The sequence below is a fragment of the Brucella tritici genome, from assembly GCF_008932285.1.
Taxonomy (GTDB): Bacteria; Pseudomonadota; Alphaproteobacteria; order Rhizobiales; family Rhizobiaceae; genus Brucella; species Brucella tritici.
The window spans coordinates 912,329-1,096,912 of the sequence record NZ_WBVY01000001.1 but is presented as its reverse complement, the minus strand read 5'-3'; the positions used below and the strand labels follow the sequence as shown (position 1 = coordinate 1,096,912).

Here is a 184,584-nt window from a genome sequence, read left to right as displayed (position 1 = left end):
CAAAATCGGGCTGATCTCGTTCCTGAAGGAACACCGACGCCTATACTACGCTTCATGAACCGCCGTATACGGAACCGTACGTACGGTGGTGTGGGAGGAGGGCCTAAAATGCCCTCCTACCCGATTCACGCCTGCAAGTTCAATTGCCAGGAAACCCCGTATTTGTCCTTGATCCAGGCGAAAAGCTTGCTGAAACCGTAATTGTCCAGCGGCATCAGCGTCTCGCCGCCTTCCGAAAGCTTTTCAAAAACGCTGGTCAGGCTTTCCGCATCGTGGAAATCGACGAACAGCGATATGGACGGGTTGAAATCGAACTGATGCGGAATGGGGCTGTCGATGACGATCAGCCGGTGTTCGGCGAAGGTTACGCGTGCAATCTGCACCTTGCCGGGACTGCCGCTCGCTTCGTCATAGGTTTTGATCGACTCAATCAGGAAGTCGGGAAAGACCGAACGATATGTTTCCAGAGCTGCGCCTGCACTGCCCTGAAACATGAGATGGGTGCAAACCTGTGTCATGCCGAAAGCCTAACACGGTCCCGACAGTTCCGGCAATCGGGCTGTTTATAGCAGGGCGCTAAGATGCTAACGCATCACGCCCTGAGAATGCTCAATCGCCGCACGGGCTTAACCAAGTCTTGATGATTCAAACTCAACGAGACTTGGTATTAAAGGTTCTTTTTCGTAATTCGCCTCTCGATGCGCGCGGCGACGAAGCGGGCGATGGCAGGGCCTGCCAGAAGTACGATGAAGAACCGGCTCGTCTGCATCGCGATGATGAAGGGCAGATCGACATTGCTTGATGCTGCGATGATCGCAACCGTATCGGCGCCGCCGGGACTGGTGGCAAGATAGGCGGTCAGCGGGTCGAGGCCCAGCACGTGACCGAGCGCCATGCCGAACAGTCCACATACGGCAATCAGGAGCAGCGTGGATGTGAGCACTGCTGGAAAAGCACGCGCCGCATGAGCGATGATGGCGCGTGAGAAGCCGAGGCCAATACGCCAGCCGATAAGCAGGTAGCTGACCGCGAGCAGCCATGGTGGCAGGTCGATGGTGATGAAACCTGTGTCCTGGAGCAATGCGCCCAATATCAGCGGTACGAGCATGGCGCCGGTCGGGATGCGGAGGATTTCTCCAAGGAACGAGCCTCCGACGATCAGGAGCAATGTCGGTCCAAGGGTGGGCCAGTCGATGGGCGGAAACCAGACGATCTCGACAGGCGCAACAGTCTCCACGCCTGTGCTTAGGCGCAGGACGAGCGAAGCGGCTGTGGCGACCAGCACGACACGAAGATATTGCATGAAGGCGACGAGACGAGCATCTGCTCCATGAGCTTCTGCCATCAGCGTCATTGCGGTGGCAGCACCTGGCGACGATCCCCACACAGCAGTTGTTCCTGGCAAAATGCGAAACCGCGCGAGCAGGTAGCCGATAAAAGTGCTGGTAAACAGCACATAGCCGACGGACAGCAGGATGACAGGCAGATGCTGCCCCATGCTGGTGAAAAACTCAGCGGTGATCGAGCGGGCAATGAGGCAGCCGACGACACCTTGTGCTCCAAGCGACAGCCAGCGATGAACCCGTAAGGTGCTTTCGCCAGCAGCCATCAGGATCGCACCGAGCATCGCGCCCAGAAGCATGGCGGCGGGTAGCTGCAACTCTTCCCCTGCGAAAATCAGAATGGCGGAAAACACAGCCAGCAAGACCCACTGGACTGGTCTGGCTCTGTTCTTGAAGCTGAATTTGCTTGGGGTCGAATTCGGCCCGGAAGGGGAGGTTTTCTGCATTGCCCTTCCTCACTACATCTGGCGAGAGAGCTATGCAAATCCGATTTTATTCAAGAAACATTGATTTCTAAATATCAATATACTGAGGAAAATGAGGTGTTTGCAGCAAACGGCAGGACGCTGCTTTTCGACAAAAGCAGCGTCTTGAATTTCCGTAAGGCCGCTTCGATCAGCCGATCATGGCGCGGCGCTGGTTGACAGGGCGCTCGATCACTTCCCGCGGGGCCTTGCCGCCGTCGCGTTCTTCGAGCGCTTCGGCTTTCGTCAGTTCGGTTTCCGCAGCCGACAATTCGGCTTCGGCTGCTTCCTTCTGGGACATCAGGTCGCGAATCGATACGAAGAGATTGTCACGCCGCTGGCGTGCCGCCTTGGCGAAGGTCGGATAAGCGAAATGATTGATGTCAGTGATGCCAGCTTTTTTCTCTTCCGATAGAATCTGGGCGTCGAGTTCTCCGGCCATCCGTTCGAACTCCCCGATCATCAGGTCGAGCTGGCCCAGCTGACGGCGTTTTTCCTTCACCTGGAACAGTTTCAGCCTGACTAGGCTTTCACGTGGCTTCATACGCAATACTCCTTGAACACCAACCAGCTTTCATGTGTTGGGGCGTTCCCCCCGACTTTATTAACAGGTGTAAACAGGCAAAACGCGCCTGGTTCACCCCCGAATCTCCTTGCAAATTCAGCCCCCTAAAGGGGAAATCATCGCAGCCGCTTTTCCGAAATGGCTCAACAAGCGAAACAAAAAGTTAAGAATTCGCTCGTTTGGTAACCATTCCTTTACCGGCGAAGTTAATCATACGCGTTAGGACTTAAGGCTCGGTAAACCTCGTGTGGTTTTTCGGCAACAGGCGAAAGCTAGAGTCAGATGAATCGCTTAGCGAAGATTCTTAATGCGATGCTTTAGAGTCATCAGGAAGAGAATATCTTTATGATTCAGGCGCATAAGAGAATTTTCTAAACAGGACAGAAATATGCTTGCCAAGCAGAATCATATTTTGTTAACCATTTGCTGGCACCTTCATGCAAAGGCAACGATAGTTCCGTGTGCTGCCGTGAGGGACATCGGGTCGGCTGCGGAAAGGGGATAAGAGATGCGCGTCCTTTTGATTGAAGACGACAGTGCTATCGCACAGAGCATCGAGTTGATGCTTAAGTCCGAGAGTTTCAATGTCTACACGACCGATCTGGGCGAAGAAGGCATCGACCTCGGCAAGCTATATGATTACGACATCATCCTGCTGGACTTGAACCTGCCGGATATGTCTGGTTACGAAGTTCTTCGCACCTTGCGTCTGTCCAAGGTGAAGACGCCGATCCTTATCCTTTCCGGCATGGCCGGTATCGAGGACAAGGTTCGCGGTCTGGGCTTCGGCGCCGATGACTACATGACCAAGCCGTTCCACAAGGACGAGCTGATCGCACGTATTCATGCGATTGTGCGCCGTTCGAAGGGACATGCTCAGTCGGTCATCACGACGGGCGACCTGGTGGTCAATCTGGATGCGAAGACGGTCGAAGTTTCCGGCCAGCGCGTTCACCTGACCGGCAAGGAATACCAGATGCTGGAGCTTCTTTCGCTCCGCAAGGGTACGACGCTCACCAAGGAAATGTTCCTCAACCATCTCTATGGTGGCATGGACGAACCGGAACTGAAGATCATCGACGTCTTCATCTGCAAGCTGCGCAAGAAGCTTGATGCTGTTTCCGGTAGCCAGAGCTATATCGAGACGGTCTGGGGTCGCGGCTATGTGCTGCGTGAGCCGGATGCTGAAATGCGTGAAAGCGCCTGATCGACAACAGGCTTCGAAATGTAAAAAGCTCCGCTTCGGCGGAGCTTTTGCTTTTTGAAATGGTTATTTCCGGATTTAGGCGGACAGAATGCCTGCAAACTGTTCGGTGAGATAGGCGCGATCAAATGGCTTCAGAATATAGCCATTGGCGCCTGCACGCTTCGCCCGCATGATGCGGGTCACATCGAGTTCATAAAGACACAGGATGATGCGGGGGCGGTCGCCACCCGGCATGGCGCGCAGTTCGGTCACGACCTCCAGTGCCGTCATATCCGGAAGGTCATAGTCGAGCAGCACGACGTCTGGCATGCGCGAAAAACAGGTTTCGAGCGCTTCCCGGCCGGTTGAGGTCTCGGCAAATTCTGCGATAGTTTCGGACAGGATGCGGCGCGCGACTTTGCGAATGACGGAGGAATCGTCGACCAGCAGGCAATAGCCTGTCATTGGTTCATTCGCCATGCAGTTCCCCTCCACAAATGCGCGCTGGCTGTCACGCCTTCGACGAATATCTTCAGACGCATATCCTGACCGGAAATGCATTGCCTGACTGATAGAGGGTTTTATTGCTGTTTGCCAGTATGAGCGCGGGTCAGCCCCGCGCTCCGGGCCGCTTATTCAGCAGAAAATACGATGTCTTCTGCCGTGGCGTGGATGGAAATCTTCATGCCTGCTTCTTCGGCCAGAAGCAGGGTGTAGTAAGGCTGGACGGAATGGGCGTCGATCGGCTCTTCCGGGGTAGCGCCTGAATGAAGCTCAAGGAACTTCGGCGGAACACGCAGCATGCGGCCCTTCACAGTGATGACGAAGCGCGGTTCGGTATCTCCACCTTCAAGGCGCACGGCCAGCGAGCCGCCACGCGGTATGGCAGCATTGGCGATCAGAAGCATGTTCAGAAGCAGCTTGACCTTGTTTTTGGGCAGAAGGACACGCGTGCCTTCCCAGGTGAATTCCGGCTTTTCGTTCTTGAAATATTCAGTAGCAACGTTCTGTGCATCGCCTGTGTCAATCTGCACGCCGGCCGAGCCTGCGGCGCCGAAAGCGATGCGGGCAAATTGAAGACGGGCCGAGGCGTTACGTGCGCTCGACTTGATGAGCGCCATCGCGTCCTCGTCTGCTCCGCCTTCTTCCAGCAGTTCCAGGCCGTTATTGATCGCGCCAACCGGCGAAATGATGTCATGACAGATCCTGCTGCACAGAAGCGCACCGAGGTCGAGCGCAGAAAGGGTAACGGGCATTGGCATGGCGTTTTCTCCGGAACGCGGATCGATCCTGCTCGTCCCAGCGTGTTGGATGAGCAGACCGTTGTCGGTTAACGAAACAGCCCGCAAAGCCAGAGTTTGCGCGCTGCATGAAGGTGGGCGAATCGCCCGGAATATCGATTTAACTGGATACACGGGCCATCGGACCGCCGCAACAAAGCTCTCTTTTCGATCCATGCGACCCCGGCATTCCCTCACATCAGTGTGAAAAAGACCGGAAATTGCATGCCTTCGTAAAGCCAATTTCGATACTTAAAGGTTTGGACAATAAATTCGGGTCTAAAATAGGCACGATTCGACCAAAATGTCCGGAAGAGACGTGGTCTGGCTTTTAACAGGGCCGTCAGACAGAGGAGCGGAGAGCCAAAAGGAATTTTACATGGCCATACAATCCCTGTCGCAAATCAGGTTCCGCAATGCGGCGTGCTTCGTTGCGTTTTTTGCGGCGCTGTTTGTTTCTTTCATCGCTCTGCCAAGTCAGGCCAGAGCACAGAACACATACACAGCCGAGGAAATCGTCGAATCTGGTCACAGGTTCTTCGGGTCAACTTCGGGCGGTATCGCAAGCGCGGTCGAGAAGGCGTTCCAGAGTTTTGGTCTGCCTAACGGCTATATTCTTGGTGAAGAAGGTTCCGGCGCTTTCATCGGCGGCCTGACCTATGGCGAAGGTACGCTCTATACCAAGAATGCAGGCGACCATAAGACTTATTGGCAAGGCCCTTCGCTTGGCTGGGATTTCGGCGGGCAGGGTTCTCGCGTGATGATGCTCGTCTATAATCTCGACGACATCCAGAACCTTTACGGCCGTTATGCCGGTGTTGCTGGTTCTGCCTATGTCATTGCGGGCGTCGGCTTCAATGTCCTGAAACGCGAGAACATCATGCTGGTGCCGATCCGCACCGGTGTAGGCGCGAGGCTCGGCGTGAATATCGGTTATCTGAAGCTTTCCGCTGCGCCGACGTGGAATCCGTTTTAGGGATTAGTTGCGCAAGGGTGTCTTTTCAGCCGGAGATTGTTTTTGCTGGCTGGAAAGACGGTCGACTGCGCACTATGAATAGTCAATGCTTGTCTGAAACCGTTCGGGCCCGTTTGAAACCGTGATCCAGTCCGCTCTCTTTTTCATATTCGGCGTTCTTGTGACGGTTTTCGTCGTGGTTCTGCTCGGCCCTTCGGTCTGGCGACGCGCCTTTTTTCTGGCGCGCCGGCAGGTTCAGGCGGAGTTGCCGATAACGCTGGCCGAGATACGTGCGGACCGGGACGGGTTGCGCGCCGAACACGCCGTTGCGGTTAGCCGGCAGGAACAACTGCTGAAGCTCGAACGTCACAAGAATGCGGAACAGAAGGTGACGCTCGCCCGGCAATATGAAGAACTGAAGCGTATTCCGCTCCTCGAAGGAAGCCAGGCAGATATTGAGAAGCAACTGGCGGAGCACGAGCGGGCAACCAAAGATGCTGAGACAGCGCGCGACACGGCGCTGGAAAAGGCGGAAATCCTCCAGGCGGAACTGGAACGGATGCAGAGCCACTACAGTGCGCTTGAGGGATTGGCCGATACTTTGCGTATCGAGATAAGTGGAAGCGAGACGGAATATAGCCGTCTGACAAACGAGATGACCGAAATGCGTCGAGATCGCAAGGAAGCCGCAGCGCGTTACAACGAAGTTTCGACCCAGTTGACCTCTGCGCAGACGGAGTTGAAGAGCGAAAAGCGGCGCAATGGAGAACTGCAGCAGAAGCTTGAGAAGCTGATATCCGAGCTTTCCGATGCGCAGGAAAAAATCGAGCGCTATAGCCGTAAGAATGCTGGCGCGAACGAAAATCCCGAGCTGGCCGAGATCGAACGCGAGAATGCAGCGCTTCGTGAAGAAATGGCCGTGCTTGCCGCCCGCATGGTGGCAGCGACCGCTGAAAAAGAAGGACCGGAATCTCCGATCCATTCAATTCTTGAGGCGGCAGAAAAATCCAACGCTGGAAAAGACAAGAAGACCGGCTCCAAAAGTCTGGCGCGACGCATTCGCGACTTGCAATAGAGCATTTCCAGTTTAAGTCGAATCGTTGGAAATGCTCTATCTCTTTGCCTTTACGCATGTCTTTATCCCATCGTAGTGGGAGCAGAAATCAGTCTGGTGGACTGATTTCTCCGCGAAAGCGGTTCCCAATTTTGGGAGACATGCTTGAGTTCAGCAATTATTCCTTGCCGAAAACATCTGACCAGTCCGGGTGACGCATCGCCTGAGCGTGCATGAAACTGCAGCGCGGGATGATTTTCCATCCGCTGCGCCGCGCGTCCAGAACGGCATTCTTGGCAAGCGCCTGCGCGACGCCTTTGCCACGCATCGTATCCGGCACGAAAGTGTGGTCGATGGAAATGAGGGAGGGGCCAAGCTTCGTATAGGTCATTTCGGCTTCGTTTCCGTCAAGAACAGCCGCATAACGTCCGCCGTCGGAGCTGTCTTCCTTGCGAATCTCGATAGTCCCGCTCATGCCATCCTCCTGAACAACTACGCGCTTTCATCAACGCATCAAGTTCACAACATAGGAATGGAATGTGCAAATAAAAACCGGCCACGTGGGCCGGTTTTCGATTTGTCGATTCACGACCGGTTGCGGAAAATATTGTTCCGCAGCGGCCATGATCCCCGTCCTTCCAAAACCTGTCCCGGTTTTGGCGAGACAGGTCCTAGTGACGATATTGCTGTATTCTGGTGGTCCTGAGGCCGGCGAGACCATGCTCATCGATTGAGGATTGCCAGGAAAGGAATTCCTCCACCGTCAATGTATAACGCTGGCATGCCTCCTCAAGGCTCAAAAGTCCGCCCCGCACTGCGGCAACGACTTCAGCCTTGCGGCGGATGACCCAGCGCCGTGTATTGGCGGGGGGGAGGTCCGCGATGGTCAGCGGGCTGCCATCAGGACCGATAACATATTTTATACGCGGTCTTACCAGATCGGTCATTGTACTCTCTACACAACACTCAAGGACCTAATCGAGTGTGAGACTAACCCGACAGCTTTAAAAATTACCTAAACAGCTGGTAACTATCTGGTAAGACTTGGAAAAATTTTCGTTTTCGCCCTATTACCGGCTTTTTTGCGGTATATGACCGGAAAACCTCACGGGGAAGTGTGCATTGCCTGTCGCAATCTGGACAATGATTGTTCCCGGACCCTTGGCAAATTGCCGCACTTTAGCCTATATAGGGCGCAGAAACCTAAATTTTGAGAAGCAGGGCACTTGCCCGGAAGCTGGAATCAATCATGAGCCTGAACAGCCTCGATCTGCCGGGAAAGCCGGAAGACACGCGCGTTGTCGTCGCCATGTCGGGCGGCGTCGATTCATCTGTTGTGGCCGGGATTCTCAAACGTGAAGGTTACGATGTCGTTGGCGTGACGCTGCAGCTTTATGATCATGGTGCAGCCGTTCATCGCGCCGGTTCCTGCTGCGCGGGACAGGACATCGAAGATGCCCGCCGCGTTTCGGAAAGTCTCGGTATTCCGCATTATGTTCTCGATTACGAAGCACGCTTCCGTGAAGCCGTGATCGACCCATTTGCGAATTCCTATGTCAGCGGCGAAACGCCGATTCCATGCGTTTCTTGCAATCAGACGGTAAAGTTTGCCGATCTTCTGCAGACCGCGCGCGATCTTGGCGCCGATGCGCTGGCAACGGGACATTATATCCGTAGCCGTGCCAATGGTGCGCACCGTGCGCTTTATCGTCCGGTCGATACGGATCGTGACCAGAGCTATTTCCTGTTTGCGACCACGCAGGAGCAGATCGATTATCTGCGCTTTCCGCTTGGACATCTGCCGAAGGCGCAGGTGCGTGAAATTGCAGAGGAAATGGGCCTCACTGTTGCCAAGAAGCAGGACAGCCAGGACATCTGCTTCGTGCCGCAGGGCAAATATTCCGACATTATCTCCAAGCTGAAGCCGGAAGCGGCCAACCCCGGTGATATTGTCCATATCGACGGTCGTACACTTGGCCGCCACGATGGCATCGTGCACTACACGGTCGGCCAGCGCCGCGGTATTGGCGTTGCCACGGGTGAACCGCTTTATGTCGTGCATCTCGATGCCGCCAATGCGCGGGTCATCGTCGGTCCGCGTGAAGCGCTGGAAACGCACAAAGTCTTCCTGCGTGACATCAATTGGCTGGGTGATGCGCCGATCAACGATCTGCCTGAAGGCGGCATGGAAGTGTTCGCGAAGGTGCGTTCGACCCGGCCGCCACGCCCTGCCGTGTTGCGCCATGCCGATGGCCAGACCTGGGTTGAGCTGGTTGATGGCGAAAGTGGTATCGCTCCGGGACAGGCCTGCGTGCTTTATTCCGATGAAAGCAACACCGCACGCGTCTTTGGCGGCGGGTTCATCGGTCGGTCCGAGCGGGAGCCGCAGGCGGAAGAAATGCTGCGCCGACTGGTCGCCAATACGGCGAATGCCTCAGCGGCCTGAAAAATCAGTCTTTCTTGCAACGAAAAACCTCCGGCTTCAAACCGGAGGTTTTTTATTTTTGGCGTCCGAATGCGATGTTCTTACGAGAATTTGCTGAACCGGGACAGAGCTATGCCCGACGCAGTTGCGACATTCAGGCTGTCGAACGCAGTGGACATGGGGATACGCGCCGTCTGCAGCTTTGCGAGCAGGCGAGGCGGCAATCCTTCCCCTTCTGTTCCAAGCAGGAGTGCCTGTCGATCGAACTTGGCCGCATCATAAATGCCGAGCGAGGATGACGGGCTGAGCGCGAGCAGATTAAAGTTGGCATCGCCAAGCGCGGCGATGATCTCATCGATATTTCCACCGTGGAAATAGGGAACCTTCAGCGTGGCGCCAACCGATACGCGGATGGCCTTGCGATAAAGCGGGTCGCAACAGGTTTCGTCCATCAGCACGCAATCGGCTTCGAAAGCGGCTGCGTTGCGAAAAATAGAGCCGACATTGTCGTGATTGGAAATGCCGCACAAAACAACAACGAGCGATTTCGCGGGCAGGGCAGCCAGCATCGTCTCAAGGCTCGGCTGTGTCTTGCGACGGCCCACCGCGAGAACGCCGCGATGGACATGAAATCCGGCGACCATATCCATGACAGTCTGCGGGACGGAATAGACAGGAACATCTGGCGGCAATTGGCTGAGTTGTTCACTCAGGCCCGCAAGCCGGTTTTCCAGAACAAGTAGGGATTCGGTCTCAAAGCGTGCCGAGGATGAAAACAGGACGTTCAGAACCACTTTGCCCTCAGCGATAAAACGCTGCTGGCGTCCCACGAGATCTTTTTCGCGAATGCTGCGATAGGGAGAGAGGCGGATGTCGTCCGGATCGTCAATCTGCTGGACGCAGCCGTGCGAATGAGAATTTTCGTTCATCGCACGGCTGTGACCTCATGATGTTATGCGTGAGCGACGGCCGCCAGACTGTGTCTGCGCGGTGTTGGACTCATATACAGACTCGAGAGTGTCGACAACATCAACTCGATATGCGGCGAAGAAACCATATAGTAGATGGTCTGCGCGTCGCGACGGGTTGAAACGAGATCAAGAGCTCGTAGTTTTGCCAGGTGCTGAGACAAGGCAGATTGGCTAAGGTCAATCGCCTTGGCAAGTGCACCTACCGACATTTCATTATGAAGCAACTTACATAAAATTAGTAATCGCTTATTGTTAGCAAGCGCCGATAGGAAATCGGCAGCCTGATCTACGTTTTCAATTAAATCAAAGAAAGTATTTTCGTTGCTCATTTGCCGTCATACCCCCGTAAGACTGGACAAAGTTAAAAATATACATGCGAATTTTCATAAGCATGCATATTCAAAATAAGGCTATATGCTGAATTTGAAAAGCCCTTGCTTATATTCAATTCAGTATAAAGACGTGCAATTTCGTCCCAAAAAAAATGCGGTTTTGTTTCAGGGGTTTTATTTTACCGTTTGGTCAGTGCTGTAACAGCTTCCCCCACGGAATCAGGGCTCTTTGGAAACATATGACGCAAAACGATATCGCCGCTGGCGATGTCGACACCGTCGGGGTCCAACCCTATCACTTTCCATTGGTCTTTAATAGCGCTGCTTTTCGCAAGCTGCTGTGCAATTCGGGCAATTTCCGACGTGTGTTGGTCGTTGAACTCATCAAGCGCGCTTTGTTCACCTTCGGCAAAGACCGCACTGGTCGAAGCTGCACACAGCAGGTCGACTGGCGTCAGGTTGAATGCCTTGCCGAAGCCGCCATTGAGGCTGGCGCTTTCCAGTTCGAGCCGGAAAAAGACAAAGTCTCCGAGGTCCACATAAAGCGAACCCTTCGGATTGTGATTGAGGTAGCGTCGCCGAATGCGGGGGTAGTCAACGGATGCTCTCTCAATTTTCCGGGCCTGACAATGCAGTGTGACACGCGCATGGGCGAGGGGGTCTCCCTTGCCGACCTCGCCAAGCAGCAGCGAGCAAGCCGGGTTTGCCAGCAGCCCCGGCGTGTGTGCCGCCAGTCCGGAAACAAGAATGAGAGGTGTTCCGTCCATATCCGTCGCCACGGAGACGCGGCTTGCCAGTGGTCTGCCGGTCGCTGCGTCGAAAACGGCGATGGCGCCGTAGCGCGATGCCCGCAGCAGGGTCTTGGCAAGCTGGATGGCTTCGGGCGTGGTTGGACGAATTGGATTGGTTTCTGGCATGACGGCGGACTCAAATATGACTAATACGGTCCACTTAATAATGCACCTTTGCCGATAGGGCTAGCGAATTCGGCGGAGCAATCGTGTCAAAAGGTCAAAATTGCGAGCAATTTCCGATTGATCGGGCGCATCGGCGCCGCGTCTGAGTCGGTGATGCAGAAGTTGCATTATCCCATGCAAAATGCGTGCGAATAATATTATAAATTGGAGAGCTTTAGCGCAATATTCCGAAATTATAATGATCTTTAGAATAAAAATCTAACGATTGGGGCCAAATTCGGTTGAGAATGTGAACTGGTTCTAAAAATTGCGCTTGCAAAGTGGCGGTCCACACGTTTCGATAAGCGCAAGCTGCGGGCAATGGGGTGCACGCGGCATGCTTTTCCGTGGAGGCGGACAATAATGAAATTCTACCAAAAACTCCTGGCAGCAACCGCGCTGGTGGCTCTGATGAGCGGTGCTGCATCGGCAAAGACCTTTGTGTATTGCTCGCCGGCTTCGCCTGAAGGTTTCGATCCTGCTGCCTATACCGGTGGTGACACGTTCGACGCCTCGGCTCATCCGGTCTACAACCGCCTTGCCGAATTCGAAAACGGAACGACGAAAGTTGTACCGGGTCTCGCAGAAAGCTGGGAAGTTACCGCTGACGGTCTGGAATACACTTTCCATCTGCGCAAGGGCGTCAAGTTCCATTCGAACGACTATTTCACGCCGACCCGCGATTTCAACGCAGACGACGTGATCTTCTCGTTTGATCGCATGCGCAACAAGGACAATCCTTGGCACCAGTACACCGCTGGCATCACCTACGAATATTTCGACAGCATGGAAATGGGTGCGCTGATCAAGGACATCACCAAGGTTGACGATTATACCGTCAAGTTTGTGCTGAACCGTCCAGAAGCGCCGTTCCTCGCAAATATCTCGATGCCTTTCGCTTCGATCATTTCGAAGGAATATACGGACAAGCTTGCCGCCGACGGCAAGAAGGACGATCTGAACCAGATTCCGGTCGGCACCGGTCCGTTCCAGTTCGTCGCCTACCAGAAGGACGCCGTTGTTCGCTTCAAGGCCAACGAAAACTATTGGGGTGGCAAGCCGAAGATCGACGATCTCGTCTTCGCAATCACGACCGATCCTGCTGTTCGCGCGCAGAAGCTCAAGGCTGGCGAATGCCACCTGATGTCCTATCCTGCTCCGGCAGACATCAAGGGTCTTCAGGCTGATTCCAACCTCAAGGTTGACGAACAGGCCGGCCTCAACGTGGCTTACTTCGCGTACAACACGCTGAAGGCACCTTATGACAAGCCGGAAGTTCGCAAGGCGCTGAACCAGGCTGTCAACAAGCAGGCTATCGTCGATGCCGTGTTCCAGGGGCAGGGCCAGGTTGCAAAGAACCCGATCCCGCCAACAATGTGGGGCTATAACGACAAGGTCGAGGACGACAAGTACGATCCGGAAGCTGCCAAGAAGGCTCTCGAGGCCGCTGGCGTCAAGGATCTGAAGATGAAGCTGTGGGCCATGCCTGTCAGCCGTCCGTACATGCCGAACGCACGTCGTACTGCTGAACTCATGCAGGCCGATCTGGCCAAGGTTGGCGTCAGCGCCGAAATCGTTTCGATGGAATGGGGTGAATACCTCAAGAAGTCGTCCGACAAGGATCGTGACGGTTCCGTTATCCTCGGCTGGACCGGTGACAACGGTGATCCGGACAACTTCCTGGGCACGCTTCTCGGCTGCGCTGGCGTTGGCAACAACAACCGCGCCCAGTGGTGCTACAAGCCGTTCGAAGACCTGATCCAGAAGGCCAAGGTCTCGACCAGCCAGGAAGAACGCGCCAAGCTCTATGAAGAAGCACAGGTGGTCTTCAAGGAGCAGGCTCCTTGGAATACGCTTGCTCACTCGACGGTCTTTGTGCCGATGTCGGCCAAGGTTACCGGCTTCAAGCAGAGCCCGCTCGGCGACTATCGCTTCGAAGAAGTTGATATTGCCGAGTAAAATCTGACAACACGAGTGTGGTGGATTTGAGGTTCCTATTCTTTGCGTGACAAGCGCGGTCAGGAGCCTCAAATCTGTAAACCACACTCGATTCAATTGGTTGCTGGTTTGGTTTGAAACCGAAATTCGCTCACGCCTCGTTCGAGGGGCATGCGAATTTCGGTTTTGCCAAACCAGGGGCCGGGTGTAGGGTGATCCCGGCACCCGGTCGGAGTTTTTGTATGTTCCGTTTCATATTGAACAAACTCGTCTATCTGGTTCCGACCTTCATAGGCATTACAATCGTGGCTTTTGCTTTCGTCCGGGTTCTGCCCGGCGATCCCGTGCTGTTGATGGCCGGCGAACGCGGCGTCAGCCCTGAGCGCCATGCCGAATTGATGGCGCAGCTCGGCTTCGACCGTCCGATCTGGCAGCAATATCTGGACTATGTCTGGAACCTGCTGCACGGTGATTTCGGTCAGTCACTCGTGACAAAAAAGCCTGTTCTCGTTGAATTCTTCGCGCTGTTTCCTGCAACTGTAGAATTGTCCATCTGCGCGATCATCGTGGCTATTCTGTTGGGCATCCCTGCTGGCGTCATCGCTGCTGTCAAGCGCGGCTCGTGGTTCGACCAGGGGCTGATGGGCATTTCGCTGGTCGGTTATTCGATGCCGATTTTCTGGTGGGCGCTTCTGCTCATCATCTTTTTCTCGGGCGTGCTGCAGTGGACGCCGGTTTCCGGCCGTATCTCTCTGCTCTATTTCTTCCCGCCTGTGACCGGTTTCATGCTGATCGACAGTCTGCTGTCGGACCAGAAGGGCGCTTTCATCTCGGCGGCCTCGCATCTCATCCTGCCGACCATCGTGCTTGCGACCATTCCGCTCGCCGTTATCGCGCGCCAGACCCGCTCCGCGATGCTGGAAGTTCTGGGTGAGGACTATGTGCGCACCGCGCGCGCGAAAGGCCTGCCGGTTCGTCGCGTTGTTGGACTGCATGCGCTTCGAAATGCGATGATCCCCGTCATCACGACCATCGGCCTGCAGGTCGGCGTTCTTATGGCTGGCGCGATCCTGACCGAGACGATCTTCTCATGGCCCGGTATCGGCAAATGGATGCTCGATTCCATTTTCCGTCGCGATTATCCGGTCGTGCAAAGCGGACTGCTGCTGATTGCATTCATCATCATGCTGGTGAATCTGGTCGTGGATCTGCTGTACGGCCTTATTAATCCGCGTATCCGGCACAAGTGAGGGTATCATGACACACTCAGCTATTCAGCCGGAAGCCGCGAACGACATTGGCAAGATGCGCGCGCTGAAGGATTTCTGGTTTTATTTCAGCGTCAACCGCGGCGCTGTGATCGGTCTTTTCGTATTTCTCGCAATCATTCTGGTAGCGATCTTTGCTCCGATTATTGCGCCGCACGATCCTACGGAACAGTTCCGTGAATTCGTGAAGGTTCCGCCCTTCTGGGAAGATGGTGGTTCGACGCAGTTCCTTCTGGGAACGGATGCGGTCGGACGTGATATTCTGTCCCGCCTGATCTATGGTTCGCAATATTCGCTGCTCGTGGGCTTTGTCATCGTCATCATTTCGATGTGCCTTGGCATCACCATCGGCCTTATCACCGGCTATTTCGGTGGCGGCGTCGATACCGTGTTCATGCGCATCATGGATGTTATTCTGGCGTTCCCGTCGCTTCTGCTGGCTCTGGTTCTGGTGGCGATTCTCGGGCCTGGCCTGATCAATGCGGTTCTGGCGATCACGCTGGTTCTCCTGCCGCACTTCTCGCGTCTTACCCGCGCTGCCGTCATGGCGGAAAAGGAACGCGAATACGTGACCGCCGCCAAGCTTGCCGGTGCAAGCAAATTGCGTCTGATGTTCAAGACCATTCTGCCGAACTGTCTTGCTCCGCTCGTGGTGCAGGCAACGATGTCGTTCTCCAACGCCATCCTCGACGTGGCAGCTCTCGGCTTCCTCGGCATGGGCGCGCAACCGCCAACGCCGGAATGGGGTACGATGCTTGCCGAAGCGCGTGAGTTCATCCTGAGCGCCTGGTGGATCGTTACTTTCCCCGGTCTTGCTATCCTGATTACTGTTCTCGCCATCAATCTGATTGGCGACGGTCTGCGCGATGCGCTTGACCCGAAACTGAAGAGGAGCTGATCGATGGCTCTGCTTGAAATCAAGAACCTCACGGTTTCTTTCGACACTTCGACAGGCCCGTTCCGGGCGGTCGACGGGATCGACATAAGGGTCGACAAGGGCGAAGTGCTTGCGATTGTCGGCGAGTCCGGTTCGGGCAAGTCGGTCGGCATGCTTGCGGTCATGGGTCTCCTGCCCAAGACGGCAACTGTTACCGCCGACACCATGACCTTCGATGGCAAGGACTTGCAGGCAATGTCCGACAAGGATCGCCGCAAGATCATCGGTCGTGACATTTCGATGATTTTCCAGGAGCCTGTCGCCAGCCTCAATCCCTGCTTCACGGTGGGTTATCAGCTTGAGGAAGTGCTGAAGCAGCATATGGGTATGAATGGCTCGGCGAGCCGTGCACGCGCCATCGAGCTTCTGGAACTCGTCGGCATTCGCGACGCAGCGGAACGCCTGAAAAGCTTCCCGCATCAGATGTCGGGCGGCCAGTGCCAGCGCGTCATGATCGCTATCGCGATTGCGTGCAACCCGAAGCTTCTCATTGCCGACGAACCGACGACCGCTCTCGATGTGACGATCCAGAAGCAGATTCTCGATCTTCTGATGCGGCTTCAGGTGGAACACGGCATGGGTCTCATCATGATTACCCATGACATGGGTGTTGTGGCTGAAACGGCGGACCGCGTGATTGTGCAGTATAAGGGCCACAAGATGGAGGATGCCGACGTGCTGTCGCTGTTCTCCGCGCCCAAGCACCCTTACACCCGTGCGCTGCTCTCGGCCCTGCCGGAAAATGCGACCGGCGATCGTCTTCCGACGGTTTCCGATTTCGTCTTTGAAAATAATGGTGCGGGAGAAGCGTGATGAGCGAGATTGTTCTCGAGGCGCGCGACATCAAGCGCGATTATGATGTTGGCGGCGGTCTGTTCGGCAAGGCGAAAGTGGTTCATGCCGTCAAGGGCGTGAGCTTCAAGGTCGAAAAAGGCAAGACATTGGCCATCGTCGGTGAATCGGGTTGCGGCAAGTCCACGCTGGCTCGTATTCTCACCATGATCGATCCGCAGACCTCCGGTGAACTGAAGATCGGCGGCAAGGATGTGAACATCGCTCGCGATGGTCTGACGTCGGAAATGCGCCAGAAGGTGCAGATCGTGTTCCAGAATCCCTATGGCTCGCTCAATCCGCGCCAGAAGATCGGTGACGTTCTGGCCGAACCTCTGCTGCTGAATACCAATATGTCTGCCGAGGAACGTCGCGCCAAGGCGATGCAGATGCTGTTGAAGGTCGGCCTTGGTCGCGAACACTTCAACCGCTATCCGCATATGTTCTCCGGTGGCCAGCGCCAGCGTATCGCTATCGCACGTGCGCTGATGCTCAACCCGAAGCTGCTTATTCTCGATGAGCCGGTTTCCGCGCTTGATCTGTCCGTTCAGGCGCAGGTTCTGAACCTGCTTTCTGATTTGCAGGAAGAGTTCGGTCTCACCTATGTCTTCATCAGTCATGACCTTTCGGTTGTGCGCTACATCGCCGATGAGGTGATGGTGATGTATTTCGGTGAGGTGGTTGAGTACGGTTCGCGGGACGATGTCTTCAACAACCCGCAGCATGACTATACGAAGAAGCTCTTTGCTGCGACGCCGCGCGCGGATGTCGATGCCATCAAGGCTCGCGTAGAAGCCCGTGCGGCTGCAAGACAGGCAGCGCATAGCTGATCAATATTCATACGCAGCATAGAATACAAAAAACCGCACATTCTCATGTGCGGTTTTTTATTTGCGTCATGAATGTTGCAACCTATGGGGTTTCAAAGTATAGGAACGATATTTTAATAGTTATAAATTTGGAATTGCCGTGTATTTTTATTTTGTTGTTTCTTTTGTATCAGTAATATTATCCGCTATTTTTTGGGTTGCGAATTCTCAATTCCTATTTTGTATTTAAGCCATGTATTTTTATTAAATATACATAATATAGGTAATTCATGCATAATTTTCTAATCATTCTTTTCGTCGCGTTGCTAGCCCTGTTTGGCTTCTTGGCTCTTCTGTTTGTTAGTGTTTCATAGGCGTGCTTATGTGCCGCGCTGTTGATGCCAGGCGAGGGCGCGCACAATGTCATCTGCCGCAATCTTGCCGACGATTGCTCCGTTTTCGATGATCCCGACGTCGCCGCTGCTGTCCGCTACAGCATTCATCAGCTCGCGCACCAGGGTTTCGCGCCGGGCGGTCGCGGCAAAAGGACGTGGCGCTGCATTGCGATCGAAGGGCACCATGATGTCGCCTGCCCGAAGCACGCCGAGCGGGTTCATATGGGCAACGAAGTCGGCAACATAGTCGTCGGCGGGCTGCAGGAGAATCTCCTGCGGCGTGCCGCACTGAACAATACGACCGCCTTCCATGATGGCGATGCGATTGCCGATCTTCATGGCTTCATCGAGATCGTGGCTGACAAAGACGATGGTCTTTTTCAAACGTGACTGGAAGGCCAGCAATTCGTCCTGCAGGCGTGTGCGGATCAGCGGATCAAGGGCCGAGAACGGCTCGTCCATCAGCAGGATCGGCGCACCGGTTGCAAATGCGCGGGCAAGCCCGACGCGCTGCTGCATACCGCCGGAAAGTTCTCCGACCTTGCGCTTGGACCAATCCTGTAAGCCGACAAGTTCAAGCTGCTCGCGTGCTTTGGCAAGGCGTTCTTCCTTGCCCATGCCGGAAATTTCCAAGCCGAAAGCGACATTTTCCTCGACCGTGCGCCATGGCAACAAGCCGAACTGCTGGAACACCATGGAGACAAGTTCGGTGCGAAGATGGCGAAGGGTCCCGCGGTCAGCCTTGCCGACGTCGATTGCACGCTCGCCTTCCCGCACGAGAACACGCCCGCGCGAAATCGGATTAAGCCGGTTGATTGCGCGAAGAAGCGTGGATTTTCCCGAACCTGACAATCCCATCAGAACGAGGATTTCGCCTTCCTCTATGTTGAGCGTGCAATTATGCACACCCAGCACAAGATTGGTTTCAGCCTGAATCTGTGAACGGGTGGCCCCGCGATCTGCAAGAGCAAGTGCGTCGTCGACATTGCTGCCGAAAATGATGCAGACGTCTTCGAGTGCGATGATGGTCATCCGCTTGCTCCTGATCTCTGTTCGAGCATGATCTTATTCGAAAACCGGTTTCCACTTTTCGGGATCATGCTATTTCTCGCGTCCGGCGCGGAAGATGCGGTCGAGCACGATGGCGACCACGACGATGACAAGACCGGCCTCGAAGCCGAGTGCGGTATTGACTGAATTCAAGGCCCGCACGACGGGTACGCCAAGGCCATCAGCACCGACAAGCGCTGCAATGACCACCATCGAAAGCGACAGCATGATTGTTTGGGTCAAACCGGCGAGAATTTGCGGCATGGCGTAAGGTAGTTCAATTTTCCACAAGAGTTGCGACCGCGACGCTCCGAACGCTTCACCAGCTTCAATCAGCGATGAAGGCGTGGACGATATACCGAGGTGGGTCAATCGTACCGGCGCAGGCAGAACGAAGATTGCCGTTGCCAGCAGGCCCGGCACCATGCCGATGCCGAAGAAAACAATTGCCGGGATCAGGTAAACGAATGTCGGCAGGGTCTGCATCAGATCGAGCACGGGGCGCATAGCAGCGTAAAGCGCCGGGCGATGAGCTGCCGCAATGCCGAGCGGTACGCCGATTGCCATGCAGAGAAAACAGGCCGACAGAACAAGAGTCAGGGTTTCGAGCGTTCGATCCCAATAGCCCTGATTGATGATGAAGAGGAAGCCGATCACGGTCAGCACGACCACCGAGATACGGCGCTGGATCAGCCACGCGATGACAGCGAAGATGGCGATCAGAAGCAGAGGGTGAGGGAGCTTGAGAAGGAAAAGCAGCCCGTCAATGAGGCTCTGCATGACGGCGGCCAAGGTATCGAAAAAGCCGCCCATATTGTCCGTCAGCCAGTCCACCACGGATTTGGCGGTCGGTCCGACAGGGATCTTATAGTCCGTCAGCCAGTTCAACGATCAAGTCTCCTGCTGCGTGCCAGAGCATTTCCAGCAAAGGTGCGATGCGTCTACGCGGGGAAACCAGTTCACTGGACCGATTTCTGATCCCGCTTCGATGCGTAGGATAATGCGTAAGCACAAAGAGAAAGGGTGCGGGCATCGTGGAATCTACCGGGCCGCGTTTGTCGCAGCCCGGCGAGATGTCGGGATTAAAGGCCGAGTGCTGCCTTGACGGCTGGCAGGCCTTCCTTGCCATCAACGGTCGTTACGCCGGCGAGCCACTGGTCGAGTACGCCCGGATTGGCTTTCAGCCAGCCGGTTGCAGCCTTCGACGGCTCTTCGCCATCATCGAGAATCTTGCCCATGATGTCGTTTTCGATGTCGAGCTTGAATTCCAGATTGGTGAGGAACTTGCCGACATTCGGGCATTCCTGCGTATAGCCGGTGCGGACATTCGTTTCGACCTTGGCACCGCCGAGATTGGGGCCGAAGAAATCGTCGCCACCGGTGAGGTATGCGATTTCGAAACGCTTGTTCATGGGGTGCGGCTCCCATGCCAGGAACACAACCGGTTCCTTGCTCTTGATGCTGCGCGCAACCTGCGCCAGCATGCCCTGTTCGGACGATTCCGCCAATTCGAACGACTTGAGGCCGAAGGCATCCTTGTTGATCATGTCGAGGATCAGACGATTGCCGTCATTGCCTGGCTCGATGCCGTAGATCTTGCCGCCGAGCTTATCCTTGAACGTGGCGATGTCCTTGAAGTCCTTGAGGCCTTCGTCATAGGCGTATTTTGGCACGGCGAGCGTATATTTCGCGCCGGTCAGATTGGTGCGCAGTGTCTCGACGGTTTTGTTGTCCAGATAAGGCTGGAGGTCAGCAGTCATGGACGGGTTCCAATAGCCGAGGAAGACGTCGATATCCTTTTTGCTCAGTGACGCATAGGTCACCGGCACGGAGAGAACCTTGATGTCGGTTTTGTAGCCGAGACCTTTCAGGATTTCTGTCGCCACCGCCGTTGTCGAAGTGATGTCAGTCCAGCCGACATCCGAGAAGCGGACGGTCGAGCAGCTTGCGGGTTCGGCGGCGAAACCGGTTGCAGGTGCGCTTAGCATTGCCGTTCCCGTGGCAAGCCCACCCAAGGCAAGCGTAAGCATATAGGTCGATACGGACTTCATTGTTCTCTCCATTTACCGGGCCGTTTTGACGGATTGATTGTTTTTCCGGTTCCAGCTTTAGCAAACACCAAAGATTGCGCCATTCAAGTACCATAGCGGCGAAAATGTTCTCGATTGCGACGTTGGCCGCAGTTTCTGGCGGAAAACCGTTTCACACCAGACTTGAAACTGCCTTGAAGCTGTTTGTCGCTCATCATTTTCCGGAACCGACGGCCAAGGGGAAACGGGCAGGATTGCCACGCATTTGGCCGAAGCGGGTTGGCGCCATGTTACGGATCGGCCCTCGGGATTCAACCCTGTCAGCGGAAAATGACGGATAAAATCAGTTGGATGGGGCTTCGAGGTTGTCGAAAAGATGAGCACACTCTATTTGAGAGCTGGAAGCTTTTTGAGGCTTGGCTGCTTGCGAACGGGACTTGCAATGCATAGGTCCGTAGGCGACGCAGAAGCGGTGGAAAGCCCGGAGTTTCGGGCAAAAGGAAGGATTTTTTACAGTGTGGAATGCAGTAAAGGGCGTTTTTCCCTTCCTGGGCCGTTTCATCGCGGCACTCGCTCGCCTGATTGCCATTCCGCTCAGCGGATTGTGGCGGCTTTTCCTGCGGCTCGGAATTTTGTGGAAAGTTGCGGTTGCGGTCGTCGTGATCGGTCTTGGCGGCCTTTACGTCTATTTCATCTGGCAGACTCAGGTATGGACGAATTTCGATCCTGACTATCCGGCCAAGTACAGCTATCAGGATGCGACCACGCCCGGTGAAGAGGTAAAGGCTCAGGCCGCTCCGGCTGAAGCGCCGTCCACCGCAGCACCCGTGGAACAGCCCGCCGCCACACCCGAAACCAGTCAGACTGGCAATGAAGCATCTGCGAATCAGCCGGTTCAGGCCGCGCAATTGCCGTCCTCGGCGCGCAAATGTTCCCGCTCGGCCATCGCTGAAGTCGCCGCCGATCTTACCGACTTCAATGTCAACCAGAATGCATGGATTTCCTCCATGCTGCTCTACAAGCTCGGTCTTTTCGGTATGGATTGGGATCGCACGCCATTCCTCGACAACAAGGCGTCGTTCCAGCGCGGCATCAATGCAGCGGTACGCCGTACCGCGATTGAACTCGTCGACAATATCGGCCGTCTGCGCGGCACGTCGCAGATCGACGGCGATCTGCAAAAGGCGCGCGGCAATCTGCAATTTGCCGAAGATTCCTGGTATTTCGGCCTGAGTCCGTTCGGTCCGAAGACGCCGACGCCGAGCTATTACCGTTCGGCGATCAAGGATCTGCGTGCCTTCAACGGACGGCTTGAGAATTGTCAGGCGACCTTCGATGCCCGCGCCGACAATCTGATCCAGTTTGTCGACCGTATCGCAAGTGACCTCGGTTCAACTTCGGCCATCCTCAAGGACCGTGCCGAGAATTACCACGCCGGCTGGTTCGACACGCGGGCGGATGACCGTTTCTGGTTCGCCTATGGTCAGCTCTATGCCTATTACGGCCTGCTGCGTGCGGCACATTCGGATTTCCGCGGTGTTCTGGCTGAAAAGCACCTCGACGGTGTGTGGGACGAGATGGAAAAGCAGATGCGTGCCGCGCTCGACATGCAGCCTTTCATCGTTTCCAACGGTAGCCCGGATGCATGGTTCACGCCGTCGCATCTGACCACGATGGGCTTCTACATTCTGCGTGTCCGTTCCAATCTGGTGGACGTGAAACAGGTTCTGGAGCGCTGATCGGCAATGGAACTGCCAGCTTCCTTGCGACAGGCGGTGGATGCCGCGCTTGAGGGCGTGGCATTGGCCGACCTGAAGCGCGCATCTGAAATGCTTTCACGCCGTTACCGCGCCGAGACGCGGGATGGACGCATGCATATTTCCGATGATCTTGCCGCGAAGGCCTATCTGGCGGCGCGCCTGCCTGCGACCTATGCGGCGGTTCGCGCCAGCATGGACAGTGCCGCCGAGGTCTGCACCGATTTTGCGCCGCAATCCATGCTCGATGTTGGTGCAGGGCCGGGAACCGCCCTTTGGGCGGCAAAACAGTGCTGGCCCACGCTTCAATCCGCAACCATGATCGAGGCAAGCCCTGCGATCAGAGCCGTGGGCAACGATCTTTCGCAAAATAGCGGACTGCCTGACCTCGACTGGCGGGCAGGGGATGTGGTTCGGGAGAAACTGGATTTTCCGCAAGCCGATCTCGTGACCATTGCCTATGTGCTTGACGAGCTTGCTCCTGAAAAGCGGCAGGCACTGATTGAGCGTTTGTGGGCGTCGGCCCGGCAGATGCTGGTGATCGTGGAACCCGGAACACCGGCAGGCTGGCAGCGTATTCTCGATGCACGCAGGGCGCTTGTTGCCGCAGGCGCAATCATTGCGGCACCCTGTCCACACCAGCTCGATTGCCCGTTGGTCGCGCCCGACTGGTGCCATTTTTCGCGCCGCGTTGCGCGCTCGCGTATTCATCGTCTGACCAAGGAAGCCGAAGTGCCGTGGGAGGACGAGAAGTTTATCTATCTTGCTGCGGTGCGCGAGACGGTCGGTAATGTGGAAGCGCGGATCATCGCGCCGACGCGGGTTGGCGGCGGCAAAGTTTCGGTTAAACTCTGCAAGGATAACGGCAGTGCAGAAGAGCGTCTCCTGACCAAGCGCGCCGGGGATCTGTTCCGTTGGGCGCGTCGCGCTGACTGGGGCGATGCCTTGATGAAAGAGTAAGCCGGAACCGAAACGATGAAGATCAGTCTGGTCCAGTTACGTCTGCTTGAAGCCGTCGCGGAAACCGGCAGCGTCGGTGCGGCGGCACGGCGCTTGCGGCTCACACAATCGGGAGCCAGTCAGGCGATTGCGACACTGGAAAAAATCCTCGGGGTCGATGTGCTGGCGCGAAAGCGCGATGGGGCTGCCCTGACGGCGTTCGGACAATCGATCCTTGCCGATGCCAAGGCCGCCCTTGCCGCAATCGACCGAATAGAACTACAGGCACGATGCAGTGCTTCCGGCGCGCCCGAACGACTGCGTGTCGCGGCAATTCCAAGCCAGCTTGAATATGTTCTGCCCGGTCTGCGAAAGTCGTTTCAGCGGCTTTATCCCGGCATTGATTTTAGTGCTTTCGAGGGCGGGCACGACGATGTCAGCCTGTGGGTGCGCGACGGTATTGCCGATCTCGGCATTACATCGCTGCCGACGCCCGAGCTTGAGGCACGGGAAGTTGGCCGGGAAGAACTTGTCGTGGTGGGACGACGTGACGACCCCTTCATGCGCAATGACACAATCGCAGCGGAGGACTTGCGGGATCGCCAGTTGATTGCCGCAGCAGGCTGCGAAATGATTATCGACAGGATCATTCATGGTGATGGCGAAACGCGCAGCGAGCAGGTGCGCACCCGCGACGTTGCCACGGTGCTGGAAATGGTGCGGCATGGCATCGGCACGACGCTTCTGTCAGAAATCAGTCTGCCGGGCGCCGATCTGCATGGATTGCGGGCACGCCGGCTCGATCCGTCGACGTTTCGCACCGTCTATATTGTTTTTCGGGCCGACAGTCCGGTCCGGCATCTGGTCGAACGGTTCTGCGATATAGCAGTGGATGCCAGAAGCCGGGCGGCATAAGAAACTCTAATACCTGATATCTTGCTTATCCGTGGCGCTCGCGCATGCCAGGGGTGCGATAGTCTGCGCTCTTTCTTCATCCTGCAGTGAGTAACCATGACGGCAATTACCGAAACCACCTCGACAAGCTCGACTTCCGACACCATACGCGGTCTGGCCTGGGGGCTGTCCGGTGTTCTGGTATGGTCCGGTTCGTTCGTCCTGACCCGTTTCGGGTTCAAGACCGCATTGACGCCTTTCGACATCATTGCCCTGCGCTTCGGTGTGGCAGGGCTGGTGCTGTTGCCGGTGGTGCTGATGAAAGGATTTGGCTTTCGCAAGCTTGGTCCGCTCGGCTTTGTGCTTCTGGTTTCCGGTGCGGGCGTTCCCTATGCGCTGCTGACCACCTGCGGCCTGCAATATGCTCCGGCGTCCCATGCGGCAGCGCTCATTCCGGGGCTGATGACAGCAATGGTTGCCGTTCTGGGGATGGCGCTTCTCAAGGAACATCTTGCGCCGTCGCGCTGGTCCGGGGTCGTGCTGATCCTGATCGGCGCCATGCTGATCGCCGGTCTGTCGCAACTGGGCGGACCGGAAATGCTCGGACACCTTTTCTTTTTCATCGCGGCATTGGTGTGGGCGATCTATGTCATGGTGTTTCGCAGGAAGGGAATGGACGGGCTGCACGCGACCGCCATCGCAGCCGTCACCTCGGCAATCGTCTATCTGCCGATCTATATGATCTTCCTGCCCAAGGGACTTGGCGCGACATCCTGGGGCGATATTGCCTTGCAAGGTTTCTATCAGGGCGTACTTACTTCGGCCTTTGGCGTCTTTGCCTTCAACCGTGCCGTTGTCTTGCTGGGAACGGCGGCAGGGGCAGCGCTTTCGGCACTGATCCCTGTCATCACTCTGGTTCTGGCACTTGTCCTGCTGGGTGAGGTGCCGGGCTGGACCGACACGCTCGCCGCCTTCCTGATCAGCGTCGGTGTGCTGGCACTGAACAGGAAGGGAAAGAAGCCTGTCGCATCATGATGCCTGCAGAACGACGCGAGGAGCAGGGCGGTTGATGATGAACACCATGGCCGCGGCGGCAAAGCACATGGCACCGGCAAGGATCAGGGCCGGGGTGTAGCTGTCATAGTCCGTGCGGACGAAACCGGCGAAGGCTGCTGCTGCTGCGGCACCGATCTGATGGCCGGTGAAGACCCAGCCGAAGACCAGCCCGGCTTTTTCCGGGCCAAAACGCTCGGCAGCGAGCTTGACGGTCGGCGGCACGGTCGCCACCCAGTCCAGCCCGTAAAAGACGGCGAACAATGCCAGTTCGTAGACGGTGAAGTCGGTAAAGGTAAGATAGATCAGCGACAGGCCGCGCAATGCATAGAACCAGAACAGGAGCCAGCGATTGTCGAAGCGGTCGGAAAGCCAGCCGGACATGATCGTGCCGATCAGGTCGAATGCGCCGATCACGGCAAGGATGCCAGCCGCGCCGACTGGCGCAATCCCGAAATCCCCGCAAAGCGTGATCCAGTGCGTCTGGATCAGGCCGTTGGTGGAAAAACCGCAGACGAAGAAGGTCAGAAACAGGACCCAGAAAGTGGCGGTTGAAGATGCTTCGCGCAAGGTGACGAGCGGTGAGGCCAGCATGGCGCCGAAGCTTTTCCGGGGCTCGGGTGCCGGAAGCGGTGCAGTGCGGCCATAAGGCTTCAAGCCGATATCCGCCGGATGATCGCGCATCAAAGCGAGAACCAGTACAAGCGCGGCAACGAGGAAGCAGACAACGATGGTGAGCGATGTGCGCCAGCCAATCGTCTGGCTGACGCTGGCAAGAATCGGCATGAAGACGAGCTGGCCGGTGGCGTTGCTGGCTGTCATCAGGCCGACGACGAGGCCGCGCCGCTTTTCGAACCAGCGTGCTGCGACGGTTGCGCCGAGCACGAGTGCCGTCATGCCGGTGCCAAGGCCGATCACTACGCCCCAGAGCGCAACCATCTGCCATTCCTCGGTCATGAAAATGGAACCGACAAGCCCCAGTGAAATCATGACGAGAGCGCTTGCAACCACGCGGCGCAGGCCGAACTGGTTCATGAAGGCTGCCGCAAACGGCCCCATCAGGCCGAAAAGCACAAGGCGAAGCGCCATTGCAAAGGAGATATTCGCATTCGTCCAGCCGAATTCACGCTGGAGCGGTTCGATCAGAATGCCCGCCGACCCCATGGCGGCGGCTGTCGCCAGCATGGTCAGGAAGGTTATGGCGGCGACGACCCATCCGTAATGGATGTTTCTCTGGGCGAGAAAGCTGGCAAGGCGGGCAGAAATCATCTTTGGCGCTTTCGGGGTTCAAGCTGGTTTCGAGCTGGCTATTGGCCAGCCATGCGTCTGATGGCGAAACCGTTCGCTCCATAGAGGGCGTGTGGCTTCAGGTCATTGTTTTCAGTCAAAGGGCGCTCGGTGCCCGATCAATCGAGACTGCGAAGAAGGCTTTGCAATTGCTCTACGCCGTCCTCTCCCAGTCTGGCTTCAATCTCCTCCTGCGCCTGATCCCACAACGGGGCGCCGCGCTCCACGAGATTGCGACCGTCAGCCGTCAGCGTAACGCTGGTCTCGCGATGGTCGTCGCTGGCCGCAGGCTCGATCAGGCCCATGCGCTGCAGAACTTTCACATTGCGGCCCATGGTCGAACGATCCAGCTCGGACAGATGTGCAAGTTCCGTCAGCGAAATGGAGCCTGCACGGCGGACTTTTCGCAGCGTACTGAACTGCGCAACGTTAATGCCAAGCGGGGCCAGAGCGTTGTCATAAACACTCGAAGTCTTGCGGGCTGCCTGACGCAGAAGGATACAGAAACACGGATGCGGCATATTGCGGGTATATACCCGTAAATGGCCGATAGCAAGATCGAAGTTATAAACAGCGAGTTCGTTGCTGCCATTCTGCTGACAGCAACGATGCCTTCAGGAAGGGCTGGTCGCTGGTTCAGACAGCGATATAGGCGGTTTCCTTCACTTCCTCCATCACGGCATAAGTGTGCGATTCCCGCACGCCGGGCAGAGAAAGAAGCGCCTCCGAAAGGAAGCGCCGATAGTGATCCATGTCGGATACACGGGCTTTGACGAGATAGTCGAAGCCGCCCGCAACCATGTGGCATTCCAGAATGTCGGGATTGCTGCGGGTGAAGGTCGAGAAGGTTTCAAAGACTTCCGGCGTGGTGCGATCAAGCTTGATCTCGATAAAGACCAGCATGGCCCGGTCGAGCATCTTGGGCGAAAGCCGCGCCGAATAGCCGAGAATATACCCTTCACGGGTCAGTCGTTTGACGCGTTCGGCAGTTGCCGTCTGCGAGAGATTTATGCGATCGGCCAGTTCGGTATTGGTCAGGCGTCCATTGTCCTGAAGGGCGCGCAAAATACTCCTGTCCATCGCATCGAGATTCTTCATCAGTGTCCCCAATGGCCGTTTATATGTGACGGCTCTATTCTTGAATTTTGCATATGTGTTTGAGTTGCCACGGAAATCAATCCGAAATCGGCCCCCGACGCAAGACGAAACTTGTTGGGTGGTCCTACAAATTTTCGAACAGTTTCGATGAATGCCGCTTAAACATAAGCATAAATGCAAATAACAATCACAGATTGTAAATTATATACAACCTATGGTAATAATAGTGCGCATACTGAAAGTTATATTGCACCTGTAAATTTTGGCATGGGGTAAGGGTGCCCGGATCTGGAGGAATCGTCCCATTCCTTCCGTTTCGTTTATCCTGGTTCTGAGGAAATCCGGACAGCCCCAAACTGTCCGGATTTTCTTTTGGTAAACCTTTGGAATGTCCTTCTGACGACGGCCTGCAATGCACATTTCGACGGTTGAATTTTCCGGTTGCAAGCGGACACATTGAACGCTAACAGTACGTCCATGAACATTTCGCGCAATATCGTCATCAACGGTTGGTGGTGGGCCCGCTAAAAGCGGCCACGCAGGCGTTTGTGCATTTGCGTTTAGGAAACAGGCCGCTGGGATTATCCGGGCGGCCTTTTTGTTTGGCTGTTTGAATAAGACCGGCGGGGAAACCGGGTTCAGGAAATATTCGGAAACAGTTGGGATTTGGGATAGCCGATCATGAATGCGAAGATTGCGGATAGCGAGATATTCCAGCACGAGACGGCAGGCGGTATCGTCGTCGAGCGCGTGCGCCACCTCACAGCCTACAAAGGCGCGATCGAGACCTATATCGATGCGTTGAACGAACGGCGCGGTGCGGTGTTTTCGTCAAACTACGAATATCCGGGCCGCTATACGCGATGGGACACGGCTATCGTCGATCCTCCGGTGGCCATCACCTCGCGCGCCCGCACGATGCGCATCGAAGCACTGAATGCCCGTGGCGTCATTCTTCTGCGGCCTATCCTGGACACGGTAAAGGCTCTTGACGAAGTAACGGTCGACAAGGCCGAAGAAAACCGCATCGAGCTGACCATTGCCGAGCCGAGCGGAACCTTCACCGAGGAAGAGCGCTCGCGCATGCCTTCGGTTTTCACGGTTCTGCGGGCGATTGTCGGCCTCTTCTTCTCCGAGGAAGATGCCAATCTCGGTCTTTATGGTGCCTTCGGCTACGATCTGGCGTTCCAGTTCGACCCGGTTCAGTACAAGCTGAAGCGTCCCGACGATCAGCGCGATCTGGTGCTGTTCATTCCCGATGAAATCTTTGTGGCTGACCACTATGCGGCACGTGCCTGGGTGGATCGTTATGAATTCACCTGCGGCGGGTCTTCCACGCATGGTCTTGCACGGGCGACGCCCGCACAGGCATTCAAGCCATCGGAAGCCAAGCTTGCGCGGGGCGATCACAATCCGGGCGAATATGCCAAGCTCGTCGAGCGCGCCAAAGAAAGCTTCAAGCGTGGCGACCTCTTCGAAGTGGTTCCGGGCCAGACTTTCTATGAACGCTGCCATACCGCTCCTTCGGAGATTTTCCGTCGGTTGAAGACAATCAATCCGTCGCCCTATTCGTTCTTCATCAATCTGGGTGACAACGAATATCTGGTCGGCGCATCGCCGGAAATGTTCGTGCGGGTCAATGGGCGGCGTATCGAAACCTGCCCCATCTCCGGCACGATCAAGCGCGGCGAAGATGCGATTTCGGATTCGGAACAGATTCTGAAACTGCTGAACTCCAAGAAGGATGAATCCGAGCTGACCATGTGCTCGGACGTGGACCGCAACGACAAGAGCCGTGTCTGCGAGCCGGGTTCGGTGCGCGTTATCGGTCGCCGCCAGATCGAAATGTATTCGCGCCTGATCCACACGGTCGATCACATCGAAGGGCGCCTTCGTGATGGCATGGATGCGTTCGACGGTTTCCTCAGCCATGCATGGGCTGTGACGGTTACCGGCGCGCCGAAGCTGTGGGCGATGCGTTTTCTCGAAGAAAACGAACGCAGCCCGCGCGCATGGTATGGTGGCGCCATCGGCATGATGCATTTCAATGGCGACATGAATACCGGCCTGACGCTGCGCACCATCCGCGTGAAGGATGGCGTGGCTGAAATCCGTGCCGGTGCAACGCTTCTGTTCGATTCCAATCCGGAAGAAGAAGAAGCCGAAACCGAATTGAAGGCATCGGCAATGATCGCGGCTGTGCGCGAAGCACAGAAGAGCAATCATATCGCCGAAGAGCGCGTGGCGGCGAAGGTGGGCGAGGGGATTTCGATCCTGCTCGTTGATCACGAAGATTCCTTCGTGCACACGCTCGCCAATTATTTCCGCCAGACCGGCGCCACGGTCTCGACGGTGCGTTCGCCTGTTGCCGATGACGTGTTCGACAGGGTCAAGCCGGACCTTGTGGTTCTGTCACCCGGACCGGGCACGCCGCAGGATTTCGATTGCAAGGCGACCATCGACAAAGCGCGCAAGCGAGAACTGCCGATCTTCGGTGTCTGTCTTGGATTGCAGGCACTGGCAGAAGCCTATGGCGGTACGCTGCGCCAGTTGCGTATTCCGATGCACGGCAAGCCGTCGCGCATTCGCGTGTCGAAGCCGGAGCGGATATTCTCGGGCCTGCCAAAGGAAGTGACGGTCGGGCGTTATCATTCGATCTTCGCCGATCCGGAACGTTTGCCGGACGATTTCATGGTAACAGCGGAAACCGAAGACGGTGTCATCATGGCTTTCGAGCATAAGAAGGAGCCGGTTGCCGCCGTTCAGTTCCACCCGGAATCCATCATGACGCTCGGCCACAATGCCGGAATGCGCATGATCGAGAATGTGGTGACGCATCTGGCGGGCAAGAACAAGGCGCGTCGTACCAACTACTGATCGAACGCCTTTCGTTCCGATTTTGAGCCAGCCGCAGCCATTGCTGCGGCTGGCTTTTTTTGCTTTTTCGCTGTCTGCCCATTGCCTGCTTTGGCAACTCATTTGCAACTGTAATGCCTTGCATTTGCAGGAGAAAATTAAATGCGAGAACTGAAAAAACAGGGGTACGAAGTTTCGCTTTTCTGGGGTATAGAACGGCGGTGAATTGTTGCTGCATATGCCAGATGCGTTTTGGATGCGTCTTGCGCGCCAAAACAAACATTAGAGCGCCGATCTGATTCAATCGGATCGAACTGCGCTCTAGTAAAAGAGTGAAGGGCCGTGCGTAGGCCCGTCCCGGTTTCGGGACAAGATCAAAATATTCAAAGGTTCATCATGGACGCGAGTGCAAAGGTTCGGCGGCTTGCCGCTTGGTCTATTCCGATTGCTTTCGGTGTGATGGGTTTGAAATATCTGGCCTATGCGCTGACCGGCTCCGTGGCCCTTTATTCGGACGCGCTGGAATCCATCGTCAATGTGATCGCGGCAGTTGGCGCATGGTGGGCCATTCGGGTCAGCTATTTGCCTGCCGACGATAACCACCCCTTCGGACATCACAAGGCGGAATATATTTCTGCCGTCGTGGAGGGCGTTCTGATCACGGTGGCAGCACTTTTGATCTTCCGCGAGGCCTGGTTTGCGCTTCAAACGCCGCGAATGCTCGATGAACCCTGGCTTGGTCTCGGTATCAACACGGCAGCCGCCGTCGTGAACGGCGTGTGGGCGACATTGTTGATTCGCACCGGTCGCAAGTCCCGCTCGCCTGCGCTGGAAGCCGACGGAAAACACATCATGACCGATGTGTTCACCTCTGTAGGTGTTCTGGTCGGTCTTGTCGGTGCTGTCGTGACCGGCTGGGCCATACTCGATCCGCTGCTCGCCATTCTGGTGGCAATCAACATTCTCTGGCAGGGTTGGCATGTCATCAATTCCTCGGTGCAGGGATTGATGGATATTGGTGTCGAGCCGACCGAGGAAATGCGCATTCGCGATGTCATTTCGGCCAATGCGGGCGGCGCCATCGAGGTTCATGATCTGAAGACCCGTATTGCGGGCCGTGTCACCTTCATCGAGTTTCATTTGGTTGTTGCGGCGGATATGAGCGTCGGCGATGCCCATGTGATTTGCGACCGTATCGAAGAGGCTGTGAAGAAGCAGATCGACAGCGCGCGGGTGGTGATCCATGTCGAGCCGGAAGACGAGGCAAAGCTGCCACCGGGAACCAGCGCGGTGCCATTCGCCTGAATGAAATACTGTCTTGCACAGTACAAATCTCGCGTGTAAAAGCTTTTCCTATGACGATCAAAAGCGCAACATCCCTGGAACATTCCGCAGCCGCCTTCGGCGCGCGCGTTGATGTTTGCGTTCTAAACTCGCTTCTTACCCTCGGCCTTAGCGGCGATCGCCGGGCTCGCTGAAAGGAGCGTCCGGCGGTCGATCTCCGGTCGCAGGCCTGTGCTCCTTTCCAGAAAACCCTTATAATCGATCAGTAGTATCCGCGCTTGACGGCTTGAATCCGTCGAAAGCCGGGAGGAAACGAAAATGAATCAGTCCGTCGCCACGCCGCAATCAAAATCCACTTCCGAGCGCAAAGGCATGCCTATTGCAGGCAGCAAATATTCGCCTTTCCCGGTTCCGCAGCTCAATGACCGCACCTGGCCGTCCAAGCGTATCGAAAAGGCACCGATCTGGTGCTCGGTCGATCTGCGTGACGGCAATCAGGCCTTGGTCGACCCCATGGGACATGACCGCAAGGAGCGCATGTTCCGCCTGCTGGTCGATATGGGTTTCCCGGAAATCGAGATCGGCTTTCCGTCCGCGTCGCAGACGGATTTCGATTTTTGCCGCTGGGCCATCGAACAGGGCAATGTTCCCGATGAAGTGGATTTGCAGGTTCTGGTCCAGTGCCGTCCCGAGCTGATCACGCGCACTTTCGAAGCGCTGGAAGGCGCGAAGTCGCCGATCATCCATTTCTACAACTCCACCAGTGAATTGCAGCGCCGCGTGGTCTTCGCCAAGGATGTCGGCGGTATCAAGCAGATCGCGACCGACGCCGCCAAGATGATTATGGATATGGCAGCGAAGGCAGGTGGCGGTTATCGCTTCCAGTATTCGCCGGAAAGCTTTACCGGCACCGAAATGGATGTGGCGCTGGAAATCTGCAACGCCGTCATCGAGATCGTGAAGCCGACCGCCGATAACAAGCTGATCGTCAATCTGCCCTCGACGGTCGAGATGAACACGCCGAACATCTATGCCGACCAGATCGAATGGATGTGCCGCAATCTCGACAATCGCGAAAACCTGATTATCTCGCTGCATCCGCATAACGACCGCGGCACGGGCATTGCCGCTACCGAACTGGGCTTGATGGCGGGCGCTGACCGCGTTGAAGGTACGCTGTTCGGCAATGGCGAACGCACGGGCAATGTGGATGTGGTGACGCTGGCGCTCAACATGTACACGCAGGGCGTGGACCCTGAACTGGACTGCACCGACATCAACCGGATGAAGGAAGTCTATGAATATTCGAACCAGTTGAAGATTGCCGAGCGCCATCCTTATGTCGGCGAGTTGGTCTATACGGCTTTCTCCGGCTCGCATCAGGATGCGATCAACAAGGGCATGAAGGCACGCCGTACGGCCAATTCGCCGATCTGGGAAGTGCCCTATCTGCCGATCGATCCGCAGGATGTGGGCCGTTCCTACGAAGCGATCATCCGGATCAATTCGCAGTCGGGCAAGGGTGGTATCGCCTATATCCTGCAGGCGGATTACGGTTTGAACCTGCCACGCAACCTGCAGGTCGAGTTCCGCGAGATCATCCAGAACATCACGGATGAAGAAGGCAAGGAACTGCCGTCGAAGCGCATTCACGAAGAGTTCCAGCAGCTCTATGTGACGCAGCCGAATGCCCGCATCAAGTTCGTCGATCATCACACGATGCCCGATCCGGAACAGAAGGGCCGTCGTATTCTGACCGCCGAAATCACCGATAACGGCGTGACCAAAAATATCGAGGGCAAGGGAACGGGACCGATCGACGGTTTTGTCGATGCGCTGTCCAAATATCTCGGCGTGAAGATGTCAGTCGTCGACTATTCCGAACATTCGCTACAGCAGGGTTCGGATGCTTCGGCCATCTCCTATGTCGAAATGGCTCATCCAGGCGGCAAGCTGTTCGGCGCGGGTATCAATGACAATATCGTCAGTGCTTCGCTGGAAGCGATTGTCTCGGCTGCCAACCGCGTCATCGCAAAATAATCTTGTATCGTCGATAAACCGAAGGCGGCACGGTTTGTGCCGCCTTTAAAGTTTCACAATTTTACTGTTACTGCCTTTTATTGCTTACTTATAATTTTCATGATGAGTTTTTTTATGAAACGTTCTTTATACGTATTGTCTTGTTTTGCTTTGATTTCTGGGTGCGCCACCCGCGCTGATAATATCTCTGCCAGCTATGTTCCCACCAGCATATATAATTCCCAGAGCTGTTCGCAGCTGAAGGAAGAGGCCGTGCGGTTATCCTATAGCGCTGCGGCAGCCGTCGGCAGACAGAACTCCGCTGCGACGCGCGATACTATAACAACGGGGGTTGGGCTTGTTCTGTTCTGGCCAGCACTGTTCTTGAATAATGGTGATGGAGCAAAGGCTGCTGAAGTGGCCCGTCTGAAGGGCGAAATGCAGGCTTTGGAACAGGCGTCAGCACGGAAGGGCTGTAACATCACCTTCCGCAACCGCTAGCGCATAAAGGGTGTTTGAAACCGGATTGAAAACGGCGCTTCGGCGCCGTTTTTGTAATGCCATCAATAAAGAACGCGCTCGTTGAGCTTGGTTATTGTCTCGCTTGCATCGGAAACGCCGTGCTCTTCCATGAGGCAGGACCAGCCGCCGTCAGGCCGTTTATCGATATTGAATATATTATAGCGGGCAGCAGGCTTGTGGCCGCCGAAATTCTGGCTTGCGGACGGGACGCTGATAACAGGAATCTTGCCGTTTGGCCCGTCGATCTCGTAATGCGTGATAAGATGCGTATGGCCGTGAAGTACCAGTTCCGCGCCATGCTTGCGTATGATCTTCTGGAAACGGCGAATGCCATAGAGCCGTTTATGGGCAGGCGTTGCGCCATAGATCGGCGGATGATGGATCATCACGATGCGGAAGAGCCCGCGTGCACCGGCTTCATCCAGCATTGCGGCCAGACGCTTGCCCTGCGCAGACCGGAAATCACCGCTCGCCATGAAGGGGGCTGTCGCACGCGCTGACGAAACGCCGATCAGCGCAACGGGTCCGCGCACGCGCATATAGGGAAATTGCGGGCGGTTGCCGTGATTGTCGATTCCGTCGCCGCGCATCCACGGTTCCCATTTGCGGCACGACTTGTCGAGCGCGCCCGGAACATAGGCATCGTGATTGCCGGGAACGACCGAGACATCGTCGGGGTTGCCCAATCTGGACAACCAGTCATGGGCAATATCGATTTCGAGATTGAGCGCCAGATTGACGAGATCGCCCGTCACCGCAATATGATCCGGCTTTTGCGCCTGCATATCGCCGATGAGAGTGTCCAGCACGGTTCCGTGCATCGCGTTTTTGCGATTGCGCAGCCAGTTGATATAGCCGGTGATACGCTTCGATGCCAATTCGCGATATCGCACGCGCGGCAGAGGCGAAAGGTGTATATCGGAGATATGGGCGAGACGGAACATTAAGCCCATTTACTGGATAATGCTTGAAACCGAAACCTTTTTAGCGACTTTTTGTTGATGTCAGTGCTGTTTGGGGTAGAGCGCCGTGCGTCCTTAAGGACGCACAAAGGTCGCTCTAAACTATTGAATCTACGCATCGTGCTTTCCAAAAAATCGATTCCGATTTTTGGGCCGATGCTGTAGGTATATTGCCTCGCGGAGAGACGGTATGCGCTTTCGTCATTTCATATTTCATACTTATTTTCTAATGCGACGTCCGATGACCTTGGGCGTCCGGGCAATTGTCTTCGATGAAAAGAAGAATTCCGTTTTTCTCGTGAAGCATACCTATGTACCCGGGTGGCAGCTGCCGGGTGGAGGTGTCGAGCGCGGCGAGACTTTCGGGCAGGCGTTGGAAAAGGAGTTGCGCGAGGAGGCCAATATCGTTCTGAAAGGCCCTCCGCAGCTTTTTGCGCTCTACAAGAATGCGCATGCATCGCCGCGTGACCACGTGGCGCTTTATATATGCAGGAAATTCGAACAGACGGCACCGCGTTTGCCGGACCGGGAAATTGCCGAATGCGGGTTCTTTCCACTGGACGATCTGCCGGAAGGGACGACGCCGTCAACCAAGCGGCGCTTGCAGGAAGCGCTTCACGATCTGGAACCGCTTCCGCTTTGGTGAAGGCGCATTGGCTGCACCTTCACCGCAATTTGCGGTATTTTAGAAGCGATAGGTGATGCCCGTACCGATCAGCCATGGATTGAGCTTGGCCTTGCCGCTGACTTCCGTGCCGCCGATCAGGGTGGCGTCGAACTTCGGCTCCAGGAACAGCTTCTTGACGTCGAAGTTCACGCCCCAATGCTCGTTGAGCATGTAGTCGAAGCCGATCTGCAGCGCGCCGCCGAATGCGTTCTTGACCTTGAGATATTCAACGCCGGTCGCATCCTGATTGTAAAACATGGTGTAGTTCACGCCCGCGCCGACATAAGGCTTGAAGGCACCGAAATTGGTGAAGTGGTATTGCAGGGTGAGGGTCGGAGGCAGAAACCATGCCTTGCCGATCTTGCCCAATCCATCGATTGAACCGGCGCCATTGATATTGGCATAGGTCGTGCCGAGAATGAGTTCGGCTGCGAAATTGTCGGTGAAGTAGTAGGTGATGTCGAGTTCAGGCGTGATTGACTTCGAATAGTCGAGATCCGAACCTGAAACGCCGTTCACATAGCCGGAATTCTGGGGAATGACGCCGAGTGCGCGCACGCGGATCTGCCATGGCGACAGAGCTTCCGGTACGGCCTGAATTTCCGATGCAGGCTGGGCTACAATGGCGTCCGCAGCAAATGCTGCCGGTGCGGCAAGGGTCAGCGCGGTTGCGGCCAGCAATCCCATCGTGAAGCGGTTCATCTTCTCTCTCCTTATGTCGTGGTCAGTCTTGTTCGCCTTGGGGTAGTGATGCATGCAATCTGGACCGCGTAACGAAACGCCCCATTGATCGAAATCAAAGGGGCGCAAGAGATTTGAGAGAGTGCTGATGTTCTAACAACAGTGTTGCAGGAAGAACGCAGTTGGTCCGGTCAGGCTTTCGGGAACCGGTCCCGGTCATGTGGTGCAGAGAAATCGATTTCCGGTCCAAGCGGTACAACGCCGGTCGGATTGATCGTCTTGTGGCTGCGATAGTAATGGCCCTTGATGTGCTCCATGTTCACGGTCGCGGCCACGCCCGGCACCTGATAGAGCTCACGTGTGTAATTCCAAAGGTTCGGGTAATCGGCAATACGGCGCAGATTGCACTTGAAATGGCCGACATAGACCGGATCGAAGCGCAACAGTGTCGTGAACAGCCGCCAGTCGGCTTCTGTCAAGCGGTCGCCGGTCAGATAGCGCTGCCGCGAAAGGCGATCCTCAAGCGAATCAAGCGCTGCGAACAATTGCCCGAATGCTTCCTCATAGGCTTCCTGTGTGGTGGCGAAACCGGCGCGATAAACCCCGTTGTTGATATTGGGATAGATGAAATCGTTGAGCGCATCGATTTCGCCGCGTAATGCTTCCGGGTAAAAGTCGAGCGATGCGTCGCCAAATTCGTTGAAGGCCGTGTTGAGCATGCGGATGATTTCCGACGATTCGTTGGACACGATCGTCTGGCGCTCTTTGTCCCACAGAACCGGCACGGTGACGCGACCGGAATAGTTCGGATCGGCGCGCGTGTAGATTTCATGCAAACGCTTTGCACCGTAAAGTGCATCGCCGGTGCTGCCGGTCGTGCCGTAGAAGGTCCAGCCTTCTTCCGCCATCAGATAATCCACGACCGATACCGAGATGACATCTTCAAGTCCCTTCAGGGCACGGAAGATCAGCGTGCGGTGGGCCCACGGACAGGCATATGAAACGTAGAGATGGTAGCGACCTGGCTCGGCCTTGAAGCCGCCTCCACCGGTCGGGCCGGCGCTGCCGTCTGCGGTCACCCAGTTGCGGAATTGCGATTTTGAACGTTCAAAGCGGCCTTTCGTGCTTTCGGTGTCGTACCAGACATCATGCCACTTGCCATCGACCAGAAGTCCCATGCGATTTCTCCTTTTGGAAAGAGAATAGGGCGAGAACCGCCATTTTGCAGCACTGCAAGCCGTGAACAGTGCGTAACGGTTCCAAAAAGATCAGTCAAAACCGCCATTTTGAAAAAAATAGTTTTACCTCTGTCCATTTTGGTGTAATGCAACTTCCAAATTGCGGTCATTCAAACGCCGACCGCCAAGGAGAACGATTAATGGAAATGCTTTTCATCCGACGATGAAACTTGAACCGCGCTCAAGCGCGGAATGCATTCCATTGACCTGACGGTCACCGACTTCTCCTATTGCGATCTAAGCCCATGCAGCAGCTTGAACTGACCTACGCGCAGGAATGCCCGGCGCACGACATTGAAATCGAAGCCATCAATGCCGAAGCCTTCGGACCCGGCCGGTTTACCCGTGCCGCGCATTTCATCCGTGAAGGCGGTCCGCATGCTCTCGATCTTTCCTTTGTGGCGCTGATGGGCGGCATCGTCGTCGGGTCTGTGCGGCAGACGCCGGTTATGGTTGGCAAGACGCCTGCGCTTCTGCTCGGGCCGCTTGCTGTACGGCCTGAATGGAAGAAGCGGGGTATTGGCGGCAAGCTGATGCGCATGTCGCTGGAAGCAGCCCGGAAGGCTGGCCACAAGCTGGTTATCCTCGTCGGCGACGAGCCCTATTACGGTCCATTCGGGTTCCAGATGGTGACGCCGGGTTCGATGGTCATGCCAGCGCCTGTCGATCCGCGCCGGATGCTCGCCTGCGAACTTGCAACCGGCGCGCTGAACGGTGCCAGTGGCATCGTGCGCCACGCCAATCAGGCGAAATAGTTAAAAAGAGGGGAAAGCGAGGGGCGGTTTACCGCCCTTCGCGATACCACATGCTGCCGAAGACGAAGAGCAGCAGGCCAAGCGCCAGGAAGCCGGAGAACAGCGGCAGGCGATTGACGCTTTTCAACTGCGTATCCGCAGTTTCACGCAGGCCGATCCAGTCATTGCCGCTGGCGCTACGATTACCACTGATGGCGGTAATCGTGGGAACCCGGACCGAACTCGCGGCGCTTGCCCGTACACGATGGACCGAGCCGCCGGTCGCGTCAGCGAGCGGCTTCAGGCGATCCGGGGTGGAGATGCTGTCTGCGAATTCTGGCGCATCGATCGGCCCCACATGGGCCAGTGCTTCCAGATCGCCATTCTTCACCCGGAAGATGCCGATCTCGTCCGTCTGCAATGAACCTTCGAACAGGCCCGGCTTGCTTTGCGCAAGATTGACCTGCAATTCCTTGCCGGATGGGGTGGTGACGGTTGCAACACCCGGATTGTCGCCCATGGTCTGGCGGCGGATGGAAAGCGTGCGGCCATTGCCGGAGGCGGTCAGCGCCTCTTCCTCCAGTTCCGGCTCCTGCATCAGCCAATGGGCGATACGGCGATAGAGCGAAGCATAAGGGCCGCCGCCTTCGAAGCCGCGCGCCCAAAGCCAGCCCTGATCGGAGAGAAACATGCCGACACGGCCTTTTCCGACGCGGTTGAGAACCAGCAATGGCTTGTTGTCTGCGCCGCTCATCACGGTTTCGCCCTGCGGCGCGGTAATGTCGATGGTGCGGAACCAGCGGCTCCAGTGCGGCGGCTCCTGATCACTGCCGTCGAGACCGCGCGTGACGGGGTGGCGTTTGCCGATCGTCGTGAGACGCGGATAGAACGCCTTTTCCGTCACCGCGCCGGTGGGCATGGCGGGCAGGGCGCTATAAAGCGGTGTGCGGGCAATCGACATTTCGCCTGCATATTCAGGACCGGCTGCAACCAGCAAGGCGCCGCCATTCTCCACATATTGCGCAATGTAGTCGTAATAGAGTAGCGGCAGCACGTCGCGGTGCTGGTAGCGGTCAAGGATGATGAGGTCGAACTCGTTGACCTTGTCCACGAAGAGTTCACGCGTCGGGAATGCGATCAGCGACAATTCGTTGATCGGAGTGCCGTCCTGCTTTTCCGGCGGGCGCAAAATGGTGAAGTGAACGAGATCGACGGCGGCATCGGATTTCAGCAGGTTGCGCCATGTGCGTTCGCCATTGTGCGGCTCGCCGGAGACGAGCAGTACGCGCAGGTTCTCGCGGACGCCGTCCACGGTTGCGACAGCGCGATTGTTGGCATCCGTTACTTCACCGGGAAGCGCTGGCGTGGCGATTTCGACAATGTTCACACCGGCGCGCGGCAGGGTAATGGTGACGGGCGTTTCCTGCCCGACCTGCGCTTCTTCCTCGCTGACGGTTTCGCCATTGACGCGGATTTCGACCGGCGCAGGGCTGCCGAGGTTCTTGCCTTCATCGATCACCGTAAACGACATTTCGAGCGGCTTGCCGCTGATGCCATAGCGCGGCGCCTTGTTGAAGCGGATGCGGCGGTCGAATTCGTCCGGCTTGCCGGTCACAAGACCATGCAGCGGCGCATCGAAGCCGAGCGCATTCTTGTTGGTGGGAATATCGTGGACCTGGCCGTCGGTAATCATGATCGCGCCCGCGACGCGGGACGGCGGCACATCGAGAAGCGAACGCGCCAGCGGCCCGAAAAGCCGGGTTGCATAACCGTCTTCGTTTTCGCCGGGCTTGCCTGCTTCCACCACGCGGGTTTCAAACTGCGGCATGGCTGCAAGCTGGTCCTGCACCGCCTTCAAGGCGGCATCGGTGTCGGCACGGCGGCTGCCGAGTTCCTGGCTCTGGCTGCGATCCACGACCACCGAGACCACGCTTTTCAGCGGTTCGCGTTCTTCATTGATGATGACAGGATTGAAAAGAGCGAGTGCAAGCGCTGCCGCAGCCAGAAGGCGGATCAGCCCTCCACGCATCCGCAACGCAATCGTGGCCAGAACCAGCAACGCCAGCGGCACGAGAACGGCAATCAGCCAGGGCGTGGAGAGGAATGGTTCGAATTCGATATTCATTCTCACCTCCTACTGCCGTAGGTTTCTACCGTGTCAGCTACTACACTTCCACCCTCATCCTGAGGTGCGGAGCGAAGCGAAGCCTCGAAGGATCGAGGGTGAGGGCAGGCGCACCGTGCGTTTCCCCTCAGCCCTTCGAGACGCCATCCCCGCGCAAGCGGGGGATGGCTCCTCAGGATGAGGGGGAAAGATAAACGGGATCGAGTGGCAACAGGGCTGCAAAGCATCATGCTAGTTCCCCAGCCGCTCAATGAGGTCCTTGGCGTGGACCTGATCGGACTTGTAGTTGCCGGTCAGCATATACATCACGATGTTCACACCGCCGCGAATGGCATAGATGCGCTGCATCGGGTCGTTCGGCACGGTCGGAAACAGCGGATTGCCTTGCTCATCCACGGCCCATGCGCCAGCGAAATCATTGGCCGTAATCATGATCGGCGTCACGCCATCGCCGGTGCGCACGGGGCGCTCGCGGGGCGAGGCATTCGGTGTCGAGGCCTCGACCCACAACGGGCTGCCTTCATAGCGACCGGGGAAATCCGGCATGATGAAGAAGGATTTGGTCAGCACATGATCGTCGGGCACGGGTTCCAGTGGCGGAACGTTCATGCCGTCGAGAATGGCGCGCAGGCGCTGGTTGGCGGGTGAGGCGGACGGATCGAGACTGGCTCCAGCCTGTAACTGGTCGCGCGTGTCGAAAAGCACGGTGCCGCCCTGCTGCATATAGGCATCGACCCTGGCAATCGCTTCCGGGCTTGGCATCGGCGCTTGCGGGTCGATAGGCCAGTAGATCAGCGGATAAAAGGCCAGCTCATCCTTGGCGGGATCGACGCCGACAGGATCGCCCGGTTCGAGCGCGGTCTTGTCCATCAGCGCGAAGCTCAAGCCGCGCATGCCTGCCTTGCTGATGTCGTCGGTCTGGGCGCTGCCGGTGATGACATAGGCAAGATGCGTCTGCGAGACGGAGTTGATGATCGCCTCGTCTCCGGGCTTGGTGTCGTCATGCACCTGCTCTTGAGCCTCAGACTGGGATTGTGCCTGAGTCTGAGCTTGTGCTTTGCCTATTCCGGAAGGAAGAAGGTTGAAGGCGAGGAACCCGGCCAGCAGAACGGCTATTCCCGCTGCCTTGGCCCGCACTTTCATGCGGCGACGGAAGGCACCGCGCAGCCACAGCATCAAAAGCGTATCGAGTGCGAGAAGCATTGCGGCGACCGCAAAGAACGGTCCCGCCAGCGAGATCGACTGGTCCGATGTGTAGGAGGCGGGCGTTATTCCGACGGATAGCGTCGGCTGGGCAATCGGTTGCAGCTTGATGTTCGCACCTTCAAAGATGTTGAGCGCTTTCAAGCCGTCCTCATTGCCATAAAAACCGGGTGGCGTGTTGATGCTGACGCTGGCCTGCTTGTCCTTTTCGACGATGAGCGGCTTCGCCTCTGATGTGGGCGGGGTCAGCGCACCGGAAGCCGAAAGGAGCTGGTAGGGCGGCAGCGAGACCGAAGCCTGATTTTCCTGCGCGCCGGTTCTCTGTGACAGCGACACGATGCGGCGCAGCATTTCCACGAATGAACCTGAAATAGGCAGGCTCGACCAACTGGCATCGGGAGAGATGTGGAATAATACGATATTGCCGCGTCCGCGCTGTTCACCCGTGACGAGCGGCGTTCCGTCCTGAAGAACAGCGTAAGCCTTGTCGTTGAGATCGAATGACGGTTCGGCCAGAACCTGCCGGGTGACGGTCACATCATCGGGGACGGTCAGGCCGGCAAAAGGTCCTTTTTCCGGGAAAATGCGCAGCTTCTGCGGTTCCGACCACGATAACGTGCCGCCAAGCGCGCGTTCGCCCTTGCGCAATTTCACCGGCAGAAGCGGATCATTGTCGCTGGCACCGGCAAGGCGCGGGCCTGCGAACCGCACCAGCGTGCCGCCGTCCTCGATCCATTTGGAAAGCTGTTCGGTGACAGGCTGCGGCAGCGTGCCGATATCGGCCATGATGAGGATCGACGGCTTTGCATCCAGCACTTCCGGCACGGATTGCAGAAGATCGGCGGAGCGCGGTTCGATCAGATTGACATAGGGCGAAAGCGCCCGGGAAATATAATGCAGCGGCGAGAGAAGGGGCTGCGCCAGATCGCCGTCACCGCTGGCGATAAGGCCGACTGTGCGCCGTTCCGATCCCGCATCGATCAGCCGTGTTGCACCTGCCTGTTCAATGCCGTCCACGCGGATCAGGCGGAAATCATTGCGAAGCTCCACCGGCAGGTTGAAGCGTGCAGTGCCTTCTGCGCTTCCAAGCGCGAAGGAAAGCGGCGCTTCAGCGATGCGACGTCCCTTGTCGTCATAGGCCGCAGCAGTGAGCGTGCGCGGAGCAGATACACCTTCCGGGCGGATGGCGACGGCTTCCAGACTGTCAGCCTTGTTGTCTATGCCTGTCAGAGCAAAGGTGCGGCTGAGGTTCGCGCCATACCAGAGAACGGAGGCGAGATGCCCCGACTTGTCCAGTTTCGCGAAGGTTTCCGTGTCATCTGGCGATGCCAGTCCGTCGCTCATGAAGGCAAGGCGGACCTTTGTATCGGCGGGCAAGGTGGAAGCCAGCCGTTCCATTGCCGACTTGCGATCAACCGGGATGGGGCGCGGCTCCAGCGCCTGAAGGCGCTCGGCAGCGCCCTTGCCGTCATAGGGGCCGATTTCGGCATTGGCTGGTTCCGCTGAACCCACGATGTAGATCGGCGCAGCGGTCCCCTCCGCATCGGAGATGAGTTTTTCGGCAGCATTGACCCGCTGTTGCCAGTCCTCGGCGGAAGCCCAGCCATTGTCGATAACAATGGCAAGCGGCTCATTGCCGGACAGTGCGACCGGACGCGGATTCCAGACCGGCGAGGCAAGTGCAAGAATGACGAGCGCGGCAATCAGCAGCCGCAGCAGCGTCATCCACCATGGACTTTTCGACGGCACTTCCTCGCGCTTGAACACCTGCGCCAGAATGCGAAGCGGCGGAAAGGTTTCCTCCTGCGGACGCGGCGGCGTCATGCGCAAAAGCCACCAGATGACCGGCAGGGCGATCAGCCCGGCGAGGATAAACGGCGAACCGAAGGCGAGCGGCAGAAAATTCATATGCTGCTTCCCTTGGCGCTAGTCCCCATTGCGCTGCTCCCTGTTGCGCTCAGGGCATCGTGAAGCCGTGCCAGTGCTTCCGCCGTCGGCCTGTCTGTCCGGTGAACCGTATAGCTCCAGCCGAGCCGCTTGCAGAAATCTGACAGGGTTTCACGGCGCGCAATGTAGAGGCGGCGATAGTCGTCCGCATAGGTTTCGGCCCGACCGGCGACAAGGGTGGCGCCGGTTTCCGGATCGCGGAACTCGGTGCGGCCGGAATAGGGAAATGTTTCTTCCGCCGGATCGGCAACTTCCACCAGATGTGCGCGGACACCGCGCTGCGCCAGACGGTTGAGAAGATCGGTCAGTTCATCGAACGGATGCAGGAAATCCGATACGAGGACGACTTCGGAAAAGCGGCGGATCTGCCCGATGTCCGGCAGCGCCGCAACCGGCGCTTCGTGCATCAGCGCTGCCGCAAGACGCTCGGCGCCGTTGCGGGCCGAAAAAGGCTGGATCAGCGCCGGAAAGGCAATGCGTTCGCCGGAGCGCGACAGAAGTTCGGCAAGAGCGAGCGTCAGCACGAGCGAACGCGCTTCCTTGGATACTGGCGCAAGCTGTGAGCGATAGAGCATCGAGGGCGAGAAATCGCACCAGAGCCAGACCGTATGGGCGGATTCCCATTCGCGGTCGCGGACATAGGTATGATCGTCGCGCGCAGAACGCCGCCAGTCGATGCGGGAAAGGGATTCGCCGTCCACATATGGACGGAACTGCCAGAAATTTTCGCCGGGACCGCGTTTGCGCCGTCCGTGCCAGCCGTTCATGACGGTGTTGACCACGCGCTGAGCTTCAACCAGCAGATCGGGGATGGCCGCTGCCCGCGCACGGGCGCGAGCAAGTGTCTCCTTGCGATCTGCGGTGGAAACTTCTGCGCCAATGACCATCAGACGGCAGCCTTTACCAGATTGGCGATGACGTCACGAATATGCATGCCATCGGCGCGCGCCGCAAAGTTGAGCGCCATGCGGTGCTGAAGGACTGGCTCGGCCAGCGCTTTCACGTCATCGACGGATGGGGCAAGGCGGCCTTCATAGAGCGCGCGGGCGCGGGCGCACAACATCAGCGCCTGGCTGGCGCGTGGGCCGGGGCCCCAGGCGATGTGTTTCTTTGCATGGTCGTTATCGGCATCGGGACGGGCGGAGCGCACCAGCTTGAGGATTGCTTCCACGACGCTTTCCGACACTGGCATACGTCGCACCAAAGTCTGCATTTCGATCAACCGTTCGGCGTTGATGATCTCATAGGCCTTGGCCTCGGAAACGCCGGTAGTTTCCAGAAGAATGCGGCGTTCCGCATCCAGTTCCGGATAGAGGATGTCGATCTGCATCAGGAAGCGGTCCAGCTGGGCTTCCGGCAGCGGATAGGTGCCTTCCTGCTCCAGCGGGTTTTGCGTCGCTAGCACATGAAACGGTGCCGGGAGATCGTAACGCTGGCCGGCGACGGTGACGTGATATTCCTGCATTGCCTGCAGCAGCGCGGATTGCGTGCGTGGGCTGGCGCGGTTGATTTCGTCGGCCATCAGGAGCTGCGCGAAGATCGGGCCCTTGAGATAGCGGAACGAGCGCCGCCCATCGGCATCCTGTTCCATGACTTCCGAGCCGATGATGTCGGATGGCATCAGGTCGGGCGTGAACTGGATGCGCTGGCCGGAAAGGCCGAGCACGGTGCCCAGTGTTTCGACCAGCTTGGTCTTGGCGAGACCCGGTACGCCGACCAGCAAGGCGTGCCCGCCAGCCAGAACGGCGACGAGCGTGCGCTCGATCACGTTTTCCTGACCGAAGATCACAGTCCCGACGCTTTCCTTGATGCGTGCGATGTCTGCGAGCGCCCGTTCGGCCTCCGCGACGATCTGTTCGGGACTGGCGGTTTCAGGCGTAACGATAACGCTCATGTGGACCTCGCAATATATGACCGCTCTGGCGGAACTGCCTTAGAACCTGTTCCAAAAGTCGCCCTGTGCGGCTGCAAATGGCAATTTGTCTGCGTTCCGGTGCTCATGTACCCGAAAGTACATTGCGCTCCGGTACTCGAAAATCACCATTTTCGCACACACATGCCGCTTTTTGATTCAGGCTCTTATAAATCGCTATATATACTGACAAGCCGCGAAACGGTGACTATTTCATGACTTCGAGCATATTAAACACATTCGAGCAGGAATAACCGAGTCGGATGATAAAAAGCACCCCTGAAGGCAAAGACGCGCCCCAAAGTTCGATGCGCACCGCAGAAGGAACCGGCGGTCTGGAGGCCCTGATTGCGCGCGCCCATGCCGACGCGCAAAGCGGTCCGGCAACGAAAGAGCGCAGGATTCCGCCAGTTGAGCGCTGGAACCCGGACTTTTGCGGCGATCTCGATATGGAAATCAAGGCAGACGGCACCTGGTTCTACATGGGTACGCCGATTGGGCGCAAACAGCTTGTGCGGCTGTTCTCAACGGTGTTGCGCAAGGATGATGATGGCCGGACCTATCTCGTAACGCCGGTGGAAAAAGTCGGCATCCGTGTCGAGGACGCGCATTTTGTTGCGGTGGAGATGGAAGTGTCTGGCGAGGGCGAGGCGCAGGTGCTGACGTTCCGCACCAATGTGGGTGACGTCGTGGCTGCCGACGCGCAGCATCCCCTGCGCTTCGTAATCGAGCAGACAAGCGGTGGATTGAAGCCCTATATATTGGTTCGCGGAGGGCTGGAGGCGTTGATCGCACGGGCCGTCATGTATGATCTGGTGGCGCTGGGCGAAGAAATCGAAATCGACGGCGTGCCGACATTTGCGGTTCGCTCTGGCGGCGTGGTCTTTCCGATCATGGCGTCCGATGCACTGGAGGCTGCACTGCAATGAATGAATTCCCAGCCTTTTCAGCCGGTGATTTTGCCGAGCGGGTTCGACAGTGGCGTCCCAGCCACAATGATCTGACTGGCGATCATTCACTTAATCCCGATATTACACAATTAATGACGATGGCTAAGATGCGCGACGCCGCCGTGCTGGTGCCGGTGGTGGATCGCGGATCGGAGGCAACACTTCTTCTGACACAGCGCACCGATACGCTCCGCAAGCATTCCGGCCAGATCGCCTTTCCGGGCGGCGCAATCGACCCGGAGGATGGCACGGCGGAGCGGGCGGCCCTTCGCGAGGCGAACGAGGAAATCGGGCTCGCAGCGGATCGTGCCGAGATCATTGGCAATCTGCCGCGTTATCTCACCGGTAGCGGATTTTCGATCACGCCCATTCTGGCGGTGGTGAAAACGCCGTTCGACGTGCATCCCAACCCGGACGAGGTCGCCGATATTTTCGAGGTGCCGCTTTCCTTCCTGATGAACCCGGAGAACCATCGGCGTGAAAGCCGGCTATTCAACGGCAAGGAACGCTTCTATTACGCCATGCCCTATCACGAGCGATTCATCTGGGGGGCAACCGCCGGTATCATTCGCGGACTTTATGAAAGGCTCTACGTTTGAGCGAGAGTATGAATATTTCCGGCAAGGCGGATTGGCTGAAGGCAAAGCCGTTGCAAGCCCTGTTCAAGGCGCTGAATCGTGATGGCGGCGAAGTGCGTGTCGTGGGTGGCGCCGTGCGCAACACATTGCTTGGCACCAAGGTGAGCGATGTCGATCTGGCGACGACGCATCTGCCGCAAGAAACCATGCGGCTTGCGACGGAAGCCGGTTTCAAACCGGTGCCGACCGGCATCGAGCATGGCACAATCACCGTCGTCGTGCAGGGACATCCATTCGAGGTCACAACGCTGCGGCAGGATATCGAAACCAATGGTCGCCACGCGAAAGTCGCTTTCGGAACCGACTGGAAAGCCGATGCTGAACGGCGTGATTTTACCATCAATGCGCTTTATGTGACCGCCGATGGCACAATTATCGATGAGGTCGGCGGCCTTGCCGATATCGAGAGCCGGACGCTGCGCTTCATTGGCGATGCAGAACAGCGCATTCGCGAGGATTACCTACGCATCCTGCGTTTTTTCCGTTTTTTCGCCTGGTATGGTTCAGGGCGGCCCGAGGCCGACGGCTTGCGCGCCAGCGCGCGGTTGAAGGACGGTCTTTCACAGCTTTCTGCCGAACGGGTCTGGTCGGAACTAAAGAAACTCCTGTCCGCTCCCGATCCGTCGCGCGCGCTTTTGTGGATGCGGCAGGCGGGAGTGCTGAATCTTATTCTGCCTGAAAGCGAGAAATGGGGTATCGACGCCATTCATGGGCTGGTGCGAACCGAGGCCGATCTTGGCTGGCAACCTGATCCGCTGCTGCGGCTTGAGGGTATCATTCCGCCCGATAGCGTGCGGATGGAAGAGATGGGCAAGCGGCTGAAAATGTCCAATGCAGAAAGGGCGCGGCTTGAAGCCTGGGCGCGGGCCGACGCTGTAAAGCCCGAGCTTTCAGAACAAGCGCTGAAGAAGACAATCTATCGCGGCAGCAAGCAGGCTGTGCTTGATCGTATTCGCCTGGCCTATGCGGCAGCGCGGACCGACGCTGCAGGCAGCGACGATGCAATGATCCGCGCTGGTGGTTTCGCGCGTCTTCTCGATGCCGCCGAGCATTATGATGCCCCTGTTTTCCCCGTCACCGGCAGCGATCTTCTGGCTCTGGGCATTGAAAAAGGGCCGGGGCTCGGAGAGGCATTGCGATCTCTTGAAACTTTCTGGATTGACTCCGGTTTTAGTCTTGACCGTGCCACGCTTCTGGACAAACTTGATCGCGGTTAGTGCAGTTTCGCTCTAACCGTTTTTTCCCAAGCATTTCCGAACACAAAACCGTGTCTCACTTTTGTTGGAAATGCTTTTAAAATAAACAACTGACGGCTTGCTTGCAAATTTCAGCCGTAGTTTCATCGCTTTATAGCGGGAGCATGTTTCCCAAAAGTGGGAACCGGTTTTGGGACAAACAGGCCCAATATAGGCAATGAAGACTTTTCAGCGCGCGTTTTGAAAGAATATGAGATGTCCAATCCCGATACATCGATACAAGACAAGGCAGCGACCGATCCGAAGCAGAAGTTTGGTACCGAAGGCATCGCCGCCATGGACCGGCCAAGCCCGATCACCCGTTTCTTCATGGGGATCGTATCCTGGGCTGAAGGTCTCAATCTGAAATATGCCAAGCTCGGCAATCCGCCGGTCTATGACAATGCGACTTTCCCCTGGTCCGCCGAGATCGAGAAGGAATGGCCTGCCATCCGCAAGGAACTGGATACGGTTCTGCTGCGTCAGAGCGAACTGCCTTCTTTTCAGGATATTTCGACCGATGTGAAGACGATCTCGACAGATAATCGCTGGAAGACATTCTTCCTGCTCGGTTTCGGCGTGAAGTCGGAACAGAACATCAAGGCCTGCCCGGAAACCTGGCGTATCGTCAACAAGATCCCCGGCCTGACGACGGCAATGTTCTCTATCTTTGAACCGGGCAAGCATCTGCCGCCGCATCGCGGACCTTATAATGGCGTGCTGCGCCTGCATCTTGGTCTCATCGTGCCGGAACCGAATGACCAGCTTGCCATCCGCGTGGACAATCAGGTTTGTCATTGGCAGGAAGGCAAGGTGCTGATCTTCGATGATGCCTATGAGCATGAGGCGTGGAACCACACCGACAAGACACGCGTGGTCCTTTTCGTCGATTTCGTGAAGCCGCTCAAGTTCCCGGCGCGTTTCGTCAACTGGTGCCTGATGAATCTTGCGATCTTCACGCCCTTCATCAAGGAGGGGCTCGATAACCACAATGAGTGGGAAAAGAAATTCTATGCGGAAGCAGAAAAGCTTCGCAACCAGCCGAAAGCCTGAACGGTTTGACTTCTGGCGAATGTGATCTTAGATGATCCGACAGAGGGCTTGTGGGCCCTCTTGTCTTACCCCACGCATTTCGAGGCGCAAAACAGCTTAGCGCTTTTGCCGGAAATGCATTGAAGAGGAATTGTTGATGCTAGGGATTGTAGGAAGCCTTTGATCGGTCCGAACTAGCTGCAAGACGGCAGGTGCTGAAAGCGCCTGACGGGCAGTGTTCAGGAGCGGAAACGGCATTGGCCGTGGATGGTTCACCATCCGCGAGAGCTGGTGTTTGTCATGGTTTCCATCCAGGCATGAACAACAATGAATATCTCACGCATGGAACAGCGCGTCTTGCACGTGCTGGCGCAGGGCGGTTACATCCGCCATCTGCGCGAAGACGGACGTATCTGCGAAATCGAATGCTTTACCCGTGAAGGCTATCTGCTTTCCGATTGCACGATGGCAGTTTTCCAGCAATTGCGCCGTAAGCGGCTGATCGAATCCCGAATGGGTAGTCCTTATCGCATCTCGTTCAAAGGGCGCGAAAATGTTCGCGCTCAGCTCAATAACCGGTGAAGGAGAGCGTCATGCATATTCGCAAGGAAACGTCTGAAGATGCCGCTGAAATCCGCCACCTGACGGATGAGGCATTCCGCACCGTGGCTTACAGCAACCAGAAGGAAGGAGAAATCGTCGATGCGCTTCGCGCTGCAAAGGCGCTCACTCTGTCACTGGTTGCCGAAGACAAAGGCGACATTCTCGGTCACATCGCTTTTTCGCCGGTTCTGATCGGCGGCGAAGACAAGGATTGGTACGGGCTTGGGCCTGTTTCGGTCCGTCCAGACAGGCAAGGTGAGGGGATCGGCGCCAAGCTTATCCGCGAGGGCCTTGCGCAATTGCGTGCGGCCGGAGCTAAAGGCTGCGTTCTTCTGGGTGATCCCGGCTATTACGGTCGTTTCGGCTTCAAGGCCGATGAGCGGCTGAAACTGCCGGGTTTGCCAGCGGAATATTTCCAATGTCTGGCCTTCGGGCCGGATATGCCGCAAGGCAACGTGACCTATCATGTCGCATTCGAGGCATAATACCAGGGCGCTGAGATGCTAACGCATCACGCCCTGAAAATGCTCAGTCGCCGCACGGGCTTAACCAAAACTCGATGAGTCAAGCTCATCGAGTTTTGGTATAAGTGTCTGGTCCAAAAGTCACCATGCCTTGCTGCAAATGGCTTTTTTCCGCGCTCCGGTTCTCGAAAATCGCCATTTGCGCTGCGGCCTGACGCTTTTTGATTCAGGCGCTAAAACAAAGGGCCGGTTTTCCGGCCCTTTTCATTCAGTACCGTTAAGGCCACTTCACCACGGGCGGCATGGAAGACAGGATGGAATTCACATTGCCACCGGTCTTGAGGCCGAAGATCGTGCCGCGATCGTAAAGCAGGTTGAACTCGACATAGCGGCCACGACGGATGAGCTGTTCGTTTCGATCCGCGTCGGTCCAATCCTTGTTGAAGTTCTGGCGCACGAGATGCGGATAGACGACCGAGAAGCCGCGTCCCACATCGCGCGTATAGGCGAAATCCGCCTCCCATCCGCCTTTTTCGTCCGGCGAATGCAGCCAGTCATAGAAAATGCCGCCGGTGCCGCGCGGTTCGTTGCGGTGCGGCAGGAAGAAATATTCGTCGCACCAGTCCTTTACGCGCTGATAATCGACGATATCCTTGTGCTTCTCGCAGATGAAACGGAAGGCCTTGTGAAAGGCAAGCGTATCGGGATCATCCTGCGTGCGGCGGCTGTCCAGAACCGGCGTCAGATCGGCACCGCCACCGAACCACTGGCGCGTGGTCACGACCATGCGCGTGTTCATATGGACGGCAGGCACATTCGGGTTCTGCGGATGGGCGATGAGCGAAATGCCGCTGGCCCAATAACGCGGATCTTCCTCGGCACCTGGAATCTGCTTGCGGAATTCCGGCGAGAACTCGCCATAGACCGTCGAGACATGCACGCCGACCTTTTCGAAGACACGGCCATGCATGATGGACATGACACCGCCGCCGCCACGACCTTCGTCCTTCTGCCAGGGCGTGCGAACGAAGCGTCCCGGCTCACGATCCGAAAGCGGGCCCTGCAATTCATCTTCAAGTTGTTCGTAGCTTGCGCAGATGCGGTCGCGCAGTTCCTCGAACCAGCGCTGTGCCGTCTGCTTCTTCTCTTCGATGTCTGCGGGGATGATTGCTGGAATTTCGTCGCGTTGCATTGTCTGTTTCCTTCCGGCGCGGTTTGCCGGATCGTCGGCGGTATCAGGCAGCCAAGGGTAAATGGATGAACTATTGCTTCTTGGCTTATCAAAGTCCGCTGCTGGCGCAAAGCACGAAGCGCGTGATCGCCGGGCAGTATAGACCCTCTCCCCAAGAAAAGACTCGTCTTTGTTAACCTGCTCCCTTATCTTTCTCTACCCAGGGTTTGGAGGCAAAAGCATGACAGCAGCACCGCCCCGTCCACCGCTCGAAGGCTTGCGCAAGCAGCTTCAGAAGAGTCGCGCCCAGAAAGGCCTGAAGCAAAGCCGGATGCCGCGCGACGGTTTCGTTCGCGAGACATTTACCCTGCCGAGGCTGGCAGCGCGTGAAAAAGCGCGCGAATGGTTCGAAACATTCCCGAAAGCAGCTTACTGGACCGAAATCGAAAGCTGGTGCGAGCGCCCGGACGATGTGATCGAGTTTACCATGCGCCGGCTTGCGACTGCGGATTAAAGCGCGATTCACTCCGGCCGGATTGTGCCCGAGATCAGGGGCAGGACCTGCGATGAGCCTTGGCATTTCGGTGCCCGAAGTGTGCGGCCATCCACTTGGATACAGCGTCGAAAAGGCTCGATAATAAACCACGTTTCCTTCGCCGTTTCTCCTCGTATCCAATCGGATGGCGTCCCGTCATTGTCACGCAATCGATAGGTCCTGACCCTAGCGAAAGGGTCTGACTGTGTGGGGCGATGAAATAAGATTCGGATTTGCTGTTAGCAAAAAACGCCCTGCGGTAAAGCCGAAGGGCGTTTCCATTTTTGAAATTCTGGGCCGCTACCCGTTTGATCTCAGGTTCCAGCCTCTGATCTATCCTCGTTTAACTCAGATCGAACTATGCCTCAAAATGCTACCTTCAAGCCCGCTGATACAGTTGCTGCCTGAAACGAAGCGCCGGCGCCATTGGAAATGAAGTCCTGCGTGTTGTCGGAGCGATCGATAATCTGGGTATCGCCTCGCATTTTCAGATGCTTTTCAAACCCGGCAGCGACGAAAAGGCTTGTTTGCTCGTTGAACGAATAGGACACGTTCGCTTGAAGTTCAAAGAATGGCGCAGCGTTAAACGTGTCAATGAAACGTAGATCGCGCATCCAGTGATCATCGATATCCTTGCCGGAAACGGTCATGCCGGCGCGCCCAAGAGCGCTGAATGACCAACGGTCCAGTTTCGTGGTCCATTCGGAGCCAACGAAAAGCGCTGGCAAACGCTGTTCGTAACTTATGCCCTTTCCGTCAGGAAAACTTCCCTCGGTATCGCGAAAATATCGTGAACTATAGACGAAATCACCACCATAGGACGTCCATTTCACATTCGTATATTTAAAGCCGCCATGAATATTCAATGTATTCTGCGGGTTGATAACGAAGTTATGCCCCAGGGCGACGTCAAAATTGATGTAACGGTCCAAATCGGTTTCGCTTTGAGAATGATCTGTCCAGTTGTTGAAGTCATATCCCTGGAAGCCGCGGACATTGGAAAGCCAATCATAATCGTGCATATTTCCTTTCCCTTGCAAGCCGACTTTCAAGTTGCCCGAGAATGTAACATCAGAACCAATGTCTGCTGTTATCTTGCCGCTTAAAACTGGCATCTGAGACTTCCAGATAAGATGACTTATTCTGTTGTCTTGGTCATATACTATTTCGTCAGCCTTGATCCAGGAATATCCTACGCCACCAGAAATTGTATAGTTTACGCCCGTGTATTTTTGTTCTGGAATATCTGCTGAGTTGGCAATTCCGCAATTTGTACAGTATAAAAAAATAGAAAATATAATTTTCTTCAATATTCGTCTCCAATCACATTAACGTGTAATGGCGATGGAGTAATTTTAATAATGTTTTGAATCAATCCCATGATTGATCTGGCAATTTATATTTTCAAAATTGCCAGATCAATAACTGGTGGTCTGATTTCGAAATTTGCATCCCTCGGATAGGAGCGCCGAGTAAATATCGAAATCAAAAAGACCACTAGCAATTTATTTTCCTGCTGTCTGCGGTGCCTTTTCCCAAGCATTCCAGTTCTGGATGATGCTGTCGGCATAGGCCTTGCCGACGCGATAGGCGTTGGTCGTGGCGAGCGGGAAGCCGCCGGAATTTGCGGCGAGCGATTCAGCCGCCGTCTGGTCCTTGCCCTGACGGTCGAAGTTCGACGCGGTGCGCAGCAATGCGATGCGGTCGAAATCGAGTTTGCCGGCTTCGGCAGCGCGCTTCAGCGCAGTCAGCGTGGCATTGTCTTCCATCTGCGAGGTGCAGTAGTCGGCCTTGCCGTCGGTCAGAAGCTTCGACCATTCGGTCATGGCTTCGCCGAGCTTCGCACCATGCCAGTAGGTATCGCCCGATGCCGTATCGCAGATCGTGACCTTGGGCGCGCCGGTTGCCGCTTCCTGCGTATAATGCTTGCGATATTCCTTCGCCGCATCGCTATCCAGAAGTGCGACATCCTTGGTCGTTGCCAGAGCGTAATCGGCGAGCTTGCCGTTCAGTTCGAACACTTCCGTGCCTGCGGCCCATTTCGGCTTTTCGCCGGGCTTTGCAGCGCCAAGGCCGAAGAAGTCCGTAGGCCAGCCTTCCGGCGCCTCACGAATGTCGATGCGGTGGTTCAGATTGGCATCGATGGAATATTTTGCCCAATGCGCCGATCCGAGCGTGCCATGTTTCGGGTCGACACCGGCGATGCCCGCGATCAGGAAATAGGTGTGCGAGAGGTCGAGCTTGTCGCTCAGCGCCATAGCCGCAGTCGCGCTTGCGGCATTGGCGAAACCCATGGCCGTGGTCATGTGGCAGAGGCCTTCGGCGGTGCAGTCGATCTCCGGATATTCGGGGCTCAGGCCCGGCAGCTTGATCTTCTGTGTGAATTTTTCGCCTTCAAACCATGGCTTGGCTTCTTCGCCGAACATGGTGATGACCATCACCTTGGGCGCGATGGCGGAAGCCTCCTTGGCAAAGGCCGGAGCGCTTGCCAGCAGGGAAGCGGCGGAGGCAGCGAGAGCGAGTGTGCGAACAGACAGGTTCATGGACGAAGCGAGCCTTTCAGACCGGATGGGGGATGGGATGCCTTGCGAAGCCGGTCCTTTCGCAAGGCGCAATCCTGGATTGTCATTCCTGCCGGGGGGAATCGACGATTTCCCTCCGCTGGCGCAGAGCTTCGCCTGCCGTCATCGCAACCGAAACCGCAAGATTTAGCGATCTCGCACCGGGCATCATGGGGATGAGAAGCCGTGCATCGGCGGAATCATGGACATTGTCGGGGACGCCCGACGACTCGCGCCCGAAGAGCAGGATGTCATTTTCCTGAAACTGGTAATCCGTATAGGGGATCGCTGCCTTGGTGGACAGCAACACGATGCGGCGTCCGGCCTGCTGGCGCCAGTCTTCGAAGTGACGCCAATCTTGATGACGGGTGAGGGCAGCCTGCTCCAGATAGTCCATTCCGGCGCGCTTCAGGGAGCGGTCGGAAATGTCGAAACCGGCGGGTTCGATCAGGTCGACCGCAAAGCCGAGGCATGCGGCCATACGCAGGATGGTTCCCGTATTGCCGGGGATGTCGGGCTGGTAAAGTGCGACGCGCAGTTCCATATGATGCGGGTAGCTTACAAATCCGATGGCTGCAAGCGTTCAGAGTGATTGCGCGTCTCATGTCAACACATCAGTTGGCGAGGATGGCGCACGCAAGAAAAAATTATTCTCGCATCACGAAAATATTCCTGTTTTGTTCCTGTCCCGTCTTGGAAAATTTGCAAGGTGCCCGTAAAAGGATCGCCATGTTCAGATGGTTTGAAAAACGACTCGAAGCCTATCCCGAAGAACCGCCGCGCGAACCCCCGCGCGGACTGGTAGCCTTTTGCCTTTATTATACCCGCGGCGCATGGCCGTGGATCATCGGCATGGCGATCTTCACCACGCTCATCGCCGTGATCGAAGTGTCGCTCTTTGCCTTCATGGGCAATATTGTCGACTGGCTGTCGCACCAGTCGCGCGAGACATTCCTGAGCAATGAAGGCTGGCGGCTGGCGCTGATTGCGGGCGTTGTCCTGATCGGCCTGCCGGGTGTGGTGCTGATCCATTCGCTGCTGATCCACCAGACATTGCTCGGCAACTATCCGATGCGCGTGCGCTGGCTGATGCACCGTTACCTGATCCGCCAGTCGATGGCGTTCTTTCAGGACGAGTTTGCCGGACGTATCTCGACCAAGCTGATGCAGACTGCGCTCGCCGTTCGTGAAACGGTGATGAAGCTTCTGGACGTGCTCAACTATGTCATCGTCTATTTCGCGGGCACGCTGTTCATCGCAGCGTCTGCCGATCTGGTACTGATGATCCCGTTTGCCGTCTGGCTCGTCGTCTACATCATATTGCTGCGTGTCTTCATTCCGCGTCTGCGCGTGATTTCGGAACAGCAGGCCGATGCGCGCTCGTCGATGACGGGGCGCATCGTCGACAGCTATACCAATATCGCAACCGTGAAGCTTTTCTCGCATTCAAGCCGGGAAGAATCATATGTGAAGGAAAGCCTCGATGGCTTCCTCGGCACCGTGCATCGGCAGATGCGGCTCATCACATTGTTTCATTTCACGCTCTACATGGCGAACTGCATTCTGCTGTTTGCGGTGGGCGCAATCGGCATCCAGCTCTGGATGAATGAAGCGATCACTGTCGGCGCCGTTGCCGTCGGCATCGGTCTGGTGCTGCGCCTCAACGGCATGTCGCAATGGATCATGTGGGAAATGTCGGCCCTGTTTGAAAACATCGGCACGGTGGAGGACGGGATCACGACGATTGCGCGTTCGCACGAGGTCGTGGACGTTCCCAATGCACCGGCATTGCATGTGACTCGAGGCGAGCTCGACTTTGACAAGATCGGTTTCCATTACGGCAAGGGCAAAGGGGTTATCGAAAATCTCACGCTCACCATCCAGCCGGGCCAGAAAGTGGGTCTCGTCGGACGGTCCGGCGCTGGCAAGTCCACACTGGTCAATCTGCTGTTGCGCTTCTACGATCTGGAGAAGGGCCGCATTCTGATCGACGGGCAGGACATTTCCAAAGTCACGCAGGATTCGCTTCGCGCCAATATCGGCATGGTGACGCAGGATACGTCGCTTCTGCATCGTTCGGTACGCGAAAACATCATGTATGGACGTCCGGATGCCACCGAAGAGATGCTCCAGCAGGCGATCCGTCTGGCGCAGGCCGATCAGTTCATTCCGCTGCTGACTGACCCGAAGGGACGGCAGGGGCTGGATGCGCATGTCGGCGAACGCGGCGTGAAGCTTTCGGGCGGACAGCGCCAGCGCATTGCCATTGCGCGCGTGATGCTGAAAGATGCGCCGATCCTCATTCTGGACGAGGCCACCTCGGCGCTCGATTCGGAAGTCGAGGCGGCCATTCAGGACAGCCTCAATACCTTGATGGAAGGCAAGACCGTGATCGCCATCGCGCACCGCCTTTCAACCATCGCGGCACTTGATCGTCTCGTGGTTATGGACAAGGGGCGCATCGTCGAGGACGGCACGCACGAGGAACTTGTGACGCTCGGCGGCATTTATGCAAGTCTATGGGCCCGTCAGTCGGGCGGTTTCCTCGGCTTCGATGAAAATACCGAGGATGCGCTGGTAAAATAAGGACAGAAGCCATTGATGAAAGCGGTTTACAGCCTGTTCGAACGTTGGGTCGATCCCTTTCGTGAACCGGACCGGCTGAGACCGCCTTCCACCACACTCGGCTTTCTGTGGCATTATGCAAGACAGGCGAAATGGCCGCTGGCCGCTTCCCTTGTGGTTGGCGGATTGCTGCCGCTGGTCGAGGCCGGCCTGTTCTATTTCACAGGCAGGCTGGTCGATATTCTCGATCAGGCGGGCAAGGGTGGCATCGAACGAAGCTGGTCGGCGCTTTTGCAGGCGGCAGGGCCCGAACTTCTGTTCATGGGCATAACCGTCCTGGTGATCCGCCTCGTCGTGACAGCGATCAATACGCTGCTTGAGGATCAGACCTTGTCACCGGGCTTCTACAACATGATCCGCTGGCAGGCGAACTCCTATGTTCTCCGCCAGTCCTACGCCTTCTTCCAGAATGATTTTGCCGGGCGCATTGCCACCAAGGTCTGGCAGGCAGGGCAGGCGGCAGGCGACCTCATCGAAAGCCTGATTCAGGTCGTCTGGTTCATGGCGATCTACAGTATCACAACGCTGTTTCTGGTCGGTCGGCTCGACTGGCGGCTGGCAGCGGCGGTAGTCCTGTGGATCATTGCCTTCGGCTTCATCGCCTGGCGCTATCTGCCGCGCATCCGCAAGCATGCCGAGGCCTCTGCCGAGGCGGGATCGATGATTAACGGGCGTATCGTTGACAGCTACTCCAACATCCAGACGATCAAGCTCAATACTGCCGATGACGATGAGCGCTATCTGCGCGACGGTTTCGAGCGGTATCTTGGCGCTATTCTTCCGTTCATGCGCTCGCTCACCGGCGTTCGCGTTTCGCTTACGGCACTTTCCGGCCTGATGATCGTGACGGTTGCGGCGATTGCCATCGATTTGTGGACGCGCAGTGCTATCACCGTCGGGCAGGTGTCGTTCACACTTGGCCTCGTGCTGCGCCTCAATATGCTCCTTGGCCGTCTCATGATGCAGCTCAATGGCATGCTGCGCCAGCTCGGACTGATCGAGAATTCCATGCGGCTGGTCTCTGCTCCGCTCGGTCTTGAAGATCGGCCAGATGCAAAACCCTTGCAGGTGACGGAGGCGCGCATCGATGTCCAGAACGTCACCTTTCATTACGGCAAGGCTGCGGGCGTTCTCGACAATATCAACCTCACTGTGCGCGGCGGTGAAAGGGTCGGTCTCGTCGGCCATTCCGGTGCAGGCAAGTCCACTCTCGTGAACCTCATCCTGCGCCTTTATGATGTCGAGAAGGGCTCTATCCTTGTTGATGGGCAGGATATTCGCGACGTAACCCAGACATCGCTGCGCCGGGCCGTTGCGGTCGTCAGTCAGGAAACCGCATTGCTGCACCGGTCGCTGCGCGACAACATCATGCTGGCGCGCGACGATGCGACCGATGAGGAATTGCTGCAGGCGGCACGTCAGGCCGAAGCCGACGGGTTCATCGCCAATCTTGAGGATTTTCAGGGGCGACGCTCCTTCGATGCCTTTGTGGGCGAGCGCGGCGTCAAGCTTTCCGGCGGGCAGCGCCAGCGTATCGCCATCGCGCGCGCCATATTGAAGGACGCGCCAATCCTGATCCTCGATGAGGCGACTTCCGCACTCGATTCGGAAGTGGAAGCCTCGATTCAGGAGAATCTGAAACGTCTCATGGACGGAAAGACCGTGATTGCGATTGCCCATCGCCTTTCCACCATTGCGGCGCTCGATCGTCTCGTGGTTATGGATCAGGGCCGCATTGTGGAGGAGGGGACGCATGACGAACTTATCGCCCGTGGCGGCATCTATGCGGGACTTTGGGCCCGCCAGTCGGGCGGTTTCATAGGGCGGAACGGAGAAAGTTGAAAGCTTTCCGCTGTCTGTAATGCGTTATCGCTTTGCTATGCATTCCCTGAATTCAGCAAGCAAATCCGCCTGCGACATCGTGCCGTCATAAGGGCTTGGTGTCTGGACAAGCGATTTTTACACGCATAAACCGGATAGTGAAATGGAGGGAATTTCGTCCTGTGAGCACTTGCGGGACTACTTTTGCGCAAGTGCAAAAGAGGACGAGGGGAGAGTTCAATTGAACATGCAGGTTGAAAAGGAATTGGCACGTGAGCGCACACGACACGGCTGAGCCGACACGGCGTGATTTTTTGTATATTGCGACGGGAATGGCCGGTGTCGTCGGAGTTGGCGGACTGGCCTGGCCGTTTATCGACCAGATGCGTCCGGACGCTTCGACACTCGCGGCTGCGTCCATCGAGGTTGATGTTTCGTCCCTGACGGAAGGAGCATCATTAACTGTTAAATGGCGTGGTAAGCCGGTTTTCATCCGTAACCGCTCCGCCAAGGAAGTCGAGGATGCCAAGACAACCGCTCTTGGTGATCTCAAGGATCCGATCGCGCGTAATGCCAATCTTGCTTCGGACGCGCAGGCGACCGATCTCGCCCGCTCGGCAGGTGAAGGCAAGGAAAACTGGCTGGTGATGATCGGCGTATGTACCCATCTGGGTTGCGTGCCGCTCGGTGAATCCGGTTCTTTCGGTGGCTGGTTCTGTCCATGCCATGGTTCGACCTATGACACTGCCGGTCGTATCCGCAGCGGTCCGGCGCCGGAAAACATGCACATCCCGCAATATGCATTCACTTCCGATACGGTCATCAGGATCGGCTAACAGGTCTTGGGGAGAGATGAAATGAGTGGTGGACACTCCACATACACGCCGAAGACCGGCATCGAAAAATGGGTGGACGAACGGCTTCCCTTGCCGCGTCTCGTCTATGATTCTTTCGTGGCCTATCCGACGCCGCGTAACCTGAACTACATGTACACCTTCGGTGGCATTCTGAGCTTCATGCTCATTTCGCAGATTCTGACCGGCGTTGTGCTGGCCATGCATTATGCTGCGGATACGGGCATTGCGTTCAATTCCGTTGAAAAGATCATGCGTGACGTCAACTCCGGTTGGCTGCTGCGCTACATGCACTCCAACGGTGCATCCTTCTTCTTCATCGCCGTCTATCTCCATATTGCCCGCGGCCTCTATTACGGTTCCTACAAGGCACCGCGCGAGCTTCTGTGGATCCTGGGCGTGGTGATCTTCCTTCTCATGATGGCAACCGCCTTCATGGGCTACGTGCTGCCATGGGGCCAGATGTCCTTCTGGGGTGCAACGGTTATCACCGGCTTCTTCACGGCGTTCCCGATCATCGGCGAGCCGATCCAGCAATTGCTGCTCGGTGGTTTTGCGGTCGACAATCCAACGCTCAACCGCTTCTTCTCGCTGCACTATCTGCTGCCGTTCATGATTGCGGGTGTCGTTATCCTGCACGTCTGGGCGCTGCATGTGACGGGTCAGACCAATCCTACCGGCATTGAAGTCAAGTCCAAGACCGATACGCTGCCGTTCACGCCTTATGCGACCATCAAGGACGCTTTCGGCGCGCTCGTCTTCTTCGTGTTCTTCGCCTATTTTGTCTTCTACCTGCCGAACTTCCTCGGTCATCCGGATAACTACATCCCGGCAGATTCGCTGAAGACGCCTGCTCACATCGTTCCTGAATGGTACTTTCTGCCGTTCTACGCGATGCTGCGCGCCATCACCTTCAACATCGGCCCGATCGATTCGAAGCTCGGCGGCGTTCTGACCATGTTCGGTTCGATCGCGATCCTCTTCGTCGTGCCCTGGCTCGATACATCGAAGGTTCGTTCGGCAGTCTATCGTCCATGGTTCAAACTGTTCTTCTGGCTGTTCGTGATCAACGCCATCTTCCTCGGCTGGCTCGGTTCGCGTCCTGCTGAAGGTTCCTATGTCTTCATGGCGCAGCTGGGTACGCTCTACTACTTTGCATTCTTCATCATCATCATGCCGGTCATTGGCCTGATCGAAACGCCAAAGCGTTTGCCGAACTCGATCACCGAGGCGGTTCTGGAGAAGAGCGGCAAGGCCGAGATTACCCCCGTGGAAATCAAGGGCTGAACCAGCGAGAGAGATGAAGGACGTAACAATGAAAAACATCCTCAAGAATTTCGCTGCCTTCGGTATTGCTCCGCTGGTTGCGCTTGGCATCGCCCTGGGTGGTGCCTCGGCTGAGGAAGGCGGGAATGCTGCGGAGCCGGAACATTTTCCGATCCACCATCCCAAGCAGGAAAAGTGGAGCTTTTCCGGCCCGTTCGGAACCTATGACAAGGGCCAGCTTCAGCGCGGCCTGAAGGTCTACAAGGAAGTCTGCTCGGCTTGTCACTCGATGAACCTGGTGGCTTTCCGCACGCTGGAAGGTCTTGGTTACTCGCCGGAACAGGTCAAGGCGCTTGCCGCTGAATATGAAGTGCAGGACGGCCCGAACGCGGATGGCGAAATGTTCACCCGCAAGGCGCTTCCGACCGATCACTTCCCGTCGCCATATCCGAACGCGGCTGCTGCTGCGGCGGCAAACAATGGTGCGGCTCCACCGGACTTTTCGCTGATCGCCAAGGCACGTGCAGTGGAGCGTGGGTTCCCGCAGTTCATCTTCGATATATTCACGCAATATGCCGAAGGTGGCCCGGATTATATCCATTCTCTGTTGACCGGCTTCGATGAGCAGCCGCCTGCAGGCATGCAGATCGCTGAAGGTACGCATTACAATCCGTACTTCATTTCGGCAAAGGCGCTCGCTATGGCGAAGCCGCTGAGCGACGACCAGGTCACCTATGACGATGGTTCGCCGCAGACGGTCGATCAGTATGCACGCGACGTTTCGGCATTCCTTATGTGGGCAGCAGAGCCGCATCTGGAAGATCGCAAGCGGACCGGTTTCCGGGTCATCATATTCCTGATCCTTTTTGCTGGTCTGGTATATGTTGCCAAGCGTTCAATCTGGTCGGATGTCAAGCACTGACAATGGGTCAACCTGAATTAAAAGATGGGCGCCGCGAGCGCCCATTTTTTTTGTGCTGTAGCTGGAAGGTCGGCTGCGCCGCAAATAAGCCATGAAAATGACCGTGCGTCGCCGTAATGTTCTTGGCAGAAATGGGCGGTTTCTTTTGCAATTTGACCGTTTGAGGGTGTAAAGGTCCTTGGCCCCAACTTTGCCTTGATTAACTTGACCGGCCTGCAGGCCGCCTGAAAGGATGGAAAATGGAATCCGGATTTAAAGCCAGCTTGAAGGATGCGATCCGCACCATTCCGGACTATCCGAAGCCGGGCGTCCAGTTCCGTGACGTGACCACGCTTATGGGCGATGCACAGGCATTTCGCCGCTCCGTCGACGAGCTGGTCTATCCCTATGCAGGCAACAAGGTCGACAAGGTCGCCGGTATTGAGGCACGTGGCTTCATTCTCGGCGGTGCAATTGCGCATCAGCTTTCGGCCGGTTTCGTGCCGATCCGCAAGAAGGGCAAGCTGCCGCGCGATACAGTGCGCATTGCCTACAGCCTTGAATACGGCATCGATGAAATGGAAATGCACCGCGATGCGATTGAAAAGGGCGAGCGGATCATTTTGGTGGACGACCTGATCGCCACGGGCGGAACGGCGGAAGCGGCTGCAAAGCTCCTGCTTCAAATGGGCGCGGACATTGTCGCAGCCTGCTTCATCATTGACCTGCCCGATCTGGGTGGTCGCAAGAAGCTTGAAGCTCTCGGCGTACCGGTCCGCACGCTCGTCGCCTTTGAAGGCGACTGAGAAACGTTGCATTTAAACAAAAAAGCCCGGACATCGCTCCGGGCTTTTTTGTTTCAGGCATTGGCCTTGGGTGGCAGCTTCACCATCGCTGCATTGTCGAAGGACAGCACCTCTTCACCATTCTGGTTATGGGCGCTTGTCGTCATGGTCAGCATGGACCAGCCGGGCCGGGAAGCGAGCGGCCTGATTGCATGGACAATGCGCCTGTAGGTGATCGTATCCCCCGCATAAACGGGCTTCGGCCATTTAAGGTTTTCAAAGCCGGGCGAGGGGCCAAATGTCGGCGGTGTCTCACCACGTTTCAAAGCTTCTTTCGTCGCCTTGACGATGGAAGCGACATTGAGCTTCATGAACACTGCAGTAGTGTGCCAGCCGGAGGCGCACAGCCCGCCGAACACGCTCTTCTTTGCGGTTTCACTATCCAGATGGAACGGTTGCGGATCGTATTTTCTCGCGAAATCAATGATTTCTTCGGCAGTAAACGTATAGCTGCCGATGACGAGGTTCTGTCCGAGATTTTCTTCCAGGAAACTCATGACGCTTCTCCCGCTGTCGCATCGTAATCGCGACGCGACATCATGCATGGATGCTGCATTTCACACACGCTTTCGCCGCGCTGATTGAACAGCTCATGGTGGAACGTTACCAGCCCGATAGCCGGGCGCGATTTGGAAATGCGCTTGTCCTTGATGGTCGTCATGCCGTTGAGCGTATCGCCCGCAAGCACGGGACGTTTCCAGCGCGTGAATTCGACGCCGGGACCGCCTTGCGAGGTGGAGTTGGTGAGATAGGCGTCGCAGACCATGCGCATGATGAGGGCGGCTGTCTGCCAGCCCGACGCGGCCAGTCCGCCGAGGACGCTCGCCTTGCCCGCTTCCTCATCGAGATGGAACGGTTGCGGATCGAACGCGCTGGCGAATTCGATGATTTCTTCCTTGTTGATCGTACGAGGACCGAAGGGAAGGGCCATTCCCGGTTCCATATCCTCATAAGCATATTTCGGCAGAGGCTTGCTCACCCTCGATCTCCTCCCTGTAGACATAAAGACAAGGCCGCCGGTTTTCGGCGGCCTGATCGTATCAGGTATTGAAGCGGAACAGCATCACATCGCCGTCATGGACGATGTATTCCTTGCCTTCGTCCCTTGCCTTGCCAGCTTCCTTCGCTCCGACTTCGCCATTGTATTTGACGTAGTCTTCATAGGCGATGGTCTGGGCGCGGATGAAGCCGCGCTCAAAATCGGTATGGATGACACCAGCAGCACCCGGAGCCTTGGTGCCGCGCCGGATGGTCCAGGCGCGGGTTTCCTTCGGTCCTGCGGTGAAATAGGTGATGAGGTCGAGAAGCTTGTAACCGGCGCGGATCAGGCGGTCGAGACCCGGTTCCTCAAGGTCCATGCTGTCCAGATATTCCTTGGCCTCCTCATCGGGAAGCTGTGCAACTTCCGCTTCGATTGCAGCCGAAATGATGACCGTCTGCGCGCCCTGTTCCTCGGCCATCTTGTCGACGGCAGCGCTAAATTCGTTGCCCTTGGCGGCGTCGCCTTCTGCGACGTTGCAGACATAAAGAACCGGCTTGGAGGTCAGAAGGTTCAGGCCCTTCAGCGTCAGCAGGTCTTCTGCGGCGATATCTTTCAGCATCAGGCGGACCGGCTGGCCGTTCTGGAGCAGTTCGAGTGCCGTTTCCATCACCGGCAGAATGGTGAGGGCTTCCTTGTCCTTGCCGGTGGCGCGCTTGCGGATCTGAACGATACGGCGTTCGATGCTTTCAAGATCCGAAAGCATCAGCTCCGTCTCAACCGTCTGGGCGTCCGATACGGGATCGATACGGCCTTCGACATGGGTGATGTCATCGTCCTCGAAGCAGCGCAGCACATGCACGATGGCATCGACTTCGCGAATATTGGCGAGGAACTGGTTGCCGAGACCTTCACCCTTCGATGCGCCGCGCACGAGGCCGGCAATGTCCACGAAGTTGATGCGGGTCGGGATGATTTCCTTCGAACCTGCGATCTTGGCAATCTCGTTCTGGCGCGGATCGGGAACCGCCACTTCGCCGGTGTTCGGCTCAATGGTGCAGAATGGATAGTTTGCGGCCTGTGCGGCGGCCGTTTTGGTCAGCGCGTTGAAAAGCGTCGACTTGCCAACATTTGGCAGACCGACGATGCCGCATTTGAAACCCATGATCGTACCTATCAGACTAGAATTCTATTGTTGTGGCTATGCGTCATAGGACCGTGAAGCGTCAAGAGGCGGAGCCGTCGCAGAAGCTTAATCCTTTTTGCCAAGCAGCTTTTTCAGCATTTCAGCCATCGGGCCGCTGGCAGGAATATCCGGCTTCTTCTGGTTTTGCCGCGCCTGACGAATATGGCTCTGCGCTTTTTGTGGCGCTTTTTCCAGTTGCGCGGGATCGGCCTTGAAACCGCTTGGCCGCTGATTGCCATCGCCCATGGCGAGCGCAATGCGGTTCATGAAGCTGTTGTCTTCGCCCTTGGTGGCAAGCAGGCCCACATTGTCGGCGATGGCGCCCAGAAGCTTATCCAGCCATTCATTGTCGGCCTTGGCGAAATCGCCGAGGACATAATTATGCACGAGTTCCTTCGCGCCCGGATGGCCGATGCCAAGCCGCATACGGCGATAATTCTGGCCGCCAGGGAAAGACTGCACATGTGCGTCGATGGACTTGATGCCGTTATGGCCGCCCGAGCCGCCGCCGGTCTTGATGCGCAGCTTGCCAGGAACGAGGTCCAGTTCGTCATAGATCACGACGAGATCGGCAGAGGTGAGCTTGTAGAAGCGCATGGCCTCACCGATAGACTGACCCGAGAGGTTCATGAAAGTCTGCGGTTTGACCAGCAGCACCTTTTCGCCATTGATCACACCATCGGCGATCTCGGCCTGAAACTTCTTCTGCCAGTTGGAAAAGCGATGGCGGCGGAATATTTCATCCGCCGCCATGAAACCGATATTGTGCCGGTTATGCGCATATTTGGGGCCCGGATTGCCAAGACCTGCGATGAGCAGCATGGTTCAGAGCCCCTTTTGAGCATTTCCAGCAAAAGTGCGAAGCGTCTACGCGGGGAAATCAGTTCACTGGACTGATTTCTTATCCCGCTTCGATGTGCAGGATAATGCGTGAAAACAAATATCTAGCACGCTTCCCCGGAAGCGATTATTCGCCGTCCTTGGCTTCTTCTTCAGCGCCTTCCGAGGCAGCTTCTTCCGACTTCAGGCCGGCAGGAGCAGCAATCGTGGCGATGGTGAAGTCGCGATCCTGGATGGCAGGCGTTACGCCCTTCGGCAGCTTGATTGCCGAAATATGGACGGAGTCGCCGATTTCGAGGCCGGTCAGGTCGAACTCGAGTGCTTCCGGAATTGCATTGGCAGGAACGATCAGTTCAACGTCGTGACGAACGATGTTGAGAACGCCGCCGCGCTTGATGCCCGGAGCAGCTTCTTCGTTCTTGAAGTGAACCGGAACATTCACATGGACGACCGACTTCGCGGAAACGCGCAGGAAGTCGACATGCTGCGGGAAGTCACGGACTGGATCCAGCTGGTAGTCCTTCGGGAGGACCTGAATCTTCTTGCCGTCTACTTCGATCGTGGCAACAGTGGTCTTAAAGCCACCGCCATGAATCTTGTAGAAAATCTCCTTGTAGGAGACGGCGATTGCGAGGGGTTCCTGCTTGTCGCCATAGATGACTGCAGGAATCTGGCCGTTGCGACGCAGTTCGCGGGAGGACCCCTTACCAACCCGGGTACGCAGATCGGCCTTGAGCACGTAAGTCTCGCTCATGGCATTTCCTTTCGATGTTACTGGAGTGTCGCTTGTTTTCCACGCATGAGCTTGTCCGAAAACCGGTTTCCACTTTTCGGGATCATGCTTCAACAAACGACATGAAACAGCCCGTATTGTCTGTCACGAAGTGAGAGACCGGACCGCTCCATTCCGCGTTGCCTCCAAGGGTGTCTACGCGGATGGCGCTGGCTATAGACCATAGCGTGCGGCGGCGCAAGTTTTTTGGGCTGCGAGCAGTTCCTGTGCCCGGCATCTGTGGGCATTTCTCATAACCGGTGGCATTGGCGGCGTCAAAGATGTTAAGCGAATGCCTGATCGACCGCAGGCTTGGCCGTGCGAGTCGTCTGTTCCTGCTATGTTGAAACAAGGAGGCGAGATGCAGGTCGGTATCGACATGGGTGCAGTTGCTGGAAGCGGTTCTGCCTCGGCAGCGGCGCTTGGCGGTGGCAAGCAAGCCATGCTTGATCTTGAGGAGCTTCTCGCCACGCGTTTGCTCGTGCAGGGCAATTCCGGCTCCGGCAAGTCGCATCTTTTGCGCCGTCTTCTGGAACAGAGTGCGCAATGGGTGCAGCAGTGCATTGTCGATCCGGAAGGCGATTTCGTTACGCTGGCCGATCTTTATGGCCATGTCGTTGTCGATGCCGCCCGCACCGAAGCCGAATTGACCCGCATTGCCGGACGTATCCGCCAGCACCGTGTTTCGGTGGTGCTCAATCTGGAAGGGCTGGACGTCGAGCAGCAGATGCGCTCCGCTGCGGCTTTTCTCGGTGGCCTCTTTGATGCGGAGCGTGACTATTGGTATCCGATGCTGGTGGTTGTGGATGAGGCGCAATTGTTTGCGCCTGCTGCCGCAGGCGAAGTGTCCGACGAAGCGCGCAAGCTTTCGCTCGGCGCGATGACCAATCTCATGTGTCGCGGACGAAAGCGCGGCCTTGCGGGGGTTATCGCTACGCAGCGACTGGCGAAGCTCGCCAAGAATGTTGCTGCCGAAGCCTCCAACTTCCTCATGGGGCGCACCTTCCTCGATATCGACATGGCGCGCGCAGCCGATCTTCTCGGCATGGAGCGTAAGCAGGCTGAGATGTTCCGTGATTTGCAGCGCGGGCATTTTGTGGCGCTTGGCCCTGCATTGTCGCGCCGTCCATTGCCGATCAAGATCGGCAAGGTGGAAACATCGGCGCGTTCGTCGTCGCCGAAACTGATGCCGCTGCCCGAAGCGCCGGAAGATGCACTCGACCTGATCTTCACGCCGGCGCCGCAGGAAATCCGTACTGCCGTGCGCAGGGCGCCGCCGCCTCCGCCGCCGCCATCGACGGCGGAAATCCTGGCGCAGGTAGCAAAGCCCAAGCCCGAAGCCGAACCGGCACAGGAGCCATTGTTTCCCGGCATTGTGGAAGCCGAACGCGATGAGCTTCTTGAAAAGGTCATGCGCGAGATCGTGGACGATCCGGAAGCATCGTTCCGGTCTGTGGCCGTTCTCTATCAGGATTTTCTGGTGCGCTGCCGCATTCACCGCGTTCCGGGCGAGCCGCTGGCTCTCCCTGCCTTCCGTCGCAGGCTGGCGGTGGCGCAGGCCAGTATTGAAAGCGATGTGGCAAGCGGTGAAACATGGCAGCAGGCCCTTTCCCTGTCGGAAAGTCTCACTGACGATGTGCAGGGCGTATTCCTGATCGTGGCGCAGGCAGCCGTCACCGGCGCGCCTTGCCCTTCCGATGCGGCTTTGGCGCGCGCCTATGGTACGCACTCGTTCAGCCGTGCCCGGCGTCTGCTGACCTATTTTGAAGAGCGTGGGCTTCTGGTTGTGCGCAATGATTTCAAGGGAATGCGCATCGTCAATTTCCCCGATCTCGCCTGTGAGACCGCTCCGGGCGACCCGAATGCGCCGGATGATCTGGCGGAAGAGGGCGCAGCCGCCGAGTAAAACAAGGTGTTGCCTGTGATAACTGTCATGAACCTGTAATGATCCTCACCGACAGCTTGTGAAACGATTCATTCAGGGTAGCAGGGTGACTGAGCCAGTAAAGCAGCCAGGTTTCAAAGAACTATTCACGACTTTCGGCAAAGTGGGTCTTCTGTCTTTTGGCGGTCCCGCAGCCCAGATCGCGATGCTGCAACGCATTCTCGTGGACGAGAAGAAATGGATGGATCAGGAGCGGCTGATCCATGCGCTCAATTTCTGCATGTTGCTGCCGGGGCCGGAAGCCATGCAGCTTGCGACCTATTCCGGTTGGGCGGTGAAAGGCTGGCGCGGCGGTTTGCTGGCAGGGCTGTTGTTCGTGCTGCCCGGTGCTGTCGTCATGCTTGCATTGTCGGCGCTTTATATCGCTTTCGGGCATGTCGAGATCGTGGCTGGACTATTGTTCGGCCTCAAGGCTGCGGTTCTGGCCGTGGTTTTCGAAGCGCTCTACCGCATGGCCAAACGGACATTGGCCTCGGGTTTTTCCTATTGCGTAGCGATTGCGGCATTCGTTGCGATAGCTTTCCTGAAACTGCCGTTTCCGCTCGTCGTTCTGCTCGCGGCTGTTGCTGGTGGACTACGACACGCCGTTCAGGGGAAGGGTGCAGCAACCGTTCTGGGGGATGCGACGCCCGGCGCCCTGCGTGAATTCACGCAGCAGACACTCATCTGGGGCGGGTTGTGGCTTTTACCTTTGCTCGGGCTCTTCTTCGCTTTTGGCGGTGCACATGTTTTCGTGCAGGAAGCGGCCTTCTTCTCGAAGCTTGCCGCGGTGACATTTGGGGGCGCTTATGCAGCTCTTTCCTATACGGCGCAGCAGGCGGTCGAGCATTTCGGCTGGATGAAACCGGGCGAGATGCTGACCGGGCTGGGACTGGCCGAAACCACGCCGGGACCGCTGATCCTCGTGCTGGTCTTTGTCGGCTTTGTGGGAGCTGCGAATCTTTCGGGCCTGCCGCCACTTCTGGGCGGCTTTTTCGGCGGTTTGATTGCGCTGTGGTTTACCTTCGTGCCCTGCTTTCTATGGATATTGGCAGGGGCGCCCTTCGTGGAACGGCTGCGTCAGGTGCGCTGGCTGTCGGCGATGCTGAGCGGCATTACGGCTGCGGTTGTCGGCGTGATTGCCAATCTGGCGCTGTGGTTCTCGCTGCACGTCCTGTTTTCGCAGGTGGTGGAGAAAGCCGTCGGCCCCTTCACATTGCCGCTGCCGGTCTGGAGCACAATAGACAATGCCGCCGTCCTGATCGCAGGCGCGGCGGCATTAATGCTTGTCGTCTTCAAAATGAACATGCCGCTCGTGCTGTTGGTGGCGGCATGTTTCGGGATCGCCATCAGGCTGGTGTTTTAGTCGAACAGGCTCGAAACCGACTCTTCCGCTGCCGTACGGGCGATGGCTTCGCCAATCAGGTCCGAGATCGACAGCACGCGGATATTCGGCGCATCGTTGATGGCGGTGGTCGGCTGGATGGAATCGGTGATGACCAGTTCCTTCAGCTTGGACGAGGCAATACGGGCAACCGCGCCGCCGGACAGAACGCCATGCGTGATATAGGCGGTGACGCTGTTCGCGCCCTTGTTGAGCAGGGCTTCGGCTGCGTTGCAGAGCGTACCGCCGGAATCGACGATATCATCGAACAGCAGGCAGTCCTTGCCGGAAACATCGCCGATGACGTTCATGACTTCCGATTCACCCGGACGCTCACGGCGCTTGTCGACGATGGCGAGTTGCGCATCGATGCGCTTGGCCAGCGAACGGGCGCGCACCACGCCGCCAACGTCAGGCGAAACGACCATGCAGTTGCCGGTGGCATAATTGGCCTTCACATCGCGGGCGATGACCGGAACGGCATAGAGATTGTCGGTCGGGATATCGAAGAAGCCCTGAATCTGACCGGCATGAAGGTCAAGCGTCAGAACGCGGTTGGCACCGGCTTCGGTGATGAGGTTGGCGACCAGCTTGGCCGAGATCGGCGTGCGCGGACCAGGTTTGCGGTCCTGGCGGGCATAGCCGAAATAGGGCAGGACGGCGGTGATGCGACGTGCCGAGGAGCGACGGAAGGCGTCGATCATGATGAGCAATTCCATCAGGTGATCGTTTGCCGGATAGGAGGTCGATTGCAGAACGAATACGTCTTCGCCGCGCACGTTTTCCTGAATCTCTACGAAGATTTCCTGATCGGCGAAGCGACGGACGCTGGCCTTACCGAGCGGAATGTTGAGATATTGAGCAACGGATTCGGCAAGAACCCGGTTGGAGTTGCCTGCGAAAAGTTTCATTCTTTTGCCTCTGACGCCGATGCGGTCGCGGTTTGCAGTTTGGTTCTGTCGCAACAGTCCGCCGGAACGGACTTAATCTCTTAAAAACTTTAAGCTGCGTAGTTTTTGACGGGGTCAAGGACGACAGCTTGCAAGGTTTTCTTTCGGATGCGGGGGCTATTGCAAAGAGTCATCGTCATTGCAAGGCCCCCGGGAACACAATTGCTGTAAAAAGCCCGGTTTTCCGGCTTTCCCACAGTAGGCAAAACAGATTCAGCAAAAGATTTCAGTCTTTTGCTGCCAAAGCAAGTTTCTATGCGCGATTTGCCGCAAGCCAGGTCGAATATTCCTGCATGGTGCGGTCAGCGATTGCCTGCATTGCGGAAGCCGGAACGACGCTCCATGAGTCTGCGGCAGCACCTGGAACTTTCTCCTGCCCCTGTATCCGGTGAAGGCGGTTGCCCGAAGCATCCAGCACGTCCCAGACGTAAAGCACCGTAGTCTGGTTATCTTCCGAAAGAACAGAGAAATAGCCCTTCATGACATAGGCAGCACTGGGGTCGTTATTGCCTGCAAGCTCGATGCCCTTCGTCTTGGCGTCATCATTCATGCGGTGGGTGAGCGGTGTCACCACATTGACCGGTGCACCGACAATCGGGGCAATATGCAGTTTGCCCGGTTTGAGCGCCGCACTGCGCTGCGGTGCCGCTGGCGTGGTCGTTGCAGGCGGGGTTGTTCCCGCAGGCTGCACGGGAGCGGCGCCCGTCGCCGGGGTGCCCGGTGTCGTCGCAGGTGTAACGGTTTGTCCAGAACTCTGCCCGGAACTCTGATTGCTACCTTGTACATTCAGAGCGGATTCGGTGCTGTTGCAGGCGGCAAGGACGCTTGTAAGCATTCCGGCCAGCAACAACATCGTTGAAAGACGTGCCTTGTTCATCTTCGGCTTCATGCTCCTGAAGGCGCAGGTTCTCTGCGGTAGGGCATTTCCAGTTTGAAATATTCCATCGATTTTATCGACATGCATCTTGTCCGAAAACGGCTTTGCAGTTTCCAGCGTGCGCTTGTGGCAGTTTTATCGCCGATTGCGCCTCATTTTACAATCATATCAAGAGAATGGCGGGATAATGGCTGAGCTGCGCCATTTGTTGTGAGATATGTCTGCCCCAGTGTCATCGCGGTTTGCGTGTCGGAATCCATGATAATCATATGTGCGAAAAGCGTCATATCCGGCTGGATGCTTTCCGGATTTCCGGCATAAAACATCTGCGGGTCCATCCATGATGGCGTGAAGCGCGCGCCCACCGAATAGCCGCAGGCATTGAGACGATGGCGGGTGAGACCATGGGCTTCCATGGTCCGGGCATGGGCGTCAAAGACATCGCCGAATGTCGAGGCAGGTGTCATCGCAGATTCCACGGCTTCCAGTGCCTCGCGCGCGGCGGCATAGAGTTCCAGATGATGCGTGGTCGGTTTTCCGACGACGATCGTGCGCATCATCGGCGCATGGTAGTGCCGGAAGACGCCCGACCATTCCAATGTGAGCTGGTCGTTCTTGTCGAGCTTGCGTCGGCCGGATTTGTAGCGGCAGAGCAGGGCATCGTCGCCCGAGCCGATGATATATTCGTTCGCCGGATAATCGCCGTCGCCCGCGAAATTGGCGCTCATCATCGCAGCCAGAATATCGGCCTCGCTCGCGCCTCCTTTGGTTAGCTTTATTGCAGCATCAAGCGCATAGTCACTGAGTTCGGCAGCGCGCTTGGCATAGGCGATTTCCGCAGGGCTTTTCAGCAGGCGCAGGCGGTCCACCATGCCGGAGGCGTCGTAAAGCTTGGCAAAGGTCTGCAACTGTTCGTCCAGCTTGCGGGCATTGGCGCCGGTGAGGCCGTGCGTCTGATATTCGATCCCGATCCGCGTGCCGAGAAGGTCGAGTTCCGTTAGTATATTGCGCAGGTCGGAAGCCGGATTGGCGTTGTCGCGGTCGGTCCAGACGACGATGTTCTCGATATTCGACGTATGGCGCGCCTGCCGCAGATCGGCAGAGCGCGTCATCAGCACCATTGACCCGTCTGCCTTCACGACGAGGCACTGGAAGAAGCAGAATCCGAATGTGTCATAGCCGGTCAGCCAGTACATGCTCTCCTGTGCAAACAGCAGAAGTGCATCCAGCTTTTCCTCTTCCATCTTCAAGATCAGACGGTCGCGACGTGCGGCGAATTCTTCCGGCTCGAAGTGAAGGGCCATGCGGTTCTCCTAATCTTCTATGATGGCGATCGCTGCAATCTGACGCCCGTAATCGGGTTCGTTGCGGTGGGTGGTGCGCCGGTAGGAATAGAACTGTTCCTCATCGGCATAGGTGCACTGGCGAAGGGATTCTGCCTGCACGCCAGCTTTCGTCAGGCGGTCAGTGATGAATGTCCACAGATCGAACAGCTTGTGGTCGGGCTTGTCGGAAGGCCGGAAATAGGTAGCGTAGGCAGCATCCTTGCCGATGAATTCGGCGTAGAATTCCGGACCGACTTCATAGTTTTCCGGACCGATGGTCGGCCCGAGAACGGCAACGATATTCTCGCGTTTTGCACCGAGACCGATCATGGCTTCGATGGTGTTCTCCAGAACACCGCCGAAAGCGCCACGCCATCCGGCATGGGCGGAACCGATGATTCCCGCTTGGTGATCGGCAAAAAGCACTGGCCCGCAATCGGCGGAAAGCGCACCGATGGCGATGCCCGGCACATTTGTGACCATTGCGTCAGCCTTCGGGCGTGGGGTGCCGAACGGTTCGGTGACGTGCAGGACATCGGGCGAATGAACCTGATGCACGGTCATGAGATGATCGGGCGCAACGCCAAGGTTTTCCGCGACGCGACGGCGATTCTCCGCAACCTTTTCCGGTACATCGTTCGAACCGCTTCCGACATTCAGGCCCGTATAAATGCCATCGGAAACGCCGCCCTTGCGGGTGAAAAAGCCATGCGCAATCCGCTTCCCGTTCTGTCCGACGGGCTTTTCAAGGAGAGGCGAGCGGAGCGGTTGCGGCATATCTGTCATAGCATTCTCTCTTCAAACGGCGGGATGTTGGGGGAGGAGGCACAGCTTGTCAATCGAAGCTTTCGCCGTCATGGAGCTGCAAACGGAATGAGTTTTGTGTCGGAATCGCTGATGGCCAGCACCTTGAACAAGGTTCCCATTTGATCGGGGGCGGCCAGTCTTTCGACGTCCTGCCGGATTTTTTCCTGAAACGCTGCATCCTTGCCCGCGCCAAGCCGTCCTGCGCGATCAACTAAGCCCATTGCGAGCAGAAATTCACCTTGCGTCATCATTCCGGTCTTGCAGCCGCTAGCTCGTGCGGTCTTGTCCAGAATGTCGAAATCGACGTGGCTGGTGAGGTCCGCAATGCCCGGATTGGCAAATACATCGTCAAAGCCGTGTTTCAACATGGCTTGCAGCGTATCGCCGAAACCGGCTTTCAGATGGCCGTAGTCGATATTGAGCGCCGCGCCGCGTGTGGTTGCGATATGGCTGGCGATTTCCTGCATCAAGGCGGTGCGCGCCGGGGCCGCTTCAAAGATCGCACCTTCGGGTGCTTCCGCATGGCCCGCAGGTAAAAGTGCGGAATCTATGCCGCCGAGACCGCTGACGAAATGGAACTCATCCTTTTCATTGAGCGCGATCATGCGTTCGACAAAACGGCCATCGACCTTGACGAACTGCCGGAACGGAATCGCATCGAACAGCTCATTGGTCACGAGGATCAGCGGCCCATAGGCAGTATCTGCGGAAACATCGGAAAAGCGTTCGAACCAGTCGATCTTCGCACCGACATTGGCCAGCTTTTCCTTTTGCTTTTCGACAAAGCGCGGGCTGGTTTCGACCATGGCGACCCGTGCCTGGCCGAGTATTTGCGGAGCGAGCCTGCCGATGGTGCGCAGCATATCGCTCATCAGCGTGCCGCGACCGGGGCCGATTTCGCACAGTACGATATTGTCCGGGCGTCCCAGCGCGTCCCATTCGCTGACGCACCAGATGCCGATCAGTTCACCGAACATCTGGCTCACTTCCGGCGCGGTGATGAAATCGCCGTCACGTCCGAAAGGTTCGCGCGTCGTATAATAGCCTGCCTCGCGGTCGCCGAGGCAGGCTGCCATGTAATCGGCAACGCTGATCGGCCCGGAGGCGGCGATCAGGCGTTTCAGCCGGTCTTTCAGCGAAAGATCAGGCATTCTTGGCAGCAGTCCGATTTGCGCGCCACATGGCCCAGAGGCCGATCAGCACCATCGGCACCGAAAGGACCATACCCATGGTGAGCCAGCCGCCAAACAGATAGCCGAGCTGCGCATCCGGCTCGCGGAAGAATTCGACCACGATACGGCTGAGGCCGTACCCTGTGACGAAAGCGCCAGCAATGAAGCCGGGCTTCTTCAGTTTGCGTCCGACCCAGACGAGGAGGAACAGTACGAAGAAGAGGACTACACCCTCAAGGAACGCTTCATAAAGCTGGCTTGGGTGGCGCGGCAGCGGGCCGCCATTGGGAAAATAGACCGCCCAAGGCACATCGCTGACGCGGCCCCAAAGTTCCGAATTGATGAAATTGGCGACACGCACCACGCCAAGCCCGACCGGAACGCCGGCGGCAATCGTGTCGAACATGCTCCAGACCCTGATGCCACGCGAGCGGGCAAACAGGAACATGGCAAGCGTTGTGCCCAAAATGCCGCCGTGAAACGACATGCCGCCATCCCACACCGCCGGAATGGCGAGCGGGTTGGAGATATAATAGGAGAAATTATAGAAGAGCACGTAGCCGATACGGCCTCCAAGCACGACGCCGAGCGCTGCCCAGATGACGAAATCATCGAGCGCTTCCGGTGCCATGGGCGGCTGGTTGTTGGCCCACAGGCGATGGCCTCGCAAGAGTTTCTTGCCGTACCACCAGGCGAACATGATGCCGACGACATAGCCGAGGCCGTACCAGTGCACTGCCAGCGGCCCGACCCGGAAAATCACCGGATCGATATTGGGGAAGGCGAGCGCCGATGCGGGCAGCAACGTCTCAATCATGAAATCACTCCATTTTGTGACGGAACATGCTGGACCGGCCCCATATGGTCAAGCTGTTCCCGTCGGCTGCAAATCGCGTTTTCTGCACTTCCGGTGCTGATGTACCCTTAAGGTAGCCTTAAGTACATTCGCCGCCGGTTCTCGAAAACCACCATTTTCGCGAGGTCCGTGGTTTTGATTCAACGGCATTGAACCTGATCACTTTCTATAGCTGCGCTTGCATCGGAACCGAGACGGCCCTATTTCAAATTTATGTTTTCAACAGGTCTCACCTGGAAATAAGGAATGATTGCCATGACCAGCGGACAGAACCGGGTTCTCGATGAACTCGCCAAGCTTGTTACGGATGCGGCAGGCGCTGCGCAGGGCGTGCGCCGTGAAGTGGAAACGGCGTTGCGTTCGCAGAGCGAGCGTGTGCTCAACACGCTCGATGTCGTACAGCGCGAAGACTTCGAAGCCGTTCGCGAAATGGCAATCAAGGCGCGTGCGGAAAACAGCGCGTTGCTGGCAAGAATCGAAGCTCTCGAAGCACGTCTTGCGAAATTCGAAGTTGATTCTGATGCCAAACCGGCAAAATCGGCGTCATCTTCGGCAAAATCCAAAAATAATCCCTGAATATTTATTAACAGGCCGCAAGTGGCAAAAACCCTTGTCTTAGAGTCGGTTAAGGCAAGGGGCGCGGTCGGTCCCTCGTATATTTCCACATGCTTTCACGGCTCTTTGTTCAAAAGGGGCTGGCGTTCAGATTCAGCATCAATAGACTGAAAACACTACATGATTCGTAACGCGGTCATGTAGGCGGCGGCGAGGGGCTGAGTGTCAGGTTTCGCGTCTTTCAGGCTGCTTTCCAGTATCAGTTGCGTATGTGCGTGTGCCATTGAGGCGCTTGCATGCCGTCGTGCATGCCGGTTCCTCAACCGATCAATTCGTGCCTGTTTTCCTGCGCTTGTTCTTGCGCGGTGGCTGGTACGGGCGAGCAATGACTTGCACGCCGGGAATTAGGAAACATCTGGGGGCAGATGGTTCCCAGAACAGGAAACGGACATGAGCCTTCTTGAGCTTGAATTCGCACGTGAGGCACATCCGGTGGATGTGATCGAACAGGTCGCGCATTCAAACGACTGGACGTTCGAGCGGACTGGCGACGACGAAATCGCAATTTCGGTTGCGGGCAACTGGACTGACTATCACATCTCGTTTTCCTGGATGGAGGATTTCGAGGCACTGCATCTGGCCTGTGCATTCGACATCAAGGTGGCCGAGCCACGTGTGAACGAAGTGATGCGCCTGCTGTCGCTCATCAATGAAAAGCTTCTGATGGGCCATTTCGATCTCTGGCAGCAGGAAGGTGCGATCATGTATCGCCAGTCGCTGCTGCTGGCCGGTGGTGCGGAACCGACAAGCCGTCAGGTTGAAGTGCTGCTTTCTGCAGCGCTGGAAGCGTGTGAAGCATATTTCCAGGCCTTCCAGTTTGTGGTCTGGTCGGGTGTCACGGCACGTGAGGCGCTGGAATGCGTCGTCTTTGAGACCGTCGGTCGCGCCTGACTATAAATCAGTTGAATTTTGGCCCGGCGCTCGCGCCGGGTTTTCTGCGAGGCCGGGAATGAGGGCCGGGGAGTGAAAGAATGAGCGAAGCAACCACCATCACCTGGGCAGATTTCGAAAAGGTCGATATCCGCAGCGGAACCATCGTGGAAGCTGTGCCATTTCCCGAAGCGCGCAAGCCTGCCTTCAAGCTGAAGATCGATTTCGGCGAAAAGATCGGCATCAAGAAGTCGTCAGCCCAGATCACCCGGCACTACACGCCGGAGCAACTCATCGGCAAACAGATCATGGCTGTCGTGAACTTCCCGCCACGGCAGATCGGCCCATTCATGTCGGAAGTGCTGACACTCGGCATGCCGGACGAGGACGGCGAAGTGGTCCTCGCAGCCGTCGACAAGCTCGTGCCGAACGGCGGCAAGCTTTATTAAGAGCGCGACGGTTTCAGAGTAAACGCAGCGGTATCCGTCACCCTTTTCCCTCGTCCTTCGAGACGGCTCCTTCGCAAGCTCAGGAGCCTCCTCAGGATGAGGGGAGGCGTTATCTTGCTCCATGCGAAGATTGCGACGAGTCAAAACGATCTCGGAAAATCAATATTCCCGGAACGCTAGGATGCGCAGGGTTCGTTCTTTAAGCCGGAATGTGGATGATGGCGCGCAGCCCGCCGGTCGGGGCGTCTTCCAGCGTGATGTCGCCGCCGTGGCTGCGTGCAATATCGCGTGCAATGGCAAGCCCCAGCCCGCCGGTGCCGCCTGAATCCTGCGTTCGCGCTTCATCCAGCCGGACAAAAGGCTTGAAGACGTCTTCGCGGCGATCTTCCGGAATGCCCGGCCCGTCATCATCCACGACGACCTTCAGCCAGCCATCCTCATGTGAAATTGAAAGCTCGACATTCTGCGCATGACGGAAGGCATTCGATACGAGATTGCTGACGAGGCGCGAGAAGGCGTTTGGACGCACATAAACTTCGCTGTCGCCTTCAATATGATATTTGAAGCCGCGTTCGCGCAAGCGCGCTTCATGCTCCAGCTTTTCGCAAAGCCTCGTGACGTCGTAGCTTGCCGTTTCTTCCGAACCTTCGCCGCGCGCAAAGGCGAGATAGCCTTCGAGCATCGTCTGCATGTCGGCAATATCCTGATTGAGAGGCTCGGTGTCGATGGAGTGTCCGGCAAGCGCAAGCTGCAGCTTGAAGCGGGTCAGAATGGTGCGCAGGTCGTGGCTGACGCCGGAAAGCATGGCCGTGCGCTGCTCGATCTGCCGCTCGATGCGCGAGCGCATCTGAATGAAGGCGATGCCGGCGCGGCGTACTTCCTCGGCTCCGCGCGGATGGAACCCTTCCGGCATGGGACGCCCCTTGCCGAAACTCTCTGCGGCTTCCGCAAGCTGCTGGATCGGCTTGATCTGGTTGCGCAGGAAGGCGATGGCGATAATCAGCAGAACAAGTGCGGTGCCGACCATCCATGTCAGGAAGATGCCTGTATTGGACGCATAGGCCTGGCTGCGTCGCGCAAAGACGCGCAACACCTTGTCCTCAAGCTTGATGCGGATTTCGATGAGATCGGAATCGCCAACCGTATCCACCCAGAATGGGCGATTGATCTGGCGGGTAATCTCTTCACTGAGGAAGTAATCGAGAATGGCGAAAAAAGGCTTCGGTCCGGGAGGCGGCAGCGGGTCGGGCGGCAGGATCGAAATGTTCAGCGCCAGCCGCTGTTGCGCAATGCGGATGAGATTGTCGTAGCCCGGTTCCTGCGGATAGGTTTCGAGAATATCGATGATGCCCGCAATATCGCGCACAACGGCGGTCGACAGTCGTTCGGTCACCATCTGCCAGTGACGCTCCATGAACACATAGGCGATCACGGACTGGAGCAGAACCATCGGGGCAATGATGATGATGAGCGACCGCGCATAAAGCCCCTTCGGCATGATGCGCGCCAACCAGCGGGAGAATTTTCTCAAGGGCGATTTCATCGTGTTAAAACGTCCCTAAGGCCGCGCGGTTGCGTTTTCCATGAACAACATTGCGGCTGTACCGTTTGTACACGTCGCCCTGCGTTTTGAGAAAACACCATTTTCTGATCGTGATATTCCCGATTGCCGATGGTTGCTATTCGATGCTGAGCTTATAGCCGATGCCGCGCACGGTCTGGAGCCAGACCGGATTGGCCGGGTCTTGCTCGATCTTGCGGCGAAGGCGATTGATCTGGACGTCAATCGTGCGCTCGCCAACATCGCCGTCCTGACCGGTCAGCTCGTGGCGGGGGATCGTTTCACCGGCACGCTCGGCGAAGATCGCCATGATGTCCTGCTCGCGATCCGTCAGCTTGATCGTTTCCGTACCCTTCTTCAGCTCGCGGCGCGGGATGAAGAAAGTATAGGGACCGAACACGATCTGCTCGATCTTCGGCTGTGCGGGCGGTGCGCCGCGCCGCAGGATATTGTTGATGCGCAGCGTCAGCTCGCGGGGATCGAACGGCTTGGGCAGATAATCGTCCGCACCGGCAGCCAGACCATCGATGCGGCTGTCGGTTTCCGACAATGCCGTCAGCATCAGGATGGGGACGTTCTTCTGCTCGCGCAGCGACCTCGTCAGCGAAACGCCGGTTTCACCCGGCATCATGACATCAAGGATCAACAGATCGAAATCGATGCCTTCGAGCTTGCGGCGCGCTTCGGCAGCGCTTCCAGCCATGGTGACACGGAATCCGCTATTGGTCAGATATTGTGAGAGAAGGCTGCGGATACGCGTATCGTCGTCAACGACGAGGAGATGCGGCGCGTCGTCCGAGAGCGTCTTTTCTTCTTCTACAGCCATGGCGTCTTTCGATCCCATTCCGATAATTTTACTTCAGCATTCCAGCCTATGCCCGATGCTTTGGTGCACATATTATCGACTGGAATGCGGCACGTCCATTCACTGCCTGCGTGGACCTGCTTTTATACAAGCACTCATCGTCTGATCCAAAAGTCGCCATGCCTTGGCTCGCAAATGGCGGTTTTCTGCGCTTCCGGTGCTCATGTATTAAGTAGATTGCACTCCGGTTCTCGCAAACCACCATTTTCGCCACGGCCTGACGTCTTTTTTTATTCAGACACTTTCTGCTACCTTGCGTAACACTTGTCTCAAACCTGCCGGGTCGCAGGGTCGTCGGCGGAAAACTCATCGATCTGGGCGCGCCGCTCGGGATTGACCATATTATAGAGGAAGTGCTCGATGACTTCGCGGTCCTGCGGTGCGCAGTCCTCCAGCGCGCGTGCGATGCGTCGCGATTGCGGAAGGGCGAGCGCAAGTGTGAGCTGGCGGCCGCTCTTGGTCGGATAAAGCTTGCGGTGGCGGCGGTCGTGCAGGCCGGTGGCCTGAACAACATGGCCGGTATCGATCAACTGTTTAAGCACGCGCGACAGGCTCTGCTTGGTGATCCGCAAAACTTCCAGCAGCTCCGCGACCGTCATGCCCGGCTTGCGGTTGATGAAGTAGAGGACGCGGTGATGCGCCCGCCCGAATCCGATCTTTTCCAGAATAAGATCAGGGTCGGCGGTGAAGTCGCGATAAGAAAAAAACAGAAGTTCGATCACGTTGAGGTCGGCCGCCTCCTCAGCCGTCAACGGATTGCTTATATAATTCATATCGTTCGTCGAATTCACATCGGTGCTCCATTCTGTTGCGTTAAATATGTCAGCATTATTGACATAATTCAATCGCCCAGATAATTTTCGATAAGCGTGAGCTGGCTTTTTTGGAATAATGTTCGCGCTGACGCATGCAAGGAGGAGGGATAATTGCGCTGACTGGCTTTCCGCCACCATCTCAAGAGTTTGGTGATGGGGATGGTTGCCGCAATATTCGATCCCTGTGGAGGATTTATTTTCTTTCCATGCATGCTCCGCTTGGGATTCGCGCAATATGTTTGCGCGACCTCAAAGCATTTTGAACAAAAAGGCCAGCAATTATGCAGAGGAAGGTGGTCGTCTCACCAGTTATATCGATTTAGTTGGGGAAGACGGGCTGCGGGCTGCAGTGCTGAAGCGCATGCCGAAAAGTGCAAGGCGGTTTTCGGGATGCGCGTCGAAACGAATAGACAGAGCATTTCCAACGTTTCATCCTGAAAAGGAAATGCTCGATGAAATACTTAGGAGCAAGAAAATGGCTGCGATTCCATTTGATCAACGGGACGGATATATCTGGCTGGACGGCGAATTCGTCGACTGGAAAGATGCAAAAATTCATGTGCTGACCCATGGCCTGCATTATGCGAGCGCCGTGTTTGAAGGCGAGCGCGCCTATGGCGGCGAGATCTTCAAGCTCAATGAGCACACCGAACGCCTGCATGAATCTGCGCGTATTCTCGGTTTCGAGATTCCTTTCAGCGTTGCAGAAATCAACGATGCCTGCCGCGAACTCCTGACGAAGCAGGGCTTTGAAGATGCCTATGTGCGTCCGATTGCCTGGCGCGGTTCGGAATCGCTGGGCGTTTCGGCGCAAAACAATCGCATTCATCTTGCCATCGCCATCTGGCAGTGGCCGAGCTATTTCTCGCCCGAAGAAAAGATGAAGGGTATCCGGCTCGATATTGCTGAATATTGCCGCCCGGACCCGCGCACCGCGCCGTCGCGTTCCAAGGCTGCCGGTCTTTATATGATCTGCACGATCTCCAAACATGCCGCTGAAGCCAAGGGCTATGCCGATGCATTGATGCTCGACTGGCGCGGACAGGTTGCCGAAGCAACGGGTGCAAACGTCTTCTTTGTGAAGGACGGAGCGCTGCATACGCCGAAGCCTGACTGTTTCCTTGACGGCATTACCCGCCGCACGATCATTGATCTTGCCAAGCGTCGCGGTATTGAAGTTATCGAGCGGGCAATCATGCCGGAAGAACTTGACGGTTTCTCCGAATGCTTCCTGTGCGGAACAGCAGCGGAAGTGACGCCGGTTTCCGAGATCGGTCAATACCGTTTCAAGCCTTCCGAGATTACGAATCTTCTAATGAATGACTATTCTGCAGAAGTTCAGCCAAAGCGGGCGGCAGCGGAATAACTGGGTTTTAAACAGAAAAAGAGCGGTCTTCGGACCGCTTTTTTGTTATCCCGTCGCTTATTGTTTGACATTGGAAAGTTTAGGCACAAGATTTTTTTGCCGGAGTCGCGCTATTCCGGTTTAAAACTCAGATGGGGTGACGATTATGGAATCTCTACTACCTATCATTCTCCAGCTCGTCGCTGGCGCAGTTGGTGGCAACATCGCAGGCGCAGTGAAGAATATCAGCCTTGGCACTACGGGTAACACGGTGGCAGGTGGCATCGGTGGTGTCATCCTCGGGCAGCTCCTCCCGATGTTGTCGGGCGGTGGCCTCGATTCCGTTCTCAACGGTGTTGTCGGCCAGCTGGCAGGTGGCGGCGTTGGTGGTATCGTGCTCACGGCCGTTGTCGGCCTGATCAAGAACGCGATGGCCGCCAAGGCCTGATGCATCGGAGCACATCCCGAAACGTGTGAAACGGTTTTCGGATAAGATGTGCGTAAAAATAAACAGTTGAAACGCGCCGATCTGCTTCAATCAGATCGAAATGCGCTCTGGAGACTGTATGGTTGTGGGGACAACCGGCATGACGAACTGTCGGGGCGTAGCCCGAAAGCCGTAAAACGGTTTTCGGAGAGAGTGCCTCGGACATCCTGGAGAGGGAAAACGGGCGGCGTTCAGCCGCCCGTTTCTATTTAAAGCTTCACCTGACGGGCACAGGACACTATCTCTGTGTGAGAAGCGCCTTCCGGGCCGTTATTTATTCGAGTGGAGTAAAGCCAATGGGGCAATTGCAGGCCATCATCGTTCCCGTCACGCCTTTCCAGCAGAATTGCACCATTCTGTTCGATAGTGAGACCAAGAAGGGGGTGGTGATCGATCCGGGCGGTGATCTTGACCGCATCCGGGAGGCGATCAAATCCCAGGGGATTGAGGTTGAGGCCATCTGGATCACGCATGGCCATATCGACCATGCCGCGGCAGCCCTTGATCTCAAGGAAGCCCTGAATGTGGACATTATCGGCCCACACAGGGATGACAAGTTTCTGCTCGATAATCTGGAAACGACGGGCCTGAAATACGGCCTCACCGAGGGCGTGCGCAATGTTACGCCGGATCGCTGGCTGGACGAAGGTGACAAGGTTTCCGTCGCCGGACACGAGTTCGACGTCTTCCACACGCCGGGCCATGCGCCGGGTCACGTCGTGTTTTTCAATCCTGAAGCGCGGTTCGCGATTGTCGGTGACGTGCTTTTCAACGGCTCGGTCGGGCGTACCGATCTGCCGGGCGGTGATCACGCGGCGCTGATTCGCTCCATCAAGGAAAAGCTGCTGCCACTCGGTGACGATATCGGCTTCATTTGCGGGCATGGTCCCGGCAGCCGGTTCGGCGATGAGCGGCGTACCAATCCGTTTCTGAACGACATTGGATATGCATAAATAAAAAAGCCGCCGTTAAAGGCGGCTTTTTCTATTAAAGCGCGTTTCGATCTGACTGGATCAGATCGGCGCCCTAATCCATTGTTTTGACGCGCATCTTGTTCCGAAAACCGTTTCACCCTTTTCGGGATGCGCTCTAAACTCTGGCTTTAATTTGCAGAGCAGAAGTGATCGCGTCCGTCATAACCGCGATAGGTGCCGGTATTCGGATTGAACGACCGGTAGCGATCGGAGCAATACTGATACCAGCCGCGGCTCCATGGCTCATAGCTTGAGCGATAATAAGTCGCCTGACGAGCGGGGGCTGCCGGGTAATAGGCCGGTGGCGGCGGAGGCGGTGCATAGACCGGGGCAGGCTGCACATAGGTTGGCTGCGGCTGGCTCAGCGCACTGCCGATGAGAGCGCCTGCTGCAAGACCGATCACGCCTGCGGCGACGGCGTCGCCATGGCCGCGATGCCGGTCGCGGTAGTAGGGACGATCCCAGCCACCACGATCCCAACCATGACGGCCCCAGGAATCTGCCGATGCTGTTGCAAGCGGTGCGGCAACTGCCGCGAGGGATGCCGCTGCCAGAATGGCTGTTTTCGCAAATCGGTTCATTGTTCGCTCCTTCAGAAGCTCGACTGTAATTTCTCCGATACGCTTGCCGAACGGGCGCGCACGTATCGTTTATGAATAACTAATTAACTGTTTCGACATGAATGGAGGCTGAACAATGGTGAAGGGCGATGGAAACCTGTCCGTTTCCGGTCAATTACATGCAGCATCTGTAATATTTCGCGCCTGAAGGATGATCCGTTCAGGGTTGCCTGCCGGCAATAAAAAACCCCGGCGAAAGCCGGGGCAAATGGTAGGTTCTTTTATGAACGATCAGCCGGTAACGGTGATGTTCACGGCCTTCGGGCCTTTGCCGCGACGATCCGGTTCCGTCTCGTAGGAAACCTTCTGATTGTCTGCGAGGCCAGTGAGGCCAGAAGCCTGTACAGCAGAGATATGTACGAAGATGTCAGCGCCACCGTCGTCCGGCTTGATAAAACCGAAGCCTTTTTCGGTATTGAAGAATTTGACCTGTCCGGTCTGTGCCATGGGATCCGTTCCTTTTCCTTGGCGCCACCGCTCTTGTGGAGACAGTGGTATTACAAATTCTGCCAAGCGCACCACACACCCGGCAGAGGGTTATGCAGGCAGTTCTCGACATTGGGAAGGAACCGATCATTGCCGAAGGGGAGCCTTCGACCCGGAACTTATAGCGGCCCCGGCACGCCGTTCTTCAGTCTTCCATTTGTTCGCTAAGTGCCCGAACAGGTGGAGACTGATCTATGAAGCGGTATTTGGCAAGCAAATTCTTTGGGGAGCATATGATTGGTTATCTTTGAACCGGTATCGTCAGAATTTTTTACGATTGTTTCAAGAAAATCATGGACTCAATCCCAAAATAGAACAGGCTAACCCTAATATATCGCGAATTTAAACGGATATGTCCTGGTATTCTCATCGATTGCGCGAAACTATGCATGCGCCACCGGCGGCGCGCAGCTTTGCACAAATGCTGTCGGCTTCCTCGCGGCTGTCGGCGCCGATGCGCACCGCGTAGATGCCTCGCCGCCCCATCGGGGTCCGTATTCGGCTGATGACGGGATCGTGCCCTGCCAGCACGGTGCCGAACTGCTTGCGCAGGCGCGCCCATTGATTGACGGCTGCACTGCGGCGGAAATTGCCCGCGACCTGAATGCCCCAGGGCTTGGGTTTCACGCGCGACATCGGAATCGTGGCACTGCGGATGATCGGCAGACGCTTGCAGGCCTCATCGAATGCGAGCTTCGGATCGAGCGGACGGTTCACGATCTCCTTGCCTGCCGCGAAGTCGTCGGCGGGCGCGCCGGTTATATCCAGCACGTAATTTTCAGTTTCGAGCGGCAGAAAGCCGCCGGACCGCATCCAGCTTGAAACGCGCCCGGCCCCTGCATTATAGGCGGCGGCTGCAAGGCCCCAATTGCCGAATGCACCTTTCAGATCACGCAGGAAGCTCGCGGATGCGGGAATGGCCTGCTCTATGTCGAAGGGATCGGCAAGGCCGCGCTCCTTCGCCGTATAAGGCATGAATTGCGCAATGCCCTCGGCGCCGACAGGACTGACCGCGTTATGGTCGAAACGACTTTCCTTCCAGATCAGCCGGGCGAAGAAATCACGCGGGATGCCATGGGCGTCGGCATTGGCACCGATGAGCTGGCAGATGCGACCGACGGTCGGTGTCTTCTTCTCCGGTGGCAGGGGCGGCGCATAGATGGGCGGGTTCGGTTCACTGGCTGCATAGGACGAGGCAACGCCGAAAGGCAGGCTGAATAGCTGCGAAGCCAGAATAACCGCTATGCTGTGCCGGTACCGATTCATGCCGCCTGTTCCGCCCCTCAACTTCGGCCAAGGTAACCTATATGGGCGGCTTGTCGATATGGTCCGCAAGGTTTTGCACTTATGTAAAAAGACTTGCTCTTATCGCAGGTTGCGCCATCTTAACCTTCGGGACAAAGGGAGAGGAAAATGCAATTTCATCAATTGAGACAATTGGCTGTGCTTGCGGGCGCGCTGCTTCTCGCCGGTTGCGTGGCTGAAGGTGGCGGAATGGATCATCGTCCACCGATGCGTCCAGGGCCGTCGCAACCGCAAATCTGCCCGATGAATTATGCGCCGGTCTGCGCCACGCGCGGTTCTTCGCGCAAGACATTCGGCAATTCATGCCAGGCGAGAGCAGAAGGCTATCGCATCATCGCAAACGGCCAGTGCTCATCAAGGCCGGGTCCGGGTTGGGGCGGCGCAGGTGGAATGCATCCGCCGCATCAGGGCAACAGGCCAGGCAGGCCGGGCATGGGCGCCTGCACGCGGGAATATATGCCCGTTTGCGCAAGACGCGGTAACGAGCGGCGCACATTCCCCAACCGTTGCGAAGCCGACCGTGCAGGCTATCGCATCATGAATGGCGGACAGTGCCGGTAAAAAATATTCTAATGGTAATGTAAACTTTCATTGGAGGAATAGATTAGACATCTCGCATGAAGGCGGTCGTGTAAACTTGCAAAAGGCGAGATGTCGCAGAAATATTTGCAGCTGATTTTTCAAAGTACATGATGAATTGTACTGTCAAATGTAGCTGTGATTCTTTGGGGGGCAAAGTGGGAGCAAAATCAATAAAGCATGCTGATAGTGTGCGTAGCGAAAATGATGAGGCTGAGGCGCAGGGCGGTGAAGAGGTGGCACCTGCGGAATTGCGGTTCACCCAAGAGTTGGTTTTCGGCATTGTTGCCCCGATTGGTTCTGGAGCTACGACCGTCGCGAAAATTCTCAAGCAGAAGATCGAAGAGAATTTTGGCTATAAAGCCGATGTTATTAAAATAAGCGAAATTATCAATGAGCGCGCAGAAAGTGTTGGTGAGAGTTTTGTAGCTGCCAAGGCTCTTGATCGTGTTGAGCGCCTTCAAAGTATGGGAAATAAACTTCGCGAAAAGCATTCTAATGACGTTTTAGCTATTCTCAGCATTGACAAAATTAATCGATCTCGCACGAATTCTGAAAATGGCGAAGACCGGCGCTTTTGTACGATTATAGATTCACTAAAGAATCCGGAAGAAGTAGCTATTCTCAGGAAGGTATACGGTGATTTATTTTGGCTCGTCGGAGTCTTTTCTCCAGAGCAAAAAAGGATAGCACGGCTAGAGAAACAAATATCGAGCTCTGCTTATTTAGCTAAAATTAAAGATGCTGACTATGATGAAGGTTCCAATTCGGGTCAATCTGTTCGAAAGACGATGAATTATGCGGATGTTTTCTTTCGGAATGATGACGATAATTTGGATCGAATTGAAGGGTCTGCTGATCGCTTTTTGAACTTGGTGTTTGGTATCGGGGTACAAACTCCAACCCGCGAAGAATATGCTATGCAGGCTGCGTCTGGAGTTTCCTTAAACTCGGCGTGCCTCTCAAGGCAAGTGGGTGCGGTTATTGTTTCAGAAGCAGGAGAAATCATCGGCCAGGGAGCTAATGATGTGCCCAAGTTTGGTGGCGGAGCCTATAGAGTTGACGATGGAAGCGGCGATCATCGCTGCCACAAATGGCAAGCATGCCAGTGCTGGAACGACCATTATAAAGAGAAATTGTTCGATCAAATAGAAACGAAGCTTGCCCCTGATGGGAATAGCCGAATTAAGGACGATTTAAAGAGGACTGACGTTAAGAACCTGATTGAATTTTCCAGAGCGGTTCATGCTGAGATGGAGGCAATCATTTCTGTAGCAAGGCAGGGAAAAGGTGGCATCATTGGTTCCAAACTTTTCACTACAACCTTTCCTTGTCACAGTTGCGCTCGTCATATTGTCGCTTCCGGGATACAGTCTGTAGTCTATATAGAGCCCTATCCTAAAAGCTTGGCTCTTACCTTGCATTCTGACTCTATCACCACTAACCCGCAAGAAAGCGGAAAGGTTTCGTTCTTACAGTATGAGGGAATTTCACCGTCAAGTTTCTCGCGGGTTTACGGATCGAAGCTTGAACGTAAAGAATCAGGTAAGATGAAGAAGAATGCTCCTAAAGAGGCACGTCCTTTAGCGTCACCGCCTTTGGATTCGCTGGTATCACGTGAACAGCTTGTTCTGCTGTCGGTCTTAGAGAAGGAGGGAATGTAGTGGCTCGAAACGAAAGGCAGATGAATTTTTTGCTGCCCATAGGAGGGGCTGCACATTCGGCTAATTCACCGAAGCAGCCTAATCAAAATTCAAAAATGAATGATGAAGCAGCACAAAAGCGGTATGAGCAGATTAAAAAATCTCTACAAAATAAGGGTTTGTTGAAATCCCAGTGAGAGATTGCAACAAACCCTTCGGGCATTGAACTTTAACGCCCCGGACGGCCTGTCTTGCCGGGGCGCCGTTTCTTGCGCGCTGTTTCGGCAGGGTCTTCGTAAGACCCGATACCTGCGCGCTCACGGCGGATCGCCGCATCGTTTCCGCCACTTGGCACTTCAGTCCGCTTGACCGTCATTTCATCAAGCGTGTTCTTGCGGAATAGTGGTTTCGCCATGTCGGTGCCCGGTCCCATATCGTCAAGCGACGGCTTCTGGAACAAAGACGACTTGCCAAGCGGGCGGGTGGTATCGGCGCCCATTTCATCCAGTGCCGGCTTGCGGAAACGTGAATTGCCGGTGGGCTTGCCCTTGTTGCGGCTTGCACCCGCATCGCCCGCCTCGAATTCGCGCGCCAGCGGATCGTCGGCAATAGCCAGTTCCGTCTCGCGCAAGCGCTTGATTTCGTCGCGCAGGCGTGCGGCCTTTTCGAAGTCGAGATCGGCAGCGGCGTCGCGCATCTGCTTTTCCAGATGCTCCAGATGGGCGGCAAGATTGTTGCCCATCATCGCGCCTTCTTCCGCGAAGCCCGAAATATCCGCGCGGACGTGATCGCGCTCGTAAACCGAGCCGAGAATATCCGAGATATTCTTCTTCACCGAAGCTGGCGTGATGCCATGCTCTTCATTATAGGCGACCTGCTTTTCGCGACGGCGGCTGGTTTCATCCATCGCGCGCTGCATTGAGCCGGTAATATTGTCGGCGTAGAGAATGACCTTGCCGTCGACGTTACGCGCTGCACGGCCAATCGTCTGGACCAGTGAGGTTTCCGAACGCAGGAAGCCTTCCTTGTCGGCATCGAGAATGGCGACGAAGCCGCATTCCGGAATGTCGAGACCTTCACGCAGGAGGTTGATGCCAACCAGTACGTCGAAGGCGCCAAGCCGCAGGTCGCGAATGATCTCGATGCGCTCCAGCGTGTCGATGTCGGAGTGCATGTAGCGAACGCGCACGCCCTGTTCATGCAGATATTCCGTCAGGTCTTCGGCCATGCGCTTGGTCAGCACCGTGACCAATGTACGGTAACCCTTCTGCGCGGTTTCGCGAATTTCGCCAAGCACGTCGTCAACCTGCGTCTTGGCAGGGCGAATTTCGACCGGCGGATCGATCAGCCCGGTCGGGCGAATGACCTGTTCTGCGAACACGCCGCCAGCTTCTTCCATTTCCCAGCCGCCCGGTGTTGCCGAAACAGCAATGGTCTGCGGGCGCATGGCGTCCCATTCCTCGAAACGGAGCGGGCGGTTGTCCATGCAGGATGGCAGGCGGAAACCATATTCGGCAAGCGTTGCCTTACGGCGGAAGTCGCCGCGATACATGCCGCCGATCTGCGGAACCGTGACGTGGCTTTCGTCGATGAAAACCAGCGCATTGTCGGGAATATATTCGAACAGCGTCGGCGGCGGCTCGCCGGGGTTACGGCCGGTCAGATAGCGCGAATAGTTTTCAATACCCGCGCAGGAACCGGTTGCTTCCAGCATTTCCAGATCGAAGGTCGTGCGCTGGTCGAGGCGCTGCGCTTCCAGAAGACGACCGGCATTGTTCAGTTCGACAAGGCGATGTCTCAGCTCTTCCTTGATTGACTTGATCGCCTGATTGAGGGTCGGGCGTGGCGTCACATAGTGCGAATTTGCGTAGATCTTCACCGACTTCAGATCGCCGGTCTTCTGGCCCGTCAACGGGTCAAATTCGGTTATGGTCTCGATCTCATCGCCGAAAAGCGAAATGCGCCAGGCGCGATCTTCCAAGTGGGCCGGGAACAATTCGATCGTGTCGCCGCGCACGCGGAACGAGCCGCGCACGAAATTGATATCCTGACGTTTATATTGCTGGGCCACGAGATCGGCGAGGAGCTGGCGCTGGTCAAGCCGATCCCCGATCTTCATTTCGAAGGTCATGGCCGTATAGGTTTCCACCGATCCGATACCGTAAATACACGATACGGAGGCGACGATAATCACATCGTCGCGCTCGAGCAGCGCGCGGGTGGCCGAGTGGCGCATCCGGTCGATCTGTTCGTTGATGGACGATTCCTTCTCGATATAAGTGTCCGAGCGCGGCACATAGGCTTCCGGCTGGTAATAATCGTAGTAGGAAACGAAATATTCGACGGCATTGTTCGGGAAGAAGCTCTTGAACTCGCCGTAAAGCTGCGCGGCCAGGGTCTTGTTGGGCGCGAGGATAAGGGCAGGGCGTTGGGTCCGCTGGATGACCTGCGCCATGGTGAAGGTCTTGCCCGAACCGGTGACGCCGAGCAGGACCTGCGTGCGGTCGTCGTTGTCCAGCCCTTCCAGCAGATCGCGTATAGCTGTCGGCTGGTCGCCGGACGGTTCGAAACTGGTTTCCATCTCGATGGCGATGCCGCCTTCGGATTTTTCCGGGCGGGCCGGGCGGTGAGGCGTCCAGAGTTCGCCATTCTTGAACAGTGGATTGCCGGAAGCAATCAGGTCCGACAGGGCCTGAACCGTTGCCGTTGCGCCGGACGGATTGAGCCCCGCTGCGTCTTCCAGGCTGATGTCGAGGCCAGCAACCGGATTGAGGCCAGCCGCTGCACGTTCCTTGGCGGAAGCAGCGCCACCCATGGACGTGCCGCGCCCGCTACGCGATGCTTCCTTGCTGCGTTCTGGAATCTTCTTGGGTTGTCTTGGGTTTTTCGCGCGGGGCTTCGCAGCCTCGTCGCCGATCTCCTTCGCCCAGTCGGCGATAGAACCGGAAAGGGGCGCGCCGGAAAACTCGGCCTGTGGGGCTTCACCGAAGCCGCCAGCCTTGTCGTGCGAATCCTGGGAGTGTTTGTCTTTTGAGGAAGCCATGCCCTCAATATGGAATTTCAGCGTCCAAATGAAAAGAGTGCGAAGGCGAAATCCTCCATACCCTCTTCCTATCCGGCGATGCTCCTGACAGAAGGCTGTCAGGAGGCATGGTTGTGACGATCGCTTTAAAGTCTGCCGCCGGGACGGATGCGAGGGCCGGGGCCAAAGCCGTGACCGAAGCCGGGGCCAAAACCGGGATGATAACCCGGATGGTCACGCCAGCCAGGACGGTCCGTCCAATGTGGGCGCGGTGGCCCCCAGTTCGACTGGCAATTGCGCCCGATGCAGCCATTATAGACATTTCCGCCGCCGCCCCAGCCGCGATAAGGGCCGGGACCCCAATAGGGACCGCTATTGGCGGACAGGGCCGAACCGATGGCGATGCCGGCGATGAGCGGTATGCCGACGGCTGCGGCGGTCGATCCGAAATTATCGTTCGTCGTGTAGCCATTGCCGGTCTGAATGGCGATATAGCTCGAGGCTGCCCAGCCGGTCATGCCGCCATAGGTCACCTGACACCAGCCATAGCCGCTGGTGCAACCGGCCACCGTGATGCCGACGCCATTGGGGATCGCGCCAATAGTTCCGTACTGGGTTCCGGGGCCGACGCGAAGATTAATTGTCGATGTTACGATTGCCGATGATGCATAAGCATTGGCTGAAACAAGAAGTGCTAATGTAACTATGGAAGTTCTTGCCGATAGTTTCATATATCATTCCTCTAATATACTTATATAAATTACTTATATCACGAAGATTATTATTTAATTGCATCACGATTTTTCGATTTCAATTCATGATTAATGAATATCGATCTCTTAAAGTTGACATCCATGCTAACGGTTTAAGCGCTTTATGCGGTACTTTTCTTCGCGCCGGGCATGTCTCATATTAGAGACCGACTCTCTCAAGCACTTAAGGACTGACATTGATGAGTACTGACAATGAGCCGAATGGCACGCTGACCATCCGCGTTTCCGCCATGCCCAAGGATGCCAATTCAGCCTATGATATTTTCGGCGGCTGGGTGATGGCGCAGATGGATATGGCTGCTGGCATCCGTTCCGCCGAGCGCGCCAAGGGGCGTACGGTGACAGCGGCGGTACGCGAAATGTCATTCGCCCGGCCGGTAAAGATCGGCGACACGCTCTGCGTATACACGGATATAACGCGGGTAGGCCGCACTTCCATTACATTGCGGGTCGAGGCCTGGGCGAAGCGCTATCTCAGCGATAGGCGCGACCTCGTTACTCATGCCGAATTCGTTATGGTTTCCCTGGATGAGAACGGCAAGCCGACACCGGTGCCGCCGGAAGAATAAAGCATCGTCAAGCCCGGCATTGCGCCGGGCTTATTTGCAGGCGCGATAGCCGCTGCGGCGCTGCATCAGGTCGAAATGGAAGTGATCGGCATGTTCCGGGTTATAGCCGGGGCCGAGAACCGTCGTGAAATAGCCGCACGCATCGGAGCGAACGCTGTTGAGCAGGCCCTTTTCGCGGAAGGCGAAGAATCCCGGCTTGCGCACCATGATGTTCTTGCCATTGTTCAGCACGATCTTGGTGACATCGATGGCGTTGCCGCGTGAATGTTCCGACATTTTCGCGCCGCGACGGTTGTTCATGGTGCGGCAGGAATAGCCGCCTGCATTATAGATCGTGCTCACGCCGGACAGATAGCGCATCCGGGAGGCGGGTTGCAGGTCGCCCTTGATCCAGCGCGCAAAGGCTTCGGTCACCTGACAGTTCAGCGTCGCAGCCGGTTTGAAGGCGATGGACCCGCTGTTGAAGCCCGATACTTCAATCGGGTTTTCAATATGGCAGGAACTGCTGCGATAGATTGTCGGCTTTTCCTTGAAGACGACGCCGAGTCGCTTCAGGCGCGTGCGGCAAGCCGCTTCCGCATTGGACATCGTGTAAATGTTTTCGGCGGCGGTCATCGGATTTTGAATGGGGGCCGTGAAGCCGTAGTCGCCGGAATATTGCGGCTGGCTCTGCTGTGGGGATCGCGCGACGTGGTTTTCTTCCTCTTCGGCAAGCCCGACGACGCGCTCTTCCTGCGGCGCTTGCATGACAGGTGCTTGCATGACGGGCGCCTCCACGACAGGGGCATTAACCGGGGCAGCACTTGCGACCGGCGCGTCGGGAACCATCATATCGGAGTTGCCAACACTGGCCTGCGGGCGCGGGGCGCTCTCGCCGGAACAACCTGCGATGATGGCCAGCAGGGCGATGGATAAAGACGGGGCCAGACCCCGCAACCGGGTGCGCTGGCGGCTGACTGGAACGGTGGCGGACAACACAGAACTCATGTCCATACCTTTTCTTCAGGAGACCAACCGATGGCGTTCCACGAATATTAGCTTGCAAGCGTAAAGGAAGAGTCAGCGCCCGCGTTAAGGGCTGTGGCGTAAACGGGGCAGCGGCCAGAGCATAATCCGACCAGAATGAAACGCGCTCCGGGGCGCGGCATTGGCAAAATGCCGCCATTGTTCTATCACCATGCAGCGGCTTCGGGCCATGCCGCAGCCAACATCCTCCCGGTCCCTGAAGTCACTTTCATGTCAGCACTGATTTCGCCGAGCGTTCTGCCGATCCTGCTTCTCATCGGCTCGAACATCTTCATGACCTTCGCCTGGTACGGGCACCTGAAATTCACCAATACGCCGCTTGTCACCGTCATTTTCATCAGCTGGGGTATCGCGCTGATCGAATATTGCCTCGCAGTTCCGGCCAATCGCATCGGGCACGAGGTCTATTCGGCGGCGCAGCTCAAGACCATTCAGGAGGTCATCACGCTGGTGATCTTCAGCCTGTTCTCGGTGTTCTACCTCAAGGAAGCCTTTACATGGCACCATCTGCTGGGCTTTGCGTTCATAGCGGGTGGGGCGGCTCTCATCTTCAAAGGGTAGAGCCTGTTCCAAAAGTCGTCCTGTGTGGCTGCAAATGGCAATTATCTGCGTGCCGGTGCTCATGTACCCAAAAGTACACTCCGTTCCGGTACTCGAAAATCACCATTTTCGCACACACAGGCCGCTTTTTGATTCAGGCTCTTACGCACTTTACTCGGCAGGTTCAGGGACAAGATCAGACTTGCGTTTCCAGAACATGGGGATCAGTTCCACCGCCATCATGGCGGCGAAGATCAGTCCGCAGCCGATAAAGCCGATGAAGGTCACCCGCTCGCCAAGGAAGAGCGCGCCGAACAGGGCGGCGAAAAGCGCTTCCGATGCCAGGAAGATCGCAGCCTGTGCGGAAGTCGTATAGCGCTGCCCGATAGCCTGCAGGGTGAAGGCAACGCCGGACGAGAACACGCCTGTGAAGAGGATTTCCTTCCAGGTGAGCGCGATGGCGGTCCAGTTGAAGTCTTCGACCATGGATGCGATGGCAAGCCCTGCGGCAGCGCTGGTTGCGAACTGGATGCAGCTCAGCGTTATCGGCCGTCCTGCACGGTTTGCCCTGCTGATCAGGACCACCTGCAAGGCCCAGAAGACCGCGCCGCAAATGACCAGCAAGTCACCCTGCTTGAGCGCGTTCAGCGTTCCGCCGGAAAGCAGGAATATGCCTGCAAGACATGCCGCCGCACTTGGCCACACGACCGGATGCGGCCATGTGCGAAACAGAATGACGCCGAGCACAGGCACCATCACGACATAAAGCCCGGTCAGAAAACCGGCATTGGTGACGGATGTGGTGATAAGCCCGATCTGCTGGAGGACAAGCCCGGTGAACAGGCTTAGTCCGATGAACATGAAGAAGAGATAGCTCGAGCGGCTCAGGCGGGTCTTCGCCCGACGCCCCTCGGCTACGGCCCATGGCAGGACCGTGAGGGACGCGATTGCCGAGCGGATGCCGATGAACAGAAACGGACCGATACTGGCCATCGCCGTCGATTGGGCGACGAAACCCATGCCCCAGATGACGCCTGCCAGAAGCAGCAGCATATTGGCCTGTACGCGCGTCATCATTGCCTCGTTTCGAACTTTTCAGGGTGTGCCACTGTAGAAAGAGAAACCGGACGCTTTTCAGCCTTTCCCGGTCTTCATGCTATAGGCAATATTATGGGCAGACGGCAAGATAACTTCCGATTCTGCGACATTCATGCATTTGGCGTGCATTTGGTTAGAGCGAATTCTTACTGACGGGGTGTTTATGCTCACTTTAAATAGTCAATCCGCTCTCGCGGCATCGATTGCCACAGTGATGCTGTTTCTGGCGGGTGGGGAATCGCAGGCTGCCTTCAAGAAGGTTCGTGACACGCTGGTGCTTTGCGATTTCGCGCAAAACTGCACTTTGACGCTTACACCGGTTGCAAGCGACGGAGCGCCGGGGCTTGGCATCTTTCGCAGCAGCCAGTCCGGCTCGAAGCCATTGCTCAGGCTTTCCTATGTCGATCCATCACAGAAAACCGGCAAGCTGGAGATTTCCATCGACGGTCAAACCCTGCTCGATGTCGATGTCTCGGCTTTGAAGGCTGAGGACGATCAGCTCGATTATACGGGTGATCTTGCCAAGACGCTCGATGCGATGAAGAACGGCCAGAAACTGCAACTGAAATTTGCCGGAAAGACCTCGACCTATTCGCTTTCAGGCCTTGTTGGCGGGCTGATCTATGTGGACGAACAGCAATCGCGCGACGGAACCATCGAGGCATTGCAGGTCAAAGGCAGCAAACCGGCACCGGTTCCGCCGCAGCTCAAGCTGATTGAAACAATCGAAGACATACCGGCAGAAATCCGCAAGGATTTTTCAGACGAAGCGGCGGTTTGCGGCGGGGCCAGCCCTGGCACATTCCGCAATGCAGGCGGTTTCGAGACGAAGGTTGCCGATGATCTTGATCTCATCGGCCTGCCTTGCGGTTCGCCGGGCGCTTATAATCAGCCTTATGCCTTCTATAGCCGCTATGAAAACAAGATCGTGCCGATCTCCCTGCCGACCATTTCCGATGATGGCCCGACAGTGACCGATACGGCATGGAATATCGACTGGTCACAGAGAGCCTTGACGCTGACAGCCTTCTTCAAGGGAAGGGGGCTTGGAGATTGCGGCATCTATGATGTCTGGAAAGCGACGGACAGCAGCGAGGGCCGGGTGCGTTTCGTTCTGCTGCAGGAACGGTCAAAAGGCGATTGCGATGGCAATTATGCCGGAGGTCCGGAGAAGTGGCCCGCGAGCTGGCCGATCAATGCGAAATAGGTGCCGCTTACGGGCAGAGTTGACAGAGAGATATTTTTCCGCGTGAAATGGTTGATGGAAATGCTATAGTTCTGTGAACGGTTATTCGAACGGTTCCGAGGCGGATGTTTCGGTGACCGTTTTCTTTTTGTGTGTCGAAGGCTGGCTGGCCTTCGAGAAGCGCCTCGCACTATCCAAGCAATGCGCGAGGTGAGGCGGGCAAATCAAACTGCCGGTGCGTGCAGGGCCTCGGGGAGAGGCCAAGCGCCGGACGAAGGAAAGGACTGGGTATGGAAAAGTTCCCTATGACCCCTGGCGGTTTCGAAAAGCTCAAGGAAGAGCTGCGCTGGCGTCAGCAATCGGAGCGTCCTCGGATTATTGAGGCAATCGCTGAAGCGCGCGCGCATGGCGATCTGTCGGAAAACGCGGAATATCACGCTGCGAAAGAAGCCCAGAGCCTGAATGAAGGTCGTATCAACGAACTGGAAGATCTGGTTGCACGCGCCGAAGTCATCGACGTTTCGAAGCTGTCGGGCGACCGTATCAAGTTCGGCGCCACGGTCACCATGATCGACGAGGATACGGAAGAAGAAAAGGTCTACCAGATCGTCGGCGATCAGGAAGCCGACGTGAAGGAAGGCCGCATCTCCATTTCATCGCCGATTGCGCGTGCGCTGATCGGCAAGGGCGAAGGCGACACGATTGAAGTCAACGCTCCGGGCGGTTCGCGTTCCTACGAAATCATCGGCCTGAAGTTCGTCTGATTTCCGTGTCCGCGCATAAGCCAGATTCCGTACAGGTTCGCGTTCAGGACGTCGAGGTGGTGGCGCCGAATTTCAAGCGCCGCCTCTCCGGTGTCACATCGACGATTGTTCAGCTAATCCCTTTGCAGCGCGCAAAGGGGCTGAACATTGCGACGATGGGACCGGGCCTGCCGGACACGCTTCCGCATCTGGGGTGGAACGCTCTTTGGTCCTTCTGGTCAAAGCCCAGGACGAAACCGTTTCGCATCTGGCACGCGCGACGCAATATCGAAATGCTCGCCGGTATTTTCATGCGCGAGGTGCTGCGTATGAAACTAAGGCTGATCTTTACCTCGGCTGCACAGCGGGACCACAAGCCCTTCACGAAATGGCTCATTCGTCGCATGAATGCGGTGATTGCAACAAGCGGTCGCTCGGGGAGTTTTCTCGAAGTTCCGCATCAGGTCATCATGCATGGCGTGGACCTGCAGCGGTTTCATCCGCCTGTCGGCGACGAGGACAATTTCACGGCGTCGGGTCTGCCCGGAAAATATGCTGTCGGCTGTTTCGGCCGTGTGCGTTCCTCCAAGGGAACAGACCTTTTTGTCGATGCAATGATTGCGCTTTTGCCGAAATATCCGGACTGGACGGCGATCGTTACCGGACGAACGACTGCTGAACATCAGTCGTTCGAGGATGCGCTGAAGGCAAAGATCGCCGCAGCCGGTCTGCAGGACCGCATCCTCATTCTGGGGGAAGTGCCGGATATCCGCGTCTGGTATCGCCGCCTGACGCTTTATGTTGCGCCTTCGCGCAATGAAGGTTTCGGGCTGACGCCGCTGGAAGCCATGGCGTCGCAAACGGCAGTCGTTGCCAGCGATGCGGGTGCCTATGCAGAAATGATCGTGGATGGCACCGGGACATCGGTTGCTGCTGGCGACGGGGACGCTCTGCGCAAGGCTATCGAGCCATATCTGGCTGATCCGGCTCTGGCCAAGCGTGACGGCGAAAATGCTCTCAAGCATGTTCGCGCCACGTTCCCGCTCGAAAAGGAAGCCGCTGCAATCAGCGGCGTTTACGAGCGCGTATTCGCCGGGAAGTAATAAGTAACCCCCGGCGCAAAATCTAGAGTGGTTCCAGTTAAAACGGAATCGTGGGACCGCTTATCTCTTTGTTTATACGCATTTACCTCACGCAAAACCGCTCCGCACTTTTGCTGGAAATGCTCTAATATTTAAAGGATCATCAGTGGCTCGTCCTTGACCGGACGAATGGTCAGAGCCGTGCGCACGGAATCCACATTGGGAGCGGCGGTCAGTTCCTCGATCACGAAGGTCTGGAACGTGTTGAGATCGCGCGCGACGCAATGGAGCAGGAAATCAGACTCGCCCGAAACCATCCAGGCGCGGCGTACCAGCGGCCATTGCTTGGTTTTCTCGGCAAACGCCTTGAGATCCGCATCGGCCTGACGATGGAGGCCGACCGAACAGAAGGCGACCAGATCCTGCCCGAGCGAATTGCCATTGAGAATGGCACGATAGCCCCGGATGACGCCACTTTCTTCCAGCTTGCGCACGCGGCGCAGGCAGGGCGGAGCCGAAATGCCGACACGTTCGGCCAGTTCGACATTGGTGATGCGCCCGTTATTCTGGAGCTCCCGAAGGATTTTCCAATCGATTTCATCCAGATCGGCCTTGATCGGCATGCGTAACTCCGCGCGCAAGGAAATTTCATTCCGGGGTAATTATAGAACATTCGTCGCCATTGTGGCGCAATCTAATCCTGCTCATATCAAATGAAACGGGCGGATGTAAACCGCCTAAAGCATGTCTTCCAAAAGTGGAAACCGGTTTTGGGAATAAAGACATGCCCAAGCAAAATGTTAAAGCGCGTCGCGCTTTAACGCTCTGTCAACGCACCCAAAAAGCGCGAGTGAACAAGATATACACGGTAACGAGCTCCAGACGCCCGACCAGCATCAGGAATGAAAACACCCACAGTGCAGGGTCGTGAATGGTGGAAAAGTTGCCGACGGGGCCAATCGTGTCACCAAAACCGGGGCCGACATTGGAAAGTGCGGTCAGTGCGCCGGTGAAGGCCGATACGAAATCGAGGCCGAGAGCAGCAAGCAGCACCGCACCGATGACGAGCGACGCGCAATAGAGAAACAGGTACAGAAGCACGTTCTGCGCGATTTCGCCGGAAATTTCCGAGCTGCCGTAACGAATCTTGATGACAGCGTGCGGCATGATGAGCCGGGCGAGATTGGCCTGTGTCAGGCTCCAAAGGATGATGAGGCGATTCATCTTGATGCCGCCGGACGTGGAACCTGCGCAGCCGCCGAGAAACGAAGCAAGAAAGAAAATTCCGATCGCTGGCGGTCCCCACAGCGAATAATCTTCCGTCGCATAGCCGGTCGTGGTCATGACCGACACAAAGTGAAACGAGGCCGAAATCAGCGCATCGCCAAAAGGCACATTGGAGCCGAGCCGCAGAACCACTGCGAGCGCGAAGCTGAATGCGATGACGATTGTGAAGAACAGTTTTACCTGCGGATCGGCCAGCAGTTCCATGCGGCGTGGCATGAAGGCTTTGATGTAAAGCACGAAAGGCAGGGCCGAGAGCGCCATGAAAATCGTGGAAACGACCAGCAGCAGGCGGTTCCCTTCATAAAAGCCGATTGAACTGTCGTGGGTTGAAAAGCCTGCCGTGGCCACGGTCGTCAGGCCATGATTGATGGCGTCGAACACGCTCATGCCAACGGCAAAATAGGCGATGGTGCAAGCAGCCGTCAGGCTGAGATAAGCCAGTACAATGCCCAGCGCTATCTGGTTCATGCGCGGGAGGATTTTTTCCGATTTGTCGGAATTCTCCATATGAAAGAGCGCAAGCCCGCCCGCCCGCAGCGAGGGCAGCATCAGGAGTGCCAGGCCGATAAAGCCGACGCCCCCGATCCAGCAGAGAAGCGAACGCCACAAGAGAATGCCGCGCTGCATGTTGTCGAGCCCGGTCAGCGCCGTCGCGCCGGTGGACGTGACGCCCGACATGGCCTCGAAGAACGCTGTCGCATAGCTGATGGGCAGGTGCGAAAAATAGAGCGGGATCGAGCCGAGAAAGCTTGCCGTGAGCCAGAGGCACGCCGTCAGCAGGAAGCCGAGGCGCGGGGTGAAACGCATGGTCTGGTTTTGCGTGGCAAGCAGGATCAGCGCAGAAAGGGCGCCTGTCGCCGCAGCCGAGCGCACGAAGATCAGCCAGTCGTCGCTTCCATCGCGCAGGTCGATGGCCGCAGGCAGAAGCATGGCAGCAGCCATGATGAGGCCGAAACGCGCGCAGATATTGGCGACTGTCTTGTAAATGGCGGCCGGCTCCGGGGTTGGGCGAATTATTCCTTATATCAAGCTTGTTTAGCGTGAGATCGATCCACCCGCAACGTGCTGGCGTGAAAGGGTTTGCTTAAAAGGTCACAAGCTGTGGCTAAAGCTCAGCAAATCCCTGTGGAACCTTGCAAACAATCAGGGGCAGACCTACCTTGGCCATAATGTCGGGGCATTGGCCGAACAGGCGCGAAAGCGATTCTGGTACGCTGGAACCCGCCGCTTTAAATCGATTTTAGAGTGCATCCCAAAACTGTGGAACATTTTTGGACAAGGTGCCGTAAAAGCAAACGTGTGAAAACCAACATATGGAGCGCCGATCTGCCTTGATCAGGTCGAAGCGCTCCCGGACCGGAGAGAAACTTCATGTCACAGCGTCACGCGCCAGTCATAGTCATCGGCTCAGGTCCTGCTGGTTATACTGCGGCGATTTATGCCGCCCGCGCCATGCTGAAGCCCATCGTTATTGCCGGTTTGCAGCAGGGTGGTCAGCTGATGATTACCACTGATGTGGAAAACTATCCGGGCTATGCCGATCCGGTGCAGGGACCATGGATGATGGACCAGATGGCGACGCAGGCACAGAATGTCGGCGCGGAAATCGTCCATGACATCATCACCGAGGTCGAAACCACGGTGCGTCCTTTCCGCCTGAAGGGGGATTCCGGTACGGTCTATACTTGCGATGCCCTGATTATCGCTACGGGTGCACAGGCCAAGTGGCTTGGCCTCGACAGCGAACAGACCTTCATGGGCGGCGGCGTTTCGGCTTGCGCAACCTGTGATGGTTTCTTCTATCGCGGCAAGGATGTGGTCGTCGTCGGCGGCGGCAATACCGCTGTCGAGGAAGCGCTTTATCTTTCGCATATCGCCAAGAGCGTGACAGTCGTGCATCGCCGCGACGGTTTCCGTGCAGAAAAAATCATGCAGGATCGCCTGCTTTCGCGCCAGAACGTCTCGGTTGTCTGGAACAGCGTGATTGACGAAATCCTCGGCACCGAGGCAAAGCCGCCAATGGGCGCGACCGTGACCGGCGTGCGCCTCAAGAACGTGGTGACGGGCGAGACGCAGGAACTCGATACGCATGGTGTTTTTGTCGCTATCGGCCACGCACCTGCGGTTTCTTTGTTCGAGGGCAAACTCAAGCAGAAGCCAAACGGCTATCTGTGGACCGCGCCTGATTCGACCGCTACCGACGTTCCGGGCATCTTCGCTGCGGGCGACGTCACGGACGATATTTATCGACAGGCTGTGACTGCCGCCGGTTTGGGTTGCATGGCAGCTCTTGAAGCCGAGCGCTGGCTTGCTGCACAGGAACCGCTGCACGAAGCCGCGGAGTAAAGCATTTCCTGGACAAAGGTGTGAGGTGGTTTTGCGTAAGATGAATGCAGTGAAAATAATGAGAGGGGATAATCGTGGTCGCTCCGCTCGACTGGGATAAACTGCGCATTTTTCATGCTGCGGCTGAGGCTGGGTCGTTCACCCATGCAGCCCAGACATTGCATCTGTCGCAATCGGCCATCTCGCGCCAGGTGAGCGCACTGGAGCAGGATGTCGGTGTCCCGCTGTTTCATCGTCATGCGCGCGGTCTCATCCTGACCGAGCAGGGCGAAACGCTTTATCGTACGGCACATGACGTTCTGATGAAGCTCGAAAACGTTCGCTCGAAGCTGGCAGAAAGCAAGGAAAAGCCGACAGGTCGGCTCCGCGTGACGACGACTGTTGGTCTTGGTTCCGGCTGGCTGGTCGAGCGCATTCAGGAGTTCGTCGAGCTTTATCCCGATATCCAGTTGCAACTGATCCTCGACAATGAGGAGCTGGACCTGACGATGCGCCATGCGGATTGTGCCATCCGGTTGCGGCAGCCGCAGCAGCCGGACCTGATCCAGCGCCGGCTTTTCACGGTGCATATGCATGTCTATGCGTCGGCAGGCTATGTTTCAAAATATGGCAAGCTGAACTCAATCGACGAGATCGACCAGCATCGCGTCGTGACCTTCGGCGAACCGGCGCCAAGCTATCTGACAGGCCTGAACTGGCTGGAGATTGCCGGACGCGCCGATGGCAGCACACGCATTCCTGCATTGCAGGTGAACAATCTGCTGTCGATCCGTCGCGCTGTGCAGCGCGGCGTCGGTATTGCGGTTTTGCCCGATTATATGGCCGACAAGGAATCCGGGCTGGTGCAGCTTCTGCCGGAACTGGAAGAAATACCGTCCTTCGATACGTTCTTCTGCTATCCGGAAGCCTTGAAGAATTCCGCGAAACTGCACGCTTTCCGCGACTTCCTGTTCTCGAAGGCCCGCAACTGGACCTATTGATTGCAGCTTGCGATTCAAAAAAGGCCGCGCTGGCAATCAGCGCGGCCTTTTGTTTTTTGGTGATGGCTGATTACTTGCGCGGCAGCAGGCGTTGGACTTCCTTGGACGCATCGGCAAGGGCATCTTCCGGCGTGGCGGACTGCTCAACGACGCGCGAAAGATTGTCCACGATGGTCTGCGTCACCTTCACGCCGTTCGAACCAGGGAAGGCATACCACGGGATCATCAGCGACATCTGGCTGAGGCCAGCCTTGAAGAGCGGATTTTCCTCGTAGAACTTGCCGAGATATTCATCGGACTTTGCAGCGAGTTCGTTGTTCGGCACATAGCCGGTGCCGGGGACGACGACGGAAGCGCCGTATGGTCCGGCGGCAAACTTGGCGAATTTCCACGCCGCATCCTGCTTGGCCTGATCTTCGGTCAGGATGACAACCGCGTTGCCGCCGGTTGGCAGACGACCCTTTTCAGCGTTGATGAGCGGGATTTTCGCCGTGCGAAGATCGAACTTGTCGCCGACATTCTTGATCGTGTTGCGCAGCGCGCCAGTCGTCTGGAACGAGAAGCCGACCTTGCCAGCCGCGAAAGCCTGTTCGCCCGCAGCCTTGGTCAGAACCGGCATGCCGCCTTCCTTCACCATGCGGTCGACAAGCTTGAAGGCTTCAAGCCCTTCCGGACCGTTGAAGGCAACCTTCTTCTCGTCATCAGTCAGCATGGTGCCGCCCGCGCCGAACAGAAGGGCTGAGAACATCCAGTCGTCGCCCTGCCAGCGGAAGTCGATGCCCTCATTGCCGTTGCCGAGGGCCTTGATCTTGCCGCCGAGCTCAATCACTTCGTCCCAGGTGGTGGGGGGAGTGTCGGGATTACCGCCTGCCGCTTTCAGAAGATCGGCATTGTAATACATGATCGGATTGGAGGTTGCGAAAGCAAGACCGACCTGACGGTCGCCAACCCGGGCGAGGCTCAGAAGATGATCGGTGAAACCCTGCGCTTCCATGTCGGTTTCTTTTTCGACCAGAGGCTTCATGTCGACGCCGATATTGCGTTCCGCCAGAACACGCAGGCGGTTCAAACCGGTGAAGGTGATATCCGGCATTTCCGACGTTCCGGCCTGACGCATGATCGTCTGGATGCCTTCCTCGTAGGTCGCCGACGGGCTGACGAAGTTGATCTTGATGTCCGGATTTTCTTCCATGAATTTTTTGGAGATGTCGGCCATGACATCCTTGAAAAAGCCCGGCATCGGATAGTGCACGTTCAGTGTCGTGTCGGCAAAGGCAGGCGAGCAGAGGCCTGTTGCCATTGCCAGAGCGGCGAGTGCGCTGGAAAAGCGTTTCATGTTTGAACTCCTGTAGAGGATGGGAGGGAAGAATTCAGCCCTTGAGGCCGGTGAGGGTAATGCCTTCGATGAAGCGGCGCTGGGCGGCGAGAAATGCCAGCAGCAGCGGCAGGGTGATGATGAGAGTTGCGGCCATCAGTGCCCCGTAATCATCGCCTGCTTCCGCAGCGCGGAAATAGAGGAGGCCGAGCGGCGGTGTGGCGCGTTCCATGCCGTTGACGACGATCAGCGGCCAGAACAGATCGTTCCAGTGCGCGACAACCGAAAAGATCGAAAAGGCTGTTATCGCAGGCCAGGCATTGGGTACGATCACCCGCATGACGATGCCTGCCTCTGACATGCCGTCGAGGCGGGCGGCGCTGATCAGATCATCCGGCATGGCGCGGAAGAACTGCAGAAACAGGAATATGCCGAAGACCGAGATGAAGAACGGTGCGCTGAGAGCGAAATAGCTGTTGAGCACGCCGAGCTGATTGAAACCGACATAGAAGGGCAGTGCGGTGGCATGGATCGGCACGAGCAGACCGAGCATGACCATCATCATCATGGCGCGCTGGCCGCGAAAATTGAGCTTTGCCATGGCATAGGCGCAGGGAATTGCGACCACGACCTGAATGACCAGAACAAGTGCGCAGACGACCACGCCGTTAAACAGCAAAAGCCCCATCGGCACACGGCTGAATGCCTTGGCAAGATTGTCCCAGAGCGCCCAGTTGTGCGGGATCAGCGACAAGGAAGACGAGAAAATATCCTGCTGCGACTTTGCCGCCGTCGACAGCATGAAGATATAGGGTGCGAGGAAAAGCAGGGCACCCAGTGAAAGAATGCCAAGGCGAAGCGAACGGGCGAAGGACATACCGGGTTCCTCAGAGTGGTTCTAGTTAAAACGGGATCTTGGTAGCCGCTCTAACTATTTGTTTTTACACATGTCTTTATCCAAAAACCGGTTCCCACTTTTGGGAGACATGCTCTAGTAATGGGTGCGGCGGTCCAGCACACGGAATTGCAACATCATCAGGATCACGAGGACCGCGAGAAAGATCACTGTCATCGCCGAGGCATAGCCGACGCGCAGATAGACGAAGCCTTCCTGATAAATGGTCCAGAGCAGGACTTCGGAAGCCTTGTTCGGGCCGCCTTCGGTCAGCGTCTTGACCGTCTCGAACACCTTCACGGCATTGATGATGCTGATCGTCGTGACGAATAGCGTGGTTGGGCCGAGCAGGGGCCATGTGACCAGCCGGAAGCGCTCCCAACTGTTTTTCACGCCATCCACTTCAGCAGCCGAATAGAGTTCTCGCGGGATGGCCGTGAGACCGGCCAGAAACAGCACCATGTTGAAGCCGACGCTCTGCCAGATGCCGATCAATGCGAGGCTGAACAGCACCGTCTCGCTGGAGCCTAGCCAGTTTGGACCGGCGATGCCGATCATGCCCAGCATGGCGTTGACGGGGCCGAGTGTCGGATGCAGCAGATATTGCCAGACGGTTGCCATCGCCACGAGGAGCGATGCGACCGGCAGGAAATAGACGGTGCGAAAGAAGGACTTGCCGCGAACTTCGCCTTCAATGAGGAGGGCTACGCCGAGGCCGAGAAAGACGGAAGCGGGTGCCACGATCGCGGTATAGATGGCGGTGTTCTTCAGCGAGATCAGAAATGTCCGGTCGCTGAAGAGTTCGGCATAGTTTTCCAGTCCGATGAATTCGAAACCGTCATAACCAAGCTCGAAATTGGTCAGGCTCCAGAAAATGACGGCGGCGGTTGGCAGGAGGATCAGCAGTACCGTCAAAACGATGGCCGGAGCTGCCAGTTTCCAGGCCAGCCGCTCTTCGCGGCGACGGGCTTCTTCGGCCGCCGTGCGTGCGCTGCTGGCTGCGTGGCTGGATAGCGTCATATCAGACATGAGCGGCAGCCTTTGCCGGTGCTGCAAGCTTGACGATGTTTCCGGCGGGCTGGCGCAGGCGCAGGCCATCTTCTGCGAAGAGGTAGGCGTTGCTGGCATCGAAATGCAGGCCCACGGGGAGGCCGACGACGATGTCGCGCGCTTCTTCGGGTGCAAGTTTCACGGTGAGGTCCTGCGAGGCACCGGGAGCCTTGAGATAGACGAGAACTTCCGAGCCGAGAAATTCAATCCGCGAGACTGTGCCGGAAATGCCTGTCTTGTCGTGCGGCTTGAGCTGGAAATGTTCCGGACGAACGCCGATGCGGATAGCGGTGCCGGAATGGGCGGCGACGTCCTGCAGGATGGCGCGGCCTGCAAAATGCACCATGCCGCTATCGCTGACCAATGCTTCCAGAATATTGATGCGCGGCGTGCCGATGAATTGCGCGACCTCGATATGGCGTGGATCATTATAGATCGCGGTCGGCGTGTCGATCTGCAGCAGTTTGCCGCCCATCATGACCGCAACGCGGTCGGCCATGCTGAGCGCTTCGGCCTGGTCATGGGTCACATAGATGGTGGGGACACCGGCACGGCGATGCAGTTCAACGATTTCTGCGCGGGTGTGAACGCGCAGATTGGCATCGAGGTTCGACAGCGGCTCATCCATCAGGAATGCGCCCGGCTGACGGACAAGCGCGCGGGCAAGGGCCACACGCTGACGCTGGCCACCGGACATCTGGCCCGGCTTGCGATCAAGCAGATGGTCGATCTTAAGGCTCGTTGCGGTTGCCTTGACCTGCTTTTGGATGGCGGCGCGCTTGCTGCGCTGGCCGGGAAAGAAAGCGCCGATCATGGGCAGGCGTTCCACGGCGGTCAGATCACGCATTGCAAGCGGCACCGCGATGTTCTGTGCCGTCGTCAGATGGGGATAGAGCGCGTAGGACTGAAACACCATGGCGATGTTCCGGTCGGCAGGGTGAGCGCCGGTTATGTTGCGTCCCGCAAGCTCCACGCTTCCTTCATCAGCATGGTCCAGACCGGCGAGAATACGCAGCAACGTACTCTTTCCGCAGCCTGATGGGCCGACGAGAGCGATGAATTCACCTTCCGCAGCTTCGATGGAAATTCCATCGAGAATGCGGTTGCCCCCGTAGGATTTGCCGATGTCACGAAGGACGAGCGTGCTCACTGGCTTGCCTCCTCGGTGACTTTCTCGCCATCGCCGGTATGGTGCGGATAGACCTCATGCACCACGTCATCGATGACGTAGGGCGTCAGCTCGTCAATGCGGATAATGCTGCTTGTGGCGATCTCGTCGAGATCGTGGATGACAGCGCCAAGGATACGCTCACCGGGGAGGTCGCGTTCCATCGGCCCGACGATGAAGGCGGCGGCAGGCGCCCAGATATAGTTCGTGCCGAAAGCATCGCCCGACCACGCACGGTGCAGGTGACCGCTGGCGTGAAGCTGCACATTATACTGCGCGAAAAGATCATAAAGACGCTGGCGTGGGGCAGGGCGGATACCCCAGTAGCCGCTATCACCCTCATCCGGATCGTCCACAAAGAGCGGCTTGTGGGCGAAGACCGCGACGGGCTTGCCATCGCTGTTTTTCAATTCGTCTTCGAGCCACTGGAACTGTTCCGCTTCTTCGGCCTCGCCGGAGCCGATGACAAGGCTGTTGAGGCCGATGATACGCCAGTTGCCGAAGTTTTCCGCCCAGCTATCCGGACCGATATGACGGCGCCAGCGCATCAGGCGCTGCGGATTGACCGGCTGGTGGCTTTCGGGAAGATGGCCGATATCGTGGTTACCCGGAAGGCTGAGAACACGCGCTGGAAGCTCGCTCAAGCAGGTGCGGCAGAACAGAAGATCGGCCTCCACATCGGCGCCATCGACTGTAAGGTCGCCGGTGTGGATGATGAGATCAGGTTTCTGCTGATCGATCCAGGCAACGAGTGGTTCCCAGTTGCGGTTGAAGTGCGGCTTGATTGGGCTGAGATGGGTGTCTGTAATCTGAACGATCCGCACGGGTACGCTCCTTCTCGGGTCTGTCTATTGCCGCAGCACGTTTCACGCGCTGCACTCTGCCGGGCGCATCATGCGCGGCATCTTGCCGGGGCTTTTAGGCGCGTTGTGTGACAGGCCCGCTGCATTGCAGTGACAGTTGCATGACATCTGCTTTGAGCGACTCAAAAAGGGGGATTTGCCAAATTTGGAGGCATCGTTGTTTTGCTGATGCTCATGCTTTAGGCGGCTAATCTGCTCATTATAATATTACGAAGCAATTTTTATCGGCATAACATATTGTTTTTAAATTGTTTTATGGCCTGATCTAGACATGCGTAAAATGCATAGCTGCATTGCGCTAAAGTCGCATTGCAAAAACAATGGGCAACAGGCATATAAAGGTCATCTCAGCGCTGCGTTTCCTCCTCCCATTTGCGCAGGCTGAGTGTTCCCCTCTGGAGGTTTGCCTCAAAGGCACCTTCAAAACTCAAAGCCAGACATTTGTCTGGCTTTTTTTTTGGCTTTTTGCCAGACCGCCTCTTTTTCTCAGAAGTATAGAAACGAAAAAGGGGCCTTTCGGCCCCTTTAGTTCTTCTTCAATACAGCTGTTTAACGCAGGCTGGCGCAGAAGCGCTGGATGCGGGTGCAGGCTTCTTCGAGAAGTGCATCCGACGTTGCATAGGAAATACGGAAGTTCGGTCCAAGACCGAAAGCCGAACCGTGAACGACGGCGACGCCTTCAGCTTCCAAGAGCTCGGTGACGAAGTCTTCATCGGTCTCGATGACCTTGCCAGCTTCCGTCTTCTTGCCGATCAGGTCAGCGCAGGAAGGATAGACGTAGAACGCGCCTTCCGGCGTCGGGCACTTGATGCCTTTTGCCTGGTTCAGCATCGATACGACCAGATCGCGACGGGCCTGGAAGATCTTCTTGTTTTCCGGGATGAAATCCTGGGTACCGTTGAGGGCTTCGACTGCGGCCCACTGTGCGATGGAGCAAGCGCCCGAGGTCTGCTGACCCTGCACCATATCCATGGCCTTGATGAGCTGCAGTGGTCCTGCCGCATAGCCGATACGCCAGCCGGTCATGGCATAGGCCTTTGACACGCCGTTCATGGTGAGCGTGCGGTCGTAAAGCGAAGGCTCGACCTGAGCAGGCGTCGTGAACACGAAGTCGCCATAGACCAGATGCTCATACATGTCGTCGGTCAGGATCCAGACATGCGGATGACGAACCAGAACGTCGGTCAGGGACTTGAGTTCTGCTTCCGTGTAAGCCGCGCCGGTCGGGTTCGACGGCGAGTTGAAGATCAGCCACTTGGTCTTCGGCGTGATCGCCTTTTCCAGATCGGCGGCCGTCAGCTTGAAATTGTCTTCGATCTTCGTGTTGATGAAAACCGGGTTGCCGCCGTTGATCGCCACCATTTCCGGATAGCTGACCCAGTAAGGGGCAGGAACGATGACTTCATCGCCGGGGTTCAGCGTGGCCATGAAGGCGTTGAACAGAATCTGCTTGCCACCAGTGCCGACGATGACCTGTTCCGGCTTGTAGTCGAGGCCGTTTTCACGCTTGAACTTGGCAACAATGGCCTGACGCAGTTCAGGGATACCGGCAACAGGCGTGTATTTCGTTTCGCCGCGGTTGATCGCGTCGATGGCAGCCTGCTTGATATTCGTGGGCGTGTCAAAGTCGGGCTCGCCCGCACCGAGACCAATCACATCCTTGCCCTTGGCTTTCAGTTCACGTGCTTTCTGGCTGACCGCGATGGTCGCAGATGGCTTTACACGAGAAAGGGCGTCGGCGAGAAATGCCATGATAGATCTCCATAGATGGCAGGCTCTGTTAACCGGCACCGGGCAGGTCCGGTTTTGCGGGTTTTCTATGTCCCATCGGCGCAGGAAGCGCAACAGATGGATTGTGATTTCATCGGCAATTGCTTGATTTCGCGAAAATGTGTTGCCGAAACGAACAGATCCATCAGCAATGCTGACATATTAACGCAAGGAAACTGATTGGATCGGGCGGTATTGGGCTCTATCCCGCCATCAGGTCGCGCAAGCTGCGCGTAGCCATCACCTTGTAAGCCGCTATCAGCGCATCGCACTCATTTTCCGGAACCTCGACGGCGATGCGCATGGTGGATTCGCCGAAATGCATCAGCAGGAAGGCGGTTTCGTCCAGTTGCGCCGGCAGCTTGCCGGGGGCGATCCGGCGGATCGTATCGGCCAGGAGCTGGCCGTTCTGCCTGCTTTCGGCAATTTCCAGCTTTGACAGGGACTTGTCTGTCTGCGTGGCCGACCAGATGTCACGCATTGCCGGTTCCAGCCGCATTAGCGTCAGATATTCATCGATCAGCGCATTGAAGGCGATGATCAACTCGTCAGCCGAACTGGCTGCTGCAAGCCCTTCCGCGATGCATTGGCGCGATTGCGCATTGCAGCTTTCAAACAGGTAACGGATCAGGGCGCTTTTATCGGGAAAATACTGATAGAGCGCGCCGATGGAGATACCGGCCTGCTGGGCAATTTCACTCATCTTGAGGCTGTCGCTGCCCTTGGCGGCGATCAGGGCTGTGGCGCATTCAGCGATACGCCGAATCTTTTCCTGTGCGCGGCTCTGGCTGGGCGTGCGGCGCAGGATCGGTGCGCTGCTTGTTTCTGCTTGCTTGGCGGAATTCTGCTTCATGACCGACTCACAATTTTTCTCTCTTGACAGAATATGAGGATTACTCACATATTGCAAATATGAGGGTTGCTCATATTTTGGGAGAAGGAAGATGAATACGTATCTTGATGATCGTTATCTGGTGATTGGTGCTACCGGCAAAACCGGCAGGCGCGTTGCGGAAAAGCTGCGGCAGAAGGGGCTTTCAGTTCGGGCCGTATCGCGGAGCACCGAGATTCCCTTTGACTGGAACAGCCAATCCACCTGGGCTGCGGCGCTTGACGGTATCGACAGCGCCTATGTGACATACCAGCCGGATATTGCCTTGCCGGGCGCCGTCGATGTCATTCGCGCATTTCTCGCGGCGGCAAAGACGGCAGGTGTGAAGCATGTCGTGCTTCTGTCTGGACGGGGCGAGGAGGAGGCGGAAGCTGCGGAACGGGTTCTGCAGGCTTCCGGGCTGGACTGGACCGTGCTGCGTGCCAGCTGGTTCATGCAGAATTTCAGCGAAAACTACATGCGGGACGAGTTGCTTTCAGGCTCGCTGACCTTACCGGTCGGACCGACGAAGGAACCTTTCATCGATGCCGACGACATTGCGGATGTGGCGGTTGCCGCGCTTACCGAGGCGGGGCATCGCAACCGGCTTTATGAGCTGACTGGGCCGGAACTGTTCAGCTTCAACGAGGCTGTGAGCGAAATCGCCGGAGCGACAGGTCGGACGCTGTCGTTTCATCCGGTCTCATTCGCCGATTACGAGGCCGCATTGCGTGAACAGGCATTGCCGGAAGATGTCATCACGCTTTTGCGCTATCTTTTCACCGAACTTTTCGATGGCCGCAACGCCAATGTGGCGCATGGCGTGGAGGAAGCCCTTGGACGAAAGCCGCGCCGGTTTGCAGATTTTGCGCGCAAGGCTGCCGTTGAAGGCATATGGGAGGGATAATCATGACAATGAGTTTTCAATTGCTTGTTCTGCTGACGGCATGGGGAAGCGCGATTACCGGCGGCATTTTTTATGCGTTCTCAAGTTTCGTGATGGCCGCGCTGGCACGCATTCCGGCCAATGCGGGCATAACGGCGATGCAGTCGATCAATATCACCGTCATTAATGGCACGTTCTTTGCCGTCTTCTTCGGCACTGCATTGTTGTGTCTGGCGATTATCGTACTGGGATTTATGGGCTTCGGAGGCTTGTCGAAATGGGCGATGATCGGCGCTGCCGTCTATCTCGTGGGCACTATTGGCGTCACGATGGCTTTGAATGTGCCGCTGAACAACCAGCTTGCCGCGATGGATGCCAATGCCGCCGCTTCGACGGATGTCTGGCTCGCTTATGTGCGCGATTGGACCATATGGAATCACGTCCGCACCGTCGCGGCGCTGATCGCGGCTCTGATTCTGGGTGCAAGCGCACTGGCGAGGGGCTGAGGAAGGCAGACAAATAAAAAAGGCGGGCCCGAAGACCCGCCTTTTCTCTGCCTTGCGGCAAAACTTATGCTGCGACCAGATTGTCGGCAGACGAACGGCCCGAACGACGGTCCTGTACGATTTCGTACGAAACCTTCTGGCCTTCATCGAGCGTGGCCAGACCAGCGCGCTGAACGGCGGAGATGTGAACGAAAACGTCCGTGCCGCCCTGATCAGGCTGGATGAAGCCGAAGCCCTTGGTCGTGTTGAACCACTTAACTGTTCCCGTAGCCATGGGAAATTCCTTTGTAACATTAGTAGTAGAGTAGTCCGTATGCTTCGCACACGTCCCTGTGAATCGAATTTATGGACAGGAGATCGTCAGGAAGCACGGCGGGCCGCACGGGTCGCAAAGTCACTTGACCGAAAAATCGATGTGCTAACTATATGCGACAAATTTGACCAATACAAGACAGCTAGAATGCTAGCTAGAAACTGATTTTGCTCAGGCTTTCTGCCATGCCGAGTCCGAGCCGGTTTTGCGCGCTCGATCGGTCGAGCCAGAACAGCCGGAACAGGATTGGGGCGCTGCCATCGCATGGCGTCATTTCATAATGATCCCAGGTTTCAGGCGCGGCACGTCTCAATTGCAAATGAAAGCAGTGGCGGCGGTGAAGCTCGGTCTGTCCCCGTTCGGGATAATCATAATCGATAGTTTCGAGATGGATCATGCCGTCGTCGTAGAAAAGCCCTGTTTCTTCGGCGAATTCGCGATAGGCGGCCGCGAGAATATCTTCTCCTGCATCGACCGTGCCGCCCGGCACCTGAAGCGGCGTTTCAGGAAAATCCGGCTCTTCAAAGACCAGAAGGCGACCGCTCCATGTCGCGTAAATGAGCACCTTGTCGATGGGCTGGATTGTGACAGTCATGGAATGCTTCCGGCAGGGTTTGTGTTCAGGCCATAATTGCAACGAATGATTTGCGGTAAAACCCGCATATTGTTGTGGGTCATTGCGCTGGCCCACGCGAAAAGCGTGTGATCTCCTATCTTTGACTTCCACGTGACGTACATAATGAGCATGTTACAAATATATCTGCAAAATTGAGCGGGCGGATGGGCAGCGAGGCAGGACATGACGTCTGAACCAGACAAGGACAAGACGAAGCAGAGCGCGCCTAAAAAAGAGCGCCGCCGCAGAAAGCCCAGACGCAGCGTCACCGAGCGCCTGCGCAAAAGTTCGGCAAAGCTGATCGGGGGGCCCCCCTCACGCGACGGAACCGATCTTTTCTCGCAGATGTCGATGATGGTCGGGGCCTTTATGACTTCGCCGGTGCGCAACACGCTGATTATGCTTGGAACCGGCATTTTCGTTCTCGTCGTGCTGATCGCCGTCGGGCAGGTCGCCATCAATCGCTGGAACGAACCTTTCTACGATGCGCTCTCCCGCCGCGATTTGCAGGCTTTCTTCCATCAACTGATGGTCTTCTTCGGCATTGCGGGCAGCCTGCTCGTGCTCAACGTATCGCAAACCTGGCTCAACCAGATGTTTGCGCTCAAGATGCGCGAGGGGCTGGCACGTGATCTGGTGGGGCAATGGCTGGTGCCGGGGAGGGCGTTTCGTCTCGCCAATGCAGGCGAGATCGGCATCAATCCCGATCAGCGTCTGCATGAAGATGCACGTCACCTTGCGGAAACATCGTGCAATCTAGGGATCAATCTCCTCCAGTCGACCGTCATTCTCGTGAGTTTCGTCGGCGTCCTGTGGTCGCTGTCGAGCGGCTTCGTGTTTCATGTCGCGGGCTACAGTTTCTCGATCCCCGGTTACATGGTCTGGGCTGTCATCATCTATGCGGCATCCGCATCGTGGCTGACATGGATCGTCGGGCGCAGCCTGGTCAATATCAACGCCAATCGCTATGCGCGCGAAGCTGATTTCCGCGCGTCGCTGATGCGGGTCAACGAGCACGTGGACGCCATCACCCTGTCGCGCGGCGAAGGGGACGAAAGACGCCGCCTCGATCTGGATATCGATGCGGTTATGGCTGCAATCCGCAAGATCGTCTTTGCGACCACGCGATTGACCTGGGTGACCGCCGGCTACGGCTGGCTCACCATCGTGGCGCCTATCCTCGTTGCGGCGCCGGTCTATTTCTCCGGAGGACTGACCTTCGGTGGGCTGATGATGGCCGTTGGTGCGTTTACGCAGGTGCATAATTCACTGCGCTGGTTTGTCGATAATTTCGGAGCGATTGCGGACTGGCGGGCGACGCTGCTGCGTGTTGCGAGCTTCCGTCAGGCGGTGCTGCGCATGGACGAACTTGGCCATCTGGACCGACAGATCGATCTCGCGACGAATGACAATGACAGGCTGACGCTGGATGATGTTTCCATCGCCGCGCCCGATCTGTGCCTGAAGCTTTCCCGCAAGGCCTTTTCGGTAAAGCCCGGCGAACGGGTGCTGGTCACGGGTGGAACCGAGACGCAGAGAACGCTGTTGTTCCGCGCATTGGGAGGGCTTTGGCCATGGGGCGAGGGGCGGATCGGTATGCCCGTCGGCGATGGTGTCGCCTTCATGCCGCGCGCACCTTATTTTCCGCCCGGCAACCTCAAGGGTGTGATTGTCTATCCGCTTGATATCAAAAAGTTTTCGGAAGAAGACTTGGAGAATGTGCTGCGGCGGGCCGGGCTTGAACGGCTTTCCACGAGTCTTGATCGCGTTGCGCGCTGGGATCGTGTTCTGACCGACGATGAGCGCCAATCAATCGCTTTCGCTCGCCTGATCTTGCAGAAGCCGCAATGGATTGTGATCGACGGCGCGCTCGATGGTCTCGATGCCGAAGCTTACGACCGGATTCGCGATATGCTGAACACCGAGTTGAAGGATGCAGCCGTCATTCATCTTGGCAAGCCGCATCTGCACGATGGCCTTTTCACCCAGCAGGTCAGTCTGGAAGGGGATCCTTCAGGTAAGCCGTTGGAGATACCAGCCCTTAAAACAGCATAAAAAAACCGCCGGTCACCCGGCGGCTTTCTTGTTTCGGGATGTCTTTAGGCTATCAGCGGAAATAATCCTGCAGCGGACGAACTTCCAGCGATCCGGCCTTGAGCGCGGCGATAGCTTCGGCGGCTGCTTCGGCTCCGGCCATGGTCGTGTAGTAAGGCAGCTTCTGCATCAGCGTTGCACGGCGGATCGACTTGGAGTCGGATACAGCACTTGCGCTATCCGTCGTGTTGAAGACGAGATGGATCTGGCGATTACGGATCGCATCTTCCACGTGCGGTCGGCCTTCGATGACCTTGTTGACCTTGGTCGATTCGACGCCGTTGGCTTCGAGGAACTTCTGCGTTCCGCCGGTTGCCATGACCTTGAAGCCGATGCTTGCAAGCTTGCGGACCGCGCCGAGCACGCGTTCCTTGTCTTCGTCGCGAACAGATACGAAGACCGTGCCTTCACGCGGCAGTTCCACGCCTGCACCAAGCTGTGCCTTTGCGAAGGCCAAAGCATAGTCGTAGTCGAGGCCCATGACTTCGCCGGTCGAGCGCATTTCCGGTCCGAGCAGCGTATCGACGCCGGGGAAACGGGCAAACGGGAATACCGCTTCCTTGACTGCAATATGCGGGCGTGAAGGCGTCTTCGGCTTGCCGCCGTAGGCGCCGAGTGCAGCTTCCAGGCTTTCACCGGCCATGACGCGGGCTGCAACCTTGGCGATCGGGGTGCCGACCGTCTTGGCGACGAACGGAACCGTACGCGATGCACGCGGATTGACCTCGAGAATGAAGATTTCGCCGTCCTTGATGGCGAACTGCACATTCATCAGGCCGCCGACATGAAGCGCCTTGGCCAGCGCTGCCGTCTGGCGTTCCAGTTCGGCAACGATTTCTGGCGAAAGCGTATGTACCGGCAGCGAGCAGGCCGAGTCACCGGAGTGAATGCCAGCTTCTTCGATATGCTCCATGATACCGGCGACAAAGCTGTCCTTGCCGTCGCACAGGCAGTCGACGTCCACTTCAATGGCTTCGGTCAGGTAGGTGTCGAACAGAAGCGGGTTCTTGCCGAGCAGCGTGTTGATCTGGCCGGTCTTGTCGTTCGGATATTTGGCCTTGATGTCTTCCGGCACCAGCTCCGGCACGGTGTCGAGCAGATAGTTCTGCAACGAACGCTCGTCATGGATGATCTGCATGGCGCGGCCACCCAGAACATAAGACGGGCGCACGACAAGCGGGAAGCCCAGATCGGCTGCGACGAGGCGTGCCTGCTCCACCGAATAGGCGATACCGTTCTTCGGCTGGTTGAGATCGAGCTTGATCAACAGCTTCTGGAAACGATCGCGATCTTCCGCAAGGTCGATAGCGTCAGGCGACGTGCCGAGGATCGGGATGCCGGCCTTTTCAAGCGCATTGGCGAGCTTGAGCGGGGTCTGGCCGCCAAACTGTACGATGACGCCGTGAAGCGTGCCCTTTTCCTGTTCAACGCGCAGGATTTCCAGCACGTCTTCCGCCGTCAGCGGTTCGAAATAGAGACGATCCGACGTGTCGTAGTCGGTCGAAACCGTTTCCGGGTTGCAGTTGATCATGATGGCTTCATAGTCGGCATCATTGAGCGCGAAAGCCGCATGGCAGCAGCAATAATCGAACTCGATGCCCTGACCGATGCGGTTCGGACCGCCGCCGAGAATGACAACCTTCTTGCGATCCGACACTTCGGCTTCCGAGCGCGGCTGGCCGACGAATGGCGTTTCATAGGTCGAGTACATATAAGCAGTCGGCGAAGCAAATTCCGCAGCGCAGGTGTCGATGCGCTTGTAGACCGGATGCACATCGAGTTCGCCGCGCAGCTTGGCCACGTCTTCCGCGTCCTTGCTCGTCAGGCTTGCAAGGCGCGCATCGGAGAAGCCCATGGACTTCAACATGCGCAGGTTTTCAGCGTCCTGCGGCAGGCCGTGTTCGCGGATGCGCTCTTCGGTCTTCACGATGGCTTCGATCTGCTCGAGGAACCACGGATCGATCTTCGAAGCGTCGTGCACCTGCTCGGTGGTCAGGCCGAGACGCATTGCCTGCGCGACCATGCGCAGACGATCCGGCGTCGGCGTGCCGATGGCAGCGCGGATCGCGTTCTTTTCGTCGCCTTCCTCGATGTTCGGAATGGCGATTTCATCAAGGCCCGTCAGGCCGGTTTCGAGGCCGCGCAGCGCCTTTTGCAAGCTTTCCTGGAAGGTGCGGCCAATGGCCATGACTTCACCGACCGACTTCATGGCAGTGGTCAGGATCGGCGAGGAGCCGGGGAATTTCTCGAAGGCGAAACGCGGGATCTTGGTGACGACATAGTCGATCGAGGGTTCGAACGAGGCTGGCGTCGCGCCGCCGGTAATGTCGTTATCCAGCTCGTCGAGCGTGTAGCCGACGGCAAGCTTGGCTGCGACCTTGGCAATCGGGAAGCCGGTGGCCTTGGAAGCCAGAGCCGAGGAACGCGACACGCGCGGGTTCATTTCGATGACGATCATGCGGCCATTGGCCGGGTTGATCGCGAACTGCACGTTGGAGCCACCGGTTTCGACGCCGATCTCGCGCAGCACCGCAATCGAGGCGTTACGCATGATCTGGTATTCTTTGTCGGTCAGCGTCAGCGCCGGTGCAACGGTGATCGAGTCGCCGGTATGCACGCCCATCGGATCGAGGTTTTCAATCGAGCAGATGATGATGCAGTTGTCCGCCTTGTCGCGGACGACTTCCATTTCATATTCTTTCCAGCCCAGAACCGACTCTTCGATCAGAACTTCAGTCGTCGGCGATGCATCCAGACCGCGCTCGATGATTTCAAAGAATTCCTGGCGGTTATAGGCAATGCCGCCGCCCGTACCGCCGAGCGTGAAGCTTGGGCGGATAATGGCAGGCAGGCCAACCACGTCGAGCGCCTGCGCAGCCTTTGCAAGCGCATGCGTCATGTAACGCTGCTTGCGTTCGACTTCGCCGAGCTGCCATTCGGTTTCAAGCTTGTCGAGAGCCTTGTCCAGCTCGTCACCCGAGAACTGAGCCTTGACTTCGGCGCGCTTTGCTTCGTGACGCTTGCGGTCTTCGTCCTTGATTTCGGTGGCGTTGGCGAGCCTGGATTCCGGCGTATCGAGGCCAATCTTTTCCATGGCTTCGCGGAAAAGCGCGCGATCTTCCGCCTTGTCGATGGCTTCCGCATTGGCGCCGATCATCTCGACATTGTAGCGCTCCAGCACGCCCATGCGGCGCAGCGACAATGCGGTGTTCAGCGCGGTCTGGCCGCCCATGGTCGGCAGCAGTGCGTCCGGGCGTTCCTTGGCGATGATCTTGGCCACCACTTCAGGCGTGATCGGTTCGATATAGGTTGCATCCGCCAGATCAGGATCGGTCATGATCGTGGCCGGGTTGGAGTTGACGAGGATGATCCGGTAGCCTTCCTCTTTCAACGCCTTGCAGGCCTGCGTGCCCGAATAGTCGAATTCACAAGCCTGGCCGATGACAATGGGGCCCGCGCCGATAATCAGGATCGATTTGATATCTGTACGTTTCGGCATGGGCGCTCGTCCTATCTTCTTCGCGCGCATGATCTTGTCCGAAAACCGGTTCCCATTTTTCGGGATCATGCTCTTGTTTTACGCATGTCTTTGTCTCGAAACCACTTCCCACTTTCGAGAGACATGCTGCTTAGCCTGCCAGAAAAGCCCGCACGGTTTTCCGGCGGGTTGGCAGCGTATGAATTCTGTGGGCTAAGCGGGCCTTATAGGCAATCGATTCCGAAAGCGGAACCCCACAAATCGTTTTATTTCAAAGAAAGTGCAGGCATTCACGAAAATTCTTGCCCGCCTCATGCTTTCTCTATGGATGTTATAACCGAACCAAAGCGTTCGCAGGTCGCTCAGGCTTCTGCCTGAGCGACCTTCAGAGACGGCTTTTTGCGCTTTGTGAGCATATGGCCGAGCCTGTTCGACGGTAGTTCGATCAGGCGGTAGGAAATCTTTGCTGCGATGATCGCGCCAATCACGATGGCAGCCATGCCGGCGATTTCAAGCATGGGACCGAGGTTCAGCTTGCGCATCACCGCCCAGCCGAAACCGACCACGAACATATGGGTCAGGTAGAGCGAATAGGAAGTTGCGCCGAGATCGACAAAGAAATTGTCTCGCAGGTCGCCGAGCCAGCGTTCGATGCCCAATGCACCGGCAACCAGCAATACAGCCGCGCTGCACATGACCAGATAGGTGGAGAAGTTGTTGAACGCGACCAGTGGGGTGGAGAAGGTGCCGTAGAGCGCTGCCATGGCAAGGATACCAATTCCGGCCAGTGCGACCGGGGGCATTCTTTCCCACAGGCGATGCTTTTCCGCTTCTGCCAGCCACATGCCAAACATGAATGTCAGCAGGTTCTTGTGCAGATAGAAGGCTGCAATACTCGCTGATGGTTCAACGAAGAAGCTTCCGATGACGCATGCGCCGAAGATGCCGGTCAGCAAGATCGTGCGCTGCAAGGCATTTTTGCACCACCAGAACAGGGCGAATACAAGATAGAAGAACAATTCGTAGTTCAGCGACCAGCCGAGTTTGAAGAGCGGGCGCCAATCGCTTGGATCGCCCGGTGTGGCGGCGGGTATGAAGAACAGCGATTTGATGAAATAGCCTACATCCGGAACCGTCGTCTTGAATAGCGAAGGCAGATAGAGCGCGCAGAAGAAAACCGTGATCGTGCAGAGCCAGTAAAGCGGCACGATGCGGAAAACGCGGCGTAGCAGAAAGTCACCGGGCCTGAACGGACCGTCGGCATTGACATAAGCAATGATGAAGCCGCTGATGACGAAGAACAGTTGAACACCGAAAACGCCTAGCATCGTGATGGCATTGTTTGTTTCTGCACGTGGATGCTCGATCGTATGGGCGATCAGGACGGCTGTTGCCGCAAGACCGCGCAAAATCTGGATCGAATAAAGCTGCTTTCGGTTCTGCATCGCCCATGCCCCCCATTGACGGTACACGCTGTAACGGATGCCGAGCATTTCTGCAATTGCTAGCGTATAGATTGTGGGGGCCTGGCAGGCGCCGAAAGCACTTATGCTTTCTCGGTGGGTTTTATGACTGAACCAAAGCGTTCGCGGGCCGATTTCTGGCTCGCGCGGCTGATCGGCAGCAGGTCGCCGTCATTCGTCAGCAGGCTGAAACCGCCATTGGCTTTGCGCAATCCCGCGACATATCGGTCGGCGATCCAGTGCGAGCGATGTATCTGAAGCCCACTCGTCGCGCCAACCTCTTTCACAGCATCTGAAAAGCGTAGAAGAACGAGTTCCTGCCCCCGGCTGGTGACCACCCGTGTGTAGTGATCCTCGGCGGAGAGGCGCAGGATCGCACCCCGATTATCCGGTTTCAGCCGGGTCAGCAATGGAGGTGACGACTCAGAAACATTTCTCGGCACAGCTTCCAGATCACGGCGCAGCGTCATATAGGCCAGAATGCAGAACAGGGCGCTGAGCGGCAGCGCAATGACGGCATTGGCAAGGATGGCTGCAGTCGTCGGCGCTCTGCCGGAAAATCCCCAGTCGATGACCGCAACCCAAAGCCCGATCGGCAGCGCGGCCACGACTGCTCCGGTCATCATGCGGGCAAAGGCGTGTCTTGCGACAGGTTCAAGGAAAGCATCAGCCAGCACGGAAAAGATAATTGCCGTAGCCCACCCGGCAAACTGCACCGAGAGCCAGTAAAAGAAGCGAACTGCCACCGGCATGGACAGGTCCGTTCCGAAGGGGCCGGTAATGGTGAAGACCAGGACGACGATGATGAAGGTGCCCCACAGGCGTGGCGCACGAAGAATGGTCGACAATTCACGAAGCGCGAATTGCAACAGGCCGCCGGTCACGAAGTTTTCCTGCATTTGACGCCGTTTCGATTGAGACGAGCGCAGTCTTGTTGAAAGCGATAGGAAATTCAACAGGAACCCTGCGATGAACTTCGAACCGCTTCTTCATGCGCCGCTTGCCGTTCAAATTCATGTTGCAACTGTCTTGCCAGCTGCGATCATCGGTCTTGTCATCTTCATGCGTCGCAAAGGTACCAGATTGCACAAAGTGCTCGGACGGCTTTGGGTGATGCTGATGATCGTGACCGCAATTTCCAGCTTCTTCATTCATCAGATCAACCTCGTCGGCGGGTTCAGTCCCATACACATCCTTTCGTTACTGGTGCTGTTGGGGTGCGCGCGCGCTGTCGCGGCGGCCCGGAGGGGGCAGATCGAGGTGCATCGCCGAATCATCAAAAGCGTTTATCTGGGCGGTATCCTCGGGGCAGGGTTCTTCGCCTTCATGCCTGGGCGCATCATGAATGAAGTCGCCTTTCCCTATGGCTTGAAGTCGCCATTTCTCGTGGCATGTCTTCTGATGGCGCTTGTTGCAGCAAGTTTTGCCTATCGAAACAGAAAGAGTTTTCTTGTGCCCAAACTATTGCGAAAGAGTCTTCGTTTGTGATTGACGCTGCCATTTACTTTTTATGTTGCCGTGCCAACTCTTTATGCGACAATTGCAGGTATAGTTTGGTGCTGCTTCGTTGAGAGCGGCACGGTGCAGGGGAGTTGGTCAATGCGCTGGCAAGGCCGTAGGCAAAGTGACAATGTGGAAGATCAGCGCGGGACGCAGGACGGTGGCATAGGTGGCGGCTTCGGTCGCGGCGGCGGCCTCGGCGGTCCCGGTTTTCGAATCGTTCGCGGCGGCGGCATTTCCGGCATTTTGATTCTGGTGGTTATGTTCTTCGTTCTGCGCGCGGTCGGCATCGATCCGCTGCCGATCCTGTTCGGTGATGGCAGCATGGGGCCGAGCGTAACCCAGCAGGCCGGACAATCCGGACGAACGGCTGCCGAGGGTGGCAATGTTGCCAATGACGAGACAACGCAGTTCGCCCGTACGGTGCTGGCTGAGACGGAAGACGTCTGGAGCGGCATTTTCAAGTCGCGTGGCCAGACCTATACGCCGCCCACGATGGTGCTGTTTTCCGGGCAGGTGCGTTCAGCCTGCGGCTTTGCTTCTGCTGCGTCCGGGCCGTTTTATTGCCCCGGCGATCGCAAGCTCTACATCGATCTGAGTTTCTATAAGGAACTGGCAAACCGCTTCGGCGCTTCCGGCGATTTCGCGCAGGCCTATGTCCTGGCGCATGAGGTCGGGCACCATGTCCAGAACCTGCTCGGCATTCTGCCGAAATTCAACCAGATGCGCCAGCAGATGAGCGAAGCGCAAGCCAACCAGATGTCGGTTCGCGTCGAGCTTCAGGCCGATTGCTTTGCCGGTGTTTGGGGTTACTACACGGAGCAGAAGGGTATTCTGGAGGCAGGCGACCTTGAAGAAGCTCTGAATGCGGCACACCAGATCGGTGATGATACGCTGCAGCGCCGTAGTCAGGGTTACGTTGTGCCGGAAAGCTTCAACCACGGCACTTCCGCCCAGCGCGCCAAGTGGTTCCAGCGCGGTTTCGATAGCGGCAAGCTGGAATCATGCGATACATTCAGCGGTGATGTTTAACACTACAGTCGCATTCTTCGTGATGCCGGGCTGCAAAGAGCGCTTTGTCTGCGTTCCGGTGCTCACGTACCTTCAAGTACGCTCCGCTCCGGTACTCGAAAATCACTCTTTTCGCCACGGCCTGACGAATTTGCAACTGTAGTGTGGAGATCACTTTGAAACTGTAGAAAAAGGCGGTTTCGACCGCCTTTTTCTTTATGCAGGAACAACGCCCGTTCTTTTTGTCGAAAGCCTGCAATATTCGCCTTGTCGTGAAATAATTTTCCAGATAAATGCTTTCGCACCGGCGCGGCCTTTTTCCGATTTGCAAGCGTGACGCTCAGTTTTGAGCGGCGATGGCGCGCGAGTTCTTCAATCAACACAATTTATGAATGTTCCACCTCGTTTGTCGTGGAGCATGTTTCAGGTGTCCCATGCATGATCCCCAGTTTGTACGGCGGGGCTTGTTACTCGTCTTTATGACACTGTTCCTCGACATTATCGGCATTGCGATCATCATGCCGGTTCTGCCGACTTTTCTTGAAGAGTTAACCGGCGCGGATATCAGCACCGCAGCCGTCGATGGTGGCTGGCTTTTGCTGGTCTATGCCGGGATGCAGTTCCTGTTCGCGCCGATGATCGGCAATCTGAGCGACCGTTTCGGGCGCCGCCCGGTGCTGCTCGCCTCGATCTTCACCTTTGCGCTCGACAATTTGATCTGCGCGCTCGCAGTCTCCTACTGGATGCTGTTTGTCGGTCGTGTTCTGGCTGGTATCAGCGGAGCGAGCTTCGCGACGGCATCCGCCTATATCGCCGATGTCAGCGATGACAGCAATCGTGCGCGCAATTTCGGCCTGATCGGCATTGCCTTCGGGGTCGGTTTCGCACTCGGCCCGGTTCTGGGCGGTTTGTTGGGTGAATTCGGTCCGCGCGTTCCGTTCTACGGAGCGGCGTTCCTGTCTTTCATCAACTTCATCCTCGCCTATTTCCTGCTGCCGGAGACGTTGAAGCGCGAAAACCGGCGTTCTTTCCAGATCGCCCGCGCCAATCCGCTGGGCGCGCTCAAGCAGATGCGAAGCTATCCCGGCATCGGCTGGGTGGTGCTGGTTTTCTTCCTGTTCTGGCTGGCCCACGCAGTCTATCCGTCCGTCTGGGCCTTCGTCGGTGCTTATCGCTATAACTGGAGCGAAGCCCAGATTGGTCTCTCGTTGGGGCTCTTCGGCATCGGCGCGGCATTCGTGATGGCACTGGTTCTGCCAAGGGTTTTGCCAGTGCTTGGTGAACGGCGCACGGCGATTACAGGAGTATTGTTTTCCTGTCTTGGCATGATCGGATATGCCATCGCATGGGAAGGCTGGATGGTTTATGCCGTCATCTTCCTGACGGCGCTGGAAGGTTTGGCCGATCCGCCGCTGCGCAGTATTGCGGCAGGCAAGGTTCCGCCTTCAGCGCAGGGCGAATTGCAAGGGGCGCTGACAAGCGTGTCGAGCATTACGACCATCATCGGTCCGCTCATCTTCACGCAGCTCTTCGCCGGGTTCACCGGCATGAATGCGCCGTTCGTCTTTGCGGGCATGCCTTATGCCGTCGGTGCCGGGCTGGTCTTTCTGGCACTGGTCATCGTGGTGGCGCGGGTGCGCCCAACGCCATCGGCCAAGCCATCAGAGGCTTGATCGAAACTAGAAAGCGAAAAGGCCGGAGTGAAAACTCCGGCCTTTTACTTTGATAACTCATGCGGAAGGGTTAAGCCGCCTGTTCGCGTTCCGGAAGCGGCGTTTCGCCCTTATTTTCGCGGATCAGGTTGATGAAGCGGCGGAACAGATAGTGCGAATCCTGTGGGCCAGGCGATGCTTCCGGATGGTGCTGCACCGAGAATACTGGCTTGCCGACGACGCGCAGGCCGCAATTGGTGCCGTCGAAGAGCGACACATGCGTTTCCTCGACATTTTCCGGCAGCGAGTCTGAATCGACCGCGAAGCCGTGGTTCATCGAGACGATCTCGACCTTGCCGGTCGTGTAGTCCTTCACCGGATGGTTGGCGCCGTGATGGCCCTGATGCATCTTCTCGGTGCGTCCGCCAAGAGCGAGCGCCAGCATCTGGTGGCCGAGGCAGATGCCGAAGACCGGAAGGTCGGTTTCGACAAGCTTCTTGATGGTTGGAACGGCATATTCGCCGGTCGCTGCCGGATCGCCGGGGCCGTTGGACAGGAAGACGCCATCCGGGTTGTGGGCCAGAACGTCTTCAGCCGTAGCCGTCGCAGGCAGCACGGTGACCTTTGCGCCGAGGCCGGTGAGCAGGCGCAGAATGTTACGCTTCACGCCGAAGTCGAGCGCTACCACGTGGTACTCCGGGGCATCCTGCTCGCCATAGCCGTTGGCGAGCGTCCATGGCGTTTCTTTCCATGTGAGGCTCTGGCCAACCGTGACGTCCTTGGCGAGATCGAGATTTTCAAGACCGCTCCAAGCGGCGGCGCGAGCCTTCAGTGCGTCGAGGTCGAACTTGCCGCTTGGATCATGCGCGATGACCGCGTTCTGTGCGCCGCGCTCACGGATGAGCGAGGTCAGCGCGCGCGTGTCGATACCGGCCAGCGCAATGACGCCGCGGTGCTTCAGCCAGGCGTCCAGATCTTCCGTTGCGCGGAAGTTCGATGGTGACGTGATGTCGGCCTTGAAGATCGCGCCGACCGCGCCGTGGCGATTGGCTGGCGTCAGGTCTTCAATGTCTTCGGCATTGGTGCCGACATTGCCGATATGCGGGAAGGTGAAGGTTACGATCTGACCGGCATAAGACGGGTCGGTCAGGATTTCTTCGTAACCGGTCAGTGCCGTGTTGAACACGACTTCGGCTTCGATAGCGCCGATTGCGCCAAGGCCTTTGCCTTCAATCACGGTTCCATCGGCAAGTACGAGGATGGCGGTTCGCTTCTCAACAGTCCAGGGTGCTGTTTTCGGTGTGGTTTCTGTCATGATCTGCACTCCTGTTTGGTTAGCCGCGCGCCAGCGTGTGCTAATACTTCGTTACCAGTTAGAGCGTCGAACTGATGGAATCAAATCGACGCTCTAACTGTTTGTTTTCATGCATGCCGTTGTCCCAAAACCGGTTTCCACTTTTGGGCGGCAAGCTTTATGCGGCACGTATCCATGTTTCAGCCAGCCACACTGCCGTTACAGGCGAATGGCTTGAAAGATGGAGCGTCAAGGGTCATATATGCGCCAAAAGGCAGCGGGGATTTGAAACCTCCCGCCGCGAGCACGTGCCGATGTCCTGCTAAGCCTTGAGCAATAGAGAAACTTGAAGGCCGGGTCAATCGTCCGCAGCCATGCTTTCCTGAAATAATGACGATAATCGTCGTATTATTATTTCTCGGGATGGTGGTTCGGACAGCTCGGCGATTCTATTCGCTTGCTGTATAGATGCAGGAAACGAACAATACAGAACTTACACCGTCAGGAGAGACGTTATGCTTCGCCAGGAGATTTCCCAGGCCCTCACGACCGCGCTGAAAGCACAGGAGAAGCGTCGCATGTCGACGCTGCGTTTGATCCTGGCTGCGGTAAAGGACCGAGATATCGCCAACCGTACCGCTGGCAAGGACCCGGTCGGGGATGAAGAATTGCTGGGCATTCTCGGCAAGATGGTCAAGCAGCGCGAAGAATCTGCCCGTATCTATGAAGAAGGCAGCCGACTTGAGCTCGCAGAAGCCGAGCGTGAGGAAATCACGATCATTTCCGAGTTTCTGCCGCAGCAGATGACCGAGGATGAAGTCAAACAGGCCTGTGCGGATGTGATTGCCGAAATCGGCGCCCAGGGCCTGCGCGACATGGGCAAGTGCATGGCTGTTCTTAAAGAGCGCTATGCAGGCAAGATGGATTTCACCAAGGCCAGCGCCATCGTGAAATCGCTTCTGCAGTGAAAGCGTGAGGCATAAGTGCCTTTGTTTTGTTTAGCCCCCGCTCTCGCGGGGGCTTTTTCTTGTGCTATGCATGACAAGGATTAATCGATGACCGGATGTGAACCGATGAAAACAGCTTTGCTTGTCATAGACGTTCAAAACGACATCGTGGCGGGGACGGGGACGCCGGAACGGCAGCCTGCTATCGACCATGCCCTCGATGAGATTGTCATCAGACTGCGTGATCTGCGGGAGAAAGCGCGTCAGGCCGGCATTCCGGTCATCATGGTGCAGCATGATGGCGGTCCGGGCGACGAACTTGAAAGAGGCATAGCCGGTTGGGAAATCCGCGAAGAACTTGCTTTAAAACCGGGAGATGTTCTCGTTGAGAAGCGCAGCTGCGACTCTTTCCATGAGACGGATCTTCAGGCTCTTTTGCAAAAGCTGGGTATTTCGCATCTCGTCGTCGGTGGTTGCCAGACGCAATATTGCATCGACACGACTGTCCGGCGCGCTGTTTCTCTCGGTTATGACGTCACTCTGATTGGGGACGCGCATACCACGGGCGACACTGCCAGCCTGCAATTTGCGGATATCGTTGCGCATCACAACGAAACGTTGAATGGCTTCAAGGCTGGAAATGCCCGTGTTCGGGTTCGCCCTGCCGCGGATATTTCCTTTTGATATTCAACGCCATGCGGCAACGGGTGTGTACCCGCCGCCGCATGGTCTGATTTCAGCTCTGCTTGACGGTCTTGAGCCGCGTATCGCTGAGGAGGCCCTGTTCTTCGAGGACGGGATAGGCCATTGAGGCGAGCAGCGAGTTGATCTGCTTGAGATCGCGGATGGTATCGAGATGGATGCTGCTTGTCTCGATGCTGCGGGTGGCACCCTCGCGCAGGCGGCTGAAATGGCGCATGCTGGTCTGCTTTTCCAGTTCACGCAGCTGGTCTTTTTCCTGCACTAGCTGACGGGCCGTGCGACCATCGCGTGAGACGATCACATTGAATGCCATATGCGCATTGGCCAGAACCATGGCGTGGAAATGGCTGAGTTCCTTCCAGCCTTCCTCGGTGAATTCCAGTTTGTGATCCATCTTCTTTTGAACATGCGCCAGCATGTTGCGCACGATGATGTCGCCGACCTGCTCAAGCTTCACGCATGCGCCCAGCAATTCCTGCATGCGCAGCGACTCGAAATCGCTGAGCTCATGGGTTGCAAGCTTGGTCAGATAGAGCTTGATCGCGGCATGGCGCTTGTCCACGCGGTCATCGAGGGCTTCGAGTTCATCGATCCGCACCTGATCGGGCTTTTCATAAAGCTCGATGATCCGCCGCAGCATGACTTCGATCGTGTCGCAGACGCCGACCACTTCGCGGGTTGCATTGGCAAGCGCCTGCGAGGGTCGGTCGAGCACGGCGGTATCGAGCGCGCTATACTGCTCGATCTCGATCGGCTGCTGCGACGCCGGGGCGTTCTTGTCCGCATTGAGATTGACCAGTGCCTCGGTTGCGCGCAGCACGAGGCCGGAAAGTGGAATGCCGGCAATCATCACGATGACATTGAACAGGATATGCGCATTGACCACCTGCGAAACCGGATCGGTGCCGAGAAAGGCGACCGACGGTTTGAAGGTCTGGTAAAGCACCAGCATGACCAATGATCCGGCGCCGCGCATCAAGAGATTGCCGAGCGGCACGACGCGGGTTTCCGGTGGTGCATGCCGGGTCAGGATCGGGGCGATGATCGACGAACCCAGATTGACGCCGAGAACCATCACCACGGCGAGCTCTGGATGGATCAACCCGCGCGAGGCAAAGGTGGTGAGCAGGATGACGGCGGCAACGCTCGAATGAAACAGCCATGTCATGAGGGCGGCAAGCAGATAGGCCGTGATCGGATCGCCTGACAGATAGTCGACGATGACTGGCAGCAATTCGCTTTGCCGCAGCGGCTCGGTGGCCTGTCCGGTCATTTCCAGCGACATGATGAGCAGGCCGATGCCGACCAGAATGCGGCCGATCTGGCGCCAGTCGCGACGTTCGGTGGTCATGAAGATGCCGGTGCCGATGACAAGGCAGAGCGGCACCAGAAGGGTGAGGTCGTAGCTCAGGATCTTGACGACGAGGGCGGAGCCAAGCTCACCGCCGCGCACGGCCATGAGACCTGCGACACCGCTGACAAAACCTGAACCGACAAATGAACCGACGAGAAGCGTAACCGCTGTCGAGCTTTGCAGGGCGACAGCAAGGGCAAGGCCAAAGGCGACGGAAAGCAGCGGGTTCTGCATCTGGTTGCGCAGGCGTCTGCGCAGCCGGTCGCCATAGGCACGCTCCACCCCGGTCCGAACCATGCGGGTTGCCCAGAGCAAGAGGGCGACAGCGCCGGCCAGGTGCAAAAGGACCAAAGAACCATTCACGGCAAAATCCCTTCGGGTTGGAGGTGGACATTTGTGATTAAGCTAACGCAACAAATGAAGAAAAAATATGTTCCGGCTAATCAATTCTCCAAGAGATATGGGCTTGTTCGCAACTAAAAGCAATCCATTCCCGCAGCGTCATGACGGATATATGACAGTTTTGTGACAGTTCGCTTGTTTGGCAGCGACATGTGATTAGCGGGGAGGGACATGCCTGCGCGATGGACTGTCAGAACGGGCGAGCCTATATAGGCTATAGACTATCACCTGCCGGCCAGAGCGAACTGCCCGAACGAACTGAAAGTGAAATCTGTAATGCGTTTTCCGCCCTCCTTTCTCGATGAGATCAGAGACCGCGTCCCGATCTCGACGCTGATAGGAACGCGTGCTTCGTTCGACCGCAAGAAAAGCAATCCGCCCAAGGGTGATTTCTGGGCATGCTGCCCGTTCCATGGCGAGAAGACGCCAAGCTTCCACTGTGAAGATCGCAAGGGCCGCTATCATTGTTTCGGCTGCGGCGTAACCGGCGATCACTTCAAGTTTCTGACTGATCTTGAAGGCTTGAGTTTCCCTGAAGCGGTGGAACGCGTTGCCGATATGGCGGGCGTTCCGATGCCCGCGCGCGATCCGGAAATGGAAAAGCGCGAGGCACAGCGCGCAACGCTTTATGATGTCATGGAGCTCGCAGCGCAGTTTTTTGAAAACCAGTTGCAAAGTGGCGTCGGTGCCAAGGCGCGCGCTTATCTGCGGGATCGCGGACTTTCGACCGCGACCCAGCAGGCGTTCCGCATTGGCTATGCGCCGGAATCGCGCAATGCCTTGAAGGAGTTTCTGGCTGGCAAAGGCGTGTCGCGCGAGCAGATCGAGGCGTGCGGCCTTGTCGTGCATGGCGAGGGCATTGCCGTTTCCTATGACCGCTTTCGCGATCGCGTCATGTTCCCGATCGAGGATTTGCGCGGGCGCATTATTGCTTTCGGCGGGCGTGCGCTCTCTGCCGATGCTCCGGCCAAATATCTGAACTCGCCGGAAACCGAACTCTTTCACAAGGGGCGGGTTCTCTATAACGGATTGCGGGCGCGCAAGGCCTGCCAGCCGCAAGCTGGAGAACCGGCCAAATCCATCATTGCCGTTGAAGGCTATATGGATGTGATTGCGCTTGCGCAGGCAGGTATCCATCAGGTGGTGGCCCCGCTTGGCACGGCACTGACGGAAGAGCAGCTCGAACTTCTCTGGCGCATCAGCCCTGAACCCGTTCTGTGTTTCGATGGCGACGGGGCGGGGCTTCGTGCCGCATATCGTGCCGTCGATCTCGGGTTGCCTGCCTTGCAGCCGGGCAAATCGTTGCGCTTTGCGCTATTGCCGGAAGGGCAGGACCCGGACGATCTGGTCAAGGCGGAAGGACCAGCCGCATTTCACGCGGTCTTGCATGACGCCAGACCGCTGGTCGATATGGTATGGACGCGGGAGACGACGGGCGGCGTGTTCGATACGCCCGAACGGCGGGCCGAACTGGAAGCACGCTTGCGCGAAATTACCAGCCGCATCGCGAATGAGGATATTCGGCGCCACTACAGTCAGGATATGCGCGACCGGGCACAGGCCTTTTTCGGGCAGGGTCGCCATCAGGGGCGCCAAGGCTATCAAGGCGGCGGACAGCGCAATTCGTCTTTCAATCGCAGGAATGATGGCGGGCGTGGACGCGGTGGACCTGCTGGCGGCAATGGTCGTCTTGCGATTTCCGACAGTCTGGTACGCTCCACGCTGGTCAAGGGCGGCAGGCCGGGCGCCGGATCTCACGCTCCCTTGCGCGAAACAGCAATTGTGCTGACGCTTCTCAATCATCCGCGACTGATCGAAGAGGATTTCGAGACCCTGGCCGCACTTGATCTGGGACATGAAGCGCTCAAGTCGCTGCATCTGGCCATGCTGGATTTGCTGGCTGCCGGTCACATGGAAGATGGCCACGCCATGCGGCGCGCACTCGTCAATGCCGGTCATGGCGAACAGATTGAAATGCTCGAACTTGTGGTAAAGGGTGCGAAACTCTGGACTGCGACGGCTCTGGCCGCAGAAGATGATGCACGCGAAGCGCTTCGGCAGGCGCTTCACTTGCATCAGCGTGCGCGCACACTACATAAGGAACTGCGAGCCGTTGAGGCTGCGCTTGAAACAGACGAGACGGGCGAATTGTTTGCGCGTCTCAGAGATATACAAAATCAGATTTTGAAAGCTGATGCGACTGAAGCTCTGATCGACGGTTTTGGCCTGTCTTCAGGGCGCCCGCCCGGCGGTTTCTGATTCGGATTTCCGAATCAGTCATGCGAGAAAAGCCGGAAATGCGGGGTTGCGATCCGGAAAACGTGCTCTATCTGGCCAGCGAAGAGGCTGCGACAACAAAATGATTCGCTTTTTAAGCGCGAATCAGGTGAGTCGCTCTTGACGTATGGCGTAAATGACGGAATCACGACAGTTCGAACAAGGAAAAGAACAGAAACCGGTGATATCCGAGGCTGCAGGGCGGCAAGCTGGGTCCGGGCCGAAACATGGCCGGGAAAAGGTCCGGTAAAAGGCAATGTCTGGTTGACCGCCCGATCTGCCCACAAGAAATCGGAGATGAAGAAGCCCGATACCGATGGCAAGGTTAATCCGCCATTAAGAGGAAATCGGCTACTCGCAGAATCAACTGACGGATTGCGGCCTCGCAAAACTGTCCGAGAACTCTATATATCTTAGAAGCGACCGGGGTCGCCTGGAGAAGAACATATGGCAACGAAGGTTAAGGAAAACGAAGAAGCCGAAGTCGAGCGCGAAGGTGCTGCCGACGGTCCGCTTCTCGACCTTTCTGACGATGCTGTCAAGAAGATGATCAAACTCGCGAAGAAGCGCGGCTACGTCACCATGGACGAGCTGAATGCCGTGCTGCCTTCCGAAGAAGTGACATCCGAGCAGATCGAAGACACGATGTCGATGCTTTCCGATATGGGCATCAACGTCGTTGAAGATGACGAGCAGGACAACGACCGCGAAGAGAACAACGACGACGACTCGGAAGAGGGCGGCGATCTGGTTGAGTCTGGCGGTACGGCTGTTGCTACCACCACGACCAAGAAAGAGCCGACCGACCGTACCGACGATCCGGTGCGCATGTATCTGCGCGAAATGGGTTCCGTCGAGCTTCTGTCGCGTGAAGGCGAAATTGCGATTGCAAAGCGCATCGAGGCCGGTCGTGAAACGATGATCGCCGGGCTTTGCGAAAGCCCGCTGACCTTCCAGGCGATCATCATCTGGCGCGACCAGTTGAACGATTCCAACATTCTGCTGCGCGAAATCATCGACCTCGAAACCACCTATGCCGGTCCGGAAGCCAAGCAGGCTCCCGTGATCGAGCGCGTGGAAGAGGAAAAGCCGCGCGATGACAAGCCTCAGCGCCGCTCGCGTGATGACGACGACATTACCAATGTCGGCGGCGACATGCCCACGGAAGAAGAGGAAGAGGACGAAGACGAAGCCAACCTGTCGCTGGCGGCCATGGAAGCCGAACTGCGTCCACAGGTCATGGAAACGCTCGACCTTATCGCCGACACCTACAAGAAACTGCGCAAGCTGCAGGACCAGCAGGTCGAGGGCCGTCTGGCCGCGACCGGCGAACTGTCGTCGAGCCAGGAGCGTCGCTACAAGGAACTGAAAGATCAGCTCATCAAGGCAGTGAAGTCGCTGTCGCTGAACCAGAACCGTATCGAACAGCTCGTCGAACAGCTTTACGACATCAACAAGCGTCTGGTGCAGAACGAAGGCAAGCTGCTGCGTCTGGCCGAATCCTTCGGCGTGCGTCGTGAGGAATTCCTGAAGGAATATCAGGGCCACGAGCTGGACCCGAAGTGGGTGGAGCGCGTCAGCACGCTTTCCGCCCGTGGCTGGAAGGAATTCGCAGCCAAGGAAGAGCGCGCCATCGACCGTCTGCGTTCTGAAATCCAGATGCTGGCGACCGAAACCGCGATTTCCATCGGCGAATTCCGCCGTATCGTCAATCAGGTGCAGAAGGGCGAACGCGAAGCGACCATCGCCAAGAAGGAAATGGTCGAAGCCAACCTTCGCCTCGTCATCTCGATTGCCAAGAAGTACACGAACCGTGGTCTGCAGTTCCTCGATCTTATTCAGGAAGGCAATATCGGCCTGATGAAGGCTGTCGACAAGTTCGAGTATCGCCGCGGTTACAAGTTCTCGACCTATGCGACCTGGTGGATTCGTCAGGCAATCACCCGTTCGATTGCCGATCAGGCGCGCACCATCCGTATTCCGGTGCATATGATCGAGACGATCAACAAGATCGTTCGTACGTCGCGCCAGATGCTGCATGAAATCGGTCGTGAGCCGACGCCGGAAGAACTGGCTGAAAAGCTCGCAATGCCACTCGAAAAAGTGCGCAAGGTGCTGAAGATCGCCAAGGAGCCGATCTCGCTCGAAACGCCGGTTGGCGACGAGGAAGATTCACATCTGGGCGATTTCATCGAGGACAAGAACGCGCTTCTGCCAATCGATGCCGCCATTCAGGCCAATCTGCGCGATACGACGACCCGTGTTCTGGCTTCGCTGACGCCGCGTGAAGAACGTGTTCTGCGTATGCGCTTCGGCATCGGCATGAACACCGATCATACGCTGGAAGAAGTTGGCCAGCAGTTCTCTGTTACCCGCGAACGTATCCGCCAGATCGAGGCCAAGGCGCTGCGCAAGCTGAAGCATCCGAGCCGTTCGCGTAAGCTGCGTTCGTTCCTCGATAGCTAGGGCCTCGATAGCTAGGGCCCCGATAGCTAGGGCCTGGATAGCTGAACTGAATAAAAACATACGGGAAGGGGAGGCGATATGTCTTTTTTGAAGCGTCTTTTCGGTGGGGGCTCTGCCTCCGAGACACCGGCAGAGCCGAAAGAGGCTGGTCGCCTTGAGCACAAGGACTTTCTGATCATTGCCACGCCCTATAGTGAGGGCGGGCAATATCAGGTTTGCGGCGTCATTTCCAAGACGATCAATGGCGAAGTGAAGGAATATCGCTTCGTTCGTGCCGACCGTTGCCCCGGCATCGAAGATGCCGCCAGCATTTCGCTGAACAAGGGCCGGCAGATTGTGGATGAACAGGGCGAAGCTATTTTCCGCTGAATCGTCTGCAAGAGAATTGAAAAAGCCGCGCACGCAAAATGCGCGGCTTTTGCTGTTTAGAGGTTAATGCGGGTCGCACACCATGGCGACCATTCTGCGCACGAGGGGCAGAATGGCGAGGAGAACCGGAAAGGCGACCACCCACGAAAGAGCCCATGCCGTCATCCAGCTCGATGCGAGATGGGGATGGGTAACACCAAGGCTCTTGGCGGTTGCAATCAACGACACAATGAACGTCATCATGATCGATAGAATGAACGGCATCACGATGGATGCATAGCGTGCGGGCAGCTTCCTGCGGCGTGCGCATTCAAACTGAGACATCTGTATTCCTGAATATTATGCGGGAAAGGCGCAACGAAACATCAATGTGAATTGCCGTTCCCGGCGAGATTGATGCGTTGCCTAACGTAAGACGCTTACGGTCATGATGATGACGTGGGTCTAATAACCCGATAAGGATTGAATATCAAGTGTTCTGTAATGGCGGCGATTTGTCCACGCCATTCCCGACATAATTCCATTATACGCTGCATCATGAACGACAAACCATTCTGGCGCACCAAGACCTTGAATCAGCTCACCCGCAGCGAGTGGGAGAGCCTGTGTGACGGTTGCGGCCAATGCTGCCTGCATAAATTGCAGGATGACGACACAAACGAGATTTACTGGACCAGCGTTGCCTGCACGCTGCTCAACCCGGATAGCTGCCAGTGCCGTGATTATCCGAATCGCAAGAAGACGGTGCCGGACTGCGTTTTCCTGACACCGGAAATCGTTGACGAAGTGGATTGGCTGCCTGTCACCTGTGCCTATCGTCTGGTTGCAGAAGGTTCGGACCTCTATTGGTGGCATCCGTTGGTTTCGGGTTCACCCGAAACGGTGCACGAGGCAGGTGTTTCCGTTCGCGGCAAGGTGACGGCTTTCGATCACGATCTGGAAGATGACGATGATTATCTGGATCATATGGTGATGCCGGGCCATCGCTGATGGCTCGCTTGCGTTTTTCAAACATTGCGTAAATTTAATCTGTGCTTCAAATATCGTGGCGCGAACTTTGTTCTCTCATAACATATTGAATTTATTAAATTTATAGAGGATGCGTTCCGAGCTTCACCTCCGCTTCACAGGAAGCTGAATGGCACATGAACGTGAGTTTTTCATTCTGTTCATCTTTCGGGCGCTACTTCTCGGGTGTCTCAGGCAAGACCTGAAAACAAATTGAAAGAGGTTCAAAGATGTCTGCTATTTCGCTCAAGTCGTTCGTCGTAACCGCCGCTCTTGGTGTTGCCGCCATCTTCACGACGGCAGCTTCGGCCAGCGCCGCATCACCGATTGTTGCTCCAGCCATCAGCACGCCGGCAAGCTCTGCCATCGTGAATGTCGACTACCGAGACTATCGCCATGGCCGTCCGGTCTATCGCGGTCCTGCCTGCTCTGTGGAAGGTGCCAAGATGAAGGCTAACCGCATGGGCATCCGCAATGCGCGTGTCGTCTATCGTGGCAAGTCGGTTCAGGTTCGCGGCTTCCGTCACGGCCGTCCTGCCGGTGTTGTATTCGCTAATGTACGCGGCTGCCCGATCATTCGCTAACGGCATAGTAGAGTTTCAAAAGCCCCGGCCTGAGCAATCAGGCCGGGGCTTTTCATTTATCGCAGGCAAAAGAAAAGGGGCGCTGGTGCGCCCCTTTGTTATAGCCAATTGAGTTGCCGTTATTCCTTGATTTCGAAAACGACATTGACCGAAACGTTGTAGCTGTTTTCGCCTGCTGCAACGGGCACTGCATCTTCCGGTGCTGCGGCAGCCATGGTCTTGAACTGTGCGCGAGCGATCGGCATCGGCATGGGTGGGCGGCTCTGCTCGTTGATCTCGACAACGCGACCGATACCTACACCGGCGGCATCGGCAAGCGTCTTCGCCTTGGCGATCGCGTCGGCAACGGCGCGCTTGCGCGCTTCATTGATCGTGGCTGCCGGATTGTCGTTGACGAAATTCAGATCGCCACCCTGATTGACGCCGAGCGTGACGGATTCGTCAAGCACGTTGCCAACCTTGGCCAGATCGCGCACGCGAACCGTCAGGCTGTTTGAAACCGTATAGCCGGTGATGCTTGGCTCTTTCAGGCCGTTCTTGTCGTCCGGATAGACATAACGCGGCTGGATGCTGATGCCGCCGGTCTGAAGATCGCGATCTTCAATGCCAGCTTTCTTCATGGCTTCGAGTACTTTCGCCATGGCTTCATTGTTGGCAGTCATGGCTTCGCGCGCGGTCTTTGCTTCGCGCAATACAGAGAGATTGAGGATGGCCATATCGGGTGAGGCGGTCATGGTGCCTTCGCCGGTGACGGCGATACGCGCAGGCTGCTTCGTCATCTGATTCTCCTGTGCCAGCGCTGGCAACGTCAGTGCGCCTGCGAGCATGATTGCAGAAAAGGAGGTTGCAAGAAGAGTGGTAGCGCGGTTGTTCATAAAATCTCCTGTAGAGAAAGTTGAGGCAGCTCTGGCAAAGCTGGTTGCACCGGTGCGGCTGGCCGCTTTGCCTTTGAAATCACTTATTTCTTAAGTTCCCTCTGTTGTCTGAAACCAACGATATCAGATTCGAAATGCGTGCCAATTGCAACTCTCGGTTCAAATCAGAAGGACCGTGGTTCTAGAGCGGTTCCAGTTAAAGCGGAGTCGCTGGAACCGCTCTAACTATTTGTTTCGTCGCATTATCCTACGCAAAACCGCTTCGCACTTTTGCTGGAAATGCTCTAGGTTGCATGCATCGCAACTGAATATGTGCGCATTAGGGCAACTGATGCATTTGACAGCTTGTGTCCCGGCTTTCTTTAGGGTAGGTCAACGTTGCGTGGGGCCTGTAGCTCAATTGGTTAGAGCCGGCGGCTCATAACCGCTTGGTTGGGGGTTCGAGTCCCTCCGGGCCCACCATTTCCTGTTCTTTAGATTTCCAGATCGTGCTAACGGGGCACCGACATTCATCGCATGGCCGTGGGGTGTTGGTATGAACGTTGGAATTGGAAATCTGGATTCCAACAGGAGGGCATAATGGCTCTTGCTGATGCAGCTTGCAGGGCGATTTAAGGCTAGCAACAGCTATACATACTAAGCGATGCGGGCGGTTTCAGCTACGGTCCGGCAACGGCCTCGATATTCTCTCATATATCATGTCTGTGGAATGCTGATCTGTTTGGACAGACCGGCATTTTCGTTTTCATCGCCAACTTTCAACAAAATTTAGCAGTTCGTTAAGAAAATAGTAACGCAATGAAACAATTTTTTAAGTGACGTGAACTGGCAACAAAATGGAGGTTTTGGGCGATGAGAAAAAATGCAACCACCGTTGCGCTGGCATTGGCAGGGTTGGTGGCGAGTTCTCTCGCGGCTTCAGCGAAGACGAGTTATTTGGGTGAATTCCGCGATTGGGGCGTTTACCAGAACACCGAGCTTGCGGGTAACAAATGTTACGCTCTGACTGTACCGATCAATTTTCATCCGACCGGCGTGCAGCATGGCGACAATTTCGTGATTATTTCCAAGGCAGATGGCCAATATAGCCCGCAATTGGTGATGGGTTATCAGCTTAAGGCCAATAGTTCGGTCAATGTGATGGTGGATGGCGCGCGCTTTCCCTTCTTCACGGAGGGCAATCGCGCCTGGGCGGAAAATGTTGCCGATGAGGCGAAGCTGATGCGCGCTATGCGCTCGGGCAAAACGCTCAATGTGCAGGCGACCTCGGCACGCGGTACGCAGACCCGCTATACGTTTTCTCTGATGGGGTTGTCGGCATCTCTGCAGCGCGTGGATGGCTGCCGGTAACAATCGAAAAAGCCCTGCCAGTCGGCAGGGCCTTTTCTTGAAGGATGCGGCTTTATGAAAGCCAGGTCTGGCGATTGTACCAATCGTCCAGACCGGAACGCACCCGGTCCTTCTCTACGCCGTAGCGTTCCTGGATTTTGCCTTCCAACTGCTCGCGCCGGCCATTGATCTGGTCGAGATCGTCATCGGTGAGCTTACCCCACTGTTCCTTGATCTTGCCCTTGGCCTGTTTCCAGTTTCCTTCAACGCGATTCCAGTCCATTGGTTGGTCCTCCGTTCTGGGTTGGTCACGGTTAACTAACGCAGCGGAGTGCGATTGGTTCAGCTAAAAATTGCAGATCCTGCTTAAAGACCGAGGAACTTGAAGGGCTCGCTTTCCTTGAAACTGTCGTTGACGACACCATTAAAGGTGTTGGTCTGATTGACGCCGAGGTCTAGTTTCTTGACCTTGCCGGTCTCCGGCGAAAAGTCGATGTCCTTCAGGTCAATCCAGAAGACATTGGGTGTCAAAGCGGATTCGAAGAAGTAGAGCTTGCGTTTCTGGTCGGCTACCGTTCGCCAGCGCGTCGAGGAGATGTTCGGCTGGTCCGGTGTCGTCAGGCCAAAAGGTACCGAGGTGTTACGGATGATGCTGAACACACTGGCAATCGACTCAACAGGGTCTTCGGTTTTTGGAACGGCGTTTACGTAGAACGATGCACGCGCGAAGCGATCAGACGCGCGATTGGTGCCGGGCAGCATGACAGTGCCGCCAATCTGGGTCCAGTAGGAATTGAGCGCAAGCTGCTCGTCATAGGTCGGTGAGTTGGTCATTACCTGATATTGCTTGCCGTGGTGAATCACCTGCTTGCCGTTGATATATTCGATGACCGCGCTGTCGCCGGTGGAATCGGATATCGCCAGATGCAACGTGGCCAGTCTGTCTTCGCCGGGCACCTTGTCCGTCACGATAGTGAAAGGCTCTGTGCGGAGCGTTTTGACCGCCTCATCGACCGTCGCAAAGTTATCGAGCACATATTGCGCCCATGCCGCGATGCTGAGGCCCGGCGTGGTGCCGTCATATTTCGGATATTCGGATTCGACCAGCCACAGGGCGCCGACGGAAAGTCCAGCTTCGTTCAGCCCGTCTGTCGTGGAAATATCGTAACCGGAGGCGATGACGCTGCCATATTTGGACGTCCACTGGAGCGAGTTCTTGCCCGCCTCGCCGGAACGTTTCATGCCGCGTGGAAAAATCCAGAGATTGGTTGCAACATCCACTTTCCAATCCATGGATCGGGCGGTCATCACCTGATCGCTGGCTCCGTGATAAACGAAACGCGTGCAGGCTTCGGCAATCGGTGCGGCAAGCATGCTGCTTGCAACGAGTGCTGTGGTGCAGATGCTGGAAAAAGACCGTTTCAAAATCGGCATGGATCGTCCCCCTGTGATGCCCGGTAGTCTCGCGAGCAGAATGCCCTCGCAACGCAATATAAGGCAGTGGTTATAAGTGGAAAGGCAGGCGCGCAGGTTTTAACGCTCGCCCATATATCCGCGCTGCTTCCATTGCTGGAGCGGCATGATGTCTGGCGGTCCGCCGCCTGCCTCATACCAGGAATCGACTGCCCATTTCTGACCCTGCTTGTCTTCGATGACGGCAGTCCAGTGCGGATAACGACCGTCGAAAAAGGCGCCGCGTGATGTGCGGCGCGCGACCGTGTGATGTTTCAGCCAGCCACGTGATTGCAGATAGCGCAGGAAGTTATCGGTATTGGTCGATTCATCGATGCAATCCATCTGACCCTTGATGCGGGCCTTGCCGAATTGCATTTTCGGTTTGTCCCGGACGCCGATAAAGGCCGTGCTGCGCTGCTCGAAGATCGCAACTGCCGTTCGCAATGCCTTCCGCTCGCCGTCCGCGCTGCGACTGCCATTGTGCAGAAGGTTTCGGATGCGCTGCTCGTCCTTCGCAGTCAGCGTAACCTTGGTCCGATAATGGCATTCATAACCGTGGCAGACGCTGAAGGTCTGCGCCGAAGCCTGTCCGACCGGCAACACCAAACCTATGAGGGCACTAGCGCCCAGCAGTTTCATCAAATCGCTGCTCCGCATTCCAACTGTTCGTTTTGAATACCGCATCTTGTCTGAAAATCGTTTCACATTTTTCGGGGTTCTATCCGAAGATATTTCCCTGCAATTTCAGCAAGATAAAATAGATCGAATCTCCCGGCATCTTAGCCGTGCTTGTGGCTGGTGAAAAGGAGGGACGGTTCAAGGCGTTCCAGCCCCTGATAGGGATTGGCATGGATTGCAAGAATCCAGAGACAGAAAGAGGCAGTGAGCGAATAGATGACGAGCGCCTTCACGCCAGCCCGCACGCGGTCCGCGTGGGTGGCGGCGATGGTTATTGCTGTCAGAAATGTCAGCGAAAGCACGAGATACCATTTGTAATAGTCGATTGAGGTCGATCCGACGGCCAGGCGCGTATTGCGTGCGTCCTGCAACTCATCGAAGTCGTTGATAAGCTGCGAGATAACAGGTGAGGGTACGTCGGTGCGCGCCAGATTGATGATCTCGCGTCTTATGTTCTGCAGCGCGGTTTCGACGGAACCCGCCGGCTCGACATTGATCTTGTCGCGCCATTCGTCGTCAATGACGGCAAGGCGATAGCCGGTAAGAGCCGCCGTAAGTTCGGGCGCGTTCAATATGTCTGTATGGGAGGTTCCGATCAGGCGGGATATGGCGGAGCGTTCTTCGCTGATCGCCTGATCAGCCCGGGAATTGACGCTCCAGATATCGGCGGCGACAAAGCCGAGCGATAGGGCCCAGGCCGTTGCAATGGTGCTGATAAACGCACCGATCGGAATAGATAGGACGTCGCTGGCTGCATGCCTGGACAGCATGTCGAGCGCGAAACGTCCAACTGCATAGAACACAATTCCGAGTATCGCGAAGGCTGCAAAAGAAAGATAGATCGGCAACTCAAAGATATAAGTCATTCCTCCCCCCACTTGATATCGAACCTATTATTATCGGAAGTAGTTGAATTTTACTTAGAGTGCGTTTCGATCTGATTGAAACAGATCGGCGCTCTAACTTTTTGTTTTTACGCACATCTTATCCGAAAGCTGTTTCACCCTTTTCGGGAAGTGCTTTAGAACGGATCAACGGGCATGAATAACAAAAGCCCGCCGGTTTTGCCGGCGGGCCAAACAAATGAAAATAATTTTGTCGCGAATTAGAACGAGACGGAGAAACCGACGACCGGCCCATGCTGGGTCACGTCATATTTGAACTTCTCGACCGTATCGTTGTCTTTGTAATCCTGATAGAGCGCCCGATAGCCGACGCGAAATGTTGTCGGGACGTCAAAGACGAGCGTGCGGTAACCGAGATAAATCTGACCGTTGGCGCTGAGTTTGGTTCCAGCCCCGAAGCCGCCAATGTCAGCTTCTGCGAAAATGTTCCACCGGTCATTGATGTCATAGAAGACGCGCGTACCGACGAATGGATCAGTCCATTCCACCTTGCGCGATCCGCTGAAACGGCCAACTTCCAGCCCGGCTTCCAGCTTTGTCCAGCGAACACCGACTGTCGGTTCAATTGCGAAAACGCGCTGGTTTCCGAAGAGTGTCGTTCCTTCGAGCTGCTGTTCATAGATACGATAGTAAGCACCGCCTGACAGGCTCGTCGTCTTGATGTCGAGCGCAAGCTCGTTGTCGCGAAGGCTCTCCTTCTGACTGGTCTTGACGTACTGTCCGTCGATGAAAAAGCCAACCGTTCCGTTGCTGATATCGACATTGCCCATGAGGCCCATATCGAGATTGTCGAGAATCTCACTGAACGGCATATGCACATCGGTGCTGTGCCCGAGCAATCCGGCACTACCGTTGAGCGATACACCCCAGAGATAAGGGCTGACGACCACGCGCCAGCGCTGCTGATCCTGAATTTCTGGTTGTGGCGTCACTGCATCTGCGGCCAGCGATGCTGCTGATGCGCCTATTAAAACAGTTGATGCTAATATAATACTTCTGGCAACTTTTAGCAGTAAATTCCCGCTATGGTTACGTGATCTTCCGTCTTTCACCGAAAAAACCCCCTCGGTTATGTATTAGCAATTTCGATAATACATCAGATTCAAATCTTTCTCCATATATATGTTAATCATTCGGGGAAATAAACTGGAAATTGATACTTATATTAAGGTTTGTTCTGTTGACTTTCATTGGGTGCAGCCATTTATTTGCGATGGGAGCAGCACCTCCGTCCTCTTCGAGGTGAGGTGGGGAAGTTAGTTTGGCAATTTTAAAAATGACAAATCGTGGAGTAACGAGGTCATCATGAAAACGAAACAGTCTATCTGGAAGTCGTCGCGCCGGATGTTTGCGCGGGGCGCCGCAACGGCTCTCATCGCTGCAGCTCTGATCGCTCCTCAGGCAGCATCCGCCTGCACCAGCTTCGTTCTCCCGACGAGCGACGGCGGCATGGTCTACGGGCGCACGATGGAATTCGCGTTCGAACTCAAGTCCGATATGATTGTCGTTCCGCGAAACTATGCTTTCACGGCAACTGCTGCCGATGCGAAGCCCGGCAAGCAGTGGAAGAGCAAATATGCCGTGATCGGCATGAACGCTTTTGGCATTCCGGCTCTGACGGATGGCATGAATGAAAAGGGACTTGCTGGCGGAATTCTCTATTTCCCGGATTTCGCCAAGTTTCAGGACCCTTCCACAGCCAAGGCTGAAGACAGTCTCGCCCCGTGGGATGTGTTGAGCTGGGCGCTGACCAATTTCTCGACTGTAGCCGAAGTGAAGGATGCGCTTGCCAGCATTGCCGTGATTGATGTCAAGCAACCCAATATGGGCTTTGCGCCTCCGGTTCATTATACGCTGCACGATGCGACCGGTGCATCGATCGTTATCGAACCCGTTGATGGCAAGCTGAAGGTTTACGACAATCCGCTCGGCGTGATGACGAATTCGCCTCCCTTCGACTGGCATATGACCAATCTGCGCAATTACGTTCACCTGTCGCCAGACAACAACAAGCCTCTTACGGTCAACGGTGCTACGTTCAAGCCGTTGGGCGAAGGCTCCGGTATGCTGGGCGTCCCCGGTGATACGACGCCGCCGTCAAGGTTCGTTCGCGCAACGGCTTTCGTCCTGTCGGCAGCCAAGGTGCCGAGTGGTAAGCAAAGCGTTCGTCTGGCAGAGCATATCGCCAATAATTTCGACATTCCCAAAGGCTGGATTGTGGAACCCGGCGCACCGCTTGAATACACGCAGTGGACGACCATTGCTGACATGAAAAACATGACTTACTACGTGAAGACCTATGACGATCAGGTTCTGCGTGGCGCGGCGTTCAAGGATTATGATCTTGATGCCAAGGACATGGTGACGATCAAGATGCAGCCGCGGCTGGACCCTCCGGCGCTGACCGACAAGTAAGTCTTTTCGGGAATTGAAAGCTTGGAGCGCCGATCTGATTGAACCGGATCGGCGCTCTATATGTTTGTGCGGTCGCTTTCAGGGTGAAATCTTGAAAGGACGACCTCTGCTACGGCACGTCGTCGGAAGCAGTCGGGCCGCCTTCATTCTCCAGGTTGGCGATGCGCCGTGTTTCCGACCGGTTGAATTTCAGGCGCACGCCAGCACCACCGCCGTTTTCCGGGATGAACAGCGCTCCGGCTTTTTCCAGTGCTTCGGTCAATGCCGCTGTCTGTTCGTCCGATGGCTTGCCGAGCTTGCGTTCAAATTGCTCGATTGTCGCAGCGTCGACGCCGGATAGTTGAGCCAAACGGTCGCGTGAGAATTCCACGAGGGCTCTGGCTGCACGGCATTGAGGTCCGGTTATCATCGTCTGGTTCTCCCCTTGCAGTTATTACGAAAGACAGATGCTGGAAATGCTCTCTCCGTTTGTTTTCAAGCATGTCTTTATCCCGAAACGGATTCCCATTTTCGGGAGGCATGCTCTAATGATGATCGGAGTTGCCACCCTTCTTGCCCGCGCCGTTGATGATCGTTTCGAGCAGCCAGGGCTTATGGTCGATTATATCGGAAAGCTCCTGCAGACCTATTTGCGAACCGGCTTCCTTCAGCAGCGCGTTGGCTACCGAGGCCGACCCGTTCTTGCCATCAAGTGCCATGCGATGCGCTCGTCTGATCAGAAGTTCCGGCTGTGAAAAACTGCTCTCGGCAAGTCTTTTTTCTATTCGTCTCTGTAGCTCTTCCGGAGCAATCATTTGTTGAATTCCCTTATTCCTGAAGGGCACGCAACCGATAGCGGTTTGCCACCCACACTATGAATTTATGTTGAGATAAAGTTTTTGCCACGTGACAATTCGTACAAATCTGATGTTTTGGCAGATTTTACTGTGAGGGCGAGCAGCTGGAATTATGCGTTCGTTCTACTTTAGTATCACGGAATAGTAACGAAATATTTCAGCACATCAAATCCGCAAAGAAGCCAAATTATTGCCACGCTTTCTCTTGTTTGCATCTGATGGCCTACTTACATAGCCGATACGCCTTGGCGGGAAGAGCAGTGGTCAGGTAGAGCGCGCGACGGGAAGCGGATTTCGCTTCGCGGGAAGTAGCGCTGTAGCGACCAGTGCCTGTTTCCGTTTGATAACAATAATAATTCGATGGTTTGCAATGGCCACTCTTCGATACTTTATCTGGCCCATGGTTTTCACCGTATTGGGTCTCGCAGGTGCTCTCTGTCTCGGCTACGAAATGACCGGCACCTTTGGGGGAATGGTCTCCGTCTTCATCATCTGTGCGGTTCTGAGCGTTCTCGAAATTTCGCTTTCTTTCGATAACGCCATCGTCAATGCGCGCATCCTGCGCGACATGACGCCGGAATGGCAGCATCGCTTCCTGACCTGGGGCATCGTGATTGCCGTTTTCGGCATGCGCATCATTTTCCCGCTGGCTATCGTTGCGGTTGCCATGTGGACCGATCCGATCTCGGCACTGAAACTTGCGATCTGGCAGCCGGACGAATATGCCCGCGTGATTGCGGATTCGCATACGGGTATCGCGGCCTTTGGCGGTACGTTCCTGCTGATGGTTGGCATGAAGTATTTCTTCGATGTCGAGAAGGATGTGCACTGGATCAAGGCCATCGAAAGCCGCATGTCGAAGTTCGCTTCGGTGCAGGGGGTGGAGATCGGTGTCGCAATCGCTCTCATCATCTTCTTCTCCTATCAGCTGGATGCCGAGCATTCGCACACATTCCTGATTGCAGCCCTGTTCGGTCTTCTGACCTTCCTCGCTGTCGAAGGACTGGGCGAGGTTTTGGACGCGACGCAGGAGCAGATGGATATGGTCCATCGCGGTGGCCTGGGCGCCTTCATCTATCTTGAAGTGCTGGATGCCAGCTTCTCGTTCGACGGTGTTATCGGTGCGTTCGCGCTGACCACGAACCTTTTCATCATCGCCATTGGTCTTGGTATCGGCGCATTCTATGTGCGTTCGCTCACCATCATGCTTGTCGAGCGCAAGACGCTTGGCCAGTATCGTTATCTCGAACACGGCGCGTTCTATGCGATCCTGGTTCTGGCGGTCATCATGTATGTCCAGACGCTGGTACATATCCCGGAAGTCATTACAGGTCTTATCGGCGCGGCTTTGATTGGTCTCTCGTTCATGTCTTCGCTGCGCTACAACCGGCTCAATCCGAACTGGCAGGAAGAAGCCGAAGAGGTCACAGGGCACTAAACTGCGCAGTGTCGTTGGATCAAAGGGGCAGCTTCGGCTGCCCTTTTTGTTGGCCTTGACCGAATCGCCGGAGTTGAAGACGATCACCGGAGGCGAGTGACATCGCTTTCATGCCGCAGATCGTTTTCAGGGGATCATGATCGGCACGCTGCGGGCAATTCGGGGAAAGGGGATTTCCATGGTCGTAACACGTTTGAGCAAAACCGCCTTTGTGGCGGCGATAGCCTTTTTCGCAACGCTGGTTTCGTTCGGTAACATCACCGACTACGACACCAATTTCGGGTTTGTGCAGCATGTTCTGATGATGGACACGATCTTTCCCGATGCCACGATCAAATATCGCGCCATCGATAATCCGATGCTGCATAATGCGGCCTATATTCTCATCATCGCGGCGGAAACGCTGACGGCGATCCTGTGCTGGATCGGGGCGTTTGCCATGCTTGGCCGTCTGACCGACCGGGCCGTGAGTTTCAACCGCTCCAAGAAATGGGCCATTGCCGGTCTCGCGCTCGGCTTTCTGGTCTGGCAGGTCGGCTTCATGTCGGTTGGCGGGGAATGGTTCGGCATGTGGATGTCGCAAACCTGGAACGGGATTGAATCCGCGTTCCGGTTCTTCATCACCATCATTGCGGTGCTGATCTTTGTCGCTATGCCGGACGGCGAGTTAGAGTAAATGCGATGCTGAAACAGGCTCGTCGATCAATTCGACGCCAGCCTGTTTCATTTTTTGCAGCATGATGTCCATCGAGCCGTTGAGGTTGATGCCGCGGCATGCATCCAGACGGACCCGCACCTGAAAGCCTTCTGCAACGGCGTCGAGCGCCGAATAAGCGACGCAGAAGTCGGTGGCCAGCCCGACCAGTGTGAGCGAACCGATATCGCGTTCGCGCAAATATCCGCCAAGACCGGTCGGCGTTTTATGGTCGTTTTCGAAGAATGTCGAATAGCTGTCTATGCCGATGCGAAAGCCTTTGCGAATGACGAGTTGTGCCCGCGTCCATTGCAGGTCAGCGTGAAAATCCGCGCCATGACTGCCTTGCACGCAATGGTCGGGCCAGAGCGTCTGCGGGCCATAGGCCATTTCGATCGTATCGAAAGGCTTGGCGTGGGCATGAGTCGAGGCGAAGCTTGAATGATTGGCGGGGTGCCAGTCCTGCGTGAGGATGACGTGTTCGCTTTCATCGATCAGTCGGTTGACGGTGGGAATGATTTCGTCGCCGCGATCAACCGCCAGCGCACCGCCGGGGCAAAAATCATTCTGGACGTCGACAACCACAAGTGCATGACCGATCATGGAATACTCGCTTTGCTTATTTCATAACCGACTATAGCCAGACAGAGTTCGTGAGACCAGCAATAAGCCGCGTTCTGGTATAACATCGGCAAGAGTGCTACGGACGATTCCAATCAGGAACCAGACAGGAAGCGATCATGACAGACGTAATCGTCCGCGACAGCAATGGCACTCAATTGAATGACGGAGATTCCGTCACGCTCATCAAGGACTTGAAGGTCAAGGGCACCTCCACGACGCTGAAGCGGGGAACGCTGGTCAAGGGCATTCGCCTCACCGGAAATCCGGACGAAGTCGATTGCAGCACCAAGCAGGTCAAGGGACTGGTTTTGCGGACCGAATTCCTGAAGAAAGCCTGACTTTTTAGATCGCACATCGCATTCCGAAAACTTTTCGGAATGCGATTCAATCAAGCGTCAATCTCCACGCGACCGCGTGGGCGGCTGCAGCAGGCGAGGATATAGCCCTCGGCGATTTCATCGTCGCGAATGCCGCCATTGTGGTTCATTTCGGTTTCGCCGCCGAGGCACTTCACCTTGCAGGTGCCGCAGATTCCGAACTCGCAGGCGCTCGGAATCTTGAGGCCGCCATTGCGGGCGGCAAGCAGGATTGTGTCGTTTTCCGTGCATTCGACTTCCACGCCGGAGAGGCTGAAGACAACGCTGGCCGCGGCAATAGCCGGGGCGGCGGGTGCTGCCGCAGTGCTCGCCGGTTCGGAGAGCGTGGATGGCACCGGAACCGACGAAATCTCGCTGGCCGGGTTAAAGCTTTCCTGATGGTAGTTGGCCATGTTGAAGCCGGCGTCTTCCAGCAGGCCGCGTACACCGTTCATGAACGGTTCCGGTCCACAGCAGAACACCTTGCGATGCAGGAAATCGGGCGCCAGCAGCTCAAGCCGGGCGCGGTCGATGCGCCCATGCAGGCCCGGCCAGACATGGCGTGCCGATGATTGCTCGACGATGAAGGCCAGATGCATTGCTTCCATGCGACCGGCAAGCAATTCAAGTTCACGACGGAAAATGATGTCATCCGGCGTGCGCGCGCAATTGATGAATGCGACGTCGGTTGCCGGTGCGCAGTCGAAGAGCCAACGCGTCATGGAGACCATGGGCGTGATGCCGGAACCGGCGGAGACGAAGAGATATTTTTCGCCCGGATGGTTGGCAAGCGAGAAATCGCCGTTCGGCCCGTAAGCCTTGATCTTCATCGGCGGGCGCAGATTGTCGAGCATCCAGCGCGTGCCGATACTGTCCTTCTGTGCCTTTACGGTGACGGAGATATGGTAGGGACGGGACGGGGTCGAGGAAAGCGTATAGGTCCGTAGCACCGGTCCCAAACCGTCAGCCCGTTCAATAGGCAGTTCCAGAGTGACGAACTGGCCCGGCGTATAGCGAAACCAGTTGTCCTCGGCGGTCTTGAAGGAGAAGGTCATGACGTCTGGCGCTTCTTCGATGGCAGAGATGCATTCCAGCATCTGCAACCTGTCGTTCCACGGCAGCATCTCGTCCAGATATTTCAGAGGCTGCATGGCCTTCTCACTTCTTCAACTGCAATTTCAAAAATCAGGCGACGCGGCTGAGCTTTGCCGCTTCACCACGCAGGCGCGGCGTAATGGTGTTGGTGTACCATTCGAGGAACTGCATCACGCCGCCTTCATGTTCAACCGAGTAAGGGCCCGGCTGATAAGCGGGCGAGCGAATGCCCACCGCATTTTCTTCAACGATCTGCCGGTCCTGGTCATTGGTCTGGATCCACACATGGGTCAGTTCATCGAGATCATAATCCACGCCTTCGACGGCATCCTTGTGAACGAGCCATTTGGTGGTGACAAGCGTTTCCTCGGCGCTGATCGGCAGAACGCGGAAGGAAATCGCATGATCCGCCATCAGATGGTTCCAGGTCGACGGATAATTGAACAGCAGCATTGCGCCGATATTCGTGTTGCCAGCCACCTGATCGCTCAAAGGCTTCTTGACGGCTGCCTTGCCGGACATGGTGTAGCTTACCGCGTCGCGCAGAAGCGGAATGCGGGTGATGCGATAGCGTCCATCCTCGGACATGTTGAATTCTGCGGGCAGGCCGACGCTGGCGCAATTCTTCCAGAGCTGGTTGATCTCGGGATCTTCCATCACACCCTGCACGCCGGTTGCCGAAGGAGCTTCCGGATAGGTGCGGCAGAGTTCCGGATGGTTCGCGGCGCAGTGATAGCACTCGCGGTTGTTTTCCCAGACGAGTTTCCAGTTGCCCTTTTCGATGATCGAGCTTTCGAAAGCGACCTTTGCGTCCTTGATATTGTGCGGTGCGAGATAGGGTTCGACCAGATTGCGGAAAGCACCGAAATCGGGGGCTTCATCGGCGACGCAGACATAGATATAGCCGGCGACGGTTTCGCAATGAACCGGCTTCAGGCCGTATTCGGCTGGCTTGAAGTCAGGGCCGACCTGACGCGCGAAGAGCAGGCGCCCGTCCAGCTCATAGGTCCACTGGTGATAAGGGCAGACGAGCTTTGCGGCGGTTCCCTTTTCAGCCGCGCAGATGCGCGAGCCGCGATGGCGGCAGGAATTGTGGAAAGCGCGAATGCCACCCTGCGCATCGCGAACGATGACGACCGGATACGCGCCGATTTGCACTGTCATATAGGAACCGGTCTTCGGCAGCTCGCAATCATGGCCGACAAACAGCCAGTCCTTGTAGAAAATATTCTCCAGATCCAGCTTGTGATATTCTGGATCGGTGTAGAATTTTTGCTCCAGGCTGAAATTGGGGTCGCGCCCGGTCAACAGCCCCAGCATTTCGTTGCGAACGTCCATTGAATTGAACCCTTGCTTTCCATCTTGGATCTGCCTTCTGCTGTTCTCCCAGCGACTATGGCTCGATCCGGTGTTCCCTTTGTCTTCCGGAAGCACGGCTTATCCCGTTATCTCAATGGCTTGCCCACATCTCCCGAGGTCTGTGAACTGGCTTCCGTTATTCTGATTCAATCACTGAACTATTCTAAACGCGCATTGGGATGCGACATGGTTTTCGCGTAAAGACGACACGCCAAAATGTCGCTTTTGCGGCGTGATCGGATCGTCGCAAAAGTGTGTTACAACCGCCTTCGGAGCGTTTCCGGGATTGCAAATTGGTTTAAAAGCCAGTTACCACGTCTACCACATCCCAATCTGTTTCATTCCATGGGAGGCTCGGTGGCCATGAAACGTTCTGAAATCAACGAAATCATCCGCGAAAGCGACGCTTTCATCCGCTCTTTCGGCTATGTCATGCCGCCTTTCGCATATTGGTCGCCCGAGGAATTGAAGGCGCGGACCTCTTCGGATGCGCATGCTATTCGCGACGCGCGCCTTGGCTGGGATATCACCGACTACGGGCAGGGCAAATTTGCCGATCTCGGCCTGTTTCTCTTCACCACGCGCAACGGCAATGCCGAGGACCTCAAGCGTGGCGGCGGCATGCTTTATGCCGAAAAGATCATGATCTCGCGCAAGAACCAGCTTTCTCCGATGCACCGCCATGTGGTGAAGGCCGAAGACATCATCAATCGTGGTGGCGGCACACTGGTGCTGGAACTGTTCAACTCGCTGCCGGATGGCAGTGTGGATGAAGAAACCGACGTGACTGTCGCAACCGATGGACGACTTGTAACGCAGAAGGCTGGTGCTCATCTGAAGCTGCAGCCGGGCGAAAGCGTGACGCTGCTGCCGGGCAACTGGCATGCTTTCTGGGGCGAGGGCGGAGATGTGCTGATTGGCGAGGTTTCGACTGTCAATGACGATTTGACGGATAATATTTTCCGCGAGCCGATCGGCCGGTTTTCGAATATCGAAGAAAACGAGACGCCGCTACATCTCCTGGTGTCCGACTACGACAAATGGCTGTAAGCCTACCGATATTTCGGCTCTGGCTGCCTGCAAATGGAGTTGTTTGACGCTTCCGGTCTGCATGTAACTTTAAGTGAACGGCTCCCCGGTTCTCTAACGCCGTCATTTCCGGCAAACCGGGGCCGGGAAGCTTAACAGGCTCTCGCGAAGGCAAACTGAAGGACTGAACATATGAAGCTGGCGATGATCGGAACGGGCTATGTGGGTCTGGTTTCGGGTGTGTGTTTTGCCGAATTCGGCTTTCACGTCACCTGCGTTGACAAGAACCCATCGATCATCGAACGGCTGAAGGCCGGGAAGGTCACCATCTTCGAGCCGGGGCTCGATGAACTGATGACCCGTAATATTCGCGATGGCCGGCTGGAGTTCAGTACCGATCTTCCGGCAAGTGTCGCGGACGCCGACGTCATCTTCATCGCTGTCGGCACGCCATCCCGTCGCGGTGATGGCGAGGCTGACCTGCAATATATTGAAGCGGCTGCGGATGAAATTGCCGCCGCCATGAAGCCCGGTGCCGTGGTCGTTATCAAGTCGACGGTCGTGGTCGGTACCAATGCGCGCATACGCGACCGCATCAAGGCGGCCAATCCGGGGGTGTCGTTCTCGATGGTGTCCAATCCGGAATTCCTGCGGGAAGGCTCGGCAATCGAGGATTTCATGCGCCCCGACCGTGTTGTCGTCGGAGTGGAAGACGAGCGCGGCAGAACCGCGATGCAGCGCCTCTATCGTCCGCTTTATCTGCGTGAAACGCCGATGGTCGTCACGTCGCTGGAAAATGCGGAAATCATCAAATATGCGGCCAATGCCTTTCTGGCCATGAAGGTGACATTCATCAACGAGGTTGCCGACCTTTGCGAGAAGACTGGCGGCAATGTGCAGGAAGTCGCGCGCGCCATTGGTATGGACAATCGCATCGGCTCGAAATTCCTGCATGCCGGTCCAGGCTTCGGTGGTTCGTGCTTCCCCAAAGACACACGTGCCTTCGCTGCAACCGGCAAGAAATATGCTGCGCCGCAATCGCTGATCGAGCAGGTCATTGCAGTCAATGAAACACGCAAACAGTCGATGGCCGAACGGATCGTGACTGCTGCCAAGGAAAACGGTGCGGATACGGTTGCTGTTCTGGGCGTCGCCTTCAAGCCGAACACTGATGATATCCGCGAGTCTCCTGCGCTCGATATTATCGCGGCCATTCAGAAGGCAGGGATCAAGGTCCAGGCGCATGATCCTGAAGCCATGGACGCTGCCAGGGCGGTGCTGCCCAATGTTGTCTGGTGCAATTCGGCCTATGAAGCGGCAAAGGGCGCAGGTGTTGTTGCCTTGCTGACCGAATGGAACGCTTATCGTGCGCTCGATCTGAAACGGGTGGCTAATGTCATGGCCGGAAATGTGCTGATCGATCTGCGCAATGTCTACAAGGCAGAAGACATTGCAGGCACCGGGCTAGATTATCGTTCGGTCGGCCGGACGCTTCGGGCCTGACGAATGGTCTGATTTCGACATTTGCATCCCTCGGATATAAGTGCTGAGCAAATGTCGGAATCAGAAAGACCACTAGTAACTTTATGAATCTAGTGGGTTTTTCGAATTTGACGTTTGAAATGAGATTTATATCGGACGGGTATCAAACGTCAAATTCAATCCACTAGAGCATTTCCAGCAAAAGTGCGAAGCGGTCTTGCGTCCGGAAATGCTCTAGAAATACCCGGAGTTTACTCCCCGACGGTCAGCCGCTTCTTCTCATTGGCAATGAGCCAGAGATTGCGAATATAGACGACGAGGCCAAGCCCTTGCCCGGCGATGAAGACCGGGTCCTTGCGCTGGATCGCATAGATCAGCAGCAAGGCGCCGCCGAAAAGCGAGAAGAACCAGAAGGCAACCGGCATGACGCTGCGCTTTGCCTTTTCGGATGCCAGCCACTGCACGACGAAGCGCATGGTGAAACAGGTCTGAGCGACGAAGCCCAGCACGATCCAGCCATCCCACTGCGCCACGAAGACCTCGTGCAGCCACTGCGACAGGCTGTTGAAAATATCAGTCATGGGTGATCTCTCTCACACGCGGAACGACCTTGCGGCGCTTCCGCAGCCACCAGACGCCATAAAGGTCCAGAATGCCGCGCACGCCACGGTCCAGAATGCCGTAATTGGATTTGCCGTGGCGGCGTTCGCGGTCGACCACATCGACATGCACGACGTCGAAACCTTCGCGGATCGCCAAGGCAGGCAGATAGCGATGCCATCCATCAAAGAAAGGCAGTTGTCGGAACAGGTCAGTGTGCAGCGCTTTCAGACCACAGCCGGAATCGCGGGTCTTGTCCTTGAGGATCGCGCCACGCAGATTATTGGCAAAGCGTGACGAGAGCTGCTTGAGTTTCGTATCCGTACGCTTGAGGCGCTGTCCGGCAGCAATGCCGTAATCAGGCCCGGCCTTTAGCAGTGCATCTGCCAGCACGGGGAGATAGGCGGGGTTGTTCTGTCCGTCGCCGTCCATGGTCACGACGATCTTGCCGCGTGCTGCGAAAACGCCGGAACGCACAGCCGCGCTCTGGCCTGACGAACGGTCATGGCGCAGATGGCGCAGTGGCTTGCCTGCATGAATGCGGCCCGCGAGTACATCGCTGGTCGAGTCCGTCGAACCGTCGTCGACGACGATGACTTCGTATGCGCGGCCCTGCATAGCGGCATCGACTTCATCCAGCAAAAAGGCAAGATTGTCGGCTTCGTTGCGGCAGGGGATAACCACAGAAATCGTCGGTGTGTCCAAGCGGAGTGTTCCTTTATTCCTCGCGCTATCTGCTTAAGCTCGGCTTTCCTGCCCGGAAACCCGATAACGCGCAAGGCGCGCTCCATAGCATTGATTGGATGGCAAAGCCAAGACGGTTCAAGTAAACGTGAGTTCTGGCCCGGATAATAGCTCGATTGATCGGTTGACTGCCGTTTTCTAGCCGGACATCGCCCGATACGGAAGAGCTTCCTCCAGCCAATCCAGAAAATTCTGCGTCACTTCATCCCGGTTGATCTCGTTGAGGCTCTCGTGGCGGGAGCCGGGCAGGATCGTGCATTGGACACGCTCGAAACCCATTTTCCGCATTCTGTCCGCCAGCCTGCGCACGGCGGCGCCGTTCACCGTTGCAGGGTCTTCGGCCCCGCCAACGAGACTGAACGGCATGTTTCGCGGAATGTTGGAAAAGTTCCGGTCGTCAGCGCCACGGCGGATCATGCGGAAAATATCGATCCATAACGCCACGCTGGCATCGAAACCGCAAAGCGGATCGGCGACATATGCATCGACTTCCGCCGGATCGTGCGAAAGCCAGTCGAATAGCGTGCGGTGGCCCTTTATGGACCGGCCCCAGGTGCGGAAGGTCATTTTCGGCAGAATGGCGCTCGGAACATCCGAACCTTTCAGCATGCGCTCCGTATAAAGGAGTGCGAGTGCCACAGCGCTTTCCGCACCACCATCGACATTGGCATTCCAGATCGCGGCCGCATCGACTGTATCGGCGTAGTCCAGCACATAGTTCAGTACGATCAGTCCGCCCATGGAATGTCCGAAAAGCACGACCGGCAGACCCGGATGGTTTTCGTGAATATGCCGGTTAAGCGCGCGCACGTCCTCAATAGCCACAACATGGCCCTGCTTTTGTGCGAACATTCCCCTTGGTGCATGAGCACCGATATTGGCGCCATGTCCGCGGTGGTCGTGGATATAGACGTGGTAGCCCGCCGTGACCAAAGCGGACGCGAAGCGTTCATAGCGCGCGGAATGTTCGGCAAGGCCGTGGCATATCTGGACAACCCCTCGCGGTGTCCCGGCGCGGACGGTGCGGAACGGAAGTTCCGACTTGTCGGAAATCGTCAGATGATGGATGGTTTTGAATGTCATTTCACCATCTGATTTTATGCCGTGCAAATAGTCAATCTCCCACGATACGGCGTCGCTTAAACAGGCATTGGAACGGGGTGTGAATGAATTTTAGGCAATTACGTTTTTTGTGCAGATTCCGCTTGAAAAGCGCAAAAGCTTGGGCAAATCTAGCTTTGCAGACAGGGTTTTTGAAGGGCAATCAGGGGCGTTTTAAACAGGATTTCACGTCATAACTTGCAGGCCGTCCGATGAAAGGGAGGAAACTTTCGCGGACGGTGGCCAGAGGGGAAACCGGGTGACGGAAATATCCGCGCCCGGTTTCATTATTTATGGTTTTCATCAGAGTTTGATTTGCAGTTCAGGCTGCTTCCGTTTCGTGGGTTGCCGTTTGCGTCCGGGGCATATTTGGCCTACATACGCGTCAGTGTCTGATCCAAAAGTCGCCATGCCTGGCTGCAAATGGTGATTTTCTGCGCTTCCGGTGCTCATGTACTTATGTACACTGCGCTCCGGTTCTCAAGAATCATCATTTTCGCTACGGCCTGACGCTTTTTGATTCAGACACTCAGCAATTTCCGCGCGGTTCGGCAATGATTGGGCCGATCGCGCTTCTCAACCTGCGGAGACGACGCGCTTTATGGCACGCCAGTTCATTTATCACATGTCCGGCCTCAACAAGGCCTATGGCAACAAGAAGATTCTGGAGAATATCCATCTCTCCTTCTATCCCGACGCGAAGATCGGCATTCTCGGCCCGAACGGCGCCGGTAAGTCGACCATTCTCAAGATCATGGCCGGTCTCGACAAGGAATATACCGGTGAAGCCTGGCTGGCCGATGGCGCGACCTGCGGTTATCTTGCCCAGGAACCGGAACTCGATCCTTCCAAGGACGTGCTTGGTAATGTGATGGAAGGTGTGGCCGCCAAGAAGGCTATCATCGACCGTTACAACGAACTGATGATGAACTATTCCGACGAAACTGCGGATGAGGGCGCGAAGCTCCAGGACATCATCGACAGCCAGAACCTTTGGGATCTCGAAAGCCAGGTCGAAATGGCCATGGAAGCGCTGCGCTGCCCTCCGGGCGATGCCGATGTGACCAAGCTTTCGGGCGGTGAAAAGCGCCGCGTGGCACTTTGCAAGCTTCTGCTTTCGAAGCCCGACCTGCTGCTTCTCGACGAACCGACCAACCATTTGGACGCCGAAACGACCGCATGGCTTGAAAAGCACCTGCGCGAATATCCGGGTTCAGTGCTGATCATCACCCACGATCGCTACTTCCTCGACAATGTGACGGGCTGGATTCTCGAGCTCGATCGTGGTCGCGGCATTCCTTATGAAGGCAACTATTCCGCCTATCTGGAAGCCAAGGCCAAGCGCATGCAGCAGGAAGGCCGCGAAGAGGCTGCCCGTGAAAAGGCGCTGTCGCGTGAACGCGAGTGGATTTCTGCAAGCCCGAAGGCCCGTCAGGCCAAGTCCAAGGCGCGTATCAAGGCCTATGACGAATTGGTCAAGAGTGCGGAAGAGCGTCGCCCCGGCGATGCGCAGATCATCATTCCGGTTGGCGAGCGCCTCGGTCAGGTGGTCATTGAGGTCGAGGGCCTGTCGAAAGGTTATGGCGACCGTCTCCTGATCGACGATCTGAACTTCAAGCTGCCTGCAGGTGGCATTGTCGGTGTGATCGGCCCGAACGGCGCCGGTAAATCGACCCTGTTCAAGATGCTGACGGGGCAGGAACAGCCGGATAACGGTTCGGTTCGCATTGGTGACACGGTTCATCTTTCCTATGTCGACCAGAGCCGCGACGCGCTGGACGCCAACAAGACCGTCTGGGAAGAGATTTCCGGCGGCAATGACGTCATCAAGCTCGGCAAGTTTGAAATGAACTCCAGAGCTTATTGCGGTGCATTCAACTTCAAGGGCGGCGACCAGCAGCAGAAGGTCGGCAATCTTTCCGGCGGCCAGCGCAATCGCGTTCACCTTGCCAAGATGCTGAAGTCCGGCGGCAATGTTCTGCTGCTCGACGAACCGACCAACGATCTCGATACGGAAACGCTCGGCGCGCTTGAAGACGCGCTGGAAAACTTCGCTGGCTGCGCCGTTATCATCAGCCACGATCGTATGTTCCTCGACCGTCTGGCAACGCACATCCTCGCATTCGAGGGCGACAGCCATGTCGAATGGTTCGAAGGCAACTTCGAGGACTATGAAGCCGACAAGATCCGCCGTCTTGGACCGGATAGCGTCAATCCGAAACGGGTGACCTACAAGCCGCTCACACGGTAATTACCCTCAAAGGCCGGTGCATCGCACCGGCCTTTTTATTTGATGAAGGGAAGCATGATGAAAGACTGGTCTGCAAAGCAATATCTGAAGTTTGAAGACGAACGCAGCCGCCCGGCACGCGATCTTCTGGCCCAGATACCGGTCGATAAGCCGCGCAAGGTGGTCGATATCGGCTGCGGACCGGGTAACTCGACGGAGCTTCTGGTCGAGCGTTGGCCGGAAGCTGATGTTTCCGGCTTCGATACTTCGCCAGACATGATCGAGAAGGCCAAGGCCCGCTTGCCAAAGGTTGATTTCACGATCGGCGATTTGACGAGCTATGAGCCGGATGCGGAAACGGACGTCCTCTTCTCCAATGCTGTTTTCCAATGGCTGCCGGATCATATCGCGCAGATGAAACGCCTCTTGTCGCTGCTTCGTCCCGGCGCGGTGCTGGCCGTCCAGATGCCTGACAATATGGGCGAGCAGACCCATGTTGGTATGCGTGACGTCGCAAAGACAGAGGCTTTCGTCGCCAGGATCGGCACCAAGGGCAGGGGGCCTCTGCCTCCGGTGATGGAATATTATAACGCGCTCGCCGGTCAGGCCGCGCGGCTCGATATATGGCACACGGTCTATAACCACCCGTTGGATGGCATTGATGCGATTGTGGAATGGGTGAAGGGGACAGGATTGCGACCGTTTCTCGATCCGCTCGATGAACAGGAACAGGCCGACTATCTGAAGGCTTACAAGGCGAAGATCGCGCCACATTATCCGGCGGCTGTCGATGGGAACGTCCTGCTGCGTTTCCCGCGTATTTTTATGGTTGTTCAGAAGAAATAATTGCCCGAAAAATCACTCTACACGGGGAATTGATCGATTGCCCGTGTAGGGAGAATCGATAATTCTTGAATTATTTCAATATGTTATTTAGATGGTTCATTGCACGGCAATGACAATCATGTCTTTTAGCAATTTCTCATATTGGAATAGATTGCATGCAAACGATTTTGTTCCTATGGTCTGGCCGCATCCTGAAACCGCTCTAGATATGGAGCCGTCATGATCGCAACGCCGCGATGCGCGCCATCCCCGTTGCGACTTCGTTCAGGAGGCCGGTTTCGATGCTCTTACTCCGTTTTTACTTTTCAATGGAAATGAACGCCGAGACTGCCGGTTCAAGGACTGTTTGAGGCGTCTTTGCGTTTTCGCGATTGATCCAAACAGTATGATTTCGACCGGGAGGACATTTCAAATGCGGGCCTGTTTTCCAGTTGAAATGCGGTTCGTGGTTTTATGTTTATGAAGTGAAACAATCGCCGATTTCGGTAATCCCTGCTTGGGATCGGCGGCTTGCAGGCTGTTTGAGAACCGCCTGCTATCGGGAGTTTTCAGAATGAACAATGCAGAAATGCATGCTGACGCCAATGGCGAGGTCGAAGCGGCACATGATGCCCATGACACGCGCCGCCGCGTCTTTGCCATCGTGGCCAGCGCATCGGGTAATCTGGTGGAGTGGTACGATTTTTACGTCTATTCCTTCGGTGCGCTTTATTTCGCATCGCAGTTTTTCCCTGCGGAGGACCAGACCAGCCAGTTGCTGAATGCGGCTGCGATTTTTGCGGCTGGCTTCCTCATGCGCCCCATCGGCGGCTGGCTGTTTGGCCGCATTGCCGACAAGCTTGGTCGGCGCACATCCATGCTGATTTCGGTGACGATGATGTGCCTTGGCTCTTTCGCCATCGCCATTTTGCCGACCTATGAAACGATCGGTGTTCTGGCGCCATTCCTGCTGTTGATCGTGCGCCTCTTGCAGGGCCTTTCCGTGGGCGGCGAATATGGCACTACCGCTACCTATATGAGCGAGGTGGCGCTGGCCGGGCGTCGTGGCTTCTTCTCGTCGTTCCAGTATGTCACGCTGATTGGCGGGCAGTTGCTTGCTGTTCTGGTGATTGTGGTGCTGCAGTTCTTCCTCACATCGGACGAGCTTCATGCCTGGGGCTGGCGCATTCCTTTCGCCATTGGCGGTGTAGCGGCCATCGTCGCGCTTTTCCTTCGGCGGACTCTGCATGAAACCTCGACGGAAGAAACCCGCAGCAACAAGGCGGCAGGCAGCTTCGCCAATATCTGGAAGAACCATCGCAAGGCCTTCCTTGTCGTCGTCGGCTTTACGGCTGGCGGTTCGCTCGCCTTCTATACCTTCACCACCTATATGCAGAAATATCTGGTCAACACCGCTGGCATGAGCAAGGAAACGGCCAGTGAGACAATGACCTTCGTGCTGTTGGCCTATATGTTGATGCAGCCGCTTTTCGGGGCATTGTCCGACAAGATAGGCCGCAAGACGATGATGATCGGCTTTGGCGGCATTTCGATCCTGACAACAATTCCGCTTATGACGCTGATCGGTTCGGTGCAGAGCTCGACCTGGGCATTCATCTATATCGTGATCGCTCTGGCGGTTGTCAGCATGTACACCTCGATCAGCGGCATCGTGAAGGCAGAGCTGTTTCCGGCGGAAGTGCGGGCGCTGGGTGTCGGCTTTTCCTATGCCATCGCCAATGCGATCTTCGGGGGCACCGCTGAATATGTGGCGCTCTGGTTCAAGCAGCAGGGCATGGAAAGCGGCTTCTTCTGGTATGTGACCGTGATGATGGTGATTGTCTTCGTCGTCAGCCTTGTCATGCCGAACCCGCGCGAACACGGCTATCTGCAAGGCCACGGCACCGAGTAGTCCCGTTCTCTTGCATATTAAAACGCCGCCTCCGGGCGGCGTTTTCACATCTCCACGGCTTCGTCGTCTTCGGGCGACAGAAGTCGCGTCGCACGCCATTCGGTCAGTTTGGCATTGATTGCATCCAGCACGAAGAAGCGCGCTGAATCCTTGTCATATCCATCATCCCGCAGCGCATCGTAGTCGGTATGCGTGTGGCGCACATGCGCGACCGTCGCCAGCCACACGGCAGTGGATGGCGGCAGCGTCTTCATATGAGGGCTGAGCGCCGCAGCGCGGATCGGCTCGGAATCCGAATAGGGTACGGCTGGAAGCAGGAGCGTCAGAGATTTGGCGATTGCCTTTTGGCGCATGGTGCCTGCACTCATTCTGCTTCCCTTCGATGCCTGCCAGCGCGAATCTCTTGGCCATCCCATTTTGCATCAAAAGCGCTTGCACCGAAATACTTTTCCATATAAACATATCTTTATATCTTTTGAAGTGGAGGCATGACCGGTTTGCAACTGCAACTCGATCTGATGGTAGATGTGCTGAAGGCGGTGGCTGAGCCGAGCCGCTTGCGCATTCTGGCGCTTCTTTCGCGCGGTGATCTCACCGTCTCCGACCTGACAACCATATTGGGGCAATCCCAGCCGCGCGTTTCGCGCCATCTGAAGCTGCTCGGAGAAGCCGATCTTATTGATCGCTATCAGGAAGGCGCATGGGCCTATTTCCGTCTCGCAGACAATGCGATCAGCGGCGATCTTGCGCGTGGGCTTCTGGCCCGCCTCGACAAGGCGGATGCGCTGGTTGAACGTGACATGGAACGGCTTTCGCAGGTGAAGTCCAGCCGTCAGGAAAAGGCTGCCGCCTATTTCAGCGCCAATGCCGGGAGTTGGGATCAGATTCGCAGGCTGCATGTTTCCGAAAATGCGGTCGAAGTGGCCCTCAAGAAGGTTGTCGGTGACAAGCCGTTTCAGGCGATGCTGGATGTCGGCACCGGCACTGGCCGGTTGCTGGAGCTTTTTGCCCCGCTTTACCTTCGGGGTGTCGGCATCGACATCAATCGTGACATGCTGTCTGTGGCGCGAGCCAATCTCGATCTTGCAGCCATTGGGAATGCGCAGGTTCGCCAGGGCGATGTCTATGCGCTGCCTGTGGAGCGTGAGAGCTTCGATCTGGTGACCATTCATCAGGTTCTGCACTTCCTTGACGATCCGCTTGCGGCCATTCGCGAAGCGGCGCGGGCTTTGCGCCCTAACGGACGGTTGCTGATCGTCGATTTTGCGCCGCACAAGCTCGAATTCCTGCGTGAGGAACACGCCCATTTGCGGCTTGGATTCAGCGACGAGCAGATGCTTGGCTGGATGAGAGATGCCGGTCTTGAGCCGGAAAAGACACTGGAACTGGAGCCGAAGGCGGCCAATGGAGAGGAAGGCCTGACAGTGAAGCTGTGGCTTGCCCGCGATCCACGCCTTCTTATCGCCGATCCGGCTTCGCATGTCTCCCAAAAGTGGGAACCGGTTTTGGGATAAAGACAATGCGACAAAAACAGATAATGAGCATGACGGAGACAGTTTGATGGGTTTTTACGGTCTTTCCCGCCGACCGGATATTGGCCAGACCACCCGGGTATCGTTCGAATTCTTCCCGCCCAAGTCGGAGGAAATGGAACAGCGTCTCTGGGATACGGTGACACGGCTCGCTCCGCTGCAACCCGAATTTGTCTCCGTGACCTACGGTGCCGGCGGTTCTACGCGTGAACGCACAGCGCGTACCGTGGCGCGCATCCTCAAGGAAACCGACGTCAAGCCAGCGGCGCACCTGACCTGCGTGGATGCAACACGCGAGGAAGTCGACCGCGTCGTGCGTGAGTTCGCAGCTCTCGGTGTCAACCGCTTCGTGGCGCTGCGCGGCGACCCGGCCGCCGGTATCGGCGAAAAATATGTACCGACGCCGGGCGGCTATCAGAACGGCGCCGAACTGGTTTCCGGTTTGCGCAATATTGCGGATTTCGACATTTCAGTTTCCGCCTATCCGGAAAAGCATCCGGAAAGCCCGGATTTTGCGACCGATATCGATATGCTGAAGCGCAAGGTCGATAATGGCGCGACGCGCGCCATCACCCAGTTCTTCTTCGAGAACGACCTTTACGAGCGTTATGTCGAGCGCGTGCGCCGTGCCGGTATCTATATCCCGATCGTTCCTGGTGTTTTGCCGGTGCATAATTTCAAGCAGGTCAAAAACTTCTGCGCACGGTCGGCGACGCATATTCCGAGCTGGCTGGCGGAACGCTTTGAAGGATTAGACAACGATCCGCAGACGCATCAGCTCGTAGCTGCGGCAATTGCCGCCGAGCAGGTGATGGACCTGATCGAACGCGGCGTGCAGGATTTCCATTTCTACACGATGAATCGCGCCGATCTGCCCTTTGCGATCTGTCACATGATCGGCATCAGGCCGAAGACGGAAGCAGCTCTGGAAGTTGCCTAAAATAGAGAAAGCCCGGCGGTGACGCCGGGCTTTCTTGTTTTCGTGCGGGTCGGCCTATCCTCAAAACCGAAGCCGCCGTAATGGTTTAGGCTAATTCCCCTAAGGGATGACGCCTGCTATCAACGCTGCAACAAATGCAAATGCCGCACAGATCATGAGGACATTCAAAGATCGCGTAAGTCCCATTGGTCTGTCTCCTTCATATGCGCCCGTGTGACCGGACGCGCGCTGGTAGGAAGCTAGAATCTAAGCGCAAAACGTCTCGAACAAAAGAAGATTTCGTGCTGCAATCTGGCGTGATGGAGAAATAAACCTATCGTTTACCACCTAAACTATTGAAATATTTGACTAGAAAAATTTGTTCACATTTCATGAAAAAGACACCGAACTGCCACGTTTGGTACTGTTTTCGCCGTAGTTGCCACCGGCTTTTGGTGATGTTTTTTGCGCTTTTTAGCGAATTAGCGCCAAATATGCCGACAAGGTGAGGATAGATATCACTGTCGAGTAGAGGATGACGTTGGAGGTTATCGCCGCCTCGCGACGATAATGCTCGGCCAGCATGAAGGGACCCGTGCCGGTCGGAAGTGCTGCAAGAAGGGCAGCGCTTTGTGCGAGGAGGGGAGGCAGTCCGAATACATAGACCGCCAGCAGCCAGGTCGCGAGCGGCTGGACGATTAGCTTCACCGACACGAGAAAAGCGATGGCATTGACGCTTTCGCGTTCGATCTTGCGCGGCTGGGCGAGGAACAGGCCAAGTGCCACCAGTGCGCAAGGGGATGCGGCACCACCGAGCATCTTCAGGAAGGTTTCCGCCGGGGCCGGGATGGCTAACCCCAGAAAGGACACCACGGCACCAAGTGCCGGAGCGAAAAGCAGTGGATTGCGGATCAGGGACCGCATGACCTTCCAGATGAGACGAAGCGGCTTCTTCTCTGTCTGCAGGCCGATTTCGATCAGCACGATCGCAAAAGCAAAAGTGACGCAGACGGTGATGATGATCGAAATGGTCGTCGCTGCCAAAACACCTGACCCGAAGGCGATCATCGAAAGCGGAATGCCCATATAGCCGGTATTCGGATAGGCGGCGTTCAGGCCGTCAAGCGCAGTATCCGCCAGAGGCAGTTTTCCGCGCAGCCGCACCAGAAAGGGCAAAACGAAAGCAATGGCGCTTGAAAGCAGAAACACTGCGATGAAACCTGGCTGCCACAACTCGCTGCCATGGGTGTTGGCCATGATGTCGAAGAGAAGGGCGGGCAGCGCCAGATAGACGACGAAACGGTTCAACTCCGCTATCGCATGAGGCCCGAGTATTTTCAGCTTGAAGGCACCCCAACCGGAGAAAATCAGCGCGAAAACAGGAAGAACGACGATCAGCGTTGTGAGCATGGGGTGCATTTCATTTCAGGAAAGGAAAAGGCGCGGCTTTTGAACCGCGCCTTGTCGAATGTCAGAGCTTATCAAGAAGCTCCTGTGTCGGCCATGAATCGGCAGGCATTCCAAGGCGCATCTGTTCAGCGCGCACGGCGTCGCGGGTCAGCAGACCGAACACACCGTCTATTTTTTCGCCCATGTCGTAACCGCGGGCCTGAAGCTTGGTCTGGAGCTCCTTAAGCTGCTCCTGCGTCAGGCCCGGAACCGGATTGCCCGGATCGAAGGCTGGCGCGCCAGCGAGGCGGGTCGCGAAATAAGCGGCGGTTGTGGCGTAGACGATGGACTTGTTCCATTCCACGAATACGTCGAAGTTGGGATAAGACAGGAAAGCTGGCCCCTTGCGGCCAAGCGGCAGCAGAAGCGAGGCATCGCCATCGTCTGCGCCGAGCGGACCATTGAGGCCCATCACACCCTGCTCAGCCCACCATGAATGCGGCTTGCGATTGGTGCGGATCGCTTCTTCCCAAGGCAGATCCTTGGTCAGGCGAACTTCCTCCAGCCAGGGCTGGCCACGCTTCCAGCCGAGTTCCGAAATCATGCGGCCTGCGGTCATCATGGCATCGGGAACGCTGTTCTTCAGATCGACCTTGCCATCGCCGTCGCCATCGACGCCGCGTTCAAGATAATCCTTCGGCAGAAGCTGCATCATGCCGATTTCGCCAGCCCATGCGCCGGTTGTTGCTGCATCGACGACGCCCTGATCGAATAGCTTGAGAAGGGCAATCAACTGCGGGCGGAACAGGTCTGGACGGCGGCAGTCGTAGGAGAGGGTAACGAGCGCATTCAGCGTGTCGAAATCGCCCTGAATGGCACCATAGTCGGTTTCAAGCCCCCAGAACGCGGCAAGGACTGGCCCCGGAACGCCATAGGTATCTTCGACCTTCTTGAAGACATCGGCATACTTGACCAGATTTTCACGGCCTTTTTTCAGGCGCGCTTCCGAAATGAGGCGCTTGGAAAATTCGGTGAAAGTCAGGTTGAAAACAGTCTGCTTGCGGTCGCGATCAAGCACCTTTTGCTCAAGCATGGCCTTGTGCAATTCGGCGATGCCCTTTTCGCCGACACCGGCGTCACGGGCTTCCTTGGTCAGATTGTCCATCCACCGGCCGTAATCGATCTCGCATTCCGGCTTGGGAAGATTGACGGTGTTTTCAGTTGGCGTCGCAGCGGGCGCGGGAGACGCGGCAGCCTGAGCATGGGACATGGCTGTCGATGCAAGCAAGGCGGCTGCGATAACTGAAGCAAAAAACTTCATTGGTAACTCACACTAATAGATTGGGAGCAAAAGGCTCCCTTTCGGGATTGCTTTAGCTATTGCCCCAACAAGCCCCGGAAATGAAGCAAAACTTGGTGTGAACTGCCAAACTGCGCCGTGTTAACGAACTTTGTTGCTTTCCAGCCACTTTTTCCACGAATTGGCGTCGCCGGCGAAGACATTGATGTCGGCGTCGCCCTTGATGCCGGGAATGGAGCCGGTGCCCGTATATTGCCAGAACGTCCACGGATGCGGGCCGTATTTCTCATCCGGATGACCGGCAACGGAGCGCAGCCAGAACGGATAGTCAGCCATTTGCCGCAAGTCGTTGTCATCGAAGAAATCGACTGTCGTGTACACGATCGGGCGCTTGCCGTAATGCTTTTCCAGCGCCTGCAGGAAGATGCGCATTTCCTTGCGCACCACGGCTGCGTTGGGGCGCAGCTTGCAGGTCGGCGATTGCGGGTTCCATTCCATATCGAGAACGGGCGGAAGCGCGCCGGGGTCACGCGGTACATTCTGGATATACCAGCGCGCCTGTTCGATGGCCGGACGGCAGAAATAGTAGAAATGATAGGCGCTGCGTCGGATACCTGCCTGGCGTGCACCGTTCCAGTGTTCCTGAAAACGATCATCGACGCGGTCACCGCCTTCGGTTGCCTTGATGAAGGCGAAGGAAATGCCGCTGGCGCGCACGGCGCTCCAGTCAATGTTGGTCTGATATTTCGAAACGTCTGTACCGTGGATCGGATAGTGCCACGGCGTTTTGCCAGTCCAGTCGTGCGGGTCGCGATCCCCGAAGCGCGGCGCCTTCACAGGACCGGAGGGCGGGGCAATTCTGGCCACTGAGCCGCCCGATTTCTTTACGTCGGAAAAATCGTAATCCACCGTGGTGCAGGCGGAAAGAATGAAAGCGCCGAGGGCGAGAATGCTGTAGCTGGCCAGACGGTTCATAGAGTGGTTCCGTGTCGCGAATCAGTCCTCTAACGGTTACGCGATCCGGAGGCGGACGTCACCAGTCTGGCGGGCAAGTTTGGCGCTAATCTGTGACAGAGGGCGGCATTGTCGAACGAACAACCGCTATCCAGGCAAAGCCGCGATACAGAATGCGCTTCTCAACGATAGCACTGCGTTCCTGCGCAAGCTGATCGCAAACTGCGAACAAGTCGCTGCGCGGTGTGACATGGAACCATTCCAGCCATTGGAAGAGTGCCTTTCCAAACCAGCGCGGCAGACGAGCCTGATCGCCAAAATCAACGATATGCAATTCTCCGCCTGTATTGAGATGCCGGATACTTTCACGAATGACCGACTGCCATTGCGGGATCATCGATACGGCATAGGAAATGAAAATCCGGTCGAAGCCGGTTTGCCCGAACAGTCGTTCTGGATCGAACTGGGCTGCATCTGCGCGATCAAGCCGGACGCGATCTTCAATGCCTGCACGCTCCGCCGCCCGGCGTGCCGTATCCAGCATTTCCGCTGAAATATCGATGCCGAAGAGTTTCGCATCCGGATAGTTTTCCGCAGCCTTCACCAGATTGCGACCGGTGCCGCAGCCGATTTCCAGAACTGTGCCCTCCCTGGGTACGGACAGTCCTGCGATCATGGGGTCGCGACCCAGAAGATAATATTTGCGGGTCGCATCATAGAAGTGCCGCTGACGGCGATAGACGCGATCCATGAGATTGGCATGGTCGACACCCTGAACGCTCCATGGGCTGCGCAACATGTCAGGCATCCTTCAGCGTATAAAGATGAAACCCACCGTAGATCGAGGAGCGGTCGCGGTCATGCAGGGCGCGGGATGTGTCCGCCTGATATTCCCAGCGATCCAGAATTTGTGGTGCCACCCTTCCCGGAAGCAGGCTCGGTTCTGCAGCCGTGCGGAAGATGACACGGGCATTTGCTGCTGCCGTACGGGTGATTTCACTCCAGAGGGCATTGAGCTGCTCGTCATTCATCCAGTCTTGCGCGTCGAGCAGAATGTAACGGTCGACGGATGCTGCAGGCTTGGCAGCGAGGAAGTCGGTATAGCTCGCGTTCTGCACTGTCATACGATCGGCGCGTGCCCGCACCGTTTGGAAATTGGTGCGCGACAGATAGGGCGGGAGCGGCCCGGTCTCCTCATTGCCGCTATAGCCGCGCCCGAATGCCTGCCAGGCGAAATAATTGTCGGTGAGAGGAAAGCCGCAAGCGAGTTTCTCAAGACGGCTGCGCAGGACAAGCGCCATATTGCCGTTTCCGGCCGTCGCAAGGGCATCATATTGCTGTGGTGGTATGCCCAGCCCAAAAAGGGATGATTTGCGGGCTGTGGCCCAGCGCACCATGCGTTTTTCAAAAAGCGGTGCGAGCGCCGTGTCGAAGAAACTGCGCTGTTCTTCGATTGTGCGCGCTTTCAATATGTCGCGCGGGTCGATCCCGTAGAGTCGCGCCACACGATGGCCCATGCCGATGAAGACGCCGAGCAAGCCGTGGCGATAGAGATCGCGCCAGAAAATGGAAATACGCTGGCGGCCATTCCATTTGCGCCTTTCCCAATAGGCGCGGCTTTCGCCGTCGAGATGCGGGCGGATGAAGCGCTTGTAGGCGGCAAGATTGGTCTTGTCGTCGGCCTTTCCATAGAAGCGATAGAACGCATCGTAGTCAGGCAGGTTCTTGACTGCGGCAAGTTTCAGCCGGTTGAAGGCGACATGGGCCTGATTGAGATCGACCGCCTCCACACGCGCCGGATCGGCGGTCAGGTAGGACATGGCATTGCATCCGCCAGACGCGATGGTGACGATGCGGTGGCCCGGCTCGATAGCCAGAGCCGCCATATCGACCTCGGGGTCTTCCCATATCTGCGGATAGACCAGCCCTTTGAACAGCCACGCAAACAGCCTTTCGGAAAAGCCCGCCCGCGAGAGGGCGCTGTTCTGGGTTACGGCACGCTTGAGAATTGTGTCGGCTTGCTCTGGCATCAAAAGTTCCCCTAATACACGAATCCCGACTTTGATTTTGCAAAGTTAAACATCGTCCAATGACAAGGGCGTGACGAATTAATTGCGGGTTTTTAAACCTGATGGGTGCGGCTATACGGCTGTAATACTGTCGCTTTATTACGGTCGGTAAGACTATTTGAGAGAACTTTTTCAAGCTGTTGCCGTTTTCTTGTGTGACGGTCCCGGTCGACAGGATTTCTGTGTCGATGAGTGACCGTAAAGGTGATTGGCCGGACAAACCGGTCACGCACGGAGAAAGCAGAGAGAGGCGTTTGGCAATATTGCCATTTAATGCCTGAAACCGGGCCAACGAGCCTGATCTAGGAAGGAGAGCCAACGTGAAGAAGTTTCTGATTGCTTCTGTCGCCGCCGTATCACTTCTCGGCCTTGCAGCTTGCAACGACAAGAAGGACGACACGAGCAACGCACCGGCACCATCCGCGCCGGCAGCGCCTTCGACCAATGACACGACGACGACGCCAGCTCCAGCCACTCCGGCGCCGGCTACCCCGGCGCCCGGAACAGGGACAGCGCCTGCCAACTAAGGTTGGGAAGTCGTGATGCATTTGCAAGCGGGTGGCGATCCGGGTTCCGGGTCGCCATTCGTGCCAATAGGCTTCGGCCGATGGCTTCGGCCAATGGCTTCGGGATGAAAATGAACGTTAAAGCAACCATGTCGGGAAAAGACGGGCATTCTGCGTTTTCCGTGTTTCAACGCAGGCTCGGTTCGGTTATGGCTTTTGTCATGAACCGTAACTTCCTGTTTTCCATCTCCGCGATTGTTCTCGTTGCGCTTGCTGCCTGCGGCAAGGGAGATGACGAGACTGCTGCCACAACCAATGGCGGCGAGCAGGGCGCTGCTGTATCACAGCCCGCCAAGCCGGTAGAAAACGGCAGCACGGAAAAAGGTCCCGATCTGGTCAAGTCGCTCCGTGACAGTTCCGGCGTGGTAAGCCCGGAAGAGAAAGCGGCGGCCATTGAACGCGCGCGCACAAATGCGGTCGCTGCGGCAAAATCCGTCGGTCAGACGGATCAGCAGGCGCAGGCGGCGGGAGAAGCAGCGGCCACGCTCGCACAGCGCTCCTTCGATGAACGCGAACCCCAGCAATAGGCTTGCGACTGGAGAACTCCGCAATATTGTAAGCCAATGCCTTCCCATTCTTTCTAAATGTTTGTTTTTTCGACTTTTGCCTGCATGGGCGGTTTTCAGTTCATTCGGAATTCTATAGAAAAGTCCCATGTCGATTTGGGTTCGCATTGGTGAGTTTGTCACGTCCGTGGCGTCGAATGCCATCACTGGCGTTATCGAAGCCGTGCGCACCGTTTTCGAGGGCGATGCCGACACGCGTCGCCGGGTGGCCTTTTCCATCGCGATGATCGCGCTTTCCGCCAAGATGGCGAAGGCCGACGGAGTGGTTACCCAGGACGAAATCCGCGCCTTTCAGGACATATTCGCCGTGCCGAAGGAAGAGACGGCGCATGTCGCGCGCCTCTATGATCTCGCCAAGCAGGACGTCGCAGGCTATGAATCCTATGCGCGCCAGCTTGCCGGATTGTGCAGCGAAGGGCAGACGGATTGTCATTTGCTGGAAGACATCCTCGACGGCCTTTTTCATATCGCCACTGCCGATGGCTATGTGCACGAAAAGGAAATGGCCTTTCTTGCAGGTGTCGCGGATATTTTCGGCTTTGACGAGGTTGCTTTCGATCGTATCGCGATCCGGCATGTCCAGCGCGGCGCCGACGATCCCTATGCCATTCTGGGGCTGGAGCGCGGCGTTTCCTTCGAGATGGCCCGCAAGCGCTATCGTTCGCTGGTCAAGGAGCATCATCCTGACCGCCTGGTGGCAGAGGGCTTGCCGCTCGAATTCATAACCATTGCCAACAGGCGTCTTGCAGCGATAAACGCTGCCTGGGCGAGCATTGAGAAGAATCTGGAGGCTGCATGAGCAGCGTGCGCGTAATCGAGAGCGAATTGCTGCAGGAACTGGCGCTGGAGCGGCCGGATTTTGTCGGAGCAACGCTCGACCCATCGCCCAATTTTGGTCCGCGCCGCGACGGCAAGGTGCCCGCCTTTCTCATTCTCCATTATACCGGGCTGGCGTCTGCCGAAGAGGCTGTGCAGGTTCTGAAATCGCCGGATATGGAAGTTTCTGCGCATTACCTTGTCCATGAAGACGGACGGATCGTGCAGATGGTTTCGGAAAAGGCGCGCGCCTGGCATGCAGGCAAGAGCTACTGGAAGGGTGAAACGGACATCAATTCCGCTTCCATAGGCATCGAAATCGTCAATCCCGGCAATCTCGAAGACTATCCTCCCTTCAAGGATGCACAGATCAATGCTGTCATCCACCTCTGCCGCGATATATGCGAGCGTTATGCCATCAAGCCGGAAAATGTTCTGGCCCATTCGGATATAGCACCTTCGCGCAAGACCGACCCCGGCCATAACTTTCCGTGGAAGCGGCTCCACGATGCGGGCGTCGGGCACTATATCGAGCCGACATCGATCCGCGGCGGACGGTTTCTGGCTCGTGGCGAAAACGGCCAGCCGGTCGAGGCGTTGCAATCCATGCTGGCACTTTATGGCTATGAGATCGCCATTACGGGTGTCTTCGATGAAGGCACCGAGACCGTGATTAAGGCCTTTCAGCGTCATTTTCGGACACAAAATGTGGACGGGGTGGCCGATGTATCTACCATAGATACCCTCTACAGGCTGATTTTTTCCCTGCAGAATGTTACCGCCTGACCAGGTGTTAGCGGGCAATTTTTCTATTTAGCGTTGTTTCGTATTTTTGTAATGTTTTCAAAAAAATAGATCGATCCAGACCGGTTGTCGGCGATTTCTATAAGCCGCTCCGGCGGCTTTTGCGTGAATCAGGAATATTACAACCTGTAAGACTATTTTACTTTTACAACCAATCTTCGGCTGCATTTGCCCGGCACTTCATCGCTCAATCCCAGCGGACAAGGGCCTGACAACCCATATCGGGCGGGATCAAAAACAGGACTGTCTCTCCCAAGACGGGCGGTCTGACAAAAGAAACGTTCCAAGACGGTAGGTTATGAAAATTAAATTTGTTGTTGTTTGCGCCCTTGTTGGCGCGATGAGTTCGTTTGGCCTGAATCCAGCACTGAGTGCCCCTTCAACTGAACCGACCAACCTCGCAGCTCTCCTCAAGGCACGTCAGCAGAACAAGTCTGCCGAGGCGGAAAAGCCAACCAAAGCGCCGAAGAAGGCATCGGTCGTCAGCCGCCGTGCAGCACCGGCCACAAAGGGTTCGACCGGCAAGCGTTCGCAGTCGAAAGATACGACTGTCCGTAACGCCAAGGGCGGTACCTATTCCAACATCATTAATCGTTATGCATCGACTTATGGCGTGCCTTCCGCACTTGCCCACGCAGTTGTGCGTCACGAAAGCAATTTTCAGCCGAACGTGCGCGGCAAGGCCGGTGAAATCGGCCTCATGCAGATCAAGCTCTCGACCGCACGCGGCCTTGGCTATACGGGTTCCGCCAAGGGCCTCTACGAGCCTTCCACGAACATCCAGTTCGGCATGAAGTATCTGGCCCAGGCACAGAAGCTTGGCGGCGGAAGCACCTGCGGCACGATCCTGAAGTACAATGCCGGTCATGGTGCAACGCGCATGAACCCGACCTCTGCGAAGTATTGCAGCTCGGTCAAGGCCTATATGCGCGCGCTCTGACGCGAATGCAGATTTACGTCGGCGGTCGCGTAGAGTACAAGCCGCCTGATGTGAACGGAAAGCCGACAGTGGAGACACTGTCGGCTTTTCTGTTTCGCCTGAGTTCAGATTTTTTCAGGAATCCGGTTTCGCTGTTCCGTTATCGTTGCTATATGCGCGCTGTCAGTCGGTCGGGCAGCCGCGCCTGTCATGTGCCGAAAGGCGGCAGGTGAGGAAAGTCCGGGCTCCATGGAAACACGATGCCGGGTAACGCCCGGCGGGGGCGACCCCAGGGAAAGTGCCACAGAAAGCAGACCGCCCCGTCTTCCGTACCGTTGCGTGATGAAACGGCAGGGATGACGGGGTAAGGGTGAAAGGGTGGGGTAAGAGCCCACCGCGTCTGCAGCAATGCAGACGGCACGGTAAACCCCATCGGGAGCAAAACCGAATAGGGACGGCGCGCTGGCTCGCAAGGGCTGGCAATCGGTTTCCGGATCAGCCGTCCGGGTGGGTTGCACGAGGCGGGTGGCGACATCCGTCCCAGATGAATGGCTGCCACGTCGGGCGAAAGCCCGGCCATACAGAACCCGGCTTACAGACCGACTGACAATTTTCCTCAAAAACCGTTTTGGCATTCGAACGCAAGAAACGGATAGTTGCTTGGCGGCAGGGACACTAATTGGGACCTCCACGAAATCATGGAGGCTCAATATGTCCAGCTTGAAAGACAAGGTCGCAATCATCACCGGTGCATCGTCGGGAATAGGACGCGCCACTGCAATGCTTTTTGCCAGAGAGGGCGCAGCCATTGTGCTGAATGCTCGCGGGCTTACTGGTCTCGAACGTGTTGCGGAGGAGATCGCAGCGTTTGGCGGAAAGGCGCATTGTGTTGCGGGCGATGTGTCGGAAGCTGAAACGCATGAGGCGCTTGCTGCGGCAGCGAAGGATAAATTCGGCGGCCTTGATATAGCCGTCAACAATGCTGGCACGGTCGGCCCTATCGCGCCGCTTGCCGAAATCGCGCCCGATGATTGGGCGGGGGTGCTGGCAGGTAATCTGACCTCGGCGTTTATGGGAGCGAGATCACAAATCCCTCTGATGCTTGAAAGGGGTGGGGGCTCGATTGTCTTCACCTCGACATTTGTCGGCACGAGCGTCGGCATTCCGGGCATGTCGGTTTACGGAACCTCGAAGGCAGCTCTCATGGGTATGGTGAAGGGCATAACCGCCGATTACGGCGCCCGTGGTATCCGGGCAAATGCGCTCTTGCCGGGTGGTGTCGATACGCCGATGGGCGGAGATGAAAAGCACAAGGAATGGGCTGCAGGCCTGCATGCGATGAAACGGATCGCCCAGCCCGAAGAAATCGCTCAGGCCGCGCTGTTTCTGGCAGGCCCGATGTCGAGTTTTGTCGCGGGTTCGGCGCTTTACGCCGATGGCGGCAATGCGGCGGTGAAGTAAAAGAATGGGCGGCTTCAAGATACGGAGCCGCCCATTCGAAAAGCCTCGGGAGGGGCTTAAATTGGCACGCCGGACAGGAAATCGTAGATCAGCTTCATATTCAGCACGACGATGATTGCAGCGGTAATGGCAGCAAGCAACGTCACCCAGCGCGGCGCGACCAGCGATCCCATCTTCTTTTTCTCCGCCGTGAACATCACGAGTGGAATGACGGCAAAGGGTAGCTGAAGGCTCAACACGACCTGAGACAGGATCAGAAGCTCTGTCGTTCCCTGCGAACCGTACATGATCGTCACGACGGCAGCGGGAACAATGGCCACGAAGCGGGTGATCGCACGGCGCAGCCACGGCTTCAGGCGAATATCGATGAAGCCTTCCATGACGATCTGTCCGGCCATCGTCGCGGTGATGGTCGAGTTCAGGCCACAGCACAGAAGCGCAATCGCAAAAAGCGTTGGCGCAAGGGCTGATCCCAGCAGCGGGTTCAAAAGAGCATGGGCCTTGTCGAGATCTTCGACCGCAGTATTGCCGGTGGCGTTGAAGCTTGCAGCAGCCAGGATCAGGATTGATGCATTGACCAGCAGCGCGAATGTCAGCGCAATGGTGGAATCCCATGTCGCAAAGCGTATGGCCTCGCGCTTTTCAGCGGTCGTGTGGCCATAATCGCGTGTCTGGATTATGCCGGAATGCAGATAGAGATTATGCGGCATGACCGTGGCACCAATAATGCCGAGCGCAATATAGAGCATGTCCGGATTGCGGATGATGTCGGTCGTCGGTGCAAATCCCTTGATGACAGCGCCCCATTGCGGCTGCGCCATCAGAATCTGGATGAGGAAGCAGAGCGCGATCACGCCCAGAAGGGTGATGATGAGCGCCTCGACACGCCGGAAACCCTTGTTCTGGAGATAAAGAACGAGAAGCACATCGGCGGCGGTGATGATCACACCGATTTCCAACGGAATGCCGAAAAGCAGGTTGAGGCCGATGGCTGTGCCGATGACTTCCGCCAGATCGGTGGCGCAAATCGCAAGTTCGGCCAGCAGCCAGAGAGGCCAGGCAAGGAAACGCGGATAGGCATCGCGACAGGCCTGCGCCAGATCGCGTCCAGTGGCGACAGCAAGGCGTGCGCAGAGCGCCTGCAGGAGCACGGCCATAAGATTGGACAGCAGCACGACGGACAGCAGCGTGTAGCCGAAACGGGAACCGCCAGCGAGCGAGGTGGCCCAATTGCCGGGGTCCATATAGCCAACGGCTACCAGATAGCCGGGACCGAAAAAGGAAAGTGCGCGGCGAAATTTCGAACCGGAACGATTGACTCTGATAGAGCGGTGGACATCGGACATGGATGCTTCGCCGCGATCACGTCGCCAGCCTTCAAATGTTACTTCACCAGCGCCGGAGGGGCCTGCTCCATGGGGTGCCATAATCAATGCCTTGGGTGTTTATGCAGTTGCAAACTATTTGCATTAAATAATCGGACCTGTGGCGGGTGTCAACAGGAAGTGAGGGGCCGTAGGGCAGTAAGGGAATAGGGGAATAGGGGAATAGGGGAATAGGGGAATAGGGGAATAGGGGAATAGGGGAATAGGGTGCGGACAGGTGGTGGACAAGGCAAGTAAAATATTTGCCTTGATCGAAAATGGGTGCTCGTCTTCCCTTACTCCCTTACTCATTTTCCCCCGCGCTCAGTCAAAGGATAACGCTTCATTAAGCTTAATATCCGATAACTGACGAACGAATCCGCCATGTCGCCAGGTTGTCGGCAAATGGGCGGAATCCGCAAGCAAAACGCTAAGGCATGTTTCCTGAAGTTGGGAACCGATTTTGGAACAAACCTGCGTGAAAACAAAAGATTGAAGCGCAACACGCTTTAGAAGACGGGCCAAGTACCCGGGAAAGGATCGGAATGATGGCAAGCCTCGGCGGAGACAATTCTCAAGCCGAAGGGGCTGAAGTCCGTCACGTTCCGGTGCTGATCGCCGAAGTGATCGATGCCCTGAAGCCTGTACCTGGCGCAGTGATTGTCGATGGGACATTCGGTGCCGGTGGTTACACGCGTCGCATCCTGGAGACGGGAGCGGACGTGATCGCGATTGACCGCGATCCGACTGCAATCGAAGCCGGGCGGGCGATGGAAAAGCAGTTTCCGGGCAGGCTCGATCTCGTCGAGTCCCGGTTCTCTGTTCTTGATGAGGCAGTCTCGAAGGTTAAGGGAGCGGGCAGCAAGGTGGACGGCGTTGTGCTCGATATTGGCGTATCGTCGATGCAGATCGATGAGGCCGAGCGCGGCTTTTCCTTTCAGAAGGATGGTCCGCTCGACATGCGCATGTCGAAAAAAGGGCCAAGTGCTGCCGATGTGGTGAACCGCCTCAAGACCGGTGATCTTGCCCGCATCTTCAATTTTCTTGGCGAGGAACGCCATGCGGGCCGTATCGCACGCATGATCGACAAGCGCCGGACCGCACAGCCTTTCACGCGCACGCTCGATCTTGCCAATGCCATCGAAGCACTGGTGGGACGCAATCCGAAGGATCGCATCCATCCGGCGACGCGGGTATTTCAGGCACTGCGCGTCTATGTGAATGACGAACTGGGCGAACTGGCGCGGGCGTTGCTTGCGGCCGAACGCATCCTGAAACCGGGCGGTCGGCTGGTTGTCGTGACTTTCCATTCGCTCGAGGACCGCATGGTGAAGCGCTATTTCGCGGACCGCGCAGGCGGCAGTGCCGGATCGCGTCATCTGCCGGAAACGCATGTGCGTCTGCCGAGCTTTACACCTGCGGTCAAGGGCGCTGTCGGCCCGACCGCAGAGGAAGAAGAACGAAATCCGCGCGCGCGCTCGGCGAAGCTGCGCGCAGGCATCAGGACGGAAAATCCGCCACTGGAAGACGATCTATCCCTGTTCGGACTGCCCAAACTGCCCGAGACGAACGAACTGGCCCGGAGTTAAACGAGTGCTGCGTACTTTCGACATCATCATGATAGCGGCGATGCTGGTGGCGGCGACCGTCACCTACACGATCAAATATGACGCGGAAAAGCAGATCGCGGTCATCGCCAAGCTGAAGCGACAGATCGACTCCGAGAAGGACACGATCACGCTCCTGCGCGCTGACTGGGCTTTGATGACCCAGCCTGGTCGCCTGCAAAGTCTCGTTGGTGTCTACGAAAAGGAACTTAACCTCCAGCCGATTGAAGCCGAACAGCTTGTGCTGGGCGTCAGCGAAATTCCGGAACGTCCGGTTGATGATATCCAGAAGATCATCTCCGGCAGCGACGAACTGCTTGCAAGCGGCGTGCTTGAAAAGGATGCCATCACGACCGGCAGCGTCAAGAAAAGCGGGGCGAGGCACTGATCATGAGGCTGAGACTTTTCAGAAAAAAGAATATGCAGGCAGATGACGGTGTTGAGCCGGTCGGCGATGAAAAGCTGGCCGGCAACATGGCGTTTGTCGGCTCGCGCAAGAAACATGGCAATCGCGCGCGCAATCGCCTCTGGATGGCTATCACCTGCTTTGTCGGCATCTATGGTGTGATGGGCGGCAAGCTCATCTATTTCGGTGTCATCGGCGGCGAAAACGAGGATAATGCTGGCCCGGCTGTTCACCAGCTTGCATCGCGCCCCGATATTCTCGACCGCAACGGCGAAATTCTTGCGACCGACATCAAGACCGCTTCGCTCTATGCCGAGCCGCGCAAGATTGTCGATCCCGATGAAACCATCGAAATGCTGTCGACAGTGTTGCCCGATCTCGATTGGGAAGCGACATATAAGCGTCTGAAAAGCGGTGCCGGTTTCGTCTGGGTGAAGCGCGGGCTGACCCCGAAGCAGCAGAGCCAGATCATGGCGCTGGGCGTTCCGGGCATCGGATTCCGTACGGAAAAGCGCCGTTTCTATCCGGGCGGCCCAACCGCTTCGCACGTCCTCGGTCTCGTCAATGTCGACAATCAGGGCATTGCGGGCATGGAGAAATACATCGACAGCCAGGGGCTGACCGATCTGCGCTCTGTCGGCCTTGCGACCGGCCAGTCGCTGGAGCCGGTGCGCCTCTCGATCGATATTCGCGTGCAGCACATTATGCGTGACGTACTGGTCAAGGCCATGGAACGCTACCGGGCGATTGCTGCCGGTGCAGTGGTTCTGAACGTCAAGACCGGTGAAGTGATTGCCATGGCATCGGTGCCGGATTTCGATCCGAACAACCCGGTCCACGCGCTGGACAAGGACCGCCTGAACCGCATGTCGGCAGGCACCTATGAAATGGGTTCGACCATCAAGAGCTTCACCACGGCGATGGCGCTCGATTCAGGCAAGTTCAACCTGCAGTCGAAACTCGATGCCAGCCGTCCGCTGGTATTCGGCCGCCAGACGATCCGCGACTTCCACGGCAAGGGCCGCTGGCTGACGCTGCCGGAAGTCTTCATCTTTTCGTCCAATATCGGTTCTGGTCGCGAAGCGGATGCCGTCGGCATTGAAGGTCATCGCGCATTCCTGAAGAAGATTGGCCTTCTCGACCGCATGCAGACGGAGTTGCCGGAAGTGGCGCGTCCCGTCGAGCCGCGCGTGTGGAAGAAGGTCCATTCGATGACCATTTCGTTTGGCCACGGCATGATGACGACACCGTTGCAGACGGCGGTTGGTGCTGCCGCGCTGATGAATGGCGGCAAGCTGATGGAGCCCACTTTCCTGATGCGCACGCAGGCTCAGGCCGATCAGGTGGCCAAGCAGGTCATTCATCCACAGGTTTCTGCGGATATGCGCTACCTCTACCGCCTCAACGCGACCGCCCAGGGCGGCTCCGGCAAGCGGGCGACGGTTCCGGGCTATCGCGTCGGTGGCAAGACCGGCACGGCGGAAAAGGTCGTGCATGGTCGCTACTCGAAGGACGTGCGCTTCAACGCATTTCTGGCGTCATTTCCGATGGATGATCCGACCTATGTGGTGCTGACCATCATCGACGAACCGAAACCGGAAGAAGGCAAATTCAGCGCAACCGCTGGTCTTAATGCAGCACCGATGGTTTCGGAGATCATCCGCCGGTCCGCTTCGTTCCTCGGTGTGAAACCCGATTTCCAACTCGAAGCCCAGCCAGCAATGGTTAGCAATTTAAGCGGCAGGCCTGATTTTCAACAGGAAGTGCCGCCAGCAATGGTTTCCAACGAATACGACTGATTCGCATAAAGCAGCCTTTGCAGCGAAACGCGCACAACTGAATCTGGATTTGGTATGACCATGAAACTGAAGGAAATCGCTCTCTTTAAGGAACTGGCCTCCGGCAATGCCGGTGAGGTGGAGATCACCGGCGTCACGTCGGACTCCCGCAAGGTCGAACGCGGTTTTCTTTTCGCAGCGCTGAAGGGCGTGAAAGCGGACGGTGCGGCTTTTGTTGCCGATGCCGTCAAGCGCGGCGCAAGCGCCATCATCGCAGGCAAGGATACGGCTGTCGCTGGCGCAGGTGTGCCGGTTCTTCATGTCGATGATCCCCGCCTTGCATTGGCAGTCGCTGCGGCGCAGTTCTATGGCAAGCAGCCACAAGTTATGGTTGCCGTCACAGGCACCAGCGGCAAGACTTCCGTTGCGTCCTTTACCCGGCAGATCTGGGCCTATGCTGGTTTTCCTGCGGCGAATATCGGCACGACCGGCGTATTCTCGCCGACCCGCAGCGACTATAATTCGCTGACCACACCCGATCCGGTGGAACTGCATCGTGTTCTGGCAGAACTTGCTGATGAAGGCGTGACCCATGCGGCTATGGAAGCCTCATCGCATGGCCTTGACCAGCGCCGTCTGGACGGCGTCAGGCTCGCTGCCGGTGCCTTCACCAATCTCGGTCGCGACCATATGGATTATCACGCGACCATCGAAGAATATCTTGGCGCGAAGATGCGTCTCTTCAACACGCTTTTGCCGAAGGGCGCGCCAGCCATCATCTTCTCCGACGATCATTTCTCGGCACAGGCCATCGAAGCGGCAACACTTGCCGGATGCGACGTGAAAACGGTTGGACGGAAAGGCAATTTCATCGCCCTCAAGCGCGTGGAACACGAGCGTTTCCGCCAGCATGTCGAAGTGCGCATCGGCGACGAGATTTTTGAGATCGAACTGCCGCTCGCCGGAGATTTTCAGGTCGCAAATGCGCTGGTTGCCGCCGGGCTTGCCATGGTTACGGGTGTTCCGGCTGCTGCTGCAATGCGTGCCTTGGCGCTCCTGAAAGGCGCACCGGGACGGCTCGATCTCGTCGGCGCGACGGAAGATGGCGCCCCGGCCTATGTCGATTACGCCCATAAGCCCGAGGCACTGGAAAATGTTCTGACTTCCGTGCGTCCGTTTACGACGGGCCGGGTGATTGTGGTTTTCGGTTGCGGCGGCGACCGCGACAAGGGCAAGCGTCCGATCATGGGCGAGATCGCCTCGCGACTGGCGGATGTGGCAATCGTCACGGACGACAATCCGCGTTCGGAGGTTCCAGCCCAAATCCGCTCGGAAATCATGGCGGCAGCGCCGGGTGCGACCGAAATCGGTGATCGTCGTGAAGCGATCTTCACCGCCGTGTCCATGATGCAGCCGGGTGATACACTGGTCGTTGCAGGCAAGGGGCACGAAGAAGGGCAGATTGTCGGCAATATTACCCTGCCGTTCTCGGATCACGCGGAAGTTGCAGCAGCACTTGCTGCCCGCCTTGAGGAGCGCTCGGAATGAGTGACTGGCTCTGGACCTCCAACGATATGGTTGAAGCCATGGAAGGCAGGCCTTTTGGCAACCTTCCGGGCGGCATAACCGGCATCTCAATCGATAGTCGCTCGCTGAAGCCGGGCGAGGCTTTCTTCGCCATCAAGGGCGAACAGTTTGACGGGCATGATTTTGTAACCAGCGCCATGGCTGCCGGTGCAGGTCTTCTCGTGGTGGCCGAGCATCGTCTGCCCGCATTCGGCAATTCCAAAGTGCCGATGATCGTGGTTGAGGATGTGCTTGAGGCCCTGACCAAGCTTGGGATTGCCTCGCGGGCACGCTCGAAGGCGCAGATCATTGCGGTGACGGGTTCCGTCGGCAAGACGACGACCAAGGAAGCCTTGCGCCATGTGCTTTTGGAAGTTGGTAAGGTCCATGCTTCCGTGGCGTCGTTCAACAATCATTGGGGTGTGCCGCTGACGCTCGCGCGCATGCCTGCCGATACGGACTACGGCGTTTTCGAAATCGGCATGAACCATCACGACGAAATTCGTCCGCTGGTGAAGATGGTGCGCCCGCATGTCGCTCTGATTACGCTGATAGCCCCCGCGCATCTCGGCCATTTCGCCAATCTGGAAGAAATCGCCGTTGCCAAGGCAGAGATTTTCGAGGGTATCGTTCCAGGCGGCTATGCGCTTCTCAACCGCGACGACAAGCGCTTCAAGCAGTTGGAAGAACTGGCCGAAAAGGCAGGTGTCGAACATATTGCCACATTCGGCGAGAATGCCCGGTCCGACTATCGTCTGCGCGAAGTGAAGTTACACCCAACCTGCTCCTGCATGACGGTGAAGATCGGCACGCAGGAAGCAGCGGTGAAGGTCGGCATGCCGGGCCGTCATATCGTACAGAACATGCTAGCTGTCCTCGGTGCCGCTGATCTGGTCGGGGCTGATATCGCCAAGGTGATGATGGCCATGGCGACGCTGTCCGCCGAAGGTGGTCGCGGCGCGCGCCATGTGCTTCAGCATCCCGAGGGCACGTTCACGCTGATTGACGAAAGCTACAACGCGAACCCGACCTCGATGCGCGCAGCCCTGTCGCTGCTGCATTCGACGACACCGGAAGGCTCGCGTGGCCGTCGCATTGCTGTTCTGGGAGATATGCTGGAGCTTGGCCGCCAGGCGGGCAAACTTCACGCCGATCTGGCGCGCCCGATTGTGGATGCCGGAGTGAATGCGCTTTTTATCGGTGGACCGGACATGTCGGCACTTAAAAATGCCTTGCCGGTTGAAATTCAGACCGAGTACAGGCAAAGCACCGACGAATTGTTGCCGCTGGTGATCAAGGCGGTCCGTCCGGGCGATGTCATCATGGTGAAATCGTCGAAGGGGATCGGCTTTTCCAAAATCGTCAAGGCGCTGATCAGCCAGTTTCCGCCGGTGGAACCCGCGGAGTAAGCGGTATTTGAGGGATTTTTCTCTACATGTTGATGCTTCTCACCTTCTTCGCCGAACATATGACACCGCTCAATGTGTTCCGCTATATTACCTTCCGCACCGGCGGCGCGATGATTACATCGGCGCTGATCGTGTTCCTGTTCGGCCCGTCGATCATCAACTCGCTCCGGGTGCGTCAGGGGAAAGGCCAGCCGATCCGCGCTGACGGTCCGCAGACCCATTTCAAGAAGGCCGGTACGCCCACCATGGGTGGCCTCATGATCATGACCGGCATTCTTGTGTCGTGCCTGCTCTGGGCCAATCTGGCCAGTGTCTATGTCTGGGTTGTTCTGCTGGTTACGATAGGTTTCGGTGCCATCGGCTTCTATGATGATTATCTCAAGGTGACGAAGCAGTCCGACAAGGGTTTTTCCGGCAAGGCGCGTCTTGGTATCGAATTCCTGATCGCCGCTATTGCCGCTTTCGTCATCATGCGTGCAGGGCAGGAGCCGTTCTCGTCTTCGCTGACGTTCCCGTTTGCCAAGCAGTTCGTCGTCAATCTGAGCTGGTTCTTCATTCCGTTTGCTGCCTTCGTCATGGTCGGCGCGGGCAATGCCGTAAACCTGACTGATGGTCTCGACGGGCTTGCAATCGTTCCGGTCATGGTGGCCGCAGCATCCTTCGGCTTCATTGCCTATCTTTCCGGTAATGCGATCTTCGCCGACTATCTGCAGATCCATTTCGTGCCGGGCACGGGTGAACTTGCTGTGGTTCTTGGCGCTGTTATCGGCGCGGGGCTTGGCTTCCTGTGGTTCAACGCGCCTCCCGCCGCTATCTTCATGGGCGATACGGGTTCGCTGGCGCTGGGCGGTATGCTGGGTACTGTTGCGGTTGCGACGAAGCATGAAATCGTTCTCGCCATCATCGGCGGCCTGTTCGTCGTCGAAGCGCTTTCCGTCATCATTCAGGTTGGTTCCTTCAAGCTGACTGGCAAGCGCGTCTTCCTCATGGCGCCTATCCACCACCATTTCGAAAAGAAGGGCTGGACCGAGAGCCAGGTCGTGATCCGGTTCTGGATCGTTGCGATCATTCTCGCGATGATCGGCCTTTCCACCTTGAAGCTCAGATAACAGGCATATCGAATGATCCCGATCACCGCCCTCAAGGATAAGACAGTCGCCCTTTTCGGACTGGGCGGGTCCGGCATTGCGACCGCCAAGGCGATTCTTGGCGGAGGCGCAAAGATCATTGCCTGGGATGACAATCCAGACAGCGTTGCCCGTGCCCAGAGCGCGGGTATTGCCACAGGCGATCTTCGGCAGGCTGACTGGTCGCAATTTGCGGCCTTCGTGCTTTCGCCGGGCGTGCCGCTGACCCATCCAAAGCCGCATTGGACCGTCGATCTGGCCCATGCCGCAGGCGTCGAAATCATCGGTGACGTGGAACTGTTCGTCCGCGAACGCAATCATATTGCTCCCGATTGCCCGTTCATTGCCATTACCGGCACCAACGGCAAATCGACGACGACCGCTTTGATTGCCCATATCATCAAGGCTTCTGGCCGGGATATGCAGCTAGGCGGCAATATCGGCACGGCAATCCTGACGCTGGAGCCGCCGCAGGCCAATCGTTTCTATGTGGTCGAATGTTCATCTTACCAGATCGATCTTGCGCCATCGCTGAACCCAACGGCGGGCATCCTGCTCAATCTGACGCCGGACCATCTCGACCGTCACGGCTCGATGGATAATTACGCCGCGATCAAGGAACGTCTGGTAGCGGCGAGCGACACGGCAATTGTCGGCGTTGACGATCATTATTGCGAAGCCATTGCGGACCGGCTCTATCGTGACGGCGTAAATGTCGTACGGATTTCCAAGGAAAAGCGCCTCGGCAAAGGCTATTTTGCTGACGGCGCCAAGCTGTTCTGGGCGCAGGATGGGGAAGTCGATGAAATCGCTTCTCTGGAAGGTATCGGTTCGCTGCGCGGCGCACACAATGCGCAAAATGCGCTTGCAGCGATTGCGGCCTGTTTGTCGGTGGGCTTAAGCCTTGAAGAAATCCAGGCGGGATTGAAGAGCTTCCCAGGTCTGGCCCATCGCATGGAGCAGGTCGGGCATCGCGGGAAAGTCCTGTTCGTCAACGATTCCAAGGCGACCAATGCGGAAGCAACTGCTCCGGCATTGTCCTCCTTCCCGCAAAACATTTACTGGATTGCAGGTGGTGTACCGAAAGCTGGCGGGATTGCTTCGCTGGCCGGGTTCTTCCCGCGGATTGCCAAGGCCTATCTGATCGGCGAAGCCGCAGCACAGTTTGCGGCAACGCTTGGCGATGCGGCGCCGTTCGAGATTTCCGACACGCTTGCAGTCGCCGTCGAGCACGCTGCCCGCGATGCCGGTAACGATGCTGCTCCCGAACCGGTCGTGCTGCTGTCGCCTGCTTGCGCGAGCTTCGACCAGTTCCAGAATTTTGAAAAACGCGGCGATGCATTCCGCAGCGCTGTTCTGGCGCTTCCGGGTGTTGAGCTTATAGGAGGAA

Annotated in this window: 175 protein-coding genes, 1 tRNA gene, 1 other RNA gene and 2 pseudogenes (1 of these 179 running past the window's edge); 91 read left to right on the top strand and 88 right to left on the bottom strand. The window is 56.6% G+C overall.

What is annotated here, in order from left to right:
• Window positions 1-125: 125 nt before the first annotated feature.
• The 3 genes from F9K94_RS05430 to F9K94_RS05420 form a co-directional block, all read right to left on the bottom strand.
• Window positions 126-518, bottom strand: coding sequence for a VOC family protein (locus F9K94_RS05430; protein ID WP_061345861.1), 393 nt, complete (start codon window positions 516-518; stop codon window positions 126-128).
• 149 nt (window positions 519-667) lie between these two features.
• Window positions 668-1,789: an AbrB family transcriptional regulator gene (locus tag F9K94_RS05425; RefSeq protein WP_151644056.1), complete on the bottom strand. Its 1,122-nt coding sequence runs from the start codon at window positions 1,787-1,789 to the stop codon at window positions 668-670.
• A gap of 169 nt (window positions 1,790-1,958) precedes the next feature.
• A complete protein-coding gene (locus tag F9K94_RS05420) occupies window positions 1,959-2,351 on the bottom strand; it encodes a hypothetical protein (protein ID WP_006472627.1) in 393 nt (130 codons plus the stop codon).
• 529 nt (window positions 2,352-2,880) lie between these two features.
• Between F9K94_RS05420 and ctrA the strand changes: the two genes are divergently transcribed.
• Complete coding sequence (gene ctrA / locus F9K94_RS05415) at window positions 2,881-3,579, top strand: response regulator transcription factor CtrA (protein WP_010659553.1); 699 nt, start codon at window positions 2,881-2,883, stop codon at window positions 3,577-3,579.
• A gap of 75 nt (window positions 3,580-3,654) precedes the next feature.
• Here the strand turns inward: ctrA and F9K94_RS05410 are convergent, their stop codons facing one another.
• Together F9K94_RS05410 and chpT are read right to left on the bottom strand one after the other, a co-directional pair.
• Complete coding sequence (locus F9K94_RS05410) at window positions 3,655-4,038, bottom strand: response regulator (protein WP_151644054.1); 384 nt, start codon at window positions 4,036-4,038, stop codon at window positions 3,655-3,657.
• A 152-nt stretch (window positions 4,039-4,190) separates the two neighbouring features.
• Window positions 4,191-4,820, bottom strand: coding sequence for a histidine phosphotransferase ChpT (gene chpT, locus F9K94_RS05405; protein ID WP_109987275.1), 630 nt, complete (start codon window positions 4,818-4,820; stop codon window positions 4,191-4,193).
• Between the two features lie 397 nt (window positions 4,821-5,217).
• On the opposite strand from chpT, the gene F9K94_RS05400 reads away from it, so the two are divergent.
• Both F9K94_RS05400 and F9K94_RS05395 read left to right on the top strand, forming a co-directional pair.
• Window positions 5,218-5,814 (top strand): DUF1134 domain-containing protein, encoded by a 597-nt coding sequence (locus F9K94_RS05400; protein ID WP_061345866.1) that lies wholly within the window; start codon window positions 5,218-5,220, stop codon window positions 5,812-5,814.
• 145 nt (window positions 5,815-5,959) lie between these two features.
• Window positions 5,960-6,868, top strand: coding sequence for a coiled-coil domain-containing protein (locus F9K94_RS05395; protein ID WP_192799448.1), 909 nt, complete (start codon window positions 5,960-5,962; stop codon window positions 6,866-6,868).
• Between the two features lie 157 nt (window positions 6,869-7,025).
• Here the strand turns inward: F9K94_RS05395 and F9K94_RS05390 are convergent, their stop codons facing one another.
• Together F9K94_RS05390 and sciP are read right to left on the bottom strand one after the other, a co-directional pair.
• The gene (locus F9K94_RS05390; protein WP_061345868.1) at window positions 7,026-7,322 is read right to left on the bottom strand and encodes a GNAT family N-acetyltransferase; all 297 of its coding nucleotides are present in this window, start codon (window positions 7,320-7,322) and stop codon (window positions 7,026-7,028) included.
• 196 nt (window positions 7,323-7,518) lie between these two features.
• Window positions 7,519-7,794: a CtrA inhibitor SciP gene (gene sciP / locus F9K94_RS05385; protein ID WP_002964694.1), complete on the bottom strand. Its 276-nt coding sequence runs from the start codon at window positions 7,792-7,794 to the stop codon at window positions 7,519-7,521.
• A gap of 302 nt (window positions 7,795-8,096) precedes the next feature.
• Here sciP and mnmA point away from each other — a divergent pair, with 302 nt between their 5' ends.
• The gene (gene mnmA, locus F9K94_RS05380; RefSeq protein WP_192799440.1) at window positions 8,097-9,293 is read left to right on the top strand and encodes a tRNA 2-thiouridine(34) synthase MnmA; all 1,197 of its coding nucleotides are present in this window, start codon (window positions 8,097-8,099) and stop codon (window positions 9,291-9,293) included.
• A gap of 80 nt (window positions 9,294-9,373) precedes the next feature.
• Here the strand turns inward: mnmA and F9K94_RS05375 are convergent, their stop codons facing one another.
• The 3 genes from F9K94_RS05375 to F9K94_RS05365 form a co-directional block, all read right to left on the bottom strand.
• Window positions 9,374-10,201 carry a TrmH family RNA methyltransferase gene (locus tag F9K94_RS05375; protein ID WP_151644050.1) on the bottom strand — a complete coding sequence of 276 codons (828 nt, stop codon included), beginning with the start codon at window positions 10,199-10,201 and terminating at the stop codon, window positions 9,374-9,376.
• 23 nt (window positions 10,202-10,224) lie between these two features.
• Window positions 10,225-10,572, bottom strand: coding sequence for an ArsR/SmtB family transcription factor (locus F9K94_RS05370; RefSeq protein ID WP_061345870.1), 348 nt, complete (start codon window positions 10,570-10,572; stop codon window positions 10,225-10,227).
• Window positions 10,573-10,754: 182 nt separating this feature from the next.
• Entirely contained in the window at window positions 10,755-11,492 is a 738-nt protein-coding gene (locus tag F9K94_RS05365; RefSeq protein WP_151644048.1) for a HugZ family pyridoxamine 5'-phosphate oxidase, read from the bottom strand.
• Window positions 11,493-11,894: 402 nt separating this feature from the next.
• Between F9K94_RS05365 and F9K94_RS05360 the strand changes: the two genes are divergently transcribed.
• The 5 genes from F9K94_RS05360 to F9K94_RS05340 all read left to right on the top strand — a co-directional run bounded on the left by F9K94_RS05360 (window position 11,895) and on the right by F9K94_RS05340 (window position 17,335).
• Window positions 11,895-13,490: an ABC transporter substrate-binding protein gene (locus F9K94_RS05360; protein ID WP_151644046.1), complete on the top strand. Its 1,596-nt coding sequence runs from the start codon at window positions 11,895-11,897 to the stop codon at window positions 13,488-13,490.
• A 221-nt stretch (window positions 13,491-13,711) separates the two neighbouring features.
• Window positions 13,712-14,719 carry an ABC transporter permease subunit gene (locus F9K94_RS05355; protein WP_061345873.1) on the top strand — a complete coding sequence of 336 codons (1,008 nt, stop codon included), beginning with the start codon at window positions 13,712-13,714 and terminating at the stop codon, window positions 14,717-14,719.
• A gap of 7 nt (window positions 14,720-14,726) precedes the next feature.
• A complete protein-coding gene (locus F9K94_RS05350; RefSeq protein ID WP_061345874.1) occupies window positions 14,727-15,635 on the top strand; it encodes an ABC transporter permease subunit in 909 nt (302 codons plus the stop codon).
• Window positions 15,636-15,638: 3 nt separating this feature from the next.
• Window positions 15,639-16,487: an ABC transporter ATP-binding protein gene (locus tag F9K94_RS05345; protein ID WP_061345875.1), complete on the top strand. Its 849-nt coding sequence runs from the start codon at window positions 15,639-15,641 to the stop codon at window positions 16,485-16,487.
• Entirely contained in the window at window positions 16,487-17,335 is an 849-nt protein-coding gene (locus F9K94_RS05340) for a dipeptide ABC transporter ATP-binding protein (RefSeq protein WP_061345876.1), read from the top strand. The genes F9K94_RS05345 and F9K94_RS05340 overlap by 1 nt, the downstream gene beginning before the upstream one ends.
• Before the next feature lie 359 nt (window positions 17,336-17,694).
• Here the strand turns inward: F9K94_RS05340 and choV are convergent, their stop codons facing one another.
• The 3 genes from choV to F9K94_RS05325 all read right to left on the bottom strand — a co-directional run bounded on the left by choV (window position 17,695) and on the right by F9K94_RS05325 (window position 20,810).
• Window positions 17,695-18,741, bottom strand: a complete 1,047-nt coding sequence (gene choV, locus F9K94_RS05335) for a choline ABC transporter ATP-binding protein (protein WP_061345877.1) — start codon at window positions 18,739-18,741, stop codon at window positions 17,695-17,697.
• Window positions 18,742-18,810: 69 nt separating this feature from the next.
• Window positions 18,811-19,647: a choline ABC transporter permease subunit gene (choW, locus tag F9K94_RS05330; RefSeq protein WP_012091632.1), complete on the bottom strand. Its 837-nt coding sequence runs from the start codon at window positions 19,645-19,647 to the stop codon at window positions 18,811-18,813.
• A gap of 194 nt (window positions 19,648-19,841) precedes the next feature.
• On the bottom strand, window positions 19,842-20,810 hold the full coding sequence (locus F9K94_RS05325) for a choline ABC transporter substrate-binding protein (protein WP_061345878.1): 969 nt from the start codon (window positions 20,808-20,810) through the stop codon (window positions 19,842-19,844).
• Between the two features lie 494 nt (window positions 20,811-21,304).
• On the opposite strand from F9K94_RS05325, the gene F9K94_RS05320 reads away from it, so the two are divergent.
• From F9K94_RS05320 to F9K94_RS05305, 4 genes are all read left to right on the top strand, one after another.
• Window positions 21,305-22,528, top strand: a complete 1,224-nt coding sequence (locus F9K94_RS05320) for a DUF2333 family protein (RefSeq protein ID WP_151644044.1) — start codon at window positions 21,305-21,307, stop codon at window positions 22,526-22,528.
• 6 nt (window positions 22,529-22,534) lie between these two features.
• On the top strand, window positions 22,535-23,506 hold the full coding sequence (locus tag F9K94_RS05315) for a small ribosomal subunit Rsm22 family protein (protein ID WP_151644042.1): 972 nt from the start codon (window positions 22,535-22,537) through the stop codon (window positions 23,504-23,506).
• Window positions 23,507-23,521: 15 nt separating this feature from the next.
• The gene (locus F9K94_RS05310; RefSeq protein ID WP_151644040.1) at window positions 23,522-24,400 is read left to right on the top strand and encodes a LysR family transcriptional regulator; all 879 of its coding nucleotides are present in this window, start codon (window positions 23,522-23,524) and stop codon (window positions 24,398-24,400) included.
• 96 nt (window positions 24,401-24,496) lie between these two features.
• Window positions 24,497-25,414 carry a DMT family transporter gene (locus F9K94_RS05305; protein ID WP_151644038.1) on the top strand — a complete coding sequence of 306 codons (918 nt, stop codon included), beginning with the start codon at window positions 24,497-24,499 and terminating at the stop codon, window positions 25,412-25,414.
• Here F9K94_RS05305 and F9K94_RS05300 read toward each other — a convergent pair.
• The 3 genes from F9K94_RS05300 to F9K94_RS05290 form a co-directional block, all read right to left on the bottom strand.
• Entirely contained in the window at window positions 25,409-26,701 is a 1,293-nt protein-coding gene (locus F9K94_RS05300) for an MFS transporter (protein WP_151644036.1), read from the bottom strand. The two genes, F9K94_RS05305 and F9K94_RS05300, sit on opposite strands and share 6 nt — an antisense overlap.
• Window positions 26,702-26,838: 137 nt before the next feature.
• Entirely contained in the window at window positions 26,839-27,240 is a 402-nt protein-coding gene (locus tag F9K94_RS05295) for a MarR family winged helix-turn-helix transcriptional regulator (RefSeq protein ID WP_061345884.1), read from the bottom strand.
• 115 nt (window positions 27,241-27,355) lie between these two features.
• Complete coding sequence (locus F9K94_RS05290; RefSeq protein ID WP_151644034.1) at window positions 27,356-27,817, bottom strand: Lrp/AsnC ligand binding domain-containing protein; 462 nt, start codon at window positions 27,815-27,817, stop codon at window positions 27,356-27,358.
• A 681-nt stretch (window positions 27,818-28,498) separates the two neighbouring features.
• Between F9K94_RS05290 and F9K94_RS05280 the strand changes: the two genes are divergently transcribed.
• From F9K94_RS05280 to F9K94_RS24645, 4 genes are all read left to right on the top strand, one after another.
• Window positions 28,499-30,694: an anthranilate synthase component I gene (locus tag F9K94_RS05280; RefSeq protein WP_061345886.1), complete on the top strand. Its 2,196-nt coding sequence runs from the start codon at window positions 28,499-28,501 to the stop codon at window positions 30,692-30,694.
• 375 nt (window positions 30,695-31,069) lie between these two features.
• Window positions 31,070-31,978, top strand: a complete 909-nt coding sequence (locus F9K94_RS05275) for a cation diffusion facilitator family transporter (RefSeq protein WP_061345887.1) — start codon at window positions 31,070-31,072, stop codon at window positions 31,976-31,978.
• 297 nt (window positions 31,979-32,275) lie between these two features.
• Window positions 32,276-33,997, top strand: coding sequence for a 2-isopropylmalate synthase (leuA, locus tag F9K94_RS05270; protein ID WP_151644032.1), 1,722 nt, complete (start codon window positions 32,276-32,278; stop codon window positions 33,995-33,997).
• Window positions 33,998-34,249: 252 nt separating this feature from the next.
• Entirely contained in the window at window positions 34,250-34,477 is a 228-nt protein-coding gene (locus F9K94_RS24645; protein ID WP_235920564.1) for a hypothetical protein, read from the top strand.
• Between the two features lie 62 nt (window positions 34,478-34,539).
• Here the strand turns inward: F9K94_RS24645 and F9K94_RS05260 are convergent, their stop codons facing one another.
• The gene (locus F9K94_RS05260; RefSeq protein ID WP_151644030.1) at window positions 34,540-35,442 is read right to left on the bottom strand and encodes a metallophosphoesterase family protein; all 903 of its coding nucleotides are present in this window, start codon (window positions 35,440-35,442) and stop codon (window positions 34,540-34,542) included.
• Between the two features lie 208 nt (window positions 35,443-35,650).
• Between F9K94_RS05260 and F9K94_RS05255 the strand changes: the two genes are divergently transcribed.
• The gene (locus tag F9K94_RS05255; protein WP_012091643.1) at window positions 35,651-36,106 is read left to right on the top strand and encodes an NUDIX domain-containing protein; all 456 of its coding nucleotides are present in this window, start codon (window positions 35,651-35,653) and stop codon (window positions 36,104-36,106) included.
• A gap of 39 nt (window positions 36,107-36,145) precedes the next feature.
• On the opposite strand, the gene F9K94_RS05250 is transcribed toward F9K94_RS05255, so the two are convergent.
• Complete coding sequence (locus F9K94_RS05250) at window positions 36,146-36,829, bottom strand: OmpW/AlkL family protein (RefSeq protein WP_151644028.1); 684 nt, start codon at window positions 36,827-36,829, stop codon at window positions 36,146-36,148.
• Between the two features lie 170 nt (window positions 36,830-36,999).
• Window positions 37,000-37,986 (bottom strand): glutathione S-transferase family protein, encoded by a 987-nt coding sequence (locus F9K94_RS05245; protein ID WP_151644026.1) that lies wholly within the window; start codon window positions 37,984-37,986, stop codon window positions 37,000-37,002.
• A gap of 305 nt (window positions 37,987-38,291) precedes the next feature.
• Between F9K94_RS05245 and F9K94_RS05240 the strand changes: the two genes are divergently transcribed.
• Window positions 38,292-38,801, top strand: coding sequence for a GNAT family N-acetyltransferase (locus F9K94_RS05240; RefSeq protein ID WP_151644024.1), 510 nt, complete (start codon window positions 38,292-38,294; stop codon window positions 38,799-38,801).
• Window positions 38,802-38,829: 28 nt separating this feature from the next.
• Here the strand turns inward: F9K94_RS05240 and F9K94_RS05235 are convergent, their stop codons facing one another.
• From F9K94_RS05235 to F9K94_RS05220, 4 genes are all read right to left on the bottom strand, one after another.
• Window positions 38,830-40,905, bottom strand: coding sequence for a glutamine amidotransferase (locus F9K94_RS05235; RefSeq protein WP_151644022.1), 2,076 nt, complete (start codon window positions 40,903-40,905; stop codon window positions 38,830-38,832).
• Window positions 40,906-41,136: 231 nt separating this feature from the next.
• Entirely contained in the window at window positions 41,137-44,016 is a 2,880-nt protein-coding gene (locus F9K94_RS05230; RefSeq protein ID WP_151644020.1) for a DUF4159 domain-containing protein, read from the bottom strand.
• On the bottom strand, window positions 44,013-44,942 hold the full coding sequence (locus tag F9K94_RS05225) for a DUF58 domain-containing protein (protein WP_151644018.1): 930 nt from the start codon (window positions 44,940-44,942) through the stop codon (window positions 44,013-44,015). Before F9K94_RS05225 ends, F9K94_RS05230 begins: the two co-directional genes overlap by 4 nt.
• Window positions 44,942-45,949, bottom strand: coding sequence for an AAA family ATPase (locus tag F9K94_RS05220; protein WP_061345897.1), 1,008 nt, complete (start codon window positions 45,947-45,949; stop codon window positions 44,942-44,944). The genes F9K94_RS05225 and F9K94_RS05220 overlap by 1 nt, the downstream gene beginning before the upstream one ends.
• Window positions 45,950-46,026: 77 nt before the next feature.
• Here F9K94_RS05220 and F9K94_RS24915 point away from each other — a divergent pair.
• The 7 genes and pseudogenes from F9K94_RS24915 to F9K94_RS05185 all read left to right on the top strand — a co-directional run.
• A pseudogene (locus F9K94_RS24915) lies at window positions 46,027-46,136 on the top strand (flagellar basal body P-ring protein FlgI); the annotation flags it as partial.
• Window positions 46,137-46,230: 94 nt separating this feature from the next.
• Window positions 46,231-46,896, top strand: a complete 666-nt coding sequence (locus F9K94_RS05210) for a DUF1285 domain-containing protein (protein WP_151644016.1) — start codon at window positions 46,231-46,233, stop codon at window positions 46,894-46,896.
• The gene (locus tag F9K94_RS05205) at window positions 46,893-47,516 is read left to right on the top strand and encodes a CoA pyrophosphatase (protein WP_061345899.1); all 624 of its coding nucleotides are present in this window, start codon (window positions 46,893-46,895) and stop codon (window positions 47,514-47,516) included. Before F9K94_RS05210 ends, F9K94_RS05205 begins: the two co-directional genes overlap by 4 nt.
• A complete protein-coding gene (locus F9K94_RS05200; RefSeq protein WP_192799439.1) occupies window positions 47,513-48,772 on the top strand; it encodes a CCA tRNA nucleotidyltransferase in 1,260 nt (419 codons plus the stop codon). Before F9K94_RS05205 ends, F9K94_RS05200 begins: the two co-directional genes overlap by 4 nt.
• A gap of 234 nt (window positions 48,773-49,006) precedes the next feature.
• Window positions 49,007-49,843 (top strand): aspartyl/asparaginyl beta-hydroxylase domain-containing protein, encoded by an 837-nt coding sequence (locus F9K94_RS05195; RefSeq protein ID WP_081104457.1) that lies wholly within the window; start codon window positions 49,007-49,009, stop codon window positions 49,841-49,843.
• 306 nt (window positions 49,844-50,149) lie between these two features.
• Window positions 50,150-50,404, top strand: a complete 255-nt coding sequence (locus tag F9K94_RS05190; RefSeq protein ID WP_061346453.1) for a YjhX family toxin — start codon at window positions 50,150-50,152, stop codon at window positions 50,402-50,404.
• 11 nt (window positions 50,405-50,415) lie between these two features.
• Window positions 50,416-50,910: a GNAT family N-acetyltransferase gene (locus F9K94_RS05185; protein WP_061345902.1), complete on the top strand. Its 495-nt coding sequence runs from the start codon at window positions 50,416-50,418 to the stop codon at window positions 50,908-50,910.
• A 256-nt stretch (window positions 50,911-51,166) separates the two neighbouring features.
• Here F9K94_RS05185 and hemF read toward each other — a convergent pair whose 3' ends face one another.
• Window positions 51,167-52,081 (bottom strand): oxygen-dependent coproporphyrinogen oxidase, encoded by a 915-nt coding sequence (gene hemF, locus F9K94_RS05180; RefSeq protein ID WP_061345903.1) that lies wholly within the window; start codon window positions 52,079-52,081, stop codon window positions 51,167-51,169.
• A 220-nt stretch (window positions 52,082-52,301) separates the two neighbouring features.
• On the opposite strand from hemF, the gene F9K94_RS05175 reads away from it, so the two are divergent.
• Entirely contained in the window at window positions 52,302-52,574 is a 273-nt protein-coding gene (locus tag F9K94_RS05175) for a hypothetical protein (RefSeq protein ID WP_010659602.1), read from the top strand.
• A gap of 386 nt (window positions 52,575-52,960) precedes the next feature.
• Here F9K94_RS05175 and F9K94_RS05170 read toward each other — a convergent pair whose 3' ends face one another.
• The 3 genes from F9K94_RS05170 to F9K94_RS05160 form a co-directional block, all read right to left on the bottom strand.
• On the bottom strand, window positions 52,961-53,905 hold the full coding sequence (locus F9K94_RS05170) for an omptin family outer membrane protease (RefSeq protein WP_235920563.1): 945 nt from the start codon (window positions 53,903-53,905) through the stop codon (window positions 52,961-52,963).
• Window positions 53,906-54,100: 195 nt separating this feature from the next.
• Window positions 54,101-55,138 carry a purine-nucleoside phosphorylase gene (locus tag F9K94_RS05165; RefSeq protein ID WP_061345905.1) on the bottom strand — a complete coding sequence of 346 codons (1,038 nt, stop codon included), beginning with the start codon at window positions 55,136-55,138 and terminating at the stop codon, window positions 54,101-54,103.
• Window positions 55,139-55,220: 82 nt separating this feature from the next.
• Entirely contained in the window at window positions 55,221-55,700 is a 480-nt protein-coding gene (locus tag F9K94_RS05160) for a tRNA (cytidine(34)-2'-O)-methyltransferase (RefSeq protein ID WP_061345906.1), read from the bottom strand.
• A gap of 185 nt (window positions 55,701-55,885) precedes the next feature.
• Between F9K94_RS05160 and F9K94_RS05155 the strand changes: the two genes are divergently transcribed.
• The 6 genes from F9K94_RS05155 to F9K94_RS05130 all read left to right on the top strand — a co-directional run bounded on the left by F9K94_RS05155 (window position 55,886) and on the right by F9K94_RS05130 (window position 63,429).
• The gene (locus F9K94_RS05155; protein WP_151644014.1) at window positions 55,886-57,742 is read left to right on the top strand and encodes an ABC transporter ATP-binding protein; all 1,857 of its coding nucleotides are present in this window, start codon (window positions 55,886-55,888) and stop codon (window positions 57,740-57,742) included.
• Between the two features lie 15 nt (window positions 57,743-57,757).
• Window positions 57,758-59,623, top strand: coding sequence for an ABC transporter ATP-binding protein (locus F9K94_RS05150; RefSeq protein WP_151644012.1), 1,866 nt, complete (start codon window positions 57,758-57,760; stop codon window positions 59,621-59,623).
• A gap of 251 nt (window positions 59,624-59,874) precedes the next feature.
• Window positions 59,875-60,438 (top strand): ubiquinol-cytochrome c reductase iron-sulfur subunit, encoded by a 564-nt coding sequence (petA, locus tag F9K94_RS05145; RefSeq protein ID WP_061345909.1) that lies wholly within the window; start codon window positions 59,875-59,877, stop codon window positions 60,436-60,438.
• Window positions 60,439-60,459: 21 nt separating this feature from the next.
• Window positions 60,460-61,743, top strand: coding sequence for a cytochrome b (locus tag F9K94_RS05140; RefSeq protein ID WP_061345910.1), 1,284 nt, complete (start codon window positions 60,460-60,462; stop codon window positions 61,741-61,743).
• Between the two features lie 28 nt (window positions 61,744-61,771).
• On the top strand, window positions 61,772-62,644 hold the full coding sequence (locus F9K94_RS05135) for a cytochrome c1 (RefSeq protein WP_192799438.1): 873 nt from the start codon (window positions 61,772-61,774) through the stop codon (window positions 62,642-62,644).
• A 239-nt stretch (window positions 62,645-62,883) separates the two neighbouring features.
• Window positions 62,884-63,429, top strand: a complete 546-nt coding sequence (locus F9K94_RS05130) for an adenine phosphoribosyltransferase (protein WP_061345912.1) — start codon at window positions 62,884-62,886, stop codon at window positions 63,427-63,429.
• Window positions 63,430-63,482: 53 nt separating this feature from the next.
• Here F9K94_RS05130 and F9K94_RS05125 read toward each other — a convergent pair whose 3' ends face one another.
• The 5 genes from F9K94_RS05125 to F9K94_RS05105 form a co-directional block, all read right to left on the bottom strand.
• Entirely contained in the window at window positions 63,483-63,965 is a 483-nt protein-coding gene (locus F9K94_RS05125) for a MaoC family dehydratase (protein ID WP_151644008.1), read from the bottom strand.
• Complete coding sequence (locus tag F9K94_RS05120) at window positions 63,962-64,447, bottom strand: MaoC family dehydratase (protein ID WP_151644006.1); 486 nt, start codon at window positions 64,445-64,447, stop codon at window positions 63,962-63,964. Before F9K94_RS05120 ends, F9K94_RS05125 begins: the two co-directional genes overlap by 4 nt.
• Before the next feature lie 61 nt (window positions 64,448-64,508).
• Entirely contained in the window at window positions 64,509-65,612 is a 1,104-nt protein-coding gene (gene ychF / locus F9K94_RS05115) for a redox-regulated ATPase YchF (RefSeq protein WP_151644004.1), read from the bottom strand.
• Window positions 65,613-65,699: 87 nt separating this feature from the next.
• Window positions 65,700-66,455: an aminoacyl-tRNA hydrolase gene (gene pth, locus F9K94_RS05110; protein WP_151644002.1), complete on the bottom strand. Its 756-nt coding sequence runs from the start codon at window positions 66,453-66,455 to the stop codon at window positions 65,700-65,702.
• A 145-nt stretch (window positions 66,456-66,600) separates the two neighbouring features.
• On the bottom strand, window positions 66,601-67,227 hold the full coding sequence (locus F9K94_RS05105) for a 50S ribosomal protein L25/general stress protein Ctc (RefSeq protein WP_151644000.1): 627 nt from the start codon (window positions 67,225-67,227) through the stop codon (window positions 66,601-66,603).
• A 379-nt stretch (window positions 67,228-67,606) separates the two neighbouring features.
• Here F9K94_RS05105 and F9K94_RS05095 point away from each other — a divergent pair, with 379 nt between their 5' ends.
• The gene (locus tag F9K94_RS05095; RefSeq protein WP_151643998.1) at window positions 67,607-69,151 is read left to right on the top strand and encodes an ATP-binding protein; all 1,545 of its coding nucleotides are present in this window, start codon (window positions 67,607-67,609) and stop codon (window positions 69,149-69,151) included.
• Between the two features lie 85 nt (window positions 69,152-69,236).
• The gene (chrA, locus tag F9K94_RS05090; RefSeq protein ID WP_151643996.1) at window positions 69,237-70,535 is read left to right on the top strand and encodes a chromate efflux transporter; all 1,299 of its coding nucleotides are present in this window, start codon (window positions 69,237-69,239) and stop codon (window positions 70,533-70,535) included.
• Here chrA and F9K94_RS05085 read toward each other — a convergent pair.
• The 6 genes from F9K94_RS05085 to lgt form a co-directional block, all read right to left on the bottom strand.
• Entirely contained in the window at window positions 70,532-71,464 is a 933-nt protein-coding gene (locus F9K94_RS05085) for a ribose-phosphate pyrophosphokinase (protein ID WP_061345920.1), read from the bottom strand. The two genes, chrA and F9K94_RS05085, sit on opposite strands and share 4 nt — an antisense overlap.
• Window positions 71,465-71,756: 292 nt before the next feature.
• Window positions 71,757-72,392: a hypothetical protein gene (locus F9K94_RS05080; protein ID WP_151643994.1), complete on the bottom strand. Its 636-nt coding sequence runs from the start codon at window positions 72,390-72,392 to the stop codon at window positions 71,757-71,759.
• Between the two features lie 140 nt (window positions 72,393-72,532).
• Window positions 72,533-73,684, bottom strand: a complete 1,152-nt coding sequence (locus tag F9K94_RS05075; protein ID WP_151643992.1) for a M24 family metallopeptidase — start codon at window positions 73,682-73,684, stop codon at window positions 72,533-72,535.
• 9 nt (window positions 73,685-73,693) lie between these two features.
• Complete coding sequence (pgeF, locus tag F9K94_RS05070) at window positions 73,694-74,491, bottom strand: peptidoglycan editing factor PgeF (protein WP_151643990.1); 798 nt, start codon at window positions 74,489-74,491, stop codon at window positions 73,694-73,696.
• Between the two features lie 68 nt (window positions 74,492-74,559).
• Window positions 74,560-75,663 (bottom strand): class I SAM-dependent methyltransferase, encoded by a 1,104-nt coding sequence (locus tag F9K94_RS05065; protein WP_151643988.1) that lies wholly within the window; start codon window positions 75,661-75,663, stop codon window positions 74,560-74,562.
• The gene (gene lgt / locus F9K94_RS05060; RefSeq protein WP_151643986.1) at window positions 75,656-76,501 is read right to left on the bottom strand and encodes a prolipoprotein diacylglyceryl transferase; all 846 of its coding nucleotides are present in this window, start codon (window positions 76,499-76,501) and stop codon (window positions 75,656-75,658) included. The genes F9K94_RS05065 and lgt overlap by 8 nt, the downstream gene beginning before the upstream one ends.
• 294 nt (window positions 76,502-76,795) lie before the next feature.
• Between lgt and F9K94_RS05055 the strand changes: the two genes are divergently transcribed.
• The 3 genes from F9K94_RS05055 to F9K94_RS05045 all read left to right on the top strand — a co-directional run bounded on the left by F9K94_RS05055 (window position 76,796) and on the right by F9K94_RS05045 (window position 78,474).
• The gene (locus tag F9K94_RS05055) at window positions 76,796-77,116 is read left to right on the top strand and encodes an accessory factor UbiK family protein (protein WP_012091671.1); all 321 of its coding nucleotides are present in this window, start codon (window positions 76,796-76,798) and stop codon (window positions 77,114-77,116) included.
• Between the two features lie 429 nt (window positions 77,117-77,545).
• Window positions 77,546-78,046, top strand: coding sequence for a type III secretion system chaperone family protein (locus tag F9K94_RS05050; protein WP_010659627.1), 501 nt, complete (start codon window positions 77,546-77,548; stop codon window positions 78,044-78,046).
• 80 nt (window positions 78,047-78,126) lie between these two features.
• Window positions 78,127-78,474, top strand: a complete 348-nt coding sequence (locus F9K94_RS05045; protein ID WP_151643984.1) for a tRNA-binding protein — start codon at window positions 78,127-78,129, stop codon at window positions 78,472-78,474.
• A 199-nt stretch (window positions 78,475-78,673) separates the two neighbouring features.
• Here the strand turns inward: F9K94_RS05045 and F9K94_RS05040 are convergent, their stop codons facing one another.
• From F9K94_RS05040 to F9K94_RS05030, 3 genes are all read right to left on the bottom strand, one after another.
• Complete coding sequence (locus F9K94_RS05040; protein ID WP_151556067.1) at window positions 78,674-80,017, bottom strand: ATP-binding protein; 1,344 nt, start codon at window positions 80,015-80,017, stop codon at window positions 78,674-78,676.
• Between the two features lie 136 nt (window positions 80,018-80,153).
• Window positions 80,154-80,861, bottom strand: coding sequence for a response regulator (locus F9K94_RS05035; protein WP_012091674.1), 708 nt, complete (start codon window positions 80,859-80,861; stop codon window positions 80,154-80,156).
• 308 nt (window positions 80,862-81,169) lie between these two features.
• Entirely contained in the window at window positions 81,170-81,691 is a 522-nt protein-coding gene (locus F9K94_RS05030; protein ID WP_151556095.1) for a MarR family winged helix-turn-helix transcriptional regulator, read from the bottom strand.
• 499 nt (window positions 81,692-82,190) lie between these two features.
• On the opposite strand from F9K94_RS05030, the gene F9K94_RS05025 reads away from it, so the two are divergent.
• The 3 genes from F9K94_RS05025 to F9K94_RS05010 all read left to right on the top strand — a co-directional run bounded on the left by F9K94_RS05025 (window position 82,191) and on the right by F9K94_RS05010 (window position 84,500).
• Complete coding sequence (locus F9K94_RS05025; RefSeq protein WP_061346456.1) at window positions 82,191-83,081, top strand: branched-chain amino acid aminotransferase; 891 nt, start codon at window positions 82,191-82,193, stop codon at window positions 83,079-83,081.
• Between the two features lie 145 nt (window positions 83,082-83,226).
• Window positions 83,227-83,508, top strand: coding sequence for a hypothetical protein (locus F9K94_RS05020; protein ID WP_061345928.1), 282 nt, complete (start codon window positions 83,227-83,229; stop codon window positions 83,506-83,508).
• 335 nt (window positions 83,509-83,843) lie between these two features.
• Window positions 83,844-84,500, top strand: a complete 657-nt coding sequence (locus tag F9K94_RS05010; RefSeq protein WP_151643980.1) for an MBL fold metallo-hydrolase — start codon at window positions 83,844-83,846, stop codon at window positions 84,498-84,500.
• A gap of 149 nt (window positions 84,501-84,649) precedes the next feature.
• Here F9K94_RS05010 and F9K94_RS05005 read toward each other — a convergent pair whose 3' ends face one another.
• From F9K94_RS05005 to F9K94_RS04995, 3 genes are all read right to left on the bottom strand, one after another.
• Window positions 84,650-85,102, bottom strand: a complete 453-nt coding sequence (locus F9K94_RS05005) for a BA14K family protein (protein ID WP_151556071.1) — start codon at window positions 85,100-85,102, stop codon at window positions 84,650-84,652.
• Window positions 85,103-85,372: 270 nt separating this feature from the next.
• Window positions 85,373-85,588, bottom strand: a complete 216-nt coding sequence (locus F9K94_RS05000) for a cold-shock protein (protein ID WP_006471910.1) — start codon at window positions 85,586-85,588, stop codon at window positions 85,373-85,375.
• Between the two features lie 405 nt (window positions 85,589-85,993).
• Window positions 85,994-86,893, bottom strand: a complete 900-nt coding sequence (locus F9K94_RS04995; protein WP_151643978.1) for an SPOR domain-containing protein — start codon at window positions 86,891-86,893, stop codon at window positions 85,994-85,996.
• 147 nt (window positions 86,894-87,040) lie between these two features.
• Between F9K94_RS04995 and F9K94_RS04990 the strand changes: the two genes are divergently transcribed.
• The 3 genes from F9K94_RS04990 (at window position 87,041) to F9K94_RS24375 (ending at window position 89,351) form a co-directional block, all read left to right on the top strand.
• Complete coding sequence (locus F9K94_RS04990) at window positions 87,041-87,493, top strand: Kazal-type serine protease inhibitor domain-containing protein (RefSeq protein WP_061345932.1); 453 nt, start codon at window positions 87,041-87,043, stop codon at window positions 87,491-87,493.
• Window positions 87,494-87,669: 176 nt separating this feature from the next.
• Entirely contained in the window at window positions 87,670-89,175 is a 1,506-nt protein-coding gene (locus F9K94_RS04985; RefSeq protein WP_192799437.1) for an anti-phage dCTP deaminase, read from the top strand.
• A complete protein-coding gene (locus tag F9K94_RS24375; protein WP_181394263.1) occupies window positions 89,175-89,351 on the top strand; it encodes a hypothetical protein in 177 nt (58 codons plus the stop codon). The genes F9K94_RS04985 and F9K94_RS24375 overlap by 1 nt, the downstream gene beginning before the upstream one ends.
• 32 nt (window positions 89,352-89,383) lie before the next feature.
• Here F9K94_RS24375 and uvrB read toward each other — a convergent pair whose 3' ends face one another.
• A complete protein-coding gene (gene uvrB, locus F9K94_RS04980) occupies window positions 89,384-92,197 on the bottom strand; it encodes an excinuclease ABC subunit UvrB (protein WP_151643974.1) in 2,814 nt (937 codons plus the stop codon).
• 125 nt (window positions 92,198-92,322) lie between these two features.
• Window positions 92,323-92,907, bottom strand: coding sequence for an SH3 domain-containing protein (locus F9K94_RS04975; RefSeq protein WP_151643972.1), 585 nt, complete (start codon window positions 92,905-92,907; stop codon window positions 92,323-92,325).
• A gap of 221 nt (window positions 92,908-93,128) precedes the next feature.
• Between F9K94_RS04975 and F9K94_RS04970 the strand changes: the two genes are divergently transcribed.
• On the top strand, window positions 93,129-93,518 hold the full coding sequence (locus F9K94_RS04970; protein ID WP_151643970.1) for an acyl-CoA thioesterase: 390 nt from the start codon (window positions 93,129-93,131) through the stop codon (window positions 93,516-93,518).
• Window positions 93,519-93,548: 30 nt separating this feature from the next.
• Here the strand turns inward: F9K94_RS04970 and F9K94_RS04965 are convergent, their stop codons facing one another.
• Entirely contained in the window at window positions 93,549-94,505 is a 957-nt protein-coding gene (locus F9K94_RS04965) for an extensin-like domain-containing protein (protein WP_151644138.1), read from the bottom strand.
• A 249-nt stretch (window positions 94,506-94,754) separates the two neighbouring features.
• Here F9K94_RS04965 and F9K94_RS04960 point away from each other — a divergent pair, with 249 nt between their 5' ends.
• Window positions 94,755-95,105: a DMT family protein gene (locus F9K94_RS04960; RefSeq protein ID WP_109987361.1), complete on the top strand. Its 351-nt coding sequence runs from the start codon at window positions 94,755-94,757 to the stop codon at window positions 95,103-95,105.
• 150 nt (window positions 95,106-95,255) lie between these two features.
• Here F9K94_RS04960 and F9K94_RS04955 read toward each other — a convergent pair whose 3' ends face one another.
• Window positions 95,256-96,158, bottom strand: a complete 903-nt coding sequence (locus F9K94_RS04955) for a DMT family transporter (protein ID WP_151644136.1) — start codon at window positions 96,156-96,158, stop codon at window positions 95,256-95,258.
• A gap of 181 nt (window positions 96,159-96,339) precedes the next feature.
• On the opposite strand from F9K94_RS04955, the gene F9K94_RS04950 reads away from it, so the two are divergent.
• From F9K94_RS04950 to F9K94_RS04940, 3 genes are all read left to right on the top strand, one after another.
• Window positions 96,340-97,389 carry a DUF1176 domain-containing protein gene (locus tag F9K94_RS04950; protein WP_407922023.1) on the top strand — a complete coding sequence of 350 codons (1,050 nt, stop codon included), beginning with the start codon at window positions 96,340-96,342 and terminating at the stop codon, window positions 97,387-97,389.
• Window positions 97,390-97,658: 269 nt separating this feature from the next.
• Entirely contained in the window at window positions 97,659-98,132 is a 474-nt protein-coding gene (gene greA / locus F9K94_RS04945; RefSeq protein WP_061345939.1) for a transcription elongation factor GreA, read from the top strand.
• Window positions 98,133-98,137: 5 nt separating this feature from the next.
• Window positions 98,138-99,214 carry a glycosyltransferase family 4 protein gene (locus tag F9K94_RS04940; RefSeq protein ID WP_151643966.1) on the top strand — a complete coding sequence of 359 codons (1,077 nt, stop codon included), beginning with the start codon at window positions 98,138-98,140 and terminating at the stop codon, window positions 99,212-99,214.
• Between the two features lie 131 nt (window positions 99,215-99,345).
• Here the strand turns inward: F9K94_RS04940 and F9K94_RS04935 are convergent, their stop codons facing one another.
• Both F9K94_RS04935 and F9K94_RS04930 read right to left on the bottom strand, forming a co-directional pair.
• Window positions 99,346-99,816 carry an Lrp/AsnC family transcriptional regulator gene (locus tag F9K94_RS04935; RefSeq protein ID WP_006471903.1) on the bottom strand — a complete coding sequence of 157 codons (471 nt, stop codon included), beginning with the start codon at window positions 99,814-99,816 and terminating at the stop codon, window positions 99,346-99,348.
• A gap of 205 nt (window positions 99,817-100,021) precedes the next feature.
• Window positions 100,022-101,422, bottom strand: a complete 1,401-nt coding sequence (locus F9K94_RS04930) for a TrkH family potassium uptake protein (protein WP_151643964.1) — start codon at window positions 101,420-101,422, stop codon at window positions 100,022-100,024.
• A gap of 429 nt (window positions 101,423-101,851) precedes the next feature.
• Between F9K94_RS04930 and trxB the strand changes: the two genes are divergently transcribed.
• Entirely contained in the window at window positions 101,852-102,826 is a 975-nt protein-coding gene (gene trxB / locus F9K94_RS04925) for a thioredoxin-disulfide reductase (RefSeq protein WP_061345942.1), read from the top strand.
• 74 nt (window positions 102,827-102,900) lie between these two features.
• Window positions 102,901-103,806, top strand: coding sequence for a LysR family transcriptional regulator (locus tag F9K94_RS04920; RefSeq protein WP_061345943.1), 906 nt, complete (start codon window positions 102,901-102,903; stop codon window positions 103,804-103,806).
• A gap of 70 nt (window positions 103,807-103,876) precedes the next feature.
• Here F9K94_RS04920 and F9K94_RS04915 read toward each other — a convergent pair whose 3' ends face one another.
• From F9K94_RS04915 to F9K94_RS04885, 8 genes and pseudogenes are all read right to left on the bottom strand, one after another.
• Window positions 103,877-105,142: an ABC transporter substrate-binding protein gene (locus F9K94_RS04915; RefSeq protein ID WP_151643962.1), complete on the bottom strand. Its 1,266-nt coding sequence runs from the start codon at window positions 105,140-105,142 to the stop codon at window positions 103,877-103,879.
• A 34-nt stretch (window positions 105,143-105,176) separates the two neighbouring features.
• Window positions 105,177-105,998 carry a carbohydrate ABC transporter permease gene (locus F9K94_RS04910; protein WP_061345945.1) on the bottom strand — a complete coding sequence of 274 codons (822 nt, stop codon included), beginning with the start codon at window positions 105,996-105,998 and terminating at the stop codon, window positions 105,177-105,179.
• A 114-nt stretch (window positions 105,999-106,112) separates the two neighbouring features.
• Entirely contained in the window at window positions 106,113-107,045 is a 933-nt protein-coding gene (locus F9K94_RS04905; protein WP_151643960.1) for a carbohydrate ABC transporter permease, read from the bottom strand.
• On the bottom strand, window positions 107,038-108,216 hold the full coding sequence (locus F9K94_RS04900; protein WP_151643958.1) for an ABC transporter ATP-binding protein: 1,179 nt from the start codon (window positions 108,214-108,216) through the stop codon (window positions 107,038-107,040). Before F9K94_RS04900 ends, F9K94_RS04905 begins: the two co-directional genes overlap by 8 nt.
• Entirely contained in the window at window positions 108,213-109,058 is an 846-nt protein-coding gene (locus F9K94_RS04895) for a metallophosphoesterase family protein (protein WP_151643956.1), read from the bottom strand. The genes F9K94_RS04900 and F9K94_RS04895 overlap by 4 nt, the downstream gene beginning before the upstream one ends.
• A gap of 381 nt (window positions 109,059-109,439) precedes the next feature.
• A pseudogene (locus F9K94_RS24910) lies at window positions 109,440-109,638 on the bottom strand (hypothetical protein).
• An 8-nt stretch (window positions 109,639-109,646) separates the two neighbouring features.
• On the bottom strand, window positions 109,647-110,849 hold the full coding sequence (locus F9K94_RS04890) for a pyridoxal phosphate-dependent aminotransferase (RefSeq protein ID WP_061345950.1): 1,203 nt from the start codon (window positions 110,847-110,849) through the stop codon (window positions 109,647-109,649).
• Between the two features lie 220 nt (window positions 110,850-111,069).
• Window positions 111,070-111,720, bottom strand: coding sequence for a TetR/AcrR family transcriptional regulator (locus F9K94_RS04885; RefSeq protein ID WP_151643954.1), 651 nt, complete (start codon window positions 111,718-111,720; stop codon window positions 111,070-111,072).
• Between the two features lie 91 nt (window positions 111,721-111,811).
• On the opposite strand from F9K94_RS04885, the gene F9K94_RS04880 reads away from it, so the two are divergent.
• Both F9K94_RS04880 and F9K94_RS04875 read left to right on the top strand, forming a co-directional pair.
• On the top strand, window positions 111,812-112,645 hold the full coding sequence (locus F9K94_RS04880) for an NAD(P)H-binding protein (protein WP_151643952.1): 834 nt from the start codon (window positions 111,812-111,814) through the stop codon (window positions 112,643-112,645).
• Between the two features lie 2 nt (window positions 112,646-112,647).
• Window positions 112,648-113,130: an anthrone oxygenase family protein gene (locus F9K94_RS04875; RefSeq protein WP_151643950.1), complete on the top strand. Its 483-nt coding sequence runs from the start codon at window positions 112,648-112,650 to the stop codon at window positions 113,128-113,130.
• Window positions 113,131-113,194: 64 nt separating this feature from the next.
• Here F9K94_RS04875 and F9K94_RS04870 read toward each other — a convergent pair whose 3' ends face one another.
• Together F9K94_RS04870 and F9K94_RS04865 are read right to left on the bottom strand one after the other, a co-directional pair.
• On the bottom strand, window positions 113,195-113,404 hold the full coding sequence (locus F9K94_RS04870; protein ID WP_006471898.1) for a cold-shock protein: 210 nt from the start codon (window positions 113,402-113,404) through the stop codon (window positions 113,195-113,197).
• Between the two features lie 193 nt (window positions 113,405-113,597).
• Complete coding sequence (locus F9K94_RS04865) at window positions 113,598-114,038, bottom strand: NUDIX hydrolase (protein WP_151643948.1); 441 nt, start codon at window positions 114,036-114,038, stop codon at window positions 113,598-113,600.
• Between the two features lie 204 nt (window positions 114,039-114,242).
• Between F9K94_RS04865 and F9K94_RS04860 the strand changes: the two genes are divergently transcribed.
• Window positions 114,243-116,114 carry an ABC transporter ATP-binding protein/permease gene (locus F9K94_RS04860; RefSeq protein ID WP_151643946.1) on the top strand — a complete coding sequence of 624 codons (1,872 nt, stop codon included), beginning with the start codon at window positions 114,243-114,245 and terminating at the stop codon, window positions 116,112-116,114.
• A gap of 52 nt (window positions 116,115-116,166) precedes the next feature.
• Here the strand turns inward: F9K94_RS04860 and carB are convergent, their stop codons facing one another.
• From carB to F9K94_RS04845, 3 genes are all read right to left on the bottom strand, one after another.
• Window positions 116,167-119,652: a carbamoyl-phosphate synthase large subunit gene (carB, locus tag F9K94_RS04855; protein ID WP_151643944.1), complete on the bottom strand. Its 3,486-nt coding sequence runs from the start codon at window positions 119,650-119,652 to the stop codon at window positions 116,167-116,169.
• Between the two features lie 341 nt (window positions 119,653-119,993).
• Complete coding sequence (locus F9K94_RS04850; protein ID WP_061345956.1) at window positions 119,994-121,076, bottom strand: acyltransferase family protein; 1,083 nt, start codon at window positions 121,074-121,076, stop codon at window positions 119,994-119,996.
• Between the two features lie 101 nt (window positions 121,077-121,177).
• Window positions 121,178-121,978, bottom strand: coding sequence for a LytTR family DNA-binding domain-containing protein (locus tag F9K94_RS04845; RefSeq protein ID WP_235920562.1), 801 nt, complete (start codon window positions 121,976-121,978; stop codon window positions 121,178-121,180).
• A gap of 85 nt (window positions 121,979-122,063) precedes the next feature.
• Between F9K94_RS04845 and F9K94_RS04840 the strand changes: the two genes are divergently transcribed.
• Together F9K94_RS04840 and ypfJ are read left to right on the top strand one after the other, a co-directional pair.
• Window positions 122,064-122,582: a DUF2306 domain-containing protein gene (locus F9K94_RS04840; RefSeq protein WP_151643940.1), complete on the top strand. Its 519-nt coding sequence runs from the start codon at window positions 122,064-122,066 to the stop codon at window positions 122,580-122,582.
• Window positions 122,583-122,693: 111 nt separating this feature from the next.
• The gene (gene ypfJ / locus F9K94_RS04835) at window positions 122,694-123,626 is read left to right on the top strand and encodes a KPN_02809 family neutral zinc metallopeptidase (RefSeq protein WP_151643938.1); all 933 of its coding nucleotides are present in this window, start codon (window positions 122,694-122,696) and stop codon (window positions 123,624-123,626) included.
• Window positions 123,627-123,688: 62 nt separating this feature from the next.
• Here ypfJ and F9K94_RS04830 read toward each other — a convergent pair whose 3' ends face one another.
• Window positions 123,689-123,988: a hypothetical protein gene (locus tag F9K94_RS04830; RefSeq protein ID WP_151643936.1), complete on the bottom strand. Its 300-nt coding sequence runs from the start codon at window positions 123,986-123,988 to the stop codon at window positions 123,689-123,691.
• A 51-nt stretch (window positions 123,989-124,039) separates the two neighbouring features.
• On the opposite strand from F9K94_RS04830, the gene F9K94_RS04825 reads away from it, so the two are divergent.
• Window positions 124,040-125,278, top strand: coding sequence for a TCR/Tet family MFS transporter (locus F9K94_RS04825; protein ID WP_061345960.1), 1,239 nt, complete (start codon window positions 124,040-124,042; stop codon window positions 125,276-125,278).
• Window positions 125,279-125,348: 70 nt separating this feature from the next.
• On the opposite strand, the gene carA is transcribed toward F9K94_RS04825, so the two are convergent.
• Window positions 125,349-126,572, bottom strand: a complete 1,224-nt coding sequence (gene carA, locus F9K94_RS04820) for a glutamine-hydrolyzing carbamoyl-phosphate synthase small subunit (RefSeq protein WP_151643933.1) — start codon at window positions 126,570-126,572, stop codon at window positions 125,349-125,351.
• A 494-nt stretch (window positions 126,573-127,066) separates the two neighbouring features.
• Here carA and F9K94_RS04815 point away from each other — a divergent pair, with 494 nt between their 5' ends.
• Window positions 127,067-127,519, top strand: a complete 453-nt coding sequence (locus F9K94_RS04815) for a GatB/YqeY domain-containing protein (protein WP_012091702.1) — start codon at window positions 127,067-127,069, stop codon at window positions 127,517-127,519.
• A gap of 105 nt (window positions 127,520-127,624) precedes the next feature.
• Window positions 127,625-128,182 (top strand): cysteine hydrolase family protein, encoded by a 558-nt coding sequence (locus F9K94_RS04810; RefSeq protein ID WP_151643931.1) that lies wholly within the window; start codon window positions 127,625-127,627, stop codon window positions 128,180-128,182.
• 52 nt (window positions 128,183-128,234) lie between these two features.
• Here the strand turns inward: F9K94_RS04810 and F9K94_RS04805 are convergent, their stop codons facing one another.
• On the bottom strand, window positions 128,235-129,917 hold the full coding sequence (locus F9K94_RS04805; RefSeq protein WP_151558229.1) for a Na/Pi cotransporter family protein: 1,683 nt from the start codon (window positions 129,915-129,917) through the stop codon (window positions 128,235-128,237).
• Window positions 129,918-130,232: 315 nt separating this feature from the next.
• Here F9K94_RS04805 and dnaG point away from each other — a divergent pair, with 315 nt between their 5' ends.
• From dnaG to F9K94_RS04790, 3 genes are all read left to right on the top strand, one after another.
• Window positions 130,233-132,215, top strand: coding sequence for a DNA primase (gene dnaG, locus F9K94_RS04800; RefSeq protein WP_151643929.1), 1,983 nt, complete (start codon window positions 130,233-130,235; stop codon window positions 132,213-132,215).
• 465 nt (window positions 132,216-132,680) lie between these two features.
• Entirely contained in the window at window positions 132,681-134,699 is a 2,019-nt protein-coding gene (gene rpoD / locus F9K94_RS04795; RefSeq protein ID WP_109987182.1) for an RNA polymerase sigma factor RpoD, read from the top strand.
• A gap of 78 nt (window positions 134,700-134,777) precedes the next feature.
• Window positions 134,778-135,068 carry an HlyU family transcriptional regulator gene (locus F9K94_RS04790; protein ID WP_151643927.1) on the top strand — a complete coding sequence of 97 codons (291 nt, stop codon included), beginning with the start codon at window positions 134,778-134,780 and terminating at the stop codon, window positions 135,066-135,068.
• A gap of 63 nt (window positions 135,069-135,131) precedes the next feature.
• Here F9K94_RS04790 and F9K94_RS04785 read toward each other — a convergent pair whose 3' ends face one another.
• On the bottom strand, window positions 135,132-135,392 hold the full coding sequence (locus F9K94_RS04785; protein ID WP_151558224.1) for a DUF2798 domain-containing protein: 261 nt from the start codon (window positions 135,390-135,392) through the stop codon (window positions 135,132-135,134).
• A gap of 213 nt (window positions 135,393-135,605) precedes the next feature.
• Here F9K94_RS04785 and F9K94_RS04780 point away from each other — a divergent pair, with 213 nt between their 5' ends.
• A complete protein-coding gene (locus F9K94_RS04780; RefSeq protein WP_061346462.1) occupies window positions 135,606-136,058 on the top strand; it encodes a YcgN family cysteine cluster protein in 453 nt (150 codons plus the stop codon).
• Window positions 136,059-136,306: 248 nt separating this feature from the next.
• A complete protein-coding gene (locus F9K94_RS04775; protein ID WP_061345966.1) occupies window positions 136,307-136,660 on the top strand; it encodes a hypothetical protein in 354 nt (117 codons plus the stop codon).
• Window positions 136,661-136,779: 119 nt separating this feature from the next.
• On the opposite strand, the gene F9K94_RS04770 is transcribed toward F9K94_RS04775, so the two are convergent.
• The gene (locus tag F9K94_RS04770) at window positions 136,780-137,535 is read right to left on the bottom strand and encodes an SIMPL domain-containing protein (protein ID WP_061345967.1); all 756 of its coding nucleotides are present in this window, start codon (window positions 137,533-137,535) and stop codon (window positions 136,780-136,782) included.
• Between the two features lie 385 nt (window positions 137,536-137,920).
• On the opposite strand from F9K94_RS04770, the gene F9K94_RS04765 reads away from it, so the two are divergent.
• A tRNA-Ile gene (locus F9K94_RS04765) sits at window positions 137,921-137,997 on the top strand.
• A 390-nt stretch (window positions 137,998-138,387) separates the two neighbouring features.
• A complete protein-coding gene (locus F9K94_RS04760) occupies window positions 138,388-138,885 on the top strand; it encodes an invasion associated locus B family protein (protein ID WP_061345968.1) in 498 nt (165 codons plus the stop codon).
• A 52-nt stretch (window positions 138,886-138,937) separates the two neighbouring features.
• Here F9K94_RS04760 and F9K94_RS04755 read toward each other — a convergent pair whose 3' ends face one another.
• The 5 genes from F9K94_RS04755 to F9K94_RS04735 form a co-directional block, all read right to left on the bottom strand.
• A complete protein-coding gene (locus F9K94_RS04755) occupies window positions 138,938-139,147 on the bottom strand; it encodes a CsbD family protein (protein ID WP_151643925.1) in 210 nt (69 codons plus the stop codon).
• Window positions 139,148-139,230: 83 nt separating this feature from the next.
• Window positions 139,231-140,298, bottom strand: coding sequence for a linear amide C-N hydrolase (locus tag F9K94_RS04750; protein WP_151643923.1), 1,068 nt, complete (start codon window positions 140,296-140,298; stop codon window positions 139,231-139,233).
• Between the two features lie 99 nt (window positions 140,299-140,397).
• Window positions 140,398-140,958, bottom strand: a complete 561-nt coding sequence (locus F9K94_RS04745; protein ID WP_151644134.1) for a hypothetical protein — start codon at window positions 140,956-140,958, stop codon at window positions 140,398-140,400.
• Between the two features lie 140 nt (window positions 140,959-141,098).
• Window positions 141,099-141,863 (bottom strand): bestrophin-like domain, encoded by a 765-nt coding sequence (locus F9K94_RS04740; protein WP_061345972.1) that lies wholly within the window; start codon window positions 141,861-141,863, stop codon window positions 141,099-141,101.
• 239 nt (window positions 141,864-142,102) lie between these two features.
• Complete coding sequence (locus F9K94_RS04735; protein ID WP_407922029.1) at window positions 142,103-142,894, bottom strand: hypothetical protein; 792 nt, start codon at window positions 142,892-142,894, stop codon at window positions 142,103-142,105.
• A gap of 313 nt (window positions 142,895-143,207) precedes the next feature.
• Between F9K94_RS04735 and F9K94_RS04730 the strand changes: the two genes are divergently transcribed.
• On the top strand, window positions 143,208-144,317 hold the full coding sequence (locus F9K94_RS04730) for a linear amide C-N hydrolase (RefSeq protein WP_151643919.1): 1,110 nt from the start codon (window positions 143,208-143,210) through the stop codon (window positions 144,315-144,317).
• Window positions 144,318-144,426: 109 nt separating this feature from the next.
• On the opposite strand, the gene F9K94_RS04725 is transcribed toward F9K94_RS04730, so the two are convergent.
• Together F9K94_RS04725 and F9K94_RS04720 are read right to left on the bottom strand one after the other, a co-directional pair.
• Window positions 144,427-144,726: a helix-turn-helix domain-containing protein gene (locus F9K94_RS04725; RefSeq protein ID WP_061345975.1), complete on the bottom strand. Its 300-nt coding sequence runs from the start codon at window positions 144,724-144,726 to the stop codon at window positions 144,427-144,429.
• 115 nt (window positions 144,727-144,841) lie between these two features.
• Complete coding sequence (locus F9K94_RS04720; protein WP_061345976.1) at window positions 144,842-145,111, bottom strand: hypothetical protein; 270 nt, start codon at window positions 145,109-145,111, stop codon at window positions 144,842-144,844.
• Window positions 145,112-145,523: 412 nt separating this feature from the next.
• Here F9K94_RS04720 and F9K94_RS04715 point away from each other — a divergent pair, with 412 nt between their 5' ends.
• Window positions 145,524-146,591, top strand: a complete 1,068-nt coding sequence (locus tag F9K94_RS04715; protein WP_151643917.1) for a DUF475 domain-containing protein — start codon at window positions 145,524-145,526, stop codon at window positions 146,589-146,591.
• A gap of 178 nt (window positions 146,592-146,769) precedes the next feature.
• The gene (locus F9K94_RS04710; protein ID WP_061345978.1) at window positions 146,770-147,267 is read left to right on the top strand and encodes a DUF2165 family protein; all 498 of its coding nucleotides are present in this window, start codon (window positions 146,770-146,772) and stop codon (window positions 147,265-147,267) included.
• Here the strand turns inward: F9K94_RS04710 and pncA are convergent.
• The gene (gene pncA / locus F9K94_RS04705) at window positions 147,259-147,888 is read right to left on the bottom strand and encodes a bifunctional nicotinamidase/pyrazinamidase (RefSeq protein WP_151643915.1); all 630 of its coding nucleotides are present in this window, start codon (window positions 147,886-147,888) and stop codon (window positions 147,259-147,261) included. The genes F9K94_RS04710 and pncA overlap by 9 nt on opposite strands.
• Window positions 147,889-148,025: 137 nt before the next feature.
• Here pncA and F9K94_RS04700 point away from each other — a divergent pair, with 137 nt between their 5' ends.
• Window positions 148,026-148,247 (top strand): alkylphosphonate utilization protein, encoded by a 222-nt coding sequence (locus F9K94_RS04700; RefSeq protein ID WP_010659694.1) that lies wholly within the window; start codon window positions 148,026-148,028, stop codon window positions 148,245-148,247.
• Window positions 148,248-148,297: 50 nt separating this feature from the next.
• On the opposite strand, the gene F9K94_RS04695 is transcribed toward F9K94_RS04700, so the two are convergent.
• The gene (locus F9K94_RS04695; RefSeq protein ID WP_151643913.1) at window positions 148,298-149,416 is read right to left on the bottom strand and encodes a hybrid-cluster NAD(P)-dependent oxidoreductase; all 1,119 of its coding nucleotides are present in this window, start codon (window positions 149,414-149,416) and stop codon (window positions 148,298-148,300) included.
• Between the two features lie 34 nt (window positions 149,417-149,450).
• Entirely contained in the window at window positions 149,451-150,698 is a 1,248-nt protein-coding gene (locus F9K94_RS04690; RefSeq protein ID WP_151643911.1) for an aromatic ring-hydroxylating oxygenase subunit alpha, read from the bottom strand.
• 384 nt (window positions 150,699-151,082) lie between these two features.
• Here F9K94_RS04690 and F9K94_RS04685 point away from each other — a divergent pair, with 384 nt between their 5' ends.
• Together F9K94_RS04685 and F9K94_RS04680 are read left to right on the top strand one after the other, a co-directional pair.
• Window positions 151,083-151,769, top strand: a complete 687-nt coding sequence (locus F9K94_RS04685; RefSeq protein ID WP_061345982.1) for a D-lyxose/D-mannose family sugar isomerase — start codon at window positions 151,083-151,085, stop codon at window positions 151,767-151,769.
• 171 nt (window positions 151,770-151,940) lie between these two features.
• Window positions 151,941-153,251 (top strand): UDP-glucose dehydrogenase family protein, encoded by a 1,311-nt coding sequence (locus F9K94_RS04680; protein ID WP_151643909.1) that lies wholly within the window; start codon window positions 151,941-151,943, stop codon window positions 153,249-153,251.
• Window positions 153,252-153,481: 230 nt separating this feature from the next.
• Here F9K94_RS04680 and F9K94_RS04675 read toward each other — a convergent pair whose 3' ends face one another.
• The 3 genes from F9K94_RS04675 to F9K94_RS04665 form a co-directional block, all read right to left on the bottom strand.
• Entirely contained in the window at window positions 153,482-153,811 is a 330-nt protein-coding gene (locus F9K94_RS04675; RefSeq protein ID WP_151643907.1) for a lipid-A-disaccharide synthase N-terminal domain-containing protein, read from the bottom strand.
• Entirely contained in the window at window positions 153,804-154,535 is a 732-nt protein-coding gene (locus tag F9K94_RS04670; protein WP_010659700.1) for a glycosyltransferase family 2 protein, read from the bottom strand. Before F9K94_RS04670 ends, F9K94_RS04675 begins: the two co-directional genes overlap by 8 nt.
• 177 nt (window positions 154,536-154,712) lie before the next feature.
• Window positions 154,713-155,657 (bottom strand): alpha/beta hydrolase, encoded by a 945-nt coding sequence (locus F9K94_RS04665; RefSeq protein ID WP_151643905.1) that lies wholly within the window; start codon window positions 155,655-155,657, stop codon window positions 154,713-154,715.
• A gap of 619 nt (window positions 155,658-156,276) precedes the next feature.
• Here F9K94_RS04665 and ettA point away from each other — a divergent pair.
• From ettA to F9K94_RS04650, 3 genes are all read left to right on the top strand, one after another.
• A complete protein-coding gene (gene ettA, locus F9K94_RS04660) occupies window positions 156,277-157,926 on the top strand; it encodes an energy-dependent translational throttle protein EttA (RefSeq protein WP_061345986.1) in 1,650 nt (549 codons plus the stop codon).
• Between the two features lie 57 nt (window positions 157,927-157,983).
• The gene (gene tam, locus F9K94_RS04655) at window positions 157,984-158,751 is read left to right on the top strand and encodes a trans-aconitate 2-methyltransferase (protein ID WP_151644132.1); all 768 of its coding nucleotides are present in this window, start codon (window positions 157,984-157,986) and stop codon (window positions 158,749-158,751) included.
• Window positions 158,752-159,304: 553 nt separating this feature from the next.
• Window positions 159,305-160,642: an MFS family transporter gene (locus F9K94_RS04650; RefSeq protein ID WP_061345987.1), complete on the top strand. Its 1,338-nt coding sequence runs from the start codon at window positions 159,305-159,307 to the stop codon at window positions 160,640-160,642.
• A gap of 44 nt (window positions 160,643-160,686) precedes the next feature.
• Here F9K94_RS04650 and F9K94_RS04645 read toward each other — a convergent pair whose 3' ends face one another.
• Window positions 160,687-161,010: a DUF2293 domain-containing protein gene (locus tag F9K94_RS04645; protein WP_061346464.1), complete on the bottom strand. Its 324-nt coding sequence runs from the start codon at window positions 161,008-161,010 to the stop codon at window positions 160,687-160,689.
• A gap of 120 nt (window positions 161,011-161,130) precedes the next feature.
• Between F9K94_RS04645 and F9K94_RS04640 the strand changes: the two genes are divergently transcribed.
• Window positions 161,131-162,156: an ArsR/SmtB family transcription factor gene (locus F9K94_RS04640; RefSeq protein ID WP_061345988.1), complete on the top strand. Its 1,026-nt coding sequence runs from the start codon at window positions 161,131-161,133 to the stop codon at window positions 162,154-162,156.
• 46 nt (window positions 162,157-162,202) lie between these two features.
• The gene (metF, locus tag F9K94_RS04635; protein ID WP_010659708.1) at window positions 162,203-163,114 is read left to right on the top strand and encodes a methylenetetrahydrofolate reductase [NAD(P)H]; all 912 of its coding nucleotides are present in this window, start codon (window positions 162,203-162,205) and stop codon (window positions 163,112-163,114) included.
• 453 nt (window positions 163,115-163,567) lie between these two features.
• Here metF and F9K94_RS04630 read toward each other — a convergent pair whose 3' ends face one another.
• The 5 genes from F9K94_RS04630 to F9K94_RS04610 form a co-directional block, all read right to left on the bottom strand.
• Entirely contained in the window at window positions 163,568-164,503 is a 936-nt protein-coding gene (locus tag F9K94_RS04630) for an AEC family transporter (protein WP_151643903.1), read from the bottom strand.
• Window positions 164,504-164,564: 61 nt separating this feature from the next.
• Window positions 164,565-165,803 (bottom strand): lytic murein transglycosylase, encoded by a 1,239-nt coding sequence (locus F9K94_RS04625; protein ID WP_151643901.1) that lies wholly within the window; start codon window positions 165,801-165,803, stop codon window positions 164,565-164,567.
• A 120-nt stretch (window positions 165,804-165,923) separates the two neighbouring features.
• Complete coding sequence (locus F9K94_RS04620; RefSeq protein WP_061345991.1) at window positions 165,924-166,757, bottom strand: glycoside hydrolase family 25 protein; 834 nt, start codon at window positions 166,755-166,757, stop codon at window positions 165,924-165,926.
• 85 nt (window positions 166,758-166,842) lie between these two features.
• A complete protein-coding gene (locus tag F9K94_RS04615) occupies window positions 166,843-167,535 on the bottom strand; it encodes a class I SAM-dependent methyltransferase (RefSeq protein WP_151643899.1) in 693 nt (230 codons plus the stop codon).
• Between the two features lies 1 nt (window position 167,536).
• Window positions 167,537-168,766 carry a DUF3419 family protein gene (locus tag F9K94_RS04610; protein ID WP_151643897.1) on the bottom strand — a complete coding sequence of 410 codons (1,230 nt, stop codon included), beginning with the start codon at window positions 168,764-168,766 and terminating at the stop codon, window positions 167,537-167,539.
• A 359-nt stretch (window positions 168,767-169,125) separates the two neighbouring features.
• Between F9K94_RS04610 and F9K94_RS04605 the strand changes: the two genes are divergently transcribed.
• The 7 genes from F9K94_RS04605 (at window position 169,126) to F9K94_RS04575 (ending at window position 173,937) form a co-directional block, all read left to right on the top strand.
• Window positions 169,126-169,332: a hypothetical protein gene (locus F9K94_RS04605; protein ID WP_061345994.1), complete on the top strand. Its 207-nt coding sequence runs from the start codon at window positions 169,126-169,128 to the stop codon at window positions 169,330-169,332.
• A gap of 110 nt (window positions 169,333-169,442) precedes the next feature.
• The gene (locus tag F9K94_RS04600) at window positions 169,443-169,898 is read left to right on the top strand and encodes a hypothetical protein (RefSeq protein ID WP_151643895.1); all 456 of its coding nucleotides are present in this window, start codon (window positions 169,443-169,445) and stop codon (window positions 169,896-169,898) included.
• A gap of 127 nt (window positions 169,899-170,025) precedes the next feature.
• On the top strand, window positions 170,026-170,736 hold the full coding sequence (locus F9K94_RS04595) for a J domain-containing protein (RefSeq protein WP_151643893.1): 711 nt from the start codon (window positions 170,026-170,028) through the stop codon (window positions 170,734-170,736).
• On the top strand, window positions 170,733-171,539 hold the full coding sequence (locus F9K94_RS04590) for an N-acetylmuramoyl-L-alanine amidase (RefSeq protein ID WP_151643891.1): 807 nt from the start codon (window positions 170,733-170,735) through the stop codon (window positions 171,537-171,539). The genes F9K94_RS04595 and F9K94_RS04590 overlap by 4 nt, the downstream gene beginning before the upstream one ends.
• 316 nt (window positions 171,540-171,855) lie before the next feature.
• Window positions 171,856-172,497 carry a lytic transglycosylase domain-containing protein gene (locus tag F9K94_RS04585; protein ID WP_061345997.1) on the top strand — a complete coding sequence of 214 codons (642 nt, stop codon included), beginning with the start codon at window positions 171,856-171,858 and terminating at the stop codon, window positions 172,495-172,497.
• A gap of 162 nt (window positions 172,498-172,659) precedes the next feature.
• Window positions 172,660-173,087: RNase P RNA component class A (gene rnpB / locus F9K94_RS04580), an RNA gene on the top strand.
• A gap of 100 nt (window positions 173,088-173,187) precedes the next feature.
• Window positions 173,188-173,937, top strand: coding sequence for an SDR family oxidoreductase (locus F9K94_RS04575; RefSeq protein WP_151643889.1), 750 nt, complete (start codon window positions 173,188-173,190; stop codon window positions 173,935-173,937).
• Between the two features lie 56 nt (window positions 173,938-173,993).
• Here F9K94_RS04575 and F9K94_RS04570 read toward each other — a convergent pair whose 3' ends face one another.
• Window positions 173,994-175,364, bottom strand: coding sequence for an Nramp family divalent metal transporter (locus tag F9K94_RS04570; protein WP_061345999.1), 1,371 nt, complete (start codon window positions 175,362-175,364; stop codon window positions 173,994-173,996).
• Window positions 175,365-175,846: 482 nt separating this feature from the next.
• On the opposite strand from F9K94_RS04570, the gene rsmH reads away from it, so the two are divergent.
• The 7 genes in view from rsmH to murD are tightly spaced (at most 54 nt apart) and all read left to right on the top strand, a layout consistent with a single transcriptional unit that may run on beyond the window.
• Complete coding sequence (gene rsmH, locus F9K94_RS04555) at window positions 175,847-176,890, top strand: 16S rRNA (cytosine(1402)-N(4))-methyltransferase RsmH (RefSeq protein WP_192799436.1); 1,044 nt, start codon at window positions 175,847-175,849, stop codon at window positions 176,888-176,890.
• 4 nt (window positions 176,891-176,894) lie between these two features.
• Complete coding sequence (ftsL, locus tag F9K94_RS04550) at window positions 176,895-177,296, top strand: cell division protein FtsL (protein ID WP_109989767.1); 402 nt, start codon at window positions 176,895-176,897, stop codon at window positions 177,294-177,296.
• Between the two features lie 2 nt (window positions 177,297-177,298).
• Window positions 177,299-179,113 carry a peptidoglycan D,D-transpeptidase FtsI family protein gene (locus F9K94_RS04545; protein WP_151557260.1) on the top strand — a complete coding sequence of 605 codons (1,815 nt, stop codon included), beginning with the start codon at window positions 177,299-177,301 and terminating at the stop codon, window positions 179,111-179,113.
• A gap of 54 nt (window positions 179,114-179,167) precedes the next feature.
• Window positions 179,168-180,640, top strand: coding sequence for a UDP-N-acetylmuramoyl-L-alanyl-D-glutamate--2,6-diaminopimelate ligase (locus F9K94_RS04540; RefSeq protein ID WP_151557262.1), 1,473 nt, complete (start codon window positions 179,168-179,170; stop codon window positions 180,638-180,640).
• Window positions 180,637-182,067 carry a UDP-N-acetylmuramoylalanyl-D-glutamyl-2,6-diaminopimelate--D-alanyl-D-alanine ligase gene (locus F9K94_RS04535; RefSeq protein ID WP_151643885.1) on the top strand — a complete coding sequence of 477 codons (1,431 nt, stop codon included), beginning with the start codon at window positions 180,637-180,639 and terminating at the stop codon, window positions 182,065-182,067. Before F9K94_RS04540 ends, F9K94_RS04535 begins: the two co-directional genes overlap by 4 nt.
• Before the next feature lie 26 nt (window positions 182,068-182,093).
• Window positions 182,094-183,176 carry a phospho-N-acetylmuramoyl-pentapeptide-transferase gene (gene mraY, locus F9K94_RS04530; RefSeq protein ID WP_061346004.1) on the top strand — a complete coding sequence of 361 codons (1,083 nt, stop codon included), beginning with the start codon at window positions 182,094-182,096 and terminating at the stop codon, window positions 183,174-183,176.
• Window positions 183,177-183,188: 12 nt separating this feature from the next.
• Window positions 183,189-184,584: the 5' portion of a UDP-N-acetylmuramoyl-L-alanine--D-glutamate ligase gene (murD, locus tag F9K94_RS04525; RefSeq protein WP_151643883.1), read on the top strand. It continues 8 nt past the right edge of the window; only the first 1,396 of its 1,404 coding nucleotides appear in the window; its start codon is at window positions 183,189-183,191; the stop codon falls past the right edge of the window.

What these genes read in the sequence shown, in the direction of transcription:
- F9K94_RS05230 (WP_151644020.1), bottom strand. Translation starts at nt 44,016, where the DNA reads ATGAATTTTCTGCCGCTCGCCTTCGGTTCGCCGTTTATCCTCGCCGGG.
- F9K94_RS05355 (WP_061345873.1), top strand. Translation starts at nt 13,712, where the DNA reads ATGTTCCGTTTCATATTGAACAAACTCGTCTATCTGGTTCCGACCTTC.
- F9K94_RS05010 (WP_151643980.1), top strand. Translation starts at nt 83,844, where the DNA reads ATGGGGCAATTGCAGGCCATCATCGTTCCCGTCACGCCTTTCCAGCAG.
- F9K94_RS04760 (WP_061345968.1), top strand. Translation starts at nt 138,388, where the DNA reads ATGAGAAAAAATGCAACCACCGTTGCGCTGGCATTGGCAGGGTTGGTG.
- F9K94_RS04725 (WP_061345975.1), bottom strand. Translation starts at nt 144,726, where the DNA reads ATGATAACCGGACCTCAATGCCGTGCAGCCAGAGCCCTCGTGGAATTC.
- F9K94_RS05315 (WP_151644042.1), top strand. Translation starts at nt 22,535, where the DNA reads ATGGAACTGCCAGCTTCCTTGCGACAGGCGGTGGATGCCGCGCTTGAG.
- lgt (WP_151643986.1), bottom strand. Translation starts at nt 76,501, where the DNA reads ATGATTGAGACGTTGCTGCCCGCATCGGCGCTCGCCTTCCCCAATATC.
- metF (WP_010659708.1), top strand. Translation starts at nt 162,203, where the DNA reads ATGGGTTTTTACGGTCTTTCCCGCCGACCGGATATTGGCCAGACCACC.
- F9K94_RS05360 (WP_151644046.1), top strand. Translation starts at nt 11,895, where the DNA reads ATGAAATTCTACCAAAAACTCCTGGCAGCAACCGCGCTGGTGGCTCTG.
- F9K94_RS05430 (WP_061345861.1), bottom strand. Translation starts at nt 518, where the DNA reads ATGACACAGGTTTGCACCCATCTCATGTTTCAGGGCAGTGCAGGCGCA.
- F9K94_RS04545 (WP_151557260.1), top strand. Translation starts at nt 177,299, where the DNA reads ATGAGGCTGAGACTTTTCAGAAAAAAGAATATGCAGGCAGATGACGGT.
- F9K94_RS04695 (WP_151643913.1), bottom strand. Translation starts at nt 149,416, where the DNA reads ATGCAGCCTCTGAAATATCTGGACGAGATGCTGCCGTGGAACGACAGG.
- carB (WP_151643944.1), bottom strand. Translation starts at nt 119,652, where the DNA reads ATGCCGAAACGTACAGATATCAAATCGATCCTGATTATCGGCGCGGGC.
- F9K94_RS04665 (WP_151643905.1), bottom strand. Translation starts at nt 155,657, where the DNA reads ATGACATTCAAAACCATCCATCATCTGACGATTTCCGACAAGTCGGAA.
- F9K94_RS05040 (WP_151556067.1), bottom strand. Translation starts at nt 80,017, where the DNA reads ATGAAATCGCCCTTGAGAAAATTCTCCCGCTGGTTGGCGCGCATCATG.
- F9K94_RS05190 (WP_061346453.1), top strand. Translation starts at nt 50,150, where the DNA reads ATGAATATCTCACGCATGGAACAGCGCGTCTTGCACGTGCTGGCGCAG.
- F9K94_RS04540 (WP_151557262.1), top strand. Translation starts at nt 179,168, where the DNA reads ATGACCATGAAACTGAAGGAAATCGCTCTCTTTAAGGAACTGGCCTCC.
- F9K94_RS04870 (WP_006471898.1), bottom strand. Translation starts at nt 113,404, where the DNA reads ATGGCTACGGGAACAGTTAAGTGGTTCAACACGACCAAGGGCTTCGGC.
- hemF (WP_061345903.1), bottom strand. Translation starts at nt 52,081, where the DNA reads ATGCAACGCGACGAAATTCCAGCAATCATCCCCGCAGACATCGAAGAG.
- F9K94_RS04585 (WP_061345997.1), top strand. Translation starts at nt 171,856, where the DNA reads ATGAAAATTAAATTTGTTGTTGTTTGCGCCCTTGTTGGCGCGATGAGT.
- F9K94_RS05020 (WP_061345928.1), top strand. Translation starts at nt 83,227, where the DNA reads ATGGAATCTCTACTACCTATCATTCTCCAGCTCGTCGCTGGCGCAGTT.
- F9K94_RS05370 (WP_061345870.1), bottom strand. Translation starts at nt 10,572, where the DNA reads ATGAGCAACGAAAATACTTTCTTTGATTTAATTGAAAACGTAGATCAG.
- ychF (WP_151644004.1), bottom strand. Translation starts at nt 65,612, where the DNA reads ATGGGTTTCAAATGCGGCATCGTCGGTCTGCCAAATGTTGGCAAGTCG.
- F9K94_RS05325 (WP_061345878.1), bottom strand. Translation starts at nt 20,810, where the DNA reads ATGAAGTCCGTATCGACCTATATGCTTACGCTTGCCTTGGGTGGGCTT.
- F9K94_RS05250 (WP_151644028.1), bottom strand. Translation starts at nt 36,829, where the DNA reads ATGAACCGCTTCACGATGGGATTGCTGGCCGCAACCGCGCTGACCCTT.
- F9K94_RS05175 (WP_010659602.1), top strand. Translation starts at nt 52,302, where the DNA reads ATGACAGCAGCACCGCCCCGTCCACCGCTCGAAGGCTTGCGCAAGCAG.
- F9K94_RS05045 (WP_151643984.1), top strand. Translation starts at nt 78,127, where the DNA reads ATGAGCGAAGCAACCACCATCACCTGGGCAGATTTCGAAAAGGTCGAT.
- F9K94_RS04970 (WP_151643970.1), top strand. Translation starts at nt 93,129, where the DNA reads ATGAGTACTGACAATGAGCCGAATGGCACGCTGACCATCCGCGTTTCC.
- F9K94_RS04840 (WP_151643940.1), top strand. Translation starts at nt 122,064, where the DNA reads ATGAACTTCGAACCGCTTCTTCATGCGCCGCTTGCCGTTCAAATTCAT.
- F9K94_RS05035 (WP_012091674.1), bottom strand. Translation starts at nt 80,861, where the DNA reads ATGGCTGTAGAAGAAGAAAAGACGCTCTCGGACGACGCGCCGCATCTC.
- F9K94_RS05365 (WP_151644048.1), bottom strand. Translation starts at nt 11,492, where the DNA reads ATGCCAGAAACCAATCCAATTCGTCCAACCACGCCCGAAGCCATCCAG.
- F9K94_RS04930 (WP_151643964.1), bottom strand. Translation starts at nt 101,422, where the DNA reads ATGGCTGCTGCCATGCTTCTGCCTGCGGCCATCGACCTGCGCGATGGA.
- F9K94_RS05185 (WP_061345902.1), top strand. Translation starts at nt 50,416, where the DNA reads ATGCATATTCGCAAGGAAACGTCTGAAGATGCCGCTGAAATCCGCCAC.
- F9K94_RS04750 (WP_151643923.1), bottom strand. Translation starts at nt 140,298, where the DNA reads ATGCCGATTTTGAAACGGTCTTTTTCCAGCATCTGCACCACAGCACTC.
- F9K94_RS05295 (WP_061345884.1), bottom strand. Translation starts at nt 27,240, where the DNA reads ATGCCGCATCCGTGTTTCTGTATCCTTCTGCGTCAGGCAGCCCGCAAG.
- F9K94_RS04640 (WP_061345988.1), top strand. Translation starts at nt 161,131, where the DNA reads ATGACCGGTTTGCAACTGCAACTCGATCTGATGGTAGATGTGCTGAAG.
- F9K94_RS05235 (WP_151644022.1), bottom strand. Translation starts at nt 40,905, where the DNA reads ATGAATATCGAATTCGAACCATTCCTCTCCACGCCCTGGCTGATTGCC.
- F9K94_RS05165 (WP_061345905.1), bottom strand. Translation starts at nt 55,138, where the DNA reads ATGAACCTGTCTGTTCGCACACTCGCTCTCGCTGCCTCCGCCGCTTCC.
- ettA (WP_061345986.1), top strand. Translation starts at nt 156,277, where the DNA reads ATGGCACGCCAGTTCATTTATCACATGTCCGGCCTCAACAAGGCCTAT.
- F9K94_RS05280 (WP_061345886.1), top strand. Translation starts at nt 28,499, where the DNA reads ATGAATGCGAAGATTGCGGATAGCGAGATATTCCAGCACGAGACGGCA.
- F9K94_RS05080 (WP_151643994.1), bottom strand. Translation starts at nt 72,392, where the DNA reads ATGAAGCCGAAGATGAACAAGGCACGTCTTTCAACGATGTTGTTGCTG.
- F9K94_RS05260 (WP_151644030.1), bottom strand. Translation starts at nt 35,442, where the DNA reads ATGTTCCGTCTCGCCCATATCTCCGATATACACCTTTCGCCTCTGCCG.
- F9K94_RS05205 (WP_061345899.1), top strand. Translation starts at nt 46,893, where the DNA reads ATGAATGAATTCCCAGCCTTTTCAGCCGGTGATTTTGCCGAGCGGGTT.
- F9K94_RS05210 (WP_151644016.1), top strand. Translation starts at nt 46,231, where the DNA reads ATGATAAAAAGCACCCCTGAAGGCAAAGACGCGCCCCAAAGTTCGATG.
- F9K94_RS04995 (WP_151643978.1), bottom strand. Translation starts at nt 86,893, where the DNA reads ATGAATCGGTACCGGCACAGCATAGCGGTTATTCTGGCTTCGCAGCTA.
- F9K94_RS05305 (WP_151644038.1), top strand. Translation starts at nt 24,497, where the DNA reads ATGACGGCAATTACCGAAACCACCTCGACAAGCTCGACTTCCGACACC.
- F9K94_RS04630 (WP_151643903.1), bottom strand. Translation starts at nt 164,503, where the DNA reads ATGCTCACAACGCTGATCGTCGTTCTTCCTGTTTTCGCGCTGATTTTC.
- pncA (WP_151643915.1), bottom strand. Translation starts at nt 147,888, where the DNA reads ATGATCGGTCATGCACTTGTGGTTGTCGACGTCCAGAATGATTTTTGC.
- F9K94_RS04590 (WP_151643891.1), top strand. Translation starts at nt 170,733, where the DNA reads ATGAGCAGCGTGCGCGTAATCGAGAGCGAATTGCTGCAGGAACTGGCG.
- F9K94_RS05310 (WP_151644040.1), top strand. Translation starts at nt 23,522, where the DNA reads ATGAAGATCAGTCTGGTCCAGTTACGTCTGCTTGAAGCCGTCGCGGAA.
- F9K94_RS04955 (WP_151644136.1), bottom strand. Translation starts at nt 96,158, where the DNA reads ATGACGCGCGTACAGGCCAATATGCTGCTGCTTCTGGCAGGCGTCATC.
- F9K94_RS05220 (WP_061345897.1), bottom strand. Translation starts at nt 45,949, where the DNA reads ATGAGCGTTATCGTTACGCCTGAAACCGCCAGTCCCGAACAGATCGTC.
- ypfJ (WP_151643938.1), top strand. Translation starts at nt 122,694, where the DNA reads ATGCGCTGGCAAGGCCGTAGGCAAAGTGACAATGTGGAAGATCAGCGC.
- F9K94_RS05410 (WP_151644054.1), bottom strand. Translation starts at nt 4,038, where the DNA reads ATGGCGAATGAACCAATGACAGGCTATTGCCTGCTGGTCGACGATTCC.
- F9K94_RS05025 (WP_061346456.1), top strand. Translation starts at nt 82,191, where the DNA reads ATGGCTGCGATTCCATTTGATCAACGGGACGGATATATCTGGCTGGAC.
- F9K94_RS05390 (WP_061345868.1), bottom strand. Translation starts at nt 7,322, where the DNA reads ATGAGCGGGACTATCGAGATTCGCAAGGAAGACAGCTCCGACGGCGGA.
- F9K94_RS05240 (WP_151644024.1), top strand. Translation starts at nt 38,292, where the DNA reads ATGCAGCAGCTTGAACTGACCTACGCGCAGGAATGCCCGGCGCACGAC.
- F9K94_RS04620 (WP_061345991.1), bottom strand. Translation starts at nt 166,757, where the DNA reads ATGAACCGTCTGGCCAGCTACAGCATTCTCGCCCTCGGCGCTTTCATT.
- F9K94_RS04775 (WP_061345966.1), top strand. Translation starts at nt 136,307, where the DNA reads ATGTCTGCTATTTCGCTCAAGTCGTTCGTCGTAACCGCCGCTCTTGGT.
- F9K94_RS05055 (WP_012091671.1), top strand. Translation starts at nt 76,796, where the DNA reads ATGACCAGCGGACAGAACCGGGTTCTCGATGAACTCGCCAAGCTTGTT.
- rsmH (WP_192799436.1), top strand. Translation starts at nt 175,847, where the DNA reads ATGATGGCAAGCCTCGGCGGAGACAATTCTCAAGCCGAAGGGGCTGAA.
- F9K94_RS04965 (WP_151644138.1), bottom strand. Translation starts at nt 94,505, where the DNA reads ATGAGTTCTGTGTTGTCCGCCACCGTTCCAGTCAGCCGCCAGCGCACC.
- F9K94_RS05150 (WP_151644012.1), top strand. Translation starts at nt 57,758, where the DNA reads ATGAAAGCGGTTTACAGCCTGTTCGAACGTTGGGTCGATCCCTTTCGT.
- F9K94_RS04790 (WP_151643927.1), top strand. Translation starts at nt 134,778, where the DNA reads ATGTCTTTTTTGAAGCGTCTTTTCGGTGGGGGCTCTGCCTCCGAGACA.
- F9K94_RS04865 (WP_151643948.1), bottom strand. Translation starts at nt 114,038, where the DNA reads ATGACTGTCACAATCCAGCCCATCGACAAGGTGCTCATTTACGCGACA.
- F9K94_RS05290 (WP_151644034.1), bottom strand. Translation starts at nt 27,817, where the DNA reads ATGAAGAATCTCGATGCGATGGACAGGAGTATTTTGCGCGCCCTTCAG.
- F9K94_RS05000 (WP_006471910.1), bottom strand. Translation starts at nt 85,588, where the DNA reads ATGGCACAGACCGGACAGGTCAAATTCTTCAATACCGAAAAAGGCTTC.
- F9K94_RS05350 (WP_061345874.1), top strand. Translation starts at nt 14,727, where the DNA reads ATGACACACTCAGCTATTCAGCCGGAAGCCGCGAACGACATTGGCAAG.
- F9K94_RS04700 (WP_010659694.1), top strand. Translation starts at nt 148,026, where the DNA reads ATGACAGACGTAATCGTCCGCGACAGCAATGGCACTCAATTGAATGAC.
- F9K94_RS04810 (WP_151643931.1), top strand. Translation starts at nt 127,625, where the DNA reads ATGAAAACAGCTTTGCTTGTCATAGACGTTCAAAACGACATCGTGGCG.
- greA (WP_061345939.1), top strand. Translation starts at nt 97,659, where the DNA reads ATGGAAAAGTTCCCTATGACCCCTGGCGGTTTCGAAAAGCTCAAGGAA.
- F9K94_RS04785 (WP_151558224.1), bottom strand. Translation starts at nt 135,392, where the DNA reads ATGTCTCAGTTTGAATGCGCACGCCGCAGGAAGCTGCCCGCACGCTAT.
- F9K94_RS05075 (WP_151643992.1), bottom strand. Translation starts at nt 73,684, where the DNA reads ATGGCCCTTCACTTCGAGCCGGAAGAATTCGCCGCACGTCGCGACCGT.
- pgeF (WP_151643990.1), bottom strand. Translation starts at nt 74,491, where the DNA reads ATGACAGATATGCCGCAACCGCTCCGCTCGCCTCTCCTTGAAAAGCCC.
- F9K94_RS05140 (WP_061345910.1), top strand. Translation starts at nt 60,460, where the DNA reads ATGAGTGGTGGACACTCCACATACACGCCGAAGACCGGCATCGAAAAA.
- sciP (WP_002964694.1), bottom strand. Translation starts at nt 7,794, where the DNA reads ATGACCGATCTGGTAAGACCGCGTATAAAATATGTTATCGGTCCTGAT.
- F9K94_RS04715 (WP_151643917.1), top strand. Translation starts at nt 145,524, where the DNA reads ATGGCCACTCTTCGATACTTTATCTGGCCCATGGTTTTCACCGTATTG.
- F9K94_RS04860 (WP_151643946.1), top strand. Translation starts at nt 114,243, where the DNA reads ATGACGTCTGAACCAGACAAGGACAAGACGAAGCAGAGCGCGCCTAAA.
- F9K94_RS05160 (WP_061345906.1), bottom strand. Translation starts at nt 55,700, where the DNA reads ATGGAACTGCGCGTCGCACTTTACCAGCCCGACATCCCCGGCAATACG.
- F9K94_RS04645 (WP_061346464.1), bottom strand. Translation starts at nt 161,010, where the DNA reads ATGAGTGCAGGCACCATGCGCCAAAAGGCAATCGCCAAATCTCTGACG.
- F9K94_RS04905 (WP_151643960.1), bottom strand. Translation starts at nt 107,045, where the DNA reads ATGTCTGATATGACGCTATCCAGCCACGCAGCCAGCAGCGCACGCACG.
- F9K94_RS04825 (WP_061345960.1), top strand. Translation starts at nt 124,040, where the DNA reads ATGCATGATCCCCAGTTTGTACGGCGGGGCTTGTTACTCGTCTTTATG.
- F9K94_RS05095 (WP_151643998.1), top strand. Translation starts at nt 67,607, where the DNA reads ATGCAGGTCGGTATCGACATGGGTGCAGTTGCTGGAAGCGGTTCTGCC.
- F9K94_RS04975 (WP_151643972.1), bottom strand. Translation starts at nt 92,907, where the DNA reads ATGAAACTATCGGCAAGAACTTCCATAGTTACATTAGCACTTCTTGTT.
- F9K94_RS04815 (WP_012091702.1), top strand. Translation starts at nt 127,067, where the DNA reads ATGCTTCGCCAGGAGATTTCCCAGGCCCTCACGACCGCGCTGAAAGCA.
- trxB (WP_061345942.1), top strand. Translation starts at nt 101,852, where the DNA reads ATGTCACAGCGTCACGCGCCAGTCATAGTCATCGGCTCAGGTCCTGCT.
- F9K94_RS05135 (WP_192799438.1), top strand. Translation starts at nt 61,772, where the DNA reads ATGAAAAACATCCTCAAGAATTTCGCTGCCTTCGGTATTGCTCCGCTG.
- F9K94_RS04890 (WP_061345950.1), bottom strand. Translation starts at nt 110,849, where the DNA reads ATGGCATTTCTCGCCGACGCCCTTTCTCGTGTAAAGCCATCTGCGACC.
- ctrA (WP_010659553.1), top strand. Translation starts at nt 2,881, where the DNA reads ATGCGCGTCCTTTTGATTGAAGACGACAGTGCTATCGCACAGAGCATC.
- rpoD (WP_109987182.1), top strand. Translation starts at nt 132,681, where the DNA reads ATGGCAACGAAGGTTAAGGAAAACGAAGAAGCCGAAGTCGAGCGCGAA.
- F9K94_RS04595 (WP_151643893.1), top strand. Translation starts at nt 170,026, where the DNA reads ATGTCGATTTGGGTTCGCATTGGTGAGTTTGTCACGTCCGTGGCGTCG.
- F9K94_RS05155 (WP_151644014.1), top strand. Translation starts at nt 55,886, where the DNA reads ATGTTCAGATGGTTTGAAAAACGACTCGAAGCCTATCCCGAAGAACCG.
- F9K94_RS04880 (WP_151643952.1), top strand. Translation starts at nt 111,812, where the DNA reads ATGAATACGTATCTTGATGATCGTTATCTGGTGATTGGTGCTACCGGC.
- F9K94_RS04625 (WP_151643901.1), bottom strand. Translation starts at nt 165,803, where the DNA reads ATGAAGTTTTTTGCTTCAGTTATCGCAGCCGCCTTGCTTGCATCGACA.
- F9K94_RS05340 (WP_061345876.1), top strand. Translation starts at nt 16,487, where the DNA reads ATGAGCGAGATTGTTCTCGAGGCGCGCGACATCAAGCGCGATTATGAT.
- F9K94_RS04935 (WP_006471903.1), bottom strand. Translation starts at nt 99,816, where the DNA reads ATGCCGATCAAGGCCGATCTGGATGAAATCGATTGGAAAATCCTTCGG.
- F9K94_RS05125 (WP_151644008.1), bottom strand. Translation starts at nt 63,965, where the DNA reads ATGAGTTTCCTGGAAGAAAATCTCGGACAGAACCTCGTCATCGGCAGC.
- F9K94_RS04575 (WP_151643889.1), top strand. Translation starts at nt 173,188, where the DNA reads ATGTCCAGCTTGAAAGACAAGGTCGCAATCATCACCGGTGCATCGTCG.
- F9K94_RS05225 (WP_151644018.1), bottom strand. Translation starts at nt 44,942, where the DNA reads ATGGTCATTGGCGCAGAAGTTTCCACCGCAGATCGCAAGGAGACACTT.
- F9K94_RS04730 (WP_151643919.1), top strand. Translation starts at nt 143,208, where the DNA reads ATGAAAACGAAACAGTCTATCTGGAAGTCGTCGCGCCGGATGTTTGCG.
- F9K94_RS05130 (WP_061345912.1), top strand. Translation starts at nt 62,884, where the DNA reads ATGGAATCCGGATTTAAAGCCAGCTTGAAGGATGCGATCCGCACCATT.
- F9K94_RS04600 (WP_151643895.1), top strand. Translation starts at nt 169,443, where the DNA reads ATGAACGTTAAAGCAACCATGTCGGGAAAAGACGGGCATTCTGCGTTT.
- F9K94_RS04615 (WP_151643899.1), bottom strand. Translation starts at nt 167,535, where the DNA reads ATGTTGCGCAGCCCATGGAGCGTTCAGGGTGTCGACCATGCCAATCTC.
- F9K94_RS04850 (WP_061345956.1), bottom strand. Translation starts at nt 121,076, where the DNA reads ATGCAGAACCGAAAGCAGCTTTATTCGATCCAGATTTTGCGCGGTCTT.
- F9K94_RS04960 (WP_109987361.1), top strand. Translation starts at nt 94,755, where the DNA reads ATGTCAGCACTGATTTCGCCGAGCGTTCTGCCGATCCTGCTTCTCATC.
- carA (WP_151643933.1), bottom strand. Translation starts at nt 126,572, where the DNA reads ATGACAGAAACCACACCGAAAACAGCACCCTGGACTGTTGAGAAGCGA.
- F9K94_RS04755 (WP_151643925.1), bottom strand. Translation starts at nt 139,147, where the DNA reads ATGGACTGGAATCGCGTTGAAGGAAACTGGAAACAGGCCAAGGGCAAG.
- F9K94_RS05425 (WP_151644056.1), bottom strand. Translation starts at nt 1,789, where the DNA reads ATGCAGAAAACCTCCCCTTCCGGGCCGAATTCGACCCCAAGCAAATTC.
- F9K94_RS04680 (WP_151643909.1), top strand. Translation starts at nt 151,941, where the DNA reads ATGAAGCTGGCGATGATCGGAACGGGCTATGTGGGTCTGGTTTCGGGT.
- mnmA (WP_192799440.1), top strand. Translation starts at nt 8,097, where the DNA reads ATGAGCCTGAACAGCCTCGATCTGCCGGGAAAGCCGGAAGACACGCGC.
- F9K94_RS04675 (WP_151643907.1), bottom strand. Translation starts at nt 153,811, where the DNA reads ATGACTGATATTTTCAACAGCCTGTCGCAGTGGCTGCACGAGGTCTTC.
- F9K94_RS05050 (WP_010659627.1), top strand. Translation starts at nt 77,546, where the DNA reads ATGAGCCTTCTTGAGCTTGAATTCGCACGTGAGGCACATCCGGTGGAT.
- F9K94_RS05275 (WP_061345887.1), top strand. Translation starts at nt 31,070, where the DNA reads ATGGACGCGAGTGCAAAGGTTCGGCGGCTTGCCGCTTGGTCTATTCCG.
- F9K94_RS04740 (WP_061345972.1), bottom strand. Translation starts at nt 141,863, where the DNA reads ATGACTTATATCTTTGAGTTGCCGATCTATCTTTCTTTTGCAGCCTTC.
- F9K94_RS04910 (WP_061345945.1), bottom strand. Translation starts at nt 105,998, where the DNA reads ATGTCCTTCGCCCGTTCGCTTCGCCTTGGCATTCTTTCACTGGGTGCC.
- mraY (WP_061346004.1), top strand. Translation starts at nt 182,094, where the DNA reads ATGTTGATGCTTCTCACCTTCTTCGCCGAACATATGACACCGCTCAAT.
- F9K94_RS05375 (WP_151644050.1), bottom strand. Translation starts at nt 10,201, where the DNA reads ATGAACGAAAATTCTCATTCGCACGGCTGCGTCCAGCAGATTGACGAT.
- F9K94_RS05005 (WP_151556071.1), bottom strand. Translation starts at nt 85,102, where the DNA reads ATGAACCGATTTGCGAAAACAGCCATTCTGGCAGCGGCATCCCTCGCG.
- tam (WP_151644132.1), top strand. Translation starts at nt 157,984, where the DNA reads ATGAAAGACTGGTCTGCAAAGCAATATCTGAAGTTTGAAGACGAACGC.
- F9K94_RS04710 (WP_061345978.1), top strand. Translation starts at nt 146,770, where the DNA reads ATGGTCGTAACACGTTTGAGCAAAACCGCCTTTGTGGCGGCGATAGCC.
- F9K94_RS04650 (WP_061345987.1), top strand. Translation starts at nt 159,305, where the DNA reads ATGAACAATGCAGAAATGCATGCTGACGCCAATGGCGAGGTCGAAGCG.
- F9K94_RS04685 (WP_061345982.1), top strand. Translation starts at nt 151,083, where the DNA reads ATGAAACGTTCTGAAATCAACGAAATCATCCGCGAAAGCGACGCTTTC.
- F9K94_RS04535 (WP_151643885.1), top strand. Translation starts at nt 180,637, where the DNA reads ATGAGTGACTGGCTCTGGACCTCCAACGATATGGTTGAAGCCATGGAA.
- F9K94_RS04720 (WP_061345976.1), bottom strand. Translation starts at nt 145,111, where the DNA reads ATGATTGCTCCGGAAGAGCTACAGAGACGAATAGAAAAAAGACTTGCC.
- leuA (WP_151644032.1), top strand. Translation starts at nt 32,276, where the DNA reads ATGAATCAGTCCGTCGCCACGCCGCAATCAAAATCCACTTCCGAGCGC.
- chpT (WP_109987275.1), bottom strand. Translation starts at nt 4,820, where the DNA reads ATGCCAATGCCCGTTACCCTTTCTGCGCTCGACCTCGGTGCGCTTCTG.
- F9K94_RS04915 (WP_151643962.1), bottom strand. Translation starts at nt 105,142, where the DNA reads ATGAAACGCTTTTCCAGCGCACTCGCCGCTCTGGCAATGGCAACAGGC.
- F9K94_RS04745 (WP_151644134.1), bottom strand. Translation starts at nt 140,958, where the DNA reads ATGAAACTGCTGGGCGCTAGTGCCCTCATAGGTTTGGTGTTGCCGGTC.
- choV (WP_061345877.1), bottom strand. Translation starts at nt 18,741, where the DNA reads ATGACCATCATCGCACTCGAAGACGTCTGCATCATTTTCGGCAGCAAT.
- F9K94_RS05085 (WP_061345920.1), bottom strand. Translation starts at nt 71,464, where the DNA reads ATGAAACTTTTCGCAGGCAACTCCAACCGGGTTCTTGCCGAATCCGTT.
- F9K94_RS05195 (WP_081104457.1), top strand. Translation starts at nt 49,007, where the DNA reads ATGTCCAATCCCGATACATCGATACAAGACAAGGCAGCGACCGATCCG.
- F9K94_RS05345 (WP_061345875.1), top strand. Translation starts at nt 15,639, where the DNA reads ATGGCTCTGCTTGAAATCAAGAACCTCACGGTTTCTTTCGACACTTCG.
- F9K94_RS04610 (WP_151643897.1), bottom strand. Translation starts at nt 168,766, where the DNA reads ATGCCAGAGCAAGCCGACACAATTCTCAAGCGTGCCGTAACCCAGAAC.
- F9K94_RS05255 (WP_012091643.1), top strand. Translation starts at nt 35,651, where the DNA reads ATGCGCTTTCGTCATTTCATATTTCATACTTATTTTCTAATGCGACGT.
- F9K94_RS05065 (WP_151643988.1), bottom strand. Translation starts at nt 75,663, where the DNA reads ATGCCTGATCTTTCGCTGAAAGACCGGCTGAAACGCCTGATCGCCGCC.
- F9K94_RS05105 (WP_151644000.1), bottom strand. Translation starts at nt 67,227, where the DNA reads ATGAGCGAGACTTACGTGCTCAAGGCCGATCTGCGTACCCGGGTTGGT.
- dnaG (WP_151643929.1), top strand. Translation starts at nt 130,233, where the DNA reads ATGCGTTTTCCGCCCTCCTTTCTCGATGAGATCAGAGACCGCGTCCCG.
- F9K94_RS04570 (WP_061345999.1), bottom strand. Translation starts at nt 175,364, where the DNA reads ATGGCACCCCATGGAGCAGGCCCCTCCGGCGCTGGTGAAGTAACATTT.
- F9K94_RS05245 (WP_151644026.1), bottom strand. Translation starts at nt 37,986, where the DNA reads ATGGGACTTCTGGTCGATGGCAAGTGGCATGATGTCTGGTACGACACC.
- F9K94_RS04690 (WP_151643911.1), bottom strand. Translation starts at nt 150,698, where the DNA reads ATGGACGTTCGCAACGAAATGCTGGGGCTGTTGACCGGGCGCGACCCC.
- uvrB (WP_151643974.1), bottom strand. Translation starts at nt 92,197, where the DNA reads ATGGCTTCCTCAAAAGACAAACACTCCCAGGATTCGCACGACAAGGCT.
- pth (WP_151644002.1), bottom strand. Translation starts at nt 66,455, where the DNA reads ATGCTGCTCATCGCAGGTCTTGGCAATCCGGGCCCCAAATATGCGCAT.
- F9K94_RS05400 (WP_061345866.1), top strand. Translation starts at nt 5,218, where the DNA reads ATGGCCATACAATCCCTGTCGCAAATCAGGTTCCGCAATGCGGCGTGC.
- F9K94_RS05300 (WP_151644036.1), bottom strand. Translation starts at nt 26,701, where the DNA reads ATGATTTCTGCCCGCCTTGCCAGCTTTCTCGCCCAGAGAAACATCCAT.
- F9K94_RS04990 (WP_061345932.1), top strand. Translation starts at nt 87,041, where the DNA reads ATGCAATTTCATCAATTGAGACAATTGGCTGTGCTTGCGGGCGCGCTG.
- F9K94_RS04875 (WP_151643950.1), top strand. Translation starts at nt 112,648, where the DNA reads ATGACAATGAGTTTTCAATTGCTTGTTCTGCTGACGGCATGGGGAAGC.
- F9K94_RS04780 (WP_061346462.1), top strand. Translation starts at nt 135,606, where the DNA reads ATGAACGACAAACCATTCTGGCGCACCAAGACCTTGAATCAGCTCACC.
- F9K94_RS04770 (WP_061345967.1), bottom strand. Translation starts at nt 137,535, where the DNA reads ATGAACAACCGCGCTACCACTCTTCTTGCAACCTCCTTTTCTGCAATC.
- F9K94_RS05420 (WP_006472627.1), bottom strand. Translation starts at nt 2,351, where the DNA reads ATGAAGCCACGTGAAAGCCTAGTCAGGCTGAAACTGTTCCAGGTGAAG.
- F9K94_RS04885 (WP_151643954.1), bottom strand. Translation starts at nt 111,720, where the DNA reads ATGAAGCAGAATTCCGCCAAGCAAGCAGAAACAAGCAGCGCACCGATC.